General features: G+C 44.5%; 140 protein-coding genes, 5 tRNA genes and 2 pseudogenes. 89 read left to right on the top strand and 58 right to left on the bottom strand.

Annotation, left to right across the window (positions count from 1 at the left end; translation table 11 throughout):
- Positions 1–119: 119 nt before the first annotated feature.
- The 4 genes from ubiK to AB4133_RS19150 form a co-directional block, all read right to left on the bottom strand.
- Entirely contained in the window at positions 120–371 is a 252-nt protein-coding gene (ubiK, locus tag AB4133_RS19135; RefSeq protein WP_017061964.1) for a ubiquinone biosynthesis accessory factor UbiK, read from the bottom strand.
- 119 nt (positions 372–490) lie between these two features.
- Positions 491–3,619, bottom strand: a complete 3,129-nt coding sequence (locus AB4133_RS19140) for a multidrug efflux RND transporter permease subunit (RefSeq protein ID WP_017061963.1) — start codon at positions 3,617–3,619, stop codon at positions 491–493.
- Between the two features lie 11 nt (positions 3,620–3,630).
- Entirely contained in the window at positions 3,631–4,737 is a 1,107-nt protein-coding gene (locus AB4133_RS19145; RefSeq protein ID WP_017061962.1) for an efflux RND transporter periplasmic adaptor subunit, read from the bottom strand.
- A gap of 18 nt (positions 4,738–4,755) precedes the next feature.
- On the bottom strand, positions 4,756–5,337 hold the full coding sequence (locus AB4133_RS19150; RefSeq protein WP_017061961.1) for a TetR/AcrR family transcriptional regulator: 582 nt from the start codon (positions 5,335–5,337) through the stop codon (positions 4,756–4,758).
- 180 nt (positions 5,338–5,517) lie between these two features.
- On the opposite strand from AB4133_RS19150, the gene rep reads away from it, so the two are divergent.
- Entirely contained in the window at positions 5,518–7,536 is a 2,019-nt protein-coding gene (rep, locus tag AB4133_RS19155; protein ID WP_017061960.1) for a DNA helicase Rep, read from the top strand.
- A gap of 81 nt (positions 7,537–7,617) precedes the next feature.
- Here rep and AB4133_RS19160 read toward each other — a convergent pair whose 3' ends face one another.
- Positions 7,618–8,031: a cytochrome c5 family protein gene (locus AB4133_RS19160; protein WP_017063036.1), complete on the bottom strand. Its 414-nt coding sequence runs from the start codon at positions 8,029–8,031 to the stop codon at positions 7,618–7,620.
- 298 nt (positions 8,032–8,329) lie between these two features.
- Here AB4133_RS19160 and AB4133_RS19165 point away from each other — a divergent pair.
- From AB4133_RS19165 to AB4133_RS19215, 11 genes are all read left to right on the top strand, one after another.
- Positions 8,330–8,406: transfer RNA gene (locus tag AB4133_RS19165), tRNA-Arg, on the top strand.
- A 48-nt stretch (positions 8,407–8,454) separates the two neighbouring features.
- A tRNA-His gene (locus AB4133_RS19170) sits at positions 8,455–8,530 on the top strand.
- Positions 8,531–8,607: 77 nt separating this feature from the next.
- Positions 8,608–8,684: transfer RNA gene (locus AB4133_RS19175), tRNA-Pro, on the top strand.
- A 44-nt stretch (positions 8,685–8,728) separates the two neighbouring features.
- A tRNA-His gene (locus AB4133_RS19180) sits at positions 8,729–8,804 on the top strand.
- 55 nt (positions 8,805–8,859) lie between these two features.
- Positions 8,860–8,936, top strand: a tRNA-Pro gene (locus AB4133_RS19185).
- Between the two features lie 890 nt (positions 8,937–9,826).
- Entirely contained in the window at positions 9,827–11,554 is a 1,728-nt protein-coding gene (locus tag AB4133_RS19190) for an ABC transporter ATP-binding protein (protein ID WP_048607507.1), read from the top strand.
- 94 nt (positions 11,555–11,648) lie between these two features.
- On the top strand, positions 11,649–13,202 hold the full coding sequence (locus AB4133_RS19195) for an ABC transporter substrate-binding protein (protein ID WP_050633914.1): 1,554 nt from the start codon (positions 11,649–11,651) through the stop codon (positions 13,200–13,202).
- A gap of 178 nt (positions 13,203–13,380) precedes the next feature.
- A complete protein-coding gene (locus AB4133_RS19200; protein WP_017060134.1) occupies positions 13,381–14,358 on the top strand; it encodes an ABC transporter permease in 978 nt (325 codons plus the stop codon).
- A gap of 2 nt (positions 14,359–14,360) precedes the next feature.
- A complete protein-coding gene (locus AB4133_RS19205; RefSeq protein ID WP_017060135.1) occupies positions 14,361–15,299 on the top strand; it encodes an ABC transporter permease in 939 nt (312 codons plus the stop codon).
- A gap of 187 nt (positions 15,300–15,486) precedes the next feature.
- A complete protein-coding gene (locus AB4133_RS19210; RefSeq protein WP_029235875.1) occupies positions 15,487–16,449 on the top strand; it encodes an SPOR domain-containing protein in 963 nt (320 codons plus the stop codon).
- 198 nt (positions 16,450–16,647) lie between these two features.
- The gene (locus AB4133_RS19215; RefSeq protein ID WP_372058882.1) at positions 16,648–17,889 is read left to right on the top strand and encodes an NADH:ubiquinone reductase (Na(+)-transporting) subunit B; all 1,242 of its coding nucleotides are present in this window, start codon (positions 16,648–16,650) and stop codon (positions 17,887–17,889) included.
- A 92-nt stretch (positions 17,890–17,981) separates the two neighbouring features.
- On the opposite strand, the pseudogene AB4133_RS19220 reads toward AB4133_RS19215, so the two are convergent.
- The 6 genes and pseudogenes from AB4133_RS19220 to AB4133_RS19245 form a co-directional block, all read right to left on the bottom strand.
- Positions 17,982–18,242, bottom strand: a pseudogene (locus AB4133_RS19220) (DUF6482 family protein); the annotation flags it as partial.
- Between the two features lie 132 nt (positions 18,243–18,374).
- Positions 18,375–21,170 carry a hypothetical protein gene (locus AB4133_RS19225; protein WP_372225383.1) on the bottom strand — a complete coding sequence of 932 codons (2,796 nt, stop codon included), beginning with the start codon at positions 21,168–21,170 and terminating at the stop codon, positions 18,375–18,377.
- Positions 21,171–21,289: 119 nt separating this feature from the next.
- Positions 21,290–21,883 carry an ECF-type sigma factor gene (locus tag AB4133_RS19230; protein ID WP_372225385.1) on the bottom strand — a complete coding sequence of 198 codons (594 nt, stop codon included), beginning with the start codon at positions 21,881–21,883 and terminating at the stop codon, positions 21,290–21,292.
- 2 nt (positions 21,884–21,885) lie between these two features.
- Entirely contained in the window at positions 21,886–23,202 is a 1,317-nt protein-coding gene (locus AB4133_RS19235) for a serine/threonine-protein kinase (protein WP_372225387.1), read from the bottom strand.
- 183 nt (positions 23,203–23,385) lie between these two features.
- Positions 23,386–24,741, bottom strand: a complete 1,356-nt coding sequence (gorA, locus tag AB4133_RS19240; RefSeq protein WP_017060142.1) for a glutathione-disulfide reductase — start codon at positions 24,739–24,741, stop codon at positions 23,386–23,388.
- Positions 24,742–24,929: 188 nt separating this feature from the next.
- A complete protein-coding gene (locus AB4133_RS19245; protein ID WP_017060143.1) occupies positions 24,930–25,769 on the bottom strand; it encodes a 23S rRNA (adenine(2030)-N(6))-methyltransferase RlmJ in 840 nt (279 codons plus the stop codon).
- A 279-nt stretch (positions 25,770–26,048) separates the two neighbouring features.
- Between AB4133_RS19245 and prlC the strand changes: the two genes are divergently transcribed.
- On the top strand, positions 26,049–28,091 hold the full coding sequence (gene prlC, locus AB4133_RS19250; protein WP_372225390.1) for an oligopeptidase A: 2,043 nt from the start codon (positions 26,049–26,051) through the stop codon (positions 28,089–28,091).
- Between the two features lie 91 nt (positions 28,092–28,182).
- Here the strand turns inward: prlC and asnC are convergent, their stop codons facing one another.
- Complete coding sequence (gene asnC / locus AB4133_RS19255) at positions 28,183–28,647, bottom strand: transcriptional regulator AsnC (protein WP_008218581.1); 465 nt, start codon at positions 28,645–28,647, stop codon at positions 28,183–28,185.
- A gap of 126 nt (positions 28,648–28,773) precedes the next feature.
- Here asnC and AB4133_RS19260 point away from each other — a divergent pair, with 126 nt between their 5' ends.
- From AB4133_RS19260 to AB4133_RS19270, 3 genes are all read left to right on the top strand, one after another.
- Positions 28,774–31,896: an EAL domain-containing protein gene (locus tag AB4133_RS19260; protein WP_372225494.1), complete on the top strand. Its 3,123-nt coding sequence runs from the start codon at positions 28,774–28,776 to the stop codon at positions 31,894–31,896.
- Positions 31,897–32,008: 112 nt separating this feature from the next.
- Positions 32,009–32,788 carry a class I SAM-dependent methyltransferase gene (locus AB4133_RS19265; protein WP_372225391.1) on the top strand — a complete coding sequence of 260 codons (780 nt, stop codon included), beginning with the start codon at positions 32,009–32,011 and terminating at the stop codon, positions 32,786–32,788.
- A gap of 141 nt (positions 32,789–32,929) precedes the next feature.
- Positions 32,930–33,520, top strand: a complete 591-nt coding sequence (locus AB4133_RS19270) for a hypothetical protein (RefSeq protein WP_017060147.1) — start codon at positions 32,930–32,932, stop codon at positions 33,518–33,520.
- A gap of 112 nt (positions 33,521–33,632) precedes the next feature.
- Here the strand turns inward: AB4133_RS19270 and AB4133_RS19275 are convergent, their stop codons facing one another.
- Both AB4133_RS19275 and uspA read right to left on the bottom strand, forming a co-directional pair.
- Positions 33,633–34,511, bottom strand: a complete 879-nt coding sequence (locus tag AB4133_RS19275) for a carboxylate/amino acid/amine transporter (protein ID WP_017060148.1) — start codon at positions 34,509–34,511, stop codon at positions 33,633–33,635.
- 52 nt (positions 34,512–34,563) lie between these two features.
- Complete coding sequence (gene uspA / locus AB4133_RS19280) at positions 34,564–34,998, bottom strand: universal stress protein UspA (RefSeq protein WP_017060149.1); 435 nt, start codon at positions 34,996–34,998, stop codon at positions 34,564–34,566.
- 189 nt (positions 34,999–35,187) lie between these two features.
- Here uspA and ftnA point away from each other — a divergent pair, with 189 nt between their 5' ends.
- From ftnA to AB4133_RS19300, 4 genes are all read left to right on the top strand, one after another.
- A complete protein-coding gene (gene ftnA / locus AB4133_RS19285) occupies positions 35,188–35,715 on the top strand; it encodes a non-heme ferritin (protein ID WP_004735556.1) in 528 nt (175 codons plus the stop codon).
- Between the two features lie 68 nt (positions 35,716–35,783).
- Positions 35,784–36,107, top strand: coding sequence for a universal stress protein UspB (gene uspB / locus AB4133_RS19290; RefSeq protein WP_004735557.1), 324 nt, complete (start codon positions 35,784–35,786; stop codon positions 36,105–36,107).
- A gap of 250 nt (positions 36,108–36,357) precedes the next feature.
- Positions 36,358–37,551: an NAD(P)/FAD-dependent oxidoreductase gene (locus AB4133_RS19295; RefSeq protein ID WP_372225394.1), complete on the top strand. Its 1,194-nt coding sequence runs from the start codon at positions 36,358–36,360 to the stop codon at positions 37,549–37,551.
- Between the two features lie 526 nt (positions 37,552–38,077).
- On the top strand, positions 38,078–38,968 hold the full coding sequence (locus AB4133_RS19300; protein ID WP_017079352.1) for a LysR family transcriptional regulator: 891 nt from the start codon (positions 38,078–38,080) through the stop codon (positions 38,966–38,968).
- A 10-nt stretch (positions 38,969–38,978) separates the two neighbouring features.
- On the opposite strand, the gene AB4133_RS19305 is transcribed toward AB4133_RS19300, so the two are convergent.
- The 3 genes from AB4133_RS19305 to AB4133_RS19315 form a co-directional block, all read right to left on the bottom strand.
- The gene (locus tag AB4133_RS19305; protein WP_372225396.1) at positions 38,979–40,511 is read right to left on the bottom strand and encodes an AbgT family transporter; all 1,533 of its coding nucleotides are present in this window, start codon (positions 40,509–40,511) and stop codon (positions 38,979–38,981) included.
- A gap of 56 nt (positions 40,512–40,567) precedes the next feature.
- Positions 40,568–41,740: an amidohydrolase gene (locus AB4133_RS19310; RefSeq protein ID WP_372225398.1), complete on the bottom strand. Its 1,173-nt coding sequence runs from the start codon at positions 41,738–41,740 to the stop codon at positions 40,568–40,570.
- A gap of 328 nt (positions 41,741–42,068) precedes the next feature.
- Positions 42,069–42,977, bottom strand: coding sequence for a DMT family transporter (locus AB4133_RS19315; RefSeq protein WP_372185256.1), 909 nt, complete (start codon positions 42,975–42,977; stop codon positions 42,069–42,071).
- 138 nt (positions 42,978–43,115) lie between these two features.
- On the opposite strand from AB4133_RS19315, the gene rmuC reads away from it, so the two are divergent.
- The 7 genes from rmuC to tatC all read left to right on the top strand — a co-directional run bounded on the left by rmuC (position 43,116) and on the right by tatC (position 49,449).
- Complete coding sequence (gene rmuC / locus AB4133_RS19320; protein WP_104216340.1) at positions 43,116–44,648, top strand: DNA recombination protein RmuC; 1,533 nt, start codon at positions 43,116–43,118, stop codon at positions 44,646–44,648.
- 65 nt (positions 44,649–44,713) lie between these two features.
- Entirely contained in the window at positions 44,714–45,493 is a 780-nt protein-coding gene (gene ubiE, locus AB4133_RS19325) for a bifunctional demethylmenaquinone methyltransferase/2-methoxy-6-polyprenyl-1,4-benzoquinol methylase UbiE (RefSeq protein WP_026012235.1), read from the top strand.
- A gap of 97 nt (positions 45,494–45,590) precedes the next feature.
- Positions 45,591–46,196: an SCP2 domain-containing protein gene (locus AB4133_RS19330; RefSeq protein WP_017063051.1), complete on the top strand. Its 606-nt coding sequence runs from the start codon at positions 45,591–45,593 to the stop codon at positions 46,194–46,196.
- Positions 46,193–47,827, top strand: coding sequence for a ubiquinone biosynthesis regulatory protein kinase UbiB (ubiB, locus tag AB4133_RS19335; protein WP_017065813.1), 1,635 nt, complete (start codon positions 46,193–46,195; stop codon positions 47,825–47,827). Before AB4133_RS19330 ends, ubiB begins: the two co-directional genes overlap by 4 nt.
- 52 nt (positions 47,828–47,879) lie before the next feature.
- Positions 47,880–48,134 (top strand): Sec-independent protein translocase subunit TatA, encoded by a 255-nt coding sequence (tatA, locus tag AB4133_RS19340; RefSeq protein WP_017060154.1) that lies wholly within the window; start codon positions 47,880–47,882, stop codon positions 48,132–48,134.
- 3 nt (positions 48,135–48,137) lie between these two features.
- The gene (gene tatB, locus AB4133_RS19345) at positions 48,138–48,545 is read left to right on the top strand and encodes a Sec-independent protein translocase protein TatB (protein WP_017060155.1); all 408 of its coding nucleotides are present in this window, start codon (positions 48,138–48,140) and stop codon (positions 48,543–48,545) included.
- 148 nt (positions 48,546–48,693) lie between these two features.
- Positions 48,694–49,449 (top strand): twin-arginine translocase subunit TatC, encoded by a 756-nt coding sequence (gene tatC / locus AB4133_RS19350; RefSeq protein WP_017060156.1) that lies wholly within the window; start codon positions 48,694–48,696, stop codon positions 49,447–49,449.
- A gap of 530 nt (positions 49,450–49,979) precedes the next feature.
- Here tatC and AB4133_RS19355 read toward each other — a convergent pair.
- Complete coding sequence (locus AB4133_RS19355) at positions 49,980–50,741, bottom strand: TatD family hydrolase (RefSeq protein ID WP_104216339.1); 762 nt, start codon at positions 50,739–50,741, stop codon at positions 49,980–49,982.
- A 208-nt stretch (positions 50,742–50,949) separates the two neighbouring features.
- Here AB4133_RS19355 and hemB point away from each other — a divergent pair, with 208 nt between their 5' ends.
- The 3 genes from hemB (at position 50,950) to polA (ending at position 55,982) form a co-directional block, all read left to right on the top strand.
- The gene (gene hemB, locus AB4133_RS19360; protein ID WP_017060158.1) at positions 50,950–51,993 is read left to right on the top strand and encodes a porphobilinogen synthase; all 1,044 of its coding nucleotides are present in this window, start codon (positions 50,950–50,952) and stop codon (positions 51,991–51,993) included.
- A gap of 76 nt (positions 51,994–52,069) precedes the next feature.
- A complete protein-coding gene (locus tag AB4133_RS19365; RefSeq protein WP_017063054.1) occupies positions 52,070–52,504 on the top strand; it encodes a GNAT family N-acetyltransferase in 435 nt (144 codons plus the stop codon).
- Between the two features lie 679 nt (positions 52,505–53,183).
- Positions 53,184–55,982: a DNA polymerase I gene (gene polA / locus AB4133_RS19370; protein WP_372225400.1), complete on the top strand. Its 2,799-nt coding sequence runs from the start codon at positions 53,184–53,186 to the stop codon at positions 55,980–55,982.
- A gap of 507 nt (positions 55,983–56,489) precedes the next feature.
- On the opposite strand, the pseudogene AB4133_RS19375 reads toward polA, so the two are convergent.
- A pseudogene (locus tag AB4133_RS19375) lies at positions 56,490–56,627 on the bottom strand (GTP-binding protein); the annotation flags it as partial.
- Positions 56,628–56,727: 100 nt separating this feature from the next.
- Positions 56,728–57,387, bottom strand: a complete 660-nt coding sequence (gene yihA, locus AB4133_RS19380) for a ribosome biogenesis GTP-binding protein YihA/YsxC (RefSeq protein ID WP_017631972.1) — start codon at positions 57,385–57,387, stop codon at positions 56,728–56,730.
- A gap of 148 nt (positions 57,388–57,535) precedes the next feature.
- Between yihA and AB4133_RS19385 the strand changes: the two genes are divergently transcribed.
- The 5 genes from AB4133_RS19385 to hemN all read left to right on the top strand — a co-directional run bounded on the left by AB4133_RS19385 (position 57,536) and on the right by hemN (position 62,077).
- Positions 57,536–58,153, top strand: a complete 618-nt coding sequence (locus AB4133_RS19385; protein ID WP_012602993.1) for a cytochrome c — start codon at positions 57,536–57,538, stop codon at positions 58,151–58,153.
- Positions 58,154–58,710: 557 nt separating this feature from the next.
- Positions 58,711–59,349, top strand: coding sequence for a class I SAM-dependent methyltransferase (locus tag AB4133_RS19390; RefSeq protein WP_010433503.1), 639 nt, complete (start codon positions 58,711–58,713; stop codon positions 59,347–59,349).
- Positions 59,349–59,906 (top strand): Der GTPase-activating protein YihI, encoded by a 558-nt coding sequence (gene yihI / locus AB4133_RS19395; protein WP_017060163.1) that lies wholly within the window; start codon positions 59,349–59,351, stop codon positions 59,904–59,906. The genes AB4133_RS19390 and yihI overlap by 1 nt, the downstream gene beginning before the upstream one ends.
- Positions 59,907–59,912: 6 nt before the next feature.
- The gene (locus AB4133_RS19400; protein ID WP_017060164.1) at positions 59,913–60,401 is read left to right on the top strand and encodes a DUF2489 domain-containing protein; all 489 of its coding nucleotides are present in this window, start codon (positions 59,913–59,915) and stop codon (positions 60,399–60,401) included.
- A gap of 284 nt (positions 60,402–60,685) precedes the next feature.
- Positions 60,686–62,077 (top strand): oxygen-independent coproporphyrinogen III oxidase, encoded by a 1,392-nt coding sequence (gene hemN, locus AB4133_RS19405; RefSeq protein WP_017070103.1) that lies wholly within the window; start codon positions 60,686–60,688, stop codon positions 62,075–62,077.
- An 83-nt stretch (positions 62,078–62,160) separates the two neighbouring features.
- Here hemN and AB4133_RS19410 read toward each other — a convergent pair whose 3' ends face one another.
- From AB4133_RS19410 to glnA, 5 genes are all read right to left on the bottom strand, one after another.
- On the bottom strand, positions 62,161–64,743 hold the full coding sequence (locus AB4133_RS19410) for an EAL domain-containing protein (protein ID WP_372225402.1): 2,583 nt from the start codon (positions 64,741–64,743) through the stop codon (positions 62,161–62,163).
- A gap of 108 nt (positions 64,744–64,851) precedes the next feature.
- Positions 64,852–66,255, bottom strand: a complete 1,404-nt coding sequence (glnG, locus tag AB4133_RS19415; protein WP_372225404.1) for a nitrogen regulation protein NR(I) — start codon at positions 66,253–66,255, stop codon at positions 64,852–64,854.
- Between the two features lie 121 nt (positions 66,256–66,376).
- Positions 66,377–67,453 (bottom strand): nitrogen regulation protein NR(II), encoded by a 1,077-nt coding sequence (gene glnL / locus AB4133_RS19420; protein WP_019826501.1) that lies wholly within the window; start codon positions 67,451–67,453, stop codon positions 66,377–66,379.
- 168 nt (positions 67,454–67,621) lie between these two features.
- Complete coding sequence (locus tag AB4133_RS19425) at positions 67,622–68,185, bottom strand: DUF4124 domain-containing protein (protein ID WP_372225407.1); 564 nt, start codon at positions 68,183–68,185, stop codon at positions 67,622–67,624.
- Positions 68,186–68,399: 214 nt separating this feature from the next.
- Positions 68,400–69,809, bottom strand: a complete 1,410-nt coding sequence (gene glnA / locus AB4133_RS19430; protein WP_017059221.1) for a glutamate--ammonia ligase — start codon at positions 69,807–69,809, stop codon at positions 68,400–68,402.
- Between the two features lie 562 nt (positions 69,810–70,371).
- Between glnA and typA the strand changes: the two genes are divergently transcribed.
- Complete coding sequence (gene typA, locus AB4133_RS19435; RefSeq protein WP_372123831.1) at positions 70,372–72,207, top strand: translational GTPase TypA; 1,836 nt, start codon at positions 70,372–70,374, stop codon at positions 72,205–72,207.
- Positions 72,208–72,369: 162 nt separating this feature from the next.
- On the opposite strand, the gene AB4133_RS19440 is transcribed toward typA, so the two are convergent.
- The gene (locus AB4133_RS19440) at positions 72,370–72,900 is read right to left on the bottom strand and encodes an AAA family ATPase (RefSeq protein ID WP_229648025.1); all 531 of its coding nucleotides are present in this window, start codon (positions 72,898–72,900) and stop codon (positions 72,370–72,372) included.
- Positions 72,901–72,931: 31 nt separating this feature from the next.
- The gene (locus tag AB4133_RS19445) at positions 72,932–73,573 is read right to left on the bottom strand and encodes a DUF2959 domain-containing protein (protein ID WP_123285155.1); all 642 of its coding nucleotides are present in this window, start codon (positions 73,571–73,573) and stop codon (positions 72,932–72,934) included.
- Positions 73,574–73,777: 204 nt separating this feature from the next.
- Between AB4133_RS19445 and AB4133_RS19450 the strand changes: the two genes are divergently transcribed.
- Genes AB4133_RS19450 through AB4133_RS19460 form a run of 3 tightly spaced genes read left to right on the top strand, consistent with a single transcriptional unit; the run spans position 73,778 to position 76,077 of the window.
- Entirely contained in the window at positions 73,778–74,719 is a 942-nt protein-coding gene (locus AB4133_RS19450; protein ID WP_372225410.1) for a virulence factor BrkB family protein, read from the top strand.
- Complete coding sequence (gene dtd / locus AB4133_RS19455; protein ID WP_004735590.1) at positions 74,691–75,125, top strand: D-aminoacyl-tRNA deacylase; 435 nt, start codon at positions 74,691–74,693, stop codon at positions 75,123–75,125. Before AB4133_RS19450 ends, dtd begins: the two co-directional genes overlap by 29 nt.
- A gap of 16 nt (positions 75,126–75,141) precedes the next feature.
- Positions 75,142–76,077: a YiiD C-terminal domain-containing protein gene (locus AB4133_RS19460; protein WP_372225413.1), complete on the top strand. Its 936-nt coding sequence runs from the start codon at positions 75,142–75,144 to the stop codon at positions 76,075–76,077.
- Positions 76,078–76,105: 28 nt separating this feature from the next.
- Here AB4133_RS19460 and AB4133_RS19465 read toward each other — a convergent pair whose 3' ends face one another.
- The 4 genes from AB4133_RS19465 to hslR all read right to left on the bottom strand — a co-directional run bounded on the left by AB4133_RS19465 (position 76,106) and on the right by hslR (position 81,492).
- Complete coding sequence (locus AB4133_RS19465) at positions 76,106–78,076, bottom strand: AsmA family protein (protein WP_372225415.1); 1,971 nt, start codon at positions 78,074–78,076, stop codon at positions 76,106–76,108.
- A 154-nt stretch (positions 78,077–78,230) separates the two neighbouring features.
- Entirely contained in the window at positions 78,231–79,856 is a 1,626-nt protein-coding gene (pckA, locus tag AB4133_RS19470; RefSeq protein ID WP_017062492.1) for a phosphoenolpyruvate carboxykinase (ATP), read from the bottom strand.
- Between the two features lie 337 nt (positions 79,857–80,193).
- Entirely contained in the window at positions 80,194–81,087 is an 894-nt protein-coding gene (gene hslO / locus AB4133_RS19475; RefSeq protein WP_017063067.1) for an Hsp33 family molecular chaperone HslO, read from the bottom strand.
- 18 nt (positions 81,088–81,105) lie between these two features.
- Positions 81,106–81,492 (bottom strand): ribosome-associated heat shock protein Hsp15, encoded by a 387-nt coding sequence (gene hslR, locus AB4133_RS19480; protein WP_017062490.1) that lies wholly within the window; start codon positions 81,490–81,492, stop codon positions 81,106–81,108.
- A gap of 331 nt (positions 81,493–81,823) precedes the next feature.
- Between hslR and gspC the strand changes: the two genes are divergently transcribed.
- The 12 genes from gspC (at position 81,824) to AB4133_RS19540 (ending at position 93,356) form a co-directional block, all read left to right on the top strand.
- Complete coding sequence (gene gspC, locus AB4133_RS19485; RefSeq protein WP_017062489.1) at positions 81,824–82,705, top strand: type II secretion system protein GspC; 882 nt, start codon at positions 81,824–81,826, stop codon at positions 82,703–82,705.
- Between the two features lie 41 nt (positions 82,706–82,746).
- On the top strand, positions 82,747–84,771 hold the full coding sequence (gene gspD, locus AB4133_RS19490) for a type II secretion system secretin GspD (RefSeq protein ID WP_065585033.1): 2,025 nt from the start codon (positions 82,747–82,749) through the stop codon (positions 84,769–84,771).
- Positions 84,771–86,273: a type II secretion system ATPase GspE gene (gene gspE / locus AB4133_RS19495; RefSeq protein WP_372225420.1), complete on the top strand. Its 1,503-nt coding sequence runs from the start codon at positions 84,771–84,773 to the stop codon at positions 86,271–86,273. Before gspD ends, gspE begins: the two co-directional genes overlap by 1 nt.
- 1 nt (position 86,274) lies before the next feature.
- Positions 86,275–87,495 carry a type II secretion system inner membrane protein GspF gene (gene gspF, locus AB4133_RS19500; RefSeq protein ID WP_017070113.1) on the top strand — a complete coding sequence of 407 codons (1,221 nt, stop codon included), beginning with the start codon at positions 86,275–86,277 and terminating at the stop codon, positions 87,493–87,495.
- Positions 87,496–87,583: 88 nt separating this feature from the next.
- A complete protein-coding gene (gene gspG, locus AB4133_RS19505) occupies positions 87,584–88,027 on the top strand; it encodes a type II secretion system major pseudopilin GspG (protein WP_017062485.1) in 444 nt (147 codons plus the stop codon).
- A 78-nt stretch (positions 88,028–88,105) separates the two neighbouring features.
- Positions 88,106–88,699: a type II secretion system minor pseudopilin GspH gene (gspH, locus tag AB4133_RS19510; RefSeq protein ID WP_017062484.1), complete on the top strand. Its 594-nt coding sequence runs from the start codon at positions 88,106–88,108 to the stop codon at positions 88,697–88,699.
- A complete protein-coding gene (gene gspI, locus AB4133_RS19515) occupies positions 88,686–89,081 on the top strand; it encodes a type II secretion system minor pseudopilin GspI (protein ID WP_017062483.1) in 396 nt (131 codons plus the stop codon). The genes gspH and gspI overlap by 14 nt, the downstream gene beginning before the upstream one ends.
- A complete protein-coding gene (gene gspJ, locus AB4133_RS19520) occupies positions 89,068–89,835 on the top strand; it encodes a type II secretion system minor pseudopilin GspJ (protein ID WP_017063073.1) in 768 nt (255 codons plus the stop codon). The genes gspI and gspJ overlap by 14 nt, the downstream gene beginning before the upstream one ends.
- Positions 89,819–90,868 carry a type II secretion system minor pseudopilin GspK gene (gene gspK, locus AB4133_RS19525; RefSeq protein WP_372225421.1) on the top strand — a complete coding sequence of 350 codons (1,050 nt, stop codon included), beginning with the start codon at positions 89,819–89,821 and terminating at the stop codon, positions 90,866–90,868. Before gspJ ends, gspK begins: the two co-directional genes overlap by 17 nt.
- On the top strand, positions 90,837–92,066 hold the full coding sequence (gene gspL, locus AB4133_RS19530) for a type II secretion system protein GspL (protein ID WP_017062480.1): 1,230 nt from the start codon (positions 90,837–90,839) through the stop codon (positions 92,064–92,066). The genes gspK and gspL overlap by 32 nt, the downstream gene beginning before the upstream one ends.
- Positions 92,067–92,086: 20 nt before the next feature.
- Positions 92,087–92,575 (top strand): type II secretion system protein M, encoded by a 489-nt coding sequence (locus AB4133_RS19535; RefSeq protein ID WP_372225423.1) that lies wholly within the window; start codon positions 92,087–92,089, stop codon positions 92,573–92,575.
- Position 92,576: 1 nt separating this feature from the next.
- Positions 92,577–93,356: a type II secretion system protein N gene (locus tag AB4133_RS19540; protein ID WP_372225425.1), complete on the top strand. Its 780-nt coding sequence runs from the start codon at positions 92,577–92,579 to the stop codon at positions 93,354–93,356.
- Between the two features lie 119 nt (positions 93,357–93,475).
- On the opposite strand, the gene cysQ is transcribed toward AB4133_RS19540, so the two are convergent.
- From cysQ to AB4133_RS19560, 4 genes are all read right to left on the bottom strand, one after another.
- The gene (gene cysQ / locus AB4133_RS19545; RefSeq protein ID WP_017062477.1) at positions 93,476–94,303 is read right to left on the bottom strand and encodes a 3'(2'),5'-bisphosphate nucleotidase CysQ; all 828 of its coding nucleotides are present in this window, start codon (positions 94,301–94,303) and stop codon (positions 93,476–93,478) included.
- 36 nt (positions 94,304–94,339) lie between these two features.
- Positions 94,340–94,891, bottom strand: a complete 552-nt coding sequence (gene nudE / locus AB4133_RS19550; RefSeq protein WP_017062476.1) for an ADP compounds hydrolase NudE — start codon at positions 94,889–94,891, stop codon at positions 94,340–94,342.
- Positions 94,892–95,180: 289 nt separating this feature from the next.
- Positions 95,181–95,765 carry a Fe-S biogenesis protein NfuA gene (nfuA, locus tag AB4133_RS19555; RefSeq protein ID WP_004741449.1) on the bottom strand — a complete coding sequence of 195 codons (585 nt, stop codon included), beginning with the start codon at positions 95,763–95,765 and terminating at the stop codon, positions 95,181–95,183.
- 109 nt (positions 95,766–95,874) lie between these two features.
- On the bottom strand, positions 95,875–96,588 hold the full coding sequence (locus AB4133_RS19560; RefSeq protein WP_170962812.1) for a ComF family protein: 714 nt from the start codon (positions 96,586–96,588) through the stop codon (positions 95,875–95,877).
- A gap of 93 nt (positions 96,589–96,681) precedes the next feature.
- Between AB4133_RS19560 and bioH the strand changes: the two genes are divergently transcribed.
- A complete protein-coding gene (gene bioH / locus AB4133_RS19565; protein ID WP_017063077.1) occupies positions 96,682–97,458 on the top strand; it encodes a pimeloyl-ACP methyl ester esterase BioH in 777 nt (258 codons plus the stop codon).
- Positions 97,459–97,813: 355 nt separating this feature from the next.
- Complete coding sequence (locus AB4133_RS19570; protein WP_017063078.1) at positions 97,814–98,287, top strand: hypothetical protein; 474 nt, start codon at positions 97,814–97,816, stop codon at positions 98,285–98,287.
- A 127-nt stretch (positions 98,288–98,414) separates the two neighbouring features.
- Here AB4133_RS19570 and AB4133_RS19575 read toward each other — a convergent pair whose 3' ends face one another.
- Positions 98,415–100,745, bottom strand: coding sequence for a Tex family protein (locus AB4133_RS19575; protein WP_372225427.1), 2,331 nt, complete (start codon positions 100,743–100,745; stop codon positions 98,415–98,417).
- A gap of 663 nt (positions 100,746–101,408) precedes the next feature.
- Positions 101,409–101,891 carry a transcription elongation factor GreB gene (greB, locus tag AB4133_RS19580; protein WP_017062470.1) on the bottom strand — a complete coding sequence of 161 codons (483 nt, stop codon included), beginning with the start codon at positions 101,889–101,891 and terminating at the stop codon, positions 101,409–101,411.
- A gap of 178 nt (positions 101,892–102,069) precedes the next feature.
- Here greB and ompR point away from each other — a divergent pair, with 178 nt between their 5' ends.
- Complete coding sequence (ompR, locus tag AB4133_RS19585; protein WP_008218409.1) at positions 102,070–102,789, top strand: two-component system response regulator OmpR; 720 nt, start codon at positions 102,070–102,072, stop codon at positions 102,787–102,789.
- A gap of 153 nt (positions 102,790–102,942) precedes the next feature.
- Complete coding sequence (gene envZ / locus AB4133_RS19590; protein ID WP_372225429.1) at positions 102,943–104,238, top strand: two-component system sensor histidine kinase EnvZ; 1,296 nt, start codon at positions 102,943–102,945, stop codon at positions 104,236–104,238.
- A 215-nt stretch (positions 104,239–104,453) separates the two neighbouring features.
- Here the strand turns inward: envZ and recG are convergent, their stop codons facing one another.
- From recG to gmk, 4 genes are all read right to left on the bottom strand, one after another.
- The gene (recG, locus tag AB4133_RS19595; RefSeq protein WP_372225431.1) at positions 104,454–106,532 is read right to left on the bottom strand and encodes an ATP-dependent DNA helicase RecG; all 2,079 of its coding nucleotides are present in this window, start codon (positions 106,530–106,532) and stop codon (positions 104,454–104,456) included.
- Positions 106,533–106,709: 177 nt separating this feature from the next.
- Positions 106,710–108,836, bottom strand: coding sequence for a bifunctional GTP diphosphokinase/guanosine-3',5'-bis pyrophosphate 3'-pyrophosphohydrolase (gene spoT / locus AB4133_RS19600; protein ID WP_372225433.1), 2,127 nt, complete (start codon positions 108,834–108,836; stop codon positions 106,710–106,712).
- 39 nt (positions 108,837–108,875) lie between these two features.
- Positions 108,876–109,148 carry a DNA-directed RNA polymerase subunit omega gene (gene rpoZ, locus AB4133_RS19605; protein ID WP_009848003.1) on the bottom strand — a complete coding sequence of 91 codons (273 nt, stop codon included), beginning with the start codon at positions 109,146–109,148 and terminating at the stop codon, positions 108,876–108,878.
- A gap of 119 nt (positions 109,149–109,267) precedes the next feature.
- The gene (gmk, locus tag AB4133_RS19610; RefSeq protein ID WP_017062466.1) at positions 109,268–109,891 is read right to left on the bottom strand and encodes a guanylate kinase; all 624 of its coding nucleotides are present in this window, start codon (positions 109,889–109,891) and stop codon (positions 109,268–109,270) included.
- Positions 109,892–110,657: 766 nt separating this feature from the next.
- Here gmk and AB4133_RS19615 point away from each other — a divergent pair.
- The 3 genes from AB4133_RS19615 to AB4133_RS19625 all read left to right on the top strand — a co-directional run bounded on the left by AB4133_RS19615 (position 110,658) and on the right by AB4133_RS19625 (position 113,199).
- The gene (locus AB4133_RS19615) at positions 110,658–112,028 is read left to right on the top strand and encodes an NCS2 family permease (RefSeq protein WP_017062465.1); all 1,371 of its coding nucleotides are present in this window, start codon (positions 110,658–110,660) and stop codon (positions 112,026–112,028) included.
- A 221-nt stretch (positions 112,029–112,249) separates the two neighbouring features.
- Positions 112,250–112,675 (top strand): phosphate-starvation-inducible protein PsiE, encoded by a 426-nt coding sequence (locus AB4133_RS19620; RefSeq protein WP_017062464.1) that lies wholly within the window; start codon positions 112,250–112,252, stop codon positions 112,673–112,675.
- A gap of 311 nt (positions 112,676–112,986) precedes the next feature.
- Positions 112,987–113,199, top strand: a complete 213-nt coding sequence (locus AB4133_RS19625) for a cold-shock protein (protein ID WP_017071067.1) — start codon at positions 112,987–112,989, stop codon at positions 113,197–113,199.
- A gap of 332 nt (positions 113,200–113,531) precedes the next feature.
- Here the strand turns inward: AB4133_RS19625 and AB4133_RS19630 are convergent, their stop codons facing one another.
- Positions 113,532–114,398 carry a YicC/YloC family endoribonuclease gene (locus AB4133_RS19630; protein WP_017063084.1) on the bottom strand — a complete coding sequence of 289 codons (867 nt, stop codon included), beginning with the start codon at positions 114,396–114,398 and terminating at the stop codon, positions 113,532–113,534.
- 214 nt (positions 114,399–114,612) lie between these two features.
- On the opposite strand from AB4133_RS19630, the gene rph reads away from it, so the two are divergent.
- Together rph and pyrE are read left to right on the top strand one after the other, a co-directional pair.
- Positions 114,613–115,329, top strand: coding sequence for a ribonuclease PH (gene rph / locus AB4133_RS19635; RefSeq protein ID WP_009847983.1), 717 nt, complete (start codon positions 114,613–114,615; stop codon positions 115,327–115,329).
- A 107-nt stretch (positions 115,330–115,436) separates the two neighbouring features.
- A complete protein-coding gene (gene pyrE, locus AB4133_RS19640) occupies positions 115,437–116,078 on the top strand; it encodes an orotate phosphoribosyltransferase (protein ID WP_017059267.1) in 642 nt (213 codons plus the stop codon).
- Positions 116,079–116,162: 84 nt separating this feature from the next.
- Here pyrE and lpxL read toward each other — a convergent pair whose 3' ends face one another.
- The 3 genes from lpxL to coaBC all read right to left on the bottom strand — a co-directional run bounded on the left by lpxL (position 116,163) and on the right by coaBC (position 119,154).
- Entirely contained in the window at positions 116,163–117,143 is a 981-nt protein-coding gene (lpxL, locus tag AB4133_RS19645) for an LpxL/LpxP family Kdo(2)-lipid IV(A) lauroyl/palmitoleoyl acyltransferase (protein ID WP_372225436.1), read from the bottom strand.
- Between the two features lie 39 nt (positions 117,144–117,182).
- A complete protein-coding gene (gene slmA / locus AB4133_RS19650) occupies positions 117,183–117,773 on the bottom strand; it encodes a nucleoid occlusion factor SlmA (protein WP_004741428.1) in 591 nt (196 codons plus the stop codon).
- A 139-nt stretch (positions 117,774–117,912) separates the two neighbouring features.
- A complete protein-coding gene (gene coaBC / locus AB4133_RS19655) occupies positions 117,913–119,154 on the bottom strand; it encodes a bifunctional phosphopantothenoylcysteine decarboxylase/phosphopantothenate--cysteine ligase CoaBC (RefSeq protein WP_065584549.1) in 1,242 nt (413 codons plus the stop codon).
- A 223-nt stretch (positions 119,155–119,377) separates the two neighbouring features.
- Between coaBC and radC the strand changes: the two genes are divergently transcribed.
- From radC to AB4133_RS19685, 6 genes are all read left to right on the top strand, one after another.
- Positions 119,378–120,052: a DNA repair protein RadC gene (gene radC, locus AB4133_RS19660; protein WP_371714015.1), complete on the top strand. Its 675-nt coding sequence runs from the start codon at positions 119,378–119,380 to the stop codon at positions 120,050–120,052.
- Between the two features lie 291 nt (positions 120,053–120,343).
- A complete protein-coding gene (gene rpmB / locus AB4133_RS19665; RefSeq protein ID WP_004728407.1) occupies positions 120,344–120,580 on the top strand; it encodes a 50S ribosomal protein L28 in 237 nt (78 codons plus the stop codon).
- A gap of 13 nt (positions 120,581–120,593) precedes the next feature.
- Positions 120,594–120,761, top strand: a complete 168-nt coding sequence (rpmG, locus tag AB4133_RS19670) for a 50S ribosomal protein L33 (protein ID WP_002535344.1) — start codon at positions 120,594–120,596, stop codon at positions 120,759–120,761.
- A gap of 204 nt (positions 120,762–120,965) precedes the next feature.
- Positions 120,966–121,490: a hypothetical protein gene (locus AB4133_RS19675; RefSeq protein WP_372225438.1), complete on the top strand. Its 525-nt coding sequence runs from the start codon at positions 120,966–120,968 to the stop codon at positions 121,488–121,490.
- Between the two features lie 2 nt (positions 121,491–121,492).
- On the top strand, positions 121,493–122,302 hold the full coding sequence (mutM, locus tag AB4133_RS19680; RefSeq protein ID WP_171732284.1) for a bifunctional DNA-formamidopyrimidine glycosylase/DNA-(apurinic or apyrimidinic site) lyase: 810 nt from the start codon (positions 121,493–121,495) through the stop codon (positions 122,300–122,302).
- Between the two features lie 91 nt (positions 122,303–122,393).
- The gene (locus tag AB4133_RS19685; RefSeq protein WP_372225440.1) at positions 122,394–123,398 is read left to right on the top strand and encodes an NAD-dependent epimerase; all 1,005 of its coding nucleotides are present in this window, start codon (positions 122,394–122,396) and stop codon (positions 123,396–123,398) included.
- A 66-nt stretch (positions 123,399–123,464) separates the two neighbouring features.
- Here the strand turns inward: AB4133_RS19685 and coaD are convergent, their stop codons facing one another.
- Together coaD and AB4133_RS19695 are read right to left on the bottom strand one after the other, a co-directional pair.
- Positions 123,465–123,947 carry a pantetheine-phosphate adenylyltransferase gene (coaD, locus tag AB4133_RS19690; protein WP_010433787.1) on the bottom strand — a complete coding sequence of 161 codons (483 nt, stop codon included), beginning with the start codon at positions 123,945–123,947 and terminating at the stop codon, positions 123,465–123,467.
- A 1-nt stretch (position 123,948) separates the two neighbouring features.
- Complete coding sequence (locus AB4133_RS19695; protein WP_372225442.1) at positions 123,949–125,031, bottom strand: glycosyltransferase family 9 protein; 1,083 nt, start codon at positions 125,029–125,031, stop codon at positions 123,949–123,951.
- A 96-nt stretch (positions 125,032–125,127) separates the two neighbouring features.
- Here AB4133_RS19695 and AB4133_RS19700 point away from each other — a divergent pair, with 96 nt between their 5' ends.
- Positions 125,128–125,841 (top strand): 3-deoxy-D-manno-octulosonic acid kinase, encoded by a 714-nt coding sequence (locus AB4133_RS19700; protein WP_372225445.1) that lies wholly within the window; start codon positions 125,128–125,130, stop codon positions 125,839–125,841.
- Between the two features lie 56 nt (positions 125,842–125,897).
- On the opposite strand, the gene waaA is transcribed toward AB4133_RS19700, so the two are convergent.
- Positions 125,898–127,160, bottom strand: a complete 1,263-nt coding sequence (gene waaA / locus AB4133_RS19705; RefSeq protein ID WP_372225447.1) for a lipid IV(A) 3-deoxy-D-manno-octulosonic acid transferase — start codon at positions 127,158–127,160, stop codon at positions 125,898–125,900.
- A 116-nt stretch (positions 127,161–127,276) separates the two neighbouring features.
- On the opposite strand from waaA, the gene AB4133_RS19710 reads away from it, so the two are divergent.
- The 4 genes from AB4133_RS19710 to AB4133_RS19725 are packed head-to-tail and all read left to right on the top strand — an operon-like array spanning position 127,277 to position 131,658.
- On the top strand, positions 127,277–128,332 hold the full coding sequence (locus tag AB4133_RS19710; RefSeq protein ID WP_372225448.1) for a CDP-glycerol glycerophosphotransferase family protein: 1,056 nt from the start codon (positions 127,277–127,279) through the stop codon (positions 128,330–128,332).
- Between the two features lie 58 nt (positions 128,333–128,390).
- Complete coding sequence (locus AB4133_RS19715; RefSeq protein WP_161679396.1) at positions 128,391–129,491, top strand: glycosyltransferase; 1,101 nt, start codon at positions 128,391–128,393, stop codon at positions 129,489–129,491.
- Positions 129,492–129,515: 24 nt separating this feature from the next.
- Positions 129,516–130,568: a glycosyltransferase family 52 gene (locus AB4133_RS19720; RefSeq protein WP_372225450.1), complete on the top strand. Its 1,053-nt coding sequence runs from the start codon at positions 129,516–129,518 to the stop codon at positions 130,566–130,568.
- On the top strand, positions 130,561–131,658 hold the full coding sequence (locus AB4133_RS19725) for a glycosyltransferase (protein WP_372225452.1): 1,098 nt from the start codon (positions 130,561–130,563) through the stop codon (positions 131,656–131,658). The genes AB4133_RS19720 and AB4133_RS19725 overlap by 8 nt, the downstream gene beginning before the upstream one ends.
- Here the strand turns inward: AB4133_RS19725 and AB4133_RS19730 are convergent.
- From AB4133_RS19730 to rfaD, 3 genes are all read right to left on the bottom strand, one after another.
- Positions 131,606–132,796: an O-antigen ligase family protein gene (locus AB4133_RS19730; protein ID WP_372225453.1), complete on the bottom strand. Its 1,191-nt coding sequence runs from the start codon at positions 132,794–132,796 to the stop codon at positions 131,606–131,608. The two genes, AB4133_RS19725 and AB4133_RS19730, sit on opposite strands and share 53 nt — an antisense overlap.
- A gap of 1 nt (position 132,797) precedes the next feature.
- Positions 132,798–133,751, bottom strand: coding sequence for a lauroyl-Kdo(2)-lipid IV(A) myristoyltransferase (gene lpxM / locus AB4133_RS19735; RefSeq protein ID WP_372225455.1), 954 nt, complete (start codon positions 133,749–133,751; stop codon positions 132,798–132,800).
- A 134-nt stretch (positions 133,752–133,885) separates the two neighbouring features.
- Complete coding sequence (gene rfaD, locus AB4133_RS19740) at positions 133,886–134,827, bottom strand: ADP-glyceromanno-heptose 6-epimerase (RefSeq protein WP_372225457.1); 942 nt, start codon at positions 134,825–134,827, stop codon at positions 133,886–133,888.
- Between the two features lie 153 nt (positions 134,828–134,980).
- Between rfaD and AB4133_RS19745 the strand changes: the two genes are divergently transcribed.
- The gene (locus AB4133_RS19745; RefSeq protein ID WP_372225459.1) at positions 134,981–136,144 is read left to right on the top strand and encodes a nucleotide sugar dehydrogenase; all 1,164 of its coding nucleotides are present in this window, start codon (positions 134,981–134,983) and stop codon (positions 136,142–136,144) included.
- 108 nt (positions 136,145–136,252) lie between these two features.
- The gene (locus AB4133_RS19750) at positions 136,253–136,891 is read left to right on the top strand and encodes a TetR/AcrR family transcriptional regulator (RefSeq protein WP_372225461.1); all 639 of its coding nucleotides are present in this window, start codon (positions 136,253–136,255) and stop codon (positions 136,889–136,891) included.
- Between the two features lie 174 nt (positions 136,892–137,065).
- Here the strand turns inward: AB4133_RS19750 and AB4133_RS19755 are convergent, their stop codons facing one another.
- The 5 genes from AB4133_RS19755 to AB4133_RS19775 all read right to left on the bottom strand — a co-directional run bounded on the left by AB4133_RS19755 (position 137,066) and on the right by AB4133_RS19775 (position 141,404).
- Complete coding sequence (locus tag AB4133_RS19755) at positions 137,066–138,217, bottom strand: murein hydrolase activator EnvC (RefSeq protein ID WP_372225496.1); 1,152 nt, start codon at positions 138,215–138,217, stop codon at positions 137,066–137,068.
- An 84-nt stretch (positions 138,218–138,301) separates the two neighbouring features.
- Positions 138,302–139,123 (bottom strand): serine O-acetyltransferase, encoded by an 822-nt coding sequence (gene cysE / locus AB4133_RS19760; protein ID WP_009847961.1) that lies wholly within the window; start codon positions 139,121–139,123, stop codon positions 138,302–138,304.
- Between the two features lie 47 nt (positions 139,124–139,170).
- On the bottom strand, positions 139,171–140,235 hold the full coding sequence (gpsA, locus tag AB4133_RS19765) for an NAD(P)H-dependent glycerol-3-phosphate dehydrogenase (RefSeq protein ID WP_372225463.1): 1,065 nt from the start codon (positions 140,233–140,235) through the stop codon (positions 139,171–139,173).
- Positions 140,236–140,413: 178 nt separating this feature from the next.
- Positions 140,414–140,881, bottom strand: coding sequence for a protein-export chaperone SecB (gene secB, locus AB4133_RS19770; protein ID WP_009847959.1), 468 nt, complete (start codon positions 140,879–140,881; stop codon positions 140,414–140,416).
- A gap of 88 nt (positions 140,882–140,969) precedes the next feature.
- Entirely contained in the window at positions 140,970–141,404 is a 435-nt protein-coding gene (locus AB4133_RS19775) for a rhodanese-like domain-containing protein (RefSeq protein ID WP_016786319.1), read from the bottom strand.
- A 275-nt stretch (positions 141,405–141,679) separates the two neighbouring features.
- On the opposite strand from AB4133_RS19775, the gene rfbB reads away from it, so the two are divergent.
- The 7 genes from rfbB (at position 141,680) to AB4133_RS19810 (ending at position 151,111) form a co-directional block, all read left to right on the top strand.
- Positions 141,680–142,768, top strand: coding sequence for a dTDP-glucose 4,6-dehydratase (gene rfbB / locus AB4133_RS19780; RefSeq protein ID WP_372225465.1), 1,089 nt, complete (start codon positions 141,680–141,682; stop codon positions 142,766–142,768).
- A complete protein-coding gene (gene rfbA / locus AB4133_RS19785; protein WP_372225467.1) occupies positions 142,768–143,655 on the top strand; it encodes a glucose-1-phosphate thymidylyltransferase RfbA in 888 nt (295 codons plus the stop codon). The genes rfbB and rfbA overlap by 1 nt, the downstream gene beginning before the upstream one ends.
- Complete coding sequence (rfbD, locus tag AB4133_RS19790; protein WP_372225469.1) at positions 143,655–144,536, top strand: dTDP-4-dehydrorhamnose reductase; 882 nt, start codon at positions 143,655–143,657, stop codon at positions 144,534–144,536. The genes rfbA and rfbD overlap by 1 nt, the downstream gene beginning before the upstream one ends.
- Positions 144,537–144,540: 4 nt before the next feature.
- Positions 144,541–145,089 (top strand): dTDP-4-dehydrorhamnose 3,5-epimerase, encoded by a 549-nt coding sequence (rfbC, locus tag AB4133_RS19795; protein WP_372225471.1) that lies wholly within the window; start codon positions 144,541–144,543, stop codon positions 145,087–145,089.
- A 293-nt stretch (positions 145,090–145,382) separates the two neighbouring features.
- Complete coding sequence (locus AB4133_RS19800) at positions 145,383–146,171, top strand: ABC transporter permease (RefSeq protein WP_372225473.1); 789 nt, start codon at positions 145,383–145,385, stop codon at positions 146,169–146,171.
- An 11-nt stretch (positions 146,172–146,182) separates the two neighbouring features.
- Positions 146,183–147,424 carry an ABC transporter ATP-binding protein gene (locus AB4133_RS19805; RefSeq protein WP_372225475.1) on the top strand — a complete coding sequence of 414 codons (1,242 nt, stop codon included), beginning with the start codon at positions 146,183–146,185 and terminating at the stop codon, positions 147,422–147,424.
- A 3-nt stretch (positions 147,425–147,427) separates the two neighbouring features.
- Positions 147,428–151,111 (top strand): glycosyltransferase, encoded by a 3,684-nt coding sequence (locus AB4133_RS19810; protein WP_372225477.1) that lies wholly within the window; start codon positions 147,428–147,430, stop codon positions 151,109–151,111.
- 389 nt (positions 151,112–151,500) lie between these two features.
- Here the strand turns inward: AB4133_RS19810 and AB4133_RS19815 are convergent, their stop codons facing one another.
- Together AB4133_RS19815 and AB4133_RS19820 are read right to left on the bottom strand one after the other, a co-directional pair.
- The gene (locus AB4133_RS19815) at positions 151,501–152,262 is read right to left on the bottom strand and encodes a glycosyltransferase (RefSeq protein ID WP_372225479.1); all 762 of its coding nucleotides are present in this window, start codon (positions 152,260–152,262) and stop codon (positions 151,501–151,503) included.
- On the bottom strand, positions 152,259–154,142 hold the full coding sequence (locus AB4133_RS19820; protein WP_372225481.1) for a polysaccharide biosynthesis protein: 1,884 nt from the start codon (positions 154,140–154,142) through the stop codon (positions 152,259–152,261). The genes AB4133_RS19815 and AB4133_RS19820 overlap by 4 nt, the downstream gene beginning before the upstream one ends.
- A gap of 171 nt (positions 154,143–154,313) precedes the next feature.
- On the opposite strand from AB4133_RS19820, the gene AB4133_RS19825 reads away from it, so the two are divergent.
- The 9 genes from AB4133_RS19825 (at position 154,314) to AB4133_RS19865 (ending at position 165,229) form a co-directional block, all read left to right on the top strand.
- Entirely contained in the window at positions 154,314–155,258 is a 945-nt protein-coding gene (locus tag AB4133_RS19825; protein ID WP_372225482.1) for a UDP-glucose 4-epimerase family protein, read from the top strand.
- A 113-nt stretch (positions 155,259–155,371) separates the two neighbouring features.
- Positions 155,372–155,920, top strand: a complete 549-nt coding sequence (locus tag AB4133_RS19830; RefSeq protein ID WP_372225498.1) for a sugar transferase — start codon at positions 155,372–155,374, stop codon at positions 155,918–155,920.
- 268 nt (positions 155,921–156,188) lie between these two features.
- On the top strand, positions 156,189–156,434 hold the full coding sequence (locus AB4133_RS19835) for a hypothetical protein (RefSeq protein WP_017060480.1): 246 nt from the start codon (positions 156,189–156,191) through the stop codon (positions 156,432–156,434).
- Between the two features lie 120 nt (positions 156,435–156,554).
- On the top strand, positions 156,555–157,259 hold the full coding sequence (locus AB4133_RS19840) for a YjbF family lipoprotein (RefSeq protein ID WP_372102982.1): 705 nt from the start codon (positions 156,555–156,557) through the stop codon (positions 157,257–157,259).
- Positions 157,260–157,343: 84 nt separating this feature from the next.
- Positions 157,344–158,207: a capsule biosynthesis GfcC family protein gene (locus AB4133_RS19845; protein WP_372225486.1), complete on the top strand. Its 864-nt coding sequence runs from the start codon at positions 157,344–157,346 to the stop codon at positions 158,205–158,207.
- The gene (locus AB4133_RS19850; protein ID WP_372225489.1) at positions 158,207–160,474 is read left to right on the top strand and encodes a YjbH domain-containing protein; all 2,268 of its coding nucleotides are present in this window, start codon (positions 158,207–158,209) and stop codon (positions 160,472–160,474) included. Before AB4133_RS19845 ends, AB4133_RS19850 begins: the two co-directional genes overlap by 1 nt.
- Before the next feature lie 724 nt (positions 160,475–161,198).
- A complete protein-coding gene (locus AB4133_RS19855) occupies positions 161,199–162,332 on the top strand; it encodes a polysaccharide export protein (RefSeq protein ID WP_017070582.1) in 1,134 nt (377 codons plus the stop codon).
- A 116-nt stretch (positions 162,333–162,448) separates the two neighbouring features.
- Entirely contained in the window at positions 162,449–162,889 is a 441-nt protein-coding gene (locus AB4133_RS19860) for a low molecular weight protein-tyrosine-phosphatase (protein ID WP_017069276.1), read from the top strand.
- Positions 162,890–163,057: 168 nt separating this feature from the next.
- Positions 163,058–165,229 carry a polysaccharide biosynthesis tyrosine autokinase gene (locus AB4133_RS19865; protein WP_372225492.1) on the top strand — a complete coding sequence of 724 codons (2,172 nt, stop codon included), beginning with the start codon at positions 163,058–163,060 and terminating at the stop codon, positions 165,227–165,229.
- The last annotated feature ends 185 nt before the right edge of the window (positions 165,230–165,414 follow it).

Consider the following 165,414-nt stretch of genomic DNA (forward strand, 5'->3'; position numbering starts at 1 on the left):
ATGAACCTTTTTTATGCTTGCAACTATTTTACCGGTGAAGGCTTGATAGATTGAGGAAAAAATAAAGGCTTACCCGAAGGTAAGCCTTTATTCGAACTTGAACTGATTGAAAAAAATGACTATTTGTCTGAAAGCTTTGCTTCTAGTTCAGCCAGTTTTTGTTCCATTTCAGTGAGCTTCTGGCGAGTGCGAAGCAGTACTTGTGTTTGAACATCAAACTCTTCACGGCTCACAACGTCTAGCTTGTTGAGTTGGCCTTGGATAACTTGGCGAACTTTTTGGTCTACGTCTGAACCAAGCTCTTTTACTGGTTGAGGCATAGAATCGTGGATCTGCTTAGCAATTTGCTCTAGTTTTTTTGGATCAAACATATCAATTAAAACTCCTGAATATTTATCACTATTCTATTTAATCACATCAAAGATGTCGCCTATGGCGTACAAAAAAAGGCCACCGAAGTAGCCTTTTTATTGTTAATACGACAGGGAAATTACTTATTGTTAGCTAATTCTCTGTGCGCCGCTTTTGCTTCATCAACACGGGCCAGCTTCTCGAGATCTTTATCTTCGAGGAAAACTGGAATTGGTTTATGTTTTTCGGCTAAGTAGCTATAAATAACTGGCAGAACAAACAGCGTAAACAGCGTACCAATCGCCAGACCAGCAACGATAACAATACCGATACTAAAGCGCTGAGCTGCACCTGCACCCGTGGCGTACATCAGTGGGATCAGGCCTGCAATCATCGCCGCTGTTGTCATTAGGATTGGACGTAGACGTACCCTTGCCGCCTCCATAACCGCCTCTTTGCGTGATAATTTATTATGCAGCTGCTCTTCTTTTGCTACCTCACAGATCAAGATACCGTGCTTGGTAATCAGACCAACCAAGGTAATCAGCCCCACTTGCGAGTAGATGTTCATCGTCGCTGCGCCCCAAGCGAGCGCAATCAATGCACCACATATTGCGAGTGGCACCGACACCATGATAACCAATGGATCTTTTAACGACTCAAATTGAATCGCCAGAACCAAGAAGATGATCGCCAGTGCTAAACCGAACGTCACATACAGTGCGCTGCCTTCTGTTACAAACTGACGCGACTCACCCATGTAGTCATGGTTATAGCCTGCAGGTAATTTGGTTTGGGCAATGTTTTCAAACCAGTTTACCGCATCACCCATCGCCGCGCCCGGCATAGGAACCGCACCGACCGTCGCTGAGTTCAACTGGTTGAAGTGAGGAAGAGAGCGAGGCTCTGCCACCACATCAATTGTTACCAAGCTACCGAGAGGAACAGCATCACCATTGCTGGCTCGAACGTAGTAATGATTCATTGACTCTGGGTTTAAGCGGAACTTACGCTCAACCTGAGGGATCACTTCATAAGAACGACCGTTGAGGTCAATACGGTTAACGTAACCATCCGACATCATGGTGCTTAGGGTGACACCGATATCTTGCATCGTTACCCCATAAGCGCCCGCCATATCTTTATCAATTTGAATCTTCATCGTTGCTGAATCGTAGTTCAAATCAAGGTCAGAGTAGACAAAGAGAGGGCTATCTTTCACATCCGTTAAAATATCGGTTGCGATAGCGAATAAGCTCTCAAAGCTGCTTGGTGTGGTAATCACAAACTGGAGTGGTAGACCAGAACCGGCACCCGGCAACTCTGGCATTTGGAACGCGGTTACTGCCATGCCTGGGATATCTTGTAGCAATCCACTGATACGGTTCGTTACCTCAGATTGGCTAGCCGTGCGCTCACTCCATGGCACCATTGAGGCAATACCAAATGCTTGGTTTGAGTTTGGTACACCAGTGAAGGATTGAGCGTATTGGATTTCAGGCTGGGTCACCAAGATACCGCTCACGTCATCCATCGTGTTACTTAGGTAGTCTAGGTTAGCCGTTGATTGACCAGTACCAATCATCATCACCACCCCTTTATCTTCTGCAGGGGCAAGTTCACTTGGGATGAATTTAAACAGCATCGGCAAGCTTAAAAATACAATGACCGCAAAGCCAATGATAACCGGACGATGATCCATGATCGCATGCAGCATCTTAGAGTAACGGCCTGTCATACGATCAAGTACGCTGTGTACCTTCAGTTCAAACTTACTCGGCTGTGCATTTTCTTTTAGCAGCTTTGAACACATCATTGGAGACAGTGTTAAAGCGATGATTCCAGAAACAAATACCGCGCCAGCGAGGGTTAATGCGAACTCTTTAAACAGCGAGCCTGTGATACCACCCATCATTGCGATAGGGGCATAAACCGCGCCCAATGTCAGTGTCATTGCAATAACCGGTACTGCAATTTCACGGGTACCAATGATGGCAGCCCTGAAAGGAGATTCCCCCAATTTGACGTGTCGATCGACGTTTTCCAGTACTACGATTGCATCATCAACCACTAGACCGATTGCTAATACCATCGCCAGTAGCGTCATTAAGTTCCATGAGAAACCCATGACTTGCATCACCATCGCAACACCAACCAGCGATAAAGGGATGGTTACGATAGGAATGATAACCGCACGCAATGAGCCTAAGAATAGCGTGATAACCACTAATACAATCAGCGCGGCTTCAACAATCGTGTGTATAACCTCTTGAATGGATTCATTAATCGCAATGGTTGAGTCATACATGATATTCATGCTGATATTGCTTGGTAGGTTTCGCTCCAACTCAGGATACAGCTGCATAACATCAGCAGCAATGTTGATCGGGTTAGCACTTGGCGCTGCATTGATGGCGGTTACAACCGTTTGTTTGCCATTAGCACTTGCGCGAACCACATCGTGGCTTTTTTCTAGTGAAACCTTAGCAATATCACCTAAGCGAACAATAGAACCGCCATTTTGACTGGTTTTGACCACCAACCTTTCTAATTCATCGGTATTGGTTACTTGGGTATTGGCACTGCCGTTGTACAGCATAAACTCACCAATTGCTTGGCCAGTTGCTGATTGGTAGTTGTTTGCATTAAGCACCGTCATCACGTCAGTGGCTGTCAGGTTTAATGCTGCCATTTTGGAAGGATCAAGCCATACACGTAATGCGTATTTGATCCCGCCGTACAAGTCGACCTTTGATACGCCATTAACGGTAAACAGTTGTGGGTTAACCACTCGCTCAAGGTAGTCGGTAATTTGGCTTGCAGAGAGTTCATCACTCGTAAAACCAATGTAGAGTACCGCCGTTGTTGAACCGGTAGACATAGTTACGGTTGGATCTTCGGCTTCTTTAGGAAGCTGAGAACGTACCGAGTTAGTCTTGGCCAGTATGTCAGACAGCGCGGCATTCGGGTCGGTATTGAGCTTCATATTGACCGTAATAGTCGAGCTACCGAGTACGGACTGCGACGTCATATAATCAATATTATCGGCTTGAGCGATCGCTTGTTCTAATGGCTGAGTTATAAAGCCTTGGATCAGATCGGCACTGGCACCGTAATAGCTCGTCGTGACCGTCACGATCGTATTTGTCATGTCTGGGTATTCACGAACCTGCATTTTGAAGATTGCTTGGAAGCCAAGCAATGCGATCAAAAAGCTGATTGAAATAGCCAGAACTGGACGTTTAATAAAAACATCAGTAAAGCGCATGATTCCTCCAATTACAGCATTGGTGTTTCAGCTGGCGGCGTCGTTGCATCACTTTCTACAACTCGAACTTTAGCATTGTTACTTAAACGAACTTGACCCGTTGTCACGACAACATCGCCAGGCTCTACGCCTTCCAGTATGTGAGCAATACTTTCTGTACGTTCACCTACTTTCACCACTTGTTGTTTCACACGCTGCACACCATCTTCTTCACGTAAAATATAAACATTGTCACCGTAAAGTGTGAAAGTGATGGCCGTCTGAGGCAGTGTCACTTGGTTTGCTAGTTTAGGTAGAATGATGTTAGCGCGCGCAAACATACCGCTACGTAACTTACCATCGTTGTTTGGGATATCGGCTTGTACTTGGATAAGACCACTTTGGATGCTAACCGCAGGCTCAATGGCACTAATAGAACCTTTAAACGGTTTTTCTGGGTATGCATCAACGAAGATGTCGATCGCCTGACCAACCTCAATACGAGAGATGTCATTTTGAGAAATAGTGAAGCGTAGGCGCATAACACTGGTGTCTTCTAGGCGAACGATGTCAGTGCCAGATTGTAGGTATTGGCCTAGATACACATTACGAATACCGACAGTGCCGTCAAACGGAGCGCGGATCTCGCGACGGGCAATCGATGCTTTAAGGCTTTCAATATCAGCTGAAAGAGAGAAGTAGTTAGCTTCTGCTTCATCGTACGCTTCTTTAGAAATAGAGCCTTTCTTGAATAGCCCTTGGTAGCGCTTGTATTTAGCTTCAGCAGCCGGTAAGCGTGCCTCAGAGCTTTTTAGATTGGCTTTCTCTACATCAGAATCAAGGCGGATCAGTTGTTGGTCATTTTTAACCTCAGTACCTGATTCGAAAGAAATTTGATCGATAACACCGCTGGTTTCGTTCGCTAGTGTCACACCTTGGTTAGGTTCGATGAAGCCGATAGCTTCAATCACTGGAACCCAGTCGATCGGCTGAACTTCAGTTACCGTTACTGGAAACTCTGGTTCAGGGCGGTTGGCCATATACTCAGCAATTTTTTGTTGTTTGAACATGTTAAACCCAATAACGCTGCCGAAAAGTAGTACAGCGATGAGTAACATGAAGAAAGTCCACTTTTTCATTATGGTCAAAACTCCGATCTAGTGTTTAATTATTGCGTCCCAACTGGCTTCGATTGCAGATTCTAGTTCTGCCTCATCAAGTTGGTAAAATCCTAAAGAATGCTTGCGTGCTAGAGAAACACTAGCCGCCAAGCTCAATCCACCTAATACTTCATTGTTAAGTGGTTTAAACAATCCTTGTTCTTTCCCCTCATTAAATAGCAGCTCAACTTGGGCAAACATTTTACGTTCTAGTTCCCTGAAGTTTAGGCTATTTGTGATGGGTAGAGAGTCATACTGAACCCGATTTTTTATTGCGGCTAAATTCGTTCCTGCTAAGTTCCATATGTTCAACCACATAGTACGGTAGCGTTGTTTAATTGGATCCGAATCATTAACCCCTTGTTGAACAGCATCAGCTACTCTTTGAGTCACGAGCATTCGAACATCTTCTATCAAATGCTCTTTATCATCGAAGTAGCGATAGATAGTGCCTGCAGCCACTCCCGCTTCTTTGGCTAGTTTTTGCATTGAAAGGCCTTGGAAACCGACCTCTGCAATTAGCTTTTCAGCTGCAGAAAGTATTTGCTGGCGTTTATCCCGAGGTGCATGAGTTGTCATATTTCAACCACCAATGAATGAACGTTCATTCATTATAGCCTAATAACCACACACATGTGCAACAAAGTTTTACATAATCAGCGTAAAAATCTTGTATAAGAGAACGTAGCATTCGTGCTGTTGCAGCATTATTATAGGCGCGCAATTGAATTCGCCCCTCTAGACCAAACTGAGAATCAAATGAAACTGAACCCAAGACAAGATGAAGCCGTGAAATATGTTTCGGGCCCCTGCTTAGTATTAGCGGGCGCTGGATCCGGTAAAACACGTGTTATCACCAATAAAATTGCTTATCTGGTTCAGGAATGTGGCTATAAGGCGCGTAATATTGCGGCGGTGACCTTTACTAATAAAGCGGCACGCGAGATGAAAGAGCGTGTTGGGCAAACTCTAGGTAAGGGCGAATCGAAAGGGCTGATTGTTTCGACTTTTCATACCATGGGCTTAACCATCATTCGCCGTGAATACAAAGCGCTGGGTTTGAAAGCGGGTTTCTCTCTGTTTGATGACCAAGACCAGTTAGCTTTGTTAAAAGAGTTAACAGAGAGACAGATCGATGGTGATAAGGATTTGCTACGCGCTTTAATGAGCACCATTTCGAATTGGAAAAATGACATGCTGACGCCAGATCAGGCGAAAGCACGTGCTCAAGGCGAACAAGAGCAGTTGTTTGCATTCTGTTTTGAGATGTACCAGAAACAGATGAAGGCATACAACGCACTCGATTTTGATGATCTGATCGCGATGCCTGTATTACTACTGAAAACCAATCAAGAGGTGCGTGAGCGCTGGCAGTCGCGTATCCGCTATTTACTGGTCGATGAATACCAAGATACCAACACCAGCCAATATGAGTTGGTTCGTTTACTGGTGGGAGAGCGTGGTCGCTTGACGGTAGTAGGTGACGATGACCAATCTATCTATTCATGGCGTGGTGCAAAACCGCAAAACTTGGTGTTGCTGGGTGAGGACTATCCAAATCTTCGCTTGATCAAACTCGAGCAAAACTATCGCTCAACCAGCCGAATATTACGTGCGGCGAACATCTTGATCGCCAACAACCCACACGTTTATGAAAAGTCACTATTCTCAGAGATCCCAGACGGTGAAAAGCTCAAGGTACTGAATGCTAAGAATGAAGAGCATGAAGCAGAGCGTATTACCGGCGAGATCATCGCCCACAAGTTTTTGAACCGTACTGAATACAAAGATTACGCAGTGCTTTACCGTGGTAACCACCAATCACGCTTGATTGAAAAAGCGCTGATGCAGAACCGTGTGCCTTACAAGATCTCTGGCGGTACCTCTTTCTTCGCGAGAGCCGAGATTAAAGACATCATGGCTTACCTGCGTGTGTTGGTGAACCCTGATGATGACAACGCCTTCCTACGTATTGTAAACACACCGCGCCGAGAGATTGGTCCGGTGACGCTTGAGAAGTTAGGCAGCTACGCCAATATGCGTGGCAAGAGCTTGTTTGAAGCCAGCTTTGAGATGGGCTTAGAGCAGACACTGACGGGGCGTGGTTTAGAAAATTTGCGCCGCTTCGGTGACTGGATTGTTCGTATCTCAGACAATGCCGAGCGTGGTAATACGGTTGAAGCCGTTCGTTCTTTGGTTCGTGACATCAACTACGAAGATTGGTTGTACGAAACCTCAGCGAGCCCGAAAGCCGCTGAAATGCGAATGAAGAACGTCTCTGATCTGTATAGCTGGATTGTGGCCGATCTTGAGGGTGACAACTACGATAAAGAAGAGAAAACCCTGCGCGAGGTGGTTCAACGTTTAACGCTGCGCGATATGATGGAGCGTGGTGAGGATGATGACGATGCAGATCAAGTCCAATTAATGACATTGCATGCATCGAAAGGTCTAGAGTTCCCATATGTATTCCTGATGGGTGCAGAAGAGGGCATCTTGCCGCACCAAACCAGTGTCGATGAAGGCAACGTAGAAGAAGAACGTCGTCTTATGTATGTGGGGATTACTCGAGCGCAGAAAGAGCTGACTTTTACTAAGTGTCGTGAACGTCGTCAATATGGTGAATTAATAAAGCCAACACAAAGCCGCTTCCTCGATGAGCTGCCGCACGATGATGTGGAGTGGGAAAGCGTTAAGAAGCCTCAATCCGCTGAAGAAAGAATGGAAAAAGGGCAGGCGCACATTGCGAATATTCGAGCGATGTTCAACAAGAAGTAATGCCCTACTTTAATCGCACTATATAGAAGCCAATAAAAAAGGTGACCATGAGGTCACCTTTTCTGAATCTGGCATTTTTAATTACAGACCGGCAATCATGTGCTCGATAGCATCTTTGATTTCGTCGTCTGAACAATCCATACATGAACCTTTCGCTGGCATCGCATTGAAGCCGTTGATTGCGTGGTCAGCTAGAATGTCGCGACCTTGAGCAATGCGAGGACCCCAGTCACCAGCATCACCTGTTTTAGGTGCGCCACTTACGCCAGATGCGTGACAAGCGATACAAAAGGTACCGTAAACTGCTGCGCCATCACGAGGGCCTGTTGGTTCTGCGGCTACTGGCTCGCTGCCGACTAGGTAAACTTGGCCAACTGGTTTGATGCGTTCAGCAATTGCATCGTGCTCCGCTTCGCTTAGGCCTGCAGCCATTGCGCCAGTTGAAAAGGTTAAAACTGCGATGACAACGCTTAAAATTCGACGAGACATATCCATTAAACTCACTTTACATTCCCAAGGTAAGTACATGCTTACCAATTTATAGTGTTGGAAGGGTGTTTTGGCTTTAACCAGCAAAGAGCAACTGTTAAACCAATGTAAATAATGGGTGATTATATCCCGATAAGTTGTTGCAATAAACAACAACTTATAAGCTGTGGCGGGTTGTAGTACTCAAATAAGGGGTTTATCACATATTAACTGTCGAAAAAGAGACCAAACAGAAAAAAAAGTTAAAAAAGTACTAGACGGCATTGGGTGATATACGTATTATTCCACTCCGCCGACAGGGCATGCGCCTGTAGCTCAGCTGGATAGAGCGTTGGCCTCCGGAGCCAAAGGCCGAAGGTTCGAATCCTTTCAGGCGCGCCATCCGGTCTCTTACTTCGGTAAGTGAGAAATTGGCAAAAAGAAATAATGGTGGCTATAGCTCAGTTGGTAGAGCCCTGGATTGTGATTCCGGTGGTCGCGAGTTCGAATCTCGTTAGCCACCCCATTCTTTCTTTACAAAATATCGGTAGCTTCGGCTTCCAGTGTTGATTCATTATTCCCAAGAGTCGATACAAAACTAGTCGGTGAATAGCGCAGCTTGGTAGCGCATCTGGTTTGGGACCAGAGGGTCGGGGGTTCGAATCCCTCTTCACCGACCACTATTTCAATAATCGCTTTTAAGCGGTTATATAAAAAATTAGTGGTGGCTATAGCTCAGTTGGTAGAGCCCTGGATTGTGATTCCGGTGGTCGCGAGTTCGAATCTCGTTAGCCACCCCATTAATTTTGGTAGCTTCTTTGAAGTTCCCAGTTTGAGAAATCAAACGAAACGTCTCGGTGAATAGCGCAGCTTGGTAGCGCATCTGGTTTGGGACCAGAGGGTCGGGGGTTCGAATCCCTCTTCACCGACCACCTTAAGAAGCCCTAGTCGAAAGACTAGGGCTTTTTTACATCTGAAACTTAGATAACTTGAACAGAGTGGGGTTCGCCTGATGTTCAAAGAATGTCTCTTCACTGATCACTTAAGAAGCCTCAACTAGCCGTCCGCGTCAGAAATGACGGGGCTTCTTACATCTATCTCCCCTTCTTATATAAGACAGATTCCTAACGATCTGCTTGATAATGGTGCTGCTACAGAGTTGCTTTCTTTATCAAATGTACAGTTCTATATCTAATTTTATATAAATGGAGTGCTCAATAATTCGACATATTAATGGGTTTGGTCTAAATATTTTTATGAAAAGTGAAACCTGACCCTAAATTTGCTCACTAAGGCCTGAATTTGACAGCTTTGTACGCATTTGGTCGTTCAAAAACTCCTCTGATTTATTAGGCCTTTCGTTTGTCTGTTTTGTATTTACCAAAATAATACAGATGGTTAAATGTATGGCTAATTAACGTTTATCTGGTTGTTTTATTTGTTCAAATTAACAAAATTAGCGTTTGTTTCTATAGTGTTAATTGTTTTTTGGAATAATTATTTGTTTTTAGTGACTGGTAGTGAGATCTGCTTTGAAGCACGGCTTTAACTCTACAAGTAAGTAGTGGTAAGGAGTTTGTGAGTATTTCTTGCCGATAATATAATGTTGATTTTTCTTACTATATGCTCTTTTGGTGAATAGTTATGTGGCACTTTTGCTTGCTAAGCGTTTAATGTCGACTTTTTATCCTATTTTTGTTGCTTTTCTGTGAATTATTTGCCAAATTGTCAACCGTATAAAATATCAGAACAATATTCTGGTAAGAATGGATTCAATTTTGCAGACAGGGCAGAAAGCTGCCAAAGCAGTAGAGGTCTGGTAATGTCACTTTTAGAAGTAAAAAATCTTCGTATCGAATACCCATCTCGTCATGGAGTTCACGCCGCAGTTAAATCACTTTCGTTCAACATTGAACGTGGTGAGATTGTTGGTGTTGTAGGCGAGTCTGGTGCAGGTAAATCAACAGTAGGTAATGCTGTAATCGATTTGCTGAGCCCTCCTGGCCGCATTGCTAGCGGCGAGGTATTTCTGGATGGCGAAAAAGTCTCTGGTTTATCTCCTGAACAGATGCGTTCTGTTCGCGGCTCAAAGATTGGTTTTATCTTCCAAGACCCAATGACTTCTCTTAACCCTCTATTCACAGTAGAACAGCAGTTAAAAGAGACGATTCATGCCAACATGAAGGTTTCGGATCAAGAAGCCTACCAGCGCTCATTAGACTTAATGAACCAAGTGGGTATCCCACAACCAGAAAACCGTTTAAAGCAGTACCCACACCAATTCTCAGGCGGTATGCGTCAGCGTGTGGTTATCGCGATCGCATTGGCAGGTGAACCTGATCTAATCATCGCAGATGAACCAACAACGGCACTTGATGTTTCTATCCAAGACCAGATCTTGGGTTTGATTCGCGACCTATGTATCAAGAAGAACGTAGGTTGTATGTTGGTCACGCACGACATGGGTGTGGTATCTAACGTTACTGATCGCGTAGCCGTGATGTATCGTGGTGATTTGGTTGAGTTTGGTCCGACGGCGAAAGTCCTTGGTACTCCTGAACACCCATACACACACAGTCTTATCTCTGCGGTTCCTCGTTCAGATCGTAAACTCGATCGCTTCCCTCTTGTTAGCTACATCGAAGAAGCACAAGAGATGGAACCTCTAGATGTGAAAAACCACTGGTTAGGTCAAAGCCAAGATCACCGTGATTACACTGGTCCATTGTTGAATGTTGAGAACGTAAACTTGCGCTTCACCACCAAAGATTCTTTCTTTGAGAGCCGTCGTGAGTACGTTCAAGCATCCAACAACGTGAGCTTTGAAGTACATGAAGGTGAGACGTTTGGTTTAGTAGGTGAATCAGGCTCAGGTAAATCAACGATTGCTCGTGTGATTGCTGGCTTGTACGCACCCAACTCAGGCAAGGTAACGTTTGAAGGCGTTGACCTGACTGGGCTTAAATCTGAAAAAGAACGTCGCCCTATGCGTCGCCAAATGCAGATGGTTTTCCAAAACCCTTACACATCAATGAACCCTCGAATGAAGATATTCGACATCATTGCTGAGCCTATCCGATTCCATAAGCTTACTCGTAACGAAAATGAAACTCGTCAGATCGTGAACGATCTACTAGAGCACGTTGGTTTGGGCGTAATGGCCGGGGTTAAGTACCCACACGAATTCTCAGGTGGCCAACGTCAGCGTATTTCTATCGCTCGCGCCTTGGCAACTCGCCCTCGTCTTTTGATTTGTGATGAACCTACGTCGGCACTGGATGTGTCGGTACAGGCTCAGATCCTCAACCTATTAAAAGACTTACAAGACGAGCTAAACCTAACCATGCTGTTCATCAGTCACGATTTACCGGTTATTCGCCAAATGTGTGATCGTGTTGGTGTGATGCAAATGGGAGAGCTATTGGAAGTTGCGCCAACCGAGCAGCTATTCCAATCGCCTCAGCATGAATACAGCAAACACCTAATTTCTTTAATGCCTGAATTTACAGGTTTAAGAGAAGAAAAAGCAGTGGCACAAGCCGCGGTATAAAAATCAGCAGGCTGGAGTTTAGCTTGCTAACAACAATAAACAGACGCAAATACAACAACTAGGGATCTGGATTCCCGCATGAAGGAGTTATGCAATGAAAACCATGAAAAGCAAATTAGCAGTAGCTTTAATGGCAGCTGGCCTAAGCTTTAGTGCAGCAGCAGCAGATATTACCGTTGGCTACGCAGCTGACCCTGTATCACTTGACCCGCACGAGCAGCTGTCTGGTGGCACACTGCAAATGTCTCACATGGTGTTTGACCCTCTAGTACGTTTCACAAAAGAGATGGATTTTGAAGGCCGCCTAGCATCGAGCTGGGAGCGTGTTGATGAAACGACTTTCCGCTTCAACCTACGTAAAGGTGTGAAATTCCACTCTGGTAACGAACTGACTGCTGATGATGTTGTGTGGACTTTTGAACGTCTACAAGCTTCTCCAGACTTTAAGTCTATCTTCACGCCATACGAAAAAATGGTAAAAGTGGATGACTACACAGTTGAGCTAGTATCAAAAGCGGCTTACCCACTAGTACTACAAACAGCAACTTACATCTTCCCAATGGACAGCAAGTTCTACTCTGGCCAAACAGCGGAAGGTAAAGACAAGTCTGAGCTAGTTAAGCACGGTAACTCGTTTGCTTCGACTAACGTTTCAGGTACTGGTCCATTTATCGTAACGCAGCGTGAGCAAGGCGTTAAAGTAACGTTCGAGCGTTTCAACGATTACTGGGACACAGAAACTGAAGGCAACGTAGACAAGCTAACACTTGTGCCAATCAAAGAAGACGCGACACGTGTTGCAGCACTTCTTTCTGGCGACGTTGATATGATTCACCCAGTAGCACCAAACGATCACAAGCGTGTTAAAAACGCTAAGAACATCGATCTAGTGACGCTACCTGGTACTCGTATCATCACGTTCCAAATGAACCAAAACAGCAACGAAGCACTTAAAGATGTTCGCGTTCGTCAGGCGATTGTTCACGCAATCAACAACGAAGGTATCGTTAAGAAGATCATGAAAGGCTTCGCAACAGCAGCTGGTCAGCAAAGCCCAACAGGCTACGCGGGTCACAACGAAGACCTAGTTCCTCGTTACGATCTGAAAAAAGCGAAAGAGCTGATGAAAGAAGCGGGCTACGAAGATGGCTTTACGCTAACTATGATGGCTCCAAACAACCGTTACGTGAACGATGCGAAAGTAGCGCAAGCGTCTGCGGCAATGCTGTCTAAGATTGGTATCAAAGTTGATCTTAAAACTATGCCTAAAGCACAGTACTGGCCTGAGTTTGACCTATGTTCAGCAGACATGATGATGATCGGCTGGCACTCAGATACAGAAGATTCAGCTAACTTCAACGAGTTCCTAACTATGACTCGTAACGAAGAGACTGGCCGTGGTCAATACAACTGTTCTGGCTACTCAAACCCAGAAATGGATGCGATCGTAGAAGCTTCTAACACTGAAACTGACCCAGTTAAGCGTGCTGAAATGCTGAAAGGCGTTGAAGCAACACTTTACAACGACGCAGCATTCGTACCGCTACACTGGCAAAGTGAAGCGTGGGGCGCGAAGTCTAACGTAGGTGCAGCAGACGTAGTAAACCCAATGGTTATGCCTTACTTCGGCGACCTAGTTGTAAAATAATCTAGCTTGCTAGAATCGAGAGCCTGAAGCTTTTCAGGCTCTCAAATTATTAAGATATAGATTTAAGTTTCGGTATTTGGTCTTCCTTCAGTCTGGCTAAATACCTTTTTTAAGACTGAATTTTGTTATCTAGTCGCGGATTTCGACTAGATAGTCATGGATAGATAAGGGGCAAGGAATGGTTACGTTTCTGGTCAAGCGCCTGTTTCAGGCACTGATAGTGATGTTTGTGATCAGTTTGGTGGCGTTTGCCATTCAGGATAACCTGGGCGACCCGTTGCGTGAGTTAGTCGGTCAATCTGTTTCAGAATCGGAGCGTCAAGCGCTGCGTGATGAACTCGGCTTAAATGATCCCTTCATTACAAAATACACTCGCTTTGTGGGCGCAGCTCTACAAGGTGATCTTGGTACTTCATATTTCTTTAAACGCCCTGCTGTGGACGTAATTCTAGATAAACTGGTCGCGACACTGGAGCTTGTGTTCGGTGCTTCTCTGATCATTGTTTGTCTGTCGATTCCATTAGGCGTTTATTCTGCAATACACCCAAAAAGTTTCTTCACTAAGCTTGTGATGGCCGGTAGTAGTATCGGTATCTCTGTGCCTGTTTTCTTAACTGCAATCATGCTGATGTATGTGTTCTCTATCGAGCTAGGTTGGCTGCCGTCGTTTGGACGTGGTGAGACCGCAAACTGGTTTGGTTGGGAGTCTGGCTTCTTAACACTAGATGGCCTTGCACACTTAGTTCTGCCGAGTATTGCTTTGGCATCTATCATGCTGCCGCTGTTCATTCGTCTAGTGCGTTCTGAAATGCTAGAGGTTCTTAGTTCTGAATACATCAAGTTTGGTAAAGCAAAAGGCCTAGCGCTGAACAAGATTTACTACCAACACGCTTTGAAGAACACAATGTTACCTGTACTAACGGTAGGTGGTGTTCAAATCGGTACTATGGTGGCTTACACCATTCTTACTGAAACTGTATTCCAGTGGCCGGGCACCGGCTTCCTATTCCTTGAAGCGATTAACCGAGTGGATACTCCACTGATTACCGCATACGTTATTTTCGTTGGCTTGATCTTCGTAGTAACTAACACCATTGTTGACTTGCTATACGGCATCATTAACCCAACAGTGAACATCACAGGGAAAGGAGCATAATCATGGAACAAACAACAACAGCTCCATCTCGTTGGGAGCGATTCAAGCAGTCAGACATTCTGTACTACTTCTTACGTGACAAAGTGGCAATGGTGAGCTTCGCTATCTTTGCAGCTTTCCTTGTTATGGCATTAGCGGCACCGATTCTAGCGCCAACAGACCCGTATGACGTGACGTCTATCGACATCATGGATTCTGAGTTGCCACCATCTTGGATGGAAGACGGCGAAGAACGCTTCCTACTGGGTACTGATGAGCAGGGTCGTGACATCTTATCTACGATGCTTTACGGCTCGCGTCTGTCATTGACGATCGGTTTCCTAGCGGTAGGTCTTCAGCTGACTCTCGGTATCATCATTGGCTTGTCTGCAGGTTACTTCGGTGGTCGTATTGATAGCTTCCTGATGCGTTTTGCCGATGTTCAGCTTTCGTTCTCAACCATGATGGTTGCGATCATTGTCTCGGCCATCTTTAAGGCGAGTTTCGGTAGTGACTTCTACGCGCAATATGCGGTTGTTATGCTGGTGGTGATCATCGGTATTGCTGAATGGCCGCAGTATGCTCGTACGATTCGTGCATCGGTATTGGCAGAGAAGAAGAAAGAGTACGTAGAAGCGGCACGTGTGATGGGCTTTAGAGCGCCTCGCATCATGTTCCGCCATATTCTGCCTAACTGTTTATCACCGATTTTGGTTATCTCTACGGTACAGGTGGCAAATGCCATCATGTCAGAAGCGGCACTTTCTTTCCTAGGTTTAGGTCTTCCGGTAGACCAACCATCACTCGGTGCCCTGATCAGTACTGGTTTTAACTACATTTTCTCAGGAGCATGGTGGATCACAGCATTCCCAGGTGTGCTTTTGGTAACATTGGTTCTCGTTATTAACCTATTAGGCGACTGGTTACGTGACGTGTTTAACCCGAAAATTTATAAAGGGTGATAGCCCGGTTTGATTTTTAGTAAAAAAAGTCACTAAATTAAGAGCCGTAAGCAATTACGGCTCTTTTTTTGCTTAATGGATCTGGAACTTAGTATTATTGACAGTGTCAATAATAGTTAAAATGGAATTCATGTTTTATCGACATAGATTCGGTAATAATTAGCCCGCAAGGGTTTAAGTGGTGGTTATGAAATTGACAATGAATGCTGTATGTCGTGCTGTGACGAGAAATTATCGTATGGGACTTATCGCTGCATCTCTTTTGGTATCGAGCCAAGTGAATGCAGAGTCGGTTCTATGTGATGCAACTCAGGCAAGCACCAACCAATTACCACAGCTAGAGCAATCATGTCCGATCGGTAAGGGCGTGTGGGGCAGTAAAGCACCAAAACGTCATTCAGATAACGAACTGTTTTGGGTTCAATGTGGCCTGCTGAACAAGCCTTTGTCACTGAGCCGAGCAAAGCCTCTGTATGAGAAGATCTCGACCAACGTTTGGATGAAGCCGGAAGGCGGAGACTACCGTTGCTTAATCGGACCTTATTCTACCTTCTCTGATGCGAGAAAAGACCTAGCTCAGGTGCGTAAGGTTTCTGGTTACGGTGAAGCCTTTATTCGTATGGTCGATAAGTCGAAAACCTCATCACAGCCTATTGTGGCAAAACCAGCAGAGCCAAAAGCGGTGACGCACAAGGCTCCTGCAAAAGTAGAAGCTAAGCCTGCACCGAAACCTGTGGCTACTAAGCAAGTGGCGGCGGTAGCGAGCGCTGCAGCAATTCAGACGCTACCAAGCGGTAACGCGAGTTCAGACAATGATCTAGAGATCGAGATTCGCGTGAAAGCAGACATTGCGGGTAGCCAATATGCTATTCCTTACCTTCTAGATCATCAACAACAGTTCTACATGGAGCAAGGCAAGCCTTGGAGCCGCCTAGATTACGATAGCGCTGAATTGGTGTGTAATCAGGTCAACATGAAGCTGATGAGTGAGAAGCAATGGCAAAGCATCTTGAGCTCAAAGGTTATGGAAAAACAGAACTGGCCAATGCATCTCCCTTATTGGGGCGCAGATAAGAAAGGTCTGTTTACCAACGGTAACGTCAACCAGTTGAAAGGTTCTTCATTGCTTAATGTGATGTGCGTTAAGTAACGACGACCGTTACCAAACCAAATAAGCCTCAGCCATTGCTGGGGCTTTGTTGTTTATACGCCTCTCTTTTTCGACATCGGTTCGACTTTTAGACACTCGTTCTTCAAGACGAATTTGATTAAAAATCGTTAAAAATTGTTCAAATAGCGCGGCTGATGCGTAGAAAACCATAACTCAAGCAATAAGGTGATTGAGATTATGAGTTTAAAAAAACGATTAGAAGACGTGGCTCCACGCTTTGAAGCCGGAGGGAAGTACGAAAAGCTCTACCCAGTGTATGAGGCTTTCGCGACAATATTTTATACACCCGGCAACGTAAATCGCGGCATAACCCATGTTCGTGACAGCATTGACCTAAAGCGCATCATGATTCTGGTGTGGTTGGCGACCTTCCCGGCAATGTTCTGGGGGATGTATAACGTCGGACACCAAAGCGTCCTCGCACTAACCTCCAGTTATCAATTAAATGAACTTGCCTCGGTTATCGAGAGTAGCTGGCGTCTGTCGTGGGCATTTGGTGATGCGCAGTCATTGATGGCAAGTGGCTGGGCAAGTCAGATGTTGCTTGGTGCACTCTATTTTCTACCCGTTTATGCCACGGTGTTTGTGGTCGGTGGTTTTTGGGAGGTGTTGTTTGCCGTTGTACGTAAGCACGAAGTTAATGAAGGCTTTTTTGTTAGCTCTGTGCTGTTTGCACTCATCCTCCCGCCAACCATCCCGCTTTGGCAAGCCGCTTTAGGTATCACCTTTGGTATCGTTGTCGCCAAAGAGCTGTTCGGTGGTACAGGACGAAACTTCTTGAACCCAGCCCTTGCAGGCCGCGCGTTTCTCTATTTCGCCTATCCAGCCAACATGTCGGGTGGGCTTGTGTGGGTTGCCGCTGACGGCTATTCAGGCGCGACACCACTGAGTCAATGGTATGAAGGCGGCAGCACGTCACTGATCAATAACATGACTGGCGAGGCGATCACTTGGATGGATGCCTTTATCGGTAATATTCCAGGTTCGATGGGTGAGGTGTCGTCACTGCTTATCATGCTGACGGGGTTGATTCTGATAGCGATGAAGATAGCTTCTTGGCGCATTGTCGCCGGTGTGATTATTGGTCTCGTTGTGACATCTAGCTTGATGAATTGGATAGGGTCAGAAACCAACACGATGTTTTCGATGCCGTTCTACTGGCACTTTGTGTTGGGTGGTGTAGCGTTTGGTACCTTCTTCATGGCAACAGACCCTGTATCTGCCGCGTTTACCAATCAGAGTAAGTGGGCTTACGGGATCTTGATTGGTGTTATGACGGTCGGTATCCGAGTGCTCAATCCTGCTTATCCAGAGGGCATTATGCTGGCTATCTTGTTCGCCAACCTGTTCGCTCCGCTGTTCGACTTTGTAGTGAAAGAGCAGAACATTAAACGAAGACTTAAACGGACATCGCGCTAATCTAAGTGGTTAAAAGGGAAAGTCAATCCCATAAGAAAGGCTTGCATTGATGCAAGCCTTTCAATTTTTATCGCGATTGATTTGAGGTTGATTTAACTCCACTTCAAATCAATCTCGAAAGGTTGTGTGCTACCACAGTGTTCACCACACATTTCGTCGTAGGCGCTGTTATGAACCAGCATAGCTGATGCGACACCTTGGTCGCTAAAGTGATCGCGTGCTTGGTTAACACTCAAAAACTTCATAGGATGCTGGTGGTCATCTTTAATTAATTGCTTTTGCTCGCCAATAACTTGGTAAGCCAAGTAGATCCCGCCTTCAAATGATTCAATTAGTAGATTCATAATGAGCTCCGCTCTTTTAGTGTTGGTTTGTTTTCCGTACGCGGAATTTCCGCTGAAGGTTCAGATCGTACGCATAAAAAAGCCTTGTCGAGAGCGACAAGGCTTAATGTTAGTTAAATTATATGTTGAACTAATTCAACTTTATCTTGCGAAACTAAACAGGATGTCTGCAAATTTACCAAGTTTTTCTTCTTTCACTTCACCATGAATGGTTCTAATACCGCTCGTGATTGGAGTGATAGAAGTAAAATCGATACCACAGCTGTTATTTTTCGCAGAATCAAAGTACTGCACTTCCCAGGAAAACGGTGTTCCCGACATTGAGTACACGTCGAATGTGTAGTTTGCTTTTACTTCTTCACAGCTCATTTTAAGGTAAATGTCTGCATCTGATACACCACTCTCACACATGTTAGTATCAGTGCAATTGTCATCTACATCATTCATAGCTGCGTCAACATCCATATCATTAATGTTGCCATTTTGGTCAATATAATGAAGAGTACCTTCAACCCATACGTCATCAGTAACGCCATCAGTAATACGTTGAGATATTGAGGCATTCAACTGTTGTGGAGTAGTATAGGCAGGGTACATTTCCTCAAAAGTCATACTTTCTACTTTGTCGTCAATTAAATAGTCGAAAGTTTCTGTATTTTGGAACACAAAGTAGTCTTGGTACTTTTGAGCACTATAGCGAATAGTGAATGATTCATCACCATCATTGATATTAAGTACATACCCCCCACTAGCATCAATAGTGTATGAACCAAGTGACTCAAAATTATTGTTGTTAGTAGGAGACGACGAAGTATTAATCTCAGGGCAAGAAGTAAAGCTTTCTTGAGTACGAGTGTATGCGTAGAGCGTTTGTGTTTCTGAATCGAAATATCGAACCTCACAAGCTAAGCCTGTACCTTCATCATTGTAGTTTTCTAGTGCTGATTGATACAAATATTGGTCTTCGATAGATGTTGTGGGAGGTGTAACATCTCCTGGCTGAACGTTAGGCAATCTAAACGTTACCATTTCTGATTCAATATCGTTCTCCTCACCACCAGAGAAGTTGATCCCTTGTGCGATATACAGAACAACATTATTGGTCTCTGATGTTGGGCGTCCACTTAATGTTACTAAGCCCGAGCTATCAACATTTACTGAGACTCCCGGAATCGGGTTGCTTGGCGTTTCATTATCATGTGGAGCATAGTGAGCGTAGTATTCAATATCGCCCGAAACCTTTGAGCTAAAAAGATTTGCAACGCTGAAAGCTTCTTCAAAGTCTTTACCAACAGTCAGTGACCATTGCGTCGTAATTTGTGCTTGTATATCTGCTTCTAACTCTTCATTAATACTGATGCTGCCAGCTTGAATAGGAGGCGCGGTAAAGTTCGCTGGTGCAGACGCTAAGAAGGTTGAAGTGTGACCATCATCAGCATGAATGGTGAAGTTTACCTTGTTGCTATTAACCTTTTTTGGGTAACCCGTTATGTGAATTACGCCAGATACTGAATCGTACTCAGATTTAAGACCAGGAACTGCACTGTCGATATTTGTTGTGTATGTTAGGTGAGAATCTTCACGATCTTCAAACAACGTATCTACTGGGATCTCTCCGGTAAACTGGGCACCTTGGATTAGATTCCATGTAGATACAATTTCAGTCTGGATTCGTGTCTCTTCCGTATCCACAATGCTTGGAGGTGTGTTGAGTAGGTCAACATCGAATGAAAAAGTAGTACGCAGTGTACTGGTTACTTTCGCATCTTCATCTTGTGTATCTTTGTCTTCTGCTTCAAACGTAATTGTGTAACTGCGCTGCGGATTCTCCAATGAGCCTGAACTTGATAATGTTAACGTAGTACCAGTTTCGTCAAGCTCAGCAGTGATCTCTCCTTCTCCATCAATTTTAACTCTAGGCCTTACCGGAGTTAGAGCACCGTCTACTGAATACTTATCTTCAAAAAGATTGTTTGGTACTTCAATCGTTTCTAAAACAGTATCTGTTTCGGTAATTTTGAGTGTATGGATCTGTTTCTGGATCGCTGATGCTGCTGATGGATTAACTAACAACTTAAAGTTGCGAATAGCGGTCTCTGGCTCAGTTGGATCAATGATTGGCCTGTCGTTTACCAGGTTCTCATCGCCCATATTGTCTTCTGTAACGATTTCTTCTGATTTTTCAGTAGCCGTGTCCGTGATTACCTCAATTTGTTTTTCGTATTCTGAAGGGTTTTTCGCTTTTGACTCCGTAAGAATCTGCGCAGTTTTATGAAGTCGAGCACTTTGCAGGTTGCTCTTAGAGTCTTCGACAAAGTCAGAGAAAAGATCAATTGGTGCTTCTTCTGTGCCCCCAAGGTTGCTACTTACTGCTGATGCGGCAGCTTCAAGTGTGCTGTTATTTTTGCGCATCTCGATAGCGACTAGATCGGTAATTGGAGATATAACGACACCTTCACTGCCATCAACCTTTGGTGTGCGAAGTACGACAGCGTTGGACATAGGTTGGTCCGGAAGGTCCATATCTCTTGTATATAGATCTAACAGTTTATCCAGTGATTTTGTATTGTCAGGAAGAGTACTCAGTTTCTGAGCCAGCTCTGGAGTTACATCGCCAGGACGGAGCGTTTGTAAACCTAGGCTGTGTTTGACCTCTGTATTTTTCGGTAGTGTTAATTCACCGTTTTCGTCTGTTAGACCGAACACAGTATCGATGTCTAGATTCAGTTTCCCGTTGTCGTCCACATCGGCAAACACTACGGCGTTATGGAAGTAGCCATCAAATCCCTTTACTACAATGCTACTCGATTTATCACCTGAATCGCCGCCAGGAGGAGTACCATCATTGCCAGGGGTATTACTCGTATGGGGGCTATCACTCCCACAACCTGTTAAGCCTAGTGCCACCGCAGCCGCTAATAACGTTACCTTTTTCATTTTTTATCCTTACCCTGAAGAGTAATTATTTTTAGGTTAATTAAGATCTGCGGCGTTTTTACCTTTGTAGAGTGGATTTCACAAGACACGAAATTTGAGTGAAATACCGTAAATTATTTTCAATAAATTGGGTTGTGCTGCGTGTTTACTTTCCTCGTTAACCAACAGCGAGAGAACTTTAAATCCTTTTCAATTAGGCTGTCGCTACACGCTAGTAGCTGGCTAATTTCTTGAGTTTGAAGCCCCATAAGGTATTTCAGTTTGAATGCTTGTGATTGCCTTGGGTAATTCAAAGTAAAGTGGTCAACAGCCTTATCCATAATGATTAGCTGCTCGAAATGCCTTTCTTCTTGAGGGGGAACTTTTGTGGGGAGTTGGCGTTTCTGTGCTTGTTGACGTCGAGCGTTATCGATGAGTATTTGTCGCATGATTTTTGCTGCCATTAACAGAAAATCACGAGTGTCTTTTATTGATTGAGTATCAGCAAAAGAGAGCTTTAGGTAAGCATCGTGAACTAACGCCGTTGTATTGTTGATACTATTCCAAGATACCCAACAGCTTTGTTCATGCTTGGTTGTACTCCGTTTTCGCTCCTGTTGGGCGAGTGTGTAAAGGTGTGAGTAAGCGAAATGATAGAGTTTTTGTTCAGCCCCTTTATAGCCTGCTTTCCAATCGCTCACGATCGATTCGATGTCGGTTAGTTGGTTACTCATATTTAGCAGTTTCCTTTTTTTGATTCTGAGCGAACAGCCTGCGGGGTGATTATTTGTAATAGTTTCGCCTTTGTTTTTGTTGGTATGTCTGGGTCTCCTAAAACAGCTTTGTGCGTATGCTTGAGTACCGCATTGATCGATGCTTTTGATTTAGGGCTTTCTTTTATTAGAGACAGTGTTCGGACAAATTGCTTTGTGACCCTTTCAGAAGCGCGCTTTTCTATTTGAAGTTGCTGGTTTTTTTTGATCAAAGGCGTGTAGAAACCTACACTACACCAAATGAGCACAGTAGATAAGGCACATTGAATTGGACGGCGTTGGCATAGCTTCAGAGCAGAATAGAATGGTTGGTCTTGATATGCTGTGATTGGGCGGCAAGCGATTATCTGCTTAATGTCGTTGTAAAGTTCATTGGTACTCGAATAGCGCAGTAAGGCGTGGCGTCGTGTTGCCTTTTGAATTATGCAGCGAAGGTCACCCTGACTTATCGGTAGTTTAGGAAACATGAAAGTTAAGATCTTTCCTAGAGCGTAAATATCACATTGGACAGTGGGTGGACTTCCGTTGATTTGCTCTGGGCTAGCGTAGTCATGGCTGTAGGCATTGATTGTGATTGGGTAAGCAGACAATTGGTCATTGATTCCTCTCATTAAATTAAAGTCGAGTATCTTCGGGTGACCTTCACAATCGATTAATATATTTTCTGGCTTTAAATCGGTATGCAGAACTTGGTGTTTGTGTGCGTGTGAGATAGCAGCGCATATTTTTAAAAATAGACTGAGCTTCTTTGTTTTATTCAGTGAATACGTAGCAAGGTATTCATTGAGGGTACACCCTTTTATGTGTTCCATTACAATATAAACAGAACCTTCATGCGTCCCTCCATCCATCACTTTGGTTATATATGGATGGTTCAACGTCGCAAGTGCTTGGGCTTCATGAAATAAGTATTCTTTATCTATGAGGTGAGACAGTGTTGGCTGAATGAGTTTTATGGCAAGGTTTTGATGAAATGTCTTGTCCACTCGAGTCGCCGCATAGACAACACCAATACCTCCACGACCTATTTCGTAAGACAGGTGGTACTTATCAATGTATGTATCAGAAAAATTCGCTTTTTTGTTTGTAGCTTGGAGGGCGCCTACACCAAATATATGTGTAATAGGCTCTAGCTCTGAGGTGCAGATAAAGGGATAAATTTTGTCATATAGATCGACTTGGTGTGCTTTTAATTCTTTTAGGTATTTTGTTTTTTCTGCCTCAGATAGATTCAATAATTGATAAAAAAGATCGGTGATGCGGGTGTTGGCTACTGACATTATCACTTGTTCAAGAATTACTATGAACGGGATTCTATAAGTACGAACTATATATTTTGCTGAGATTTGACAATCTTTTATAATTTTTTATATATCAGTGCGTTGTGCGTTCTTTTTTTGTTCAAGCTGGTTAATAAAAAGCAGGCCTAAGCCTGCTTCTTTCTTCAATCTTATGATTTGCGATTAACGCATCGTCACAAACTCTTCGCTGCCCGTAGGGTGAATCGCCACAACAGAGTCGAAATCTGCTTTGGTTGCGCCCATTTTCATAGCAACGCCGAAGCCTTGAATCATTTCATCAACCGTGAAGCCGATGCCGTGTAGGCCAACGACAGTCTCTTCTTCGCCAGCACATACTAGCTTCATCTTACAAGGTTGACGGTGCTTGGTTACTGCTGTGTACATCGCAGTGAAGCCCGATGTGTAAACCTTGATGTTGTCTTTGCCGTACTTCTCTTCAGCTTCTTGGGTCGTAAGACCGATCGTGCCGATAGGTGGGTGGCTGAATACAACAGTAGGCACTAGCTTGTAGTCCATTTTTGCGTTGGTTTGACCGTTGAATAGACGTTCAGAAAGCTGACGACCTGCTTTAACAGCTACAGGAGTTAGCTCGATACCGCCTTCCATGATGTCGCCAACACAGTAGATGCCAGGAACATTAGTTGCTTGGAACTCGTCTACTTTGATGTAGCCACGGTCGTTAGTTGCAACGCCAGTTGATGCTAGGTTGATAGCGTCAGTTGCTGGGTGGCGACCGATAGCCCAGATTAGGTGGTCAACGTTTTGAGTGTTGCCGTTCTCTAGGTGTAGAGTCAGTGTGCCATCCGCTTCTTTCACAACTTCTTTAGGCACTGAGTGCGTGTGAAGTGTTGGACCTTCTGCTTCCATTACTTCTACTAGCGTTTCGATGATCATTGGATCGAAGCTACGTAGTGGAGATTCTTTACGACAGAACAAGTGTGTTTCTGTGCCTAGTGCGCTTAGTACACCTGCGATCTCAACTGCGATGTAGCCAGCACCGATAACCGCAACGCGTTTTGGTTGCTCCATTAGGTCGAAGAAGCCATTTGAGTCGATGCCGTATTCTGCACCTGGGATGTTTGGAATTGTTGGACGACCACCTACCGCGATCAGGATGTGATCTGCTGTGTAGTGTTCACCGTTCACTTCAACTGTCTTTTCATCAACGAACTTAGCAAAGCCTTTGATTACGTTTACTTTGTTGTTACCTAGTACGCGGTCGTAAGATTGGTGGATACGACCAATGTACGCTTGGCGGTTTTCAATCAGCTTGCTCCAGTTAAAGCTTTTTACTTCAACGTCGAAGCCGTAGTCCTCAGAGTATAGGTTGATTGCTTCAGCGACTTGAGCGCCGTGCCACATTACCTTTTTAGGAACACAACCAACGTTTACACAAGTACCACCAAGGTCTTGAGCTTCGATAAGTGCAACTTTTGCACCGTGCATAGCTGCGCGGTTAGCTGATGCGATGCCGCCTGAACCGCCGCCGATACAGATGTAATCAAAATGAGTCGCCATTACTTTCTCCATTTATTGAAGGCTGTGGGTACAGTGAGCGCACTGAACACCTACGTCCTATAGATTCTTAAATTGTATAATTATTATATTGAGGGCAGATCGGTTGAACTCAATCTCCCTGTTTAAAATTTATTCGTGTACGTCACAATCTGCTTAATATTTGTCAGAGCATGACGTTAAGTTCGAGATTACTCGGGTACGATCCACTCTACTTTGAAGTGACCGGTCGCCGGCGCAATTGCTTCCTTCAAGAATGGAAGAATCTCTTTCATTTGGCTTTCTAGCTTCCAAGGCGGGTTAATCACGATCATGCCTGATGCCGTCATGCCACGCTCGTTGGTGTCTGGTGATACGCCAAGTTCGATTTGTAGAATCTTGTTGATGCCTAAGCCTTCGAGACCTTCGATCATATCTTCGATATCACAGCGATTTACTACCGGGTACCAAATTGCGTAGATACCGGTTGCCCAGCGCTTGTGGCTTTGAGCGATTGCAGTCACGACATCACGGTACTCTTTTGCCAGCTCGTAAGGCGGGTCGATCAGTACTAAACCACGACGTTCTTTTGGTGGCAGGCTGCCCTTTAAGCGCTTAAAACCATCTTCTTTGTAGATAGATACCTGACGATCACGGTGGAACTCTTGCTCAAGCAGCGGGTGATCGGCTGGGTGAAGCTCAGTCAGTACCATGCGGTCTTGGTCACGCAGGTGTGCACGTGCAACACGTGGAGAACCCGGGTAGTAACGCAGTTTCTCGCCATTATTGAGAATGGAAATAGACTCAAGGTAGCTTTGAATGTCTTCAGGAAGGTCTGTTTGCTCCCACACACGAGCAATACCTTGCTTGTATTCACCGGTTTTTTCAGACCATTCATGCGTTAAGTCGTAACGACCTACACCAGAGTGAGTGTCATGATAAACAAAAGGCTTATCCTTTTGTTTCAAAGAATTAAGAATAAGGCTCTGTACGATATGCTTTACTACGTCGGCATGGTTACCTGCGTGGAAGCTGTGGCGATAACTTAACAAATTAAACTCTCGTAACACTCTCGAATTAGAGTGTGGTTAGTGTAGGTGGGGTTAATCAGACTATTATAACCCTCAATGGACCATAAATTCTCGAACAATTCAGGAACAGTCGCTAGCAATATGCAGTTAGTTATTGGTTCTACTATTGAAATTTGCCTTGTTGGGCACTATTTAATAACTATTCGCAGGTGATTTTTTAGGGCGAACTTTAGCCTGATGACTGTAAGACGACCTCATTACAAAAAAGACGAAAGTCTCTAAAGCCAAAGGAATGTTTATATGTCTAATCCGCTATTAACCTTCACGGACTTACCTCCGTTTTCACAGATCAAGCCAGAGCACGTAAAGCCTGCAGTTGAGCAAGTGATTGAAGCGTGTCGCAACAAGATAGAACAAGTACTTGAAGGTAATACTTCACCAAGCTGGGACAACCTCGTTGCTCCGATTGAAGAAGTGGATGATCGTTTAGGCCGTATTTGGTCACCAGTAAGCCACATGAACTCTGTTGTGAACAGCGACGAACTGCGTGAAGCGTATGAGAGCTGCCTGCCAGTATTGTCTGAGTACGGCACTTGGGTTGGACAACACAAAGGCTTGTTTGAAGCGTACAAAGCGATCAAGGCGAGCGAAGCATTCTCTGCACTGAACCGAGCTCAACAAAAAACCATTACCGATGCTTTGCGTGACTTCGAGCTGTCAGGCATTGGCCTGCCAGCTGACGAACAGCACCGTTACGGTGAGATCAGCAAGCGTCAGTCTGAGCTAGGCTCTCAATTCTCAAACAACGTGCTTGATGCAACTATGGGTTGGAGCAAGCAGATCACAGACGTAGCTGAGCTGGCGGGTATGCCTGAATCGGCACTGGCGGCAGCTCAAGCGGCGGCCGAATCTAAAGAGCAAGAAGGTTACCTACTGACTCTAGATATCCCATCATACCTACCTGTGATGACTTACTGTGATAACCAAGCGTTACGTAAAGAGTTGTACGAAGCTTACGTAACTCGTGCTTCAGATCGCGGTCCAAACGCAGGTAAGTGGGACAACACTGAGATCATCACCGAGCAACTTAAGCTGCGCCACGAGATCGCGCGCATGCTTGGTTTCAGTACTTACAGCGAAAAATCACTGTCGACTAAGATGGCAGAAACGCCAGACCAAGTGCTTGGCTTCCTAAACGACCTAGCAGTAAAAGCCAAACCGCAAGGTGAGCGAGAAGTTGAAGAGCTACGCCAGTTTGCTGAGAAAGAATTTGGTGTCTCTGAGCTAAACCTGTGGGACATCGCTTACTACAGTGAGAAACAAAAACAGAAACTGTTCGAGATCTCTGATGAAGAGCTTCGTCCTTACTTCCCAGAATCTAATGTGGTTTCAGGTCTGTTTGAGGTACTGAACCGCGTGTTTGGTATGTCGGTAACAGAGCGTCAAGGCGTAGACACTTGGCATGAGTCAGTGCGTTTCTTTGATATCTTTGATGCGACTGGAACACTGCGTGGTAGTTTCTACCTAGATCTATACGCACGTGAACACAAACGTGGTGGCGCTTGGATGGATGACTGTCGTGGTCGTCGCATTACCGAATCTGGCGAGCTACAGACCCCGGTTGCTTACCTAACGTGTAACTTCAATAAGCCAGTTGGTGATAAGCCAGCACTGTTTACTCACGATGAAGTGGTGACCTTGTTCCACGAATTCGGTCACGGTATCCACCACATGCTAACGCAAGTAGAAGCGGGCGCAGTTGCGGGTATCAATGGTGTGCCTTGGGATGCGGTTGAGCTACCAAGTCAGTTCCTAGAAAACTGGTGTTGGGAAGAAGAAGCGCTGTCGTTCATCTCTGGTCACTTCGAAACGGGTGAAGCGCTACCAAAAGAGATGCTAGAGAAGATGCTAGCGGCGAAGAACTTCCAATCTGCGATGTTTATCCTGCGTCAGCTAGAGCTTGGTTTGTTCGATTTCACGCTACACACAGAATACGACCCTGAAGTGGGTGCTCGCGTACTAGAAACGCTAGCGGATGTTAAGTCTAAGGTGTCGGTACTGCCAAGCCTAGATTGGAACCGTTTCTCACACAGCTTTGGTCACATCTTTGCTGGTGGTTACAGCGCGGGCTACTACAGCTACCTGTGGGCAGAAGTGCTATCGGCAGATGCGTTCTCAGCATTTGAAGAAGAGGGTATCTTCAACACTGAAACGGGTAATCGCTTCCTGAACAACATCCTTGAAATGGGTGGCAGTGAAGAGCCAATGGAGCTGTTCAAACGCTTCCGTGGTCGTGAGCCACAAATCGACGCAATGCTGCGCCACGCGGGAATCAACGCATAATCACGGTAACTATCTAGTTTATTGCGAAAAGAGCCTCTAGTTAGAGGCTCTTTTTTTGTCTGTGCGTTATGCCAAGCAAGGCGAATCAATGTTATGGATTCACATTGCGGTTGATAGGGTTCTGCAATGAAATCAGTGTCTCTGTCGACTGAACTTCATCGATCGCTTGCAGCTTATCGATCAATACAAACTGCAGCTCTTCTATCGACTTACACATCAGCTTTACAAAGATATTGTAAGCACCAGTGGTGTAGTACGCCTCAACCACTTCGTCTAAGGCATTCAGCTTAGCGATCGCCGAGTGGTAATCTTTGGCAGCATTAAGGTTGATGCCAATAAAGCAACACACGTCGTAACCCAGTTTTTTGGTGTTTACCACAACTTCCGTTCGCTCGATAATGTCTGCCGATCTCATCTTTTCGATGCGAACGTGAATCGTCGCAGGGCTGACATCGAACTGCTTTGCCATTTCAGCGTAAGGAGTTCGTGCATCTTCCATCAAGGTTTTGAGAATGGCACGGTCTAGATCATCTAGACGAGCTGTGGTTGTGGACATGCATAATCCTTAGGTTGAATGAAAAACATACCGGCTTGAGTACACATCATAGCCAAGGGTGATAATATTAGCAGTAACTATAGGGTTAGGGTGAATTCAGTGCGATTTTCGTTATTTTTTATTGTGATGTGTTGGAGTGTTTTTGCTTCAGCTCAGGCAAAAGATGTGTTGGTTATTCACTCTTATCATCAAGGCTTTTTCTGGACAGATGATTTCCATAAAGGACTATCTGATGAGCTCGATCGCGATGGGTTATCTTACCGGGTTGTTTATCTCGATACCAAGCGAACTCAAAACGCTGAATACTTAGAGCGAATTTATCAGCTATACCGCACTAAGCTGTCGCATGAAGAGTTTGCCGCTGTAGTCGTCAGTGATAATAACGCCCTCAATCTGATGAAACGCTTAGCGCCCGAACTCAATGGCACGCCCGTTATTTTTGGTGGCATCAACAATTTTTCTCCGCAAATGATTGAAGGCTTGCACGCAACCGGTATCACTGAAGATATTGATATGGCGAGCAATATTGAGCTGATCAATCGACTTCAATCGACGGTTAAAAAAGTTTACGTGGTTACCGATCACTCGGTAACGGGTGAAGCTATTCGCGCTCAAGTGGATTTATTTCTACAAAAACGCCCTGAGTTTTCTGGGATGGTGGAGCAATATACGCCTGATTCTTATCAAGAACTGATGACGTTCGCGCAACGCGCTGATCTAACTAAAAGCTTGTTGTTCTGGGCCTACTACCGCGACATCAATGGTCGGGTCAGCAGCAAAGAAGACTGGCGTCAGCTCAACAAAAAAACTCAGATGCCATTGTATATTGTGCATGATTTAGGACTTGGGTTTGGTGCGATTGGTGGCGTGATCCACAGTGGAGAAACGCAAGGTCGAGACACGGGGCGCGTGCTGTTGAGCGTGCTGAACAATCCTAAGGCTCCATTGCCATTGGTGGTTGCTGGCGCGCCAGAAATCAAACTCGATTACCAACAGATCTCACGTTGGGATTTGGGTGCAGAGAATGAAGCCTCAGTAACCTTCCTCAATAAGCCGAAGTCATTCTTAATGCGCTATCGCGATGAAATTCGCACCATCGGTTTAATGTTCTTGAGCATGTCGTGTGTTATCGCGGTGTTGGTGTATTACCTTAACCGTCTGAAGAAGAGCGAACGTGCAAGTCGCCAAAGCCAACGACTGTTGGAGTCGATATTTGATCAGAGCCTGCAATTTATGGGCATCATTGATAAGGGTGGCGTGCTGCTGTCGAGTAACAGCAAGTTACATGAGCTGCTTTATAATCAAGGCTATAAACTGGGAACGCCGCTGCAACAACACCAACATTGGGAAAGTTCTGCGCGAGAAGTGCTAGCCGAATATTTCATCGCAAAAAGTGAGCACCCAGCCTTACGATTTGAAGCCGAGGTGTGGTGTCGAGATCGCGGTGCGATGGTGTTGGATATTTCATTGAAGCCGATGCCGGGCAGTGAAGACGAAGACATTCAGTTTCTCTTTGAGGCGCGCGACGTGACCTCACGTAAGCTTGCTGAGAATAAGCTGTTCCAACGTGAAGCAAACTTGAAGCTGTATTACGACAAACAGCCGGTGATGATGATTACGCTCGATGGCAATAATCGCATTCAACAAGTGAACCAGTTTGCCGAAGAGCTTTTGGGATACCCTCTCGATCAGTTGTTGGGCCATCGCCCTAGAGAATTCTATGTTGATGAGAACGCGATGATTCCTCGTCATATCTTGCTGCAACCTCAGCATAAGATTCGTGGTGTGTGGCGTCGTGATATCGAATATCGCCATGCCGACGGCAGCAAGAGCTGGATTCGTGAAAATATCCGCCCGTTGGTGGAGTCTGATCAGCTGTTGATTGTGGGTGAAGACATCACCGAAACGCACGAGCTTTCTGAAAAGCTAGAGTATCAGGCTCGCTATGACCTACTGACTGACACCTTTAACCGCAACCACTTTGAGCAAGAGCTGCAAAAGGCGCTGAAAGAGGTTGAGAGCCACATGCGAACTCACGCAATGTTGTTCCTAGATTTGGATCAGCTGAAAGTGCTGAACGATACCGCAGGACATGAAGCGGGTGATGCTGCGATCTTGTTTAGCGCCAAACTGCTAGAAGACGTACTGCCTTACAATGCGGTGTTAGCGCGAATGGGTGGTGATGAGTTTGCTGTGCTGATGAAAGACTGTACTGAACGAGATGCGGTGAATGTGTGTCGCAGTATTATCTCGATGATGAGTGATAATCCATTCTTGTGGGATGATATTCGACTCAACCTGACGTGCTCTATCGGTATTCGATTGATCGACCATACAGCAGCTTCACCACAGATGGTGCACGCTCAGGCGGATGCAGCTTGTCATGCCGCTAAAGAAGAAGGTCGCAATCGCTATCATCTTTACCATCAAGATGATGAAGACCTGCGTCGTCGCCATCTTGAGATGGAGTGCGTTAACCTAGTGCATGAGGCCTTGGCTAACGATCGCTTAGAGTTGTTTGCGCAGCGAATTCTTGGCCTAGATGAAGACAGCGATAAAATGCACTTTGAAATCTTGGTCCGCATCAAGAACATCCAAGGGGAATACATCTCCCCGGGGATCTTCATGCCAGCCTCAGAGCGTTATAACATCGCGCATTTGATTGACCGCCAAGTCGTCAGTCAAACCTTGGGTTGGTTGGAGCAACGCCCTGAGGTTATTGAGGAACTGGGGATGTGTTCAATCAATCTTTCCGGTCACTCGATGGGTAACCGTGAGTTTGTCGAATTTTTGATAGATAACCTGAGCGATTCATCGATACCGTGTCATAAGATTTGTTTAGAGATCACCGAAACAGCGGCCATGAGTAACATGAAGCAGGCGATCAAGTTCTTCACTCGAATCAAAGAGCTTGGCTGCATGATTGCATTGGATGATTTTGGCTCAGGGCTATCGTCATTTGGCTATCTGAAAAAGCTGCCTGTCGATATTGTGAAGATCGATGGCTTGTTTGTACGTGATATTGATGTGAATGAGATGGACCATGTGATGGTTCGCTCGATCAATGATCTTGCCAAGCAGATGGGCAAGCACACCGTGGCTGAGTTCGTTGAAAATACCCAGATTATCGACAAGCTTATCGAACTGGGTGTGAACTACGCGCAGGGCTACATCATAGGGCGACCTAAGCCACTCGCAGAGCTTGTTGAAGAGTTAAGACAAGAGCGAGAGACAGAGCCATTGGTTTAGGTAAGCCGACTTTAGCTGGGAATACTTTTCACCGCTAATATGTATTGTTGAGGCAATCAGGTAAACTGGTTGCCTCTTTTGTTTTGAATACTACTGTCTGTTGGAGACGACCTTGCAACTACAACTGATTTGCGAAGATGCTACCCAAATCGATCATTTGAATGACTTTGCGACCCGCTGGAACTTATCTCATGATGAAAGCAGTGATTTTGCTTTGGTACTGACTAGTGAGCGACTTGAGCTACGTAAAGTCGATGAGCCTAAGCTTGGCGCTATCTTTGTTGATTTAGTGGGAGGCGCTGTTGGTCACCGACGTAAGTTTGGCGGTGGTAAAGGTCAGGCGATTGCCAAAGCAGCTGGTTTAAACAAAGGCGCAACGCCAACTATTCTTGATGGTACTGCAGGCTTAGGGCGCGATGCGTTTGTGTTGGCTTCTCTAGGTTGTAAGGTGCAAATGGTCGAGCGTCATCCAGTTGTGGCCGCACTGCTTGATGATGGCTTGCAGCGAGCGCAACAAGACCCAGATATCGGTGGTTGGGTAACTGAACGCATGAAGTTGATTCACGCATCCAGTCACGATGCTTTAGACAAGCTCAGTAACGATCCTGACTTTGAACAACCTGATGTGGTGTACCTCGACCCTATGTACCCACACCCAGAGAACAAAAAGAAATCGGCTCTGGTCAAAAAAGAGATGCGCGTATTCCAATCTTTGGTGGGTGCCGATCTGGATGCTGATGGTCTATTTGAGCCGGCGATGAAATTGGCATCGAAGCGAGTTGTGGTTAAAAGACCGGATTACGCTGCTTGGTTAGACGAACAAAAACCGAGCATGGCGATTGAAACCAAAAAGAACCGTTTTGACGTCTATGTGAAAGCATCAATGACTTAATTGAAGCATCAATAACTTAGATACACGCTAAGAAAATTTCCCGTCATAAATACGATAAATTGCCATTTAACACTTGCGATAGTCGCGTTACAGATGTATATCTAACTAAGAATCATTATTATTCTTAGCTGGAGTTGAAGCATGGCTAAACGCTTTTGTAAGTTAAACCGTCGAGATATCACCGAACACTTGGGCGAGATCCACAGCTTGGTGACTGAACCTAAGTTCGTGTGTCGTTCTTGCGCGCGTTCTTCGGCGGATCAAGCGAATCTATGCAAACCCACCGCAATTCCACCTCTTGGTTGTCAAAACAAACCCGTTGAAGAGAAAGTCGCATGCGGCCTGCTAGCGGAAACATTACCTGCACCAGAACTGTCGCTTGCGGAAATCAACGAGGCAATTGAACCGAGCGTACAAATGTTCGATCCAGCCGCCGCTGATATGGCCCCTGAGCTTGCCAAAAAAGAAGCCGCACAGAAAAAAGCCAAGCTGAAAAAACTGATGGCGAAGGCGAGCGGTGATGAGAAAGCTGAACTCAAACAAGCGAAGAAAGCGGCTAAGAAACAAGAGAAGTACAATAAGAAACTGGCGAAGATGATTAAGAAGCAGCAAAAGCTGTTTAAGAAAAGTCAGAAGCTGGAAAGTGAATTGGAACGAATCAACCTACAACTTGATGATGTTGCCTTCACTGAAACCAAGACTCAGGTAGTGAGCCACAATCAAATTCACTGAAGTTGATTTGAATGGTTTATTGCTACAGCGATGATTTAAAAAGAGCGACCTTAGGTCGCTCTTTTGCTTTTTGGGGTTATCCGAGCTGACTCATGTAGCTCGTTCAAATCAGCTAAGCGTTGCTTGCGGATCTTGCTACGCGCTTCTTCACCCACGTCTCATTGACGAATAAAGAGAATAAGATAACGGCGCCACCAATAGACAAGCGAACCAAATCGACATCTCTGTTCCAAATCAGGATATTCACCACCAGACCAGCAGGAACCAAGGCATTGTTCATCACTGCCAGCGCGCCAGCATTCACCATGCACGCGCCTTTATTCCACATAAAGTAACCCAGCCCCGACGCAATCAAGCCAAGGTAGATCAGGATTCCCCATTGAAGTGTGGTGGTGGGCAGTTTCTCTGGGTTGCCTAGTAGCATGAAAGCCACTGACGCGACACATAGCGCCCCTAAGTAGAAGTAACCAAATACGGTTCGCTGAGGCAACTCGGTCGATTCCTTCTCCATCACCACCTTGTAGCCCACCTGACCAATAGCAAAGCACAGGTTCGCGCCTTGCACGACGAGGAAGCCGACTAAAAAGTTTTCGTTAATACCTGCGAACTTAATGAATACCGCGCCCAATACCGCAATTGCCGCTGTCACTAGGTACCACGGAGAGAATTGCCCTTTGAGAAAGTCATAAATAAGCGTGACGTAAATTGGCGTGAAAACGGTAAACAAAAGGACTTCAGGAACGGATAGCAGTAAGAAAGATTGATAGTAGAAGCAGTACATCAGGCCAAGCTGGATACCACCAATTGCCATCAATTTAGCGATCAGCTTACGCGATACGCCGCGAAACTTTAGGAAAGGAAGAAATACGACGCCGGCAAGGGCAACACGCATTAAAACAGAGAACCAAGAATCAACCTGACCCGCAAGGTAAACGCCGATCAGGCTAAAGGAGAAGGCCCATAGGAGGGTAACACCAGCTAAATAGCTCATAGTAAAACTTCGTTAATAAGATATGAGCTGTATGTTACCTAACCTTAAATCATTAGTCTTCTGAATCTCTTAGAGGCACGACCAGCATATCAACCGGAGAGGCGTTGATCAGTTGGCGTGTTGAAGAGAGCAGCTTGCTCCAAAAGTCTTGATGGTGACCGCAAACCACGAGATCAACATTGAACTCGTTGATGGTGTCACACAGCTCATGACTCAAATCACCACTGCCTACTAGGGTATGGGTGATCGGGTATTGGGCGTGCTCCGCAAAATTTTGCAGCTGAATACGAGACGCTTCCATCGCGTTGTGCTGGGTTTCGGCCATGTTGATATCAATCAGGCCGGTATACAGCTCTGCGTAGTTAATATCGATATGGATAAAAGAGACTTTGGCTTCCAATGGCTTAGCCAATGCTACCGCTTTATCCACAATTAATTTGCTGTCTTCTGATAAATCGACCGCGACCAAAATATGTTTGTAACTCATATCGCTACCTCCTTTATTCATTGTCTGATTTAAGATTAGCACTATGCGATGGTTTTTTTTGCTGAAGTGATCTCATATCCACTGTCTTGCGTAATGACAGCTCGAAATATTGGTTAACTAATGGCCTGCGAGATATTCATTAAATAGTGATATAGTAGAGAAAATTGAGGATGTAATTAGGAGTCTTAAATGCTGTCAAAAACTATGGTTGAGCAACTGAATGATCAAATTAACCTAGAATTTTTCTCATCCAATCTATACTTACAAATGAGTGCTTGGTGTGAAGACAAAGGATTTGAAGGTGCAGCAGAGTTTCTGCGTGTTCATGCAGTAGAAGAAATGGAACATATGCAGCGTCTTTTCACTTACGTAAGTGAAACAGGTGCAATGCCAATTCTAGGTGCGATTGAAGCGCCAAAACATGAATTTGATAGCCTTGGTGCTGTGTTCCGTGAAACTTATGAACATGAGCAGATGATTACTCAAAAGATCAACAAACTGGCTCACGTTGCTTTCAGCACACAAGATTACTCAACCTTTAACTTCCTGCAATGGTACGTTGCAGAGCAACACGAAGAAGAGAAGTTGTTTAAAGGTGTATTGGATAAGCTAGAGCTTGTTGGTGAAGACGGTAAAGCACTGTTCTTTATTGATAAAGACCTAGCGCAATTGGCAAAAGATGGTTCATCTTCAATTATGGAAGCTCCTGCCGTTTAGGTAGTACGGGAAAGACACTGATTATCTTTTTCTTTTGAGTTTTCTTATGAAGATGTAGGGAGGAAAGGATGATCAGCGGCGACACTATTCTATTTGCACTAATGGTTGTGACTTGCGTGAACTGGGCGCGATATTTTACTGCGCTAAGAACACTCATTTATATAATGCGAGAAGCACATCCTCTACTTTATCAACAAGTAGACGGAGGTGGATTCTTCACAACTCATGGCAATATGACCAAGCAGGTTCGCTTGTTTAGTTACATCAAAAGCAAAGAGTACCACCATCATCACGACGAAGTGTTTATGTCGAAGTGTGATCGCGTAAGACAGTTGTTTATACTTTCTTCCGCTCTGCTGGGTGTAACGTTGCTGTCTTCTTTCATCGTCTAAGTTATTTAGTACGTGTGAAGTAGAGTTTAGGTTTTGGTGTAAAGCTTCGGTTGTTGGTTCGCTAAGCCAAGTAGTGGTTTTGCTGCTGTCTGCAAATTGTACAATTGAACATCAATTGCAAAGTTTAAAATTGCCGCTAGAATAGCGAGCAATTAGTAAGGATGTGCTGTTTATGCACATCCTTTTTTATTGATGGCATTTCGAGAACAGGGCGTACTCGGGCTGCAAAAGTGAAGAAAGCAGAACCCCAATGAGTGAAAAGTTTGATGTAATCGTAATTGGTGCGGGCGCCGCGGGCTTAATGTGTGCTGCGGAAGCGGGTAAACGCGGCCGACGAGTGCTGGTGGTTGATCATGCAAAGAAACCAGGCAGAAAAATTTTAATCTCAGGTGGCGGTCGTTGTAACTTCACTAACTATGATGTTTCAGCCAACAACTTCCTGTGTAACAACCCTCACTTCGTGAAGTCAGCTTTATCTCAATACACCAACTGGGATTTTATCTCGATGGTGAGCAAGTACGGTATTGAGTTCGAAGAGCGTGATCACGGCCAGTTGTTCTGTGTGAATGACCACACAGCAAAAGACATCGTGAGCATGTTGCTTGAAGAGTGTAAGCAAGCGAAAGTTGAACAGCGCTACCGTTGTGATGTTCACTCCATCGAAAAAACAGACGCTGGCTTTAAGATGCACCTTAATACCGACGAAGTTGAGTGTGACTCACTGGTTGTGGCGACGGGCGGTTTATCGATGCCGAAACTAGGCGCGACGCCATTTGGCTATAAGATTGCCGAGCAGTTTGGTTTGTCTGTGATGCCGACTACTGCGGGTTTGGTGCCATTTACTCTGCATAAAGAAGACAAAGAAGCCTTTGCTGAGCTTTCAGGAATCGCGATTCCTGCCGAGATCACCGCGCAAGACGGCACCTTATTCAAAGAAGCGTTGCTGTTTACCCACCGCGGCCTATCGGGTCCTTCGGTACTGCAAATCTCTTCTTTCTGGAAGGCGGGTCAGTCGGTTTCGATTAATCTAGTACCAGAAGTCGATGTAGCTGAACTGCTGGCTAACTCTCGCGAGAAGCACCCAAATCAGAGCCTGAAAAACACCTTGGCGAAAGCACTGCCGAAGCGTTTTGTTGAAGTGTTGATTGACCGCAAAGAGCTGGAAGACAAGCCGCTCAAGCAGTTCAATGAAAAACAGCTGAATGACATTGTAGAGCATCTAGAGAACTGGAAAATCGCGCCAAACGGCACCGAAGGTTACCGAACAGCGGAAGTGACCCTAGGCGGTGTAGACACCAATTACCTATCTTCAAAAACCATGGAGTGTAAAGACATCAAAGGCTTGTACTTCATTGGCGAAGTAATGGACGTAACCGGTTGGTTAGGTGGCTACAACTTCCAATGGTGCTGGAGCTCTGGCTTTGCAGCAGGCCAGTGGGTTTAAGAGTGACAGACAACAGGTTTGTCTCTTAATAGTGACAGCCACTAATTATCCCTCGAGAGTAGCTATTTTGCATTCTTACATTTAGTTTCTTTGGTGACTAAATTTCAACTTTCAAACCAAAACTCAATTTGTAATCGTCTTTATTGGGCTCTGAGTTGTTAGAGCCTAGTTTGGATAACATATATGCTTCACGGTTAATTTAACTTTCAAATCTAAACCCGCAATAATTTCCTATCTAACGCTAAACTGTTAACGCTCCTCACATCTCATGGAACACTGAACAACCATAAGCATCAGTAAAGTCCAACTCCTTAGTCACTTCGCACTCTAAATTGGAAGGGCACAGAACGGTTGTAAAACTTTCTGCTTGATATGATTTTTAATGAGAAGCCACACACATTGTAGCAACCCATGACGCTGAACTGACTCTATCGCTTTGTGTGAATCTTATATTGTGAGTCTTCTTATTGATGTTTCGTAATCGATAACTTTGTGCAAAGAAAATACTTAAGGTGGTGTCAGTCTTATGGATGTGAGTTATCGACAACTTAAAGCGTTTATTACTCTTGCTGAAACTAAAAGTTTTACAGCCGCGGCTGAACAAATACACATTACGCAATCTGCATTGAGCCAAATGATGCAAAAACTTGCGGTACAAACTGCCTCAGAACTTATTGAGAAAAGAGGCCGAAAAATACTGCTAACTGAAACTGGTCGTACGTTCTATCAAGAAGCTTTGTTCATTGTTAACCGTTTGGATAAGTGGGAGTTGGAAAATAAAGCTCGTCAGCAAGGCTACCATCGAACGCTGGTTATCTCGTCTTTGTATTCAATGTGTTCTTCATTGGTTCCGAAAACCATCAGTGAGCTGAAAAGAACGCACCCATCTTTTTCGTTTCGGTTAATTGAGGAGCGAGTTAATGATATCCATAATTCAGTTCTAGAAGGACGTGCGGATATAGGTATTGGTACTCCCCCTAATAACTCGGAACTAAATTTTGAACTGCTGTTTCGTGATCACTTATGCTTTACCTGTAATAAGGCTCATCACTTGAGTGCAGAGAGTGAGGTTAACTGGAAGCAGGCTCATCAGTATGCTTCTATTGGTATCAGTCCAGGAAATAGTTTAAGAACACTTGCTGACCAGGCATTTATGCGAGCAGGTCTTACCTATGATCCTGAAATTAGTGCGTCACACACTTCAACATTGCTTGGTATGATCGATAGCGGTTTAGGTTCTGCTATTTTATCCTCAACCATCGCTTCATTACATGCTCATGAGAACTTGAGATTTATCCCAATAGTAAAACCAATTCAATATCGTTCAATTGGGCTAATTACAAGAAAAGAAACTCACCGACAGATCATCGATGAGTTTAATCTAATGCTCAGAAAGCAAGTCAGTCTCAAACTGTAGTTTACGCGGTCTACATAGGTCCAACAGGTAGACCTAGCATAGTGTAGGTCAAGAATACAGATCCCCAGATTGTAAATAGAAAGAATGCATATGGGACCATCATAGCTAGAAATGTACCGAATTTTACGTTGGGGTTATATTTGGCTATCAACGCTAATACCATCGGCACGTAAGGGTTTGTTGGAGATATAATATTGGTTGTTGAGTCTGCGATTCGGTAAGCCATCTGAGTATATTCAGGTGATATATCCAGTAGCATGAATAGTGGAATAAAGACTGGGGCCATGATTGCCCATTGAGCCGAACCACTGAAAACAATCAGGTTCATGAACCCTGCAAGTATCATAAACATGGCTAACATTAATAGCTTTGGCACTTCAACCTGAGCGAGCATTTCAGCGCCATTCACAGCGAAAAATATAGCCAAGTTAGACCAATTAAACCAAGCAATAAATTGGGCAATAACAAAAACTAAGACGATGTAACCCCCAATACCATGCAATGACTTCGCCATCAGATCGGGCACATCACTCGCTTTCTTTATCTCTCCGGCTTTTACACCGTAAACCACGGCATTCATAATGAAAAACGCCATAATTATTGGGATTATGCCAGTAAGGAAGGGAGATGGAACTAAGCCGCCATCGGCGTTTTTCAATGGCGAATCACTTGGAAGTAGTAGCGTCACCATTCCTAGGATAAAAACAATTGATGCGTACCCAGACCATTTTAAAGCTCGTTTTTGAATGTCGGTGACACTATATTTCTCAGGGTTTTCAGTGCTCAGTGGAGACTCTTCGGCAGAGCGTTTTGTTTGCTTATCAAATCGCGGTTCTATGTATTTGTCTGTTATAAGTGTTCCAAGTATGACCAAGAGAGGTACCGAAAGAAGCATGAAGTACCAGTTAGCCGCGGGGCTAACTTCTACAGGTTCAACAATGCGGGCAGCTTCTGTTGAAATACCGGAGAGTAAAACATCCGTTCCTGCGATAAATACGTTGGCAGTAAAGCCTGCGGCCACAGCAACAAAGCCAGCAGCAATTCCTACGACAGGGTTTCGATTGGTCGCAGAGAAAATGATGCCAGCTAAAGGAGGCACTAAGATAAACGCCGCATCAGATGCTAAGTTACCGATGATCCCGGTTAGAAATATAGAGGCAGTTACGAAATTTTTGGGTGCGTTTAAAAGCGATTGTTTAATTGCTGAGTCTGCTAATCCTACTTCTTGAACAAGCCCTACCGCGAGCATCATGCAAAGTACCAAACCAAGAGGTTTAAACGCGATAAAATTTGATACAGCTGAATTTAGAATGTACACAAACCCTTCGCCACTGAGCAGGTTCTTTACTTTGATTTCATCTCCGCTCAAAGGGTGCGCTATATTCCCACCAAAAGTCGACACTATCCAAGACAAGAATATGACCGCTAAGCATAAGGTAATAAACATATAGAATGGATGGGGTATTCGGTCACCAAACTTCTCAATACGATCAATTATGCTGACTTTCTGAGGGAGTTGTTTTTGATCTAGTAAACCTGACATTTCACACTCCTGTGATTATTGAGGGTCACCGTGACCCCTGTGCTAATTTTTATGAGCTAGTTTTGTTGAAGTAGAGAGATGAAGTATGCGGCTCCGGTCGGTAACACTCGATCATTGAAATCGTAGTTCTTGTGGTGCAAGCCTATCGTTTCTCCATTGATGGTTAATCCGTTGCCGATGAACCCATAACATCCCGGTACTTGGTCTAGAAAAAAAGAAAAGTCTTCGCTGGCTAATAAAGCCTCACATGTTGCGTTAACCTGATCATTACCAACGACTGAAGAGGCGGCTTTCACTGCTGTCTCGACTTCGGGGAAGCTGTTGACGGTGGGTGGGTGAGATATTGGACCTAGGGAGAATTGTGCGGTCATGTCGAAAGCCATGGCAGTGTGAGAAACCAAAGTATCAAGTTGAGAGACCAAGCGGTCTCGCACATTTTGGGAGAGAGTTCTGAAGGTGCCACTCATTTGAGCGGTATCAGCGATAGCGTTAGTTGTCTCACCGCAATGTAACTGTGTGACTGAAACGACAAGCGGTTCAAACGGGCTATAAGTTCGACTAACTAAGCCTTGTATACCTTGATAGATATGGGTCGCAACTAATAAAGGATCTTGAGTGTTTTGTGGTAGGCCCGCATGCCCACTTTTGCCATTAATCTGAATATAGAGACGATCGGAACTTGCCATGATCGGTCCTTCTTTGAATGCGAAATGCCCTTCTGGTATTCCTGGCATGTTATGAAGTGCGTAACATGCATCTAATGGATAGCACTCAAGTAAGCCATCCTGAAGCATTTTTTGCGCGCCACCAACGCCTTCTTCAGCGGGTTGAAAAATGAGTACGGCTTTACCATTAAATTGACGGTTTTTTGCGAGGTATTTTGCTGCATATAGCAGCATTGTGGTATGTCCATCATGCCCACATGCGTGCATTTTTCCGGCCTGACAAGAACGGTGAGAAAAGTTGTTTTCTTCGTGGATCGGCAATGCGTCCAGATCGGCTCTTAAACCTAAAGTTTTTCCGTCACCGAGTTCCCCTTGGATAACCGCAACAACGCCTGTTCCTCCAAAGCGAGAGTCTATTTGTTCAACGCCATATTCCTTGAGCTTGGCGATTACCATACTTTGTGTGTTGTGCTCTTCAAAACCCAGTTCTGGGTGTTGATGAATATTTCGTCTAATTTCTACCATTTCTGGTAGCCACTCTTCTAGTTCTTGTAATAGGGACACGTCATTTCCTTAGGTAACATTTTCATAACATATAATCATGACGGTGTCGTATTACCTAGTTGGATGCGTAATAGTCTTATTAGTAAAACTTATAGCAATCTATATCGAACTTTTTGATGTGGTGTTTTTGAATATCGGAGGTGTTGGGGTTATTCGCTGAAAATGACTTCAGTGAAATATTAGGGAACTAACATGACTCTAGAGGTAGATGCTTAATAATTAAAATAAAAATGGCGAGTCATAGGACTCGCCATTTTTGTATTCAAAGCTTGTTATCGTTGATAATTCGGGAAGTCGCGTAGTGCGATAATCCTAATCTTTCTGGGCATTAACTTTCAGGGCTGAGGTTGTTTTTCTTCTTTCCCCATTTGATCTGCTGGATAACAAGGCCGGCAATGATAAGTACCAAGCCAAACAGGGTCGCTGGGTGAATATCTTCACCAATGATGGTCGAAAGTAGCATCAACGAGATAAACGGTGACGCAAAAATCAGATTGCTGATACGCGCTGTGTTGTTGGTCAGCTTCAGTGCTGATAGCCATAAGACAAAGGTAATGCCCATCTCAAACAGGCCTACGTAAGTCACAGCCATCCAACCTTTTGCTGTGATTTGACTAAAGCTCTCGCCTTCGTAAAGGGTTAAACCGATCGCGAAAGGTAATGCCACTAAGAAACCAAGCAATACGCCAATCACAGGGTCAGCCTTGTTTTTGGTGTTTAGAATCCAGTATCCCGCCCAAAGCAAGGTTGAAAGTAGCGCCAGAGCCACACCGAGTGGACTATCGAACTGCATTCCTAGCACATCGCCTTTGGTGGCAATAACCACCACACCCGCATAGCTGAAGGTACACGCAATCCAGTCTTGTTTACGAATCTTTTGCCCCAGAAAAACCGCCGCCATTAAGGTTAGCGTGATAGCCCAGCTGTAGTTGATGGCTTGAGCTTGAGAAGCGGGCAGCAGGTCGTAGGCTTTGAATAGAATCAGGTAATAAGCCAATGGGTTAACCAAGCCGAGCAGCAGGTAATACCAAGGGTTTGAAAGGAACGTTGTACTCAGCTGAGAAAGCTTGCCTTGAAAGGCGCAGACTGCGATCAGCGCAATCGACGACACAATACTGGCAATGGTCAGCATTTGAATCGGTGAAAATTCAGCAAGGGTCAGCTTAAAAGCAGTAGCGACCGTTGACCACAGCAGTACTGCGGAAAGGCCAAAGCCCAAGGCACGACGTTCGTTCATGGCAACTCATTCTAATTTGATGGGACAGAATACGGAGCGCCTAGTCTATCTGTCGAATTTTAATACGGCAAACTGGACATTTATCCAGTATCAAAATACCATTTAATGAGTTATTTCCAATTAGGCTAAATCATTATCATGCAATGGATTATCGAACATCAGGCAACGCTTATTGCTGCAATTTCTGGCGCGCTCGTCAGCGGCGGTGTCGTGGGTTGGTGGATTAAACAGAAGCTCTCTTTTCAGCAGCGATTGCTCGAGCAGCAGCTAGAGTCCGATCGTTTGTTGCATGAATCTCAGCAAGCTCAGCTCAAAGCATCACTCGCAGAGGCGCAACAAGAGCTCGATGAGTTAGATGATGACCGAGACAAAGCGGCATTCGAGCTCAAGCAGGCGCACGGTAAGGTGATGGCTGCAATGGAAAAACTGCGCTACTTTGAGGCTGTGAAGCAAGAGCGCCAGCAGTACGCTGATGAGATCAATGTGCTTAAAGATCATAAGTCTGAATTAGAAGCCGAGCTGCGCGAGCAAGAGGCAAGGCATGACCAAGAAAACCTCGCCAATAGCGAAAAGCTGCAGTTGCTAGAGCAAGCTGAATCACGACTTAAGCAGCAGTTTGAACTGTTAGCGAATCAACTGTTTGAAACCAAAACCGCCAAGGTCGATCAGCAGAATAAGCAGAGCCTAGAAGGTTTGTTGTCTCCACTAAGAGAGCAGTTGGAAGGCTTTAAGAAACAAGTGAACGACAGCTTCAGCCAAGAAGCCAAAGAGCGTCATACTTTGGTGCATGAGCTTAAAAACCTGCAGCGTCTTAATGAGAGTATGACGCGTGAAGCGGTGAACCTGACTCAAGCGCTAAAGGGTGACAACAAACAACAAGGTAACTGGGGCGAGGTGGTGCTGGCTCGCGTGCTTGCTGAATCAGGACTGCGCGAAGGCCACGAATACCAAACGCAAGTGAACCTGCAAAACGATGCGGGCAAGCGTTATCAACCGGATGTGATTGTGCATCTGCCACAAGACAAGCAAGTGGTGGTCGATTCAAAAATGGCGCTGGTGGCATTTGAACGCTATTTCAATGCCGAAACCGATCAGCAACGCGATGCTGCATTGCGCGATCACTTGGTGTCACTGCGAGCGCACATCAAAGGCTTGAGCCAGAAAGATTATCATCAGCTCAAAGGCATACAGAGTCTGGATTACGTGTTGATGTTTATCCCGGTTGAACCAGCATTCCAAGTGGCGATTCAGGCGGATCCTAGCTTGGTGAAAGACGCGATGGAGCAAAATATCATCTTGGTCAGCCCAACGACCTTGCTGGTGGCACTGCGTACCATTGATAACCTGTGGCGTAACGACAGACAGAACCAGAACGCACAGGTTATCGCAGAACGTGCGAGCAAGCTTTACGACAAGCTGCGCCTGTTTGTTGATGATATGGAAGGCCTTGGCAGCTCACTTGATAGAGCAAACCAAAGTTATCAAGGGGCGATGAATAAGCTAGTGACTGGGCGTGGCAATGTGATCCGTCAGGCGGAAAGCTTCAAGCAACTCGGTGTTGAGGTGAAGAAACCGATTTCGGTAGGCTTGGCTGAAATGGCTCAAAATGAGGCTTTTTCAGAAAATGTCTCTTTAGTAGAAAGACAACCTACTGAGGATAAAGTAAACTAATCGGCCGCAGCGCCTCTAAACACGGAGCGTGCTGTCGATGAGAACTTACCATGGTAGATAACAGCATTATGGACACAAGCGTGCAGACAAATTCAGCAGTAGAGTCAGAAACCACACACTTTGGTTTCGAAACAGTCGCAAAAGACGAAAAAGTCGCGAAAGTAGCAGAGGTATTTCACTCTGTAGCCGCTAAATACGACATCATGAATGACTTAATGTCGGGTGGTGTTCACCGCTTGTGGAAGCGATTCACGATTGATTGCAGTGGCGTTCGCCCTGGTCAACGTATCCTAGATCTTGGTGGTGGTACTGGCGACCTGACTGCGAAATTCTCGCGTATCGTTGGTGAAAAAGGCCATGTGGTTCTTGCTGATATCAACAACTCAATGCTGAATGTTGGCCGCGATAAGCTGCGTGATAGCGGTATTGTTGGCAACGTACATTACGTTCAAGCCAATGCTGAAGAGCTGCCTTTCCCAGATAACTACTTCGATTGCATTACCATCAGCTTCTGTCTGCGTAATGTTACCGATAAAGACCAAGCGCTGCGTTCAATGTACCGTGTGCTGAAGCCGGGCGGTCGTCTGTTGGTTCTTGAGTTTTCTAAGCCAGTACTTGAGCCTCTATCAAAGGTTTACGATGCCTACTCTTTCCACCTGTTGCCAAAAATGGGTGAGCTGATTGCCAACGACGCAGACAGCTATCGTTACCTTGCAGAATCAATCCGCATGCACCCTAACCAAGAAACCTTGGAAGGCATGATGCAAGAAGCGGGTTTTGAAAATACGAAATACTTCAACCTAACGGGCGGCATTGTTGCGCTGCACCGTGGTTACAAGTTCTAGTCGAACTTGGTAGCAGGCTCGTAGGGCGTGCTAAAAATAAGAATAAAGACAGAACGGATAGGTTAAGGCTTATCCGTTTTCAAAGGTAAGGACAGTCATGCCATTTGATCCATTGGTAACCGCGGTTATTGAAACCTCTTTAAATACTTTCGTGAACGATGATCCAGCCTTGGTTCGTCGTTTGTCTCGTTTAAAGGGGCAGATCATTCAAGTTAATTTGAAAGAGTTGAATAAAACACTCACTTTCGTTTTCAGCCAACAGATCGATGTGTTGTCGGAATACGAAGGGCAGCCTGATTGCTACCTATCTTTGAACCTATCGGTACTGCCTGAACTGCGTGAGCAATCGAACATCACCAAGCTGATCAAGCAAGATAAGTTGATCTTAGAGGGTGATATTCAACTGGCTCAGAAATTTGCTCAACTGATGACAGACTGCAAGCCTGATTTGGAAGAGTGGTTATCGCGTGTGACGGGTGATGTGGTTGCGCATACCTTGGTGCAAGGCGTTAAAAACGTCGGTGGCTTTGTAGCAAAACAGGCGACTAAGCATCAAAACCATGTTGCTCAAGTTCTGACTGAAGAGTGGAAGATCGCACCAGCACCGTTAGAAGTCGCGCATTTTTGCGACCAAGTTGATGACGTAAAAAGCTCTGCTGCTCGTCTTGAAGCTAAGTTGAACGCTCTGTTGGAGAAAGCATGACCCCAGCAGAACTGAAACGTCTTTATCATATTATCAAGGTACAGTTGGAATATGGCCTTGATGAGTTGATGCCGGAACACCAACTGACTAAAGCTCCTTTGTTGGCGCGAAAGTCACTGTTTTGGCTTAAGAACAAGCATCAAGATAAAGAGTTGGGTCATCGCTTGCGCCTTGCGCTGCAAGAACTTGGTCCAGTGTGGATCAAGTTTGGACAGATGATGTCGACACGTCGTGATCTGTTCCCTCCTCATATCGCCGATCAGTTGGCGTTGTTGCAAGACCAAGTTGCGCCGTTTGATGGTCAACTGGCGAAGCAAGATATGGAAAAGGCGTTGGGTGGCAGTTTAGACAACTGGTTTACCGACTTTGATATCGAGCCACTGGCTTCTGCTTCTATCGCTCAGGTGCATACCGCAAAGCTTAAAGAGAGCGGTCGTGAGATTGTTCTGAAGGTCATTCGACCTGATATTCGCCCGGTGATTGACGCAGATCTAAAACTGATGCACCGAATGGCGCGTATAGTCGCTAAGTCGCTTCCTGAAGCACGTCGTTTGAAACCGGTTGAAGTGGTTCACGAGTACGAGAAAACGTTACTTGATGAACTCGACCTGCGCCGTGAGGCGGCCAATGCCATTCAACTGCGACGTAATTTTGAAGGCAGTGAAGAGCTGTATGTTCCAGAGGTTATCCCTGATCTAAGCAGCGAAACCCTGATGGTGTCAGAGCGAATCTATGGTATTCAAGTCTCCGATATTGAGACGCTAGAAGCCAACGGCACCAACATGAAATTGCTCGCGGAACGCGGTGTGACGGTATTCTTCACCCAAGTATTCCGAGATAGCTTTTTCCATGCAGACATGCACCCGGGCAACGTATTTGTTAACCCAGAGAATCCAGATAACCCTCAGTGGATTGGTTTGGATTGTGGCATTGTTGGTACGCTCAATAGCGAAGATAAGCGCTATTTAGCAGAGAACTTGTTGGCTTTCTTCAATCGAGATTACCGTAAAGTTGCTGAGCTACACGTTGATTCGGGGTGGGTGCCACACGACACTAACGTCAATGATTTTGAGTTCGCGATCCGTATGGTGTGTGAGCCAATCTTTGCAAAACCACTTGGCGAGATCTCATTTGGCCATGTGTTGCTAAACTTATTTAATACAGCAAGACGTTTCAACATGGAGGTTCAACCTCAGTTGGTGCTTCTGCAAAAGACCTTGTTGTATGTCGAAGGCCTAGGCCGTCAGCTGTATCCGCAACTTGATTTGTGGGCAACGGCGAAGCCTTTCCTTGAAACCTGGATGATGAATCAGGTGGGGCCGCAAGCTGTGATCAACGCAGTAAAAGAGCGTGCGCCATTCTGGGCAGAAAAACTGCCAGAGCTGCCAGAGCTACTTTATGACAGCTTGCGCCAAGGTAAAGCGATGAACCACAGAATGGATCAGCTTTATCAAGGTTACCGAGATAGTAAGCGTCAGCAAGCAACTGGAAAGTTTTTGTTTGGCGTTGGAGCCACTTTAGTCGTATGCTCCGCAATATTAGTTTCAAGCCCTTATGAGCAGCTATCTATGGGCTGTGGCATCGCAGGTGTTACATTTTGGTTGCTTAGTTGGCGAGCTTACCGTCGTTAGACAGTAGACTCTCTTAATATTTTATGTGTAGACAGACCCGAGGACAATGACAATGGGTGGTATCAGTATTTGGCAACTTCTAATCATTGCTGTAATTGTAATTTTGCTATTCGGAACAAAGAAACTGCGCGGTATGGGTGGTGACTTAGGTTCAGCGGTTAAAGGCTTCAAAAAAGCGATGAGCGATGAAGACAAGCCTGCAGATAAGAAAGATGCAGACTTCGAACCAAAGAATATTGAACAGCAGAAGACAGAAGCTCACGCTGAAACAACTGCTGAAACAAAGAAAGACAAAGAGCAGGCGTAAATCGTGTTTGATATCGGTTTTTGGGAACTGGTATTAATATCTGTCGTTGGGTTAGTGGTTTTAGGGCCTGAGCGTTTGCCCGTGGCGATTCGCAGTATTTCCAAGTTTGTTGGACAAGCGAAAAGCATGGCAAACAGTGTGAAAGATGAACTTTCTCATGAGCTTAAGGTGCAAGAGCTGCAAGAAAACCTACGCAAGGCGGAAAAAATGGGTATGGAAGATTTATCTCCAGACCTTAAAGCGTCAGTCGATGAACTCAAGCAGGCCGCTGCTGAGGTTCAACGTCCGTATGCTAAGCCTGAGTCTGATAAGCCAAGTGAGACTAAACCTAGTGTCATGGAAACTGTGGAATCTGAAACCATTCAGGTCAACAGCGAAGCTTCAGCACCGTCAGATAAGAAAGCCGAATAGTCTCGCAAGGAGGAGTCGCCGGATACTTGATTCGCTAGATGTTTAAATAGATATCTATTCAAGTAAATAACTATTCAAGTGGATACCAATTCAACTGGATAGATACACGCGCGGCTCCTTTTCGATCTTCCTGTTTAAGAGGTTTGACATGTCTTCGACTGAGCAGACACAGCCTTTAATTAGCCACCTTCTAGAACTACGTAATCGCCTACTACGTGCGATTGTCGCGGTGCTAGTGATATTTGTCGGGCTAATTTATTTTGCTAATGATATTTATGAATTCGTATCAGCACCTTTGGTAGATCGTCTACCGGAAGGGGCGACGATGATCGCAACCGATGTTGCATCGCCATTTTTCACACCGCTGAAATTAACCTTGATCGCGTCTATATTCCTCGCGGTTCCGTTTATTTTGTATCAGGTGTGGGCTTTTGTTGCTCCGGGTTTATACAAGCATGAAAAACGCTTGATCATGCCGCTATTGGCTTCAAGTTCATTGCTGTTTTACTGTGGTGTGGCGTTCGCTTACTTTATTGTATTCCCGTTGGTATTTGGCTTTTTTACGGCCATATCATTAGGGGGAGTAGAGTTCGCAACCGACATCTCAAGCTATCTTGATTTTGTACTCGCGCTGTTCTTTGCTTTTGGTATCGCCTTTGAAGTGCCTGTTGCGATTATCTTGTTGTGTTGGACGGGGGCAACAACGCCTCAATCTCTGTCTGAAAAGCGTCCTTACATTGTGGTGGGTGCTTTCATCATCGGTATGATGCTGACACCACCAGATATGATCTCGCAAACACTGTTGGCGATTCCAATGTGTATTCTGTTTGAGATTGGTCTGTTTTTCGCACGCTTTTATACGCGTAAGCCAGATGCGGATGAAGAGGAAGAAGCTGAATCTTGATTCGGAATGCTTCAGTAAAAATCACATAATAAAAAAGCGGCCTAGGGCCGCTTTTTTATTATGTCTGTTTATCGAATCTTTAACTGATAGCCACAGTTCTGACATATATAGAGCTCTTTGATGCCCAAAATTTTATGCCATAGGGTTCGATGTTGACGTTGTAAGTGTTGTGAATGGTCACACATAATCAACTACCTCTATATGCAGGTGGTTGATGATATATTGAATGAGATAGTAACTCAAACTAAACTGTAAATTCTAACTTTCCACTGAACAAACAAAAAAGCGACGCTAGCCGCTTTGATTTTGCGTATCTATCTTACTTTCAATTGGTATCCACATTGAGTGCAATTATACAGCTCTTTGATGCCAATTACTTTGTGCCATAGAGTTCGATGTTTACGCCTTAAGTGGGGGTGCTTACACATAAATTACCGTCGAGATATTCAGGCGGCTTATGTTGTACTAGTTTAATAGTTCATTCAACAAAATATACAAAACTTACATTTTTTGTTGAATTGTATAGGTTTTTACAAGTTGAATAAGCTGATTGCATTTTTTGTGGTGATTGCATTCACCTCTTCGATGCTTTTGCCGCGCAATTCAGCGATGCGTTTTGCTACTAATTCTGTGTAGGCTGGTTCATTGCGTTTACCGCGATTCGGTGTTGGTGCTAAGTATGGGCAATCTGTCTCTAGGATGACGTAATTCATATCAAGATGTGGAATCACCTTATCCATCCCAGAGTTCTTAAAGGTCGAAACGCCGCCTAAACCTAAATGAAAGCCTAGCTCGTTGATCGCTTGAGCTTCCTCTAAGCTGCTACCAAAGCAGTGGAATACCCCGCGTAAGCTGCCATCTTGTTCTTTACGAAGTAGGGCAAGTGTCTCTTCAATGGAATCACGAGTGTGGATCACCACAGGTAGATCAAGCTCTTTTGCCCACTGCAGTTGAGTCACAAACGCCATCTCTTGTTCAGCCTTGAAGGTTTTATCCCAGTACAAGTCGATACCAATCTCACCCACGGCGATAAAGTCATGCTTATCAAACCAAGCTCGAATGGTTTTGAGGGTTTGCTCGATATTCGCATCCACATAACAAGGGTGTAAGCCCATCATTGAACGGCACACATCAGGAAACTGCGCTTCCGTTGCTAACATTGGTTCGATAGATTCTAAATCGATGTTCGGCAATAGAATGGTATCAATCCCTTGAGCCAGTGCGCGCTGCACAACTTGTTCGCGGTCTTCATCGAATTCGCTAGCGTAAATATGAGCATGGGTGTCGATCATTGTTTTGTCCTGAAAGCGGTCTTTACTGAGTTGTCATGAGTATACGGCAGTGTGAGGAGAAGGTCATTTTTTGCCATTTATCCCTATTTTTGAGTAGGTTTCATATTTTACTGCTAGCGTCCTGAGCCATCAGTGATATGCTTTTGCCTGTATTTAGCACTTTTCATATCTAAGTATTTCGGTGCTTAGAATAGGCAAGGAGAATCTAGTGTCTGTTTCAATTCAAGGTCAATTCCCAGGTCGCCGTATGCGCCGTATGCGTAAGCACGACTTTAGCCGTCGCCTAATGGCAGAAAATCAATTGTCTGTGGATGATCTAATCTACCCAATGTTTATCCTGATGGGTAAAGACCGCCGCGAGCCTGTCGAGTCAATGCCAGGTGTTGAACGCTTGTCGATCGACTACATGCTTGAGGAAGCAGATTACCTGTCAAAGCTGGGTGTTCCTGCGATTGCTCTATTTCCAGTCGTGAACCAAGATGCTAAAAGTTTATGCGCAGCTGAAGCTCATAACTCAGAAGGTTTGGTGCAGCGCGCTGTACGTTTACTAAAAGAGCATGTGCCAAACATTGGCGTTATTACTGACGTAGCACTAGACCCGTTCACCACTCACGGCCAAGACGGCATCATCGATGAAGATGGTTACGTGATGAATGACGAGACGACTGAAGTCTTGATCAAGCAAGCATTATCACACGCTGAAGCGGGTGCTGACGTAGTTGCCCCATCGGATATGATGGATGGTCGCATTGGTAAGATCCGTGAAGCGTTAGAAGAAGCGGGCCATATTCATACTCAGATTATGGCGTACTCTGCAAAATATGCATCGTGCTACTACGGCCCATTCCGTGATGCAGTTGGCAGTGCTTCGAACCTGAAAGGTGGTAACAAGAAGAACTACCAGATGGATCCAGCCAACAGCGATGAAGCGATTCATGAAGTCGCGATGGATCTTAATGAAGGTGCGGACATGGTGATGGTGAAACCAGGCATGCCTTACCTTGATATTGTTCGTCGTGTTAAGCACGAACTGCAAGCGCCTACGTTTGCTTACCAAGTATCTGGTGAATACGCGATGCACAAAGCGGCGATTCAAAACGGCTGGCTGAAAGAGCGCGAAACCGTCATGGAATCACTGTTGTGCTTTAAGCGTGCTGGCGCTGATGGCATTCTTACTTACTTCGCTAAAGATGTCGCAGAGTGGCTTGCTGAAGATAACGCACAAGCTGCTGAGCATTTAAAAGAAAAGTAACCGTGTAGATCTCACTTAAGTGATCAGTAAAGGGTTGGCCATTGTGCCAGCCCTTTCGTTTATAAGGATGAATAAGATGTCAGTTGTCGTACGTGAAGGTTCTTTAGAAGAAGTGGTGTCTGTGGTCGAGCAGATCTCTGAGTTCGCTAAAAAAGAGAGTGTCGCTTCTCTGTCAGAGCGGCTGGCAGGGAAAAAGAGCCTTATCTTAGTGGCTGAAGAAGCTGGCGTGTTGCTTGGCTTTAAGATCGGCTATGAATTGGATCAAGATACTTTTTACAGCTGGTTTGGTGGCGTGTCACCGCTCGCGAGGAACAAAGGCGTTGCACAGGCGCAATTAGACGTTCAGGAACAGTGGGCGAAAGAGCAGGGCTACAGACAGTTAAAGGTTAAGTCTCGTAACCAGTTCCCTGCAATGTTGCGCCTGTTATTGAGAAACGGTTACCTAATCGAAAGATTTGAAGAAAAAGAAGACATTAATGACCATAGAATCCATTTTTTGAAGCAAATTTAAGCACTGCTGTTAACGGTTTATAAATCAAATGAGATTTATTATCATTTAAGTGTTGACTATTAAATGAGAATCATTATTATTAACTTCGTCTTAGGGAATGAGGAAATGTTCACAAGGATGTTAAGTACTCAAGTATCTACTTGGTTACCCAACAGAATTCTCGCGAACTTGTACTAAGTTCTTTTTGACACGACATTGCTCACATTGCTTCCAGTGTAATTTATAGCTTTTAGGTAAAGCTGTGGTATTCAATTTGAATGGCTTTACCGGTTTTTGCTAGGCGACATCTTCGGGTGTCGCTTTTTTTATACCTACCATTTCAACAAGATGCATATTTAGTGGCACGTATTTTTATGAATAAAACGCCATCAGCATTCTTTTCCACAACGCAAGATCGAGAAAAGATCGTTGATCATCTGTTCGATCTGTAAAATTATTCTTTATTTTCAGTTGTTTATTGGTGTTTTTTGAGTTGTTCACCGTAGTTCTCAACAGGGTGGATAAATAATATAAACAGAGTTATCCACAGAACGCTTGCGTCTAAGAACAAAAAATAACAACAAATCGATTATAACGAACACAACCGAGTGAACGGATACAGATCGACAACGTGGAATCCAACCAACAGACGTGGCATTCTTAACAGATAATTTCTGTACTTACTGGATACACAAACATTATGGCTCGTATTCCTGATAATCCATTGATTCTGATCGATGGCTCTTCTTACCTATATCGCGCGTTCCATGCTTACCCTGGCACAATGAGCAATGGTGATATCCCAACTAACGCTGTTTACGGTGTAGTTAACATGCTGCGCAGCATGATGCGTCAATTTTCTTCTGATCGTATTGCGGTTATTTTTGATGCAAAAGGAAAGACGTTCCGTGATGACATGTACCCAGAGTACAAGGCTAATCGTCCACCTATGCCGGATGATCTACGTTGTCAGATCGAACCTTTGCACAACGTGATTCGCGCAATGGGTCTACCACTTATCTCGATCCCAGGCGTTGAAGCGGATGATGTGATTGGTACGCTAGCTTCTCAAGCATCTAAAGCGGGCATGCCGGTTTTGATCAGTACTGGCGATAAAGATATGGCGCAGCTGGTTGATGACAACGTTACTTTGATCAACACCATGACCAACGTGGTTATGGATCGCGAAGGCGTGATAGAGAAGTTTGGCATCCCACCTGAGCTGATTATCGACTACCTTGCACTGATGGGCGATAAAGTGGATAACATTCCTGGCGTTCCAGGTGTTGGTGACAAAACAGCAACTGCTCTACTACAAGGCATTGGTAGCATCGAAAAGCTGTATCAAAACCTGGATGATATTGCCGCTCTTGGCTTCCGTGGTTCAAAAACCATGGCTAAGAAGCTGATTGATAATAAAGACAACGCTGAGATGTCTTACGAGCTTGCAACGATCAAACTGGACGTCGAGTTAGAAGAGACACCTGAGTCGCTTGTAAAAGCACAACCAAATACGGATGAGCTGATTAAGCTATACGGTCAACTGGTCTTCAAATCTTGGTTGAACGAGCTACTGGAAGGCGGCAGCGGTGTGGTTGAGGCGGATGAAAAGTCGGGTGCTGTGCGTAGCAGCACGGCATCAACCACTTCTACCGTAGAAATGAACACCTCTGCAGTGACGATTGATCGCAGCAACTACGAAACCATCTTAGATGAAGCCTCTTTTAATGCGTGGCTAGAGAAACTGAAAGCGTCAGAGGTGTTTGCCTTTGATACTGAAACAGACAGCTTGGACTACATGGTGGCTAACCTTGTTGGTCTATCATTCGCAACCGAAGAAGGCGTTGCCGCTTACGTACCGGTTGCCCATGATTACCTAGATGCACCTCAACAACTCGACCGTGATTGGGTACTTGAACAGCTTAAGCCGATTCTTGAAGATGACGCACAGGCTAAAGTCGGTCAAAACCTGAAGTACGATATGAGCGTTTTAGCGCGCTACGGTATCGAGATGAAAGGCATCAAGCACGACACCATGCTAGCGTCTTATGTTTTTAATAGCGTTGGCGGCAAGCATGATATGGATAGCCTAGCGCTGCGTTTCCTTCAGCACAGCTGCATCTCATTTGAGCAAATCGCAGGTAAAGGTAAGAAGCAGCTTACTTTCAACCAGATTGAGCTGGGAGAAGCGTCTCCATACGCAGCAGAAGATGCTGACGTGACACTACGTCTTCATAACCGTTTGATGGAAAACATTGAGCAAGATGAAAAGCTAAAAGCCATCTATGAAGAAATCGAAGTACCACTGATCCCTGTTATGTCTCGCATTGAACGCACTGGCGTATTCATCGATGACATGCTGCTAGGCGCTCAATCGCAAGAGATTGCGGTTCGATTGGATGAGCTAGAACAGAAAGCCTACGAGATTGCAGAGCAAGAGTTCAACATGAACTCGCCAAAACAGCTGCAAGCGATCCTGTTTGAGAAAATGGGTCTGCCTGTTATCAAGAAAACGCCATCAGGTGCACCTTCAACCAACGAAGAAGTGCTGCAAGAGCTGGCTCTTGATTACCCGCTACCTAAGCTGATCATTGAGTATCGTGGCCTTGCGAAACTCAAGTCGACCTACACAGATAAACTACCGAAGATGATCAACGCTGAAACGGGTCGTGTTCATACGTCTTATCACCAAGCGGTGACAGCAACGGGTCGTTTGTCTTCAACAGATCCAAACCTACAGAACATCCCAATTCGTAATGAAGAAGGTCGTCGTATCCGCCAAGCATTCGTTGCACAACATGGCTGGAAGATTCTAGCGGTCGATTACTCTCAAATTGAATTGCGTATCATGGCGCACCTTTCGGGTGATAAAGCGCTTCTGGAAGCATTCCAACAAGGCAAAGATATCCACGCGGCAACGGCTGCTGAGATCATTGGTGTTGATATTGAGAGTGTGACCACTGAACAACGTCGTCGTGCTAAAGCCGTTAACTTCGGTCTTATCTACGGTATGAGTGCCTTTGGCTTGGCTAAGCAACTGGGTATTCCTCGTGGCGAAGCACAGCACTACATGGACACTTACTTCGAGCGTTACCCTGGCGTAATGCAGTATATGGAAGACACGCGCAGTGCTGCTTCAGAGCAAGGCTTCGTTGAAACCATTTACGGTCGTCGACTGCACCTTCCTGAGATTCAATCTCGTAATGGCATGCGTCGTAAAGCTGCTGAACGCGCGGCGATCAATGCGCCAATGCAAGGCACAGCAGCGGACATCATTAAGAAAGCGATGTTGTTGGTGGATGAGTGGATTCAAGCGGAAGGCGATGGTCGTGTAAAACTGCTTATGCAGGTACACGATGAATTGGTGTTTGAAGTGGAAGAGTCATCTTTAGCCGAAATTGAAAGTAAAGTACAAGAATTGATGGAATCCGCTGCAGAGCTAGAAGTGCCGCTTGTCGCGGAAGCTGGCCACGGTGACAACTGGGATCAAGCCCACTAATCAGTTTTTGACCTTAATAAGCAAATTAGTATGAGCCAGTGCACAAACACTGGCTTTTTTTTGTCTCAAATAAAGTTAAGTCGTAATAAGAATTTAGGTGTTTTAATAAAACATTCATGAAAAAAAACTACAAAAATTGTTTTCATTTCTGAGCAATTGTTGTACATTAAATCTCGTAGGGTACAGAGGTAAGATGTTCTATCTTTCAGACCTTTTGTTTCACGTTATTGGATTAGGCTGATTCAGCCGCCCCAGTCAGTATTTGACTGGGGCGTTTTTTCTTGTGCGAAAGAAAAATATTTCCAACCTATCATTCCCCCGTAAAACCTCTCATTTTTAGTGCCTTTTATTACACTTTCTCAAGCACAGTGATAAACCCCTGATTTGCCTTAGATCTGGAATTCGATCAGCTTTTGGTAATTTAAATCCGTCTCTAAGTCGATTGTTTTATCACTTGAAATAACTTTTATTTTACAAGTTATCGATAAAGGATTGATGGGTTACACCTTATTTATCAGTGTATTGAGTCGGTGAATGCTCAATGTAGTCCATGATTTTCTGTTGTTTCTCGGTGCTGTATTTCAGGGCTTCGGCAGTAATTTGGATGGATTGCGCCATCGAAGAGATATTGTTGGTCGCTTTAACTCACGAATTTACAGAAAAAAATACCCCGCCTATATAAGGAGGGGCATTGATAAGGTGCGAACACTTGATAGTGGCGAGCTAGTCCCCCTCTATATAGAGACTACTCTGAATCGTTGTGTTCTTCGTCTGCTAACTCATCGATCAGTTGGTCTGCAAGCGCAGGCGCAAACCACTCATCCATCTTGGCACGCAGTTGGTCAACGCCGATGCCCTTCATTGATGAGAAGACATCAACCGCAACATCACCACCGAAAGATTTTGCATCGTTACGGATTTTCAGTAGCTGTGCTTTACGCGCACCACTTTTCAGTTTGTCTGCTTTTGTTAACAAAACCTGTACTGGGATGCGGCTATCGATAGCCCAGTAGATCATTTGTTGGTCAAGGTCTTTCATTGGGTGACGGATATCCATCAATACCACTAAACCTTTCAGGCTTTCACGTCGTTGTAGGTATTCACCTAGCGACTTCTGCCATTTTTTCTTCATCTCAAGTGGTACTTGAGCAAAGCCATATCCAGGTAAATCGACGATATGACAACCGTCCGTTACCTTAAATAGGTTGATTAGCTGAGTTCGACCGGGTGTTTTACTGGTTTTCGCCAAGCTTTTTTGGTTTGTAACGCGATTTAGCGCGCTAGATTTACCAGCATTGGAGCGTCCTGCAAACGCAATTTCGATCCCTTCGTCTTCTGGTAAATGACGAATATCAGGTGCACTGGTAATGAAATGCGTGTTTTGATAATGAATTTTTACGCTCACTGTTAACTCCATCTCGACTTTGTGTAGTCGATTGATTACTTTTTTGTGAATTTGTGTAAAATAACCGTGCTCGGCATAAGGTCGCCTATTGTACCATGAGTGGCAACATAGAGTGGTACTGGAAGCTTGATAATTATAATGGAATGTCATGAAGAAATTAGCGCTAATTTTGAGTCTTTTAGCCAGCTGCTCAGTATGGGCTCAAGGTAGTATTGAAGCTGGTAAAGCCAAATCACAAACATGTGTTGCCTGCCACGGTGCTGACGGCAACAGCCTGATCACTCAGTACCCTAAGCTGGCTGGTCAACATGAGAAGTATCTAGAGAAGCAGTTAAAAGAGCTTAAGCTAGGTATGACAAGTGGTGGTAAGCAAGGTCGTTACGAACCTGTAATGGGTGCAATGGCGATGCCTTTATCTGAAGAAGATATGGCTGACCTAGCGGCATACTACGCCTCTCTACCTATCTCTAGTAACTCTACTCCTGAAAATGTAGTAGATGAAGGTAAGGTTCTTTACACAGCGGGTAACGCAGAACGCGGCGTAACGGCGTGTATTGCTTGTCATGGCCCTCGTGGTAATGGTACCGAACTTTCTGGTTTCCCTAAGATTTCAGGTCAGCACGCAGATTACATCAAGGCTCAACTTGAAAAATTCCGCGATGGTGACCGTAATAACGACATGAATGCGATGATGCGTGATGTAGCTAAAAAGTTAACAGACGCTGATATTGATACCTTATCGAAGTACGTTGGTGGTTTACACTAATTTGTCGGTTTCTTGCTCTTAGCCAGAGTAAAGGAATGTACGTTCGAGCGAGATTGAAGAGACGCCCCGATCAGTCATGGTCGGGGCGTTTTCTTTTGTATTGGTTTTATTAATGCGTTTTGTGTTTATGTCTGATTTATCAATGTGTGATCGATTTGTGTACAAAAGTGTGAAGTCGCACTCTTGTAGTCTTTTTGTAACACGGTAAAGTAACCGCCATCAGCTAGGAGCTGACTTAGATATGGATGATCATCTAGTCTAACGGTATAGACAGAAATGGATCAGGCTAGGACAGCCCAGCAACAAGGTGTTAGAAAAGGATAGCCAAAACTCATCAGGACGATGAACAACAAACAAATTTGGCATGGAAAGCACCAATAACAAATGGAGATTTGTGTACCAAGTTGAGTATGCAAATTTTGGCCGATATAGGCAGATTTAGAGAGCGATAGGTTTTCCTATCGCTTTTTTTATTGATTTGATGAAAAAACACCCAATACCTCTCCACTATAAACTCAGTTTCTGGTATGTTTCGCATCCCTGTTTAAGGATGTGCTATGTATACTTGTCCCTTATGCCATCACCAAGGCGTGAATCACTATTTTGAAGACAAACGCAGAGCCTATCTGCAGTGTCAGCAATGTGAACTGGTATTTGTTAAACCTGAACAAAGGTTAGAAGCAAAAGAAGAAAAAGCACACTATGATCTCCATGAGAACGATCCTAGTGATGCAGGCTATCGCCGCTTTTTATCTCGCATCGCGGATCCACTAACAGACAAAATTTCATCTAACTCACACGGGTTGGATTTTGGTTGTGGCCCAGGCCCTACGCTATCTATTATGTTAGAAGAAGCCGGACACACCATGGAGTTGTACGATATCTATTACCACCCAGAACCCTCTGTGTTGGAAAAAACGTATGACTTTATGACTGCCACGGAGGTGATAGAGCATCTTTATCACCCAGACAAAGTGTGGCAGCAATGGTTGAATTTAGTTAAACCCAAAGGCTGGATTGGTCTTATGACTAAGCTAGTAATAGACGTAGATGCGTTTGCTGGTTGGCACTACAAGAATGACCCGACTCATGTTGTCTTCTTTAGTCGTCAAACATTCCAGTTTTTGGCAGAGCGGGATAAGCTCGAACTAGAATTTTTTGGAAATGATGTAATTTTACTGAGGAAAGTGCAGTAATGGGTCGTAGTAAGAAATCAAGAAAGCCGGGAGCACTTGGCGCTCCGGAGCCTATGGTTACTCGTAACCGTAGTGAATCTGATGTTGAAGGTCGTGAACGTAAGCGTGTTAAAAAGCGTAAAGGCCTTAAGTCTGGCAGCCGTCACTCAGATGGTAGCGAAGCAAAACAGCGTAAAGCTGCACAAGCTCGTGATCCACGTTTAGGCAGCAAGAAAAAAATTCCGCTGATCGTTGAACCAGCGAAGAAGCCGACTAAACAAGAGCGCAAGCTATCTAACGAACAAGAGTTAGAGATGCTTGAGAATGACGCTCAACTGAACACACTCCTAGATCGTATCGAAAATGGTGAAAACCTAGGTGCTGGTCTACAGAAGTTTGTTGATGAGAAACTTGATCGTATCGAACACCTAATGGGCCGCTTAGGTCTACTAGAGCCAGAAGACGATGAAGAAGAGATCTTCGAAGAAGCACCGGTTGCCTCTAAGAAGAAAGCGAGCTCTGACGAAGACTTGCTATCTCAATTCGAAGATTTCGATTTAGACAGCTTTAAAGGTTAATAGCCAATGAACGTAACCTTATTAGCAATTGCTGGTGGAATTATCATTCTCGGCTTGGGCTCTTACGCAGGTTACCTTCTACTTCAAGTGAAGAAGCAGACGGAGTTGCAAAAGCAGCATCAAGCACTAGCCATTGAAAAACGCAACGCGACGATTTACGAAAACGTAAATACTTTGTGCTTAGCGGGCATTCAAGGGCAATGTGACTTACCTGAGATCAGTATCCGAGTGTGTATCATTATGGATAATGTTCAGGGTGATGAGCGTGTCGATTTTGATTCTGAGTATCCTGCTCTTTCTGAGCTGTACCATATCGTAAAAGATATGGCTCGCGGAGAGGCAAGACAGGAACTGACGAAGAAAGAGCGCATGCAGCAGAATCTCACGCGCCATAAGGCAGAGACTCGCTTGAATGATGCGGTCATTGAAGATCTGAAAAGGTTGCAAGAGAAGGTTAAACCTCTCAACAACCAAATCAACATTCAGATGATCTAGTCGCTAAGACTATTTAAAATAGAGGCTTGTTTAATACAGGGTGTTCTTGAGACACCTTATCTTTATAGATAGTGTTAAATGAGCCTTCTTACCTTTTGCGTCTCGTTAATCCCGACGCTTTGTTAGTGATCAAGCTAGCAGTTCTGAGTTTTTGTCTAAAAAATTGATTTTGTCTTGGAACGACCTTACAGGTCGTGTGGCAAAATAACCCGTCTATATTTTAATGTATGTAAAATGATTTGAGAGACCTTAGGTTCTCGCGGATCTAAATTGGAAATACCGCTATGTCGAGCAAGCCAGTAACAACGAATCAGCAAATCGTTTGGGATCAAGAGATCTTAAACAAGTACAACTATTCGGGACCTCGTTACACCTCATACCCAACTGCGTTGGAGTTTCATGAAGCGTTTACCGTCGCTGATTACGACATGGCGTGTACTCAATATCCTGAGCGTCCACTCTCTCTTTACGTGCATATCCCGTTCTGCCACAAGCTTTGTTACTACTGTGGTTGTAATAAAGTCATTACTCGTCACTCGCATAAAGCGGATGAGTACCTTGATGTGATTGAACATGAAATCCGCCAACGCGCCTCTTTATTGAATGGCCGTGAAGTGACGCAATTGCACTTCGGTGGTGGTACGCCAACGTTCTTGACCAAAACACAAATCACTCGTTTGATGAGTATTTTGCGTGAAGAGTTTAACTTCACCGCTGACGCTGAAATCAGTATTGAAGTTGACCCGCGTGAGATTGAGCTAGACGTACTTGACCACCTGCGTAACGAAGGCTTCAACCGCCTGAGCATTGGCGTGCAAGACTTCAATAAAGAAGTGCAGAAACTGGTTAACCGTGAGCAAGATGAAGAGTTCATCATTGCGATGGTTAAACGAGCGAAAGAGCTAGGCTTCCGTTCAACTAATCTGGATTTGATCTACGGCCTACCAAAGCAGACTCAAGCTTTGTTCGCTGAAACATTGAAGCAAGTGTTAGAAATGAAGCCGGGCCGTTTATCGGTATTTAACTACGCACACATGCCTCAGCTGTTTGCGGCGCAGCGTAAGATTAAAGACGAAGATCTACCTGAAGCGAAAGAGAAAATGGCTATCTTGCAAGATACCATCGAGACGCTAACGGGAGCGGGTTACCAGTTCATTGGTATGGATCACTTCGCACTACCTGAAGATGAGCTAGCCGTAGCACAGCGTGAAGGTATTCTGCATCGTAACTTCCAAGGCTACACCACCCAAGGTGAAGCTGACTTAATTGGTTTCGGTGTTTCTGCGATTTCTATGGTTGGTGATGCTTACGCACAAAATCAGAAAGAGCTGAAGAAGTACTACGCTCAGGTGAATGACCTGCGTCATGCACTTTGGAAAGGTGTTGCTCTAGACAGTGACGACCTTCTACGTCGTGAAGTGATCAAGCAGCTGATTTGTAACTTCAAGCTTGATAAAACAATGATCGAATCTGAGTTCTCGGTTAACTTTAATCGCTACTTCAAAGAAGATTTAGAGCTTCTACAAACCTTCATCAACGATGATTTGGTTGAAGTCGATGACAAAGAAATCCGCGTTACTCTGCGTGGCCGCTTGCTGATCCGTAACATCTGTATGTGTTTTGATAAATACTTACGCGCAAAGGCTCGCCAGCAGCAATTCTCTCGCGTTATCTAATCGCTCGATAGAGAATAGAACAATAAAAAATGCCAGCATCATGCTGGCATTTTTGTATCTGACTCATTCGATTTCTGCCTGGTTTAGGTGAGACTCTCAGTGGTATTTTGTTTGACCTTGGCACTTTGCTTGGAGTTGATGAGGTCGGTAGGCCATTGGTCAAACGGAACTGGGCGACTGTATAAGAAGCCTTGAGCAAGCGGGCACTGCAGCTGCTTGAGAAGTTCAGCCTGTTGCTGTGTTTCAACGCCCTCTGCCACCAAGCTTACTTTGAAGCCCTTAGTGATGTTAACGATGGCCGCGACGATGGAGCTATCTAGGTTCTCTTTATCAAGTTTGCTGACAAAGCTGCGGTCGATCTTAAGGCAGTCGAATGGCAGTTTGTGTAAGTAAGCCAGTGACGAATAGCCGGTACCAAAGTCATCAATCGCAATTGATATCCCTAGTGCTTTTAGAGTCAGCATGTTATCGATGATGGTCGGGTCGTTGTCGACGATGCGTGATTCGGTGATCTCTAGTGTCAGGTTGCTTGCTGGCAGATTTGTGTCTCGCAACGTGCCTTTTACTTGTTCCACAAAGCCACTTTCGCTTAGCTGAACGACCGACAGGTTGACGTGAATCGAGAAGTCCTTGCTCCATTTTCCTGACTCAATCGCGATGGCTGTATCTCGACACGACTTATGCAGAATTTGTTTTCCGATATCGTCAATGAGCCCGCTCTCTTCCGCGAGAGGAATGAACTCGAGTGGCGAGATCACCCCTTCATCCGTTATCCAGCGAGCTAAAGCTTCTGCTCCTATGGTCGAGCCAGATTCCAGATCAATAATAGGCTGATAAAACGGTTCGAACTGTTGAAGTTCAATCGCTCGGTTCATCCGCGCTAACATCTTGGTGCGATGTCTCGATGCTTTGCCCATTTCAAGGCTATAAATACAGACACTGGTTTTGTCTTGTTTCGCATTGCTCAATGCAATGCTGCTGCTGCGTAGCAGGAGTGTAATGTCGTGAAGATTCGAGACATTCACTATCCCCATCGATACCTTAATCACCACGCTTTCCGATTCCATTGAAAATGGGGAAGCGAAGGTTTGAAGTAAGCGGTTAGTCAGCAGCTGAACATCATCGCTTTGCGTTACGTTTGGCGCGTAGATGGCAAACTCATCACCACCAGTGCGAGCTAGTAGGTATTCGGATGGCAGTGTGCCTCTTAAACGAGCGGCCGCAATGATAAGTAGCTGGTCGCCATTGTAATGACCTAGGCTGTCATTGATGTCTCGGAAGCGATCAATACCAATCAAATACAGTGTGCCTTTTTCGTTGTCGGGGTGTTTCTTGGCAGCGTCAATAAAGCCTTCACGGCTGTATAGCTTGGTTAATGAGTCATAGGTAAGTTGAGACTGTAATGCATGAAACGAAGCCTTTAAGTTGTTGGTCATTTCATTGAATGACTCGACCAACATGCTGGTTTCATATATATGCCCTGTTTTTGGCATGCTCGCGTCCCAATCGCCCTTAGCAAGGCGTTTTGCCGCATCCGCTGTCGAGGTGATGGGTTGGGTTGCGCGATTAAAGGCAATTAATCCTGCAATGACCCCAATGCAGCTCAGTGCTAGCCCAAGCAACCAACTGTTTCTTTGATTTTCTGGCAATTCACCGAGCAGATTGCTTTCAGGGATCGACACCCCAATAAACCACGTGAGCCCGTGCTCATCTTCGTATGGGGTGATTTGGTTGAAGTAGCGTTCGTTGTCTAGGCTAAAACTAAAGCGCTGCTCGCCCAAATTCTCGATTAGGTGGAATTGCTCTACGTAGCTAGCACTCTCACGTATGACTGGATTAGCACTCTCTGTTGCTAGTTTGCGTTGCCCTTTGTTGGTTTGTCCTGTGCCCCATGAAACGACACTGCCTCCGCCTGAGTGCGCGACCAAGCGTTGCTGCTTATCGATGATGTAAACAGAGGCATCCGTTCTATCTTTGAGCTTTCTGAGAAACGCATTGAAGGTATTGATTTTGATGTCGCTGACTACGACGGCTTTGAATTCATTATCATCATAGATAGGCGCTAGAGCAGATAAGGTGATTTCTTGACGTTCGTCAGCATTGGCATAAATTGGTGACCATAACGGTTTTTTCTGTGTCGCAATGGGTGTGTACCAAGGACGGATTCTAGGATCGTAACCTGAAATCACCGATCGAATGTCTTCACTAATTTTGCTGCCACGGTAAATGACCAGCTGATCATTGGTGCGTTCGTCTTGCATCATCAAGGTGTAGCCTTTGTTGGCTTCTTTGCGGAAACCGACGTAGTTACCATCTTCAGAACCAAAGCCGATCGCATCGAGTTGAGGTACAGCAGTGTAATGGTCTGAAAACGTATAAAAAATATAGTCTTGGACCTTACTAAGATTGCCTGCTTGATAAAGATGGTGGTAGCCGATGTTATGGCTGAGCGAGAGGTTGGCGTGAAATGGCTTTTCTAAAAAATTAGACAGGCTTTGATGAACATTGTCAGTCAGTGATGTCAGCTGGCGTGCACTAACATCACTCACCATCTCTTTGTAGCTTAGCTTTTGAGTGAAAACCATTACACCCATAGTGAACAGAAAAATCATCACGAATGGCAGAACCACTGCGGTTCTCAAAGTAATTTGTGTTTTCAAAGACATCTTTAGCTACAACTTTGGTGAATAGCGCACTGTAATTGTACCGACACTATTCAAACCAAGCGACACTTTTTTGGTTAAAAAGTAGCTGCATCGAGAATCATATAAGGTCTAGTACAGTTCTTTGAGTTTACGAGTTAGGGTGTTTCTTCCCCATCCCAAAACCTTAGCTGCATCCTGTTTATGACCATTAGTGTGGTGGAGTGCAGCTTCTAGCAGTATACGTTCAAATTCTGGCAGAGCATAAGTTAGCAGCTCTTTTTCTCCTGAATCAAGCGCACACTTTGCCCAATTAGCGAGCAGTTGTTGCCAGTTATCTCCAGTTCCTGAGGTGGTCACCACTTTTTCTTCTAGCAGCTCTGGTGGCAGGTCTGAAGGAAGAATTTCGCTGCCGCTGGCCATCACGGTAAGCCAACGACAAATGTTTTCAAGCTGACGCACGTTACCCGGCCAATTGAGCTGGTTGAGCTTCAAAATGGTCTCAGGATGCAGTGTCTTCACTTCAACACCGAGCTCTTCGGCGGCGGATGCTAGGAAGTGATGAGTCAGCTTTTCAATGTCTTGTTTACGTTCGCGAAGTGCCGGGATATGGATTCGGATAACGTTGAGTCGGTGGAAAAGGTCTTCACGGAAGTCGCCTTCATGCACTAAGCGCTCAAGATCTTGGTGGGTTGCGGCAACGATACGAACGTCAACCTTAACCGCAGAGTGTCCACCCACACGATAAAATTGGCCATCAGAAAGTACACGTAGCAAGCGAGTCTGAATATCGAGTGGCATGTCGCCGATTTCATCAAGAAAAAGCGTGCCGCCGTTGGCTTGTTCAAAGCGTCCTTGGCGAACGCTGTTAGCACCGGTAAAGGCACCTTTTTCGTGGCCAAACAGTTCAGACTCGATCAGATCTTTGGGGATTGCTGCCATGTTCAAGGCAATGAAGGGCTTCTTAGCTCTTGGGCTGTGACGATGCAGAGCGTGAGCGACCAATTCTTTACCGGTACCCGATTCACCATTGATCAGCACGGATATGGATGAGCGAGACAAACGGCCAATCGCTCGGAAAACCTCCTGCATTGCCGGTGCTTCACCGATGATTTCTGGCGCGTTGGTGTCTTCAGCGACATCACTGGCTTGTTCGCGTTTCTGCTCTTGGCTGTGCGCGATCGCTCGTTCGACTAGAGTCAGTGTTTCATCAATATCGAACGGCTTTGGAAGATATTCAAAGGCGCCTTTTTGATAAGCATTCACCGCCGCATCAAGGTCTGAGTGCGCGGTCATAATGATCACGGGCAGGTCGGGAGAGCGTTGATGAACCTGATGCAACAGCTCAATCCCGTCAATGCCGGGCATGCGAATGTCAGACACCAATACGTCCGGTGTCTCGCGCTCAAGCGCAAGCAACACGCTCTCAGCATCAGCAAATGTTTCACACTTAATATCCGCAGATGAAAGTGTTTTCTCTACTACCCAGCGGATAGAGCTGTCGTCATCGACGACCCAAACGTATCCCTTACTCATAATTCAATTCCTTTGCAGCCAAATCTATTGTGATAATCATTGTTGTTTTTATGATGTCTTAATCTTTGTGTTACCGAGCTAAGCCTTTCATCTCGCTGTCCAATAGCGAGGTTCTTATGACCTAAATCGGTAGATAAATCGTGAATGTGGTGTTGCCTGGCCAGCTTTCAACATCAATTTTCCCATTGTGTTGATCGATCAGGTTTTGAGAAATCGATAGCCCCAGCCCTGTTCCACCTTCTCGTCCGCTGACCATTGGGTAAAACAGCGTGTCTTTTAAATCATCGGGGATGCCCGGACCGTTATCGCTGATCTCAATGCGCGCTGCGAGTTTGTGTCGCTGCCCGTGAATATTTGCTTGATGCACCGTTCTGGTGCGAATGGTGATTTTGCCAGAATCTTGAGTCTTTAGAATCTGCGCTGCATTGCTCACGATATTGAGCATCGCTTGTTCAACCTGTGCCGAATCCATCAAGATGTCCGGTAGGCTCGGGTCGTAATCCCTTTCGATGGCGAGCGTTGAACCCGATTCGAGCTCTACGAGCTGCCTGACTTTCTCAAGTATCTGGTGAAGGTTCTCTTCTGATTTAGTCCCCGGCTTCTGTGGGCCAAGCAGACGGTCGACTAATGCTCTTAAGCGGTCGGCTTGCTCAATAATGATCTGCGTATATTCATTAAGAGACTGATCAGGAAGCATTTTCCCAAGTAACTGCGCCGCACCTCTTAAGCCACCGAGTGGATTTTTGATCTCATGTGCTAACCCGCGTACCAGCAACTTAGCCGCTTGTTGTTGTGCATGTTGGTTGAGCTCTTGGCTAAGGCGTCTTTGCTGGTCTATCTTGCGCATCTCAACCAATAACAGCGTCTCTCGCTGCCAAGATATTGGGCTAACCGTGACTTCAAGCATCAGTGGGCGGTTATCAACAACGAAGGTAACGTCACTGTCGGTAATGCTCTGGCCACTTTGTAGCGGTTGCGTCAACAGTGCCAAATCAAGTGAAGCGTGTTGGATAAGTTGGCTCAGTGGATGATCAACGATGCGTCGTGCGCTCTGTGAAAAGAGCTGCTCAGCGGCCGGATTGGCGTATCGGACATACAATTGCTCATCGAGCATCAATGTCGAAGTCACCATATTGTCGAGAATGGCGCTGGAAAGATGATGTGTATCTATGCTGTCGCTTTTGGCTGATCGATTCACTATTTCGTCCTTGAACTGGTGTTTTTCTCAATGCACCAAATTGGTGCGTAGCTAAGTTCAAGTATGGCGCATATCAACCAGAAGCTAAAGATAATTCATTAGAGTCGCTGAAAGCTGCTTCGATTAGGTGAAAAGTAGAGGTTATTTGGCCTCTTTTAACACATTGGCCTACTTGAGCGTCGCTCGATGTAAATACACGGTGACTGGACTAGTAGATGCAATAAGCTTGCCGCTTCTATGTGCTTGAATTGCAATGGTGTGAGTACCTCGATCGATACCTTTTAATTCCCACATAGGTTGGGTCTGTGGGGCGCCATAACGACGGCCATCAAGCATCAATTGTAATTGCTCACCTATACCAAGCTTTCGGTTGAGCTCTATCTGAATCGGGATTAAGCCGCGATTACTACGAATGGTTTGATCATGAACTGGAGTCAACATGGTGAGGGCTAATTGAGTGGGAACCTCGCGCTCTGTGGTTTCGGTTTCTGCCTGGGTTTTAGCTGGCGTTTTAGTTGTAGAGGAAGCAGCGGCGTCAACCGGAGTTGGGGCCTCAAATTTAGGGGCGGGTGCTGAAGCTTGCACATCTGGCAGGCGAAGAGCCTCGGCATCTTGAGCGCTAGGGTTATCACTAAAGTGGAGCACGCCATCTTCATCTACCCAGGTATACACAGTTTGAGCAGAGCACGAGAGCGCGACTGTTAACCCGATTAGGAACAGTATGTTTTTCATATCTTTAGCCTCTTTTCACCGCTAGGTGATTTCACGTTTGGCGTTGGTTTTATTGTATTTAGCGCGACAGCCTCTGAGGGCTTTTGTCTAAGGTATGGTACGAGGTGGGGGGCGTCGAGAGAATAAAAAAAAGGCCCACCTGCGAGGCGAGCCTAATATTTAGTCAGCGATTCTTACAAGGTTGCAGTAAGAAATGGCTTATCTCTACAGGAGATTAAACTGAGTAGTACAGTTCAAACTCAAGAGGGTGTGTAGCCATGTTCACGCGTTGTACGTCGTCAGATTTCAGAGTGATGTAAGAATCGATGAAATCGTCAGAGAATACGCCGCCAGCTGTTAGGAACTCACGGTCTTCGCTAAGCGCTGCTAGAGCTTCTTGTAGAGATTCTGCAACTGTTGGGATTTCAGCTGCTTCTTCTGCAGGAAGGTCGTATAGATCTTTATCCATAGCTTCGCCTGGGTGAATCTTGTTCTTGATGCCGTCAAGGCCAGCCATAAGCATTGCTGAGTAGCATAGGTATGGGTTAGCTGCTGGGTCACCAAAACGTAGCTCGATACGACGTGCTTTAGGGCTTGGTACTACTGGGATACGGATAGAAGCAGAACGGTTACGTGCTGAGTAAGCAAGCATTACAGGTGCTTCGAAACCAGGTACAAGACGCTTGTACGAGTTAGTTGATGGGTTAGCAAACGCGTTGATTGCACGAGCGTGCTTGATTACACCACCGATGTAGTAAAGAGCCATTTCAGATAGGCCGCCGTACTTATCACCAGCAAACAGGTTAACGCCGTCTTTTGCTAGAGATTGGTGAACGTGCATACCAGAACCGTTGTCACCAACTAGTGGCTTAGGCATGAATGTCGCTGTTTTACCAAATGCGTGAGCAACGTTGTGTACAACGTACTTGTAGATTTGAGTTTCATCAGCTTTCGCTGTTAGCGTGTTGAAGCGAGTAGCGATTTCGTTTTGACCCGCAGTTGCTACTTCATGGTGGTGAGCTTCAACAACTAGGCCCATCTCTTCCATTACTAGACACATTGCTGAACGGATGTCTTGAGATGAATCTACTGGAGCTACTGGGAAGTAACCGCCTTTAACGCCAGGACGGTGACCTTTGTTACCGCCTTCGAAGTCAGAACCTGTGTTCCAAGCTGCTTCTACGTCATCGATCTTGAAGAAAGAACCAGACATGTCGTTTGAGAACTTAACGTCGTCAAATAGGAAGAATTCTGGCTCTGGACCAACTAGAACTGTGTCTGCGATACCTGTAGAACGTAGGTACTCTTCAGAACGTTTAGCGATAGAGCGTGGGTCACGGTCGTAGCCTTGCATTGTTGCAGGCTCAAGGATGTCACAACGGATGTTTAGTGTTGCGTCTTCTGTGAATGGGTCCAGTACAGCAGATGCTGCGTCTGGCATCATTACCATGTCAGATTCGTTAATGCCTTTCCAACCAGCTACTGAAGAGCCGTCAAACATTTTGCCTTCTTCGAAGAAGTCTGCATCAACTTGGTGAGAAGGAATAGAGATATGCTGCTCTTTACCTTTTGTATCAGTAAAACGTAAGTCGATAAATTTAACTTCGTTCTCTTGGATCAGGGATAGTACATTTTCTACTGACATCTTGGATAACCTCCAGTGTTATTAATTCGGTATTAGCTCGATTCGGTTGAAACTAGCATTGATTAATGTCTATAAGTGCATTAATCGATGCTGATTTATCTATAGCCAAAAACGTGCCAAAAAAATTATTCCATTAATTTCAATGATTTACTTGTTTTTCGGTTTTGCTTAATTTGGTTTTTGCACCAAAATGATCTCCGGGCGCACCTTATTGGTGCAATTGTTTGTCTGTGCACCAATATGAGACATAAGCGAGCACCATTCAGCAATGAATTGCCTAAGTTGTCAATCCACTTTTGTTATTTTGCGGGAGATTTGGTTCGCCACTCGCAGGTGATACTTTTTTAGAGTCCTACGAATTGGGCTGTTCAACACTGTACTGAATCAAAGTTAAGCGGATATGAATCGCTAATAAAGAAAAAAGCCCCGGTTCAGATCACATATTTCTGGGTTTTTGTCTAGAATCTGGTATATTATTGACCGTTTTTTAAATCAAGCTAGCGGTTATTATCCAAACTTTTGAGATAAGTGACGGCTACTTTTATGAGTGAATCGAGAATCCATGTCTACTCCACAGATTGATAAGTTAAGAAATATCGCGATCATCGCGCACGTTGACCACGGTAAAACGACTTTGGTTGATAAACTGCTACAACAGTCAGGCACTCTTGAGTCTCGTGGTGAAGCTGAAGAGCGTGTCATGGATTCGAATGACATCGAAAAAGAGCGTGGCATTACCATTCTTGCTAAGAACACAGCAATCAACTGGAATGATTACCGCATCAACATCGTAGATACTCCGGGACACGCGGACTTCGGTGGTGAAGTTGAGCGTATCATGTCTATGGTTGACTCTGTTCTGCTTATCGTTGACGCAGTTGATGGCCCAATGCCTCAAACTCGTTTCGTAACGCAAAAAGCATTCGCACACGGTCTTAAGCCAATCGTTGTAATCAACAAGATTGACCGCCCAGGCGCTCGTCCTGATTGGGTTATGGATCAAGTATTCGACCTTTTCGACAACCTAGGTGCTACTGATGAGCAACTAGACTTCACAGTTGTTTACGCTTCAGCTCTAAACGGTTGGGCAACAATGACTGAAGGCGAAACTGGCGAGAACATGGAACCATTGTTCCAAGCTGTTGTTGATACAGTAGATGCTCCTTCTGTTGACCTTGACGGTCCACTACAAATGCAAATTTCGCAACTTGATTACAGCTCTTACGTAGGTGTTATCGGTGTTGCTCGTGTTACTCGTGGTTCAGTTAAACCAAACCAACAAGTAACTATCGTGAATGCAGAAGGCAAAAAACGTAACGGTAAAGTAGGTACAGTTCTTGGTTACCTAGGTCTTGACCGTCACGAAGTTGAGCAAGCTAACGCTGGCGACATCATTGCAATCACTGGTCTTGGTGAGCTGAAGATTTCAGACACTATCTGTGACCAAAACAATGTTGAAGCAATGACTCCGCTTTCTGTTGACGAACCAACAGTAACAATGACGTTCCAAGTAAACACTTCTCCGTTCGCGGGTAAAGAAGGTAAGTTCGTTACTTCACGTAACATCCTTGAGCGTCTAGAAAAAGAACTAGTACACAACGTTGCACTACGTGTTGAAGAAACTGATAACCCGGATCGCTTCCGTGTTTCAGGTCGTGGTGAACTTCACCTGTCTATCCTGATTGAAAACATGCGTCGTGAAGGCTTCGAACTAGCTGTATCTCGTCCAGAAGTTATCATCAAGAAAGACGAAGATGGCAACCTAACTGAACCGTTTGAAACTGTGACTATCGACGTGCTTGAAGAGCACCAAGGTGGCATCATGGAAAACATCGGTCTACGTAAAGGTGAGCTAACTGATATGTCTCCAGATGGCAAAGGCCGTGTTCGCATGGACTTCATGATGCCTTCTCGTGGTCTTATCGGTTTCCAAACTGAGTTCCTAACTCTAACGTCTGGTTCTGGTCTTCTTTACCACTCATTTGATCACTACGGCCCTCACAAAGGCGGCGTAATCGGTCAACGTAACAACGGTGTTCTAATCTCGAACGCAACTGGTAAAGCTCTGACTTACGCACTATTCAACCTACAAGAACGTGGTCGTCTATTTGCTGAGCACGCGGATGAAGTATACGAAGGTCAAATTATCGGTATTCATAACCGTTCAAACGACCTGACAGTAAACTGTCTGAAAGGTAAGCAGCTAACGAACGTTCGTGCATCTGGTACTGATGAAGCACAGGTTCTTTCGCCACCTATCCGTCACACTCTAGAGCAAGCTCTTGAGTTCATCGACGAAGATGAACTAGTAGAAGTAACGCCAGTAAGCATTCGTATCCGTAAGAAGCTTCTTACTGAAAACGAACGTAAGCGTGCAGCACGTCCAGCTAAGGCTTAATTGCCAGCTGACTAGCTTCTAGCTAAGTAGATAAGAAAGCCCCGAGTAGCCTAGCTGCTCGGGGCTTTTGTTTTTTAGTTTGTTTAGATACGGTTAAACGAGATACGAAGAGTGTTTAAGTCTTCGTCATCCTCAAGAGGGAGGAACGACCGAGTTGGGGATCTAGCTTTTGATACATAAGTAACGCTCAACGAATTGAAGCCGTTCTTCGACTGGCATAAACGGCACTTCAACTACCTCATAGCCAAGTTCTTGGTAGACTCTTTCTAACGCGTGGTGAATCTCTAGCGCCTCCTCAAACGGATAAGGTCTCACATCATCTTGTACATAAATTGAAGCCTCAGGGCGACAGAACAACACTTGGGGGTGATAACCTTGGCTCGCTTCTCGGTAGGTTGTGTTTATCTCTAGTTTCGCCTGAGCCAAATAGCCACAAATGTCTGGAATGGCACGATCGAGAAAGGCAACAGGATGCTGACTGGCTTGGTCTTTTTGTTCGCTCATTACGGTTAAACATAGGCGTGCAAAGCCCGGAAGGTCTAACCAAGGTAAGATACCGTTCTCAAGTTGGCTCTGCTGTTCGATTAACTGGCGAGAGGACTCTGCGAAGGTGGGGTAACCCGCATCACCCAAGGCATTGATCAGTTTGGTTTTTCCGGCGCCAGGGCCGCCAGTAATAATGATTGGGTTCATACGGGCTTATGTTTATTTGTGTCTACGGGCGTTATTTTTGATTCAACTGAGCTAGGAACTTATCCGATTCGGCGATCGCTGCATTCATCTGCTTAATCGCGTAGGCGATGTCTTTTTCTAAGCTCATAAACTCGCCCTGCAGTGAACCGACAGCGCTCGCATTGAGGTTGTGCTTCAAGTAAAGCGTATTGTCGCGAAGGGTATTGAGCACGGGGTCCATTTTCTTCTCGGCGCGCTTCATTGCTGACAGCATCGTTTGGTAAGACGATTTAGTTTCACGAAGCTTTTGCTCACTCGAGCGGCGCAGTGAGTCACTGGTGTAGAGATCTAATTCACTCTGCCACTCTTCAAACAGCGCATCCGACACATCTTCAATCGCAGCAATGCGATCACTGACATTTTGCGCGGCTTTCTCGCTGTCTTGGTATTTATCGTTGATTTGGTTGTACATGTCTTCAAGGTCGCCGCCACTGAAGTTAGTCAGGCTGCTGAGTGCTTCAAGTGCGCTGGTAAACTCTTCCTGAGCATCCTGCTGTGACTCTTTAGCGTCTTCCACTCTATCAACCATAATGTCACGCTTGTGATAGCCCACTTGCTCCATGGCGGAGTAATAAGCTGACTGGCATCCAGTAAGAGTAAAAATAGAGAGGACTATAACTATTAAATAAGGCATCCTAGTTTCCTATAGTTAAATAATATCAATCGTAGTAAATAACTGCCCAACCTAGCTTGTTAAAATGCTCGATAACGGCGTTAGAATTTTTGATTGTAGAATAACTACTTATCAAAAAATCTGCCTTGTTCTCAAGCCTTTTTCCTGCGCTATTTTTGAACATTTACTTACTGTGATTAATATGTCGGAATATTAATTAGGACTATGAACGAGTTACAAGGGAGTTACAAGTTGAAGATAAAAAAGGTCGCCACACTCAGTATTAAGTTTTCTCGCTATCTTTTGGCGCGGATGACGCACGATAGAGTCAATGTGAATGCGGGCTACTTGGCATACATTACCTTGCTCTCGATCGTTCCGATGCTGACAGTTTTGCTCTCTATCTTGTCGTCATTCTCCATCTTTGCTGATGTTGGTATCGTGATTCAAAACTTCGTTATTACCAACTTTGTTCCAGCGTCAGGAGATGCGGTGCACGGTGCCTTGCTCGAGTTTGTTGCCAACACGGGTAAGATGACGGCGGTCGGTAGTGTGTTCTTGTTCATTGCGGCACTGATGTTGATCTCGAATATCGATAAGAACCTAAACTACATCTGGCGTGTTAATGAGAAGCGACGTGCGGTATTGTCGTTCTCAATGTACTGGATGGTGCTAACACTTGGGCCGATCTTGGTTGGGGCGAGTATTGCTGCCACTTCGTATGTGACATCGCTCAGTCTGCTACAAAATGAAGTCGTATCTGGCGCCTTTAATACCGTAATTCGCAAACTGCCTTTGATTCTCTCTTTCTTTGCGTTCTTCGGTTTGTACTTGTTGGTTCCCAACAAAAAGATACATTTTTCTCACGCAGCGGCAGGTTCTCTGGTTGCAGCTCTGTTGTTTGAACTCAGTAAGAAAGGCTTTGCGGCCTACATTACTCAATTCCCTTCTTATCAGCTGATCTATGGCGCTTTAGCGGCGATTCCGATTCTTTTTGTTTGGGTGTATTTGTGTTGGCTCATCGTATTGGTTGGTGCTGAGGTGACCGCTGCATTGGGTGAGCAGGAACAGTGGAGTGACTCGAAAGAAATGGTACACTCGTCGGATAAAGACAAAATCACAGAGCAAGGAAACAACAGTGATAGCACTGATCCAGAGAGTAAGTGAAGCTGCCGTCCGTGTTGATGGCGAAGTAGTTGGTGAGATTGAGCAAGGCTTATTGGTTCTGTTAGGCGTAGAAAAAGGTGATGATGAAGCCAAAGCTAAACGTTTGATGGAACGAGTGACCACTTATCGTGTCTTTGGAGATGAAGACGATAAAATGAACCTCAACGTGAAGCAGGTAGAAGGTAAGGTATTAGTGGTGTCTCAATTCACTCTGCCGGCCGATACCAAGAAAGGGACTCGAGCAGGGTTCTCTCGTGGTGCTCACCCAGAAGATGCTGAGCGTCTTTATAACTATTTCTCTGACCAATGTGAATCAGTGTTACCAACGGAACGTGGCCGATTCGCAGCCGACATGAAAGTGTCTTTGGTTAATGATGGCCCAGTGACATTCTGGCTGCAGGTTTAGGCTTAAAGGAATAAGCATGTTTAAACTCATAACACCAACCACCGAAAATCAGCTAAACAAGTATTACCATTTTCGTTGGCAGATGCTCCGTGAACCTTGGCGAATGCCGGTAGGTTCTGAGCGCGATGAATATGACCCAATGAGTCACCATCGCATGATCGTTGATGGTCGGGGTCGCCCGATGGCGATTGGTCGTCTGTATATCACCCCAGATCTGGAAGGTCAGATCCGCTATATGGCGGTGAAGAAATCTCGCCAAAGTAAAGGCATGGGTTCGTTGATTCTAGTCGCACTTGAGTCATTGGCTCGCCAAGAGGGTGCTAAGCGCTTGGTGTGTAATGCACGTGAAGATGCGATCTCATTCTATGAGAAGAATGAATTTGAACGTCGCGGTGAGATTAACGATCAACGTGGCCCTGTGCGTCACCAACAGATGGTTAAGCATCTTGACCCAATGGCAGACGTTCTACGCAAGCCTGAGTGGTGTAATGAGCTTCAGCAGCGCTGGGAACATCAGATCCCGATCAGTGACAAGATGGGCATCAAGATCAACCAATACACGGGTTACCAATTTGAGTGTAGTGCTCAGCTGAATCCTAACTTGAACCCGCATAACACCATGTTTGCAGGATCTGCCTTTACCTTAGCGACCTTAACTGGTTGGGGTATGACTTGGCTATTGATGAAAGAGCGTGGGTTGACCGGTGATATCGTGCTGGCAGACAGTAATATTCGTTATCGTCACCCGGTTGAGCAAAACCCTGTTGCCTCTACTTCATTGGATGGGATCAGTGGCGACTTGGACCGCCTCGCGTCAGGAAGAAAGGCACGTATCATCATTCACGTGACCATTCATAGCGGCGATGTGGAAGCGGTAGAGTTTACGGGAACCTATATGCTGATCCCTGACTACAAAAAGGTACTCTCGACAGATACTAACGTAAGCGTATAGCTGACACTGACTAACAGATACAAGGCGCCTACTCCTGTGGAGTGGCGCTTTTTTGTTGGCAGTTATTAATCTCCGAATATTTCGCTTGGTCGAGCTTTCCTGAGATTTGATGACATGGGTCCGATAGGGTAATCGAGAGGGTGTGTTGCTCGGCTTTAAGCAAGTCGAGTTCTCCAGAAGCCTCGCCATTGAGCGTTTGAACCCTTTGTTCGCCTTGCTCTGCTGCTGACGCACCAATAATGTGCATCGGTTCGAGAGTGAAGCGCCCACGGTCAAAATGCGCATTAAGCTCTGGAATTTCAAACACGTTATCAGTCGATGTTTCAGAAAGCTTGTCATTAAAGGTCATCACACCCTGGCGAACGCTGCCAGTGAGTTGCCCTGTGGTTGAGTAACCGAGCATCAGTGAGTCGCCATATAAACCTGCGGCTTGAAGTTCAAACTCGCCATAGCCGGTTGCATCGAGTGGTAATTCAAGTCGCTGCAGCATAGGCGCAATGGGTAACCCATCGGCAGAAATATCTAAGCTCCATGGCTTGCTGATTTGGTTAAAATCGAGCGTTGCATTGGCTTCAATGTAGCCATTCCTGAGTGGTGCAAACAGACGAGTCAGCGTCCATTTTCCTTGTTCGCTATTCATCTCAACCACAGGCTGTGCGCTGAGAATATTTTGGTAGCTGGCATCATTGGCGCTCGCCATCAGCTTCCCTTGCCACAAGCCCAGTTTTCTATCTTGCAGCAGTTGAACTTGATGCCCCTCGACATGTAATCCAGAGACCTGCCAGTAAGGCGTTTGTGCTAGTTGGATAAGTTGGCTGCGTTCTATATTAAGTCGGTTAATCTCGACGTTCTGGAGCTGTGTGAGCCAAGGCAATAGGCGAGCTACGACTAGAGGGCTATCTTGGTTTTCGGTAATCCACTTGATGCCTTGCAGGTCGAGCTGCGCCAATTGAATGCTGCTAGGGGCGACTTCGCCATTGAGCTGAACAGTGCCCTGCAGGAATTGAGTATAGAAATCCTCAATCAGAATCCGGTTTGCTTCTAGGTTGAGCTTGAGGCTTGGCTCGATGAACATGTCATCATCAATGGTCACTCCTTCTGCCTGTAGAGAAAAAATGGCTTTCTGTTGTTTCCAGATTTCAAAAGGCAGTTGGATATTTTCTAATGAGGCATCAAAGGCAGCGAGGTGGCCATCTTGCCACTCTACGTCGCTGCGTAGAATATCTAAGCTATTGATGTGATTGATCTGAATACCTGCCACATCCCATTCTTTGCTTAGTAGGTTTTGGGTCTGCTTCTGATTGAGTCGTAATCCATCGACGGTCACGTTCACCAACGACCAATCTTGTTGATACTGCTCTGCTTGACCGGAAATCTTGGCGCCACGCCAGTCAAATGAAGCACCATAAAGCGTGCTATCGCTAGGTTTTAAGTCTAGGTCAATCAACAGATTATCGAATGCCTCACCTTGCCAATACAGTTGTGAGGCAGAGAGTTGGGTTTTTCCATAAGGTAGCAGCGAGTTATCGTTGTTCCACGTTGGGGCGGAGATCTGTAGGTCGATGCCTCGCGCATTAAACTCTGGCGTCGAAAAGTCGAGATTGTTGATGGCCAGCTGGTGGAGCTTGATGTTTGGTTGGGTAAATAAAGAAGTCAGTGTTTTTAGATCGTCTGCCTCTAATTGTAGGCCGCTGATCAAAACAGATTCAAAGACCAGTTTGGCCTCTGTCATCGAGCTGGGGCTGAACCAAAGATCGATCTTGTCGATATACAGAGGTGTTTGCTTTTCTGGTTGGCTTTGGGTAATGCCCATTAAGGTGATGTGATAAGGCGCCTGATACTCAACATCTTCAATGAATACAGGTTGTTCAATCGTATGTTTGATAAAAAAGTTGGCAACATCCGCACGGTATTGGGTCTGCAGGCTTAATAGCAGCGCTGCGATAGTTGCAACGGCGATAGCCAACACAATGCCGAACACCATGAATACCTTTTTCATTCCCTGAAAGCCTTAAATTTCAATAGTCTTAAAACAGAGTGGAACAAAAAGGGTCAAGCATCAACAAAAAAGCCCCTCAAAAGAGGGGCTTGCTACAAAAATATCATTTTAAATCGGGCGTTTGCTTTTGGCTAAGCCCGAGCAGATGGTTGGATTAGTCCAGTTGAGGACCAGCTGCAACCAGTGACTTACCTTCAGCGTTGTCTGTGTACTTATCAAAGTTGTTGATGAAGCGCTCGGCTAGATCTTTCGCTTTGCTTTCCCATTGTAGAGGGTCAGTGTACGTATCGCGTGGGTCAAGGATCGCTGGGTCAACATCGTGCAGCGCTAGTGGCACTTCTAGGTTAAACATAGGGATAACCTTAGTTTCAGCGTTGTCGATTGAGCCATCTAGGATAGCGTCGATGATGCCTCGCGTATCTTGGATAGAGATACGTTTACCAGTACCGTTCCAACCTGTGTTCACTAGGTAAGCTTCAGCGCCAGCTGCTTCCATACGCTTCACAAGCACTTCAGCGTACTGAGTTGGGTGGAGAGTTAAGAATGCCGCACCAAATGCAGCAGAGAACGTTGGCGTTGGCTCAGTAATACCACGCTCAGTGCCCGCTAGTTTTGCAGTGAAGCCAGATAGGAAGTGGTACTTCGTTTGCTCTGGAGTCAGTTTAGAAACGGGTGGCAGTACACCGAATGCATCAGCAGTCAGGAAGATAACCTTTTGAGCGTGACCGGCTTTTGATACTGGTTTAACGATGTTATCGATGTGGTGAATCGGGTAAGAAACACGAGTGTTCTCAGTTTTTGAACCGTCATCAAAATCGATAGAACCATCACCACGAACTGTTACGTTTTCTAGTAGTGCATCACGACGGATTGCATTGTAGATTTCAGGTTCTGCTTCTTTAGATAGACGAATCGTCTTCGCGTAACAACCACCTTCGAAGTTGAAGATACCATCGTCATCCCAACCGTGCTCATCATCACCGATTAGCTCACGCTTAGGATCGGTTGAAAGCGTAGTTTTACCTGTACCAGATAGACCGAAGAAGATGGCTACATCGCCTTTCTCGCCGACGTTTGCACTACAGTGCATTGAAGCAATACCTTGTAGAGGTAGTAGGTAGTTCATCATTGCGAACATACCTTTTTTCATCTCACCGCCGTACCAGGTACCGCCAATGATCTGAACACGTTCAGTCAGGTTGAAAGCGACAAAGTTCTCAGAGTTTAGACCTTGTTTCTCCCAGTTAGGGTTGGTTGTTTTAGCACCGTTCATTACCACGAAATCAGGTTCGAACGTTGCTAGCTCTTCGTCAGTTGGACGAATGAACATGTTCTTAACGAAGTGCGCTTGCCACGCTACTTCAGTGATAATACGCACGCTTAAGCGCGTATCAGGGTTAGCACCACAATAACCGTCGATGACAAACAGGCGCTTGCCAGATAGCTGAGTTGTCACAAGCTCTTTCAGCTCATTCCATACTTCAGTTGTAATCGGTTTGTTGTCATTTTTGCCTTGATCTGACCACCACATGGTATCGCGGGTCGTGTCATCTTTAACAATGTACTTATCTTTTGGTGAGCGGCCAGTAAAGATACCAGTGTCTACCGCAACAGAGCCTAGTTCCGTTACTACGCCTTTTTCGTAGCCTTCCAAACCTGGCAGTGTTTCTTCAACGAATAACTGCTCGTAGCTAGGATTACGAAGAACTTCAGTAACGCCAGTCAGTCCGTGCTTAGTTAGATCAATTTGTGCAGCCTTTGTATGTTCCATAACGGTCATAGGTGCTCCTTGTAGGATATTTTGTAGGGATTTTGTATTAATTTTTTATTGTTATCTGCTCACCATGCTAGCAACGAGACTCGGGGGAAACAGGGATATAGCTCAAAAAATATCCATATTAGCCATGGGGTTTTAAGCGTCTCGTCACATATTGGCCCAACTAGTCTATCCTGTACGCAAACCTTTGCGCTAGGGGCGAGAACATTATTAATTGATTAAAATTAAGCGGTGATTTTATTACGAGATGTTACGGAGTTTGCGCTATTTTGATCACAAAAAAGGCCAGCTGAGGGCTGACCTTTTTGGGGTAAATTACGTGTTTTTGGTACGCCGTAAATTAATGAACCGTATTGCTGCCTTTATCTGCTGCTTCTGCGTACAGTGCATCAACATCATTCTTGTCGAACGAGTAGTTTGTGCCACAGTAATCGCAGTGTAGACCAACGCTTCCTTCGGTGCTTAGGATGTCGTAGATCTCTTCTTGAGCAACAGTAATGATTGCTGCTGCACTTCGATCGCGTGAACAGCCACAGAAGAACTCAACCGGTTGTGGTGTGAATAGCTGTACTTTCTCTTGGTTGTACAAACGGTAAAGCAGTTCGTTCGCTTCTAGAGTGAATAGCTCTTCGTTTTTCACGGTGTCTGTTAGTTGCTCTAGGTGCTCGAAGTCGTCTGGAGTACCGGTGCCGTCAGGCATTACTTGTAGCAACATACCTGCAGCGTGTGCTTTGCCTTCATGCTCGCCAGTGCGCAGCCATAGACGAGTCTTAAGCTGTTCAGAGTTAGCGAAGTAGCCTTCAAGCACTTGTGCAAGCGTGTCACCTTCAAGACCAACGATACCTTGGTAACGCTCACCTTTCTTAGGATCGATAGTGATCACTAGATGACCTTTACCCATTAGGGCGTGTAGACCTGCGTCGTCTGCGATATCGCCTTCAAAGCGAGCAACACCACGGATCTTCTGATCGTGATCGCCATTGATAACTGCTAGAGATACTGGGCCGTCACCTTGCAGCTGCATCGTGATAGAACCTTCAAACTTTAGGGTCGCCGTTAGTAGCGTCGTTGAAACCAGTAGCTCACCCAACAGCTTTTGTACTGGAGCTGGGTATTCCTTGCTAGAAATAATCTGTTGGTACGCTTCGTCCATCTGTACCAATTCACCACGTACTGATAGGTCTTCAAATAGGTAGCGATTTAAAACATTACTTGTAGACATTGGGTCTGCCATTTGGCTATTCCTTCTAGCTTATTGAGTCTTGAACTTGATGATGTCACGACGTTGCTTTTTATCTGGGCGACGTTCTGGTGCTGGGCTATGAGCATTTAGCTTGCGCTGTTGTGCAAACTCTTCTCTTTTTGCCAAGCTTTCGGTGGTTTCTTCATAGAGGGTTTGAGCGATCGGGGCTCCACCACGATGGGCTGAGATTTTCTCGATCGTTACCGTCTTTTCTTCATTACCTTGGCGCAGTGTAATCACAGCCCCAAGTTCGACAATTTTACTTGGCTTGCTGCGCTGACCATTATAGTGGACTTTGCCACCATCGACCATGTTGCGAGCAATAGACCGGGTTTTGTAAAAACGAGCTGCCCACAACCATTTATCGAGTCTGACAGCTTCATTAGCAGTTTTCATATAGGGCTGTGCCTTATTAAGTGAGAAATGAATGCGGTTTAACTGTAACGAACAGTGCGCAACATGTTTTTGATGATGCTTATCACATTAAGTAGAAGCTTAAAGTGGAGGCGGTTGGCATTTTTTTCAAGTCATAATACAAAATAGCCATGTTATGCCGATTTATCGATTTGCTATGATATAGTTCAGGATCTTATTGCTTAAATAAGCTTGGTATCGAACGAATGAATAAAAAAGCTGAAAGTTTAATGATTTGCAGCGTTTGTCGTCATGAAAAGGGACTAGGAAAGTGAACTTTTTAGAGCTCAAAAATCGCGTAGGGAATTCTCCTATGTTGAGCCGCTTATTAGAGAATGGATTTGTACTTCAGCAGAAACTAAGCTTAGCGACCTGTTGTGTATTGATTGCAGCTTCCGCATGGATCTTAGGGCAGCTTGCATGGTTTATCGAACCTGCTGAGCAAACTATCGCGCCTTGGACAGCAACGGCTTCATCGTCTTCAGCACCTCAATCGACCCTTGATATCTCTTCTTTGCAGCAGAGCAACATGTTTGGTGCTTACAACCCAAGCACGCCCGCTGTGGTTGAACAGCAAGTTATCCAAGATGCGCCTAAGACGCGATTAAACCTCGTTTTAGTGGGTGCAGTCGCGAGCTCGAATCCAAAACTGAGCTTAGCGGTGATCGCCAATCGCGGCACGCAAGCGACCTACGGAATTAATGAAGAGATTGAAGGCACTCGAGCCAAGTTAAAAGCGGTATTAATCGACCGCGTTATCATTGATAACTCAGGACGAGACGAAACCTTGATGCTTGAAGGTATTGAGTACAAGCGTTTGGCTGTATCAGCGCCTGCGCCACCTCGTAGCTCTTCTTCGGTTCGTGGTAATAATCCGGCTTCAGCAGAAGAGAAGCTTGATGAAATTAAAGCGAAGATAATGAAAGATCCGCAACAAATCTTCCAATATGTTCGACTGTCTCAGGTGAAGCGTGACGATAAAGTGATCGGTTATCGTGTGAGCCCGGGCAAAGATTCAGAACTTTTTAACTCTGTTGGGCTCCAAAACGGAGATATTGCCACTCAGTTAAATGGACAAGACCTGACAGACCCTGCTGCTATGGGCAACATATTCCGTTCCATCTCAGAACTAACAGAGCTAAATCTGGTGGTCGAGAGAGATGGTCAACAACATGAAGTGTTTATTGAATTTTAAAACTTTGCGTCTAACGAAGGACGAAAGTGTAGGAGAAGTACGTGAAGCATTGGTTTAAGAAAAGTGCATGGTTATTGGCAGGAAGCTTGATCTGCACACCCGCAGCCATCGCGAGTGATTTTAGTGCCAGCTTTAAAGGCACTGATATTCAAGAGTTTATTAATATTGTTGGTCGTAACCTAGAGAAGACCATCATCGTTGATCCATCGGTGCGCGGAAAAATCGATGTACGCAGCTACGACGTATTGAATGAAGAGCAATATTACAGCTTCTTCTTAAACGTACTAGAGGTGTATGGCTACGCAGTCGTTGAAATGGACTCGGGTGTTCTTAAGATCATCAAAGCCAAAGACTCTAAAACTTCGGCGATCCCCGTTGTTGGTGACCGTGATTCAATCACTGGTGATAGCGTAGTGACGCGTGTAGTGACGGTTCGTAATGTATCGGTTCGTGAACTTTCTCCTCTGCTTCGTCAACTAAACGACAATGCAGGCGCGGGTAACGTTGTGCACTACGACCCAGCCAACATCATCCTTATTACAGGCCGAGCGGCGGTAGTAAACCGTTTAGCTGAAATCATCAAGCGTGTTGACCAAGCGGGTGATAAAGAGATTGAAGTCGTTGAGCTAAAGAATGCTTCTGCGGCAGAAATGGTACGTATCGTTGATGCACTAAGCAAAACCACTGATGCCCAAAACACACCAGCCTTCCTACAACCTAAATTAGTTGCCGATGAACGTACCAATGCGATCCTTATCTCAGGTGACCCTAAGGTACGTAGCCGTTTAAGAAGGTTGATTGAACAGCTTGATGTGGAAATGGCAACCAAGGGCAACAACCAAGTAATTTACCTTAAATACGCCAAAGCAGAAGATTTAGTCGATGTGCTGAAAGGCGTGTCGGACAACCTGCAATCAGAAAAGCAATCTTCAACCAAAGGCAGCTCATCGCAACGTAACCAAGTGATGATCTCCGCTCACAGTGATACCAACTCGTTGGTGATTACCGCACAACCGGACATCATGAATGCGCTTCAAGATGTGATCGCACAGTTGGATATTCGTCGTGCTCAAGTATTGATTGAAGCCCTAATTGTCGAGATGGCAGAGGGTGATGGCATTAACCTTGGTGTGCAATGGGGTAACCTTGATACTGGTGCTGTGATTCAGTATGGCAACACAGGTGCGTCAATCGGTGGCGTAATGGTTGGTTTAGAAGAAGCGAAAGACACTGAAACGACCACCGCAGTCTATGATGATAATGGCGCCTTTTTGCGTAATGAAACGACCACAGAATCCGGTGACTACTCAACGTTAGCTTCTGCTCTTTCTGGCGTTAATGGCGCGGCAATGAGCGTAGTGATGGGTGACTGGACTGCCTTGATCAGTGCAGTAGCGACCGATTCAAATTCAAATATCCTATCTTCTCCAAGTATCACCGTGATGGATAACGGCGAAGCGTCGTTCATTGTGGGCGAAGAGGTGCCTGTTTTAACTGGCTCGACCGCAGGCTCAAGTAACGATAACCCATTCCAAACGGTTGAACGTAAAGAAGTGGGTATCAAGCTAAAAGTCGTGCCACAAATCAATGAAGGTGACTCAGTTCAGCTGCAAATAGAACAAGAAGTATCGAACGTATTAGGCGCAAACGGGGCAGTAGATGTTCGTTTTGCTAAGCGTCAGCTAAATACGTCAGTGATTGTTCAAGACGGTCAAATGCTGGTGCTGGGTGGCTTGATTGACGAGCGAGCGCTGGAAAGTGAATCTAAGGTGCCGTTCTTGGGCGATATCCCTGTTCTAGGACACCTGTTCAAATCAACCAGTACTCAGGTTGAGAAAAAGAACCTAATGGTCTTCATCAAACCAACCATTATTCGTGATGGTATGACAGCCGATGGTATCACGCAGCGTAAATACAACTTCATCCGTGCTGAGCAGTTGTACAAGGCTGAGCAAGGACTGAAATTAATGGCAGACGATAACATCCCGGTATTGCCTAAATTTGGCGAAAGCATGAATTACCCGGCTGAACTTCAAGCCTTCATTGATCAGATGGAAACAGAATAATGGCTGAATTGGTAGGGGCGGCACGTACTTATCAGCGCTTGCCGTTTAGCTTTGCGAATCGCTATAAGATGGTGTTGGAGTATCAACATCCAGAGCGCGCACCGATACTTTATTATGTTGAGCCACTGAAATCGGCGGCGATCATTGAAGTGAGTCGTGTTGTGAAAAATGGTTTCACGCCACAAGCGATTACTCTCGATGAGTTTGATAAAAAACTGACCGATGCTTATCAGCGTGACTCGTCGGAAGCTCGTCAGCTCATGGAAGACATTGGTGCTGATAGTGATGATTTCTTCTCACTAGCGGAAGAACTGCCTCAAGACGAAGACTTACTTGAATCAGAAGATGATGCACCAATCATCAAGTTAATCAATGCGATGCTGGGTGAGGCGATCAAAGAGGGTGCTTCGGATATACACATCGAAACCTTTGAGAAATCACTGTCGATCCGTTTCCGTATTGATGGTGTGCTGCGTGATGTGTTGGCGCCGAGCCGTAAACTGGCTCCGCTGCTCGTGTCACGTGTAAAGGTTATGGCTAAATTGGATATTGCGGAAAAACGCGTGCCACAAGATGGTCGTATTTCTTTGCGTATTGGTGGCCGAGCGGTTGATGTTCGTGTTTCAACCATGCCTTCTTCGCACGGTGAGCGTGTGGTAATGCGTCTGTTGGACAAAAACGCCACTCGTCTAGACTTGCACAGTTTAGGTATGACAGCAGAAAACCATGAAAACTTCCGTAAGCTGATTCAGCGCCCGCACGGCATTATCTTGGTGACCGGCCCGACAGGTTCAGGTAAATCGACGACCCTGTACGCAGGCCTGCAAGAACTCAACAGCAATGAACGAAACATTTTAACCGTTGAAGACCCGATCGAATTCGATATCGATGGCATTGGTCAAACACAAGTGAACCCTAAGGTTGATATGACCTTTGCGCGTGGTTTACGTGCGATTCTTCGTCAAGATCCTGATGTGGTCATGATTGGTGAGATCCGTGATTTGGAAACCGCAGAGATCGCTGTCCAAGCCTCTTTGACAGGTCACTTAGTTATGTCGACTCTGCATACCAATACTGCCGTTGGTGCGATTACACGTCTGCGTGATATGGGCATTGAACCTTTCTTGATCTCTTCTTCACTGCTGGGTGTTTTGGCTCAGCGCCTGGTTCGTACTTTATGTAACGAATGTAAAGAACCTTATGAAGCCGATAAAGAGCAGAAGAAACTGTTTGGGTTGAAGAAGAAAGAAAGCCTGACGCTTTACCATGCCAAAGGTTGTGAAGAGTGTGGCCATAAGGGTTATCGAGGTCGTACTGGTATTCATGAGCTATTGATGATTGACGATTCGGTACAAGAACTGATTCACAGTGAGGCTGGCGAACAGGCGATTGAGAAAGCAATTCGTGGCACAACACCAAGTATTCGAGATGATGGCTTGAGCAAAGTTCTGAAAGGGGTAACTTCCCTAGAAGAAGTGATGCGAGTGACCAAGGAAGTCTAGTATGGCGGCATTTGAATACAAAGCACTGGATGCCAAAGGCAAAAGTAAAAAAGGCTCAATTGAAGCAGATAATGCTCGTCAGGCTCGCCAAAGAATCAAAGAACAAGGCTTGATGCCGGTTGAGATGACCGAAGCTAAAGCTAAAACGACGAAAGGTGCACAGCCTTCGACCAGCTTTAAGCGTGGTATCAGCACGCCAGACCTTGCTTTGATTACTCGCCAAATTTCCACCTTGGTGCAATCAGGCATGCCGCTAGAAGAGTGCTTGAAAGCCGTGGCGGAGCAATCTGAAAAGCCACGTATTCGAACCATGTTACTGGCGGTTCGTTCGAAGGTAACGGAAGGTTATTCGCTAGCCGATAGCTTGGCTGATTACCCACATATCTTTGATGAACTGTTTAGAGCCATGGTCGCGGCTGGTGAGAAATCGGGTCACTTAGATGCGGTATTGGAGCGACTGGCTGATTACGCAGAAAACCGTCAGAAGATGCGCTCTAAGTTGCTGCAAGCGATGATCTACCCTGTGGTGCTGGTGGTGTTTGCGGTGACGATTGTTTCGTTCCTGCTGGCAACCGTGGTACCTAAGATCGTTGAACCGATTATCCAAATGGGCCAAGAACTTCCTCAATCGACACAATTTTTATTGGCATCGAGTGAATTTATCCAGAATTGGGGCATCCAATTACTGTTGTTGATCATCGGTGTGATTGTGTTGATTAAGACCGCTCTGAAAAAGCCGGGTGTTCGCATGAGTTGGGATCGCAAGCTATTAAGCATTCCACTGATCGGCAAGATCGCGAAAGGAATTAATACCTCTCGTTTTGCACGAACACTCTCTATCTGCACCTCGAGTGCGATTCCTATCCTTGAGGGGATGAAGGTTGCGGTTGATGTAATGTCGAATCACCATGTGAAGCAACAAGTACTGCAGGCGTCAGACAGTGTTAGAGAAGGGGCAAGCCTGCGTAAAGCGCTCGATCAAACCAAACTCTTCCCTCCAATGATGCTGCATATGATCGCCAGTGGTGAGCAGAGTGGTCAGTTAGAGCAAATGCTAACAAGAGCGGCAGATAACCAGGATCAAAGCTTTGAATCGACCGTGAATATCGCGTTAGGTATCTTTACGCCAGCACTTATCGCTTTGATGGCAGGCTTAGTGCTGTTCATTGTGATGGCGACTCTGATGCCGATGCTTGAAATGAATAATTTGATGAGTGGTTAATCAACTGCTCATAAGACGTTAGTTTTTGGATTAACGAGAAGAAGGACATTATTACCTTCAACTCGCTGTCTGTAATTTGGAGAAAATAATGAAAAACAGAATGAAGAAACAATCAGGCTTTACCCTATTAGAAGTGATGGTTGTTGTGGTTATCCTTGGCGTATTGGCGAGCTTTGTTGTACCTAACCTATTGGGTAACAAAGAGAAGGCTGACCAACAAAAAGCCATCACTGATATTGTGGCGCTAGAGAACGCGCTAGATATGTACAAACTGGATAACAGCGTTTACCCAACAACGGATCAAGGTCTTGATGCATTGGTTTCTAAGCCAAGCAGCCCAGAGCCTCGTAACTACCGCGACGGTGGCTACATCAAGCGTCTGCCAAACGACCCATGGGGTAACGAGTACCAATACCTAAGCCCTGGTGATAACGGCACTATTGATATTTTCACTCTTGGTGCTGATGGCCAAGAAGGTGGTGAAGGTATTGCGGCGGATATCGGCAACTGGAACATGCAGGATTTCCAATAAGCTTCAGCTTATTGTTTGATTCGTTATTGATGCTTGATACGTTATTGATGGTAGGACGTAAACAGATGGAGTCTAAAGGTGAAAACTAAGCAAACACAGCCAGGTTTCACCTTGATTGAGATTCTCTTGGTGTTGGTACTACTGTCAGTAACGGCGGTTGCGGTGATCGCGACCATTCCTACCAATAGCAAAGATGTTGCTAAAAAATACGCTCAAAGCTTTTATCAGCGAGTTCAATTACTCAATGAAGAGGCTATTTTGAGCGGCTTAGATTTTGGCGTTCGAGTTGATGAAAAGAAATCGACCTATGTACTGATGGCGCTTAAGTCTGAAGGCTGGCAAGAAGTCGATTTTGAAAAAATCCCCTCTTTAACTGAACTACCGGAAGAACTCGCATTGTCACTGACCTTAGGTGGTGGCGCATGGGAAGACGATGATCGGTTGTTCAACCCAGGAAGCTTGTTTGATGAAGATATGTTTGCTGATCTTGAAGAGGAAAAGAAGCCGAAACCACCACAGATCTACATCTTGTCGAGTGCTGAAATGACGCCATTTGTATTGTCGTTTTATCCAAATACCGGAGACACCATACAAGATGGTTGGCGTATTCGAGTATTGGACAATGGTGTGATTCGACTGCTAGAACCGGGAGAAGAAGATGAAGAGGAATAACCGTTCTCCTTATCGTTTTCGTGGTATGCCCCTTGGTTCTCGAGGAATGACGCTGCTTGAGGTATTGGTTGCGCTCGCTATCTTTGCGACTGCGGCGATCAGTGTGATTCGTGCTGTTACTCAGCACATCAATACCCTCAGTTATCTCGAAGAAAAAACCTTCGCGGCTATGGTCGTTGATAATCAAATGGCTTTGGTGATGCTGCATCCTGAGAAGCTAAAAAAAGCGCAGGGCACACAAGAGTTGGCCGAGAGAGAGTGGTTTTGGAAGGTCACGCCAATCGATACTAGCGATGATTTATTAAAGGCGTTTGATGTGAGTGTGGCAACCAGTAAACAAGCTTCTCCAGTGGTCACGGTGCGCAGCTATGTGGTCAAGTAAAAGCGTGTCGTTAGCTCAGAGCAAGTCGCTAAGTAAGAGCATGTCCGCCAATAAGCGTGTGCCTCGTAAACAAGGACTATCTTCGAAAGGGAGAGGCTTTACCTTAATTGAGGTTTTGGTCTCGATCGCTATCTTTGCCACGTTAAGCATGGCGGCTTATCAGGTAGTCAATCAGGTTCAGCGCAGCAACGAGCTTTCAATCGAGCGCAGTGCTCGTTTAAATCAACTGCAACGTAGCTTAGTCATTTTAGATAATGATTTTCGCCAGATGGCGGTGCGACAATTTCGTACCAACGGTGAAGAAGCATCATCTAAGCTGATCTTAATTAAAGAGTATTTACTGGATTCCGACAGCGTTGGCATCATGTTTACTCGCCTTGGCTGGCATAACCCACAGCAGCAGTTTCCTCGCGGAGAAGTCACCAAAGTGGGTTACCGCATTAAAGAAGAAACGCTTGAGCGTGTGTGGTGGCGCTACCCCGATACTCCTGCAGGACAAGAAGGTGTGATTACGCCTTTGCTTGATGATGTTGAAAGCTTGGAATTCGAGTTTTATGACGGAAGCCGCTGGGGGAAAGAGTGGCAAGCCGACAAATCGCTACCGAAAGCGGTAAGGTTAAAGCTAACCTTGAAAGATTATGGTGAGATAGAGCGTATTTATCTCACCCCTGGTGGCACGCTAGATCAGGCCGATGATTCTTCAAACAGTGACTCTTCAAGTAGTAATGAGGGGAATAATGACTCATCGAACTAATAAGTTTGCACTGACAAGGTCTGCCATGGGGCGCAAGCAGCGAGGTGTTGCGCTGATCATTATCCTGATGCTACTGGCGATAATGGCAACCATCGCAGGCAGTATGTCGGAACGCCTGTTTACTCAATTTAAGCGCGTGGGCAATCAACTGAGTTACCAACAGGCTTACTGGTACAGCATTGGTGTCGAAGCGCTGGTGCAAGACGGCATTAGGCAAAGCTACAAAGACAGTGATACCGTCAACTTGAGTCAACCATGGGCGTTAGAAGAACAGGTATACCCGTTGGATTATGGTCAAGTTAAAGGCCGTATTGTTGATGCTCAGGCATGTTTTAATCTTAATGCGTTGGCTGGTGTGGCGACGACTTCAAGTAACCAAACACCTTATTTAATTACGGTTTGGCAAACCTTGTTGGAAAACCAAGATATTGAGCCTTATCAGGCCGAGGTTATCGCACATTCAAGCTGGGAATTTGTTGATAGTGATACCCGAACCACCTCTTCAGCAGGTGTCGAAGACAGTACTTATGAGGCGATGAAGCCATCTTATTTGGCAGCGAATGGCTTAATGGCCGATGAGTCCGAGCTACGCTCGGTTTATCAAGTCACTGGTGAGGTGATGAATAAGGTTCGCCCCTTTGTTTGTGCTCTGCCGAGCGACGATTTCCGTTTGAATGTGAATACTCTTACGGAAAAGCAGGCGCCGTTATTGGAAGCGATGTTTGCCCCCGGCTTAAGTGAATCGGATGCCAAACAGCTGATAGACAAACGCCCATTCGATGGTTGGGATACGGTGGATGCGTTTATGGCTGAGCCTGCTATTGTGGGTGTGAGTGCCGAAGTCAGCAAAAAAGCGAAAGCATATTTAACTGTAGATAGCGCCTATTTTGAGCTAGATGCAGAGGTATTAGTTGAGCAGTCACGTGTACGTATACGGACGCTTTTCTATAGTAGTAATCGAGAAACAGTGACGGTAGTACGCCGTCGTTTTGGAGGAATCAGTGAGCGAGTTTCTGACCGTTCGACTGAGTAGCGAACCACAAAGCCCTGTGCAGTGGTTAGTTTGGTCGACAAGCCAACAAGAAGTGATAGCAAGTGGCGAACTGTCTAGCTGGGAGCAGCTGGATGAGTTAACGCCTTACGCTGAAAAGCGTAGCTGTATCGCTTTATTGCCGGGAAATGAATGCTTAATTAAGCGTGTTGAGATCCCGAAAGGTGCTGCTCGCCAGTTCGATTCTATGCTGCCGTTTTTATTAGAAGACGAAGTCGCACAAGATATCGAAGACTTACACCTGACTATTTTAGAGAAAGACGCAACGCACGCGACAGTGTGTGGTGTGGAACGTGATTGGCTTAAGCAGGCGCTGGATACTTTCCGCGAAGCGAACATTATCTTTCGTAAAGTATTGCCTGATACCTTAGCGTTGCCTTTAGAAGATCAGGGCATCAGTGCGCTGCAGATCGACCAACATTGGTTATTGCGTCAAAGCAACTATCAAGCAGTGTCGATCAATGAGGCGTGGCTAGCGATGTTCTTACAAAGCGATTGGGTTGCCTTAGATGACGAAGAGCAATCACCAACGATTTTTAGCTACACCGCACTGCCAAGTGATGACGTTCAACTGCAAAGTGGCATTGAGTGGCAAGCTAAACCTGCGGAACTGGTGATGTCTTTACTGAGCCAACAAGCTATTACAAGTGGCGTAAACTTACTTACTGGCACCTTTAAAACCAAATCTTCATTCAGTAAGTACTGGCGTGTATGGCAAAAAGTAGCGATCGCAGCTTGTTTGCTGGTGGCGGTGATCGTCACTCAGCAAGTCTTAAAGGTTCAGCAGTACGAAGCACAAGCCGAAGCGTACCGAACGGAGAGTGAACGTATTTTTAGAAGCGTACTTCCGGGCAAGCAACGTATTCCGACGGTCAGCTACCTTAAGCGCCAGATGAACGACGAAGCTAAGAAGTATGGTGGCTCGGGTGATGGTGATTCCTTACTTGGATGGCTAGCGTTACTGCCAGAAACTTTAGGACAAGTGAAAGCCATCGAAGTGAATAGTATTCGCTACGACGGCAACCGCTCAGAGGTGAGATTGGAAGCGAAAAGTACTGACTTCCAATATTTCGAGACTGCGCGAGTGAAACTTGAAGAGAAGTTTACCGTTGAGCAAGGGCCATTGAATCGTAATGGTGATGCCGTATTTGGCAGCTTTACTCTTAAACCCCATCAATAACCTGCGTAAGGAGATCAGTGATGAGAAATATGATTGAGCCACTCCAAGCGTGGTGGACTTCAATAAGTCAAAGAGAGCAACGATTAGTTATTGGTTGCTCAATTCTGTTGGTGGTCGGTGTCGTTTATTGGGGGCTAATCCAGCCACTCAGTCAGCGAGCTGAACTCGCGCAGACCCGTATTCAAAGCGAGAAGCAACTACTGGCTTGGGTAACCAATAAAGCCAATGAAGTGGTTGAACTACGAGGCAGTGGTGGCATTAGTGCCAGTCAACCTCTGAACCAATCTGTGCCTGCTTCTATGCGTCGCTTTAATATCGAGCTGATACGTGTGCAACCACGGGGCGAGATGCTGCAAGTGTGGGTAAAACCGTTGCCTTTTAATAAGTTCGTTGACTGGCTAACATATCTGAAAGAAAAACAGGGTGTTGAGGTCGAGTTTATGGATATTGATCGCTCTGATAACCCTGGGGTTATTGACGTCAACCGACTACAGTTTAAACGAGGTTAATGTGAAACGCGGTTTATCTTTTAAGTATGGCCTGCTCTTCAGTAGCATCTTTATCGTCTTTTTCTCGGTCAGCTTGTTGCTGCACTTGCCGGCTTCTTTTGCTCTCAAGCAGGCTCCTGCTGTGCGCGGCTTGAATATTGAAGGTGTTGAAGGAACGGTTTGGCAGGGCAGCGCCAATAATATCGCCTGGCAGCGTGTTAATTACGGTTCAGTGCAGTGGGACTTCCAGTTTTCTAAGCTATTTCAAGCCAAAGCAGAACTGGCGGTTCGTTTTGGTCGTAACAGCGACATGAACTTGTCAGGTAAAGGGCGTGTCGGGTACAGCATGAGTGGCGCGTATGCAGAGAACTTAGTGGCCTCAATGCCTGCTATGAACGTGATGAAATACGCCCCAGCCATTCCAGTCCCGGTTTCAATTGGTGGAAAGGTTGAGCTGACGATCAAGCATGCGGTTCATGCTCAACCTTGGTGTCAGTCTGGTGAAGGTACTGTGGCTTGGTCTGGTGCTGCAGTCGATTCACCTGTTGGTTCGTTAGACCTTGGTCCTGTGATTGCGGACATAACCTGTGAAGACAGTACAATTGCAGCCAAAGGCGTTCAGAAGAGCACTCAAGTAGACAGTGAGTTCTCAGCGAGTCTAACATCTAACCAGCGCTACACATCTGCAGCGTGGTTTAAACCGGGTGTTGAATTCCCGCCAACGATGCAAAATCAGCTTAAATGGTTGGGTAATCCTGATAGCCAAGGTAAGTACCAGTTTACTTATCAAGGTCGTTTTTAGCTAAACGGCTAAGGGTCACTAAATTACGAGATATAAAAAACGGGCACCTCACTGAGGTGCCCGTTTTGTTTGTTCTGAGAATCTAGAGGATATCTGACAGTTAAAGGGAGCAAACTCGCCTAGTCTTTGCCTTGCAAAATTTCTACCCACGGTAAATCTGCATCACCGAGTACAATGAAGTTCGGGTTTTCTAGCGTTTCTCTTTCATTGTACGAAAGCGGTTCTAGTTGAGTACTTAAGATACGTCCGCCAGCTTCTTCAACAATGCACTGCGTTGCGGCGGTATCCCACTCTCCGGTTGGTCCAAGGCGCAGATAACAATCCACAGCGCCTTCTGCGACTAAACAGGCCTTAAGCGCTGCTGAGCCTAGAGGAACCAAATCATAATTCCATGCTGAGCTCATACGGCTAGTGATGCGATTGATGTCCTGGCGACGGCTGATCGCCATGGCGATTGACTGGTTTGGCAGCTCGTGACGATGCGTTTTGATTTTCACGCTGTCATTAAGGTCTGGGATCTTCCAAGCGCCTTTGCCACTGTAAGCGTAATAGCTCACACCTGAAACGGGTGCGTATACCACGCCCATCACTGGCTTGTTATGCTCGATTAGGGCGATAATTGTCGCGAAATCACCACTTCGTGCGATGAACTCCTGGGTGCCGTCCAGTGGGTCAACTAACCAGTAGCGATCCCATTGAGAGCGTTGCTCTAGGCTGATGTCGGCGTCTTCTTCGGATAATACGGGAATATCAGGCGTCAATTCACTGAGTTTTTTTAATATCAGCTTATGTGCTGCAAGATCGGCACTGGTTACTGGAGTGTCATCACTCTTAATGAACTCTTCGTAATCCTTTTTCTCGTAGATCTCTAAGATGAGTTGACCAGCAGAGCGAGCAATCTCAATGACAGAGGGTAGGAGGTGAGACAAATCTTTTGTTATTGGCATAAATGTTCTCTTACTCTTAGAGCGAGCCTGAATGTTCTAGTTATTGTTTAATACACGAAGGCTTAAAAGCAGGGCTGTAATACTCCGAGCCTCACAGAAATCGAGATGTGTTAACAGTTCTTCGGCTTGAGCAAGTGGCCAGCGCACAATATCGAGAGGCTCTGGCTCATCACCTTCTAGCTTTTCTGGGTAGAGGTCTTCTGCAATAAACAGCGTCATTTTGCTAGAGAAGTAAGAGGGTGCAAGGATCACTTCCTTCAGCGGAGTAAGCTTGTTGGCACCGAAGCCTATCTCTTCTTTGAGCTCGCGAACGGCGGCTTCGTTTGGCTGCTCACCTGGATCAATCAGCCCTTTTGGAAAGCCAAGTTCGTAGCGTTCAGTTCCCGCTGCATATTCACGTACTAATAGAATATCGCCTTGCTCAGTAATAGGAACCATCATCACTGCGTTGCGGCCGCTGGGCTTCATGCGTTCGTAAGTGCGCTCTTCGCCGTTTGAAAAGCGTAAGTCGAGAGACTCGATAGAGAATAGTCTTGATTGAGCGACAGTTTGTTTAGCCAAAATCTCTGGCTTGGTCCTTTTCGTCATTGCGCTCGCTCCTTAGCTCATTGGAATTCTTTCTTATAAAGTCATTCTAATATAGGGGAAATGACCTTGAGTTCCTAGATCCGAGTTTTCATATCCGAAAATTATTGAAGCAGGAATCGATTACGATCACTTGAATACCTTACTCAAGATGGTAACGAGGTGAAAATATGGTTGTATAGCAAAAGAGTATAGAGAGAACGCGATAGTCCTAACTTGCTTATCCACATAACAAAAAAGGTTGATGCTTGCGCATCAACCTTTCAAATAACAACTAACACTAAATCAGTGATTAGTAGTAAGAGTGCTCACCACGATCGTGCTCAGTTGCATCACGAACAGCAGTCAGTTCACCTTCAAACTGTTGAAGAAGTTCTTTCTCGATGCCTTCTTTTAGCGTTACATCAACCATAGAACAACCGTTACAACCACCACCGAATGCTACAATAGCTGCGCCGTCTTCAGTGATTTCTACCAAGCTAACGTGACCGCCGTGACCAGCAAGTTGTGGGTTAACTTGTGTTTGAATTGCGTATTCAACACGTTCTAGAAGTGGTGCATCGTCTGCGACTTTACGCATCTTAGCGTTTGGTGCTTTAAGCGTTAGCTGAGAGCCCATTTTGTCAGTAACGAAGTCAATTTCAGCTTCATCTAGGAACGGTAGGCTTAGCTCATCTACGTATGCAGAGAAAGCTTCGAATTTAAGCTCTGTGTCAGACGCTTCGATAGCATCTGTTGGGCAGTAAGAAACACCACACTCTGCGTTTTGTGTACCCGGGTTTACCACGAACACACGAATGTTTGTACCTTCAGGCTGCTGTGACAGCAGATTGGCAAAATGAGTTTGAGCTGTTTCTGTAATAGTAATATTTGACACGACGAATACCTGAGTAGATTTGTAGGTTATTAGCGCCATTCTACTCCTGTCAGATTTGTAATTCAGCCCTTTTTTGTTGGATTGCTGTACAAGTAGTGATTCACAGCTTTTATCCAGAGGGCTCAGGAGTGCGGCAGATGCAGTAAATATCAATCCTTTTAACGTCCACTTCAAGTAGTAATTGGCATAATTGATACACAGTACTGCCGGTGGTTACAACATCATCAATTATCGCGACGTGAGAGGGGATAGTTCCTTGAACGTCTTGTTTTCGCAGCGCAAAAGCGCTCTTTAGATTGTGTAATCGTGCGGATTTAGTCAGCCCCTGCTGGGAAGCCGTTGAGCGAATTCGACGAAAGAGCACATCACTTTCAACGCCAAGCTCTTGAGCCGTGTAGTCGGCTAGCAGCTTACTTTGATTAAAGCCGCGATGAGTATATCGACGCCAATGCAGCGGCACGCTGGTGATCAGCGGAGCAGGATATTCGATACGTGATGCCAATAGCTTAGATAGATCACGTGCAAACCAAAACTTATCAGCGTACTTCATTTGCTGAATGTAACCTGCTGTAGGGAAGGTGTAATCGCCGACACAGTAGAGGCGATGCCAAGGTGGAGGTTGAGATAAGCACTGTCCGCACTGCTCTACTGTGAGCAGTGTTTTTAAACCACATCGTTGGCAGCGTGGTACTGGCTGAAAGAGTTTGAGACAAGAATTGCACCATCGAGGATGTGTATCACTGGGCAGTTTATCAAGTTTGCACAGGTGGCATTGAGGTGTGACCAGACGTGGTGTGTGTTTTTGTAGCCAATCGGATAACATAGCTCGTGATGCTTTTGGGTTATGGTGTTCCTTTTGCTCACCATACTGAAAAGCGCGGATTATCGCTGATGGAAAAAGTAGGGAATATTGAGAATGAGTGACGCGTTATATTGGCATGTTTCTGGGCAAGGGCCTGATTTAGTACTGGTTCACGGCTGGGGAATGAACGGTGCGGTATGGCAACAAACCGTTAATGCATTACAAGCTGATTTTCGAGTGCATGTTGTCGATTTACCAGGGTATGGACACAGCGCGCACTGCCACGCTCAAGATCTTGAAGAGATTGCTCAGCAGCTTTTGGCCGAAGCACCAAAGCAAGCGATTTGGGTGGGTTGGTCACTTGGAGGCTTGGTCGCAACGCACATGGCTCTCCATCACTCAGATTACGTGAGCAAGCTGGTGACTGTCGCCAGTTCTCCCAAATTCGCCGCTGCAAAAGAGCCCGTGTTATGGCGAGGCATTCAGCCCAACGTATTAAGCGCATTCACCGAGCAACTGGTTGAAGATTTCCAAACCACCATCGAACGCTTTATGGCATTGCAAGCCATGGGCAGCCCTTCAGCAAGGCAAGATGTAAAACAACTCAAGCAAGCGGTGCTGTCTCGCCCGTTGCCGAACCCTGACTCATTATTGGCAGGATTAAAGATGCTGTCGGATGTCGATCTGCGTGAACAACTGCCTGAGATTTCAGTACCAATGCTACGCTTGTATGGTCGATTAGATGGATTGGTGCCAATCAAGGTTGCGAAAGACTTAGGCACAGCCTTGCCTCATACCGAGCAATACATATTTACCCAGTCTTCGCATGCACCGTTTATGACCGAAGCGGATGCCTTTTGCAGTGAGCTTGTCAGCTTCGCACAAAAATAATTGCTAAATATATATCCGGCTTGGTCGATATATAAGCTAATACCAATCACAGTAAGTAAGTGTTCAAAAATAGCGTAGGTAAAAGGCTTGAGAACAAGGCAGCTTTTTTTTGACAAGTAGTTTCGATAAGTAGTTATTCTACAATCAAAAAATTTAACGCCGTTATCGAGTATTTTAACAAGCTAGGATGATCAGTTATTTACTACGATTGGTATAACACCAACGTGTTGCTTGATACTCAGACCTAACTCTCTCCTGAGCTGATTGCGCTAAGTTGGGCTATGCCTGTTGTGCTGACTCACAGTACAACAGCGTTATAGCAAAAACGATGGGCGATTCTTGAGGAGAGTTCGCGATGATTGTGTCACCTGCAACTGCAGTGAGTGTGCCACTAATCGCCCCGTCCGTTAATGTGCAAACAGAGCAAGTTGCGCGTGATAATAGAGTCCGAGAGCCTGTTGCTCCCGCAGTAGCATTGGCGAGAACCAATGCAGAGCGTAAGGTAAAATCAGACGATAAACGAAGGCAGCAGTCGGCTTGGGATCCTTCAGACCATCCAGGTTATGAAATGGAGAACGAGTCAGAGGCCAATTCGGTTAGCCAAGAAGAGCCACAAGACCCTTTTGATCGGCTGTTCAGCTTATTGGCACTGAAAACATACAGTGCTGATCAAGGCAAAGGTTATACCATGCGTTTCCGCCTGCCAAAGCATGTTTTAGATGCGGCGATTCAGGAAGGACAGATGGAGAAACGACGTAAGGTCATAAAGTATCATTATGGTCATGCTGTTGCGCCTCATGCTCCATCAGAGATGTTGGTGGTCTTATAAATCAAAATTTTACGAGTCAACCAAGCTTCGATGTCTTTTTTGAACACATAATAAAAAAACCTGCATACCCTAAGGGATGCAGGTTTTCTGTTTTTAAGCTAATCCGTTTTTTAGGTGAGCTAACGGATTACTTTTTCGCTTTTGCAAAAGCAGCGGCAAATGCACCACCCATCGCGGCATTTTGTTGTGGCTCTTCACGACGGCGTTGGCCACCTTGTGAATTTTGATGCGAGCGGTTTTGTGTGCGAGGTGCACTTGAACGTTGAGCACGGTTGTCTTGTCCCGGCTCGTCCTTCATACGCATGCTTAGTGCAATACGTTTACGCTGAACATCCACTTCCATCACCTTCACTTTCACGATGTCGCCCGCTTTAACCACTTCACGTGGGTCAGAGACAAAGCGATCGGTGAGTGCTGAAATATGCACTAAGCCATCTTGGTGAACACCAATATCAACGAAGGCACCAAAGTTAGCCACGTTCGATACCACACCTTCTAGAATCATGCCTGGTTCTAGGTCTGAAACGCTGTTTACGCCATCTGCGAAGGTTGCAGTCTTGAACTCAGGGCGAGGGTCGCGTCCCGGCTTATCCAGCTCCTTGATGATGTCGGTGACCGTTGGAACACCAAAGTTTTCATTGGTGTAATCAACCGCGTGCAAACCACGTAAGAAGTCGGTGTTACCTACCAGAGATTTGATGTCTTTGTGGTTTTTCTCGGCAATGGTTTTCACTACTGGGTAAGCTTCTGGGTGAACCGATGATGCATCTAACGGGTTCTTACCATCCATAATACGTAGGAAACCAGCACACTGTTCAAAGGCTTTTGGCCCTAAGCGAGCGACTTTCTTTAGCGTAGTACGTGCTTCGAAGCGACCATTTTCATCACGGAAATCCACGATGTTCTGAGCGATGGTGCTAGAAAGGCCGGCTACGCGAGTAAGTAGCGCGGCAGACGCTGTATTCACATCAACGCCTACGGCGTTTACACAGTCTTCGACAATCGCATCTAGGCGCTTAGCGAGCATAGTTTGGCTCACATCGTGTTGGTATTGGCCCACACCGATCGATTTAGGGTCAATCTTCACTAGCTCTGCCAGTGGATCTTGCAGACGACGAGCAATAGACACCGCACCACGAATTGATACATCCATGTTCGGGAACTCTTTTGCAGCTAGTTCAGACGCGGAATACACCGATGCGCCCGCTTCGCTAACAATGATCTTTTGCGCTTTTAGGTTGCCGCGTTTAATTACGTCAGCCACAAAGCTGTCGGTTTCGCGTGAAGCCGTACCGTTACCAATCGCAATCAAATCAACATTGAATTGACGAACCATCTGCTCAACCACATGTGCCGATTTGTCGTATTGCTTTTGAGGTGGGTGAGGGTAAATAGTTTCTGTTGCCAAAACCTTACCGGTTGAATCCACGACAGCGATTTTCGAACCGGTACGTAAACCTGGGTCCAAGCCTAAGGTTGCTCGAGGACCAGCTGGCGCTGCCATGAGTAGGTCTTTTAGGTTGGTTGCGAATACTTCAATCGCTTCGATCTCTGCACGCTCTTTCATTGCGCCCATCAATTCAGTTTCCATGTGCATAGAAACCTTAATGCGCCATGCCCAGCTGATCACTTGCTTACGCCACGCGTCCGCAGGAGCACTGCTCAGAGTAATGCCGTAGTGATCAGAGATAATGTTCTCACAGTATGAACCACGTACACCTTCTTCTTGCTCAGGATCGGCATTCATCGCCAGTGTTAGGAAGCCTTCATTGCGGCCACGCAGCATGGCAAGTGCACGGTGAGACGGCACTTTGCTGAGTGTTTCGTTGTGCTCGAAGTAGTCTTTGAACTTCTCGCCTTCTTGCTCTTTACCTGTCACTACACGAGCGACTAGCTCTGAGTTGCGTGTTAGGTGTTGGCGAATCTTTTCAAGCAAGTTCGCATCTTCCGCAATGCGCTCCATGATGATCGCACGAGCGCCATCGAGTGCAGCTTTGGTATCGGCAATGCCTTTATCGCTGCTGATGAAGTTAGCGGCTTCCGTTTCCGGATCGTGCTGTGGTTCATTCCATAACGTATCGGCAAGTGGCTCTAAGCCCGCTTCAATCGCGATCTGACCTTTGGTACGGCGCTTTGGTTTGTATGGTAGGTATAAATCTTCTAGGCGAGTCTTGCTGTCTGCTTGAGTGATATCACGCTCGAGTTCTGGCGTGAGTTTTCCTTGGTCTTGAATCGACTTAAGAATTGTTTGGCGACGATCGTCTAGCTCGCGAAGGTATGAAAGGCGGCTATCAAGGTTACGTAGTTGGGTATCGTCTAAGCCACCCGTAACTTCTTTACGGTAGCGGGCAATAAAGGGAACGGTGTTACCGTCGTCAATTAGGTTTACTGCGGCAGTGACTTGCTCAGAACGGACATTCAGTTCTTCAGCAATCAGTCGACAGATAGCTTGGCTCATCCGATGAATCTCTTATTTAATATCATGACAAATATATGGGGGTGAGCGTACGCTTTTTCTAGCTTTGGCTGTGTAATTATCCTGTCAGAAGTCGAATTTCCGTTTCTGATACCCGCTTTGTGCGAGATCTCTTACAAGTGATGTGAGACTAAGTCGCTTTAGACCGATGAAATCGTCTTGATGTTACACTAAGTAGCTGATTTTATTTGATTGTGTGTTTGTGGGCGTATTTCTCACCTGAAATGTTTTTTAAGACTATCTAGGAAACCCGGCCATTTGCCGTAATATTTAACTTGTCGACAGGGAGTTGGCAGGAACAGGAAAAAGCCTAATGGACTAGGTATCTTCAGGATGAAGATTTGATTACTTAGGATGAGTGGTCAGCAAGGAAGTGATAATCTCTGGATGAGATTCGCCAGTCAGGATGACAGGCTAGAATGGACACCGCTAGGATGGCGATGAACAAAAAGGAAATTGGTTAAAGGATTTAGCCACTATCAAGGAAAGATGCAGGGAGCACCTTATCTCGAAGAGATAAACAGTAGCCGGATTGCTGCGATAGAGACTTAACCCCGCTAGGCGAAAGCCTTGCGGGGTTTTCTTTTATCTGGAGTTTGGGTTTGCTGAACACTCAGTTTATCGCTAAGTGTTTATTAAGTTTGGTTATTCGTTGTCTGCGTAGCGAATCGAGTTAATGAACCACTCTTTGTCGCCTTCCGGTGTTTTTACCGTAAACTCGTCATCTACTTCTTTCTTGAGCAGAGCTCTAGCCATTGGTGAGTCGATAGAGATATAGCCTTTAGCATCGCCGTAGATCTCTTCTGGGCCGACAATTCGAAACTTCTTAATTTCCCCATCATCATTCTCAATTTCGACCCAAGCACCGAAAAATACCTTACCTTCTTGTTGTGGCGAGTAATCAACGATCGTGACATCAGGTAGGAACTTTCTTAAAAAACGCACTCGGCGATCGATCTGACGAAGTAGACGCTTATTGAAGGTGTAATCTGCGTTTTCTGAGCGATCTCCAAGGCTTGCCGCCCAAGTGACTATCTTAGTAATTTCAGGGCGTTTCTCGTGCCATAAGTGGTCATGTTCTGCTTTGAGCTTGTTATAACCTTCTCGAGTAATAAGTTTGGTTTTCATAAATCTGACTTAATGAAATGATGATCTAAGATAGAATATATAGAAAGGCAACATACGTTAACAATTATTTAGGCGACTTTTTCTCCAATAATGTTACATTTTTAATGTCTTATACCAATATACAATTTACCAAGAATGCTTAACCTTAGGTTTAAGCTTTAATAGGTGGAACCATTACATGCAAGAAAACTACAAAATTTTAGTGGTCGATGACGATGCTCGTTTACGTGCACTGTTAGAGCGCTATCTGTCAGAGCAGGGCTTTCAAGTGCGTAGCGTGGCAAACAGTGAGCAGATGGACCGCCTGTTAACCCGTGAAAATTTTCACTTGATGGTATTGGATTTAATGTTGCCGGGCGAAGATGGTCTATCGATCTGTCGTCGTCTACGAAACGCAAACAACTCGCTACCAATCCTGATGCTTACTGCAAAGGGTGATGAAGTGGATCGCATTGTGGGCTTGGAAGTGGGTGCTGATGATTACCTGCCAAAACCATTTAATCCACGTGAACTGCTTGCTCGTATTAAAGCTGTACTGCGTCGCCAAGTCATTGAAGCACCGGGTGCACCAAGCACAGAAGAGTCTGTGGTTGAGTTTGGTGAGTTCCGCTTGAACTTAGGTACTCGCGAAATGTTCCGCGGTGAAGAGCCAATGCCGCTTACTTCGGGTGAATTTGCGGTTCTTAAGTCCTTGGTAACGAATGCTCGTGAGCCAATGTCTCGCGATAAGCTGATGAACATGGCTCGTGGCCGTGAGTATTCAGCAATGGAACGTTCTATCGATGTTCAGATTTCACGTCTGCGTCGTCTAGTTGAAGAAGATCCAAGCAAACCTCGCTACATCCAAACGGTGTGGGGCTTGGGTTATGTATTCGTTCCAGATGGCAAAGCTGTGTAATTCAGCTTAATAAGCTCTACAGTAGCTTTATCGATTCTGTGAATCTTACGGGTCATCTCATTAATATGCGATGGCCCGTTTTCTATTCAGCACAATGGTTTAGAGTTATAGTCATATAACACTTTCTTTATCTTTCTACATCTCGGGTACCCCATGCGTATACGTAGCTCCTTTACTCAGTCGATAGTGCTTTTCTTAACGCTATTGGTCGCTAGCCAAATTTTTTCTTATTACGCGGTGTTTAACTATGCGTTGATGCCAAGTTTGCAGCAGTTTAATAAGATTTTGGCTCACGAGCTAAACCTGGTATTGGACCAAGGCAGTGATATCGAGATCGATGCGCCATTGCGTCAGCGTGTGCTTGAACAGCTCGGGGTAACCGTTCACGCCAAGGGCAGCGAAGCGGCGGGTGAGTATTACCATGCGGTCGCAATCGACCTGATGAGTGAGGAGATGACCAAGGAGCTGGGTTCTGAAACTGAAGTGCGGCTGATCTTGGGTAAAGAGAGCTATGTGCTTTGGATGGACATTGCGCAGTTACCCAACTCTTTAATTCGTATTCCGTTATCAGAGCTGCAAGAAGAGGATTTTGCACCACTGTTTCGTAACAGTCTGATCATGGCGCTGTTGATTGTCGCAGGTGGTTGGCTGTTTATCCGATTGCAAAACCGTCCGTTGATAGCGCTAGAGAAAGCGGCGCAAGGTGTCGGGCGAGGTGATATTCCACCGCCATTGCCAGTTCAAGGCGCACAAGAGATTCGCTCGGTAACTCGAGCCTTTAACCAGATGTCGAAAGGCATCCAAGAGCTAGAAGAAGACCGCGCCTTGTTGATGGCGGGTATCAGCCATGATTTACGTACTCCGTTAACGCGTATTCGCTTAGCGACTGAGATGATGTCACCAGAGGATGCCTACTTAGCTGAGGGGATTATCAGTGATACCGAAGAGTGTAATGAAATCATCAGCCAGTTCATGGATTACCTAAAGCCTGTCGACCGAGATTCATTCCAAGCGGTGTTTGTCGATGATATTGCTCGTGAGGTATCGAGCTCTGAGGGTGGCTACGAGGTTCAGATTGAAACCGATATTCCAGAATCGATGAAGCCAGCGCTAGGTAATCCGATCGCGATGAAGCGTGCTGTGAGCAACTTGGTGGTGAATGCGCTGCGTTACGGTAATGGTTGGGTCAAGGTATCAACTGGTATGACGGCGGATAACAAGCTTGCTTGGGTGACGGTAGAAGATAACGGGCCGGGTATTCCACAAGACCAGATCGGAAAGCTGTTTGAACCTTTCACGCGTGGTGACACGGCTCGTGGTAGCGAAGGAACGGGCTTGGGCTTAGCAATTGTGAAACGTATCGTTAGCCAGCATCTAGGTGCTGTTGTGGTCAATAACCGCAGTGAAGGTGGCTTAAAAGCGCAGATCAGTTTCCCGGTTAAGCCCTAGTTATCATCGGTCCGTTTGATGACGATAAGTTCGGTTCGGGGAACGGTTAAGAGATCCCCGACTCGGTCATTCTTCCCTCTCCGAGGATGACGAATTGCTAACCATGGACTTCTCGCTCTTGCTTGATGAAAGTAACGCACACTAAAAAGGCTTCCTTGAGGAAGCCTTTTTTACGTTTGAATACGGTCTCAGTGTTAACTATGCCTTAGTGTTAACTACGCCTTAGAGTAAACATCGCGTTCACCCAACCAACGGTTGATGATCGCCTTAGCATTGTCTGGGTAGCTATCGTGAATATGACGCGCAATACGCTGCACTTCAGGTATCAAACGTTGGTCACGAATTAGATCGGCGATCTTGAAATCAGCCAAGCCAGTTTGTTTGGTACCGAGCAATTCACCGGGGCCACGGATTTCTAAGTCGCGCTGTGCAATCACAAAGCCATCGTTACTTTCACGTAGCACACCTAGGCGTTTCTGAGCGGTTTTAGACAGCGGAGAGTGATACAACAATACACAATGACTTGCGACCGAACCTCGGCCGACACGGCCACGCAGTTGGTGCAGTTGCGCTAGGCCAAGACGTTCTGGGTTCTCGATGATCATTAAGCTCGAATTAGGCACATCCACACCGACTTCAATCACGGTAGTCGCGACCAACAAATGCAGTTTGTTCTCTTTGAATTCCTGCATTACTGCTTGCTTCTCGGCTGGCTTCATTCGGCCGTGCACGAGACCAATTTTGACGTCAGGCAGTTTGCGTTGCAGCTCTTCAGCAGTATCAGCCGCAGCTTGAGCTTCTAATACTTCGGACTCATCAATCAGCGTACATACCCAATAGGCTTGTTTGCCTTCATTAAGACACGCATTTTTCACACGTTCGACAATGTCATCCCGCTTGGTATCAGGAATCGCCACGGTTTGAATTGGTGTTCGACCCGGTGGCAACTCATCAATAATTGAGGTTTCGAGGTCGGCATAGGCCGTCATCGCTAACGTTCGTGGAATCGGTGTTGCCGTCATGACTAATTGGTGTGGGTAATAACCTTGCTTTGCACCTTTCTCACGCAGCTCTAATCGCTGGTGGACGCCAAATCGGTGCTGCTCATCAATGATTACTAAGCCAAGGTTTTTGAACTCGACATGTTCTTGGAACAAAGCATGAGTACCGACCACCATTTGTGCTTCACCACTGGCAATACGAACGAGCTCGGTTTCGCGAGCCTTGCCTTTGAGTTTACCTGCTAGCCACCCAACTTGAATGCCCATCGCCTCAAACCAGTTAGCAAAGTTGATCGCGTGTTGTTCCGCAAGCAATTCGGTGGGTGCCATTAGCGCAACTTGTTGACCGTGTTCGAGTGCGCGAACAGCCGCAAGCGCAGCGACCAAAGTTTTACCTGAGCCTACATCGCCCTGCACTAAACGCATCATTGGGTGCGGCTTTTCAAGGTCAGCTTCGATCTCTTTGGTCACTCGTGCTTGGGCATTGGTTGGTGAAAACGGCAGCTGAGCCAGTAGCTTATCTTTAAGGGTGTTTACTGGAGGAAAAGGCATTGCCTTGTCTTGCTGCCCTTTGCTACGAACAGACAACATAGACAGGTTTTGAGCCAGTAACTCTTCCATAATTAGGCGCAGTTGCGCAGGGTGCTTGCCTTCATCAAACAGCTCTAGGTCAATGCCCGGGGGCGGCCTGTGAATGGTATGCAGTGCTTGTGCGAGGGTAATTTGGTGGTCGTATAAACCTGATGGGAGAAGCTCGTTAACTGCGGCCTTGTCGATTAGCTCTAAGGCTTGATCGGTAAGATTACGCAGCGTGACTTGTCTTAGCCCTTCGGTGGTTGGATACACTGGAGTCAGATTGGCTTCAACATCTGGCTGTTGCCTAGGCGCAAAGAATTTGTAGTCGGGATGGACAATCTCCAGCCCCATGTTACCGCGCTTGATCTCACCGTAGGCATGCACTTGTTTGCCTTCAGCAAAGTTGTTCTTCATACCTGCGGTGAAGTTGAAAAAGCGTAGGGTAATGGTGCCGTTACCATCGCTGATCTTTACCGCCAACATCTTACGTTTACCGAAAATGGTATCGACATGCATGACCTTGCCTTGCACTGCAGCCCATAAGCCCGCGTGCAGTTTTACGATGGGGTAGATACGTGTTCTATCTTCATAGCGCAAAGGGAGGTGAAAAAGCAGATCTTGTACGTTGTTAAGCCCAACCTTTTCCAGTTTCTCTGCGACTTTAGCGCCGACTCCAGATAAAGAGTTGAGAGGGATAGCAGATAAAAGCTGTGACATAACAAGGCTCATAAACGTAAGAGAGATGATCTATTCAAGCATTTTACTGGATTTTTGTACAGGCAGGAATGGGAGGGAGCGCGGTAAATACTAGGATTACGGTTATAAAAATCCCCTTAAGCGATAAAGCATTAAGGGGATTTAAATTCTTGGCAAAACTATTATCAAGTTTAAACGTTAGTTCTTACGACGTCTTACTTTCAGCGCGTGTGGCATCACACGTAGCTTTTTCATAATACTTGCAAGATGAACACGATCTTTGGTGGTCAGCAAGATAGTCACTGTGTACAGGCGTCCATCACGTTCTTCAGTTGAAATACCGTGAATGTTCGAGCCTGTTTTCGAGATAACGTTAGTTAACTCAGCCAGTGCACCTTGGTGGTTCTGCAGATCAACCTGAAGTTCAGCGGTGAACTCTTGGTCGTAATCGTCAGACCATTCAACCGCCATGTATTTGTCTGGTTCTTTCTGGTAACCACGAACGTTTGGACACGTTTCACGGTGAACCACAAGGCCACGACCTGGCGATACATGGGCAATGATGTGATCATCTGGAATCGGGTGACAACAGTTAGCGAACGTCAGTAGTAGACCTTCAGCACCACGGATCGGAAGTTTCTTCCTCGGTGTGTCGCTGTTGTTTTCCACTTCAGTCAGTTCGTCAGCATCACCCAGTAGACGACGAGCAATAACGATACTCATCAGCTCACCAAGACCAATCGATGCCAGTAAGTCTTCAACATTGTCTAGGCGAAGATCAGACAATACGTGGTCGATATTCTCTTGGCCGATATCGGCAATAGAGTGTTCGCCAAGTGCGTGATTAAGTAAACGACGACCTAGCGTAATCGACTCTTCGCGGCGCATCGTTTTTAGAACCTGACGGATTTTAGTACGTGCGCGTGAGGTCACTACGTAGTTGAGCCATGCTGCATTCGGACGTGCGCCCGGAGCACTGATGATCTCAATAGTTTGACCGTTCTTCAGCGATTTGCTGAGTGGGTAAGGGTTCATGTCTACACGAGCACCTACACACATGTTGCCGACATCGGTATGCACCGCGTAAGCAAAATCGACCGCTGTTGCGCCTGCCGGAAGCTCGACAATGCGCCCCTTCGGCGTGAACACGAAGATCTCATCTGGGAACAGATCAGACTTAACGTTTTCAATGAATTCGAATGAGTTACCCGCGCTTTGTTGCAGCTCAAGTAAGCTCTGCATCCAACGTTGTGCTTTAACCTGTGCGGTTGTGCCATTACTGCTGCGTGAGCCGTTGCCTTTGTAAGACCAGTGCGCTGCGACACCTTTGTCTGCCATTTGATCCATATCTTCAGTACGGATCTGAACCTCAACTGGCACCCCGTGAGGGCCGATCATTGACGTGTGCAGAGATTGGTAGCCGTTGGCTTTTGGTACCGCGATGTAATCTTTCATGCGGCCAGGGCGAGGCTTGTACAGGCTGTGAGCCTGACCAAGTACGCGATAACAAGTATCTGGGGTATCAACCACGACGCGGAAAGCGTAGATGTCCATAATGGTGTGGAAGCGCTGCTCTTTAGTTTTCATCTTGTTGTAGATGGAGAACAGGTTTTTTTCACGACCAAGTACGCGAGCAGGCAAACCGACCTCTTCAAGGCGGCCTTCAATTTCGCTATGGATACGTTGGATCATTTCCTTACGGTTACCACGCGCAGCTTTCACTACGTTTTTAAGTACGCGATAACGGTTAGGATAGAGGGCTTCAAAGCCCAGCTCTTCTAGTTCGGTCTTGATGTTATGAATACCAAGACGGTGAGCTAGTGGAGAATAAATCTCTAGGGTTTCACGAGCAATACGACGCTTTTTGTCAGGACGAAGTGCCCCAAGCGTGCGCATGTTGTGAGTACGGTCAGCTAATTTGATCAAGATAACGCGGATGTCTTGCACCATGGCGAGAACCATCTTGCGGAAGTTCTCTGCTTGCGCTTCTTTGCGATCACGAAATTTAAGCTTATCCAGCTTAGATACACCATCAACCAATTCAGCAACGGTATTGCCAAATTTTTCCTCTAGATCTTCTTTAGTGACATCACAGTCTTCGATGACATCATGAAGCAGAGCAGCTTGCAGGGTTTCGATATCCAGACGCATTTCTGCCAGGATTCTTGAAACAGCTACAGGGTGGATAATGTATGGTTCACCGCTTGAGCGGGTTTGCCCTTCATGGGCGTCTCTCGCTACCACATAAGATTGACGCAGAGCCTCAATTTGAGGCTCTGTTAGGTATTCTTGGGCAACGTCTTTGAGGCTATCGAATAGATACAAATTAAAGGCCCGGAAGGTTAATTAGTTCGAATGACGTTCTTAACGAGTGTGAGCGATGCTGCTTACTGCTGCAAGTTCAGCCGCTTCTTGCTCTTGTTGCTCTTGACGTTCACGAGCATCTAGTACGTCTTTAGTGATAAGACCTTCTTCGATTTCGCGAAGAGCGATAACCGTTGGCTTATCGTTTTCTTCAGGCACTAGTGAATCTTTACCGCCAGTTTGCATTTGACGTGCGCGGCGAGCCGCAATAAGAACTAGGTCGAAACGGTTGCCAACTTTTTCAACAGCGTCTTGAACAGTTACGCGTGCCATGAGGACTCCAAATAGTAATTAACTAATAAATTTTTGATGACGAGAAAGTATACAAGTTTAACTAGATACTTTCTAGATCACCGTATACTTATCTCAATAGAAAATCTAGGGGATCTAGATTATTCCGCTAATAAAGCAGTAAGCATGCCGCTGTATTTCGCTGCTTGCTTATCTTCTTTTAAGCGTTCCGCACGAATGATAGCTCTGAAGTCCATTAGGGCTGCATCAAAGTCGTCATTCACGATCACATAATCATATTCTGCATAGTGAGAAATCTCTGATTTTGCTTCGCTCATGCGTTTCGCAATAACTTCGTCGCTGTCTTGACCGCGAACATTCAAACGACGCTCTAGTTCACCATTTGATGGTGGAAGAATGAATACACTCTTCGCTTGAGGCATTTGTTCACGGATCTGACGAGCACCTTGCCAGTCGATATCTAGGAATACATCGATACCGCGGTTTAGGTTTTCTTCAATCCAAACGCGTGAAGTACCGTAGTAGTTGCCGAACACTTCAGCGTACTCTAGGAATTCACCTTTAGTAATAAGGTCTTCAAAATGATGCTTCTCTACGAAGTGGTAGTGAACACCATTTTCTTCACCAGGGCGCATACCGCGAGTGGTGTGTGAAACAGATACCTTCATTGCGTAGGTTGGATTGGTTTCTAGCATTGCTGAGATCAAGCTCGACTTACCTGCGCCACTAGGTGCAGATACGATGTAAAGAGTACCTTTGCCCATCTGTATATTTCCACTGTTGGTTGGATTGAGTGAAGGCAATAAACCTACACTTTAAAAGATAGCACTGACTCTAATTTTTGTTCCGATGGCGCATCTACTAATTGTGCCGTTGGTTACGTCTATAAAGAGATAACGAGTAAAACTAATAGAAGCAACTGGTGAAAATTAGGTCAGAAAAATGGAGGCGAAGAGTAGCATATTTAGATGATTGAGAACAACTGGCTTGATCGTTATTTATCAGCAAATGATCTTCTCAAAGATCTTTGTATAAATGTAATGACTCGTCATCGGTACTTTTTTATGTGATCTGGACAAAATTTGTTGAAGTTTTAATCTCAATCCTTACAATCCGCGCAAACGATTAAATGCTGTATATATCTAGGGTCTGTTGACCTTTCGCGATGGAGTTTTGTTCGAGAAAAAATCGTTTTAGGCGCGGCAAGGAGTTTGTAACCTAGCATTCTAAGTAAAGACTCCTTAACAAAGCATAAAACGATTTTAGCCGAACCCTTCGGGCAGCGTTTGTTGGTGATTTCTACTGCGTTATCGACTTCTTATGTAGGCTAGCTACACATCAAAGTCTCTGCCTTGTAGAAAACTCCAACAACTCGCTGCAAAAATCATCTCGAAGGGCCAACAGACCCTACTAGACTAGATGTTTCTACTACCGAGCCTACCTTGGTGACTACAGTTTTTAGTGTAGAGACCTCTCTATTCTCACAGCATTTGAATCACCAAATTCTTAATTTATTGCAAAGGTTTTGTTGTGAGTACCGATTCCACCCTGAAAGCCCAGAACACCTCTGGCTCGCTTGATTCGATGTTTAAAATCACTGAAAGAAAAACCACGATTGGCACTGAGCTATACGCGGGTTTCATTACTTTCTTGGCGATGAGTTACATTCTGGCGGTTAACCCAGCAATTTTGGGTGATATTCCAGGCATGGACAAAGGTGCCGTGTTTACTGCAACAGCTCTGTCTGCGGCTATCGCAACCCTAATCATGGGCATTTGGGGCAACTACCCAGTGATGCTTGCGCCGGGCATGAGCATGAACGGCTTCTTCAAAGGCTTACTATTAAGTGGTTCAGTCGCGGTACTTTGGAATGAGGCGCTGTTCGGTATCTTCCTATCTGGTATTTTGTACCTTGCGTTCTCATTGACCAATATTCGTAAATCGATGATTGAATCGATTCCTGAAGATTTGAAGTTGGCGATTACCGTGTCTCTCGGACTGTTCATTGCTTTCTTAGGTCTTAAGAATGCGGGCATCATCGTTTCTAACCCATTCGTATTGGTAGGCTTAGGCGACATTTCTGATCCAAAAGTGATCATCGCTTACGTGAGCATCTTCATCGCACTGGGTTGTATGGTTCGTGACATCAAGCTAGCAACGTTCATCTCATTCGTTTCTGCTATCGTGTTGACGATTCTTGCTGACGTCTTCATGGGCACTTCAAACGCACCAATCCCAGAGCAGTTCATTGCTATGCCACCAAGCATGGCTGGCAGCTTCGGCGCTATCTTCGATTTCTCTGCTTTCACGCCAGAGAAAATGTTCGACTTACTGTTCATCGTACTTATCTTCTTGATTGTCGATTTCTTTGATGGCTTGAGCACCATTGTCGGCGTTGGCCGTGATGCGGGCATCATCGATAAAGACGGCAAGGTGCCAAACGCGAAATCGGCTCTAGTAGCAGATGCGGGCGGTACTGTGATTGGCTCTATTCTTGGTACCACATCAATTACCGCATTCTCTGAGTCTGGCATCGCTTCTTCTCAAGGTGCGAAAACGGGCTTGGCAGCAGTCATGGTGGCTGGTCTGTTCCTAATCTCGCTGTTCCTATACCCAATCTTCTCTATCTTCTCGGCTGCAATGGTTGCACCGGCGATGGTCGTGGTTGGCATCTACATGGTAGGTCGTCTTGGTCAGATTAATTGGGAAAAGAAAGAGTCACGCATTGCAGCCTTTTTTACCATCATGTTCACAGTGCTAAGCTTCTCTCCTGCGAACGGTATGGCGATGGGCTTCATCAGCTACGCATTCACAATGGTTGTGGCAGGTAAGCGCAAAGAAGTACACCCGCTTATCTACGGACTGTGTGTGGTGTTCTTAACTTACCTGATTCTGCTTTAAGGCTAATTAGCCACTAAGAAGTCGCTAAGTAAAAGACAAACAGATGGCTCTGCAGTGAATGCGGGGCCATTTTTGTATTTGTTGCTTTTTACCGTTGCTTCTTAATGTTGGTTACCGATGAGTTGATGGCGTTAGCCTAAAGTCGGTGCTTTGACAGTACGCGACTTATATTGATGCATGCTATTGTAGAGACTGGATTAATTATTTTTTGAAGAGTGACTATGCCTTCTCACTTACCTAAATCTTTTAGTAAGCCGTTTTTAAAAGTATTCCACATTATGGAAGCGGTATTGCTGGTGGCGATCACGCTCGCGACCTTGTTTGCGATGGTCGAAGAGTTCATGCATGTCTTCGCTGAACGCCGAGTGCAATTGACCGACATTCTGCTGATGTTCATCTATTTAGAAGTGTTGGCGATGGTTCAGCAGTTTGTGATGAACGGTAAGATTCCAGTGCGATACCCGATCTATATCGCGATGATGGCGATTGCTCGTTACATCACTTTGGGCATGAAAGAACTCGATGCGGTATTGATCGTTTGGTTATCTTTAGCGGCATTTATCTTGGCCGCGGCAACATTGTTGATTCGTGTTGGACATCATTATTGGCCGTATGTAGACCTTAGAACCAAGCAGCCAGATGAGTAACACTTTGAAGGTTAAAGTTTTATAAATGAAGCCCAACGATATCGTTGGGCTTTTAATTTAAGCCAGTTGAACAAAAAAACATCAAATTGTCCAAATAACGCTTTACAAGCAGGCTCAGATCACCAAGAATGGCGTCGCTCTGTTCTCAGGGTTATTAAATGAAACATCCAGTTGTAAAGTAGAACCCTTAGTATTGCTTCATTGTTATTCTCAGTGTTTCCCTTAGCTTCATAGATACATTAAATAATTCAAGCTTTCAGCGCATCGCACTTTTGGCGATTAATTTTTTATTTTTATATAAGGGACACATCATGTCTAACAAAGTAAACGGCGTAGTAAAATGGTTTAACGAAGAGAAAGGCTTCGGTTTCCTAACTCAAGACAACGGCGGCGCTGACGTATTCGTACACTTCCGTGCAATCGCTTCTGAAGGTTTCAAGACTCTTAAAGAAGGCCAACAAGTGTCTTTCGAAGTAGAGCAAGGCCAAAAAGGTCTTCAAGCTGCAAACGTTGTAGCTCTATAAGATTTTAAGTCGGCGCAGGTTGCAACAGCAACTTGCGTCACTTTCTCTCTCAAATTTGTTTCCCCCCTCAGTTTTACCGCAACACTCTTCTCCATTAGCAATACCCTCTCTAAGTATTCAAAAATCCTGTTTTACGTCCGTTATCTCGTTCTAACTATCGTTGTATCTGTTCTTTGCTCTAACTCAACCTTCTACGTAACAACCAGTCACTTGCTCATCCTGATTACTATTACTGTATCCATAAAAAAAAGCCCCTAAAATTAGGAGCTCATTTTGATCTAATCAACACTGATTAAGCTGATTATTCTTTATCGTGTACAGCTTACAGACTGTTATTCAATGTTTTGGATCTGCTCACGCATCTGTTCGATAAGAACCTTAAGCTCTACGCCCGATGCTGTGATGTCTGTGCTGATAGACTTAGACGCTAGCGTGTTTGACTCACGGTTGAACTCTTGCATCATGAAGTCTAGCTTACGGCCACAAGCGCCACCTTTCTTCAGTACTGCATTTGCTTCTTTCACGTGAGAATCTAGACGGTCTAGCTCTTCTGCTACGTCTGACTTCTGCGCAAGTAGGATAAGCTCTTGCTCAACACGAGAACCTTCCAGTTCGATTTTCGCATCTTCAAATTTGGTAAGAAGACGCTCACGTTGCCACTCTAGGATCTCAGGCATGCGTGCACGAACTTTCACTACTTCTTCAGTGATTGCATCTAAGCGCTGTACGATTAGCGCCTTCATGTTCTCACCTTCACGAGCACGAGCATCAATGAACTCTGCGATAGCATCGTTGAATGCTTCAAGTAGGTCTTTGTTGATGGCATCCATGTCTTGCTCTGGCGTTTCCATCACACCAGGCCAGTTCATGACTTGGAATGGGTTCAAACGGCTCTCTTCGCCAGTCATCGTCATTACTTGGTTCGCCGCATTGATTACTTGCTGAGCCAAACCTTCGTTAATGCTTAGTTCGCCCTTTGCAGCAGGGTTTGCTTCAAAGCGTAGGTTACATTCAACCTTACCGCGCGCTAGACGCTTACGGAAACGCTCACGCAAGATTGGCTCTAAACCACGGAACTGTTCAGGCATACGGAAGTAAGTTTCTAGGTAGCGTTGGTTTACACTACGGATTTCCCATACTGCGCTGCCCCAATCGCCTTTTACTTCTTTGCGTGCGTACGCGGTCATACTATAAATCATCGAATTTTCCTGTCTTTTATCATTCTGAAAATAACGCGCACGCATAGTATCACGATATGGTGTGCTCTCGAAGCCTGTCGCCTTTCATGATGGATAGCTTTGCACGATAAACTGCTATATAATCTTGCCCCAATCAAAACTGTCTCACCCCTTTCTTAGGTGATGCACTCTTTCGATAGTAAATCACTTCAGACTGTTAATAAGGTAGATACCAATGCGTCCAAATGACCGCGCTGTAGATCAAATTCGTCCAATTAAAATTACTCGTAACTACACAGCTTATGCTGAAGGTTCTGTATTAGTTGAGTTCGGCAACACTAAAGTTCTATGTAATGCGACGGTAGAAGAAAACGTACCGCGTTGGTTAAAAGGCCAAGGAAAGGGTTGGGTAACGGCTGAATACGGCATGCTGCCACGTGCAACGCACACTCGTAACCGTCGTGAAGCGGCGAGCGGCAAGCAAGGTGGTCGTACGATGGAAATCCAACGTCTGATCGCTCGTAGCCTACGTGCTGTTGTTGACCTGAAAGTAATGGGTGAAATTATGATCACTGTCGATTGTGATGTTATCCAAGCAGACGGCGGTACTCGTACTGCTTCTATCTCAGGTGCAAGCGTTGCAATGGCTGATGCTATCAACAGCCTACTAGCAAGCGGCAAACTGAAAAAGAACCCAATGAAAGGCCACGTAGCGGCAGTTTCAGTGGGCATCGTTGGTGCACAAGCACTGTGTGACCTTGAGTACGTTGAAGACTCAGCAGCCGATACCGACATGAACGTTGTAATGACGGAAGACGGTAAGATGATTGAGATTCAAGGTACCGCAGAAGGCGAACCGTTCAGCCACGAAGAGTTGATGCAGCTTTTAGCCCTGGCGAATAAGGGCATTGCTGATATCGTCGAAGCGCAGAAAGCTGCGTTGGCCGACTAATCATTTTTAATAGCTCCCACATTGGGGGCTATTTTTTTGTCTGTAAAACTCGAAAGAGTAGTGCAGAGCGTAAGTTAAGTTTTATTGAATAAACGTAGAGGAAAAACATGAAAGCATATCAACGTGAATTTATTGAATTTGCACTAGAGAAAGAAGTACTTAAGTTTGGTGAGTTTACTTTAAAGTCTGGCCGCAAGAGCCCTTACTTCTTCAATGCTGGATTGTTTAATACAGGTCGTGACCTAGCGCGCTTAGGTCGCTTCTACGCAGCAGCATTGGCTGATTCTGGCATTGAGTTTGATGTACTATTTGGTCCTGCATACAAAGGTATCCCAATTGCAACGACGACAGCGGTTGCACTAGCGGATCACCACGATGTAGACACGCCTTACTGCTTCAACCGTAAAGAAGCGAAAAACCACGGTGAAGGTGGCAACCTTGTCGGTAGCGCGCTTGAAGGTCGCATCATGTTAGTGGACGACGTGATCACTGCAGGTACTGCGATTCGTGAGTCGATGGAAATCATCCAAGCAAATGGCGCTGATTTAGCGGGCGTGCTTGTTGCTATCGACCGTCAAGAGAAGGGCAAAGGCGAACTGTCTGCGATTCAAGAAGTTGAGCGTGACTTCGGTTGTGCGATTATCTCAATCGTTAGCCTGACTGACTTGGTGACTTTCCTTGAAGAGAAAGGCACAGACGCAGCACATCTAGAGTCAGTAAAAGCGTACCGCGCTCAATACGGCATCTAATACTACTCGTAATTAGACTATAGAATGCACAAGGGGCTGATGATTCATCAGCCCCTTTTCTTTTGGTTCAGTATTCAGTATTCATTATTTATAACGAATGCCGCGCTCCACTTCTGGGTCTTCCATGGTCTTAAAGCGCTTGTGCAGCCACATCCACTGTTCTGGTGCTCTTAAGATAATCTTCTCAAGGTAGCGGTTCATGTAGGCGGCAGCCGCTTTCTCATCTTTCTGTGGATAGTCATCTTCGATCGATTCATCGGCCATGATCTCATACTTGCCATCGGCATTTCTAAAACCAGAACCCGGAACAAGTGCGCATCGGCTCGTATAAGCCAGAATACTAGTGCCTGTTGTAGTACATGCATCTTCTACAGCGAAGAAAGGCACAAACACAGACTTGTTACGACCGTAATCATGATCCGGTAGGTAGAAAAGGATCTCACCCTGACGCAGGATTCGAATCATACGCTTCACGTCTTTACGGTGAATCAGGCGGTTGCCGTTTTGAGTACGACCACGGTATTGAATGAATTCATAAGCCGGATTGTTGTGCGGGCGATAAACACCTAAACCTGAAATACCGAGAACAGCCATTGCTCGCGCAGTGATCTCTAGGTTTAAGGCATGCACACAGCATAGAAGAACACCTTTATCGTTAGCTTTGTGCGTACGCAGTGTTTGGGTGTCTTTATCTACTAGGATGCGCTTGAAGCGCCACGTAGGCCAAAACCAGGTAATGCCGGTTTCGATGAGTGCCATACCTGTGTTCTTAAAGTTCTCACTGACCATTGCCGCGACTTCATCTGCTGGCTTGTCTGGGAAGGCGAGCTCCAAGTTACGTGTTGCTACCGCGACGCGCTTTTTACCATAGCGAGCACCCAAAGAGCCTAACGATCGGCCTAACAGCAGTAAGAGGCGATAAGGGAGAACGTTAACAATAAGCGCCAATAACCCAAAACCAAACCATACACCCCAATATTTAGGGTGAAGTAGAGCTAGAGTAAAAGGCGGCTTAGTAATCACGTGTTGTGCTGTGCCGTTTGCTGAAGAAGTTTTCGTCGTCATAACCATCACTTAAGATTTGATTGCCACTTAATTTGATTGCTACTTAATCTGAGCGCTTAGCAGTGCCCAATAAGCATCAAAGTTTTCTGTTGGTTGATATTTGAAGTCTGAGCGAACAAATCGATTCAAGCTGCCTTCAACTTGACCGAGCAGTTGAGCGGCTAAGATTTTCTCATCAACCGGGAATGATTTCCCTTCACGAAGCTTTCTTTCACGCAGGATCTGGCGAAGTTGCGTCTCAATGCGTTCGAAAAGTTGGTTGATGCGATCACGCAGGCGTTCATTTTCAAACATTAGAGCATGACCAGATAAAATTCGAGTCAGGCCTGGGTTACGTTCTGAGAAAACTAAGATAAGTTGTAGTACTAGGCGTATGCGCTCTAGCGTGTCTTTCTCTTCATCCAGAATACGGTTGATTCGAGACATCAACGCTTCTTCAATGAACTCGATCAGGCCTTCAAACATGCGGGCTTTGCTTGGGAAGTGGCGGTATAACGCAGCTTCAGAAACACCCACTTGCTTGGCCAACTTTACCGTTGTGATACGAGAAGCACCTTCGGTCGATTCCAACATTTGTGCGAGAGCTTGTAGGATTTCTTCACGACGGTTTGATTTTCGAGTACCAGCCATCTATTTACTTCCTTTCCTAAAGATGAGGATTGAGTGAAGAAGGATTATAAACACCATTCAATTCTGTTTCCTAGTTTTGTAAGCCCTAGGTCAACAGAATCGAGAGGTGTCAGCAGATTATCAGAGCAAATTTGTGCGTTTATACATTAATAAGCTGTTGGATCTGATCGAGGATCTGGAAACCAAGTGTGTCTTTGCTTTCCAGTGGCAGAGATTTATCGCCGCCTTTCCAATAAAGGTGCAGCTCATTGCTACTGCTATTGAAGCCTTGGCCTTCAACTGAGACGTCGTTGGCGCAGATCATATCGAGGTTCTTTCTTTCCAGTTTACCGCGTGCGTACTTCTCAACATCTTGAGTTTCTGCTGCGAAGCCGACAGTAAATGGGCGACCTTCGGTCATTGAAGCGACAGAAGCGACAATATCTGGGTTTTTAACCATTTGAATGGTCATGTCGTCTTTACCGTCGACCTTTTTAAGCTTTTGGTCTGCAATGGTCTCAGGGCGGTAATCGGCAACTGCGGCGCAGCTGATGAAAATATCGTGTTGAGAAGCGTTAGCAGTAACGGCATCAAACATCTGTTGTGCGCTGTCGACATCAATACGATTAACTTTATTTGGCGTTGCTAATGAAACAGGGCCGCTGATTAGAGTCACTGTTGCGCCTTGTTTCGCGGCTGCTTCAGCCAGTGCATAGCCCATCTTGCCCGAGCTGTGGTTGGTAATGTAACGCACCGGGTCAATCGCTTCACGAGTCGGGCCTGCAGTAATAAGCACAGAACGGCCAGCAAGTGGCTTAGGTTGGAAGAAGTCTTCACAGCGATGCACGAGCTGCATTGGCTCTAACATACGACCCATACCGACATCACCACACGCTTGCTCGCCAGCCGCTGGCCCCCAAACTTCACAACCACGACGTTTTAGTGTCGCAATGTTCTCTTGAGTCGCAGGGTGGCTGTACATTTGTTGGTTCATTGCCGGAGATACCGCAACTGGCGCATCGGTTGCTAAAACCAAAGTGGTCAGTAGGTCGTTACCCATGCCCGCTGTCATACGAGCAATCAGGTCTGCGGTTGCTGGCGCTAGTAATACCAAATCAGCCCATTTTGCGAGCTCAATGTGCCCCATGGAAGCCTCAGCAGCAGGATCAAGCAAACTATCAGACACTGGCCTTCCAGAGACGGCTTGCATGGTGAGAGGAGTAATGAACTCCTTGGCTGCATTCGTCATCACGACTTGTACTTGTGCTCCACGTTCAATTAAGCGTCGAGTCAGTTCGGCACATTTATACGCAGCGATACCACCACTAATGCCAAGTAGGATTTTTTTCCCAGCCAGGCCTTGTAGGTCAGCGTTATCCAGTTGATTAACCAATGTTTGCATGATTCTGTTCCTTAATTTCTCTGCGACTTACGATATCAGAACAAAGGATAAGTGCCTAGAAGCAGAACTCGAACAGAGTTGACGCTCATCAAGTTGGTGTTATCAAACTTATCAATTACACGATTTTGTTAGTGTCTCGTTTCCTTTGATCTCTATCGAAGGATCTCTGATTACGATCTCATTAAGGTGATGGGTTGTGTTCATGACCAATGATTGTCTTTATATGCCAATAGATAAAATACCTGCCGAATCGATGCCGAGAGAAAAGTTGTTAAATAGAGGGCCTGATTCTTTGAGTGATGCTGAACTGCTCGCGATATTCCTGCGAACAGGGACACAAGGAATGAACGTCTTGGAACTCGCTGACAAGTTGATCAAAGACTTTGGCTCACTCCGTCATCTTTTTTCAGCAACACAGGAAGAGTTTTGTGCTCATAAAGGGATGGGGCAGGCCAAGTATGTTCAATTACAGGCTGTGTTAGAGATGACGCAGCGCTATCTAGCAGAGACGTTATCTCGTGGAGATGCGCTCACGAGCCCTAGCCATACTAAGCTTTATCTCTCGAGCATGTTGCGCGATCGCCAGCGAGAAGCCTTCTATATATTGTTCCTCGATAACCAAAATAGGGTAATAAAGGGCGAGGTGATGTTTGAAGGAACCATCGATGCCGCATCGGTTTACCCGAGGGAAGTGGTTAAACGGTCACTTCATCACAATGCGGCGGCATTAATTTTGGCTCACAACCATCCTTCGGGTGTTGCAGAACCAAGCCAAGCCGATAGGCGGATTACACGTCGATTAACCGATGCACTGGCGCTGGTGGACATACGAATACTCGACCATTTTGTGGTTGGAGATGGCGAAGTTGTCTCTTTTGCAGAACGTGGATGGATTTGAATCACATTTTAGGTTGTTAGTTGCGTTAAATCTGCTATTATTCCGCCCACATTTTTAGACCTAAAATCAGCTCTGATTACTCAAGCAAGCTGCGCTGCACAAAAAAAGATCACGAAATCCGTAAAAAGGATCTGTTCGGGTCTTGAGCAATGCGTGTCAAGTTAGTATAATGCGCGACCTTTGATAGCCTTGTATGGATTTTCCATAACGGTTTTTACCTTCTATTTTAATTGATAGAGAGGTTCGGCCACCAAGGTTGATATCGAGCTGAAACGATTGGAGAAGACATTCATGTCCCGAGTATGCCAAGTAACTGGTAAGCGTCCAGTAACGGGTAACAACCGTTCACACGCACGCAATGCTACTAAGCGCCGTTTTCTGCCGAACCTACAAACTCATCGTTTCTGGGTAGAGAGCGAAAAACGTTTTGTTAAACTACGTCTAACTGCTAAAGGCATGCGTATCATTGATAAGAAAGGCATCGATGCTGTTCTTGTTGATATCCGTGCACGTGGCGAAAACGTTTAAGAGGAATTAAGCAATGGCTAAAGGCATTCGTGAGAAAATTCGTCTAGTATCTTCTGCAGGTACTGGTCACTTCTACACAACTGATAAGAACAAGCGTAACATGCCAGGCAAATTTGAGATCAAAAAGTTTGATCCAGTAGTTCGCCAACACGTTATGTACAAAGAAGCTAAAATCAAGTAATTGATGCTTTTTTTGCTCTTCTTCAGTAGAAGAAAGAATTGAAAAACCCAGTTTAATCGCTGGGTTTTTTTATATCTAAAATTTGAGTAACTCAATTGTTCTTGCTTGATATAGCGTCTGATCGATAGAAAACTGCACAACATAGAAAGTATTGCCACTTTCACGATATACTGAATGTTCAATAGGTTAGATGAGCAGAATCAGATGAGATATCGTGGACGCCGGTGGAACAACATACTCATGTTCAGTGTGATCGCTTTTATTGGCGTGTTAAACCTTCCAACATTGATCAAAGCGTACCTTATCGAACCTGAACCGCAGGTTGATAGCCCTTATCCTTATCTCCTGAATCCAGCGGCAGAGCTTCAAGCGCTGCACTTTGCTGAGTGGTCTGTCATTCAACAAGACAATCAATGGGTTTACCAGTTTAAAGGTACAGACTTCCCTCAAACCACCAATGCACAAGAGTTGTCACAACGTTGGAAAGAGCTTGTGGGCACGGAAGTCGACTCACAGACCTACACAGACCTTACGCCTCGGTTAAATACACCACACACCATCGAAGTATGGTATCAAGACCAAGAAGAGCCCCAGCGTATTACCTATTATCAATTGCCTGAGTTCTGGTTGTTAAAAAACTGGAATGATCAGTGGTTGGCGGTGTCTATTGAAGAGAGCTACCTGTTTCCAAGCTTTAACGCTAACCACTCCTCTAAATCGGACGACTAACTATGCCTGAATTACCCGAAGTCGAAGTAAGCCGTATGGGGATCTCGCCTCATTTAGTTGGCGAGACCATTAAAACCCTTACTTTTCGCACGCCTAAGCTGCGTTGGGATATCCCACAAGAGTTAAAAGCATTAGAAGGGCAGGTGATTCGCTCTATCTCGCGCCGTGCAAAGTACCTATTGATTGAAACGGATACTGGCACTGCCATTGTTCACCTTGGTATGTCTGGCTCACTACGCGTATTAGATGCTGACTTCCCAGCAGCAAAGCACGATCACGTGGATCTTAAGCTCACTAATGGAAAAGTACTACGCTACAACGATCCACGTCGTTTTGGCGCTTGGCTGTGGTCTGCTCCCGACGAAACACACCCTGTGTTACTCGGTTCTGGCCCTGAACCACTAACCGATGACTTCAACGCTGACTACATTGCTGAGAAAGCAGAAAAGCGTAAAGTGGCCGTCAAGCAGTTCATCATGGACAACAAAGTAGTGGTCGGTGTCGGGAATATCTACGCTAACGAAGCCTTGTTCTCTGCAAAAATCCACCCGTTACGATCGGCAAACAAAGTGACCAAAGCCGAATGGATCTTGTTAACCGATGAGATTAAACAAGTACTCGCAACGGCTATCAAGCAAGGTGGTACTACGCTGAAAGATTTTTCTCAGGCTGATGGTAAACCAGGCTACTTCGCACAAGAGCTGCAAGTGTATGGTAAAGCAGGTGAAAAGTGTCCAAGCTGCGAAGCATTGATTCAAGAGCTAAAAATCGGACAGCGCAATACGTTTTATTGCGAAGAGTGCCAAGTATAGAAAATCTGAACTCGTGTTCACTTTTTATTGCTAGTCGATAGGCTAGCGAGTGGCTACAATTGTACTAATTATATGAATTGAGAATAGTAGAATGAAATATTTAGTAACTGGCGTTGCTGGTTTTATTGGCTCTGCAGTGTCAGAGCGACTATGTGCGGCAGGGCATGAGGTTGTTGGTATCGATAACCTAAATGACTACTACCAAGTCTCTTTAAAGCATGACCGCCTTAAACGTATCGAACATGAAAACCTGACCTTTATCGAGCTGGATCTCGCTGATAGAGAAGGTATCGCTGAGCTTTTCGCACAGCAAAAGTTTGACCGCGTGATTCACTTAGCGGCGCAAGCTGGCGTTCGTTACTCAATTGATAACCCAATGGCGTATGCCGATAGCAACCTTGTCGGTCACTTAGCTATTCTTGAAGGCTGTCGCCATAATAAGGTTGAACACCTCGTTTATGCTTCATCGAGTTCCGTTTATGGCTTGAATCAAAAAATGCCATTCCATACAGCAGACAGTGTTGATCACCCGATTTCACTGTACGCCGCGACTAAGAAGTCGAATGAGTTGATGGCGCATACCTATTCTCATTTATACGACGTACCAACGACAGGTCTTCGCTTCTTTACGGTTTACGGCCCTTGGAGTCGCCCTGATATGGCGATGTTCAAGTTTGCGAATCTAATCGTAGCGGGCAAAGAAATCGACATTTATAACAACGGCGACATGATGCGTGACTTCACTTATATCGATGATATCGTTGAAGGTATTATTCGTGTTCAAGATCGTATACCAGCCAAGCAACCAGATTGGACCGTTGAGCAAGGGTCACCAGCAACCAGTTCTGCTCCGTATCGCGTGTTTAACATCGGTCATGGCAGCCCGGTTAAATTAATGGACTACATCGAAGCATTAGAAGGTGCTCTAGGTGTTGAAGCGAAAAAGAACTTCATGCCAATGCAACCAGGTGATGTGTACGCGACTTACGCTGATACGGAAGATTTGTTTGAAGCGGTTGGCTATAAACCTCAAGTGAAGATCCAAGAAGGCGCGAAAGCTTTTGCGGATTGGTATAAAGCTTACTACTCACTATAAGAGTTAGTTTCTCTTATAAAAATAGCGCTCAATGAGCGCTATTTTTTTCGGTGTGGGTAAAGAGAATTACTTGGCAGTCTTCAGCTTTATCTCGGCTGCCACCTTTTGTGGTACAAACTGGCTAATATCCCCTCCGTGTATAGCGACTTCACGAACAATGGTTGAAGAGAGGAAAGCATACTCTTCTGAAGGGGTCAGAAATACGCTTTCAAGGCCAGGTAGGAGCTTACGATACATGCTAGTGAGACCAAACTCGTACTCAAAGTCCATGGTTGTTCTTAGACCACGTACTAATACGTTTGCTTGCTGCTGTTTAGCAAAGTCGACTAGTAACCCTGAGAATCCCTCTACAGATACGTTAGGTAAGTGAGACACCGCATCACGTAACAACTCTACACGTTCATCTAACTCAAACATGGTTTTTTTACTTGGGCTCGCTGCTACTCCAACAGTGATATGGTCAAACATGCTAGCGGCACGAACAATGATATCAAGGTGGCCATTGGTCACCGGATCAAAAGTTCCTGGATAAATAACGTGTGTGCTCATTTTAGCTGTCCTTGCTTAATGTAGTGTTCGAATTCGGTGCTTTACTAGAGTTTAAGGCCTTATCGAGTTGCTGCTTTACCATATCGAGTGTGATGTCTTTCATCAGGTCATCGCCTTTAGCACGGGTTCCCCATGGAAGGTCTGCGACTAGTTTACCTTGTTGTGCTTCTACGTGCTGTTGATAAACACTCACTACGATATCGAGATCGTTGTAAGGTCCTGTTCTACGAGGGTCGCTGTGTGCGTACAAGCCGATTACAGGCGTTGACTGCGTAGTTGCCAAGTGGGCTGGGCCAGTATCAGGTGCCAATACCACCGTTGCATGTTTCAGTACGGCAGTCAGTTGCTTCAAGTTCGTTTTGCCAATCAAGTTGGTTACTGGCGACTGGCATAATTTTTCGATGTCGCTACCAAGGTTAACTTCTCTTGGTGCCGGAGAACCACATAACACCACTTGCATGCCTTGTTCGACAGCATAATCAGCAATAGCTGCATATCGCTCAGTTAACCAATTGCGTGAATCTTTGCTTGCAGCTGGGGAGATAACCAAGGTCGGCTTGTCTGCCATGGTGCTAATTGCGAGTTGTTCATCTTCAGGTGTTAAAGGGATATCCCATTGAGGCTTATCGAAGGGGGCACCAATGTAGCGAGCAAATTCGGCAAAGTTATCCAACACATGAAACTTATCTGAAATAGGTAGATGGTGGTTGGTAAAGAGTGACTGCATTTCACGAGTACGGTTTTTGCCAAATCCCACTTTGCACTTCGCCTTTATTCCCCAAGATAGCACGCTGGCTCTGAGTGCGGCTTGCATATGCAGAAGTGCATCAAATTTACGATCAGATAGCTGACGCCATAATTCACGCATTCCTTTGAAGCCTTGTTTCTTATCGAAAACAATCACCTCAATACCGGGTAGATCGCCGATCAGCATGGCTTCTATTTTGCCCGTTATCCAAGTGATTTTCGTTTCAGGCCACTGCTTCTGGATGGCTTGAACCACAGAAATAGCATGACAAACATCGCCAATCGCGGAGAGGCGAAGTATGCAAAGAGATTGAGGTGCAGTTGAGAACAGTGACATAAAGTGCCCGAAAAAAGTGAATAACATCAGAATTATGCAGATACTCGCATTAGTTGTAAAATAGCAATGACGAAAAGCGACCCAAAGGCCTCATAGATGGAAACGATTAGCACCAAGAACCAAACAATTTGGTACGACCCTGAACTTTTGGCTCAGGTACCAGAGGGCGATATCGCTCAGATTTTTGAGGCTGAATATTGGCAGCAACAAGACGCCATTTCAGGCAGTGCTCAAGGACGCGGTACCACATGGTTCATTCAGCTTGATGGAATACAGGCCGCATTGCGCCATTATCGCCGTGGCGGATTGTTTGGGAAGCTAGTCGAAGACCAATATCGCTTCTCTGATTGGGAAAGCACGCGCTGTGCGATGGAGCTTAATGTTCTCAAGGCATTGGCAAACTCAGGTGTGAATGTACCGAAGCCCATTGCTGCTAGAGCCATTAAAAGCGGACTACTTTATCGAGCGGACTTAATGTCTGAACGAATTCCCAATGCCAAAGATCTGGTTGATGTCTTGGTCAATGGCCCGATAGATGCGGATGTTTATCGTCGAATTGGCCAAGAGGTACGCAAGATGCACGATGCTGGGGTTAATCATACCGATCTCAACATTCATAATATCCTGCTTGATGACTCGCAAAGGGTGTGGATTATTGACTTTGATAAGTGTGGTCAGCAAGCGGGTGATGACTGGAAAGAAGGCAACTTGAATCGCTTAAAGCGCTCGTTCTTAAAAGAAGTGAACAAGCGCCAGATTCAATGGCAAGAGCAGGATTGGGAACCGTTATTGCAAGGCTACCAAGGTTAGTTGCTGTTAGTTAAGAGTGGTGACTAGCTAAGAAGGCCATTAGCTAAGAATGGTCATTAATTAAGAATGTATGCCAAGGTTTTATCCAACGCCCCTCGGTTCTGCTCAACCACTTGATAAGCCGCTAAGCCTCTGTTTTTACGCAAGTAAGGCTGAGAGAATAGCTCTCTTAGCTGGCCTGCAATTTCATTACTGTTTTGACAAATAGTGACAGCTTGAGCTTCAAGTAGTTTGTCTGTGATCTCGCTAAAATTAAAGTAGCTAGGGCCATTCAGTAAGGGTAGCTGTAGAGCTGCTGGTTCTAGAAGATTGTGGCCACCTACCTTATCGCCTACAAGGCTTCCTCCCATAAAACACACATCAGCACCACCGAGTAGTACTAACATTTCTCCCATCGTATCCGCTATATAGACTTCAATATCAGAGGCGATGGGATGTTGGCTCGTTCGAGTGATGGTATTGAACTGGTGCTGCTTAGCCAACTCAGTGACTTGACTAAATCGCTCAGGATGGCGAGGAACAATAACGAGTAACGCAGTTGGGTGGTCTTTTAGAAGCTGCTTATGAGCGTCTAAGATAATCTCATCTTCGCCTCGGTGAGTGCTGGCCGCTATCCATACACAGCGCTCAGAGCCAATTGTTTCACGTAGCGCTTTGCCTTTTTCAACCTGCTCAGAAGAGACCTCAATATCAAACTTGATGGAGCCAGTCACATGCACTGATGCTTTATCTAATCCTAGCCTTACAAAACGTTCTGCATCACTAGGATATTGACAGAGCACTTGAGAAAGGTTTTTCGCTAGAAGGTTAAAGACAGATTGGAATTTAGCATAACGCTGGCACGATCGTTCAGATAGGCGAGCGTTGAGTACCGAAATCGGTATTCCGGCTTTCGCAACGCAATGCAGTGTGTTTGGCCACAACTCTGTTTCCATTATCAACATTTGCTTTGGTTGGACGACTTTAAGAAAGGCTCGAATACACCAAGAAAAATCAATCGGCATGTAACGATGCTCGACCAAATCACCAAGTTTGGCTATTTGCTCAGCACCTGTACTCGTTGTCGTGGTGACAATGATGGCTTGATCTGGTGCTTGTTGTTTCAATTGCTTGATGATTGGCGTTGCGGCAATCGACTCGCCTACGGATACGGCATGAATCCAAATAGGATTTTTACCATTGATTGGCGGTGTGATGCCGAAATGCTCTTTCCAACGTTGGCCGAAACTCGGTTTTCCAGGTTTGTTCTTATAAAGCCCATACAGCAGTAGCGGAGAAGCTAATGACAATATGAGAGTATAGAGAAGTCGTATAAGCATAATAAATCGAGACACTAATTAGGTAAAAATGAAGAAACATCGTTGATTCTTCTTATCTTAAGTTAGAATGTAGCCACACACTAGTTATTAGAGAATGCTCATTAAAGGTTAATATTGTGAACTGCCAAAACCGTCGTTATTTGATGTACATATCCCAAAATTATTCATTTGCTATCTTACGTCCACTGCAGAAGGTGATTTTAGAGAACCAAGGGGAAGTACGTTGGTTCTTGGAGGGCAAGGAAGTTGATGAAGATTTTTTAACAGATGATGAAATTCGACTAGATAGCATCAACGATATAAATAAGTGGAATCCAGATGCTGTCTTTGTTCCTGGGAATGTGGTTCCTAGTTTTATCCCAGGGGTTAAGGTGGGAGTCTTTCATGGTTTTGATTCTGGGAAAAGAGAAGGAAAACATTATGCGATTCGAGGTAGTTTTGACCTCTATTGCACGCAAGGGCCGCAAACGACTGAACCATTTTTAAAATTAAAAACTAAACATGGATTTTTCGATGTAAAAGAAACAGGTTGGCCTATGTTAGATCCGTTGTTTTCTAAACAAAGTGACAATCCATATTTAAATGAGCACGACTCACGACCAACCGTTCTGATGTGTTCCACATTCTCTCGTAACCTAACTTGTGCTCCACACTTATACGATGAAGTAAAACGAATGTCTGAAAGTGGGAAATGGCGGTGGTTAGTACAGTTTCACCCTAAAATGTCATCTGATATTGTTGATATGTATAAATCATTAGAGAGTGAAAACTTAACGTTTGTTGAAACGGATAACGTGATTCCACTTTTACAGGCCGCTGATGTAATGTTGTGTGATACATCTTCTGTGTTACTAATGTTTTTGCTTCAAAGGAAGCCAGTGGTAACATTTCGTAATCAGAACCCTATGCCTCACCTGCACAATATTGAGAATAGTAATGATGTAGAGCAGGCGATAGAATATGCGTTAAGCAAACCTGACTCTTTAATGAAAGAGGTTGAGGATTATTCTGAGTTTATTCATCCTGACCAAGATGGACAGTCTAGCAAGCGTGTACTTAATGCGACTAATGAACTCATCGAGTCAGGGTTAGGCTCACTAAAAAGCAAGCCACTAAATTTAATACGAAATTTTAAGCTGAGAAGAAAACTCGGTTATTGGAGATGGTGGTAACGCTTTGGAGCTATGAGTCATGCATTCTAATTGCCCAATGATTAAGTGATAGAGAAATATGAAAAAAATTAAGCTACTCGCCGTAACCCATCACAGTCGCCCTAATATCAACCCTATTCGACCTGAGGCCTCTCAAATCATTGGCTTACATCATTCTGGAGCCGTAGATGTGACGGTTCTTTGTAATCCAGGCTCAGGGTTGATAGATTATTTTGAAAAGCAGGGTATTAAGGTTTTAACTGATCCGTTAGATAAAAAATTATCGACTTCTACGATAAAAAAGATTCGACAGCTCATTACCTCTGAAGATATCGATATTCTTCACCTATTTAATAATATTGCTTGCAGTAACGGGGCAACGGCAGCTATAGGCACCAAAGCTAAAGTTATTGCTTACCGAGGACAAACTGGCAATGTCAGTCGGTTTGATCCAGCAAGCTACATAAATATGCTTCATCCAAGGTTGAATAAAATCATATGCGTTGCCAATAAAGTGCGAGATGATCTAAAACAGCATGTTTGGGGAGATAAAAACAAACCTGTGACCGTGTACAAAGGGCATGATCAATCGTGGTATCAGAAATCGGCAGCTGATCTGTCATCACTCAACCTTCCTAAGGATAGCTTTAAGCTATCATTGGTTGCCAACCTCAGACCGCGAAAAGGCTTGCATGTACTAATGGACGCAGTTCGTCTTTTACCAACAGATATCAATCTTGATGTATTGCTTGTAGGCGCCGATCCTAAATCTGAAAAAATACAAGAAATGATAACTCGTAGCGGTAAGCCAAACCGAATTCATGCTTTAGGGTACCGTACAGACGCCCCTGAGGTTGCTGCCGCTTCTGATTTAACTATTTTGCCAACAACTAAACGTGAAGGCTTATGTCGAGCGGTTTTGGAAGCGAACTCATATGGTGTGCCAGCGATTGTATCTGATACTGGCGGTAACGCTGAATTAGTGGCAGATGGTGAAACAGGGCTGGTGGTAGCTCCAGGTGACGCTCAGCAGCTTGCCGATGCCATACTTAAGCTCTATAACGACCGAGAGTTGTGTCTGCAGTTCGGCAGAGCAGCAAAGCAACGCGTTATCGATAAATTTAATGTAGAACAGGGTGTTCAGGCAACGCTAGATGTGTATCGAGAGTTGCTGAAATAACGGTTAATAGAAGAGTCAAGACTGATGGATTTATATATATGCTCTACCTTGCGTCACTTTATGTTCTCCCTTTTAAGAGCAAAAAAAAATGCCGACCAAAAGAGCCTAATTGTTATGATTCTTGACCAACAAGGGTTAGGTGAACGACAGTTTGATTTATCGGCTTTGCCTAATTCGGTGTCTGTAAAACTTGTTAATAGAAAAGCATTGTTAAGACAAGCGTATAGTGGACCGGTAGGGTTTATACATAAGTTATGTTCAACGGCTTTGATTTCAAATACATATTTCAAGCGCAGAACAAGAAAAGTGGTACTTGAGGAAGAGTTAGGTTTTGATAGGAATACGGTCATTAACCTCTTCTTGTTTAATGATAGAAATAGATTAGCTAGATTATTGAGACTAATAGTAGACCAATATCAGGTGATCGAAGATGGACTATCAAACTATAGTGGTTCACCATTGAATATTGTAGAGCGTTTCTTTTCAAGGAACCGGCAGTACCGATACATTGGTGATGATGATCGTTGCCTTAACATATTCTTATTGAATAAGGAGTCTGCTCCAAAGGTCATTAAGCACAAGGTCAAAGCCATAGATTTTGTGGATACCGATGTTGTGAATGATCTGCTGTTACCTATTTTTAAAATTGATCGTTCTAACTTCGAAGATTTCCCTAAAGTTATTATCGCTACGCAACCTATATCGATAGCTGATATGAGTGCAACGGGATATGATTTAAAGGTGTACCAAGAGATTGTAAATAAACTGGAACAAAATAACATTTCATATCAATTCAAAGTTCATCCTAGAGAGAGAGAAGATAAGTATAGGAATACTTTTCCCCTTGCGACATTTATAGATAGTAAAATCCCATTGGAGTTGTTGCTGTTTTCACAGAGGGATAAGATCAATATAGTATCTATATATTCCAGTGCAGGGATGGGGTTCGAAAGTTTTTGTAATCGTATAACTCTGATTAATGATGAAGAAGCTGATCGTCAAGACGAAATATACCTGAAATGGCGTAACAATATGAGTGATGTTAAGCAAAGGCTAGAGGAAGTAAATTTTGGTTAGAAAAATGGTTTTTGTAGTATCAGCCTTGAAAGGTGGTGGTGCTGAAAAGTTTGTGCTTAACCTTTACAAGGCAATGGAAAAGTATCAAGGCTATGAGTGTCATATTGTCTCTATAGATAAAGCTGTTGAACATGATATTGATGGCTACAGAGTACATTTTGTTAGTGATTTCTGTAACGTATCAAAAAAGGGCCTACGTCGTTTATCGTACAAGAAAAATATAGCTAGATCTGTAGAACAATACATAATAAGAAATATATCAAAAGATGCATTTGTTTTGAGTAACATGCTTTTGGCAGATAAAATCATGTCTAAAAGTACCTTACGAGTACACCATATTATCCATAGTTCGTATTATTCAGCATTTTTAAAAGGAAGAAATTGGCTTAAAGCAATAAAAATAAAAAGTCAAATTAACTCGATTTATAAAAACCACCCTTTGGTATTTGTTTCAAAAGCTTCACAGTTTGAGTATGAAGATAACTTCGCAACAAAAACAAAAAATAAAGTAATATATAACCCTATAGAGGTTAGTGATATAGAAGCTATGTCAAAACTAAATACTGATATTGATATTACTCAAGATTATTTTGTTCATGTAGGTCGTTTCAATAGAGCTAAAAGGCATGATAGATTGATAGATGCATATAGTCAGTTGTCAAGTCATTCGACTAAACTTTTGCTATTGGGAGGAGGTTCAGGAATGTCTGCCGTTAAGCTTCAGGTGAATAACATGGGCCTAAAAGATTTTGTCGTATTTGGTGGCTTTAGTGATAACCCTTATCCTTATATAAAAAACGCAAAGGCATTAGTGCTTACCTCTGATTTTGAAGGGCTACCAACAGTATTGATAGAGGCTATAGCTCTTGGTACACCAATTATAACGACAAACTGTAGTGGCGGAGTATTAGAGATTGTTGATGTGAATAGTAAAGCTGTAGTTAAAGATAATGACCCATCTGCAATTGCTCATGCTATGAACTTGGTTGGTGAGAGGCCTGATTGTTTTAAATCAAGCTTATCTCATAAGTTTTTAGCTAGTGAAGTGGCTTTGAAGTATCATAATTTGAATATTTCCACATATTGCTAATAAATATATAATTAAAAAGCAAAATTGGCATTAAAATTATAGGCTGATTTAAAGGCACATCTGTAAGGCATGATAGAACTATAAGTAGAGTTAAGTAAAAGACTAAACCCCTATTTTTTTTCTTGTTTCTGTATGCAACTATTAATGGTGTTACTAATAGTAGTAGCATACTAACTAATCCAACGACACCCGTTTTCACGAGCTTATCAATGAATTGGTTATGGTAGTGATTTGGTGAAAACGTAATTAAACTATCATCAACAATACCTTTTTTATTGAGGTCTATTAATACTTCTTTGTGAGAATCGCCTAGGCCATAAATAGGGCTTTCTACGAATGAATATTTTGCAGAACTCCACATTTGAAGTCTAAGACCAATAGAAGAAGTCATATCGCCATTAGATATTTGTTGAATTTCAATTAATGTAGAATTAAGTCTATTTTCGATTAGCTTATAGCTTAGTGATATCGCTAATATAAAAGGTACTAATATAATGGCCATGTGGCTAGGCTTTAATCTATTGGGTTTATATAGATGAACTGTAATCATTAAAAATGAAACTATAAATACGGGGATTATTGCCCCTCTAGTTTCAGTAATAAAGATACCTATTAATAATAAAACATAGGAAGCAAATAGTAAGTATGACATTCTATGCAATAAAAAGTATAAAGAGATAATTGAAAAAATTGTAAGAATGGTGGCATATGGTATTGGATTGAAGATCTGAATACCTCTTGGAACTTCAAGTGCGAATTTATTATAGACTAATATAGAAAAAGAAATACTAGCTCCGAATGAAATTAATGCAATTAGTTTTTTCTTATCAATTATGAATTTAGGAGTAAATAATAGGTAAAGAAAAATTGCGATATAACTTCTTATTTCTCCAGAGCCAAAGCCAATAGTTAAATACATTGTTGAACCAACTAATATATTTATAATTATTGCCAAAATATAAGGATGGCTTAGTTTTTCTTTGAAGTTATAATTTTTGTAATAGATTATACTTGTAATAATAGAAAGTAAGATTATTGGAACAATAATCTTACTTCCATTGGGAGTGATTAAAAATCCACTAAAAACCCAAACTATAGGTAATAAAATAATACTATCGACGACTTTTTTTATATTCATTTTACTTATAAGGATTGAGATTACTTTCAGGACGAGTCTTAAGCAGCCTTAAGATCCACATATATTGCTCTGGTTTTTTACTCACATAATCTTCAATACATTGATTCATCATACGTGCATCTTGTTCTTCACTTCCTGTTGGAAATGGTAGAGCAGGGTAAAAGTCTAAGGTGTATTGGCCCGTGTTACTATCGTATTGAGCAAACAAGGGAACAATTTTAGCTTTGCTCAGTTTAGATAGACGGCCAAGGCCTGAGATGGTCGCTTTTTGTGTCGCAAAGAAGTCAACGAAGACACTGTGCTCACGGCCAAGATCTTCATCAGGGAGGTAGTAACCCAGGTACCCATCACGTACCGACTTGATGAAAGGTTTTATACCACCACTGCGATCATAAACACGACCGCCGTATTGCACGCGTTGTCGGTGCATTAGCCAGTCACTGAGTTTGTTTTTTTGTGCTTTTGCCATGGCTGATACCGGAAGGTTGCGCGATGCCAGCAATACCGCTGGAATATCGATAGCCCATGTGTGCGGAACCAACAAGATCACATTTTCGCCACTGTCTGTAATATCGGTTAGGTTACTCAGGCCGTTTATCGAAGTGTTATTCTCTAGCCAAGTTTTACTCTTGAGTGTCAGTGAAGCAAATCCCATCAAAAATGAGATGGAAGTAACGTATGACTGATAGAGAGTTTCTTCGCGCTCTTCGATAGATTGCTCAGGGAAACACATCTCAAGATTCACTCGAGCCCGGCGGTTAGCCTTATTCTTAATTTTTACAGCTTGCTTAGCCATAAACTTAGCTAATGCTAAACGAATGCTATTAGGTAAGAAGCAGACTAAAGACGATAACAAAACAGCAATCCAAGTTCCCCAGTATTTAGGTGCTAGAAACCCCCATTCAAACTCAGGATTGTAAGCTTTTGGATCAAAATCATTGCGTTGTGTGGTCATTCATTTACTACATTATTTAAATCAGAGAGTTAACTTTATATCGGTTACTCTGGGAATGATTATATTCGTTAGACATTCCCAATAATACACGCTAAAAGTAGGGTGTATTATTGGTCCTAATCTGAAATATACCGTTAAGCGTTTACGATCTTCATGTACTCAGCAACGCCATCGGCTACTGCTTTAAACTCGATATCGCAACCTGTACCGCGAAGCTTAGTTAGGTCTGCTTGAGTGAATTCTTGGTAAGCACCTTTCAAATGGTCAGGGAAAGGAATCGTTTCGATTTCGCCTTTATCATGGTGCTTGATAACTGCCTTGGCGACTTCCTCAAACGACTCAGCATTACCAGTACCTAGATTAAAGAGGCCAGATACCCCATTCTCTAAGAACCACAAGTTGACCGCCGCGACATCACCGACATACACAAAATCACGTTTGAAAGTTTCGCTACCTGCAAACAACTTCGGGTTTTCACCGGCGTTCATTTGATTGTTGAGATGGAATGCGACTGAAGCCATGCTGCCTTTGTGTTGCTCGCGTGGACCATAAACATTGAAGTAACGAAACCCTACGATTTGTGGTAGCGTTTCGTTGTGCGCTGCAGCATCCGCGGTTAAGCGGCGAACGTAGTTATCAAATTGTTGTTTTGAATAGCCGTAGACATTCAATGCACCTTCGTACTCTCGCTCTTCAATGAAAGTATCGGTTTCACCGTAAGTCGCCGCTGAAGAGGCATACAAGAAAGGGATTTCACGCTCAACACAGTAATGAAGTAGCTCTTTTGAGTATTCATAGTTGTTGAGCATCATGTATTTGCCATCCCACTCAGTGGTAGCAGAGCATGCACCTTCATGGAAAACAGCTTCAATGTGACCGAAATCATCACCAGCCATGACTTGAGTTAGGAAATCATCACGATCCATGTAATCTGTGATATCTAGGTCGACAAGGTTCTTAAACTTCTTGCCATCTTTTAAGTTGTCGACGACTAGAATATCGTTGTGGCCCGCTTCATTGAGCGCCTTAACAATATTGCTGCCAATCATGCCAGCACCACCCGTTACGATAATCATAACTTTCTAACTCTTTTGAATACAAAACTCCCACCAGTATAGCAAGAATTGGATAAAGCGGGCTAGTGGAATAATTCCCCAACCGGAGTATGATACGGCAAGCTAAGTTATAAAATTATGTTGAGTTAATGACTCTAAACTATAGGTATTATCATGAAGATTGCAGTAGCCGGTACCGGATATGTGGGTCTGTCGAACGCTATGCTGTTGGCACAAAACCATGAAGTTATAGCGGTAGATATTATTGAAGACAAAGTGACAATGCTGAACAACAAGCAGTCGCCGATTGTTGATAATGAGATTGAGCACTTTCTGTCAAACAAGACTTTGAATTTCAAGGCAACAACAGACAAAGCCGCATACAAAGATGCCGAGTTCGTTATCATCGCAACACCTACTGACTATGACCCTAAAAATAATTATTTCAACACTTCCTCCGTTGAATCTGTTATTAAAGATGTAATGGGCATAAACCCGAATGCTGTGATGGTGATTAAATCGACTGTACCAGTCGGTTACACAGCGCAGATCAGAGAGGAGCTAGGTTGCAAAAACATTATGTTCTCCCCTGAGTTTTTACGTGAAGGCAAAGCCCTATACGATAACCTACACCCATCACGAATTATCGTGGGTGAGTGCTCTGAACGCGCTAAAGTGTTTGCGAACCTTCTGGTTGAAGGGGCAGAGAAAGAGAATATCGATGTTTTGTTTACCAATTCAACAGAAGCTGAAGCGGTAAAACTATTCTCTAATACTTATCTCGCGATGCGTGTTTCTTATTTCAATGAACTTGATTCTTACGCGGAAGCGCATGGTATGGACTCACGTCAGATCATTGAAGGCGTTGGTTTAGATCCTCGAATTGGCAATCACTACAACAACCCTTCGTTTGGCTACGGTGGCTACTGCTTACCCAAAGATACCAAACAGCTATTAGCGAACTACCAAGATGTACCAAACAACATTGTCGGTGCCATTGTTGATGCTAACCGTACCCGCAAAGATTTTATTGCGGATTCAATCATCAAGCGTTCTCCTAAAGTGGTCGGCATCTATCGCTTGATCATGAAGGCAGGCTCGGACAACTTCCGTGCTTCTTCAATTCAAGGGATCATGAAGCGCTTGAAAGCTAAAGGTATCGAAGTTGTTGTGTTTGAACCGGTATTGAAAGAAGAGCACTTCTTTAACTCGAAAGTCTATTCTGATCTTGCTGAGTTCAAAGCGGTGTCCGATGTGATTGTTTCTAATCGAATGGTAGAAGAGATCGCAGACGTAGCAGACAAGGTTTACACACGAGATCTGTTTGGTAGTGATTGATTTGGTTCTATTTTAGCTAGTGCTAATTAGACCAGATGTTAACAGCTCGATCTATCTGTTTAGTGGCGATATACTGAACCACTAAACGGATAGGGATACTAATAAATAATGAAAACACGTGACAAGATTGTTTACGCTGCTCTAGAGCTTTTTAATGAGCACGGTGAGCGTAGTATTACGACCAATCATATTGCTGAGCATATCGAGATTAGCCCTGGTAACCTCTACTACCATTTCCGCAACAAGCAAGAAATTGTCCGTGATATCTTTACTCTTTATTCTGCTGAATTGCTTGAAAGGTTCACACCGATTCAAGGCCAACAAGAAAGCCTGACGTTACTAAAGACTTACTTAGATTCTATCTTCACACTGATGTGGAAGTACCGATTCTTCTATGCGAATCTGCCTGAAATATTGTCACGTGATGAAAAACTCCACCTTGATTACATGGCCGTGCAAGAAAGATTACAAACCAACCTTGTCGATATCATGAGGGCTTTTGTTGAGTTGAACTTGCTCAAAGCAACGGATGCGGAAATGAAGTCGATGGTGACTTCTCTTCACTTGATCGCATCGGGTTGGTTGGCGTATCAGTCTGCGATGTCTCCAAAAGCCCAAATTACCGAGCAAGTCGTTCATCAAGGAATGCTGCAGATGATAGCCACCGTTAAACCAATTGCGACCGCGCAAGGTTTTGAACAGCTGACATTATTAGAAGATGGTGTAAGGGCGTTGAACTCAAATTAGAAAGATACGAGTAATGAAGATCGGGAAAGAGCAGATTCGAGTAGCGAGATACGAGTAAACGAAAAACAGGGTAGAGCGACGACGAGGCTAGCGTTTTTCATATCACGTTTTACTCTGACCTTGTGTCGGTTTTAAGCTCTTCGCATCTCGTTTACTCGAATCCCGCATCTGCTCTTATCTAACCAACCAACTCTTTGGATTCTGAGCTTGGCTGTTTCTGCGAATCTCAAAGTACAGTGATGGGCGGGTTTGACCACCGGTGTCACCTGCAAGCGCGATGGCTTCGCCTGCTTTCACTTTGTCACCTTCCTTCTTTAAAAGTGCTTGGTTAAAGCCATAAAGCGTCATATCGCCTTTACCATGATCGAGAAGAACCACTAAACCATAACCTCGCAGATACTCTGCAAATACCACCGTGCCAGAGTAAACCGATTTTACCTGCTGACCGTACTTGGCGTTGATAACCATGCCTTTCCAGTTAATTTGACCCGTTTGGCGTGAGCCGTAGTTATGCAGAACTTTGTCTTTGATTGGCCAAGGCAGTTTACCTTTGCGTTTGGCTAACCCATCCATAGGGACGGCATTACGTCTTTCTCGAGCCGCTTTTTCTGCTTTCGCTATTTCAGCTTTTAGGCGAGTTTCATTGCGCTGAAGCTCTGCTAAGTAATTTTTGTCGCCAGAAATATTCTTCTTAATACTACCGACGGTTTTCTTACGTTGTGTTTGGGTTTTGGCTAACGTATCGCGCTTGGTGGTTTGTTGTTTTAGTAGTATTGCTATCTGTTCTTGCTCGAGTTGACGCTGTTTATGGCTCTCTTCTAGTTCAAGTTGCGTCTGTTCAATCGTGTTGATTGTTGCGGAGCGAGCTTTGGCAAGGTGCTGGTAATAGTGACTGATGCGATCTTCTTCTACACCGGTGTTGAGGATGTGAGAAGACGCTTTAGCTCGACTTGTCATGTAGTAAGTCTGAATCAGTTGCTCTAACTTATCGGTATGGACTTTTTTCTGAGCAGTAAGCGCTTTAATCTTAGCGTCTAAGTTAGCAAGATTTGCATTGGCCGTATTGAGCTGCTTTTTACTATCGAGTATCGCTTTTTCAAGCGAAGCGATGGATAGCTCTTGTTTCTTGAGGCTTGCTTGCAGGCTATCGAGCTTTTTCTGCTGTGAGGATAGGTTTTTTTGTTGGCGAGATATTTCACTCGTTACGCCTTTCAGTTCCCCCTGAGAGGCGGCAAATGACGATGTAGATAAAAGAGCAACACCAAGGCTGGCAGATATCAAAAGAGTCCGGTTAATGGCTCGAATTTGTTTCATCATTATCGTCATTTTGCTCTTATTCATGATCAACAGCTGCTTTTAAATCTTTTCGCATCTCGGCTATCGGTTATTCGTTGAATCCCGAACCTGCTCTTAAATCCCATCACCATGGATGAAGTTCTGAGAGCGACCATTGAACCCTTGGTCCATATCTAAAGATGGCTTGTCTGTTTTAGGTTTTCCGACAATTTTTGCAGGAACGCCAGCGACTGTTGTATGAGGCGGTACGGCTTGTAGAACTACAGAACAAGAACCAATCTTCGCGCCTTCACCCACCTCAATGTTACCTAGTATTTTAGCGCCAGCGCCAATCATCACGCCTTCACGGATTTTAGGGTGACGATCGCCACCTTCTTTACCCGTACCACCCAAGGTCACGTCTTGAAGAATCGATACATCATTTTCAACTACCGCTGTTTCACCAATCACAATGCCTGTAGCATGGTCGAGCATGATAGCTTTACCGATACGAGCTGCAGGGTGAATATCAACTTGGCAAGCAACCGAGATTTGGTTCTGTAGGTAAGTGGCAAGCGCAATACGACCTTGTTTCCATAGCCAGTTAGCCACTCGGTAGCCTTGTAGAGCATGGTAGCCTTTCAGATAAAGCAGAGGCATCGAGTACATCTCGACCGCAGGATCTCGATTTACCGTCGCGCAGATATCACAAGCGGCAGCATCAATAATCGATTGGTCCTGCTTAAACGCTTGTTCAACCACTTCACGCACCGCCATTGCTGGCATTGATGCTGTTTTTAGCTTATTTGCTAGGATGTAGCTAAGCGCAGCACCTAAGCTTTCGTGGTTGATAATGGTGGCATGGTAAAAACTCGCAAGCATAGGTTCTTGCTCCGACTGCTGTCGAGCTTCCTTCACAATGCATTGCCAAACTTTTTGTTGTTCACAGTGTTTCATTTTACCATCCATCTTATCTATTTTATCCCACGACTGAATACGCGATGTTATCGCTCTGACTTCTTGTCTCGAGCAAGCAAATCTTGTGCTGCTAAGTGTGCGTCTTTCCCTTGATACAGCACTTGATAAATTTGTTCAACGATTGGCATCTCAACGCCCATGCGTTCTGATAATAACCAAACTTCTTTGGTGTTGCGATAACCTTCAACGACTTGGCCAATTTCTTCTTGTGCGGTATCTACATCTTTGCCTGCGCCAAGTGCCAAACCAAAGCGACGGTTGCGTGATTGGTTATCAGTACAGGTTAGTACTAGGTCGCCTAATCCAGCCATGCCCATGAAGGTTTCTGGCTGGGCACCAAGTGCTGCGCCCAAGCGACTCATTTCAGCTAAGCCGCGAGTGATAAGTGCGGTACGTGCATTGGCACCAAAGCCAATACCATCCGACATGCCTGCGCCAATTGCGATAACATTCTTCACTGCGCCGCCAAGTTGCATACCAATGAAATCTGAGTTTGCATACACGCGGAATGTTTTGCCGCAGTGGATTTTTTCTTGGAGCTCTTCAAGGAAAACTTCATCAGGTGAAGCGACAGAGATAGCCGTTGGCATGCCCATCGCTAACTCTTTGGCGAAGGTCGGCCCGGATAGAACCGCTAAAGAGTAGCCATCACCCAGCACATCGTGCGCGACATCTTTAAGCAGGCGTCCTGTCTCTGGCTCTAAGCCTTTGGTCGCCCAACAGATGCGAGAGTCTGAGGCTAAGTAAGGTTTAACGCTATTAAGCACAACGCCAAATACGTGGCTCGGGACTACAAGTAAAAGGTCTCGGCTTGAAGTCACTGCTTTTTCTAAGTCTGATTCAATGATCAGGCTTTCTGGGAATTCTAGATTTGGTAGAAACTCATTATTAGCGCGCTCAGATTCAAGGCGAGCCATATGAGCAGGGTCATGCCCCCAAAGAACAACGTTTGCACCGTTACGCGCTAGAGAGATAGCTAAAGAGGTTCCGTAAGAACCTGCACCAATGACAGTCATGGCGATCTCTTTGCCGTAAGCGCTGTCTTTACCGTAAGCGTCTGCCGTATTAGTCGGGCGAGTTGTTTCTGTCATGCTTCCACCTAAAAATAATGAGGGAAATCGAAGAGTTTTGAAAAAGCTATCCACTAAAATAAGAACAGCTTTCAATCTTAGTACAGTGTAAAGAAAAAATGCACATCGCAGAAGTTACGATGTGCATTTAAAAGCGAACTAGCGCTTGAAACGTTAGAGTTAAGTTCTACTGTGAGACTTAAGCCTGTTCGCCTTCAGCTTGTTGAGCTTGGTTTTGTAGGTAGTTCATGAACAAAGCATCAAAGTTTACTGGAGCTAGGTTCAGTTGTGGGAACGTACCTTTAACCACTAGGCTAGAAATCGTTTCACGCGCGTATGGGAACAGGATGTTCGGGCAGAATGCACCTAGGCAATGTGCCAGTTGGCCAGCTTCCATTTCGCTTGCAGAGAAAATACCGCCTTGTTGAACTTCACAAAGGAACGCTGTGTCTTCTGCATTCTTAACAGTAACAGTTAGACGTAGGATAACTTCGTAAACGCCTTCGCCAAGCTCACGGCTTTGAGTGTCTAGGTCCAGTTTTACATCTGGGTTCCACTCTTTTTGAAACATATCTGGAGAGTTTGGCGCTTCGAAAGAGACGTCTTTTAGGAAAATACGTTGGATTGCGAAGTTCTGTTGTGCGTCTTGTTGTGCTGCTTCAGCCATTTTCTTGTCCTTAAAAATTTATAATTAGGCTCTGTTCATCATATCAGTCGAACAAAGCCCTAAAGTAATATCGTTTTACTCGGTCAGCTTATTTTTTACCTTTAACCAAAGGAAGGTTAGCTTCGCTCCAAGCCACTAAGCCGCTTTTCAGCACGCTTACGTTTTCAAAACCTGCTTTAACCAGCAAGTTCGCGCTTTCTTGAGCGGTTTGACCAGTCTTGCATACTACGATGATTGGGTCTGCTTTGTGGCTTTCAAGGCTACCAAAGCTATTTGCTTTGATGTCTGACGGCAAAATGTGAACTGCGTCCGTAATATGGCCCTTTTTGAACTCATCCTTAGTACGAATATCAACCACAACACCATTTTCACGGTTAATCATGTGTGTGGTTTGCGCTGCCGTGATCTCTTTATAAGCTGCGTTTGATGTCTTGATAACGTTCGCAATGATGGCAACAACCAAGCCGATCCATACGATGGCTAAAATCATATTCTCTTGAACAAATGGAACTAACTCTTGCATATCTTGAACTCTTATTCGTTATTGGGCGAAAAACTCTAGGTCAGGAGTATAGCGAGGTTTTGGATTTGGTGCACATAGTACTAACTACCTCATACCGACCACCTGATTTTTTTTGATTATATCCACTGTTACATAGATAATAGGGATATTTACATTTTTAAATTTTAATGCGTAGTTTGGTTGTCGCTTTGTTACCGAAGGGCGGTAGCGTACCTGATGGAGTTCACTATTACCTGTTAGGTCTATGATTTTCAAGTTTTATTTTAGGAGTTTTTGTGAAAATATTAGTCACCGGTGGCGCTGGTTTTATCGGTTCAGCAGTTATACGTCATATTATAAATAATACTTCTGACAGCGTGATCAACGTTGATAAGCTCACTTACGCAGGTAACTTAGAATCTCTTATCGAAGTGGATTCGTCTGAACGTTATGCATTTGAGCAAGTCGATATTTGCAATCGAGTAGAGCTTGACCGTGTTTTTATTGAACACAAGCCAGACGCAGTGATGCATCTTGCGGCAGAGTCGCATGTTGACCGTTCAATTACAGGCCCTGCCGCGTTTATTGAAACGAACATTGTCGGAACATACACGTTGCTAGAAGCGACTCGCGAATACTGGAATGCGCTTGAAGGCAGTGCAAAACTGGAGTTTCGTTTTCATCACATCTCGACCGATGAAGTTTACGGTGATCTTCCGCATCCAGATGAGGTTCCTGAAGGCACTGACCTGCCGATGTTTTTAGAAACAACCTCGTATGAGCCATCAAGTCCATACTCGGCGTCAAAAGCATCGAGCGATCACCTTGTGCGTGCATGGTTACGTACTTACGGCCTTCCAACCATCGTAACCAACTGTTCAAATAACTATGGCCCTTATCATTTTCCTGAAAAATTGATCCCATTGGTTATCCTTAATGCGCTAGAAGGTAAAGAGTTACCTATTTACGGTAAAGGCGATCAAATCCGTGACTGGCTATTTGTAGAAGACCATGCGCGAGCACTCTACAAAGTAGTGACCGAAGGTAAAGTAGGCGAGACCTACAACATCGGTGGTCACAACGAAAAGAAAAACCTCGAAGTCGTGAAGACGATTTGTGACATTCTAGATACGTTAGTACCAAAGGGTTCTGCGTATGCAGAACAAATCACGTACGTTCAAGATCGTCCTGGTCATGACCGTCGTTATGCCATTGACTCATCTAAGATGCAACGTGAATTGGGTTGGACGCCAGAGGAGACGTTTGAGACAGGTCTTCGTAAGACAGTTCAATGGTACCTAGACAATGCCAAGTGGTGTCAAAATGTGCAAGATGGTAGTTACCAACGTGAGCGCCTAGGTGTAGTAGCAGGAGATATGAAGTAATGAAAGGTATCGTATTAGCTGGTGGCTCTGGTACTCGTCTATACCCACTTACACGTGGTGTTTCGAAACAACTCTTGCCGATTTATGACAAGCCAATGGTGTTCTATCCAATATCGACATTAATGCTTGCTGGTATTAAAGATATTTTGATCATCACGACACCTGAAGATAACGCTGGCTTTCAGCGTTTGCTTGGAGATGGCTCTGATTTCGGTATTAATCTTGAGTATGCAATTCAACCAAGTCCTGATGGCCTAGCGCAAGCGTTTATCATCGGTGAAGAGTTTATTGGTGATGACAGCGTGTGTTTAGTTTTGGGTGACAACATCTTCTATGGTCAGTCTTTTTCAAAAACACTACAAAGTGCTGCTTCAAGAGAATCGGGTGCTACTGTGTTTGGCTACCAAGTGAAAGATCCAGATCGTTTTGGTGTGGTTGAATTTGATGAAGATATGAAAGCTATTTCGATTGAAGAAAAACCAGAAACCCCCAAATCTAATTATGCCGTTACAGGTTTGTATTTCTACGATAATCGAGTGGTTGAAATGGCGAAGCAAGTGAAGCCATCTCATCGTGGCGAACTAGAAATTACGACACTCAATGAAATGTACTTAAATGATGGCTCGTTAAATGTAGAGCTGCTCGGTCGTGGTTTTGCGTGGTTAGATACTGGCACACACGAAAGTCTGCATGAAGCCTCTTCTTTCGTGCAAACGATTGAGAATGTTCAAGGCTTAAAAGTCGCGTGTCTAGAAGAAATCGCATGGCGCAACGGATGGCTGAGTGATGAGCAGGTATTGACGCTCGCTAAGCCGATGATGAAAAACGAATACGGTCAGTATTTGACGCGTTTAGTGACTGAAACTCAGAAAAAGGCAACAAGCTAATGCGTATTTTAATTACCGGTTGTCATGGTCAAGTGGGCTCGAGTCTAACTGAGCAGTTAGCGAGCCATGAGAATACGGAAGTGTTAGCGCTTGATAGAGAGCATCTTGATATCACCAATCAAGATGCTGTCAATGCAGCGGTTGCTGAGTTTAAGCCGAGCATCATTATTAATGCGGCGGCACATACAGCGGTTGATAAGGCTGAAGAGGAAGTTGATCTTTCTTTCGCGATAAACCGTGATGGTCCCATATACCTTGCCCAAGCCGCACAAAGTGTTGGTGCGGCCATTTTGCATATCTCGACCGATTATGTGTTTGAAGGCAATAAAGCCGGTGAGTATGTGGAAACGGATGCGACAAACCCGCAAGGCGTTTACGGTGAAAGTAAGCTCGCCGGTGAAATCGCCGTGGCACAAGCGTGTGATAAACACATTATCCTGCGTACTGCATGGGTATTTGGTGAGAATGGCAATAACTTCGTCAAAACCATGCTGCGTTTAGGTGAAAACAGAGACGCATTGAGTATTGTCGGTGACCAGTTTGGCGGGCCGACTTATGCGGGCGATATTGCGGGTGCATTGATTCAAATAGCGAAACGCATTAATCAAGGTAATGCTGTTGAGTACGGTGTTTACCATTACTCGGGTTTACCTCATGTCAGTTGGTTTGACTTTGCTGATACTATTTTTGATGTAGCGGTTGAGCAAGGAGTGCTAGCGAAGAAGCCGAGCTTAACGAGCATCACCACCGACCAATACCCAACCCCTGCAAAGCGTCCAAGTAACTCTCGATTGAGCAATGAGAAAATCATTCAAGGTTTCTCTGTTGAAGTGAGTGATTGGAAGGCGGCATTAAACAATCTTCAAGCGTATGCAGGATAATAAAATGAAAGTAATTGATACCCGTATCCCTGATGTAAAAATCATAGAACCAAGTGTATTTGGTGATGAGCGTGGTTTCTTTATGGAAACCTGGAATCAAAAGCAATTTGAAGAGCTAGTAACGGGAAAGCCGACTCAATTTGTACAAGATAATCACTCTAAGTCTAAGAAAGGAATCTTACGTGGCTTGCACTACCAAACAGAAAACACTCAAGGAAAACTGGTACGCGTGGTTTCTGGCGAAGTGTTTGATGTTGCCGTTGATATTCGAAAAGGCTCACCAACGTTTGGTCAATGGGTAGGAGAATATTTATCTGCTGAAAACAAACGACAGTTGTGGGTGCCTGAAGGGTTTGCGCATGGTTTTTATGTGACGAGTGATGATGCGGAGTTTGTTTATAAGTGTACGGATTATTATAACCCTAATGCTGAAATATCTATCAAGTGGGATGATTCAACTTTAAATATTCAGTGGCCTATATTAGGAGAGCCAATTTTGTCTGCAAAAGATAAAATTGGCTTAGATTTAGAAAGTGCATTTACATTCAATTAAACAGATACAAAAAATAATAAAATTCATATTTTGGTATAATTCGTGAGTTATTGAGATAATAATCTAAATTTATTACGGCTAGTTACTGTATTTATGGCTTTATATGCGAATTCTTTCGATTTTTACTGTAAAAAAGTCATGGGTTTCTTAATTTAGATTCATTTGGAGGGCTTGGAATTAGTGTTTTTTATTATAAGTGGTTATCTTATTGTACTGTTTGATTAAGATTAAGATTAAGATTAAGATCAAGTTATTAATAAGAAAAATGTTAATGGTTCTAACTAGAGGCTCGAATGAACTTCATAATATCTCTTTTAAAAGATAGACGCATACTCATAAATTTAATATCTAATGATTTAAAATCTAGGTATTTGACTAATTACTTAGGGTTTTTATGGGCATTTATACAACCTTGCGCCACAGCATTAACATTGTGGTTGGTTTTTACATTTGGTTTTAAAGCGGCACCTCAAAGTGAAGTACCTTTTTTTCTATGGCTTATTTGTGGACTTGTACCATGGTTCTTTATAGTGGAAGGGCTGAGTAGTGGGTGTTCTTCAATTACAGATAATAGCTTTTTAGTTAAAAAGATAGTATTTAAAGTTTCGTTATTACCCGTTGTGAAAATAGGCTCAGCACTTATTGTTCATTCCTTCTTCGTTGCTATTCTGTGCGGATTGTATGTATTTTATGGTTTCAAGCCAAATATATACTGGCTACAACTATTTTATTATATTGCATGTGTATCTTTGCTTCTACTAGCCTTAGCTTGGTTGACTAGCTCGATAGTTGTTTTTTTCTCTGATTTAACTCAAATTGTAGCGATGCTTGTTCAATTTGGTTTCTGGTTAACCCCTGTATTTTGGAATATAGATACTATTAATGGAAGTGCCGCCAATATACTAAAACTTAACCCGTTTTATTACATTGTTGAAGGCTTTCGAGATTCAATGATCAAGCAAGTATGGTTCTGGGAGAAACCTCAAGAACTAATGATCTTTTGGGGCGGCCTTTTAGTTTTGTTGTTTTTATCTATGGTCATTTTTAAACGCCTACGACCACATTTTGCGGATGTATTGTGATGATTAGTAATATGATTGAAGTATCGAATTTAAATAAAGTATATAAACTATATCATCGCCCATTGGACAGGTTTTTGGAAGCTGTTTCGCTGACATCAACCTCCAGGCATAAAGAATTCCATGCACTGTCAAATGTCAGTTTTAAAATCCCCCAAGGGCGTACAGTTGGTATTCTTGGCAAGAATGGTGCGGGTAAAAGCACACTATTAAAGATATTAACGGGTGTATTAACACCTTCGTCGGGATCTGTGAATGTTAACGGCCGAATCTCTTCATTATTGGAGCTCGGTGCTGGTTTTAATCCTGAATATACGGGGTTGGAAAATATATACTTTCAAGGAACATTGCTCGGTTTTTCGAAAGATGAAGTGACTGAAAAACTAGATGGTATTTTAAATTTTGCAGACATTGGTGATTTTATTCATCAACCCGTTCGTTTATATAGTAGCGGAATGTTCGCACGATTGGCTTTTTCCGTTGCTATCAATGTTGAACCAGATGTGTTGATGATAGACGAAGCACTGAGTGTTGGAGATGCAGGTTTTCAACTGAAGTGCATGCTCAAAATGCAAGAATTGCAAAAGAGAGGCATTACCATTTTATTTGTATCGCATGATACTCAATCTATTATTCGATTTTGCCAATCGGTAATGATAATGCAAAACGGAGAATTAATTGAATACAGTGATGATGTTATTTCTTCGGCTAAAAATTATGAAAAGAAAATCAGAAACTTAGGTGAAGATTTTGATTTAGAAGGGCAAGAAGAAAAAGTTAAAGATAAATCTTACGACGATGAGCTTGGTGATATAAAAGAAGTAAGGTTTGGTTCAGGTACGACTAAAATAGTCGCCGTTGAATTTTACAACGAAAATGGACAAAAAGAGACACACTTTAAACCCGGGAGTGATGTTCTGTTACGTTGTTATTTAGATTCAAGTGTGGCACAAAAATCGGTCGTTATTGGCTTTTCGTTAAGAAATGCTAAGGGTGTGGATGTTGCCGGCGATAATACCTTATTAGCAAAAGGAAATTTAGACCTTGAAAATGGTCAATATAATATTGACTTTACATTTCCTTTGAACATTCCTAGTGGTGAATATTTCTTGTATATCGGGGTTGCTAGCTTAGATGGAGAAAGAGTTGAACTCGATCAGCGTTGGCCCTTACGTAAGATAATTGTTACTGGCGGTAGAGAAGTGGTTGGGGTCGCATATTGCCCTTCACGTGTAGAAATAATGAAGGTTAAGTAATTTATGATTCAGGTTGGAAACTCAGATATTTCAGATAGTGTTAAGTTCAAAGTGGCTGATGCTGGCGTCTGTATAATCGATGATGGCGTTGAAATCAGAGACTTTGTGGTTATTGAGTGTGGTGATGGTGGTTATATCCATATAAAAAGTGGAACTGTTATTAATAGCCATACTTGGATCAATGCTAGCGGAAAAGTAACGATAGGAAAGGACGTATTAATTGGTCCGAATGTCTCTATCACTTCTACTTCACATCGTCATACTCTTACTAAAAAAATTAAAGATCAAGGGATGCAAGTAAGTGAAGTTGAAATCGGTAATGATGTGTGGATTGGCTCCGGTTGTTCAATACTTGCCGGTGTAAGTATTGGTGAAAGTTCGATTATTGCAGCTAATGCTGTTGTTAAATTTGACATAGGTAGTGTTTGTATTGCTGCTGGTAATCCCGCCCAATATATTTCTGAAAGGAAATACAAAACAGTTGTTTTTTATACATTGCCTCTTGTAATTAGAGAGCAACCAACACTATTTAGCAGTATTGTTGATGTATATAAGCCATTAATGGAAAAATTTTCTGCTATGGGTTGGCGTTGTGTTTTAGTTGGCACAGAGCAATTGGTTGAAGAATACCCTGATTTTCCATTTGACTTAGTGAGTCCTAAAACTTACGGGATGAGTTACCAAGATCATGTCAGTGCAGATTGGTTGGATGATTGGACTAAAATTCTCACCGGAAAAGAACTCCCATACCATAATTCATTTCTAAATAAACTCATGTCTGATGTTGACCCATCGTTGGTTTTTTGTTGGAACTACGATGGAATATTGAAAGGGGTCTGTGAGGGGTTATGTTTACCTATTCTATTTAATGAATTAGGACTTCTTCGTCCGCCGAACCCTATGGCTTATTACTCTGATCCGAAAGGTGTTAATACTACGGCCGGGTTAATTGACGAATTCAGAGAATATAAATCTAAGTTAAAACCTCAAAGTAGTGACTACGTCAATTATGATAGATTACATATATTAGAAAATAATTACCAATCTACAAAAGAAAGAAAATTTGATAGTGTTTTGATTTTGCTACAAGTAAATGATGATTCTAATATTATTCTGGGAAGCCCCTTTGAATCGATGCAAGAATACGTTGACTGTATATCTTCAGCTTTAGCTAATTCGAATTATAAAGTAATCGTTAAACCTCACCCATTGGATAAAAGTCCAATTTTAAATGAAGATGTTGTTGTTGAGGATAAACATGCAGATACAACATCTTTGATTGCAAATGCTGCTGCTGTATTCACCATTAATTCATCCGCTGGTTTTGAGGCAGCCCTTGCAGGAAAAACGGTGTATGTCTTAGGTAAGTCGCCCTATAGCGGGTTAGGTATCACCATCGATGTAGATTCTCCTTCGATGTTACCAAAAATATGGGAAATGAATAAAACAGTATTAGATATCAGCCGTCAACATCGTGCAGATGTAATTAACTTTATTTATGAAACTTATTTTTTAGATAGCGATGCTTTCTTACAACCATCTGCTCATTTCACTCGTTTGATTGAGAGCAAAAGGGATGCTAAAAAAGGGACTCGAAAAGATTTCATTACAGAGTGTGAAGTCAACAGGCAACAAGCCTATATATCCTATCTTGAAACTAACAACAGTGAACTTAAAGAAGGTGTTGATTATTTAAATTTAGAAGTTGAAAAAGAAAAGAACGTCAGTAGAAAACTAACTGAAAGTTATGATTTAATAATAAAGTCTATTTCATGGCGTATCACTCGTCCGTTGCGATTCTTTAGAATGTTAATTTTAGACCCTAGCTTTGCTTTAAGGAAAATATATCACCGCTTTCCTATTTTATCTCCTGTCGTTTCAAGATTGAGATTTATAAAGCAACGATTAGTTAATTTTTCAAAAAACATTTTCAATTCTAACGATAATATTGCAGCACTTCAATCATTATCAAATCGTCGAGCATTGTATCAATTACCTAAACTAGTGACTAGTGAACTACCTGTGATCGCAGTGTCAATTGTTACTTATAATAGTGAGAAGTGGATTGATGATTTTTTTAAATCTTTATTACAACAATCTTACCCACTAGATAAATTGAACTTAGTTTTAGTCGATAATGGTTCATCTGATAATACGGTTAACGCTCTAGAAGAATACAAAAATAAAATAGGTGAAAAATTCAAATGCTTTTCTATTATTAGGGGCGACAATATCGGATTTGGTGCGGGGCATGATACTGCTATCAATGCTAGCGATGAGTCATTAATCCTGATCAGTAATATAGATTTAACTTTCACTCGTGATGCATTAAAAACGGTAGTGCAGGCAGCAACAAGTGATATTTCAAGTGACGTTGCTTGCTGGGAGTTGCGACAGGCTCCGTATGAACACCCTAAATATTATGATCCTGTTACATTAGAAACTAATTGGTCATCTCATGCTTGTATTCTTGTGCAGAGGGAAGCGTACCAAAAGGTAAAAGGTTATGACGACAAAATCTTCATGTATGGTGAAGATGTAGAGCTATCATATAGATTTAGGTCATTCGGCTACCACTTGAAATATTGTCCTAAAGCACTGGTTTTTCATCATACTTATGAGCATGAAAGCCAAGTTAAACCATTACAGTATAGAGGCAGCACTCTCGCTAATTTCAACTTAAGGTTGAGGTACGGAAAATGGTTTGATAAAGCAGTTATTATTATTTTGCAGTTTGGGCTTTTGAGCAGACCCGCTCCCTATCCCTCTGCTCGTAAAGATGTTGCAAGAAACTTGCTTAAGTTCATTAGAGAAGGGCAGCACTTTCGCACTGGTAAAGGACTAAGTGAGTCAGTCTTTTTCCCATTTAGAATGTTTGACTATGAAATGATAAGGGAAGGTGCATTTTGGCCGGTGGGAACGGAGATTTCAAAATCTCCATTAGTAACGGTTATTGTTCGAACTTATAAGGGGAGGGCTGAATATTTAAGGCAAGCATTAATTTCCATATGTAATCAGACTTACCCTTGTGTTGAAATTGTCGTAGTGGAAGATGGAGGTGATACTCACCATGATCTTGTACAATCTATAGCGTCACTTTCTAATTTTGATATTTCCTATTACCACCTGGAAAAGGTTGGTCGTTCTGTAACTGGGAATTATGGTCTTGAGAAAGCAAAAGGAAAATATTGTGTCTTTTTAGATGATGATGATTTACTTTTCGCTGATCATGTAGAAGTTCTTGTATCTGCTATTGAAAATGATAATCAAACTGTTGCAGCTTATTCTCTAGCAATGGAGGTTTGGACTAAACAGTTAAATGCACAGGGTGAATACAGAGAAGAATTTTTCGATACTCCAGAATCATTTAAGCAAGAATTTGACTATGCTGTTTTGGAAGACCATAACTTCATTCCTATTCAATCAATCCTATTTCAACGTCAGCTTTATATAGATCGAGGTGGGTTTGAAGAAGATATGGACAACTTGGAAGATTGGAACTTATGGTTAAGATACGGGTATGAAAATAAATTTGCTTACGTACCGAAAACGACATCTTTATTTAGAACTCCTGCAGACCCTAATATTAGAGAAGGTCGTCACTCACAATTACACCAAGCATATTTAGTTGCTAAAGAAAGGGCCAGAAAATCTTGTGAGCAGTATAGAAGTAAAGAAAATATATAAGGTATAAATTTTTCAATATAATCACTGGAAAAGTTCATGAGGATGTTTAAGTGAGGCCTAGTATATTAAGTTCTCACTTCTTAAACATCACTATATCTGAGATTATAATAGAAGATGCTTGATTCTGCGTAAATCAGGATCATGCTATGTAACGCTAGTTCTAAATAAGTAACAATAATTTGATCTGATGTACGATAGTGAGCGAGAAGATCGTGCATCAGTTCATAACCGTCTGAATTTGGGTTACAGACCTATAAAGGTTGAAATCGCGTAACGAACTATTGAGCCTTTCTCATATACAATTTTTGATGGTTTCAGTGGAGTTGTTACTTAACTCGAGTTGAAAGGATATAGTTTAATTAATAATAAATAAGAATGTTTTAAGTGCTTTATTTTCGTTCTAATATAGAGGTAATAAAATACCGAAAGTTACTGTGTGCATAATATATGAAGGTCTTTGTAAAAATACTTCTATTGTTAAACTGTGCATCATGTATAGCTTTATAGTAAGGATAATAGGTAATTAATATATCTTTCATGCTAGCTCTTCTGCATATGTCAGCATCTTCAAAGTACATGAAATATTTTTCATCAAACCCATTTAACTGTTCATAAACTGAAAACTCGAATAGTAAAAATGACCCTGCAGCCCAATCAACATGAAGAGAAGTACTAATTTTAGACTTATCATAATGATCGGTTCTTTTCATACCGAATAACGTTTTAATTGGATTGAGTAGTGATGGGAATCGACGAATAGAGTTATCATAAATGGTCATTTCTCTATCTCGATATAAGTTAATGGTAGAAATTAGACTATTATCTTTCTTAACTCTTTTTAATAGCTCAAATATTGTGAATGCATCAATTTCTACATCTGGATTTAATACTAGGAAATAATCATTATTTTTCATGCCTAACTTTTTTTCGGCATATCGAAATACTTCATTGTTGTTAGCTCCAAATCCTTTTCTATTGGTTCCTTGAATTAGATGAATTTGATTTTCTTCACAGTACTTCTTTAACGAAGTAGAGGCTTGGGTGTTCGATTTTAAAATGACTTGATGTTCCAACGCCAAATCTTTCAAGGTTGAGTTGCCACAAATCATCTCATCATGATTATGGTTTACTACTGAGATAAATAAAGTCACAGTTTTGTACTCTCTTGTTTTTGTGGCTGATACCCAGTTGGGGAATCTAATAGAATTGTCATAATGCATTCTTCATCAAAGTTATGGCAACACCCGTCGAGTTGTTCCAAAAGAGGTTGCATCTCATTCCAATGTAGCATCTGCTCTTTGGCCGTCATGATTTTTTGATGGCCGCTTCCCTCCACATTATCTCCAATCAAAAGCTCTTCATAAAGCTTTTCTCCTGGGCGTAATCCGGTGAACTTTATAGATATATCGCCTTCTTGAGAATCCCCGTCGACATGCTCTTGCATACCCATCAAATGAATCATGCGTTTTGCAAGGTCTAGAATCTTGACGGGTTCCCCCATATCAAGAACAAATACTTGTCCGTTGTGACCCATGGCGCCAGCTTGGATAACCAGCTGAGCTGCCTCAGGTATAAGCATAAAGTAGCGAATGATATCTGGATGAGTGACGGTTACAGGGCCGCCACATTTTATTTGCTTTTTAAACAGTGGAACAACAGACCCTGAAGAGCCCAAAACATTACCAAAGCGTACCATTGTGAAATTGGTGGTGTTTTGCTTATCTGCCAACGCTTGAAGAACCAACTCAGCCATGCGCTTGGTTGCCCCCATTACGTTAGTTGGTCTCACTGCTTTATCTGTTGAGATTAGAGTGAAGTTTTTTACCCCTGTTTGGATCGCAGCTTCAGCGCAGGCAAGCGTGCCGAAAACGTTGTTGCGAACACCCTCAACGATGTTATCTTCAACTAACGGAACATGTTTATAGGCTGCAGTATGGTAAACAGTTTCAACTCCATGCGCTGTCATCAGTTTTTCTAAGCGGTTTTGTCTCTGAACGGAGCCAAGAGCTGCAACGATTCGAGTTTCGCTTTTTAAGTTTATCTTTGTTGAATTGAGCTCCTGGTCGATTTTGTAAAGGTTGTATTCATTGAGCTCAAATAGAACGAGTGTTTTGGGTTTTTGTGACATAATTTGTCGACATAACTCAGAGCCGATGGAGCCACCAGCGCCAGTAACCATAACATTCTTATTGTAAATGTTTTGCGCTAGCAGCGCCTTGTCTGGGTCAACCGCGGCTCTACCAAGTAGATCTGCAACATCAAGATCTTTCACTTCAGTTGCTGTCGCTTTACCCGCAGCTATATCTTCTACTGATGGCACTGATTGAACTGCGATCGGCCAGTGTGACAATTTTTCCACTAGTCTGAGTCGTTCGCCTTTATTGATCCCATTTATGGCTAAAAGTAGTTTCACGGGTTGATAAAGTGATTGGAGGTGTTCAAATTCACTTGGGTGGTGGACCTTAAGCCCAAATAATATTTGCCCCGATTTTGTTGGATCATCATCAAGTAATACTACTGGGTTGTATTCGTCTCCCTGAATTAGGGCATACGTTAAATCGCGACCTGTAGCCCCGGCACCGTAGATAAATACATTGGGTTTTTTGCGTTTGATCATCTGATCATAGGCAGAGCGGATCATTATCCTTGGTCCACCTAAGGTCAGTATTGCTAGCCCTGCATAGATAAACGGGACACTTCTAGGGATAAAGGTATGAAAAAAGAATCCGCTCATAACTAAGGTTAGAGATGAGATAAATACCGCAAGGAAGATGTTACCGACGGCAGGAAACATCATATAGCGTAGTACTGCTCGGTACATGCCAAGTTTGGCGAAGGTGAATACCGTGACTGAAATTGTCAAAAGTAATGTGACCCACTCGTCTAGCCCTAGCTCAAATGTATATGTACCTAGCCTTAAAGCAATAGCAAGATAAATAGACATTGCTATTGCAAAGATGTCGTAACCAATACTAATTAAGCGTTTATTTTTCCGCTTGGTGTTGAGAATTGCTCGTATTGGCTTGATCATTGTTGTCCCTGAGATATTGATATTTGTTTAGCAATCGCTGCACAATGTTTTTATTCAAGATATTTTAATGCTGTTGAGTGCGGTAAGCTAGATGTTATTGATGGTTCTGTGGTGCTCAGGAGCATTGCTATTAATTTCGCTCATTATTTGTTCTATTGAGGCCGTTTTGTTATGAATATTTTAGTCACAGGTAGTACTGGTTTTGTCGGCTCTAGAGTTGTTGAGTTGGCCAAAAAGCGAGACTGGGCAGTCATTCCGGTTGTGCGTAAGCAAATAGAGCCACTAACTAATAGCTTGGTTATCCCTTCCATTGATGCTTCTACCGATTGGTCTGGTGCATTCGAAGGTGTGGATTGTGTTGTTCATTGTGCTGCTCGAGTGCATCAAATGAATGAGAGTGAGCAAGGTGCTTTAACTGCCTATCGAGATATCAACACCCTTGGCACTTTGAACCTAGCGAAGCAAGCCGCTGAAGCGGGCGTTAAAAGGTTTGTATTTGTCAGCTCTATTAAAGTTAACGGTGAATTCAGTGAGCCAAATTTACCCTTTGAACCGAATTTAAAGAATACTCCGCAAGACCCTTATGGTTTGAGCAAGTATGAAGCTGAAGTTGAGTTGGCTAAGCTTTCAAAAGAGACAGGGCTAGAAGTGGTTATCATTAGGCCTCCATTAGTTTATGGGCCTGGCGTCAAAGCAAATTTCTTATCTATGATGCGTTTGATTGATAAAGGCATTCCGTTACCGTTTGGTGCTATAAAGAACCAGAGAAGCTTGGTTTATTTGGATAATTTGTCCGATTTGATACTAACTTGTTGCGAGCACCCTTCAGCTCCGGGCTATACCTTCTTAGCTTCTGATGATCAGGATGTATCGACAACTCAATTGATGCAAACCATCGCTCATGCTATGGGGAAATCACCGCGATTAATTCCAATCCCAATGTCTTGGATACAAGCTGGATCGTCAGTTTTAAATAAACAGCACATAGCGCAAAGAATATGCGGCAACCTCCAAGTGGAGATAGGTTTGACGAAAGAGATATTGGGATGGAACCCCCCTGTAAGTTTTGAACAAGGGATCAAAAGAACCGTAGAAGCTTACTTGAAGTCGCATTGATGCGTTTTAGGTAGTTTATGGCTTTCTTGTCCATAAATTTTTCAGGTATCCTTTATTGATTAGTGGTGCTTATAGTGCCCCCACGTTTTCAATCCGAATTTGATAGGACACATATTTTGATTCGTATATTAGATTTTATTTTTGCTTTCTTTGGCTTGTTGTTCCTTTGGCCTGTATTTGTTGTTATTTGTCTCCTCGGCTATTTTGATACGGGTTCTCCTGTCTTTTTTCAGACCCGAGTTGGTCGCAACAAAAAGCCATTCACTTTAGTTAAATTCCGCACTATGCCAGTGGAAACAAAATCTGTTGCGACTCACTTAGTTGGCGCTAGCTCTGTCACCAAATTAGGTGGATTTCTACGTAAAACGAAACTGGATGAACTACCACAGTTATACAACGTCCTGAAAGGTGAAATGAGTTTGGTTGGTCCGCGACCATGCTTATTCAATCAGCAAGAGCTCATCAATGAAAGAGAGTCGAGAGGAGTGTTGTCGGTTAGGCCTGGCGTAACCGGACTAGCTCAAATCAATGATATCGACATGTCGACACCGAAAAAACTCGCGGAGTGGGATCAACGCATGATTCAGACGTTGAGTACTAAATTGTACTTTCAATATATTATTCAAACCTTACTAGGTAAAGGCTCGGGCGACAGGGTTTAGTTAGATATGGTTTACGCTCTCTTATGATCATTGGTACTGGCTTCTGCGTTATACAAACATAGCTTTGTTGACCTCCACAGTCTCTAAGGCCATTTTTATGTGACGCTATTTCCTAAATATTGCTTTATAAGGTATTGCTTATGATTTATCCATTTACTTGATTGTGGTTATTATCTATCATGATCAATCAGTTGTTTAAGCTGAGCAACTGTTTGAGGGTGTGAAAATCATCTTCTACATATAAACGTTTATATTAATGGAAATCATTATGAAAAAGATGGCTCTAGCAGCTGCATTAGCAGTTAGCTTCTCAGGTGCTGCATTTGCAGCTGAAGAAACAGCAGCGGCGGGTACTGGTTCAGGTACTGGTACAGCAGCAGGCGCTGGTGCATCTGCAGCTGCAACTGGTACGGCTACAACAGTAGCAGTAGCGACAGCAGCAGTAGCGGCAGCAGCAGCAGTAGCGGTTGCTTCTAACGAAAGCGGTGCAACAACGACAACAACGACTCGATAATTTTTGAGTAGGCGTTTAAAACCATTTTATGTGAAAGCATAAAGTGGTTTTTTTATATCTAATTGATTAATTTTCCATATTGGACATCAGCAACCAGATTGCTAGGAAGCAGAACTCGTCATGCTTAAACCTCTAATCATATCTCTTGGTCTTTTTCTTGCTGGTTGTTCTCAGCAGTTTCAAGACGTTAACTCTACTTTTGATGAAGCCTTTTTTGGAAGCTCCGATGTTGAGCTATCCAAGGAATACATTCAAACGTTACCTTATTCCAGCATTTATGCCGAAGTGAATGACCAAGGTAAGATCTTCATGGTCTTAGCGTACGTCGGTGAAAACCCGCAAACGGGCGCAGAGCAGTTAAAGTGGATGTCTTCTGACAAAGCGATGATCGTCACTGAAAATGGACGTGTCGTACAAACGCTATTGCTTCCTTACGAAAACCTTTCTGGTTTGGCATTCCAACCGTTAAATACATTCTCTTCTGCAAACAGCTCGTCGCCAGACTCTGCTTATGCGTTTGATGTGTCAGCTAACCCCGGTGCCCAAAAGTGGCAAGCGGTTTACGACTGGCAACCTAACTATCGATTCGGCTATAAAGCGAACATCACCCGAACGTATGTGGGAAATGACACGGTTGAAACTCCGTTAGCGTCTATCGATACCAAGAAATTCCAAGAAAAAATTCAATTCCCAATATTAGAACAAGACATCACCAACGAATATTGGGTCGACAGCGAAGGCAAAGTGGTAAAAACCATACAGTATTTAGGCCCTGATATGACAAGGCTTGAGTTAACCGTCCTTAAGCATTATCAAAGCAATTAACGAACAGGGTAATGAACTAAAATGATGAATTATATGAGTCATACATCAAAAATGACGGGGCGTCGGTTGCCATTGGTGAGAACTATGTTAACGATGAGAGCTCTGTTAATGATCAGCGCTTTATTTGCTTTGAGCTCCGCTTCTTCGGCTTCTGATCTTGTTACGCCTGAACGCTCTTCGTCGATTAAAACAACAATCGAGCTTCCTCTTCAAGGTGTGACGCTTGAGTATCAAACTAACGTTCGACTGCTTCGTGTATTAGACGACGCAAACGTGAATGCGAGCTCTAACGCTAACGGTACTATTGGTTACTTCCCCCTTTCGGCTCAACTGTTTGATATAACCAATACTGAAGCGACTGCAGTTACTGGATTTAAAGAAGCTAACCAAGCTATCGAAGCCAAAAAGCGCAATGTACTGAACCAGCTTGAAGCTTTCGCAGTAGAAGAGCCAGAAGCAAACTTAGTGCGCCAACAGTTAGCCTCTTTCCAATATCTCAATCGAGTTTTTATTGAGCTAGACCGTAATGCCGTTATCTCTCAATCAGATAAGAACCCACTGCTTGTTTCAAGTTCTCATACTAACAAGCCGTCAGACAGTCAAACTCAAGCCTTTTCCCTGTACTTACCACAACGACCAACGTCAATTCAGTTGATGGGGGCAATGAAAGAGTCGGTAACAATGAATCTGATTGAGCATGGAACGTTGAATGATTATCTCGATGCATTGCCGAATGGCTTTATTGGTGAATCTGCAGATAAAAGCGTGGCTTATGTTGTTCAGCCAGATGGCGTGGTACAAACCATTCAATACGCATACTGGAACGAACAGCCGGTTTACTTAGCACCAGGTGCCATCGTATTTATGGCGTTCTACTCTTTGCCATCGGAATACTCAACGTTGAACCAAGATATTGTCGATTTGCTACGTCATAAGGTTGGCCTGTAATGCTGAAACAGAAATCATTCCCTCTATCGGCAGTGTGTGCATCGGTTACCTGTGCTTTATTAATGACCAATAGCATGTCGACTAGAGCAGAAACAATCATTGATTCCTCTTCAATTCGAGCAGAAAAATCCCCATTCGATGATACTGAATACAGAACATCGCAAATGAACTTTGGTGGTGTTGGCTTAATGCAAATGCCAACAGGCCGAATGGCCCCAGAAGGTGAGTTCAACTTTAGTGCTTCGTTTAATAACGAATACTACTTTTATAACGTCAGCCTGCAGGTGATGCCTTGGCTTGAAACCACCATTCGTTACACACAAACGCAAGACCTGTATTATAGCGGTAGTGGCAATCAAGACTGTTCTCAGAATTCATTCAGTGGCTGTACCAAGCACACCGATAAAGGCATCGACTTTAAACTGCGTTTAATCGAAGAAGGGTACTACTTACCAGAAGTGTCAGTAGGCGTGCGTGACTTCGGTGGTACTGGCTTGTTCGATGGCGAATTTGTCGCGGCAACCAAGCGTTTTGGGCCCGTTGATTTCACTTTGGGCATGGCTTGGGGATACATGGGCACCAGTGGCAATTTCACTAACCCACTGTGCAAAGCCAGTGACAAGTATTGTGAACGCCCGTCTGATTTTAAAGGCAATGGCGGCAGTGTTGACTTTGAACGCTGGTTTAAAGGCGATGCTGCAATTTATGGCGGCTTTGAATACCAAACCCCTTATAAGCCGTTAACCTTAAAGCTTGAATACGATGGCAACGATTACTCTCAAGACTTCCCTGTAGTACGTGGTGGTGTCGACATGACACAGCACACGCCATGGAACGTGGGTGCTGTGTACCATTTTACGGATTGGGGTTCGGCGAAAGTGAGCTATGAGCGAGGCGATACTTTAACCCTTGGCTTCGATCTTTCTACCAACTTCAATGAAATGTATTCTGTGTGGCGAGATACTGAAACAGCAGAATTGCGCCCAAGCGATGTCGAGACGGTTGATGATATTGATATGGCGGCCCTTGCAAGCCAACTTGAAACGATCGCTGGTTATGAACAAGCGCAAATCTTGGTCGACGATAACAGTATTGTGGTAAAGGGTACTCAGGTTAAATACCGCGACAGAGATATCGCCCTTGAGCGTGGTGCGACCGTGATTGCCAACGCGGTGCCGAGTTACATCGATACTTATAAAATCATCGAAAATGATAAATCGATGGAACTCACTGAGACAACGGTAGATGCCCAAGCGTTCAAAGCGGCGGCTAATAACAGTTATCTCAATGCTCAAACCAGTGATGCAACCGATACTCACGAGTTAGAGCGTAAGAAATCCGTTATTTATCATGATGGGCGTGAGCGATTCGATGTGTCGATTTCACCAAACCTAGCGCAATCGTTCGGTTCGGCTGAAAACTTCTATTTATACAGTTTGGGTTTATACACCAACGCTTCGTTCTGGGCGTTAAACAATGTTGAACTGTCGGGCTCTTTGTACGTTAACTTAGTCGATAACTACGACAAGTTTAACTATACCGTCCCATCAGACGGCACTGACCAAACGCCAAGAGTAAGAACCTTATTCCGCTCTTACGTTGACGATCCGGTTCGCTTAGATCGCTTACAACTGACGTGGTTTGAAGACTACGGCAGCGGTGTCTACACCCAAGCTTACGGCGGTTACCTAGAGAGCATGTTCGCGGGTGTGGGTGGCGAAATCCTGTATCGACCATTCAACCAAAACTGGGCCATTGGTGCAGACATGACTGCAATAAGCCAGCGCGATCCAGAAAGCTGGTTTGGCACGTTTGATGAAGAGATCCAAGTCAATCCTGATAACAGCAACCGAACGTACAAAGTGATCGACAAAGGCACTACTGGCTTTATCACTGGTTACTACACCCCACAATGGGACTTCTTGAGCGATACCTTGCTTAAAGTGGGCGTCGGTAAATTCCTTGCGGGTGATATCGGGACTCGTGTCGATTTCTCTAAGCAATTCAAGAGTGGCGTTATTGCCGGTGCGTTTGTCAGCTTAACCGACATGACAACGGAAGAGTACGGTGAAGGCAGCTATACCAAAGGCTTCTATGTATCGATTCCGTTTGATCTTGTTACCGTGAAACCAAGCTCAAGCCGCGCTGGCTTTACCTGGTTACCGATCACACGTGACGGCGGCCAAGTGCTGAACAAGCAATACAACTTGTTCGATCAAACCGATGCTCGCTCACCTTGGTTCCAAAGGCCGAGTAGCGTTAAGTAGATCGAAAGCAGATGCGGGTGACGAGTAAGCGGGATACGAAGAGTGGGGAAAGAGCAGTCTCGAATAATCGAATAACGAATAACGAATAGCTTAAGATATCGTGATATTCATTGGGTCTAGCTTTTGGTTCTCCCCCTTGAACGCCGTTCGTTTTTGATCGGTGATGTTCATCAAAGGGGGAGTTAGAGGGGGATATTAATCTATGTGTTACCAACCCCTCCCAGCCTCCCCTTATGTTGGTATTTTCTGCCAAGCAACAGTTGTGATAAAGGGGAGGAGCTAAAAGCATCCCGACACGGCTTTAGGCTCTTCGTTTACTCGTATCTCGCTACTCTCATCTGCTCTTTAGCTCTTCGCCACTAGTTCACTCGCATCCCGTATCTGCTCTTTAACCATTCAACTAGGTTGATAATAAACACAAATTGTGGATAATGCATACGCAATAAAATAACCGGGTGAAAGTCCGATCTTTGGCTCGGTTTATGACAAAAAACCTCTATCTCAATTCCAGATAGATAGAGGCAGATTAACTACGCAGTGTGATGTCGCGGAATATCAAAGGGCGGTAGCGTTCCTATCTTTGATATTAAGTGGGAGCGATATCACAGTAATAGCCCTCCTTAACTCTATTAAATACTGCGTAGCTGATAAAATTGTTTGTTCTAACTTCTTAGGGTGTCCTTTGGGATATCACGACACATTCCGTTTCTATGACTTGGTTAACATGAAGATTAATAAAAATCGTCTCCTTTTAGCGCTCCTTCCTGTATTGCTTGCAGGGTGTACTACTCCAGGAACTCACCTTTCTACTGGCAACAAGAATGTGATTCAGCCTTCAGAGGAACAGCAAGAATCTGATATCTCTGATGTGGTTAACCTTTACCCACTGACAGCTCAATCAGTATCGACTTACCAAACGGGTACATTGTCGGTGTCACAAGCCAACCCTGAACTCGACGTAGACATCGCAAAGTATGAATACAAAGTCGGTGTGGGCGATATCTTAAATATTACGATCTGGGATCACCCTGAACTGACCATTCCTGCGGGCTCTTACCGTAGCAGCACAGAAGCGGGTAACTGGGTTCATGCAGACGGCACCATCTTCTACCCATACATTGGTACAGTAGAAGTTGCAGGAAAAACGGTTCGTGAAATTCGTTCTGATATAGCGGAACGTTTGGCGAAATACATCGAAAGCCCTCAAGTTGATGTAAACGTAGCGGCTTTCCGATCTAAGAAAACCTACATTACCGGTGAAGTATCTAAACCTGGCCAGCAGCCAATCACTAATATTCCATTAACTTTACTAGATGCAGTGAACCGCTCTGGTGGTTTGTCTGAAAATGCAGATTGGCGAAATGTTTCATTAACCCGCAATGGCGTGGAAGAGAACCTTTCACTTTACGGTTTAATGCAACGTGGTGACCTAACCCAAAACCGCTTACTGCAAGCCGGTGATATTGTTCACGTACCGCGTAATGACAACCAGAAAGTGTTCGTGATGGGTGAAGTGAACGATCCTCAACTACTTAAGATTGATCGCGTTGGGATGAGCCTAACCGAAGCACTCAGCAACGTAGGTGGTATTAACCAGCTGACGGCAGATGCAACGGGTGTGTTTGTGATCCGAACTTCTGATGATAAATCAGAACGCATGGCAGACATCTACCAACTGAATATGGAAGATGCATCAGCTTTAGTGATTGGCACCGAGTTTGATTTAAAGCCTTATGATATTGTTTACGTAACGGCAGCGCCAATCAGCCGCTGGAACCGTGTAATCGGTCAGCTTGTACCAACCATTTCAGGCTTCAACGACCTAACCGAAGGTATGTTGCGCGTTCGTAATTGGTAATAAGCCCTGGTTTGTAATAAACCCTAATTAATCATCAGGTTGCATTGTACGTGTAACCTGATTTTTACATCTAAAAGTAAACCCAGCTTATAAGCCCAATACAATTAGAGACCATTATGTTTAATAAAATTTTAGTCGTATGCGTGGGCAACATTTGTCGTTCCCCGACTGGAGAGCGAGTTTTACAAAACTTGCTGCCCAACAAAGAAGTGGCCTCTGCCGGTATCGCGGCCGAGAAAAGCCGTTTAATTGGTAAGCCTGCAGACGACACTGCCATTTTAATCGCCGCTGAAAATGGGGTTGATGTTGAAAACCATCAGTCTCAGCAAGTTACGCCACAGCTTTGTGCTCAGTATGACTTGATCTTGGTGATGGAGAAGGGCCATTTAGAAGCGCTTACTCAAATATCGCCGGAGGCTCGCGGAAAAACGATGCTGTTTGGTCAGTGGATTGGCCAGAAAGACATTCCTGACCCTTATCGTCAAAGTCGTGAGGCGTTTGAACACGCTTATAAGCTGATTGACGAAGCGGCGCAAGCTTGGGCAAAAAAACTGTAGGTTTAAATGCAATAGATTTTAGATGCAGTAGGTTTTAAATAGACAGCTTTTTAAATGTCATGCTCTAAATGTAGGCATGGCAAAGCCACCAACGGAATAATATAAAAGAGAAGTACGCGGAGCGTATATAGTCTCTTAAATAGCAATACTTTAGGAAGTAGCAAACAAATGACAACACAACCCTCTCAGCAATCGCATACAGATAACTCTGATGAGATAGATTTAGGAAAACTGCTTGGCATCTTATTAGATGCTAAATGGCTAATCATGCTCACCACATTCGTTTTTGCTGTGTTTGGTATTGCGTTTGCTTTGCTTTCGACGCCGATATACAAAGCGGATGCCCTGATCCAAATTGAAGAGAAAAGCTCTGGTGGCATCTCTTCTATGGTTGGTGATATGGGGGAATTGTTCTCTCAGGAATCTTCTGCCACGACAGAAGTGGAGATCATCAAATCGCGTATGATCTTGGGTGAAACGGTTGATAAGTTTAACCTCACCACGGTGACATCTCCCAACTATGCACCTATCGTAGGTAAAGGTTTTGCTCGCTTAACCGGTGACATCAACCACATTGCGGTTAGCCGTTTCAACATGCCAAGCTATGCGAGCGACTACGGGCACACGATCCAGATCCTAGATGCCGAGCAGGGCACTTACCAATTAGTTCGCGACGATGAGCGCGTTATCCTAAAAGGCAAAGTGGGTGAGCTAGCAACAGCAGACGACTACAGCTTGTTTGTGGCAGGTTTTGAATCACATAACGATTTTGAATTCTCTATTAGTCAACGTAGCCGACTAGAAGCGATCGAATGGTTGAAAGCTTCTTTGTCTTTGTCTGAGCAAGGTAAGCAAACCGGTATTTTGAAGCTGAGCTTTGAAGGCGAAAACAAACAACAGATTTCTGAAATACTGAACCACATTAGCCAGATCTACTTTTTACAAAACGTGAAACGTAATTCAGCGGAAGCAGAGAAGAGCCTACAGTTCTTAGAGAGTCACCTTCCTGGTATTAAATCTGAGTTAACTGGTTATGAAGACGTACTAAATAATTATCGCCAAAAGAACGAATCGATCGACTTGGGCTTAGAAGCACAATCAACCTTGAAGGTAATGGTCGAGCTTGAAGCGCAATTGAATGAACTGACGTTTAAAGAAAGTGATATCAGTCAGCGTTTCACTAAAGATCACCCGGCATATAAGTCACTGATTGATAAGCGTAAAACGTTGTTGGGCGAGCGAGAGCGCCTGAACAAGCAAGTACAAAAGTTGCCAAAAACACAACGTGAAGTACTGCGTATGACACGTGATGTTGAAGTAAACCAACAGATCTACATCCAGCTATTAAACAAGGTTCAAGAGCTGAGCATCATTAAAGCGGGTACGGTCGGTAACGTTCGTATCTTAGATGACGCGCAAGCTTATGCTCGTGCCGTTAAACCTAAGAAGCCGCTGATTGTTGTGTTAGCAACGCTATTGGGTGGCATGCTAAGTGTCGCGTTTGTATTAGTAAAAGCAGCGTTCCACCGTGGTGTGGAAAGCCCAGACCAAATTGAACAAATCGGCCTGCCTGTTTACGCAGCGGTACCAAAATCTGATTTGCAGGTAGAGCTCACTAACCGTTTTAAATCGAAGAAGAAGCAAACTAAAGGGACTCAAGCACTACTTGCTGAATCGAACCCTGCTGACCTTTCGGTTGAAGCGCTGCGTGGCCTTCGTACCAGCTTGCACTTCGCAATGCTAGAAGCGAAAAATAACATCTTGATGATCTCTGGCCCTGCGCCAGGCATTGGTAAATCATTCATCTCGACTAACTTTGCCGCAGTAGCCGCAAAAACAGGCCAGAAAGTATTGTTGATTGATGCCGATATGCGTAAAGGTTACCTACAACAAAGCTTTGGTGTGAACTGGGATAACGGCCTTTCTGATGTATTGAGCAGCAAGCAAGAGTTCGCTCAATCAGTGAAGTCGACACCAGTAGAAAACCTAGAAATCATTACCCGCGGGCAAGTACCACCCAACCCATCTGAACTGCTTATGCACCCGCGCTTTGCAGAACTAATGGAATGGGCATCAAAAGAATATGACTTGGTGATTGTCGATACCCCGCCCGTACTTGCGGTAACCGATCCAAGCATTGTCGGCGCCTTCGCTGGCACCACATTAATGGTCGCGCGTTACGGTCAAAACACCATTAAAGAGATCGATGTAGCTCGCAACCGCTTCGAACAATCGGGTATCGAAGTGAAAGGCGTTATCTTCAACGCCATCGAGAAGAAAGCATCAAGCTCATACGGCTACGGTTACTATAATTACGCATATTCGAGCGACAAGAAATAAAGTTAAAGAGCAGTAACGAGATGCGAGTAACCGGGTAAACGAAGAGCTAAAGACAGTAACGGGATGCGAGTGGCGAGATACTAAAAGCGCCACTCGAATCCGTTCTTCATCTCTTGTTACTCGTTTACCCGCTCCGCTGCTCGAATCTGCTCTTTTAGCTCTTCGAATCCCGTCTACCCGCCACT

Origin of the sequence: Vibrio sp. 10N.286.52.F8 (assembly GCF_041468745.1) — a bacterium.
Taxonomy (GTDB): Bacteria; Pseudomonadota; Gammaproteobacteria; order Enterobacterales; family Vibrionaceae; genus Vibrio; species Vibrio crassostreae_C.

Coding starts and splice junctions, on each gene's coding strand:
- AB4133_RS19355 (WP_104216339.1), bottom strand. CDS start 50,741: ATGATCGACACCCATGCTCATATTTACGCTAGCGAATTCGATGAAGAC.
- radC (WP_371714015.1), top strand. CDS start 119,378: ATGCCAATAGATAAAATACCTGCCGAATCGATGCCGAGAGAAAAGTTG.
- lpxL (WP_372225436.1), bottom strand. CDS start 117,143: ATGACGACGAAAACTTCTTCAGCAAACGGCACAGCACAACACGTGATT.
- hslO (WP_017063067.1), bottom strand. CDS start 81,087: ATGGCAGACCCAATGTCTACAAGTAATGTTTTAAATCGCTACCTATTT.
- rph (WP_009847983.1), top strand. CDS start 114,613: ATGCGTCCAAATGACCGCGCTGTAGATCAAATTCGTCCAATTAAAATT.
- AB4133_RS19385 (WP_012602993.1), top strand. CDS start 57,536: ATGAAGAAATTAGCGCTAATTTTGAGTCTTTTAGCCAGCTGCTCAGTA.
- AB4133_RS19200 (WP_017060134.1), top strand. CDS start 13,381: ATGGTTACGTTTCTGGTCAAGCGCCTGTTTCAGGCACTGATAGTGATG.
- AB4133_RS19620 (WP_017062464.1), top strand. CDS start 112,250: ATGCCTTCTCACTTACCTAAATCTTTTAGTAAGCCGTTTTTAAAAGTA.
- AB4133_RS19560 (WP_170962812.1), bottom strand. CDS start 96,588: ATGTTATCCGATTGGCTACAAAAACACACACCACGTCTGGTCACACCT.
- recG (WP_372225431.1), bottom strand. CDS start 106,532: ATGTCACAGCTTTTATCTGCTATCCCTCTCAACTCTTTATCTGGAGTC.
- AB4133_RS19150 (WP_017061961.1), bottom strand. CDS start 5,337: ATGACAACTCATGCACCTCGGGATAAACGCCAGCAAATACTTTCTGCA.
- glnG (WP_372225404.1), bottom strand. CDS start 66,255: ATGAGTAAGGGATACGTTTGGGTCGTCGATGACGACAGCTCTATCCGC.
- AB4133_RS19775 (WP_016786319.1), bottom strand. CDS start 141,404: ATGCAAGAGTTAGTTCCATTTGTTCAAGAGAATATGATTTTAGCCATC.
- AB4133_RS19800 (WP_372225473.1), top strand. CDS start 145,383: ATGAACTTCATAATATCTCTTTTAAAAGATAGACGCATACTCATAAAT.
- AB4133_RS19215 (WP_372058882.1), top strand. CDS start 16,648: ATGAGTTTAAAAAAACGATTAGAAGACGTGGCTCCACGCTTTGAAGCC.
- AB4133_RS19730 (WP_372225453.1), bottom strand. CDS start 132,796: ATGAATATAAAAAAAGTCGTCGATAGTATTATTTTATTACCTATAGTT.
- secB (WP_009847959.1), bottom strand. CDS start 140,881: ATGGCTGAAGCAGCACAACAAGACGCACAACAGAACTTCGCAATCCAA.
- gorA (WP_017060142.1), bottom strand. CDS start 24,741: ATGGCGACTCATTTTGATTACATCTGTATCGGCGGCGGTTCAGGCGGC.
- AB4133_RS19750 (WP_372225461.1), top strand. CDS start 136,253: ATGAAAACACGTGACAAGATTGTTTACGCTGCTCTAGAGCTTTTTAAT.
- AB4133_RS19575 (WP_372225427.1), bottom strand. CDS start 100,745: ATGAGCCAAGCTATCTGTCGACTGATTGCTGAAGAACTGAATGTCCGT.
- gspJ (WP_017063073.1), top strand. CDS start 89,068: ATGTGGTCAAGTAAAAGCGTGTCGTTAGCTCAGAGCAAGTCGCTAAGT.
- AB4133_RS19570 (WP_017063078.1), top strand. CDS start 97,814: ATGATTGTGTCACCTGCAACTGCAGTGAGTGTGCCACTAATCGCCCCG.
- gspE (WP_372225420.1), top strand. CDS start 84,771: ATGGCTGAATTGGTAGGGGCGGCACGTACTTATCAGCGCTTGCCGTTT.
- AB4133_RS19685 (WP_372225440.1), top strand. CDS start 122,394: ATGAAATATTTAGTAACTGGCGTTGCTGGTTTTATTGGCTCTGCAGTG.
- AB4133_RS19810 (WP_372225477.1), top strand. CDS start 147,428: ATGATTCAGGTTGGAAACTCAGATATTTCAGATAGTGTTAAGTTCAAA.
- AB4133_RS19400 (WP_017060164.1), top strand. CDS start 59,913: ATGAACGTAACCTTATTAGCAATTGCTGGTGGAATTATCATTCTCGGC.
- AB4133_RS19315 (WP_372185256.1), bottom strand. CDS start 42,977: ATGAACGAACGTCGTGCCTTGGGCTTTGGCCTTTCCGCAGTACTGCTG.
- AB4133_RS19190 (WP_048607507.1), top strand. CDS start 9,827: ATGTCACTTTTAGAAGTAAAAAATCTTCGTATCGAATACCCATCTCGT.
- envZ (WP_372225429.1), top strand. CDS start 102,943: ATGCGTATACGTAGCTCCTTTACTCAGTCGATAGTGCTTTTCTTAACG.
- gmk (WP_017062466.1), bottom strand. CDS start 109,891: ATGGGCAAAGGTACTCTTTACATCGTATCTGCACCTAGTGGCGCAGGT.
- AB4133_RS19330 (WP_017063051.1), top strand. CDS start 45,591: ATGCCATTTGATCCATTGGTAACCGCGGTTATTGAAACCTCTTTAAAT.
- AB4133_RS19305 (WP_372225396.1), bottom strand. CDS start 40,511: ATGTCAGGTTTACTAGATCAAAAACAACTCCCTCAGAAAGTCAGCATA.
- AB4133_RS19720 (WP_372225450.1), top strand. CDS start 129,516: ATGGATTTATATATATGCTCTACCTTGCGTCACTTTATGTTCTCCCTT.
- rmuC (WP_104216340.1), top strand. CDS start 43,116: ATGCAATGGATTATCGAACATCAGGCAACGCTTATTGCTGCAATTTCT.
- gspG (WP_017062485.1), top strand. CDS start 87,584: ATGAAAAACAGAATGAAGAAACAATCAGGCTTTACCCTATTAGAAGTG.
- gpsA (WP_372225463.1), bottom strand. CDS start 140,235: ATGACAGAAACAACTCGCCCGACTAATACGGCAGACGCTTACGGTAAA.
- AB4133_RS19825 (WP_372225482.1), top strand. CDS start 154,314: ATGAATATTTTAGTCACAGGTAGTACTGGTTTTGTCGGCTCTAGAGTT.
- AB4133_RS19210 (WP_029235875.1), top strand. CDS start 15,487: ATGAAATTGACAATGAATGCTGTATGTCGTGCTGTGACGAGAAATTAT.
- AB4133_RS19700 (WP_372225445.1), top strand. CDS start 125,128: ATGGAAACGATTAGCACCAAGAACCAAACAATTTGGTACGACCCTGAA.
- gspI (WP_017062483.1), top strand. CDS start 88,686: ATGAAGAGGAATAACCGTTCTCCTTATCGTTTTCGTGGTATGCCCCTT.
- ubiK (WP_017061964.1), bottom strand. CDS start 371: ATGTTTGATCCAAAAAAACTAGAGCAAATTGCTAAGCAGATCCACGAT.
- AB4133_RS19390 (WP_010433503.1), top strand. CDS start 58,711: ATGTATACTTGTCCCTTATGCCATCACCAAGGCGTGAATCACTATTTT.
- rfbC (WP_372225471.1), top strand. CDS start 144,541: ATGAAAGTAATTGATACCCGTATCCCTGATGTAAAAATCATAGAACCA.
- AB4133_RS19300 (WP_017079352.1), top strand. CDS start 38,078: ATGGATGTGAGTTATCGACAACTTAAAGCGTTTATTACTCTTGCTGAA.
- tatA (WP_017060154.1), top strand. CDS start 47,880: ATGGGTGGTATCAGTATTTGGCAACTTCTAATCATTGCTGTAATTGTA.
- AB4133_RS19695 (WP_372225442.1), bottom strand. CDS start 125,031: ATGTCACTGTTCTCAACTGCACCTCAATCTCTTTGCATACTTCGCCTC.
- prlC (WP_372225390.1), top strand. CDS start 26,049: ATGTCTAATCCGCTATTAACCTTCACGGACTTACCTCCGTTTTCACAG.
- pckA (WP_017062492.1), bottom strand. CDS start 79,856: ATGACCGTTATGGAACATACAAAGGCTGCACAAATTGATCTAACTAAG.
- hemN (WP_017070103.1), top strand. CDS start 60,686: ATGTCGAGCAAGCCAGTAACAACGAATCAGCAAATCGTTTGGGATCAA.
- uspB (WP_004735557.1), top strand. CDS start 35,784: ATGATCAGCGGCGACACTATTCTATTTGCACTAATGGTTGTGACTTGC.
- cysE (WP_009847961.1), bottom strand. CDS start 139,123: ATGAAACACTGTGAACAACAAAAAGTTTGGCAATGCATTGTGAAGGAA.
- gspF (WP_017070113.1), top strand. CDS start 86,275: ATGGCGGCATTTGAATACAAAGCACTGGATGCCAAAGGCAAAAGTAAA.
- AB4133_RS19145 (WP_017061962.1), bottom strand. CDS start 4,737: ATGAAAAAGTGGACTTTCTTCATGTTACTCATCGCTGTACTACTTTTC.
- gspC (WP_017062489.1), top strand. CDS start 81,824: ATGTTGAGCCGCTTATTAGAGAATGGATTTGTACTTCAGCAGAAACTA.
- AB4133_RS19465 (WP_372225415.1), bottom strand. CDS start 78,076: ATGAAAAAGGTATTCATGGTGTTCGGCATTGTGTTGGCTATCGCCGTT.
- AB4133_RS19365 (WP_017063054.1), top strand. CDS start 52,070: ATGTCAGTTGTCGTACGTGAAGGTTCTTTAGAAGAAGTGGTGTCTGTG.
- AB4133_RS19715 (WP_161679396.1), top strand. CDS start 128,391: ATGAAAAAAATTAAGCTACTCGCCGTAACCCATCACAGTCGCCCTAAT.
- AB4133_RS19835 (WP_017060480.1), top strand. CDS start 156,189: ATGAAAAAGATGGCTCTAGCAGCTGCATTAGCAGTTAGCTTCTCAGGT.
- AB4133_RS19235 (WP_372225387.1), bottom strand. CDS start 23,202: ATGTCAGTAGCCAACACCCGCATCACCGATCTTTTTTATCAATTATTG.
- cysQ (WP_017062477.1), bottom strand. CDS start 94,303: ATGCCAATAACAAAAGATTTGTCTCACCTCCTACCCTCTGTCATTGAG.
- rpmG (WP_002535344.1), top strand. CDS start 120,594: ATGGCTAAAGGCATTCGTGAGAAAATTCGTCTAGTATCTTCTGCAGGT.
- bioH (WP_017063077.1), top strand. CDS start 96,682: ATGAGTGACGCGTTATATTGGCATGTTTCTGGGCAAGGGCCTGATTTA.
- AB4133_RS19625 (WP_017071067.1), top strand. CDS start 112,987: ATGTCTAACAAAGTAAACGGCGTAGTAAAATGGTTTAACGAAGAGAAA.
- hslR (WP_017062490.1), bottom strand. CDS start 81,492: ATGAAAACTGCTAATGAAGCTGTCAGACTCGATAAATGGTTGTGGGCA.
- uspA (WP_017060149.1), bottom strand. CDS start 34,998: ATGAGTTACAAACATATTTTGGTCGCGGTCGATTTATCAGAAGACAGC.
- rpoZ (WP_009848003.1), bottom strand. CDS start 109,148: ATGGCACGCGTAACTGTTCAAGACGCTGTTGAAAAAGTTGGCAACCGT.
- AB4133_RS19260 (WP_372225494.1), top strand. CDS start 28,774: ATGTGTTGGAGTGTTTTTGCTTCAGCTCAGGCAAAAGATGTGTTGGTT.
- AB4133_RS19450 (WP_372225410.1), top strand. CDS start 73,778: ATGAACGAGTTACAAGGGAGTTACAAGTTGAAGATAAAAAAGGTCGCC.
- AB4133_RS19160 (WP_017063036.1), bottom strand. CDS start 8,031: ATGGATATGTCTCGTCGAATTTTAAGCGTTGTCATCGCAGTTTTAACC.
- greB (WP_017062470.1), bottom strand. CDS start 101,891: ATGAAAACCAAACTTATTACTCGAGAAGGTTATAACAAGCTCAAAGCA.
- coaD (WP_010433787.1), bottom strand. CDS start 123,947: ATGAGCACACACGTTATTTATCCAGGAACTTTTGATCCGGTGACCAAT.
- AB4133_RS19140 (WP_017061963.1), bottom strand. CDS start 3,619: ATGCGCTTTACTGATGTTTTTATTAAACGTCCAGTTCTGGCTATTTCA.
- ubiB (WP_017065813.1), top strand. CDS start 46,193: ATGACCCCAGCAGAACTGAAACGTCTTTATCATATTATCAAGGTACAG.
- rpmB (WP_004728407.1), top strand. CDS start 120,344: ATGTCCCGAGTATGCCAAGTAACTGGTAAGCGTCCAGTAACGGGTAAC.
- rfbD (WP_372225469.1), top strand. CDS start 143,655: ATGCGTATTTTAATTACCGGTTGTCATGGTCAAGTGGGCTCGAGTCTA.
- ompR (WP_008218409.1), top strand. CDS start 102,070: ATGCAAGAAAACTACAAAATTTTAGTGGTCGATGACGATGCTCGTTTA.
- lpxM (WP_372225455.1), bottom strand. CDS start 133,751: ATGACCACACAACGCAATGATTTTGATCCAAAAGCTTACAATCCTGAG.
- rfbA (WP_372225467.1), top strand. CDS start 142,768: ATGAAAGGTATCGTATTAGCTGGTGGCTCTGGTACTCGTCTATACCCA.
- AB4133_RS19445 (WP_123285155.1), bottom strand. CDS start 73,573: ATGCCTTATTTAATAGTTATAGTCCTCTCTATTTTTACTCTTACTGGA.
- typA (WP_372123831.1), top strand. CDS start 70,372: ATGTCTACTCCACAGATTGATAAGTTAAGAAATATCGCGATCATCGCG.
- AB4133_RS19535 (WP_372225423.1), top strand. CDS start 92,087: ATGAGAAATATGATTGAGCCACTCCAAGCGTGGTGGACTTCAATAAGT.
- AB4133_RS19855 (WP_017070582.1), top strand. CDS start 161,199: ATGAAGATTAATAAAAATCGTCTCCTTTTAGCGCTCCTTCCTGTATTG.
- AB4133_RS19755 (WP_372225496.1), bottom strand. CDS start 138,217: ATGACGATAATGATGAAACAAATTCGAGCCATTAACCGGACTCTTTTG.
- pyrE (WP_017059267.1), top strand. CDS start 115,437: ATGAAAGCATATCAACGTGAATTTATTGAATTTGCACTAGAGAAAGAA.
- AB4133_RS19860 (WP_017069276.1), top strand. CDS start 162,449: ATGTTTAATAAAATTTTAGTCGTATGCGTGGGCAACATTTGTCGTTCC.
- waaA (WP_372225447.1), bottom strand. CDS start 127,160: ATGCTTATACGACTTCTCTATACTCTCATATTGTCATTAGCTTCTCCG.
- AB4133_RS19675 (WP_372225438.1), top strand. CDS start 120,966: ATGAGATATCGTGGACGCCGGTGGAACAACATACTCATGTTCAGTGTG.
- AB4133_RS19295 (WP_372225394.1), top strand. CDS start 36,358: ATGAGTGAAAAGTTTGATGTAATCGTAATTGGTGCGGGCGCCGCGGGC.
- AB4133_RS19410 (WP_372225402.1), bottom strand. CDS start 64,743: ATGTCTTTGAAAACACAAATTACTTTGAGAACCGCAGTGGTTCTGCCA.
- coaBC (WP_065584549.1), bottom strand. CDS start 119,154: ATGCAAACATTGGTTAATCAACTGGATAACGCTGACCTACAAGGCCTG.
- slmA (WP_004741428.1), bottom strand. CDS start 117,773: ATGGCTGGTACTCGAAAATCAAACCGTCGTGAAGAAATCCTACAAGCT.
- nudE (WP_017062476.1), bottom strand. CDS start 94,891: ATGACGAAAAGGACCAAGCCAGAGATTTTGGCTAAACAAACTGTCGCT.
- yihI (WP_017060163.1), top strand. CDS start 59,349: ATGGGTCGTAGTAAGAAATCAAGAAAGCCGGGAGCACTTGGCGCTCCG.
- rep (WP_017061960.1), top strand. CDS start 5,518: ATGAAACTGAACCCAAGACAAGATGAAGCCGTGAAATATGTTTCGGGC.
- gspK (WP_372225421.1), top strand. CDS start 89,819: ATGACTCATCGAACTAATAAGTTTGCACTGACAAGGTCTGCCATGGGG.
- AB4133_RS19425 (WP_372225407.1), bottom strand. CDS start 68,185: ATGAAAAACATACTGTTCCTAATCGGGTTAACAGTCGCGCTCTCGTGC.
- AB4133_RS19460 (WP_372225413.1), top strand. CDS start 75,142: ATGTTTAAACTCATAACACCAACCACCGAAAATCAGCTAAACAAGTAT.
- AB4133_RS19820 (WP_372225481.1), bottom strand. CDS start 154,142: ATGATCAAGCCAATACGAGCAATTCTCAACACCAAGCGGAAAAATAAA.
- polA (WP_372225400.1), top strand. CDS start 53,184: ATGGCTCGTATTCCTGATAATCCATTGATTCTGATCGATGGCTCTTCT.
- AB4133_RS19230 (WP_372225385.1), bottom strand. CDS start 21,883: ATGAGTAACCAACTAACCGACATCGAATCGATCGTGAGCGATTGGAAA.
- AB4133_RS19850 (WP_372225489.1), top strand. CDS start 158,207: ATGCTGAAACAGAAATCATTCCCTCTATCGGCAGTGTGTGCATCGGTT.
- AB4133_RS19205 (WP_017060135.1), top strand. CDS start 14,361: ATGGAACAAACAACAACAGCTCCATCTCGTTGGGAGCGATTCAAGCAG.
- tatC (WP_017060156.1), top strand. CDS start 48,694: ATGTCTTCGACTGAGCAGACACAGCCTTTAATTAGCCACCTTCTAGAA.
- ftnA (WP_004735556.1), top strand. CDS start 35,188: ATGCTGTCAAAAACTATGGTTGAGCAACTGAATGATCAAATTAACCTA.
- AB4133_RS19845 (WP_372225486.1), top strand. CDS start 157,344: ATGTTAACGATGAGAGCTCTGTTAATGATCAGCGCTTTATTTGCTTTG.
- rfaD (WP_372225457.1), bottom strand. CDS start 134,827: ATGATTATCGTAACGGGTGGTGCTGGCATGATTGGCAGCAATATTGTT.
- AB4133_RS19840 (WP_372102982.1), top strand. CDS start 156,555: ATGCTTAAACCTCTAATCATATCTCTTGGTCTTTTTCTTGCTGGTTGT.
- AB4133_RS19270 (WP_017060147.1), top strand. CDS start 32,930: ATGGCTAAACGCTTTTGTAAGTTAAACCGTCGAGATATCACCGAACAC.
- glnA (WP_017059221.1), bottom strand. CDS start 69,809: ATGTCAGTAGAAAATGTACTATCCCTGATCCAAGAGAACGAAGTTAAA.
- AB4133_RS19745 (WP_372225459.1), top strand. CDS start 134,981: ATGAAGATTGCAGTAGCCGGTACCGGATATGTGGGTCTGTCGAACGCT.
- AB4133_RS19225 (WP_372225383.1), bottom strand. CDS start 21,170: ATGAAAAAGGTAACGTTATTAGCGGCTGCGGTGGCACTAGGCTTAACA.
- AB4133_RS19865 (WP_372225492.1), top strand. CDS start 163,058: ATGACAACACAACCCTCTCAGCAATCGCATACAGATAACTCTGATGAG.
- AB4133_RS19195 (WP_050633914.1), top strand. CDS start 11,649: ATGAAAACCATGAAAAGCAAATTAGCAGTAGCTTTAATGGCAGCTGGC.
- AB4133_RS19630 (WP_017063084.1), bottom strand. CDS start 114,398: ATGATTTATAGTATGACCGCGTACGCACGCAAAGAAGTAAAAGGCGAT.
- asnC (WP_008218581.1), bottom strand. CDS start 28,647: ATGTCCACAACCACAGCTCGTCTAGATGATCTAGACCGTGCCATTCTC.
- AB4133_RS19440 (WP_229648025.1), bottom strand. CDS start 72,900: ATGAACCCAATCATTATTACTGGCGGCCCTGGCGCCGGAAAAACCAAA.
- mutM (WP_171732284.1), top strand. CDS start 121,493: ATGCCTGAATTACCCGAAGTCGAAGTAAGCCGTATGGGGATCTCGCCT.
- AB4133_RS19805 (WP_372225475.1), top strand. CDS start 146,183: ATGATTGAAGTATCGAATTTAAATAAAGTATATAAACTATATCATCGC.
- AB4133_RS19275 (WP_017060148.1), bottom strand. CDS start 34,511: ATGAGCTATTTAGCTGGTGTTACCCTCCTATGGGCCTTCTCCTTTAGC.